Raw genomic sequence first — 230,686 nt, forward strand, 5'->3', positions numbered from 1 at the left:
ATCTCTGTAAAAATCCGTGGTATCAAAACGATGGGAGACAACGAACCACTTTATATCATCGACGGTTATCCCGGTGACATCAACACCATCAACCCACAAGATATCGAATCCATGGAGATCCTGAAAGACGGTGCAGCCGCTGCAATCTATGGTTCGGTAGCAGCCAACGGTGTTGTGATTGTCAGCACAAAGAATGGCAAGGCGGGTGAGATGAAGATTTCATTCAATACCTACATGACTGTTAATAATGTTGCTAAAAAGTTTGAGATGCTGGATAGTGACGGGTATTTAAAAGTTCATAATATGATGTATGACAATGCAAACAGAAAAAAGCCCGGCTATTTAACATTCACGAACTCGGATGGGAGCATAAAGAATCCGACAGGAGCTAACACCGATTGGCAGGACGAAATGTTACGTACCGGAATTGCACAAAACTATTATGTGAATGTAAATGGCGGTAGTGAAAATGCGAACTATTCTATTTCTTACGGTCATGCTGACGAAAAAGGTATTTTCAGAGGAAACTCCTACATTCAGGATAATGCACGCTTAAAAGTAAACGCCCGCAAATATATTTTTGAATTTGATGCCGGTTTAAACTTTAAAGCCACACAGAGCAAACAGCCACAATATTCTTTGAAGGAAATGTATTCCATATCCCCATTAGTACCTGTTTATGATGAAAGTCAAGAATACGGTTATGGACTGACAAACATGTCCGTAGGCGATGTAAAAATGCAATTTCCAACGAACCGCAATGTCATGGCAGACGACCATTACAAAAACAGAAAAGACAATGGATATAGCATAACTGGTAATATCGGCCTAACCATGAAATTTGCTCCCTGGCTGACATTCAAAACGACTTATACATACGACGGTTATTATGCCAATACCAAATATCACCGTGCAAAATATGTGGCCAGCGCACAAGAACCCAGCTTATATCCTTACAACTATGAAGCTAACTCTTACTGGTATCAACAGACTTTTGAAAATGCATTGACATTCATGAAAGACTTCGGCAAACATTCTGTTACTGTCATGGCCGGTAGTTCTATCATTGCCACCCGCAAGGATCAAAGCACGGTAGATGTAGAAGGAAAAAGAACCAAATATGAAGTTATTGATGGACAATTAAGTTCATCAGAACTCCCCAATGGCTTCTTTGATCCGACTTCTCCAACAATCAATGCCGGCAAAGGTGGTACATACACCGGTACAGGTACATATTATGAATATAACCGTGCTTCATTCTTTGGCCGCTTAAATTACTCATACGCCAGCCGTTATCTATTACAGGTTACAATGCGTACAGACGGTTCTTCTAAGTTTGGTAAAAATAACCGTTGGGGTACATTCCCATCTGTTGCCGTAGGCTGGAGAATCAGCGAGGAAGAATTCTTTCCGAAAAACACTCCGATCAGCAATTTGAAGTTCCGTGCAAGTTGGGGAAGATTGGGTAGCGAAAGTGCCTTGGGATATTATTATACTCCTGTATTGAGTAATTCCAATACTCAATGGATGAGTTATCTTCAAGGAGGTAACACATGGACAGGAATGTCAAATCTTTATTTGACTAATGACGATTTACGTTGGGAAACCACTGATACCAAAAACATTGGTTTCGACTTTGGTCTTTTCAATAATAAGTTGAACGGTACTATCAACTATTACTATAACACAACCGAAGATCTGTTGATTGAAAAAGTGATGCCTCCTTCAGCCGGTATTTACAACCCAACAGTAAATGTGGGTAAAATGGTCAATAGAGGATTTGAATTGGAATTAAACTATGGTGATACGGTTAACGGTTTCGATTATAATATAGGAGTCAATCTTTCTACTATCCATAATGAAATGTTGAAAGCAGATGCCAATCAGGTGCTTTATGGTTCTGCCTGGAAAGGTTCTGGTCATTTTGTAACTCAAACATTAGAAGGTTATCCGGTTGCCAGCTTCTGGTTATATCAGACAAACGGAATATTCCAAAGCGATGCTGAAGCTGCCTCCTATGTAAATAGTAAAGGCGAACAACTACAGCCTAATGCAAAAGCAGGTGATATCCGTTTTGTAGATACGAATAGTGATGGTGCTATTGATGCCAACGACAAAGTATATAGTGGTTCCGGTATTCCTAAAGTAGAAGCAAACTTATCATTCAGCGGTTCTTACAAGAGCTTTGACCTTTCTTTCCAGTTAGGTAGTGCATGGGGACATAAACTATACAACGTCAACCGTTTATACTACGAAGGAATGGATGCCGGTAGAAATTATTTCAAAAGTACTTTAGATGCATGGACACCACAAAACACCAGGACCGATATTCCGAGAGCTGTATTAGGCGACCCTAATCAAAACACCCGTGAGTCAGACCGCTTCCTTGAAAATGGAAACTTTGTTCGTCTGCGCCAACTCCAGTTAGGATATAGCTTACCTAAAACACTTGCAAAGAAACTGTTCTTGGAAAAATGCCGTCTTTATGTTAGTGGAGAAAACTTATTCACTATCACGAAGTACTCAGGCATTGATCCGGAGTTCTCTTCCAGCATTCTGGATACAGGTGTCGACTCTTTCGTATATCCATTTACACGCTCTTACGTAGTAGGTTTACAAGTTACATTCTAATTACTCAAAAACTAAAAGTAAAATGAAAAAGATAATATATTTAGCATCTTTCTTATGCACATTTATAATGGCAGGATGCGATGATTTCTTAACGTTAGAGTCTCCAGATTTGACCACCGAAAAATATTGGAGAGACCAAACAGATATAGAAGCTGGCTTATCTGCCGTATACAGTCAATTAGACAACAGGACAAATGCTTACTCCGTAGCAGAGATTAAATTTGTAGTGGAGGCATTCCGTAGTGATGAAATGATTACAGGAGCCGATGTTAACAATTACCCGGAATGGGATGCCATGTACAACTACACCTACAACAATGAAAATGCTCGTATCAAGGAATATTGGATGAATAACTACAATGGTATCAACTATGCGAACAATGTCCTCGATGGAATTGAGAAAGTACAGAGTTCTGCAAATAAAATGACTACAGAAGTTTGTGACAATATTACCGGTGAGACATTATTCTTACGTGCTTACTATCATTTTAAGTTAATCCTGAACTGGGAGAAAATTATTATCCGGGATGAATTTCTGCAATCAGGGAAAGCAGGAGAAGAACAAGTACACAAAGCTCTTTCCTCCCGTATGGAAGCTTGGGACTTTATTTGCAAAGAATTGGATAAGGCTGTCGGATTATTACCCCAGGACCGTCCCTCTTCCGAAGCAGGCAGAGTAACCAAAAGTGTTGCTTATGCTTACTTAGGATGGGCCTACCTTACCCGTGCCTATGAAGAAAGTAGTAAAAAGGCCGAATATCTGACTTTGGCAGAAAAAGCTTTGAAACAGGTGACAGGTTACGAACTGGAATCAAACTATGAAAGTATGTTCAATGGCACCAATAGAAACTGTAAAGAGTCGATATTCGAACTACAATTCACCAACAGTACTGATAATGGAACATACCACAAACATGTATTACACTACTGGTTCACTTGTCCGAATATGTGGGGTTGGGATGAAATTCGGATAAGCCCAATGATGTATAATGAATTCCTTAAGGAGGGACGCATTGCCGAAAATAGTCAATATGACGCTCGCGCTTATGCTTCTATGTATTTCGATGATCCCTATTATGCAGATGGCGGACGTATCTTAGGATATGATTATAGTGATATTTATGGTCCTGATGATGATATCAAATATAATTTCAAGAAATACCTCCCTACTACATGGGATGAATATGCCCAAGATGAAATAGGCACCAATCTTCCATTAATGCGTTATTCTAACGTATTATTAATGTTGGCTGAGGTTTTCAATGAACAACAACATCCGGAAAATGCCATACCGCTGATTAACGATATTCGACGCATACATGGTAAATTGCCAGCCATGAAAGGCAATGACTATACAGCTGTGAAAGCACAGATTGAGCATGAACGTCTGGTTGAATTTGCTATGGAAAATTATCGCTTCTACGATTTGCGCCGTTGGGGCAAACTGGAAGAAGCAATGCGCACGGCAGGCAGAACTAATTTTGTTGGTTCCAAACATTCTTTCTTGCCAATTCCTCTAATGGAAATTCAAAGCAACAATAAAATTAATGCAGGAGACTAACGAGTAATCCTTTTTCTCTGAATATGATAAACAAGACGGCCCTGCTGTCGTCTTGTTTATCTTTAAAGCTTTATCTTTGCATTTGCGAAAATAGGCTGCACCTCAGCATAAACAAGCAAGCTTGCTTCTGCTTTCGGTTTGCACTATCTTTGCCCTCAAAAACGACATAGATATGTTTACAATCATCGGACTAATGCTCACAGGAATGCTGTTGGGCTACCTCTTACGGAAACGAAATCTGAGCGGAATCCATAAAGTCATCACGGTGCTCATCTGGCTACTTCTCTTCATATTGGGTATTGAAGTGGGAGGAAACGAGCAGATTATCAAAGGACTGCACACCATCGGGCTCGAAGCCGTCATACTCACAATTGGCGGGACTTTGGGAAGCGTGATTGCTGCCTGGGCATTGTGGAGAGCTTTATACAAACGGAAAGGAGGCCGTGCATGAAAGGAAGTCTCATCATAGTCGGCTTTTTTGTGCTGGGGACACTCTGCGGAGTCTTTCACCTGATACCTATCGATATCGTAATAGATAGTAAAGTCAGCTTTTATGCACTTTGCGCACTGATGTTCAGTGTAGGGCTAAGTGTAGGCAACGACCCGCAAACGTTGAAAAACTTCCGTTCACTCAATCCACGGTTGATATTCCTGCCTATCATGACCATTCTGGGTACGTTAGCAGGTTCTGCCGCAGTCAGCCTGATATTGACACACCGCTCACTGACGGACTGCCTGGCTGTAGGCTCGGGCTTCGGATACTATTCACTCTCCAGCATTTTCATCACTGAATACAAAGGAGCCGAATTGGGAACCATCGCCCTGCTCGCCAATATCAGCCGCGAGATACTGACACTACTGGCTGCTCCTTTGCTGGTGCGCTGGTTCGGTAACCTCGCCCCCATCTCAGCCGGAGGAGCAACTACCATGGACACCACACTGCCCATCATTACACGCACATCCGGACAACAATTCGTTGTAGTTTCCATCTTCCACGGGTTCGTGGTCGATTTCAGCGTCCCATTTCTTGTGACCCTGTTTTGTTCGATATAAACACTTAATCTGATTGATATCATGAAACTTAAATTATATTCTTTCATCTCTGCTTTACTGATTTGCAGCAATATACTTGCCGACAATGAGCCTTGGCAGAACCCGCAAGTCAACGAGATAAACAGAGAGCCGATGCATGCGCACTTCATTCCGTTTACGAATGAAGCCAACGCCCTGAAGCAGCACTCTCTGCCTGCTGATGTACGTTTCAACGTAAATCCTGCCACGGAACGCCGCATCTCGCTGGACGGTACCTGGAAGTTCCTGTTCTCAAAGAACAACGAACTTTGTCCCAAAGACTTCCACAAACCGGGATACAACACTCGGAAGTGGAGCAAGATAGAAGTTCCCGGAAGCTGGGAACTACAAGGGTTTGATGCACCTATTTATACAGACACCCGTTATCCGTTCCCAGCTAATCCACCATATGTGCCTGCCGACTATAATCCGGTGGGGGCTTACATCCGTGAATTCACGGTTCCCAGCGGTTGGGAAGGCATGGATATCTTCCTCGACTTTGAGGGAGTGGAATCCGCCTATTATGTATGGGTGAACGGCGAACTTGCCGGATATGCCGAAGACAGCCGCCTGCCGTCTCACTTCAACATCACGAAGCTTCTGAAGAAAGGCAATAATAAACTTGCCGTCAAGGTGTTCCGTTACAGTGACGGCTCTTACCTCGAAGGACAAGATTACTGGAAATACAGCGGCATTGAGCGTGATGTTTATCTCTATGCCCGTCCGCAAAGCCGCGTGCGCGACTTCCGGATGACCGCCGAACTAATAAATGATTATAAAGACGGAGAACTCAATCTGGATGTCATCCTCCATCAGCCGAAGGTTGGAGAAACTGTTGAGGTAAAAGTGCTGGATGCAGGAAAAGTGATTTATATCCAGAAAAAAAACGTCTCTTCTCCTACGGATACTTTATTTACCCAGCAACACATCTTCCCGAATGCACGTGCCTGGAATGCCGAAACGCCGAATACCTATACACTGGTAGTCAGCACCTTCGATGCACAAGGAAAACCGTTGGAGTCTTTCACCCAACTTTTTGGTTTCCGCACGGTAGAGATGCGCAACGGCATGCAGATGATTAACGGAAAAGCAGTACTCTTTAAGGGAGTGAACCGTCACGAACACGACCCGCACAAAGGACGCACCATCAGCGTGGCTTCCATGATACACGATATTCAGTTGATGAAACAATTCAATCTGAACGGTGTGCGTAACTGTCACTATCCGAATAACTATGCATGGTATGAACTATGCACGGAATTCGGTCTGTATATGGTGGATGAAGCTAACATCGAAAGCCACGGCATGCAGGATCACAAGGACGGCACGCTGGCCAATTATCCGGATTGGGAACTTCCCTTCATGCAACGCATGAGCCGGATGATTGCACGCGACCGTAACTGTACAGCTATCGTCACTTGGTCTATGGGCAACGAGTCTGGCTATGGCAAGCATTTCGAAACATTATACGATTACACGAAGAAAATAGACTCTACCCGCCCGGTGCAATACGAGGGTGGCGGTTATGATGCCAAGAGTGACATCTACTGTCCGATGTATGCCCGCATCTGGTCGTTGCGCCGTCATATCAATCAACGTGACAAGCGTCCTATGATTATGTGTGAATATGCTCATGCCATGGGCAACAGCGTAGGAAACTTTCAGGATTACTGGGATTTGATTTATAAATATGACCAACTGCAAGGCGGCTTCATCTGGGACTGGGTGGACCAGACATTCGCCATCAAGGATAAGGATAACCGCGACATCTGGGCTTTCGGTGGAGATATGGGATTTGTAGGCATCGTCAACGACTCCAACTTCTGCGCCAACGGTCTGGTAGCTGCCGATCGTACTCCGCACCCACATATCTATGAGGTAAAAAAGGTACTCCAATATATCCATTTTGAACCGATTGCCTTCACACCCAATAGAATAAAGGTTACCAACTGGCACGACTTCATCGGTCTGGAAGGATATTCCTTGCGCTGGGCAGTGGAATGTGACGGAAAGGCGGTACAAAGCGGCGAAATGGATTTTCCAGTAATCGCACCGGGAAGCTCTGCCAACATCGAACTGCCTCTGAAAACATTGCCTGCCGATGGCAAAGAATACTTCCTTACCCTGCGCGCATTCACCAAAAACGAAGCGCAATTAATTCCGAAAGGACACGAAGCCGCCATCGAACAATGGGTGTTACCTTCCGTCCCTGCCGCAAAAGCCATTCAGCCGGCTAACGGCAAGCTGACTGTAGATCGTAATAATGACACCATTACTCTGACAGGAAACAGCTTCAAGATAGCTTTCTCGGCTCAAAGCGGTGAAATGACGGAGTTGAGTTACAATGGAAAGAATCTGATAAAAGAAGGTCTGCAACCCAACTTCTGGCGCCCGCTGACGGACAATGATATTCCGAACGGACATCTGTGCCGTTGTCTCACCTGGAAGACTGCCGGACAGGATGCCAAACTGGAGAACCTGGATATAACGGAAAATCAACAGAAAGTTACTGTTACCGCTACCTATAAGATGGAAGCGCAAGACTCGAAGCTGCAAACAATATACGATATTCATCCTGATGGTGCCGTCAGGGTGAGCATGCACTTCACTCCCGGCAAACAGGCGTTGAACGAAATGCCCCGTCTGGGTATGCGCATGATACTTCCGGCTGAATATGAAATGATGTCCTGGCTGGGACGCGGACCGCAGGAAAACTATGCAGACCGGAAGACGGGAGCATTGGTAGGATTGTACAGTGCGACGGTTTGGGAACAGTTTCATCCGTATGTACGTGCTCAGGAAACAGCTAATCATTGCGATGTACGTTGGGTGGCACTACGCAATGTTGATGGTAACGGTTTGCTCGTTACGGGAGAAGAACCGCTAAGTATCAGTGCCTGGAACTTCCCGATGGAAGATATCGAGTACCGCCCTTCGCAAGTGGAACGCCGCCATGGGGGAAGCATAGTGAAGAAAGATATGGTTTGGCTGAACATCGACCACAAGCAGATGGGCGTAGGTGGTGACAATACGTGGGGGGCACAAGTGCACCCGGAATATACCATTACGCCACATGAATGGAAGTACAGCTTCACGTTGCAACCACTTGGAGCGGAGGATAATGCAGCGGAACAGGCGCACAAGTGCTGGTTCTAACATTAAATTCATAATAATAAGGAATATGAAACACAAGTTTATACACATCATTTATTTTACACTACTAGTTGCAGGCCTCACCGCCTGCAACTCCGGTAGCAAGAAAATCGCGGAGCAAAGGTACACTTTCAATAACATACTGGATATTGCCTATACTCCCGACACCCTGCACCGTTGCTACGGCTGGTTCACAGACGCCGGCTCATGGATGGGCTTCACCCTTCCCGAAAAGGCGCAATGGGTGAACGGCTTCTGCGGCCCGTTCAGTCTGGACATGTTCCGCCGCCAATGGATGGCACAGTCCGCCGTCACCGTAGATTTCGCTGGAAGCGCTTCGGGCAACTTTCTTCCCGACTCTACCTGCTACTTCCCCGGCGAACTCTACATGTCCGCCCACTCCGATGCAGGAAGCATCGCGCAACGGCTCAACTTTGTCGACGCCTCAACCGCCCTTCTGCGCATAGAGTCCGGTAAAGCGGAAGACCTGCTTCTGACAGGCAGTCAATGGGGAAAAGACGTAACCATTGCCATAGAGCAAAACTCCGTTATCGCACGCCACCCCAGCGGAGAAAGCGTGACCGTAACATTCACTCCCGACGTGACACTTTCCCAAACGGAAAACAACTACACAGCCCTTATCCATAGCCCCAAGTATCCTATCCATGTAGCCATTTCCTTTTTCACCTCCGAAAAAGAAATGATCGCCGGATTACAGAACCTCCCTACCCTACTCAACAATCCCGGAAAAGCTTTGCAAGCCAATGCCGAACGCTGGGAGGGGTATTTAACCAAGATTCTGCGCAAGGATATGAAACCTGAATACGACCGCATTGCTGTGAAAGCCGTAACCACTCTTATCTCCAACTGGCGCACGCACCGCGGCGGATTACTTCACGAAGGTATTGTTCCGAGCCATGCCGTAGGCTACTTTGTCGGATTCTGGGCATGGGACAGTTGGCGCTTCAGTGCCGGAACTGCCAAGTTCGACCCCGAACTGGCAAAGAATAACATCCGCGCCATGTTCGATTACCAGCAACCGGACGGCATGGTTATCGACTGCATCTACACCGACCCGTCGGAAAACAATGCCCGCGACAGCAAACCGCCTTTGGTATGTTGGGCAGTAGACGAAATCTTCACACACACGGATGACACCGCTTTCGTTGCCGAAATGTATCCGCAACTGCTCTCTTACTACAAATGGTGGTATCAGAAACGTGACCACAACCGTAACGGCATGTGTGAATACGGCGCAACAGATGGCACACTGGAAGCTGCCGCATGGGAAAGCGGCATGGACAATGCCATTCGTTTCGACAACGCCGTAATGCTGAAGAATGACGGAGCCGATGATGCCTGGAGCATGGATCAGGAAAGCGTAGACCTGAATGCTTATCTGGCCTTGGAGTGCAAACTACTGAAGAAGTTTGCCGTACTGCTGAACGTGGCTTTCGACGGTCCCGACTATAGCGATAAAGTAGCAGATTACTTCTTCGACAAGCAAGTCAATTTCTTCTTCGACCGCCGCCTGAAAGATGGCTCCTTCATCGAAGAACCGGGGTGCGAAGCTTATACTCCGCTATGGACACAGATTGCCACGCAATCGCAGGTGGACAGCATGTTGCCCATGCTACAAGACACCGCGAAGTTCTCCACGTATATCCCCTTCCCGACCATTGCCGCAGATAATCCCAAGTATAACCCGCGCGGCTACTGGCGTGGCCCCATCTGGCTGGACCAGACTTATTTCGCCATTCGCGGCTTGAGAAACTACGGGTATCAGAAGTTGGCTGACGAATATACCTTGCAGGTATTCGACCGCCTGAGCGGACTGAAAGAAGGTGCGCCCATCCATGAGAACTACGGCACGCATACCGGAGAACGACTGAAAGCACCGCACTTTAGTTGGAGTTCATCACACCTGTTGATGATGTACGATGACTACGGAAAGTAAAACGTAAAAATAAGAATTAATATATTTCCAACAGGAAGAAGCTCGTGTTTCTTCCTGTTGGAAATAAAATTAAATGCCTGCGCTTATTGGAAAAGACTCCACGCAACGGTAAGTCCCGCCATAACAATAGCCACCATACTCATCAGCTTAATAAGAATGTTCAGACTCGGACCAGAAGTATCTTTAAACGGGTCACCTACCGTGTCACCTACCACAGTGGCCTTGTGCACCTCGCTACCTTTACCGCCGAAATTGCCTTCTTCCACATATTTCTTGGCATTGTCCCATGCACCGCCTGCGTTCGCCATGAAGATGGCAAGAACGAAACCACTGCTCAGACCACCAATCAACAGACCAAGTACGCCGGGCACACCAAAGATTAAACCTGTCGCAATTGGAGCAATAATGGCTATCAGCGAAGGCACAACCATTTCACGCTGTGCGCCCTTTGTGGAAATCTCCACGCAGCGTTCGTAATCCGGTTCTGTTTCTCCTGTAAGAATTCCCTTAATTTCACGGAACTGGCGACGCACTTCATCCACCATATGACCAGCCGCACGACCAACGGCATTCATCGTCAGTCCGCAGAAAAGGAATGCCATCATACTACCCAGAAACATGCCGGAAAGTACTTTCGGATTCATCAGCGTTACATCATAATGATACATGAAATCGAAAAATGTAGCATCCTGAAGAGGCACAGAATCACCATGAGGAAGTGTTAAATCGACGGTTCCCATGCGAGTCAGTCCGATACGGATTTCTTCAATGTAAGAAGCAAGCAAAGCCAGTCCGGTGAGGGCGGCAGAGCCGATTGCAAAACCCTTTCCGGTTGCGGCAGTGGTGTTACCCAAAGAATCGAGAGCATCCGTGCGTTTACGGACCTCTTCGCCCAAACCGGCCATTTCGGCATTACCACCGGCATTGTCGGCAATAGGGCCATAAGCATCTGTAGCAAGGGTAATGCCTAAAGTGGAGAGCATACCCACGGCGGCAATACCAATACCATAAAGCCCCATACCCACATTGGCGAACTCAAATCCGGAAGCGAAGAGATAAGAGGCAATAATACCTACCACTACGGCAATCACAGGGATTGCTGTGGAGAGCATACCCAAACCGATACCGGAAATAATCACCGTTGCCGGACCGGTCTTTCCGCTTTCACTAAGTTTCTGAGTGGGACGATAGGATTGCGAAGTATAATATTCCGTAGAACGACCGATAATGATGCCGACCACCAATCCTACTACTACGGCACAGGATATCCACATCCAGTTTTCCAGTCCCAGCAGCCAAAGGATAAAGAAAGTGGCGAAAACAATCAGCACAGAGCTCAAGTTAGTGCCCAGAGCCAGAGAGCCCAGCAAATCTTTCATGGTAGCATTCTCTTTGGTACGCACGGAGAAAATGCCGATGATGGAAAGAAGAATACCCACAGCTGCAATCAGCATCGGAGCAATAACAGCTTTGAATTGCATGGCGGTATCTCCCGTATGGATAAATGCCGCAGCACCCAAAGCGGCAGTTGCCAAGATGGAGCCACAATAACTTTCGTAAAGGTCGGCACCCATACCGGCTACGTCACCTACATTATCGCCTACGTTATCGGCAATCGTAGCAGGATTGCGCGGGTCATCTTCGGGGATGCCGGCTTCTACTTTACCTACCAGGTCGGCACCCACATCGGCAGCTTTCGTATAGATACCACCGCCTACACGGGCAAAGAGCGCTTGCGTGGAAGCACCCATACCGAAAGTCAACATGGTGGTAGTGATGATGCAGAGTTTGTGAGTCGGAGTCAGGGCATCTGCGGGAATAACCGCGTTGAGTAGAAGATACCAAAAGGAAATATCGAGCAAACCCAAGCCTACTACAACCAATCCCATCACTGCACCGCTACGGAAAGCCACACGCAATCCTGCGTTCAGTGAACTACGGGCAGCATTTGCCGTACGCGCCGAAGCATACGTAGCCGTCTTCATGCCGAGGAAACCGGAAAGGCCGGAGAAGAAACCGCCCGTCAGGAAAGCAATTGGTACCCAATGGTTCTGCACATTGAAGCCATAAGCCATAATAGCAAAAAGGATAACCAGTCCCAGAAATACCCAGGCAACAATCTTGTATTGTTGCTTCAGATAAGACATAGCCCCCTTGCGTACAGCGGCAGCAATCTTTATCATTTGTGGAGTACCCTCGCTCTCCTTCATCATTTGCTTATGAAAATAATAAGCAAAACAGAGAGCCAAAACAGAAGCGGCCGGAATCAGCCAGAAAAGCAAACTGTCCATAGTGTTAGTATTTTAAGAATTAAGTATTTGAGGGCTAAATATATTAATTCTCTTCGAGAAAGACAAACAAAACAGGAATTACCTTTGCAGCGGGATTTGTTTTTTCGTGATAACGCAATGTCCAAAGAATGAGACTACTACAAGGGAATCTCCGGGTATAAAAAAACAGACGGTCTATTTGCCATGAACAGACCGTCTGTTTAGGATAAACAGACCATGTATTTCAAGCAAACAGACCATCTGTTTCGAGTGAACAGACGGTCTGTTTTATTATTCTACAGTAACAGCTGTGCCACAAGCAGTTACCATCAACATACTGCCACTGCCGCCAACTGTTTCATAATCCAGATCCACACCAATCACAGCATTGGCTCCGAGCGCCCTGGCATGCTCCTGCATCTCACGCAGAGCAATGTCTTTCGCTTCGCGCAGCACTTCTTCGTAAGAGCCACTACGTCCGCCCACTACGTCACGGATGCTGGCAAAGAAATCACGGAATACATTGGCACCTATAATCGTCTCGCCGGAAACGATACCGTAATAGCGAGTGATACGTGCACCCTCAATAACAGGGGTTGTTGTTACTAACATAATCTTTATTTTTTAAGTTAAAACATCTTACTAACCCGCTCAATACCTGCCACCAGGACATCTACTTCTTCTCTCGTATTATAAAGTCCGAAAGAAGCACGCACCGTACCTTCAATGCCGAGACGTTGCATCAACGGCTGGGCACAATGGTGTCCTGTGCGTACGGCGATGCCGAGGCGATCGAGCAATGTACCCATATCGAAGTGATGAATATCGTCTACCAAGAAAGAGATGACACTCCCCTTCTCTGCCGCTTCACCAAAGATGCGCATACCGGGAATAGTCTTCAAACGCTGCGTGGCATATTCCGTCAGTTCATGCTCATAGGCGGCAATCTTGTCCATACCAATGGCAGAGACATAATCCAGAGCTTTGGCCAGTCCCGTAGTTCCAATATAGTCGGGGGTGCCTGCCTCGAACTTGAAAGGGAGTTCATTATAGGTAGTCCGTTCAAAGGAGACGTGCTGTATCATCTCGCCCCCACCCTGATAAGGAGGAAGCTTATTCAGCCATTCCTCTTTGCCATAAAGCACACCTACACCTGTAGGGCCATATACTTTATGTCCTGAGAATACAAGGAAATCAGCATCAAGGTCCTGCACATCCACCGCCATGTGGGGAATGGACTGCGCAGCGTCCACCAGAAAAGGCACTCCGTGAGCATGGGCAGTAGCAATCATCTCCTTGATAGGATTGACCGTACCCAATACATTGGATACATGCACAACGCTGACAATCTTCGTCCGATCCGTGAAAAGCTTTTCATATTCATCCAGCAGGAGTTCACCGCGGTCGTTCATCGGAATAACTTTGAGTTTGATGTTCTTCCGTTCAGCCAACAGTTGCCAGGGTACAATATTACTATGATGCTCCATCACCGAAACAATCACTTCATCACCCGGACTCATAATCGCTTCACCAAAGGTGGACGCCAGCAAATTGATGCTTTCCGTTGTTCCCCGCGTAAATACAATTTCGTTCGTGGAACCAGCATTGATGAACTTCCGTACTGTCTCACGACTTGCTTCATGCAGTTCCGTAGCTTGCTGCGAAAGAAAATGTACGCCACGATGCACATTCGCATTAACAGAATAATATTCATCCGTAATGGCTTCTACCACACAACGCGGCTTCTGGGTAGTTGCTGCATTATCAAGGTAAACCAACGGCTTGCCATACACTTCACGGGAAAGTATCGGGAAATCGGCTCTTATCTTTTGAATGTTATACATGTTTCTTTTAAGTATAAAATATTAATTATTAGGTAGTAATTCTATGCAGCGGCATCATGCGCAGCCAATTAATATTTAATAATTAATATCTAATAATTACATACCTATTTACATATAGCGCACCCCTGGCACTTATTCAGTTCTCCACGGAAACGTTTCTCCACTAACAGATGTAAGCGGTCTTTCAATGCATCCAGACGAATAGTGTCAATCACTTCGTTCACGAAAGCAAACATCAACAACAGGCGGGCTTCACGTTGCGGAATACCGCGCTGACGCATATAGAACAAAGCAGTCTCATCCAACTGACCGACTGTGGCACCATGACTACACTTCACATCATCGGCATAAATCTCCAACTGCGGTTGGGTGTACATATGTGCTTCGCGCGTAGCACAAAGGTTACGGTTTGTTTGCTGAGAACTGGTATGTTGCGCATCAGGACGCACCAACACCAAACCGGAGAAAGCACCGACAGACTGATCATCGAGAACATACTTGAAAAGTTCATTGCTGGTACAGTTAGGCACAGAATGATCGATGCTTGTATTATTATCTACATGCTGATTCTTATCCTCAATTGCCATACCACAAAGATTGATTTCAGCGCCTTCGCCTGCCAACAACACTTCGGTGGTATTCCGGGTAGTGCCGTTATACAAGGTCATGCCGTTCAGCAATACGTTACTGTTTGCTTCCTGCTTTACGTACAGGCTACTGATGCGCACTGTACTTGTATGCGTCTCTTCCAACTCATAAAGGTCGAAGACTGCATTCTCTCCCACAAAGACCTCTATCACTTGCGTAGCAAGGAAGTTCACATTATCCATAGCGTGATCGCACACCAGCATACGTGCCTGTGCACCGTCTTCCAGAACGATCAGTACCCGGCGATTCACCAGAAAGTTCACATCACCACGCAAGATATTCACCAATTGGATGGGGCGTTCGACTATCACATTCTTCGGTACATATAGCAATACACCGTCTTGTGCAAAAGCAGTATTAAAAGCTGTTACTCCATCTTTTGAAGTATCAGCCAGCTTGCCGTAGTATTTCTTCACCAACTCCGGATGCTTTTCTGCCATCTCTTTCAAACTGCCGAAGATAACTCCTTCAGGCAGATGAGATGTAGGCAAAGCCTTATTATAGAAAGCATCGTTCACTACAAAGTACAGGGACGTACTCATATTGGGCACATCACACTTGAACACTTCATAGGGATTCACCGGAATATCCAAACGGTTCAGGTTCAGTCCATAGTCCGGTTCAAAGAATTTGCTGACATCAGTATATTTATATTTCTCCTGTTTACGGGTAGGAAAGCCAAGCCGCTCGAAGTCGGCAAACGCAGTGGCACGGGGAGCATTCAGCACCTCGGTACTATGCTGGCATATCATAGCTTCCGCCTGGGAGAAAAGATCTATGTATTGTTGTTCTGCATTCATAATTTATTCTCCCAACTCCTTCTTAATCCAATCATACCCCTTCTCTTCCAGTTCCAGAGCCAGCTCCGGTCCCGCAGTCTTTACAATGCGGCCTTTGTATAGCACATGCACGACGTCAGGTTTGATATAATCCAGTAAGCGTTGGTAGTGGGTGATAACGATGGTACTGTTTTCCGGTGTCTTCAACTTGTTTACACCTTCGGCAACAATCCGCAGAGCATCGATATCCAGCCCGGAGTCCGTTTCGTCGAGGATGCTCAAACGCGGTTCCAGCATAGCCATCTGGAAGATTTCGTTACGCTTCTTCTCTCCACCGGAGAAGCCTTCGTTCACGGAGCGGTTTGCCAGTTTATTATCCAGTTCCACAACCGCACGCTTCTCACGCATCAGTTTAAGGAATTCGCTTGCACTCAAGGCAGGCAGATGGTTATATTTACGTTGCTCATTCACCGCCGCACGCATGAAGTTCACCATGCTCACACCCGGAATTTCCACCGGATACTGGAAACTGAGGAAGATACCTTCGTGACTACGGTCTTCGGGCGAAAGCTCCAACAGGTTCTTACCGTAGAAAGTCACACTACCCTTTGTCACCTCAAAAGCCGGGTTACCTACCAACACAGCCGAAAGGGTACTCTTACCGGAACCGTTCGGTCCCATAATAGCATGAACCTCACCTGCTCTCACCGTCAGGTTGATGCCTTTCAATATTTCTTTGCCATTTACGCTGGCATGCAGGTCTTTTATCTCTAACATGATATTTAGTTCTATATTTATAATTCCAAAAACTTATCCCACGCTGCCTTCCAGCGAAATAGCCAGCAACTTCTGAGCTTCTACGGCAAACTCCATCGGCAGCTTGTTCAGCACTTCCTTGGCATAGCCATTCACAATCAAGCCCACTGCATCTTCCGTAGAGATGCCGCGCTGGTTGCAATAAAAGATCTGGTCTTCGTTGATTTTGCTGGTGGTTGCCTCATGCTCCACAATTGCCGTTTCATTATGGATATCCATATAGGGGAACGTGTGCGCACCGCACTTATCGCCCAGCAACAAAGAGTCGCACTGACTGTAATTACGCGCATTATCAGCTTTCTGAGCCACACGCACCAGACCACGGTAAGAGTTCTCACTGTGCCCTGCAGAAATACCTTTACTAACAATAGTACTACTGGTATTCTTACCCAGATGTATCATCTTTGTACCCGTATCTGCCTGCTGGTAATTATTTGTCACCGCCACACTATAGAATTCAGCCGAAGAATTATCTCCCGTCAGAATACAAGACGGATACTTCCACGTGATAGCCGAACCCGTCTCTACCTGCGTCCAGGATAGCTTACTGTTCACACCTTTGCAATTGCCACGCTTCGTCACGAAGTTATATACACCGCCCTTGCCCTCGGCATCGCCCGGATACCAATTTTGTACGGTACTATATTTCACTTCAGCACGGTCATGCACCACAATCTCCACGATAGCGGCATGCAACTGGTTCTCGTCACGCATCGGTGCCGTACAACCTTCCAGATAGGAAACATACGAATCGGCATCCGCCACAATCAGTGTCCGCTCAAACTGTCCCGTGTTACGTGCATTGATACGAAAATAGGTAGACAACTCCATCGGACAACGTACCCCCTTCGGAATATATACGAACGAACCGTCGGAGAATACCGCCGAGTTCAACGCAGCGAAGAAGTTATCACGATATCCCACTACGGAGCCCAGGTACTTCTGCACCAAATCGGGATGCTCACGTATCGCCTCACTGATGGAACAAAAGATGATTCCCTTCTCCATCAGTGTCTCCTTGAATGTCGTCTTCACAGAAACGGAGTCCATCACGGCATCTACCGCCATGCCACTCAACGCCATCTGTTCTTCCAATGGGATACCCAGTTTATTGAAGGTCTTTATCAGTTCAGGGTCTACTTCGTCCATGCTCTTCGGAGCATCCTTTTTCTTTGCCAACGGGTCGGCATAATATGAAATAGCCTGATAATCTATCTCAGGAATACGGAGATGTGCCCATGTAGGCATTTCCAACGTCAGCCAATGGCGATACGCTTTCAAGCGAAGTTCCAGCAGCCATTCCGGCTCGTTCTTCTTTGCAGAAATCAGCCTCACAACGTCTTCATTCAGCCCACACTCAATGACTTCCGTGTGCACGTCGGTAGTGAAGCCGTACTTGTACTTCTCCTCTGCAATCTTACGGACAAATTCGTTTGAAGGCTTCTTTTCCACCTTCTCTTCTTCATCCTTCTTTGAGTTCTTTTTATTATGATCTTCGGGTTGCATTATTTTAATTTAGTATATATTGTTCTGTAACTTCTTTTGCGGCAGGGAAAAACATCCCGGCGAAGGACTCCATAGGATAATATAACACTGATTCCTCCTTCATTGTTTGGTCTACCAGCGTATTATCCGAGTCTATAAACTCGACAACACAGATAAACAAACTTGTCAGCAACAGGAACTTCAACGCTCCCAGTCCCGCTCCGAGCCAGCGATTGAGCCAACCCAGTGAAACGGCCTCCATAGCCTTTGTCAATAGAGCCGCCACCAACAGGAACAACAATGGAACCACCACCCAGATTACGACAAAAGCCAGTATCTGCGCAAACGTCATGGAATCCGTCATTTTAGAAAAGACCTTCTCCGCTACCGACACATACAATGCCTTCGCAGCCAGCAATCCGACAATCAATCCAAGGATGGATGCCAGCTGCCTGATGAAGCCTTTTATAAAACCGATGACCGCTCCGGCACCGATCACCACTAATATGATGATGTCTAATATTGTCATAGCTATATCTAAAAAAAGACACGGATTACACGGATAAACACGGTTCTTCTTTTAAACCAATCCGTGAAATCCGTGTAATCCGTGTCTAAAAGATTATTTCGCTTACAGAGTCTGTTTTACTTCAATTTCTTCGTAAGATTCGATAATATCACCTATCTTGATATCGTTGCAGTTTGTCAGACTGATACCACACTCAAAGTTGGTACCTACTTCCTTCACGTCGTCCTTGAAGCGCTTCAAAGCATTGATAGCACCTGTAAAGATTACGATACCGTCGCGTATGAGACGAGCCTTGTCGCTGCGTTTCACCTTTCCGGTCTTCACCACTGCACCGGCCACGAGACCCACCTTGGTGATATTGAACACCTCGCGCACTTCGATCGTTGCAGTCACCTGCTCCTTCACCTCTGGTGCCAACATACCTTCCATAGCAGCCTTCACCTCTTCGATGGCGTCGTAGATTACCGAGTACTTGCGAATATCCACACCGTCGTTCTCCGCCAGTTTTGCAGCTGCGTTCGACGGACGTACCTGGAAGCCAATGATAATGGCATCCGAAGCAGCAGCCAGTGAAACATCTGACTCGGAAATAGCTCCAACGCCTTTGTGGATTACATTCACCTGTACCTGTGCCGTAGACAGCTTAATCAGTGAGTCGCTCAATGCTTCAACAGAACCATCCACGTCACCCTTAACGATAACATTCAGTTCATGGAAGTCACCCAATGCCAGACGACGGCCAACTTCATCCAAAGTAAGCATCTTCTGAGTACGCAAGCCCTGTTCACGTTGCAGCTGCTCACGCTTGTTAGCGATTTCACGCGCTTCCTGTTCCGTATCGATCACATGGAACGTGTCACCTGCAGCAGGTGCACCATTCAGTCCAAGGATTAATACAGGTTCAGACGGTCCGGCCTCTTTCAGGCGTTGGTTGCGTTCGTTGAACATAGCTTTCACCTTACCATAAGCTGTACCTGCCAATACGATGTCACCTACGTGCAGCGTACCGTTGGATACCAACATAGTGGCTACATAACCACGTCCCTTGTCCAGTGAAGACTCAATGATGGAACCTGTAGCTTTGCGGTTCGGATTTGCTTTCAAGTCGAGCATTTCAGCTTCCAGCAATACCTTCTCCAACAACTCCTTCACGCCCATACCTTTCTTGGCTGAGATATCTTGTGACTGGTACTTGCCACCCCATTCTTCAACGAGGTAGTTCATACTTGCCAATTCTTCCTTAATCTTATCAGGATTGGAAGTCGGCTTATCAATCTTGTTAATAGCGAATACGATAGGTACACCTGCAGCCATAGCATGGTTGATGGCTTCCTTCGTCTGCGGCATCACGTTGTCATCGGCAGCGACAATGATGATAACTACGTCCGTTACCTTCGCACCACGGGCACGCATAGCGGTAAATGCCTCATGACCCGGAGTATCGAGGAACGTGATTTCACGTCCGTCTTCCAACTTCACATTGTAGGCACCGATGTGCTGCGTGATACCACCGGCTTCACCGGCAATAACGTTCGCTTTACGGATATAGTCGAGCAACGATGTCTTACCGTGGTCTACGTGGCCCATGACGGTAACAATCGGCGCACGCGGTTCCAGGTCGTCGTCAGCATCTTCTTCTTCCACAATGGCTTGTGATACTTCTGCGCTGACGTACTCAGTCTTATATCCGAATTCTTCTGCCACCAGATTGATGGTTTCGGCATCCAGACGTTGGTTGATGGAAACCATGATACCGATACTCATACAAGTAGCAATGACCTGCGTAACGGAAACGTCCATCATGCTTGCCAATTCGTTAGCAGTCACGAATTCCGTAATCTTCAGCACTCTGCTGTCCGCCATTTCGCGGTCTTCCTGTTCCTGCTGACGGCTGGACGCCATATCACGTTTATCTTTACGATACTTCGCTGTCTTATTCTTGCCTTTGGAAGTGAGGCGTGCCAAGGTTTCTTTTACCTGCTTAGCTACGTCTTCCTCCTTTACTTCCGCTTTGATGACCGGTTTTTTGAAACGGTCCTTGCTATTATTATTGTTACGGTTGTTACGGTTTCCTCCCGGATGGTTGTTAGCACCACCGCCTTGACCGCCACCCTGGGGTTTACCACCACCGGGACGGTTGTCACCTCCACGCTGGAAGTTGGATGCGTTGTTGATATCTACTTTCTCCTTATTATTAATACGGAGACGTTTCTTCTTGTTAGCATTGGCATCGGTGTCTTTTTCCTTGCCATCTTTCATTTTGCTATCTTCGCGGCGAATTTCTTTGATAATCGCCTCCTTCATCTGCTTCTTCTGGTCCTGACGGATTTTCTCCTTCTCTTCGCGCTCCTTACGTTTTTCCTCTTTGGTCTTCTTCTTGGGGCGTGTGGACTGATTCAGCGTGGCCAAGTCAATCTGGCCGATGATATTTATCTTGGAAACAAATTCCGGTTTATGGATTGTGAAGATTTCATCTCCACCAGTCTTTGCCGGTGCTTCTTCGCCCACTTCGGGCTTCGGTTCTTCCTTGGCTTGTGCCACGGGAGCAGGTGTTTCTTTTTTCACTTCTTCTTTCTGGATTACTACCGGAGCAGGCGCTGGTTTTTCTTCCATAGCCACTTTCGGTTCTTCTTTCACCACAGGCGCTGGTTTGGGAGCAGGTGCTGGTTTGGGTTCAAGTTTCGGTTCCTCCTTAGGCTCGGGTTTAAGCTCCGGCTTGAATTCGGGCTTAGGTTCAGGCTTCGGCTGCGGTTTAGGTTCTTCCTTCACCACAGGTGCGGTTTCTTCTACTTTCTTCTCTTCCACTTTCTCCACTACCGGTTTCCGGTTATTCAGCTTATCCAAGTCTATTTTTCCGACAGGTTTAAACTTCGGGCGTGCATCTTCGGGAACTACCGTCTTGATTTCCTCAACTTTTGGTTTCTCCGTAGTCTCAGCCTCATAACCATCGATAGATACCGACGCTTTGTTGCGGTCTTTGTTCTGTCGTTCCTGAATGAAACGTTCTGATTCAAGTCTAAGGTTCTTATCTGTACTGAACTCTTTCACGAGCAAAGCGTATTGCTCCTCGGTAATTTTTGTGTTGGGATTTGCCTCAACGGCAAAGCCTTTCTTCTGCAAGAACTCAACTACCGTTGAAATTCCTACATTCAAATCTCTTGTTACTTTATTTAACCTAATCGTCATACTAAAAAATTAATGAATAATGTGGAGAAAGAAGTTAGTGCAAACAGAAACAAACGCCAGCAGACGTTTATTCAGCCTCAGGCTCTAATTCGGCCTCAGGTTCAGATTCTGACTCGGGCTCTGATTCAAATTCAGGTTCCGGTTCAAATTCAGGTTCGCCTTCTTCAAACTCCGATTTCAAAATGTTCAATACCTCATCCACCGTTTCTTCTTCCAAGTCGGTTTTCTCAATCAGCAACTCACGCGGAGCGTTCAGTACGGCTTTTGCAGTATCAATGCCAATCGCTTTGATGGCGTCAATCACCCAACCGTCAATTTCGTCTCTGAACTCATCCAAGTAGATGTCTTCATCTTCAACAGCTTGATCCAACTCACGGAACACGTCAATGGTGTACTCGGTCAACATACTGGCAAGTTTGATATTCAAACCGCCTTTACCAATAGCCAGCGATACTTCTTCCGGTTTCAGGAATACTTCCGCCTTACGCTCTTCTTCATTCAGTCGGATAGAAGATATTTTTGCGGGGCTGAGGGCACGCTGAATAAACAACTGTATATTGCCCGTATAGTTGATTACGTCAATATTCTCGTTGCGCAACTCACGAACGATACCATGAATACGGCTACCCTTCACACCTACGCAGGCACCTACCGGGTCGATACGGTCATCGTACGACTCAACGGCAATCTTGGCGCGCTCACCGGGGATGCGGGCAATCTTCTTAATGGTAATCAGTCCGTCCATGATTTCGGGCACTTCCATCTCGAACAGGCGCTGCAAGAATACAGGCGATGTACGTGAAAGAATGATCTTCGGGTTGTTGTTTTTGTTGTCCACACGGGCCACTACGGCACGTGCCGTTTCACCTTTACGATAGAAGTCGCTCGGGATTTGTTCCGTCTTGGGCAACAGCAACTCGTTACCTTCATCATCCAGCAGCAACATTTCCTTCTTCCATATCTGGTATACTTCCGCATTGATGATGTTGCCTACCTTATCAATATATTTATTATAGATACTGTCCTTTTCCAGTTCCAAAATCTTCGAAGCCAAAGTCTGACGCAGGTTCAAGATAGCGCGGCGTCCAAAGTTCGCGAAAATTACCTCATCCGTCACTTCCTCGCCCACTTCATATGAAGCATCTATCTTCTGTGCTTCCGACAATCCAATCTGCAAATTCGGATTTTCCAGGTTTTCATCCGCCACCACCTCACGGTTACGCCATATTTCGAAGTCACCCTTATCCGGATTCACGATTACGTCGTAGTTCTCATCGGTACCGAACATCTTCGCAATCACACTACGGAACGACTCTTCGAGTACGCTCACCATTGTGGTTCTATCGATATTTTTCAGTTCCTTAAATTCCGAAAATGTATCTATCAAGCTGATAGTTTCTACTTTTTTGGCCATAGTCTTATTTAAAACTGATTAAGTATTTAGTATATTTTATTTCATCATACGCAAAGGTTTCGTCCTCTTGCACCAGCGTGGGGCGCTTAGCTCCTTCGGGTTTCACTTTCTTCTCAATGGTTACGGTGAAATGCTGTTCGTCGGCCGCTTTGAGTACGCCGCACAATTTGCGTCCGTCTTTTTTCAGCACTTCCACTTCTTTCCCGATGTGGTTGCAGTACTGTTGCAACACTTTAAATGGCTGTCCGATACCGGCAGAGCCTACTTCCAACTCATAATCATCCTCTTCACGATTCAACTTGGATTCGATAAATCGGCTCAATTCCACGCAATCTTCAATCCAAACACCTTCTTTGTGGTCAATTTCCACCAGAATCTTGTCATCCGGGCTGATAGATACTTCCACCAGAAAGTACTCTTTTCCGTCCAGCCACTCGTCAACAATTTGACAAACAGTTTTCTTTTCTATCATTGATTAACTATATAAGAACAAAAAAAGGAGCTTAATTGCCCCTCCACCTTTCATCCATTGCGGTTGCAAAGATATAAATAATCTGTTCGACTACAAAATATTAGAGAAAAAAAGAATCATTTAACGATTCGTTGACGTAATTATTTCCTTTTCCGGCGGTTATGAGGCAAATAAAGACACCGAGCATCAAACAGTCCCGAACTGAGTACACAAAAACACCCGAATGTTTTGGAGTAAAATATCCGGGTGTTTTTCACGCTAACGCTTTCTTAATTACTTATTCGGAGTATTCCATTTCTTCGTATCCGTGCAAGTAACATTCAAAGTCTGGTTACCCGTCTGGATGCGGAAATCACCTTTCTCCAGTATCCACTTACCGTCATAACCGACAAAAGCAAGGTCGGAGGCTTTCACTTTCAGAGTAACGGTCTTGGTTTCACCCGGTCTCAGTTCCACTTTTTCGAAAGCACGCAGACGACGAACGTCGGGGGTAAGGGAAGCTATCAGGTCGCTGCTGAACAGCAGGACACTCTCTTTGCCGATGCGGTTGCCCGTATTCTTCACGTCAACGGTAAAGGTCAGCACATCGTTGGCAGCGAATTCCGGCTTGTCTACTCTGAGGTTGCTGTATGCATAAGTGGTGTAGCTCAGTCCATAACCGAATGCCCACTGCACGGACATCACTGCATCATAATCATAAGCGCCTTGCATCTTTTCGAGGTCTTCGCAAGGTTTATAGTCGTAGGTGAACAGCGAGTTGATGTCTCTCGGGTAGGTATACGGCATTTTTCCGCTGAAGTTAGCGTCGCCGGGCAGAAGGTTTGCGAGGGCATCAGCACCGTAGTTGCCCGGAAGCATGGCGTTAACAACAGCTTTTGCCAATGGCTCTATCTCGTTGATGATGCGCGGACGGCCTTCGTTCAGGACAAGTACAATCGGTTTTCCGGTAGTGGCCAATGCTTTCACCAAGTCAAGCTGATTCTTGGAGAGAAAGAGGTTTGTCAGGTTGCCCGGAGTTTCGCAGTAGGAATTCTCACCGATACAGGCGATGATGTAATCCGCATTAGCGGCGGCAGCTACGGCTTTATCTATTTCAGGAGTGTTTTCTTCCCACCAGGCACCATCTTGCTTGTAGCTCACACCCGGCTCGTAGATGATATTGGAAGCGCCGAACTTGTTGGTGAACGATTTGAGAATAGTATTATAATCAGCAGCGCATTCGTCGGCTTTATCACCTTGCCAGGAGTAAGACCAGCCACCGTTGAGCGTGCGCATGGAGTTGGCATTAGGACCGGTAATCAGCAACTTCTTGCCGGGAACCAACGGCAGGATGCCATCTGTGTTTTTCAGCAATACCAAAGACTCTTCGGCAGCCCGCAAAGCGGCAGCAGCATGTTCCTTGCCACCAAACAGGGGGAAATCTTTATGATTATAAGCAGGTGTATCAAATAAGCCCAAACGATACTTCATGCGCAATACGCGGCGTACGGCATCGTCGATACGACTCATTGGCACTTCACCTTCATCCACCAACTCTTTCAGGTAGGTGCAGAAACTCCACTCGTAGGGAACCATGGACATGTCAATACCTGCATTGATGGCAATTTTAATTGCTTCCTTTTTGCTGGAAGCAATCTTATCACGGGTATAGAGGTTATTGATGTCCGCCCAGTCGGTCACAATCAGACCATCCCAATTCAGGTCCTCTTTCAACCATTGCGTCAGCAGTTCGTAGTTGGCGTGGAAAGGCAGTCCGTTGTTCATGGCAGAGTTCACCATGACAGATAGAGCCCCCGCCTTGATACCTTCGAGGAACGGGGCAAAATGCTTTTCACGCATGTCCTGCACGGTGATAGAGGAAGGTGTGCGGTCTTTGCCCGAAACCGGAACGCCATAGCCCATGTAATGCTTGATACAGGCGGCTACATGCTGTTTTCCTATATTATTGGGGTCTCCACCCTGAAAGCCGAGAACGGACTCGCGCCCCATTTCAGCATTTACAAAGCAATCTTCGCCATAGTTTTCCCAATGGCGGGGCCAGCGGGCATCACGGGCCAGGTCGAGCACCGGGGCATAGGTCCAGGGGATACTTCCAGCCTTGGTTTCATAGGCGGAAATGCGGGAACCTTCACGCACCAGTTCGCGGTTGAAGGTGGCTGCCATGTTGATGCCTTGCGGGAAGAAAGTTCCGCCCAGTGTGTAGGTGGTTCCATGTATCTGGTCTACGCCATAGATGCAGGGAATCCCCATCACCTTCATGGATTTATCTTGTATCTTTTTGATAATCTCTTCCCATTTCTCTTTAGACTGGGCAACGCCTTGGGGAACGTTCAAGATAGAACCGACCTTATACTTGCCGATGACGGTGTCCAGCAGGGCCTCATCTATTTGAAATTCTTTAGAGGGATTATCACGCTTCGTAATAACGTCAATGGTAAGCTCCGTCATCTGACCGATTTTCTCTTCAAGGGTCATCTTCTTGAGCAAGGCTTCCACTTTCTGTTCTATCTTCTCGTCTCTGGGGATGGCAGGCACTACAGAAGTCTGCGCCGTGGTGGTTAACACAAGCCCGGACAGGGCAAAAGATAAGATTAATTTTTTATTCATGGTTTTGATATTGATTTTATGCAGATAAAAGCATTGTATTGTTATCTGCGGTGTTATTTTTGGGGGTATTATTTGATTAAGGTACTCTTATTTGAAAAGTAATGGAGCGAATTCGCTCAGATAGATACGCCAATTCTTCCAGATATGTCCTTCATCTGTTTCATAATAGGTATATTTATATCCGTTCTCATCCAGCAGCTTGCGGAAATCCTCATTCGCTTTATAAAGGAAGTCTGTCTTTCCGATAGCTATCCAGTAAAGAGACGGCTTCTTGGCAAATTGTGTTCTCAACTTACCTTCCAAGTCTTCATATATCGGGGAAACAACATTCTTGTTCGGCAAAATGGCAGCAGAGAACAAGCCTATATAATTGAACATATCGGGATATTGCTTGGAAATGTGCAGCGCATGAAAGCCGCCCATAGACAGTCCGGCAATGGCACGACCGGATTTATTCTTAATGGTACGGTAGTTTTTATCGATAAACTTCACAACATCCGGGAATGCTTGCTCAAAAGAACCTTCCATTGTTTTAGGTAGTTGCATGGAAGGAGGCATCATACCGAGGGAAGATTCACCCGGAGCAGCTTCCTGCGAAGCATTGCCATTCGTCATCACCACAATCATGGGCTTCGCTTTGCCTTGCGCTATCAGGTTGTCCAGTATCTGCGCGGTGCGGCCAAGAGAAATCCAAGCCTCCTCGTCACCGCCCATGCCGTGCAGAAGATAGAACACGGGATAGCGTTTACCGTCGGTTTCATAACCAGCGGGAGTATAGACCGTCATGCGGCGCTCCATACCGAGGGTCGGGCTATTGTACCAAATGCGGGATACCGTGCCATGAGGCACTTGGTTTACTTTATACAAATCGGCACGGTCACCACCGATGATAAATACATTGGTAAGGGTGGCTACGTCACGTATCAGATAAATATTGGCAGGGTCATTCATCCGCAGGCCGTCTACAATAAAAGAGTAACTGTAGAGTTCGGGTTTCAACGGTTCAGGTGTGGTGTATTCCCATACGCCATCCTTGCCTTCAGTCAAATCCACAATTCCCGGAATCTCATATTCCCCGTTAGGCGTCTTTACCTTTTGTTTCGGCAGGAAATCACCTGTGATTTGTACTTTCACCGCTTTCGGTGCTCTCAAGCGAAATAAAACAGTGTTATTGTCATATATTTCGGGGGATACGAGTGGCCCGATTCCCCAAAGGGCCTCTTGGGCGAAGGTCGCTACACACATCAGCAAAGCGGCAGCTAAAATTGTAAATCTTTTCATGATAGTATATATTATAAGGTATTAGCCATGTTATTTCTTCACCGTTTTATCCGGGCAATGTTCACGGATATAATTTATTATCAGGAAACAAGCAGGTTCGAGCACTGTGCCATGATTGAAGCCTTGCAATTCATATAAAACGACTTGCTTATTTCCGATATTCTTCAATACGGAAGCGAGCAGGGCATTCTCTTCCCAACGGTCCGCCATTTCCAGATTGCGGTCACCGGTAATCAGTATAATAGGAGACGTATCCTTACGCACACGATTCACCGGAGCATACTTGTCTATAACAGGAATGCCATTCGGCAATCCGCGCTCCTTACGAATGGTAAAATGAGTAACTGTTTGTCCGCTCACCGGGAGGTAAGCTGCCACTTTATCAGCATCTGCACAGTAAACTTCCATGTATTTCTTGTCCATAGCCAGCATCAGTGAAAGATAACCTCCAGCAGAATGACCGGAAACAAATATCTTGCCTTTACTACCGCCATATTCTTCTATATGGTTAAACACCCATGCCACAGCAGCAGCGGCATCTTCAATATAAGTAGGATTCTTGGCTTTAGGGCTCAGGCGATAGTTCACCGCCACAACAGCAACTCCTCTGTTCGTGAGTTCCTGGGGAATATGCTTATTACCTCCTTCCAGTCCACCGCCATGAAACCAGACAATAGTTGGAAAATCTTTCTTGTCAGCCGGATAGTAAACATCCAGTTTACAGCATTCTTTCCGGTAAGCATCCATCTCGGAGCCGGAAATGTAGGGCAGGTCTTTTTCTGTTTTATACAAGTCCTGTGCATGCAAGGTAATCATGCAGAATAATAGCAACAGAAAGGTAGCTTTTCTCTTCATGGTATTTTTCATCTAAAGTTTTTCTGTTGCAATATTAGACAAATAATCCCAAAGGGCCGCTTCTTAGTTGTTGAAAAATCTATTGGTATGTTCAATTTTAATCGTCACATATCTGAGCAGTCTTAATTACCTACAGGTTGTTGACCAACTACTACGCAGTAGTTGACAAACTACTTATAAGTAATTGAACAACTACTTACTGATAGTTTTATCACTTAATCATACGATTTATTATAAGCCTCATTATACTCCATTACCCTTTTTAACGGTGCTAACAAACGTTCCAACAAATTCCTATCAGCGAGAATAATATCTACCGTACCTTTAAGCTCCTGCGAAACGGGAAGTTGCCTACCATAATTAGTCTTTAATCCATCCGGCAAACAGATTTCTACTATATACACATCTTCTTCAGTCGGAGCAGGTGAAATACTTTTCACCAGACCTTTGACATAGCCGAACTCTTGATCGGGATAATTATTCAAACGTATATGTACCCGTTGTCCAATATGTACTTTTCCCGAACCTTGTAAAGGAAGTAACGCCTTACCTAATACATTCGAACTATCCGATGGTTGAATAACAAAAACAGTTTCACCCAATTTTACATTCTGATTACGACTCCACACTTTCATAAAACTAACTTTACCACTAACAGGACTCTTTAGTAAATAGGAATACTCCCAGGCGCTCAACTGAGATGCTAATTGTTCTACTGAATTTTTCAGTTTAGTAAGATGAGTTTGCTCCTCATCATAGGCCTGCTTACGTATATCAATCAAATTCTCTTCATGCTGTACTAACTGCATTTCGGCTTGTAACAAACTCATCCGTGCACTTTCTTCTAAACGAAGACTTTGCAGATATTTACTACCCGATTCTTCGAACTCGGTAACAATCATTGCATTACGGGCATACAAAGTAGAATCACGATTATACATATTCTGTGCTAAATTTACATCTTTCTTAATCAACTCATACTCTTGCTCTGCCACATGGAGATATGTACGTTGTCCTTTTAATTGTTTTTCTTGTACCCATAACTTCTTTGTATAATAATCCTGTTTCATGAAAAGCGCATACTCAGAAAGTGCAGTGATAAAAATAGCAAAAGCAGATTGTAACTCTCCCAATTGTAACCGCTTATCCGCAAAGATTTCCATTCCTTTCTTCCAAGCATAATTAGTTCTCCCCCATTCTTGCATCTGTTCGGACAACCAGCGTACATCTTCCAAAACAGCTGCATTATTAATTACTCCCAAGTTCGTACCCTCACCGACTAAACTTCCATTCTTTACATAAAGTGCATCCAGTTTTCCAGCAACATGAGCCAAAACAGAAGCAGGGGGTTCTTCTGTTGCAAGAGTTACCTCTGCCACCAAAGTATCCGGATATTTAAATATCCAGCACCCTACCAGTACAGCCAGCAGGATCAAAAACAAGACAGTAAGCCCCCACCTTACCACCCAAGGTGAAATGTGATTCATTACTTCTTGCACTTCTTCGCTGCGCAACTCTATATCTTTATATTTCTTCTCCTCCATCAATTTCCTAACTCCAATTGATTCCTTACCAACTGATAATACAACCCTCTCCGTTCAGTTAGCTCCTTATGCGTGCCTTCTTCCGCTATACGCCCTTTGTCAAGTACCACAATCTTATCCGCATTCGTCACCGTACTCAAACGATGTGCCACGACCACCACTGTCTTCCCTTTATAAAAAGCCTGCAAATGTTCCATTATTTCTTTCTCATTATTAGCATCCAGCGCATTGGTAGCCTCATCGAAGAAAAGATATTCGGGATTCTTATACACAGCACGTGCTATCAAAATACGCTGCCGTTGTCCTTGGCTGATACCATTCCCCTCCATGCCTATCTTTGTATTGTAGCCTAACGGAAGAGAATCTATAAAATCCCGGATATTAGCCACCATCACAGCATGGCGAAGTCGTTCCAAATCAACTTGCTCTTCACCTACAGCAATATTTTGTGCTATAGTTTCCGAGAAGATAAAGCCGTCTTGCATCACTGCCCCTGTCTTGGCACGCCAAAGATGCGGATTAATACTTTCCAGTGATGTATCATTCACCTTTATAACTCCCTTATTCGGTAAATAGAAGCCAAGCATCAATTTTATCAATGTTGTTTTGCCACTGCCGCTTGCTCCTACAATAGCAGTTACCTTCCGTTCAGGGATAAACAAGGAAATACCATCTAACACATAATCCCGGTTTGCACCATCGTAACTAAAAGAAACATTCTCTACCTTCAAATCACGTTTTTCCGGAAGAATAGAAAGTTTAGAAGCAATATCCTGCTCTTCATCCGGCTTTCCATGCACTTCATTCAGTCGTTCCAAACTTATCTTAGCATCCTGAAATTGCTGTGCAAAGCCGATAAAAGAAGAAACCGGAGCACTTAATTGACCAATAATATAAGTAAGAGACATCATCATGCCCAAAGTCATCTGCCCCTCCACAACAGCCTTTGCTGCAATAAATGAAATTATGATATTTGTAGTTTGATTAAAAAATACCGATCCCACTTGTTGTACCTGTCCTAAAGCCAAACCTTTTACACTAATCTTAAACAGTTTCACCTGAATACGCTCCCATTGCCAGCGTTTCTGCGTTTCACAATTATTCAACTTAATTTCCTGCATAGCAGACACCATCTGTATCAAATTGCTTTCCTCATTTGCTGACTGTTCAAAGCGTTTAACATCTAGTTCACGGCGATATTTCATAAATAAAAGAACCCACCCTACATACAAAATATTTCCTATAAAAAATATCATCAGTATATCCCAATTATAATAAGCTAACACAATAGAAAAAACAAAGAAAGTAATGAATGAAAATACCGTAGAAATAGATGATCCCATAAGGAATGCTCTGATACGTCCATGATCTCTGATACGCTGCATTATATCCCCCAAGAGCTTCGTATCAAAAAAATGTAGTGGCAATCTCATTAGTTTTATCAGAAAATCGGAGATCAGAGTTATAGAGATACGCGCATTGACATGGAGCAATATCCAACTACGGATAAACTCTACAGAGAGTTGAGAGATAAAAAGAACTATTTGTGCTATTAAGATTAAGGTTATAAAGCCTAAATTTCCATCACGAATCCCCACATCTACCAAGGACTGAGTTAAAAAGGGAAAGATAAGTTGCAATAATGAGCCTGTCAGCATTCCCAATACTAACTGCAATAATTGTTTCTTGTAGGGAGTGAGATATTTTATAAAGAAAACCAATTTGTGTCCTTCTTCAACTTCAGATTCATCCCCAAACTCATAAAACCGTGTTCCCGGCTCTAAGGCTAATACAATTCCAAGCTCCCTTGATTCTGATTTTACAAACAGCCAACATCGTTTAAGTTCCTCTTCTGAATAAACAAGCAAGCTATTAGCGGGATCTGCTATTTGAAAATAATATCTACCTCTTCGCTTCTTTACGCCATAACATACTACAAAATGGTTTTGATTCCAATATAAAATACAAGGCAACGGAACATCTTTTTCCAATTGTTCCAATGTAATACGCAGACCAGTTGTTCGGAATCCAATAGATTCAGCTGCATCACTAAGTCCCATTAATGAAACACCTTCTCTTGAAATATAAGAATGTTCACGAAGAGTTTGTAATGAATACTTCTTTCCATAAAACTTCGCAATCATGCGTAAACACGCAGGACCACAATCCATTTTGTCTAACTGCTTATAATGTGGAAAGATATTCATTCTATTTATTGCAAACTTATACTGCTGACGTCAATAGAAAGAACATTTTTAGAAGGATATATATAGTTAGCTTCACGCCGACAACCACCTATAATATACAACCTACCATCTGCATAAGATAATCCGGAGTATTCATATCCATGTGTGAAATAATATGCATTTACAGCATTCGTTCTGATATTATAAGTCTGTAATACTGTCTTTTCATAAATATAAATCAAATTACCGTTAACAGCTACTCCTGGACAAGTTACTTCTTCTTTTAATTCACATAAATCTTTCCATTCCCCTGTTTGTAGATTGTAACTCCGGACCATCCGCATAGGAGCCATACTATAGCCGCCCAAAAAGTAAACAATATGTCCTACCAGAACACCTTTCATATTATCCACTCTTTCTTTGGGAATCGTTATTCCCGTATCATACCAAACCCCTGTTTTCAAGTCAAGTATATGTATTTTATTGGAAAATACTTTCTCCTTAACCGTACCTCCCATTATATATAAACAGTCATCATAAATAAATGTTATAGGATTAGCTGCCTGGTGAGGATTAACTTTATCAATATACACGGTATCTCTATCCATATCATAGATTTCAATTTGAGGTGCTGTATATTCCAACTTACGATTGGTAGAAAAAAACTTTCCGCCTACAACAAACACCTTTTCTTTATAATAATGTGCTAAATGACAAGTACGAGGAGCAAACTTCTGTAAGCTTTCCGTCCAAGTATCGGTAGCAATATCATATACAAACATCTTATCTGAAAGGAATTCACAAGCATCAATTCCTCTAAAAGGACCAAGTGCCTCAGCTAAATATGTCTCATCCCCAGATACAACGTAGATCTTCCCTTCTTGTATGAACGAACCAAAAGCATAAACAGCTTTTGGTAAATCTTTTAAAATTTCATAATCCAAAAACATACGCCCCTTTTCCCCTCTTACTGTCACTTCTGACAGTTGCTGAGGATAGGCATACATTACTACTTGATAGGCAGAATGCTGTAATTCTTTAGGAGTTAGATTAACAGGCAGATACCCTACATATGAAAAAACAATGGTATCATTTTCACCCAATCTCTCTATATACGGAATTTTGAAATATCCGGATTCATCTGTCACACCAATTCCCATTGAATCTTTTTGTAGATAAATATTCACACCAGCTAATAAAGAATTATCTTTGCCATCAATAACACGACCATCTATTTGAGATTTCAGAGAAGAAGCATAGGAAAGAAGAACCAATAATATATATAACTTCATGCGAATTTATAATATGGTGAGTAATATTTAATTAAAAAGAAGAGCAATATAGGAGAGTAGTAAGAAAACTTAATTGTAGAAGGGGAAATATCTCAAAAAGGTAACTTTTTCAGTGCCCTCCTATATTGCTCTTCTTATTCCATAATTATTCGTATCATGTAAGATCCATAATTCGACAATATTCATTCTCCTCCTGGCCACACTCAATCAAGCAATCATGCTGACAGCCATCTTGAAAGCCACAGCTATCCCATGCACACACAGGCATACACCCATCCATATCACAGCGTGTACCACACATCGTCTGACAAGAGTTTTCACCAGCCTTTATTGATCTTAATTCATTAGATTTCAGTCTTTCCAAACTTTCATCCAGCCCCATCTTTTCCTTAAATTCCAACTTAGTGGAATTCAAAGAAATCATTTCCACATTCTTTGTCATAGCACCTCCTTTTTTAGTACATATATTGTATATAATTCTCAAAAATACACTTTACTTGATAATAAGTTTCAGAGCAATAAGGTAAACTCTCTTTTAACTTTTCATATAACATATAGTCATCATTCTTTATAACTGTATATGGATTGCGCCCTTCTTGCTTCTGTACTATTCTCCCAGCATGAAATTTTAAATAAAATAGAGAAATCATCTTATCTATAATAGCATATACTCTTTTTTTTGTTTCAAGATACGAAGTCGGAGCTAATTGCAATTGATTCCTAATATTTACTTTCAACTCATCAATAAGAATATATCTCAATATCTTACGCCTCTCAACCATATCTCTAACAAAAGACTTTAAGTCTACAATCAGCTCTTTGTCATCATATATAACAGCTACACTTGAAATAAAAGAAATTGGCATATTTCTATAGTTCAGTAGAATATTTCTTTCCCTTTGAAGCAAACCATTTTTACTAATTCCAAATATACTGACCTTAATTCCTTTACAGAAAAAAGACATTAAAAAATCTTTTTGAAAACCTTCTCGTTGAAATAAAATATCAACGTCACTATCAGCCGTATATGTTCCAGAAGCAACAGATCCACCTACACCAATAGAAGCATCAGGATAAGCTTTATGCAAATAATCAACCACCTCATTTAATAGCACTTTTTGCATTATCCGACCTCCATCAACATAATAGATTTTGCATACTCTTTCATATACATATTCCGCATATCCGCAAATATGATTTCACATTGCTGCAACTTTTCCATTGTAAAATCAGACAACAATAGTTCCCTCAACTCACATATATAAGACTTCAAAGATATATTATCGGCATTCAATGCACAAAACGAGATAATATCAGCTTCCATTATTCCCAAACGAAAATTAATCTCAGCACTTTCCAAGCTTTTCAGTAAATTAAAAATACCGGAAGTTATAGAAAAATATTCTTTAGGAGCAAACTGCCCCTCTCTGCATTCATCAGCTTGCAGCAGGTATTTTATCATCAATTCGTCATCAGCTTTCATTAATACCATTTTTTATTTTTTCATTATAGATGTGTTGAATCGCAGCATTAAATAAACGAGGATAATCATTGCACTCACCCGATTGCAATTTACCAGTAGTTCGCATAGCATTTGCAGGACATCCTCCACCACAGAATAATACATACTTGCATCTTATACAATTACACTCGCTAATTTTTGAATCAAACCATCTATTAGCAAACCTGTCTTCTAATTCAAAATCAGGAATATACCGTCCCACTCTATACTCTCGTTGTCCTACAACATCCCAACATGAATACATATCTCCTAACGGATCAAAAATAAGACTACCACTCTGTGCACCACAGAAACAGCTTTTATAAGAAATATGCTTCCCTAAAAGCAATCCTGCTAATACAGTTTGCACATTATAATCCTGACACATTACTTTGCCATGTCCTTTCTCTTCCAAACCTTTTTCTAAAAAAGTATGATAGAAACCACTTTGAGTAAACATCTCCTTAGACAACTTTCCATCCTGTCCTTTGATAGGAACTTCCTTTCGCAAGAGTGCACAATAAGCTTTAAAGTTTGGATGTTGGTACCAGTCTCTCTCTTTAAAATAAGCTAACAATTCATCGACACGTTCCATCGTATATGGATCTGTATTAATCCTAATAGAAACAGAAACTCCCATTTTCACCAAACGATCCACATTTGACGTTATCTTAGAAAATGAATCCTGATTCTTGAAATGAGGTTTTCTTTCATTATGTATATCTTCTACGCCATCTATAGTTATTTGAAAAGAAAAAAGCTTTCTATTCTGCTCTATAAAATCCAAATATTTATCTAAATCATACCCATTGGATGTTACAGAAAACACATATCCCAAGTCCTTGCCTTTATTCACAATATACTCAAGCATTTCATAATTTTCCGCCAAAAAAGGTTCTCCACCATACAAATGAATAGTCTTTCTACCAGTTTTATGCTTATCTTTTTCTATAATAATTTCATAGGCCTTATCCACTTGTTCTTTAGTTATCCTATCTTTAGGTAAACATGCACATCCATTTAAAATAGGATCCTCATAACAATAAACACATCTCAGATTACAGTCATACGAAATTATAAAATGAAAGCCGAAATTCTTCAAACGGATTTCATCATATATCTCATTCAAAAGTCGTTTTATCAATTCAGTTTCATCTTCTTTCGATAAAGATGTCATATATCCCCGCTTAACTAGCTTTTCTTTCGTTTCTTCAGAAATACCACATTTTTCGTCTTGCGTCTTAAGATACTGATACACATTCTGATTCACAATGTCAAAAGCATGAGTATAGCTATTTAATAAGGCATAACGTCCGTCCTTATCATCTACTTTTACTACTATATTGTACGATGAAGATCTCATAATCTTTATTATAATTTAAAGTAAGCAAAGGCATAAGCCCCATTTTCTCCTTTTATCTCAAGTAAACAACATCCTGACAATCTTTGTGGAAGTTGAATACTTTTAAAAGTCTGAGACTCAATATTCTCATATGAAGAGTAAACTGTTACTCCATCTTGAGAGATAACGATCTCTACTTTCCCTATAGATTCATAGAACTCTAATCCTAATATTTGTACATCATTCAAAAATGCAGAAATAGGAATTGGTATGGAAATTGAACGGTTTCCCTTCTTAGGACCATTCGGTTTAAAAGGTACGTCATTAACAGACAACTTTATTTCCATTCTGTCTAAAAAAGCATTTGGATTGGCTCTTATTTCACCTATTGATAATAGATAAAATGAAAAAATAAAATAAAGAATAAATCTTGTTTTCATGTATTAGTGTTTTTATTGCATCAAAGGTAGTGCGACGAGTTCAAAATACAAAAAAAACGATGGGACACAATCGACCTAACATTATCTACTAGGAATAAGCAAGTTACGCAATATTTCAAGTATTCAACAGGACATTTTACGAGGATAGATTGCTAAGAAAACATCCAAATTAGTCTTACTATCTAAACCTATTTTACTTTTTAACCGTTGCTTTCTCTTTCTGACAGCTTCTGGTTCACTATCAAAGACAATCACCAGTTCCTCTAAAGAAAAACCCAATTTTATAAAAATAGCTAATAATAGATTGGCTTCTTTTAAGGCATATTCTTCACATAGTCGAGTAACAAAGCTTCCAAATAATGAATCAATATAACCAAAGAGTTGCATTTTCTCTGCTGAAGTCATATTCTCCACAATCAATAGTCCCCCCTTCAATTGCCTCAAAACACTTATTCCATCTGCATAAGAATTTTCCCGGATTTCCCGGTTCTTATCAATCAAGAATTGCATTTCCTGCTCAAGTTTCTCAATCTGCTCTTTAAAAGAATCCGCTGCCTCGATTTTTTTTTGCTTCAATTCTTCTATTTGGCAAATGTATTGTCCGATTAGTTGCTCGTTGGCATTAATAATTTCCTTATTTTTTCTAGAATAATCCTGCATGCACTTTTCATAAGCATTCTTATAACGCATTTTCATTTTCCGATAGAAAAATATGCTACTCCAAGCTAAAATAATGAATAGAGCTACTCCTCCCAGCAACTGTATTAGCATTTCTTGTCGAAGCAGTTTCTTCTCCAATTGTAATTTCTCCGTCTCATACTTTTGTTGTAATTTCAAAATCTTACCTCGCAAATCCTCTTTTTGAGCTATTTGTAGCAATGAATCCGAAACCTCTTTATAATAGAGAGCTTTTTCATATCGAGCATTTAACTTCTCTAACCGATATAAGCAATTATAAGTAGTAGATAATGCAAATGTATCCTTTGACAGCAGTATACTATTAAAACATTCTTCCGCTTTGTCCAACTGTTCAAGCGTCATATAAGTATCTCCCAACGACAATTTATAATAAGCCGATAAATCTCCAATTCGTTCATGCTTGATAGCTATTAAGTAATAATTCGCAGCTTCTAAATAATTCTTTTGATTACTTTCTATTACTCCGCATAACTGCATCAATGAAGGAAAAACAGGAGAAGTGCTATCACCTCTCAACAAAGAAATCGCCTCAGTCACATACCAAGTAACACTATCATTATTATTTTTACGTTCATAAATCCAAGCTAAATTCCGATAGATATAAGCTATACCCAATGAATCACCAACTTTTTGATAATAGTCTACAGATCTTCTATAATTCTCGAGTGCCATATCATACATGTTCCGATCTTCATTCAAATAGCCAACATATTCCTGTATTAATGCTTTCAATCTATACTCATTTGTGTGTTCTAATTTTTCTTGCGCACCCAAAAAAGATTGCATAGCCACCTCTTCATCTTTTTGTAGAGCCGCTACTTTACCATAATAAAACAGTGCCTTCCCCGCTCTTATTCTATCATTACTATTTCGATAAAAATCAACTGCAAGCTCTATCAATGAGTCCGACTGCAAACTATCCAAATAATTCTTATCACGCGCCTGTGTCAACAATAGTGCATAATCTGCCCGTTGCTTTCCACTAAGCTTCTCAGGGTGCTGTATCCGATTTAACAACAATAATGCACTATCAGGACATATTTCCATATATCGCTCCACTCTATCAAAAATATCAGATGCAATTTCTTGAGTACAAGAAAAAAACAAACCATAGATAAAGCAAATCCAAACTAATAGTATTTTTTTCATATTCTCTATTGACTATTTTTCATGTCTTATCATCATAAAACTATATCCGTATCATACTTATTCTGAACTTATATGACTTACATCAACAGAGAAAACATTCTCCGGTTCCACAGTAGGTTCCTGATACTCTATGTCTGAAGATTCCTGATACTTAGGAATTGAGGATTGCTGACGGCCACCTACAATATAAAGCTTTCCTCCATTATAGAACAATCCGGAATCTTCCAGTCCTTCCTTAAGATAATAAGCATTCACTAAATGCGTTCTGATATTATAAGTTTGCAAGATTGCGTTTTCATAAATATAAATAAGATCTTCATTAATAGCAACTCCCGGACAACATACGTTTACCTTCAAGTCACACAAATCGCTCCATTCATCTGTCTGTAAATCGTAACTCCTGACTTTCCACATTGGAGCCATGTTTTGGCCACCAAAGAAATATACGACATGTCCTTTCAGCACACACTTCATAAAGTCCCTTCTTTCTTTCGGAATAACGATTCCGGTATCATACCATACTCCGGATTTAAGGTCAAGCGTATGTACTTGGCTAGAATACACGTCTTTTTTCACAGTACCACCCATCACATATAAGCAATCGTCATAAATAAATGTTGCCGGATCTACCGCTTTATGAGGATTAACCCAATCGACATACACCGTATCTTTATCCAAATCATAAATTTCCATCTGGGGTACTGTATATTCCAGTTTATGGTTGATAGAATTATACTTACCTCCTACTACAAACACCTTCCCTTTATAGTAGTGTGCTCTATGACCTGTGCGCCGAGTAAACTTCCGCGAACTTTCTGTCCACGTATCAGTAGCAATATCATAAATAAACATTTTCCTTGAAAGCAACCCACTGGCAGCAGGAGTTATTTCATCTCCGGATATGACGTATATCTTACCATCGTGAACAAATGAGCCGGAAGAACAGACTGCTTCAGGCAGATCCTTCAAAGGTTCATAGTCTAAAAAGAGACGCCCACTCTCTCCCTTTACACTTACTTCCGGCAATTGTTGAGAATGAGCATACATTATCACCCGATAGTCTGAATATTGCAAGTCTTTAAGAGTAAGCTTAAGAGAAAGATAGCCCACATACGAGAAAATAATTGTATCATTCCCGACAAGTTTCTCCATATCTGTAATGCTAAAATGTCCGACTTCGTCTGTTACGCCTATTCCCACAGAATTCTTTTGCAGATATATATTTACTCCGGATAATGGATAATTATCTTTCCCATCAATCACATTACCTTTGGTTTGAGATTTCAAAGACAAAGTACAACTTACAATTAAAAACAAAAACATGTATAGTCTCATATCAGTAAGTATTAAATGTAAGGGGAGAAGAGTTCCTTTACTAATCACTCCCAAAGATATGAATATACAGACAAATACTACACAGAAAACAAGAAATATCATCCTAATCATGTAAAATAATTACTATCCATTAAAAAGTAAAAAGAGTAAGGACATATTTCATCGGATAAAGTTTTTTTTCCGTTTCTCGGGCATTAAGTCACAGAAAGTATTGCCCGATATAGCATTTATTCGTTACATTTGTACCATTCTTAAAACTTCAACCTTTATGGCACATCATCTGAATACCAACAAACAGTTCATGATAGGCAATGGCATCCTGGCTTTTGCAGTTATCTTCATAGTCGTTATTTTCATCTATATGAGTTTGCGCCTGCAAAAGCAAAAGGATGAAGACCGCAACTTTATCGAGACATACACCATCACCCTGACGAAAGGCTTTACAGGAGACTCCTTGTCACTACTGATTAACGACAGTGTGCTGGTAAACAAGAAAATAGCCGAAGAACCTTTCAGTATCGATGTGAAACGTTTTGCAGAACAGAGCGCACTATTCATTGTAGACAATGAAACGGAACAACTATCCCTGTTCGAATTAAACGAAAAAGGCGGCAATTACCGGTTTGAGAAAGAAAACGGAGAAGTGAAACAGTTGTCACAGAAATAATTCCAGAGTTATATAACTCATCATACTAAAAAAAGATAATCATACCCGTTGACAGAATTGATTCGTTACGAACTAATTCCGTCAACGGGTATAATTATATAAAACAGCGACTAACTTTCTTCTGCCCCGTACCATACTTTCAAATAATTCTCATCTACTCCCCACCTTCTCCCTTGTCTATAGAAAGGAGAAGGTAAGGAGTAGGTAGGGAGTAAGTAAGGAGTAGGTAAGGAGAAGGTGCAATGCAAACCCATTGCCTGACATCAGAATTCCGTGCGATACTGCCTCAGTTCGTTCCGTAAGATTTGTGCTTTTCCTTCGGTTAGTTCATCAAGGAGCGCCCAGAAGCGTTCTCCATGATTCATTTCGCGGGTATGGGTCAGTTCGTGCAACAGCACATAGTCTATCAAATGCTTCGGAAGCAGTATCAGATAATAAGACAGGTTTATGCTGCGGCGTGCCGAGCAACTGCCCCAACGGCCGTTACTGGAATTGATTTTTACACTCTGGTAAGGCAGATTATGTTTCTGCGAAAGCATATAGAGACGTGGTGGAAGAATGATTTTTGCATTACGTCGCAAGGCCTCTTCAACAACTTTACGCAACCACTTCTGTAGTCCTTCATCGGCAAAGTCCGCATCCGGCGGACAGATTATCTGCATCTCCCCCAACTCGGAACGCGACAAGAAACGTTCGCGCTCTCCACTAACAAGACTCAGTTTGAAGAACTCCGTGTCAATCCGATAGTTCAAATCTATCAAAGGCCGGATATGTTTCTGCCGGGCTGCCCTCAGACGTGGACGCAACTGCTCTATGGCATTCCTTACCTCGGTAAGCGTTGTTCCGGGGGGGACAGTCACGTAAATGGCATCTTCCCGCGTGCGGAAAGTCAGACGACGCGCACGGGTATTTGCCCGAATCAACAAGCGTCCAAGTTCCTTATCTTCCAATATCTTTTCCAAAGCAATAAAACCTCTTGATGAATAAACGGACAAATGAACAAAATATCGCCCGAATACACAAATGATTGGACAACCAAAAACGGACAAGTGTCCGATAATGAACACATGTCGAAAAACATCAAAACTTAGTTATCAGCATCTTACGAATTTGGCACGGATGTTGACTTACAATACACGACCGGATGTTACTGAAAAAGTTTCTAAAAAAAAGCGGCAGCAGCGTGCAACCTTTTTTAAGTAACACACGTCTAATAGATAAACAGGAATAATATTAATGAATAATCATAAAATGAAAGAAGTCATGAAAAAGTTAGCAACTCTCATCACATGCATCTGTTTAATCGTCAGTACAACAGCGTGTTCACAAAGCAAGAACTACAGTTCCGGCAATTGGGGCAGCAAGAAAGTGGTAGCCAGCAATAATTATGTAACGAAAAACATCAAGGTAGACAACTTCAAAAAAATCAGTGTTGCCGGAAGTTCTGACGTTATATTCACCCAGAAATCGGGACGTCCCGATGTAGAAGTTTACACTTCGGATAACATTGTGGACTTACTGGACATCAAAGTGAAGGATAACACATTATATATAGGTTTCAAGAAGGACGTAAATGTATCTTATAAGAAACTTGAAGTACGCGTTTCCGCCGAAACACTGAACGGCATTTCCGTTGCAGGCTCGGGAGACATCTTCCTGAAGAATGGTCTTCAAACTGATGATAACCTGACAATCAACGTTGCAGGTTCTGGAGACATCAAAGGTAGCGGCATCAAATGTAACGACATGAAGGTATCCGTAGCCGGATCGGGAGATATCAACACTGACAATATCAGTTGCAACAACCTGAAAGTATCCGTTGCAGGTTCAGGCGATATGGTATTGAAAAACGTGACTGCTACAAGTACGGAAGCAAGTGTTGCAGGCTCAGGCTCAGCAACCATCACCGGAACTACTCAAACCGCTTCTTACAGCGTAGCAGGTTCGGGCGATCTCTTTACGGAAGGTTATGAAGCCCAACGCGTAAATGCCAGTGTAGCAGGTTCGGGCAGCATCAAATGCTTCGCCACCGAGTTTCTGAAAGTACGCACCAGTGGTAGCGGCAAAGTAGGTTATAAAGGTAATCCGGAACTGGATTATCCAAAGAAGAGCCTGTATAAACTTTAAAATTCTCTCTTAGATTATTATAGGAAGGATAGTTTAACACACTATGAAGCGAAAGGGTTTCCGGGAGGAAGCCCTTCGTTGTTTTTATACTTATGGCAACAGCCTAAAGAAGAAAAATAGGGAAACCTCACGGCCTCCCTATTCGCATTGTTAACTTTAATATTAAATGCAGAGTATATCTCCATTCAATGCCTTTATGCCTTAGCGGACGATTTTCAAGCCTTTCATTTCCGCTTTATCAGCTTCTTTTATGCTGATGGCAACACCACCACTTGCGGCCAATTTCTGTTTCAGGACACTTTTGGGGGTCACTACTACTTTACGAATCTGATAGCTCTGGGGATTCGTATCCCAGTCGGCATTCTTGCCATCTTCGTAAATGGTGGCGATATATTGTTTTCCTTCGGGAAGCCAGGAGAACGGAATGATTGCTGTACGGCTATTCTCATCGGTGATGCCACCAATGAACCATTCATTTTTATTTTTTGCCTTGCGGGCTACGGTGATGTAGTCTCCCGGTTCAGCTTCCAGATACCAACTGTTATCCCAGTCTACAGCCACATCTTCGATGAAGCGGAAAGCGTCCGGGAAACGGGCATAGTTGGAAGGCAGGTCGGCTACCATCTGGATGGGAGAAGGCATAGTAACGTAAAGGGCCATCTGCTTTACCAAAGTGGTATGTACCCGTTCATTGGGTTTCTCACCATTATAGTAGGATAATCTTGTCTCAAAGATGCCGGGAGTATAATCCATCGGGCCACCTTTCAGGCGGGTGAAGGGAAGGATACAAGTATGGTCGGGATCATTTCCACCCATTGTTTCAAACTCTCCGCCCCTTGCCGACTCCTGAGCCAACCAGTTGGGATATGTACGCCCCAGCCCGGTGGGACGCACTGCTTCATGACTGTTAATCATAACTTTATAATCGGCAGCACGGCGGGCTACATGAATATAATGGTTATTCATCCATTGAGAAGAGTGGTATTCATTGCGGGGAATGATATAACCCACATAACCTGTTTTCACAGCATGATAGCCGTTATCTACCATAAACTGGAAAGCTTCATCCAACTGGCGTTCATAATCGGCAGCATTGGCAGCAGTTTCATGGTGCATAACCATTTGCACACCTTTCTCTTTGGCATAACGTTGCAATTCCTTGACGTCAAAGTCAGGATAGGGTTTGGTAAAAAGGAATTGGCGGTCTTTCCGGTAAGACGCCCAGTCTTCCCAGCCTTCATTCCAGCCTTCCACCAGTACGCCGTCGATGCCATGGGCGGAGGCGAAGTCGATGTATTCCTTCACGTGGGCGGTATTGGCGGGATGATGACCATTCGGTTTTAGTTTCTCATAATTGGTGATGCCGGGTTTGGCCTGGTAGAAGTCACTGTAAGCCCAGGTTTTTCCTTCACCTGTGAACATCTCCCACCATACGCCAACGAACTTCATCGGACGAATCCAGGAGGTATCTTCGTAGCGGCAAGGCTCGTTCAGGTTATAAATCAACTGGGATGCAAGAATATCACGGGCATCATCACTGACGATGACTGTACGCCAGGGCGACAGCACAGGCAGTTGAAGATAACCTTTCTTGCCGAGTTTATCGGGAGTCAGATGAGCACTTAACTTATACTGCTTGTCGTCCACATTCAGCAGCATACCGGCATAGTCCACTAAGGCGGCTTCATGAATATTCAGATAGATACCGTCTTCGCTTTTCAGCATTAACGGAGTTTGTACAGTCAAGCCGCCTTCCGCTTTCGACTCGTAAGATTTCTTGGCGATTCTTCTCTCCATATCCGCAGCAATTTCTGATAAGGGGGCTGTGGTGTAGGCAAACTCGTTGGTATCATAATCGCCTGGAATACAGAAAGCTTTATGATTTCCTGTCAGGTTGAACTCCGTTACTTCGTCCTTTACGGTGAGGTAGTTCATGTGGCGTTGCAAAGGCAGTTCGTAGCGAAAGCCCAATCCGTCATTGAATAGGCGGAAACGGATGCTCATTGTACGTCCTGTCTCCGGTTGTTCCAGGCTGACGGTCATTTCATTATAATGATTCCGCACACGGTTATATTCACCCCAGACGGGAGTCCAATAGTTATCAACGGCATCACGCTCTACATTGGTTTGCTTAAGGCCTCGGGTAAGGTCGGCTTCTTCTGTGAGAAGGCCTAAACGACCGGATTTCAGTACGGGATTACCTTTATAATCCAAGCGATATGCCGGGATGCCATCTGCCTGTTCCATAAACTCCAAGGACAGGTTTCCGTCAGGGGAAGTCAACTTTTGGGCAGAGGCTGACAAGACGATACATAAAAAAAAAGTAGTAAATAATAAATATTTCATGACTGATCTGTTTTTGGGGCCTGACAAATTATCATTCATCTGTGCCATTAATCATTAGAATTTAAAGATTCGATACTGATAAGCCGGCAGATTCAGTTCTGTTTCCAGCTTCTGCTCGCTTCCACTGTATAAATCCTTACTTACGTGCCCGCTCCACTCTTGCGGCAGCGCCACACTAACTTCACGATTGCGCACATTCACAGCAACCAGCACACGGCCCTTGCCATCCTGTTTCTCAAACAACAGCACATCTGCATTCGCGAAGGGCTTCATTTCCCCCTTCCGGATAGCCGGATATTCATTGTAAAGAGCCATCAGACGCTGATACTCCTGATACAAATCGCCGTTAGCCGTCCAGTCTACCGGAACATAGGTAAAGAAATTGATAGCTTCGGGATAACCCACCTCCTGAGAGCCATAAATCAGTGCTCCGCCATGCAGATAAGTAGTCAACACAAAGGCTGCCATAGAACCACGCGCATCTTCGAACTCTTTGACAGGAGACATCTTTGCCGCCTCATCGTGATTGGTCGTAAAGCGCAGTTTCACTTTCCCCACAGGAATAGTGTCGTATTCGGCTTTGTCCGTGTGGAACAGTGCTGTAGCCGGAGCTTCTTTCACCAATACATCGCGAAGGGTTTCCAGGAAGTCCCAAGAGTAATTCATATCGAAACCGGCATCGAAATGGTCGCGTCTTTTCCCTTCCGCCAGCATCAGCAACGGATGTTCGGGGATGGCACGCAGGGAGTCGAGCGCTTGTTTCCAGAAATCGAAGGGAACAAAATCTGCCGCATCACAACGGAAACCATCAATACCGATTTCGGTCACCCAGAACTTCATAGCATCAATCATGGCAAGGCGCATCTCCTGATTATCAAAATCCAGGTCGGCTACATCATTCCAGCCTGTTCCGGCAGGGGAGATTATATTCCCGGCCGCATCCTGCGTGTACCATGCTTTATTGGCAATCCAGGCATTGTCCCAGGAAGTGTGATTGGCCACCCAGTCGATAATGACGCTCATCCCTTTTTGATGGCAGGCACCGACCAATCCTTTAAATTCATCCAACGTACCGAATTCCGGATTCACAGACTTGTAATCTTTCACACAATAGGGAGAATTCACAGACTTCTCCTGTCCCACTTCATTGAGTGGCATAAACCACACAACGTTTATTCCCAATGCCTGAATGGAGTCCAGACGACTTTCCACCGCCCGGAGCGATTTCTCGGGTGCAAACACGCGCAGATTGACCTGGTACATCACGACATCTTCCACAGCAGGCAATGCTGCCGGCTTTTTCGCCGTTCCATTCTGCTTGTTGCCCGCACAGGCAACCAACAGGCACAACAGGCTTATGATACATACATATTTCTTCATATTATCCTTCTATTTTCCAGATGTAATATTGATAAGGTTCCAATGTAAATGTTCTCGGCAATACAGTGCTTTCACCGGTCCAAAGGTTCTTCACACTATCCCCTACCCGTTCCATAGGCAGATTCATCTGTTCTTGGTTGCCACTGGTGTTTATCAGTACCAGTATCTTTTCAGAAGCAGAAGTACGATAGGAACATACAGCCTTGCCCGTCTGATAAAGTTTGATTTCTCCCTGCTGCAAGGCCGGAGAATTACGGTACAGTTGCATCAGTTTTACATAATTTGCCTGATAATCAGCATTTGCATTCCAGTCCATCGGTTGATGGCCAAAGAAAGAAAGGGCTTTATCATAAGCAATCTCCTGCGAACTGTATATCATGGGGCAACCACCCATCGAGATGGAAGCTATAAAAGCGGAAAAAGCACCTTCCTTGGTCTGATAGGCCTGTACGGGTGATTTCTCAGAAGCCATATCGTGGTTGGTGGAATAGCGCATGCGCAACCGGGTATCCGTCACTGAAGCGAATTCACTGCGATGTGTCTCGTACAGATTGGCAACAGAAGCACTTCCAGCATACACATCCTGTAGTTTATAGGCAAAGCTCCAGGCATACAGCATATCAAAGCCTGCGTCATAAAGTGCTGTTTGTGAACCTTCAGCAAGCATCAGCAAGGTACTTTTTGCTGAACGGAGCTTCGTAATGGTTTCTTTCCAGAAATCATTGGGGACCCCTTCGGCATGGTCGCAACGGAATCCGTCGATGTCAGCCTCCGCCAGCCAATAAAGCATGGCTTCCTGCATGGCAGTACGCATCTGGGCATTGTCGTAGTTCAAATCGGCTACATCATCCCATCCCATTCCGGGAGGGGAGATGATATTGCCGTTGGCATCTTGCGTATACCAGTCCTTGTGTTCCGTGGTCCAGGCATGGTCCCAGGCAGTATGATTGGCTACCCAGTCCAGAATAACCAACATACCTTCGCTGTGGGCTTTGCTTACCAGAGCTTTCAGATCTGCCAATGTACCGTAAGCAGGGTTGATTCCACGGTAATCTTTTACGCAATAAGGTGATCCTACTGAATTCTTTTCACCTTGCTGAAAAATGGGCATCAACCAAAGGACATTTGTCTCCAACTTCTTGATGCGGGACAACTGGGACGTCAAAGCATTCAACGCCTGCGTTTCACCGAACAATGCCGGATTGGCTTCATAAATCACCATACCGTCCGTAGTTTCGTCGCCTCCGGGAGGCGGAATATCGGGCTCATCATCTGAGCTACTGCATCCTGCAAGGCACAATAGCAACAGACCGGAGCACAAAATCTTTAGCATATTTTTCATTCTCATACTTATTCTTTTTGTTATTATAAATACTCTTTCTATAATTAATTTATAAAGAATTTAGCGGTGATATACAAATCACTGAGGCTTAGGCAGCACTTCACAAGAAGTACCGGTAATGGAGAGATACAGATCACCTATCAAAGACACATACGGCCCGTCGAACTGAACACCTCCATTGTTATTATTAAAAATCAGATTGACATTCTTCCCAAAGCTTGCCGACAGGTCAAAGTACTTATAAACCATACCACCGATTTCTTTCGTACCTGTGGGTTGCATACCCGGCCAACCGCCGCATGCTTCAACATCACCCCAAGAATAAATAGCCAGTCCATCCCAGCCGGAATTATCCTGCACATAAACCGTACAGCCGTTGATTTCCTCACAACTACCATCCGTAATACGGAAATAAAAATCGCGGTTGATGGATTCGATATATGGACCGTCAAATTGCTTGTTGTCACCACCGTTGTTATTGTTAAATATCAAATTGACAGATTTATTCGTAGCAGCCGGAGACAAATGGAAGCACTTGTATGCCATACCGTTGATTTCTTTCGCCTCGTACTCCTTAATACCAGGCCAGCCACCACCTAATTCTACTCCGCCATAACCATACAGTGCCAGTCCACTCCAACCAGTGTTGTCCTCCACATAGATAGAGTAACTCGTGCCGTGTGTTTCAGGATCTATCTCCTTGCATTCGTCAGGCGTAATGCTAAAATAGAAGTCGCGGCTGAAAGCAATGGACTTAACATAGAATTGCTTGATACCCGGATCATCACCTTGCATATTATTGTTGAATACCAGATTGATACTTTGATTCATCAACTCTATATCTGTTTCGAAATACTTATAAGTAACGCCATTGATTTCCTTTGTTCCGGCAGGTTGAAGTCCCGGCCAGTCTTCATTATTATCACCTGCCCCGGAAATATAAAGCGCCAGGTCGCCCCAACCGGACTGGTCGTCCACATAGATACAGTAGCTTGCCTCCGGATCAATCTCCTCAAAACCCTTATCAGTAATGCGGAAATAAAAGTCCTTATTGAGTGTCACTACAGGACCGTTGAATTGCGCTCCTCCGTCACCATTATTGAAAATCAGGTTCAGCCCCTCGAAACCATCCAGGGATTTGCCCATATCAAAATACTTATAAGTAACACCATTGATTACTTCCGTACCCTTCACCTTAAAACCGGGCCATGCATCCGTCACTGGCGCATCATTTGCCCAGCCATACAAATAGAGATTATCCCAACCGGATTTATCCTGCACGTAAACCACGAAACCGTCATGTCCTTCTTCTTCCGTATCAAAGTAAGCTTTCCAACGATCCACCCATACATTCGTACGGGTTCCTACTGAAACATCCAGTGTGTGCACCACAGCTTCATTCTTCACAGAACGCTCTTCCCCCTTCGCAGCCGATACAAAATAGAAGCCGTCGGCCAGCGTCTTTCCGTTCTTGAAAGTGGAAGGTATCAGATAGATACCCCACTTGGAATCACTGTCGGTTGCCTTCTCCAATTGCCATTCCAGATTGCCAACAGCCACTTCGGCTCCTCCGTTGAAGTCGCCCACAATGTAATATTCATCATCGGCGGCACTGCCTTTCGGCATGATGACTTCCAGCAATATGGCATTCGCCTTGATTTCGAACTGAGGCAGTTCGTCGTCAAACGTAATCATGTCATTATCGTCACATCCGTTGAGCAATGCAAGCAACGGCAGCATAAATAACCAATATATTATCTTTTTCATGAATTTTCTGTATTAGAGTTATTTATAATTCGGATTCTGTATCAGTCCCTGGTTTACCTGCAGCGCGGACGCGGGCAATGGATACCACTCATATTTACGGTCGCGTTTGGCCGGATAAAGTCCTCCATCGTCCGAAGCACGCCCGAAGAACCACCACTGCCCTTGTGTGAATTTGTCGAAGCGGCGCAAGTCTGTGCGGCGACGGCGACCTTCATTCAGGAATTCAACGCCCCACTGGCTCAGCATCCAGTCCATATCAAATGCGGTGAAACCACGTCCCGGTCTGTCCTTCACGTCCGCCCAATCACCGGCAGTAAAATAGCGCTGGCGCACTGCATTCACCAAATCTTTGGCTTTGTCAGCTTGTCCGGCACGCATTTCACATTCTGCCAGCATATAATAAACTTCGCTCAGCCGGAACTCCACCTCGTCGATATTCTGAAAGTCGATGCCTGCGGAAGTAGGATATACCGGATACTTCACAAGACGGAGACCGGAGTTCGTTTCACCCCAACGCGGCGACATGACAGTTTCCAGATTACGGCCCAGATTCATAAATGTACCCACTTGGTCTACGTAAGCCAAGTCTTGTCCGTCACGGTCAGCATCTGCTTTCAGAGCTTCGCCCTTACCATAATTAGCCTTCACGGTACCTTTCAGGAAAATACCACTATAACCATTCTTCTTATCATAAGTGTAATTCTTCTTGCGGATGTCACGGTCGTCGAAACGTTCGTACACTGCACCCAGTTTATCACTGTAAGGCGCATCGAGGAAACAAGTAGCGCCCTGAGTACCTCCCAGCTCATTCACCGTACCCTGATTGTCATACGAAGGTACCAGACAAGTACAGTTCCAACCGCTTTGGCTATAAGTACCCCCGAAATAATCCCAGATGTTATAAGGATAGAAAGTCATGCGCATCCAGCCCATATTCAGCTTGCCGTCTTCGCAGGCAAAGGCCATGATGACTTCGGGGCATTCGGTGTTATTGATAGAGTAAATGTCACGATAGTCCTTCGCCAACTCATACTTTCCATATTCACCGCTGATAATCTTGCGGCATAATTCTGCACATTCGCTATAATGGTTTTCCTTGATAAAGACTTCCGCATTCAACAGCAGGCGGGCTTTAATCATACGGTTCACCGCTTTGTTCATACGGTTCACCTGGTTCTCTGCCATTCCCTCGTAACAAGCATCCAGTTCGGTAGCAATGAAGTTGTATATCTTCTTGCTACTGACGTCGAAGTCCGGGTCGGCAGTAGGCGGCAGGTCACCGTCCACGGTAGCCGGTTCGATGTTCAACGGGAGGGCACCGCCCCAGATTTCGAAGATATTATAATAGGCCCATGCACGGAGTGTACGCACTTCACCTTCATAAGCTTTCATACTTTCTTCAGTCATTTTCAGATCGGCAGGAGCCAGTTCTCCCAAGTCGGCCAACAACGTGTTGCAAAGCCCGATAGTCGTCCATGCTTTTTCCCACGCGGAACGGATAATCTTGGCATCGGGCGTCCAGTTCTGAATAGAGAAGACGAACTTCTCACCTTCATCATATCCCCATTGACCGCCATTCCATACACGCCAGGTCACTTGGTCGGCAGGAAATTCCTGCAAGTACCAGAAATATTCGGCATAGCTGGTAGCTCCCGTAGAATAAATAGTCGCTACCGCACTCTTTACACTATTCTCGTCCTGATAGTAGACGCCGGAGTCTACCCGGTCGAACACTTCTTCCGTAAGGTCGAAGCAACCGCTTAATGAACAACCCAGAATGATTGCCAACAGACATTTATATTTCAGATATTTCATAATTCTTTTCTGTATTAATGATTAAACGATAGCCTTTATTTGAAGCGGATATTCACACCTACGCTCAACTGTGTAGCCGAAGGATAGGCGCTGTTTGTATCTATACCCGGAGTCAGCCCGTTGGTGGCAACAGCCGAAGGGTCGTTGCCGGAATAACCGGTCAGCGTAAACAGGTTCTTGGCTGTCAGATAAACGCGCATTCCCTTGATGAACTTGTTCTCTTTCGGAGTGATGGTATATCCCAGAGTCAGATTATCCAGTTTGAAGTAATCGCCCTTTTCAAGAAAGAAAGAGGAGATGACACCGCCACCGGTAGTGATGTCTGCATCTTTCATATAAGCATCACGCAACACATTGTCCGTACCGCAACCTTTCAATCCCATACCGTAGCGGCGCATATTGAAAATCTCGAAACCAAAAGCACCGTTGAACATCAGGCTCAGATCGAAGTTTTTGTAACGAACGGTATTGCTCCAAGAAAGATAAGAGGTCGGAGTACCATTACCGAGGTAGCGCTTATACTTCACGTCGGCCTTTGAAACCGGTACTTTTTCGTTCGTATCGGTATAAATCATCATTTCTCCATTCTCCACTCCGGCATATTCGTAACCATAGAACTGACCGATTTTGCTACCTTCTTCAACCCGGAAGAAGTATTCACTGGTACCTACACCCGGCTTCTGATAAAGTTCTACGTACGAAGCCTTGTACAGATTATTGGAGAGTTTATCCAGCTTAGTGGTTCCGTATGAGTAATTGATGCCGGAAGTCCATTCCACCGGAGTTCCCTTAAAGATATCACCTTCCAGAGAGACTTCGAAACCACGGTTGATGGTGGTTCCCACGTTCACCAAGATGGTAGAGTAAATATAAGGAGGCTGCGGGGCAGTATAGTTATAGAGCAAGTCGCGGGATTCACGATGGAACCACTCGGCAGAACCGCGTAATCTGTTCCACAAAGCAAAGTCAACGCCAATGTTCATACTGATACTCTTCTCCCAACCCAGTTTAGAGTTAGCATTCACCGAAGGAGCAAAACCTGTCACCCAGGCACCATCCATCAGATAGGTATCTGTTACGTTCAACTGGGCATTTTTGTGCGAGCCGTAAGTGGCGAGTGATTGGTAGCAATCGAAGTCCGAACGTCCGGTTACACCATAAGAAATACGAGGTTTCAGGCTCTGAACCACTTTTTGATGATCTTTCAGAAAGCCCATGTTAGCCATTTCCCAGGCAAGAGAGAGGGAGGGAAAAGCACCCCACTTATGGTCTGCACCGAATTTTGTAGAACCTTCGTAACGGATAGAGGCGGAAGCAATCAACAGATTCTTCCAGTTGTAGTTGATACGACCGAAAACGCCAATCAGCTTGGCAAGAGATTTTCCGGTACCCATACTTGCTTTACCTTTTGCCAGATAAGCGCCGCTGCCAAGGTCATTCCAGAGGATGTCATCGAAGTTGAAATCACTGTTTCCGGCTTGCAGACGCTCCCAGGTAGTTTGCTCGTAGTTATAGCCTGCCACTGCCTTGATACTGTGGTCCCCCAGGTCCAGTGAATAGTTACCCAGCCATTCCAAACGGGAAGTGTACCATTTCTGGTAAGTCACCTCTGCACGACCGTTATAACCGTTCCAATAAGATTCGCCGGCTGTAGAGGGGGTATAATAATGTTGTTTCAGGTCATTGTAGTGCAAAGAGTAGCTCAATGAAGTATTCAGCATTTGCTTCTCCGAGCGGATAAGATTGAGTTTTACCTCAGCCGTACCCATCAGGTAGACACGTTGACCGTTGTTATCTATTTCTTTCAGTTCCTGCACCGGGTTGCGGGCTCCGGTGGGGGAAGTGGGTTGGAAGTAAGTTCCGTCTGTATTGTAAAGGGGCATGGTGGGGTTCATGCTCAGAGCGGTATCGAACATACCGTCGTCACCCCATACCTCGTTGACGCGGCGGGCGTTAAGAGAACCGTTCAGTTCTACCAGTCCGTCCATCATTCGTTGGTTCAGGACAAAGCGTCCGCCAAATTCTTCGCGGCTGCTGTTCAGGTCGAGACCGGTTGCTTTCTTATAGTTGAAAGAAGCGCCATAGTATCCGTTCTTCGTGCTGCCGTCGATAGAAAGGTATTGGTTGTTATCGAAAGAGAAATCACGTAACAACAAGTCGTACCAATCAGTAGAATAGCCATAGTCCGTAGCACGGCGTGAACGACGGAATTCGTCGGCGCTCAATATGTCCGGACCACTCTTTGCCAGATTCACACCGAACCAACTATCATAAGTTACCTGGGCACGACCAGCCTCTCCGGCTCCCTTACGGGTGGTAATCAGAATAACGCCGTTGGCCCCACGTGTTCCGTAGATGGCAGCCGAGGCGGCATCTTTCAGTACGGTCATAGATTCGATGTCTTGTGCTGCCAGATTGCGGATATCACCGCCTGCCACACCGTCAATCACCACCAACGGGTCATTGGAAGCGGAAATGGAGGTTGCACCGCGAATCTGGAGGGAAGAACTTGCATTCGGATTGGCTGCCGCTGTGTTGTTTACGGTCAGGCCGGCTACTTTACCTGTCAGCATCTCCATAGGGTTATTCATGGAACCTTGCAGAAACTTGGACCTGTCTACTTGCACAATGGAACTGGAAAGTTCTTTCTTGCTCAACGAGCCATAGCCCACTACTACCACTTCGTCCAGTGCCTGGGCATCTTCTGCCAGCACCACATTGATTTCAGTACGTCCGTTGCAGGGAATTTCTTGTGTCTTGTAGCCTATGAAGGAGAAGACAAGGACGGAAGAGGACTTCACGCCCGACAAAGTATAGTTACCGTCAATATCGGTAATAATACCATTACTTGTACCTTTCACAGTTACGTTAGCCCCAATTACAGTTTCACCCGTGGTGTCCGTTACTCTTCCTTTCACGGTTAAATCCTGGGCAAAGGATGCCACTGCAAAAAGCAATCCGGTCATGAGAAGGAGAGACCGGCACAAACATAACTTTGTTCTTTTTACATTCATACTATTAGTTTTTAGATTAACAATCATTCTGTACGCCCACACTGTTTGAGGCGACATTGCAAATGTCTGTAAAAAGAAGAAGGTTGAAAAACGGAACTAAAGAAAATCTAAATAGTTAGAAGGGTCAAAACATTATATATCAGCAAGATAAAGTAAACAAAAAGCATTAAAAAACTAAATAGAAACAAAGAGAATAGGAGGAGAAAACAGATGGTTTTGAAGGGAAGAGAATGATAATTTAGCGGCGTGATATGCGGAGTAACTTTATTCCCCTCCTCCCGGGAGGTTGTGTAAAAAGTAAGAATCAAGTGTTCTTTGACATTTTGTATTAAAAAGGAAATGCTCTTTATCTCTTTATTTTGGAATTTCTATTGTTGTCCTTTGGCAAATGACCGCTATTAGGTATACTTAATACCCCAATAGTGGACTTGTTGCAATAGTACCTGTATGCTTTGAATGTTAGTCACCCTTCTTAGGTTATAGCATGTTGCGTACAAATCTATTTCAGCCTGTACCTTTTCCTTTCCTCTGAGTAGGAGTGGTATTTGCCCCATCCAGTATTTAAGAGTTCCGAAGGGATGTTCTACCAATGTTTTTCGTAAATGTATAAGCGCTTTGTATTTCATCCCCTTACACTTCTTCATATACTGTCTTATGGGTTCGGCATCTGCCCTTCGGTAGATAATCCGACCTTTTTTCGATGTGGTGCAGAACTTTATCAGGGGACAACCCTTGCAGTCTCTTCCCTGATATTTTCTATAAAGCTTTCCATGTTTACGAACTTGCCTGTCTTTAATAGGTAATATCTTTTCTTGGGAGCATATATAATAGTCATTGTCTGCATCATAGGTAAAAAAGATTCCGTGCTCCCGATCTTCTTTAGGAGAATGGTCTCCTTCATTGAAAGGAACGGCAATCACTTTGCCTTCTTCTTCAAGGGCCAGGATCTGTTCTTCATTGGCATAACCGGTGTCGGCAACGGCTTGGGTTACTTCTACCTGAAGGTCTTCCTGCATGGCATGAATCGAAGATTGAAGGTCTTCAAAGTCATTCGGGTGGTCGGTAACCTGCATGGCACCTATCAGATGATGTTGGGAATCTACCACTGATTGGACATTGTAAGCCGGAAGAAAACCGTTGCGGGTCTTCATCAGGCGAGCTTCGCGGTCAGAGGGAAAGCTTCTTTTGGAACCTTCATCCAGCATACGCTGTTTTTCCGCCTGAAGTTCTTCAACCTGTTGGCTCAAACGGGCTATCTTCTCCAGTAGGGAGCTCTCCACACCGAGCTCGTCCGAGAGTTCGGATAATTGTTCCTGGGCTGTTTCCACCAGATCATTTTCATTAAGCTGGTGCAGATACTTCTCTAAACGGGAATCCAACAAGGCTAACTGTCGATTAATACCATCTAAAGTAAGACCGTCACGATTGGTATTGGCTTTGATTTTACTGCCGTCAACAGCTACCAATTTGCCTGAAATATAACCGGAACTGACCAGAAAGCGGCGGAAATCAAGGCAACATTCATGAATGCCCGAAGTTTGTTTGGAACGGAAATCGGCAATAGTCTTATGATCGGGATGGAGATTACCCAGAAGCCAGATCAACTCCATATTACGCAGAGTCTCGCGCTCCAGTTTACGGGAAGAACTGATACTGTTTAAATAGCCGTAGACATACAGCTTGAGTAAAGTACCAAAGCTATAAGCCGAACGGCCTGTAGGACTGTTACCTTTATAAGATGAAAAATCAGGGTGCAATTTGATAAACTGATCGACAAAAACATCAATCAGACGAACAGGGTTCTCACAAGAGATATAAGAATCTAAAGACTCGGGAAGAGTCAGTTGATTACGATCAAAAGGTTGAATATAGCCCATAAAATTAATCCTATTGTTATCAAAGCAAAGATATAAAATCCTTTTTATACAATATGTCAAAGAACACTTGATTCTTACTTTTTACACAACCTCCCGGGAGGAGGAGAATGAAGATACTATTGTCAATCGTCTACCGCCGCTAAATTATCATTTATCTCCCAAGTTACTTTTTAATCATTACTAACTGGCAAACGAACCGATTTTCATCACCTCTTCCTCAAAATTATCCCGGTAGAGGGAACGGTTCTTCAACTTGGAACGATAAGTATAAATAGTAGTAATAGAGTAGCGCAGGAACCCTGCAATCTTGGCACTGTCCGTAATGCCCAGTCGGATAAGGGCGAAAATACGCAATTCAGTAGTCAGCCGCTCATCCTGTTTAGGAATAATCTGCTCTTCGTCCGGTACCAATTCATTGAAGTGCTTCACGAAATCAGGGAAAATACTCAAGAACGAGTTATCAAAGTTCTGATAGAATTCTTTCAGCTCTTCATCGATGAAACGGGAAGATTTCAACGTTTTGTACAGTTCTTCCACCTTACCGGAAGCCGCCTGTTTATTCAGCATCCGCCGGTAACCTTCCAATTTATCAATATATACGGAGCAGAAGCCCATAAACCGCCCGACGTACTCCTCCTTAATGTGGTTCGCCTCCGTCAACGAATCATTTGTTTCATGCTGTTTCCGGTTCACCTCCGTCAACTGCTCATTCAGCCGCTTCAACTCCTCATTCATATCCAGCAATTCCTGTCGGGCACGGGCCAACTTCTTCATCTGACGGATTACGTACCACACAGCACATGCCAGAAACAACGTCAACAGACTTGTCACAATGAGGAAAATCTGCAATATCGCCTGATGGTTTTCCTTCTCTACCTGATAAGCGTGATCTATGACCGGAAGCATTCGCGAAGCCTGCACATTCCGCAGACGGGCATTGTAGAAATTAGCATCTTCCATGCTTCGCTTCATATAAACATCCGCCCGTTGCAACTGTCCTTCTTCATACAGCAATTCCGCCAATGCACGCAAAGAATTATTTTCCTTCACTACGCCGCGAATATCAGCAATCGCGCTCTTTATAAGATATTCTTTTTGCTTCTCCCGATGTCCCGTACTCTGATAGATAAACGCGAGAATAGATGTCACCACCGCATAATCACGCGTATCCGGCGAAAGTTTGTGATGATAGGCTTCCAGCATTTCTATGGCTTCGTCGCCTCTTCCTTGTTGCAAGAGTTCGGGGGTATAGGTAGTGACATACTGGTAGGACCCCTCCTCTACTATTTGCAGTACGGAATCGCGATAAGTGTACAGCTTGTTCAGATATTCTATCTGATATTCGTCATCCATCGCATATTCTGCATGATAAAGGTAGATATCTTCGAAGGTGATGTAGTATTCAATGAGTTGTTCTTTGGATAGTTGTTTGCTGTCAATAGACTTCAGTAATGCGACTCCTTCTGCATATAGGCCTGTTTTACCCAGGATACTTGCTTTCTTCATTTTGGCTTCATTCAGCCAACCAGAATCATTGCATTGAAGGGCTATTTCTATATTACGGTTGATATAATGCCTGGCAGAATCGCAAATATAGGCTTCATACTCATCATAAAGCTGCTGATTGATGCGATATTCCTCTGCAAGAGAAGTACGTTTTCTCGTCCGGAAACGCTCCTTTATCTGCTCGATACGTTTCAGCCGGGCCTGTTCATACTGAGCAGTATTCGCAATCGTCCTGTCCAGAACCACCAGTAAAGAGTCTATTTGTCCCTGCGCTTGCAGAAGACAACAGAGCAGCAAAGAGGTTACAAAGAGTAAGTATCGTTTTTTCATGCTTACATACGTTTACGAACAGGGCAAAGATATAAATTCCTGCCTTAATAACCATCCCACCTCTTTATTTTTAAAATAAAAGGGGCGCTGCATCTCGCGGCGCCCCATCTATCTTAGTTAGTTTTTATAAGAATTTGAGAGAATTGAAACTTCACAGCCTCAATTTGTTGTTTTAATAAAGCACACTAACTATATTTATGTTTAAAGCAAATGAAAATGTTATTTCTTCAATTCAACCTTCTTATCTACCCGTTGAAGACTATCCAGGATCTGTTGTTCGTGGGTAATCGTTATATCACCGGAAAGAGCTACCGAAGGTGCGGTAATTTGTTTGCCAATCGTATCGGCAGCGGCTACTTCTTTCACATCACTATAAAAAGAATGTTGCATCACATTCCCTAATGAAAGTACCACTGCCACTACTGCGGCGGCTTTGAACAGCGGAACGAAACGTGCAGTGAGCGTCAGGCGTTTCGCCTTCACCACCGGAGTTTCCACTTCTGCAAGCACGCGGGCATCAAAGTCTTCACCCAATCCCACTTCCTGTTGCAGTTGCTGATATACGAACAAATCTTTGTAACGGAGCAAATGCTCGGGAACGTCGCTTCCGTTGAAGAAAGTACGCAACTGCGCTTCTTCTTCGAGGGAAGTCTCGCACTGCCAGTAGCGTTCCAAGAGTTGTTCTATATATTTAAAGTCCATAACCATCTATATCTAAATACCGTTGTTTTACTTTCTGCCTCGCCCTGAAGAGGTTCACTTTTACCTGTTCCTCCGTTAAGTGCAGGACGACTGCAATTTCTTTATAGCTTTTACCCTCTATGTCCCGAAGCTGCATAATCAGCCGTTGTTTATCGGGAAGCTCATTTACCAGACGGTGAATCAATGTCATTTGTTCCTTGTCCACCAGGCGGTCATAAGGGCTGGATGCTTCCGGAGCTTGTTCCATTTCCGGTGTCAGTTCCACGGTCTGAGCGTCTTTTCTCTCGCTGCGGTCTATCGCCAGATTCTTTGCTACTGTCAGGCAATAGGCTTCAATAGAACCGAACTTCGTCCACTCATCACGCTTGTTCCAGACTCTTATCAGTGTTTCTTGTACAACGTCCTCTGCCTCTGCCCTGTCGAAAGTAATCCGGAGAGCCAACCGAAAGAGTTTGTCTTTCAGAGGGAGAATGTCATTCCGAAAACTGATTTCTTGCATCTCTATAAATAATGACGGTTAAGTATATGGAAAGTTACAGTTACTCACTACTTTTTTTGAATTATTTTTTGATGCGGGTTCCGCTACTCTCATTAATTGCTGACGCTAAGGTAATTACTACTTCCCCAACTCCCGCATTCAAAGCTTCAAAAGAATTCTCTAACTTCGGTATCATGCCTCCTTGAATAACGCCTTCCGCCACATATTGTTTGAATTCGGCAGGGGTGAGTTGTGGTATTACGCTGTCATCATCATTTTCGTCACGGAGCACACCTTTCTTCTCAAAGCAGAATACCAATGTCACGTCAAATAAAGTGGCAAGTGCCTTTGCCGTCTCTCCGGCAATGGTATCGGCATTCGTGTTCAGCAGATTACCCGCACCGTCGTGCGTCAGCGGAGCCATTACAGGTACTACTCCTTTATGAATCAGATCGCCCAGGAATTCTGCATTCACTTGCTTCACATCACCCACAAAACCGTAGTCCACATCTTTCACCGGACGTTTTGCGGAACGGATGACGTCCATATCTGCGCCTGTCAGTCCCAACGCATTGACACCACGTGCTTGCAGACCGGCTACGATGTTTTTATTCACCAATCCGCCGTACACCATCGTCACTACTTTCAGTGTTTCGGCATCCGTAATGCGGCGTCCGTTCACCATCTGGCTTTCGATACCCAGTTGGGTAGCAAGTTTCGTAGCCGAGCGTCCGCCTCCGTGCACCAGCACTTTGTAGCCTTCAATAGCTGCAAAGTCATCCAACAACTTATGGAGGGTGGCTTCTTCCTCCACGATTTTGCCACCCACTTTAATTACTGTCAGTTTCTCTCTCATATTCTTACTCCAAATAAGTATATCCGTACAGACCGGAACGATAATTGGAAAGGAATTCTTTTCCTTCTTCCAACGAGATGCGTCCCTCTTTTACTGATTGAGTTACCCAAGTCTCCAGAGTACGAACCAGTTTCTTGGGGTTATATTGTACATAGTCAAGCACTTCTGCCACAGTTTCACCATCAATTACCTGATCGATGCTGTAACCTTTCTCACTCACGGATACATGCACAGCATTCGTATCTCCGAAGAGATTGTGCATATCACCCAAAATCTCCTGATAAGCGCCCACCAAGAACACACCCATATAATAAGGTTCCTTACTTTTCAAAGAATGGGTAGGCAAATAATGCGCCACATTCTTGGTTGAAATGAAGTTGGCAATCTTTCCATCCGAGTCGCAGGTGATGTCCTGCAAAGTTGCCGCACGGTCGGGACGTTCGTCCAGACGCTGGATAGGCATAATGGGGAATATCTGGTCGATGGCCCAGGAGTCCGGTAAGGACTGGAACAGCGAGAAGTTACAGAAATATTTATCTGCCAGCAACTTCGGCAGTCCACGAAGTTCATCTGGAGCATGTTTCAGACCGCCGGCTATTTGGTTCACCTCACGCATAATAGACCAGTAAAGGCGTTCAATCTGCGCACGCGTTTTCAAGTCCACAATGCCGTGACTGAACAGGTCAAGTGCTTCTTCACGAATCTGTTGCGCATCGTGCCAGGCTTCCAACATCTTATTCTGATTCAACGTATCCCAAATACCATAAAGTTCCTGTACCAACTCATGATCTTCCGCCGTCACCTCTTCATCATCGCTCCATTCAGGCAAGGTCGTTGTCTCTAGTACTTCAAAAATGAGTACGGAGTGGTGGGCAGTCAGTGCACGACCACTTTCCGTAATAATATTGGGATGGGGAATATCATTCTTATCACTAGCGTCTACCAACGTAGAGATGGAGTCGTTCACATATTCCTGAATGGAATAATTGACACTACTTTCGCTACTGGACGAGCGTGTTCCGTCATAATCTACCCCCAGACCGCCACCAATATCTACGAACTCAACCTTAAATCCCATAGAGTGGAGCTGCACGTAGAACTGAGATGCTTCGCGAAGTGCCGTCTTGATACGACGTATCTTTGTCACCTGGCTTCCGATATGAAAATGTATTAATCTCAGACAATTTTTCAGGCCTTTTGCCTCCAGAAAGTCAAGTGCTTCAAGCAATTCGCTGGAAGAGAGTCCAAATTTGCTTGCATCTCCCCCAGAATCCTCCCATTTGCCACTTCCGGAAGAAGCCAACTTAATGCGAATACCAATATTGGGCATGACATTCAGTTGCTTCGCCATCTTAGCAATCAGCTTAAGCTCGTTCATTTTTTCTACTACAAGAAAAATTCGTTTACCCATCTTCTGGGCGAGCAAAGCCAACTCTATATAGCTTTCGTCCTTGTATCCGTTGCAGATAATCAGCGAGTCCGAATCTGAGTTAATGGCAATCACGGCATGAAGTTCAGGCTTCGAACCGGCTTCCAGTCCGAGATTGAATTTCTTTCCGTGGCTGATGATTTCCTCTACCACAGGGCGCATCTGATTTACCTTGATGGGATAGATGATGAAGTTTTGTGCTTTATAGCCGTATTCTTCGGCAGCCTGTTTAAAACAGGAAGAAGTCTTCTCAATCCGATTGTCCAGAATATCGGGAAAGCGTATCAACATAGGGGCCGCTACATCTCGCAATTGCAGCTCATCCACCAATTCTTTTAAATCAACGCCGACCTCGTCTTTACGGGGTGTCACCACTACATGACCTTTGTCATTGATACCAAAGTACGAAGTGCCCCAACCTGTAATATTGTAAAGCTCTTCTGAATCTTCAATACGCCATTTTCTCATTTTTTGTTACTCGAATGTTTATTGTTTGATTTTAATAGGGCGACAAAAATACAATAATTCCTGAGATTTATCGCGTTTTCCGCCCAAAATTACACATTTACAAGTGGTTAAACACCCAGTAAGGCACGCAATTTCTGTACGGATTCTGATATTTGCCGACGACTTTCCAGTAATCCGGCATCAAAACGGTAGCTTGCCTTGCCATAGTGGGGGGCGCGCTTCTCCAGGGCTTCCACGATGAAAGCCCGCAGGTCTTCGTCCGTTTTTCCTTGCAGAATGGGGCGTTGCTGGGTGGCTACACGCAAGCGGCGGAACAGCACATCGGGATGCACATCGAGGAAAACCGTCTGTCCACACCCGTTCATATACTCCATATTATCGAAGAAACAAGGCGTGCCGCCTCCGGTTGAAATAATGACATCTTCAAACTCAGCCACTTCATGCAGCATGGTTCGCTCCAGTTCACGAAAAGAGGCCTCTCCCCGCTCGATGAATAGTTCACGTATGGATTTGTGAAACCGTTCTTCAATGTACCAGTCCAAATCAATGAACGGTACGCCGAGTTCGCGGGCAAAAGCCTTTCCTAAAGTTGTTTTACCGGCTCCCATGTAGCCGGTTAAGAAAATACGTATCATAAGCACTTACCTTTGCGCACAAAGGTAAGCAATTCTACTCTGAGAGGATTTACTATCAGGTGAAAATTTTAATGCGTTCACTCAAATCATTGAATTCTTTCTCTCCCGGTTCGGCTACGGGGGTGCCGAAAGGCATCTGCGCAACCAGTTGCCAGCTTTCGGGTAGCTTCCAGGTGCGGCGCACTTCTTCGTCAATCAGCGGGTTGTAGTGTTGCAGGGAAGCGCCCAGCCCTTTGTCTTCGAGCATAGTCCAGATGGCCAATTGGTGCATGGCAGAGGTATGCTGCGACCAAGTAGGGAAATTATCTTGATAAGTGGGGAATGCTTTCTGCAATTCTGTTACTATGGAGTGGTCTTCAAAGAAAAGTATCGTACCATATCCGCAAGAGAACGAAGTGTCTATCTTCTTTTCCGACTGGCGGTAACGTTCCTCGGAGAGGCGTTCTTCCAGTTGGTCCTTCACAATTCTCCACAACTTCTGATGTTCGTCACCCAGCAACAACACCACTCTCGTAGTCTGGGAATTGAATGCCGAAGGCACATGTTTCACTGCTGTACGAATGATGTGTACAATCTCCTCATCCTGAACCGGTGAGTCGTTACTGATGGAATAATAGCTGCGGCGATGTTCCAATGCCTCAGCAAATGTCCGTTGTCTAATCATATTGAGTCCTTTCTTTTGGTATTTATCATTTTTGTTTCATATAAGGAAACAAATGAAAGGAGTAAGTTGTTCGGGAGAACCAAAATGTTAAAGAACTTCCCCTCTTATATATGACTGATACAGATAATCGGGATTTTCAAAATACAGACTACTATTAAAATCCTCAATCTTCCGTGAAAGCCATGAGTTATACACTTCAATCAAGGTTTCAACCGGTTCTTTACCCTGCTTATCACAGAGTTCAATGATTAATCGTTTGTACACCTTCCCTATATCCCAATAAGTAGGAATTGCATATTTAGCATCGGCAACATTATCAAACACCCCTGTTTCAATACGATAACCATCAATAAGTTCATCTGCTACTTTATCTATGTTTTCGCTATGATAATCGTCAGCCAATTCATAAATGCGCAGCAGTTTTTTTTCCCTATCGCATTCACGACGACATTCCGATGATTTTTAGTTTTCCGGCCGATATATTCAACCAAACTACAAACAAAAAACAAATCATTATGCTCTTTCTTTTCTCTTCCTATCATACTCTAGCCTCCTCGCTCTTAATAAAAGTGAGACATTTCAAAGCCTCTGATGTACAAAAATTTATCTGATGAGTAGGACGTTTGAACTATTTCAGGAGTATCTACCGGGCAGTATCCGCCGTGATATATTTCCATAATTTTAAAATATTAGCTTAATAACACAGCGAAAGATAAGGATTATCCGATTTTCGGCAAAGTATTTGCCCTTTTTTCTCTGCACAATCTTCTTTCTCCACTTTCAAAATAGGGCAAGCTACATCTTAACATTAAAAATTAAGCAGGCTTATTTTGTACTGCCTCCAGTTTGCATTACCTTTGTCCCCCGATATGGGAAAGGAGAAATTTTACGTTGTATGGGCAGGCGGCAATCCGGGTATTTACACTTCCTGGACAGACTGCCAGTTGCAGACCAAAGGTTACGAAGGAGCGAAGTACAAATCGTTCGAGACGCGCGAAGAAGCGGAAAAGGCCTTTGCATCCTCTCCGTATGAATATATCAAACGGGCACCCGCCGCCACTCACACTCCCAAAAAGGATGCCAATGCCCCCCTGCCCGCCTGTGTAACAGAGAATAGCCTTGCCGTAGATGCAGCCTGTAGCGGCAATCCCGGGGCGATGGAATACCGGGGCGTACACGTGGCAAGCCGGCAGGAAGTGTTTCACTTCGGCCCGGTGTACGGCACAAACAACATCGGCGAGTTCCTCGCCATCGTTCACGGACTTGCTTTACTGAAACAGAAAGGGTTCGATATGCCCATCTACAGCGACAGCGTGAATGCCATCAACTGGATAAAACAGAAGAAATGCAAGACAAAACTGCCACGTGAACCCAAAACGGAAGAGCTCTTCAAATTGATAGAGCGCGCCGAAAAGTGGCTGCGCGAAAATACCTACACCACCAAAATCATGAAATGGGAAACCAAACAGTGGGGAGAAATACCTGCTGACTTCGGTAGAAAATAAGCCTTTCCATTCGCATTCCTCCCTTTCATTAAAGTCAACGAAACAAGCTTTGTGTCCGTTCCCAGCAGCGGGAACTCACGTTCCCACGAGAGGAAACGAGCGTTCCCATTAAGGGAAACGACAGTTTCCATTAGGAGAAACCAGCGTTTCCATTAGGAGAAACTATCGTTTCTTAGGCTTGGGAACACCCGTTTCCTACCTAAAGGAAACTGCAACATAATGGATTCCAACAAGATACATTGGCTTATACTCTGTGCTTCCATGTTTAAATACATCCGGAAACAAGTCAAGAAAAGCAGTGCTGACAAAATACTTGTCGTCACTTGCATACACCTTATCAGCACAACCCTCAAAGCCCGACCAGCAAAGGGTTTGAGAGACATCAGTGCTGGAGTGCTGACAAAATCAACAAAATCTTTTTTTTATTTGCTTTTTATTTAAGACAGAGACTGCATATCATTCAAGCGCTTATAGTATCCATCTTTATCCAACAGAGCCTCATGCTTGCCGCGTTCCACAATTTCTCCTTCATAGAGCACGCAGATTTCATCTGCATTCTTAATGGTAGAAAGGCGGTGGGCAATGGCAATCGTAGTACGGGTTTTCATCAAGCGCTCCAAAGCCTCCTGCACCAGACGTTCGGATTCGGTGTCGAGAGCGGAAGTAGCCTCATCGAGAATAAGGATAGGCGGATTCTTCAGGATGGCACGGGCAATACTGATGCGCTGGCGTTGTCCGCCGGAAAGCTTGCCGCCGCGGTCGCCGATATTCGTATTGTAACCATGCTCGGTTTCCATGATAAAGTCGTGGGCATTGGCAATCTTGGCCGCTTCCATCACTTGTTCCAGCGTGGCATTCTCCACACCGAAAGCAATGTTATTGAAGAAGGTGTCATTGAACAGGATGGCCTCCTGGTTTACATTTCCTATCAGCCCGCGCAGGTCGTGAATACGGAAGTTCTTAGTGCTGACACCATCAATCATGATTTCTCCGAAATGTATGTCATGGTAGCGCGGCAACAAATCAACCAATGTAGATTTACCTGAACCGGACTGTCCGACTAGGGCAATCGTCTGGCCTTTAGGAACAACCAGGTTTATATGTTTCAACACGTCCCTCTTTCCATCATAACTGAAAGAAACGTCCTTAAACTCAATATTATGATTCATTCCATGCAGAGGAAGCGGATTTGCAGGTTCCTTGATAGGATTCTCAGCTTTCAATATCTTATCCACACGCTCCATGGAAGCCAAACCTTTCGGGATGTTGTATCCTGCTTTCGCAAATTCCTTCAACGGATTGATGATGCTATAAAGGATAACCATGTAGAAAATAAAAGTAGGAGCTTCCAGCGAAGAATGTTCATCACCCAGAATCAGCATACCACCGAACCAAAGCACCAACACAATGAGGAGCGTTCCCAGGAACTCACTCATCGGGTGAGCCAATGCCTGGCGAATAGCTACCTTATTGGTCGCATCGCGCAATTCATTGCTACATTTCGTAAAACGGTCCACCATCTTATCTTCGGCAATGAAAGCCTTGATGATACGCAAACCGCCCAGAGTCTCTTCCAGTTGCGACATTGTATCGCTCCACTTACCCTGCGCCTCCAAAGATTGGCGTTTCAACTTCTTGCCTACTTTACCCATCAGCCACCCCATAACGGGAAGCACCACTATGGTAAACAAAGTGAGTTGCCAACTGGTAATAATAAGCGTTGCGAAATAAAGCAGAATAAGAATAGGATTTTTCAGCAACATGTCCAGCGAACTGGTAATGGAGTTTTCTATTTCGCCCACGTCACCGCTCATACGGGCAATAATATCTCCTTTCCGCTCCTGAGAGAAAAAGCCGAGCGGCAGATGCATCACTTTAGAATAAACCATGATACGAATATCACGAACAACTCCCGTACGCAAAGGAATCATGATGGCGGAAGAACCGAAATAGCAAGATGTTTTCAGCATCGTCATGAAGGCAAGGAAAAGCCCCATGAAGAGAAGCGTCATTATCGGTCCGTGTATTTCAATCAGACGGGTTACATAGTAATAGAAGTTATTTATCACCACGTCCTTTAAATCGTCACTTCCCCACTCCATAAAATGATACACCTTTGCACCCTCACCTGTTTTGAACAGGATATTCAGAATAGGGATTAACAGGGTAAATGAAAAGACATTGAAAACAGCCGATAAAACATTGAGCACGATTGCCCATCCTATATACTTCTTATAAGGCGACACAAAACGTCGCATTAATTGCAGGAATTCCTTCATTGCTTGGTCATTAACGAATTAAGGGCGCAAAGATACAAGAAAATTCCTTAAGATAAAGAAGACATGCCCATTATTAACGAGATTTATCCATACCCTCCAAAACAAACAGGTCCTGTAGTTCATTTATATAGGTTACAGAATGAAATCGGAAAAATATATTGTACCTTTGCACCCGGATATAAAAAAAACTCTTTATTATGACAAAGATTGATAAGTCCGTACTGATATTCGGAATCACTATTTTTCTTAAATTCATCCTATTTGATGTACTGTGGTGTATCCCCACTACTTTCGCCCCTTTCTCTTCCATTGAATTTTATACTACAAAGCTCATAGCTACCCTTATACTGCTTATCCCCTACGCTTTCTTCAAGCTCTGGAAAACGGAAACCATCATCATGTTCCTGCTGGATGCCCTCCTGATAGCCAACCTGATGTACTTCCGTACCTATTACACCGCCATACCGCTGAACAGTTACGGACTATCGGGCAACCTTGCGGACTTCACCGGAAGCGTGGTAGATTCCCTCCGGTGGTATGACCTGTTCTTTCCGCTATCTACCATTGCCGCGGTCCTGATTCATCTGCGTACAAAAAAAACACCACATCTGAAACGTCCGGCACCTGTTCTTCCATATTTGGGAGTGTTGGCAGCAATCATCTGCATCTTTACCATCGTGACGATGACAAAAGGCGGATTCAAAGCTGCTAACGCTAAAGTCCGCCAGGCTGCTTATCTCTGTTCAAGCGGAGCTAGCATGTACACCGTCTTCGGTAGCTTGTGCTACGACCTCATGAATCAGCAAGCCGAGCTGACTCCCGAAGTACAAAAAGAAATAGAAGATTGGCTGGCTCAGAAACCTAAACACGAGATTGCCGTACCAGATAGCTGTAGTGGCAGCCAACGCAATAACTGCATCATTATCTTTGCAGAATCACTGGAAAGCTGGGTGCTGGAAAAAGAAGTGGAAGGACAGGAAATCACTCCTTATCTAAACAAGCTACTGAAAGACTCCACCACTCTTTATGCCCCGCATGTGCTGACGCAGGTAAAAGGCGGCCGTTCCATCGATGCACAGCTAATGCTCTGTACCGGACTGCTTCCTTTAAACAGCGGCACTTACAGCAGTCAATATCCCAATCATGTCTATCCCTCACTCCAGAAAGCCATGCGGGAGAAAAAGCAATCACGCAACTACTTGCTGACCATAGATAAAGTGTCTACATGGAATCAGGGACCCATTGCTTACAGTTTTGGCATAGATACCATCCTTGCTTATCACGACTTTAAACTGACCGAAGCTTTCGGGACACATAAGCGCACTGGAGACGGTTCATTCTTTGCCCAATGTCAGGAGAAGATATCCAAAGGAGAAATCTGGAAGAAAGGGGAAAATGCATACATACAATTCATCACTTACTCCGGCCATGCCCCGTTCATATTACCGGAACATCTGAGAGAGGTATCATTCTCTGCCGATATTCCGGAGAAAATGGGAAGCTATATGACTACTGCCCGTTATACGGATAAAGCCATCGGAAAGTTTGTAGAATACCTGAAAACACTTCCACAATATAAGGAAACACTGATTGTCATCACAGGAGACCATGAAGGTCTGGCATCTTACCGTACTGAATTATGTGACAACCCCTATGGTAAAGGCATTGTATCCGATAAGCCATTTACCCCCTTTATTGTTGTGAACTCACCCGTAGGTATGCGCTATGACGAGGTAATGGGGCAGATAGATATGTATCCCACCCTGCTAAACCTGCTTCAACTGGATGATTATTACTGGACTGGTCTTGGCGAAAGCATTCTTAATCCTGACAAGAAAGGATTTGCCGTAGGATCGCAAATGAATGTGGAAGGAGAAGGCTATACTCCGGAAGAAGTGGATTTCGCAAAGGAAGCTTATGAGGTTTCCGACCAGATAATTCATTTTAATTATTTCGGGAGAAAGTAACGCATCTCCTCATTCAATATAAGAAACCAACAATCCAGATTGGCAATTTATGTCGATACGGAGTTTCTATGCCGTCTGCCAATATATATGAATCCGGTAAATCCGCAATTTGGTCATAACTTTTTCCTTCACCGCCAACTTCCAGCGTATAGCGTCCGTTTACTTTAAAATCGCCTGTTTTCTTGCCATATACCACATCATTCATATAGCCTAACTGATTCACGACAAACGTTTCACGTGCCGTACCTATCTTCACAGGGCGGGAGGCCAAAGCATAGAGCAAATTAGGATTATCCAGATATATCTTATCCGGCTTCTGCATCTTTTTGACAGACAACAAATCCGCATACAGCAACCGGAGCAGTTTAGCCCATTCCAGACTATTCAAATATTCTATTACAGTATTACTTGAGGTAGTTCCGACTCTATAATAAAATTAGTAACCTGTTCAATACTTGTATAATAATCCATCTGATTCTTTAAAATGCTTTTTTAAAACTTTATTCATTAATTTCGCCTACAAATACTTATCTTTGTACATATTAAAATCAAAATGCAATTTGGATTCATTTATAAAACAATCATATGAATGCCATATCCAAGTTTATTATTGCCACAATTAAATTAATTATTAAATTGCACCCCAATGATGCACACTCATAATCAAAAGTATGATTCGAAGCTTAAAACATTATTTTAAAAAGAAGAATGAGTTTTACACCGGAAACTTAGAACCAACTTACACGAATTGGGACATCCTGGAATGCAAAGACTTATACCTCAGTAAAGTCTCTGATTCCCAAAGAGAGCAATCGTCCCGACTACTTACAGAGAAAACTATCTTCCACGCTTACTGGCACGGAACTTTTGGTCTTAAGCAAGCTTTTTCCATTAAAAGTTTTCTGTGTACACAAAATTTGGAAAGTACAGAGTTGTGGCTGTGGCTGGATGAAGCAAATGGTTATTCACAGGTGGAGAGCAACCCATATCTGCATGAGCTGAAAGACAAAATAAAAATAGTATCATGGAATGTTGAAAAAGAAATAGTAGGCACTCCATTCTTAAAAATCAAGGAATACATCCATGCAGCCAAGAATTTGGCAGCAAAGGGTGATGATTTCCGGATTATTTCTCTCTATAAATATGGAGGCTTATACTTCGATCTCGATGTCATGTTTTTGAAAGACTTTACTCCTTTGCTAAAAGGACACGAATTTGTCTATGCATGGGAATACCAACCTTATGCAAACAGTGCAATTTTATATCTACGTAAGAATAGCTACATAACAAATTACTTAGCGAAAAAACTACAAAAAAGAAAAGCAGCAATGCCATGGGTATTATTTGATTACAAAGATAAGAAATTAGCAAACCTAAGGAATTATCCTTGTACCTTTTTCGATCCGTTGTGGGGAGGATATTGCGAAGGAATGCCTTTAAGCAAATTCACAGACTTCTTCAAAGAGTTTGGCGATGGTTTCGACCAAAAAAAGACTATCAATAGTTATAAAGAGTTCTTTCCCGGAGCATTCGCATATCATTGGCACAATTCGTGGGATGCCAAAGAAGTAGAGAACTCATACTTTGGTCTATTTAATCGTGAATTCAACCAAATATTGAATAACAACAAACAATACACTAACTTTTAGCCATATGCAAAAGAAATTTATAAAACTACTGAAAAAGCTACGCCAACGTCATATCCAAAAGTACGGATTACCGCAACATAGGCTTCTGTGCAGAGAAACAGACCCTAATATCATAGCAGACCAAATCAGAAAGAGATTACTATCCCCTGAGCCTTGCATGCTCTCAAGATTCGGCGCAGTTGAAATAGGATGCGTAGTGAACTACTTAGGCATCTATCGCCAAAAAAGAAAAATTATCAAATACATAAAAGGAGAAGCATTCCCTTGGTGGTGGGAAGAAGATACAATGTATCCGATGAGAAATAATGCCGGATTCTTTTCGGCGACTCCCGAACTGTTAAAACGTTTTTCGGAGATGATGATTGAAGACATGCCTCTGATTGATATTCTTGCTTCCTGGAGGTTCGAAGAAGAATACTTCTCAAAGGAATTACAGCATACCTACAAAATAGATTTTGAGCCCTACAACCCCTTTTGGAGCGATGTGCCATGGACGACTGCCTTAGAAGGTAAAAAGGTTTTGGTAGTACATCCTTTTGCTGAAACCATACAAAAGCAGTATCTCCGAAAAGAGCTTATCCACAAAGACCCAAGAGCTCTGCCAACTTTCGACTTACAAACAATCAAGGCTATTCAAACTATTGGCAATCAAAGCGACAGTAGATTCGAGACATGGTTTGACGCTCTCGAATTCATGAAAAGCGAAATTGACAAAAGGGATTATGATGTCTGTTTATTGGGGTGTGGAGCGTATGGGATGCCATTAGCAGCACACGTCAAACGTTCCGGGAAAAAGGCTGTACACATAGGTGGCAGTTTACAATTACTGTTCGGGATAAGAGGCGCCAGATGGGAAAACAGTAACTATAATGCAACTTATAATTATTCGAAATTAATGAATGAATATTGGGTTAAACCCTCTGAGACCGAAACTCCCCAAAAGGCCCGGCAGGTAGAAGAGGGATGCTATTGGTAACAATATCTCTATTTTTATCCATTAGACAACATTTATAAAAACTAGCTTATATATGAAACTTAGAATATTCAAGAAAAATAAAAACCGTCATATTCTCTATTCCCTATTCAATAGGAAATGGGTCTACGTTTCATATATTTCCGATGTATATTATAACAGGAAAAATAAAAACTTTATGCAATCTCACCAAAACAGGAGAGAGGCATTAATCATTGGAAAAACGTTCCACTCTTTAGGTTACAACGTAAAGGTGGCATGTTGCAGCGAACCCCAAGAATGTGACAATCGGCAATATGATATTATCTTTGGTTTGGAGCCCAACTTCCTAACCATGAGCAAAAGGAATCCCCAAGCTCTAAAGATATACTACGCAACAGGGTCTTATTGGAAACATCAACGCGCAATGGTAATTAACAGAACTGATTTATTCAATAAGGAACATGGAACACAACTGCCGTATGCCCGCTTAGTAATTGCACATGATAGTTGTGAAATGGCAGATGTTATTTTCCAAATAGGTAGTTCGTTTACTATCCGGACATATCCCCCGGAATTACAAAATAAAATAAAGATAATCAATCAATCCAGCAATTTTTTTCAGGAGTGCGACCTGAAACATAAGCTTCAGAGTGTTTCCATAAAAGATTTCCTGTGGTTCGGTTCCAGTGGTAGTTTACTGAAAGGATTAGATTTGGTTTTGGAATACTTTATTGTTCACCCACAGTACAACCTGCATGTGGTTGGCACTATTGATGATGAATTCATGGATTACTACCAGAATCGCGTAGCAGGATGCCGGAATATTACGTTTCATGGTTATCTTAGCACCGCATCCGAAGAATTCATGCATTTAGCTTATCTTTGTTCCTTCAATATATTTCCTTCGGGCAGTGAAGGATGTCCCGGCTCTGTTATTGCTTTGATGCAAATGGGGGTCGTTCCTATAGCCTCCAGATGGGGAGCAGTAGAGCAAATAGAACATTATGGTTATCTATTGCCGGAATTATCCGTTGAGGCGATAAGTGAAGCTATGGAATGGGCAACGACGTTGCCCCGGGAAAAATTTCATAAGCTGATAAAAGAAAATATATCATATTCAAAACACACATGGAATCTGGAAAGATTTGAAAATGAATTTCGCTCTTTATTGCAAGAAGCTATAAAAACAAAAATATAAAAATCAGGTGGAAAAACAGCCGTACATCATTTACGATTCTCAAATATTCGATCTGCAGAAATATGGCGGAATTTCACGTTATTTCTGCGAAATCATATCCAAACTGGATATGGAGTATGATATTTCTGTCCGTTTTACAGAGAACCACTATTTAGTGCAGACCAAACTTGCCGAACACCGCATTTATGTCCCACATTTCTTTTTCAAACATTACAAACAGAGACTTCTGCTCGGAAATCAAAAGCTGACAAGAAGATTGCTCCGGAAATCGTCTCCTTACCTTTTCCACCCCACTTACTATGACCCGTCTTTTCTTGAGTGTATCGGCCATAATCCCTATGTGATAACAGTACATGACATGATTCATGAACTGTTTCCCAAGTATTTTCATGATGCCAAGGAGGTTGCGGCACAAAAGAAGGAGGTAATAACTAAAGCTGACCGGATTATTGCAATCAGTGAAAATACCAAAAAGGACATCATCAATATATTAAATATCGATCCCCGGAAAATAGACGTCATCTACCATGGGACAAGTATGCAGCCCCATCATGGGAAAGACCAATTATCACTTCCCGATCGTTATATTCTGTTTGTGGGAGACCGAACTCTTTATAAGAACTTCCAACGCCTACTGGAAGCTTTTGCTATTATCCACAAAACAGACCAGGACTTGTATCTGCTTTGTACGGGGCATCCGCTCAATTGGGAAGAGAAGACTTTGATAGATAAACTGAATATTGCAGACAGGATTATACAAGTTTCAATAGATGACAGGAATCTGAGCGAACTATACAGTAGGGCACTCCTCTTTGTATTTCCATCACTTTATGAAGGGTTCGGCATCCCGATTCTGGAAGCTTATGCCTGCCATTGTCCTGTAGCCTTGAGCAATACCAGTTGCTTTCCCGAAATAGCGGGTGATGCCGGTGCTTATTTCGATCCTTACTCTGTGGAATCGATGGTACAGACGCTGACAGAAGTTATTTATAGCAATGAAAAACGTTCCTGTTTAGTAGCAACAGGAATGAAACGGTTACAATTATACTCTTGGGAAAAAACAACTCAGGAAACAAAGAAGGTATATCAAAAGGTCTTAAATGAAACTCTAATCCCCAAAACGTTTGCCAAATGAAAACCCCGATTCTTAGCATTATTACAGTCAACTTCAACAACAACGAAGGACTTAAGAAAACATTGCGCAGCATCGAAACGCAATCATACACCAGCTATGAACATATCATCATAGATGCCGATTCTAACGATGGAAGCAAAGAAACCATAGAAAAGTATTCGGAAAGAAACACTCGACTGACTTATTGGGTTTCTGAGAAAGATAACGGTATCTATGACGGAATGAACAAGGGAATCAGGCAAGCCAAAGGAGAATATCTCTATTTCCTAAATTCGGGAGACTGTCTGCAAGGAGATATCCTTAAAAAGATTTCTTTTGACGGAACAAAATATATCTATGGAGATATGGTCTTAATAAACAACCAAGAGCAAAGGAAAGAAACAGGACCTGATTACCCCGACTTAATTTTCTTTTTCTACAATGCATTAGCACATCAGGCATGCTTCATCCACCATTCTCTTTTTGCCGATAAATTATATGACACCCGATATAAGATAATTGCAGATTGGGGACATAGCTTCCAGTCCATCATCATGGAAGGATGCAGCTACCGTCACATACCGTCAACTATTGCCGAATGTGACGGAACAGGCATTAGCTCCAACTACATAGATGTACAGACAGAACGGTTAAAGTGGCTTAAGGAAAACCTTTCGCATCAACTTTATTCCACATACATTGATATACTGGAATATAACAAATCGGAGTTCAAAGCCATCATACCAACTATGAATCACACAAAAAAATTCCAGAAAAGAGCACGTAAACTGGTCTGTTGGTTGCTGAAGCTTAATGCTATCTTTTCTTCTCATCACACCCCTGCTGAAGATATATATAATAGCATTTTATATCGCCCATTTTCAAACAAATAATACGGAAAGCCATGAAAATTTCTATTATTATTCCTGCATATAATGCGGAAAAGCACATCAGAAAATGTATTCTATCAGCATTGCAACAAAACATCGCACCTGACGAATACGAAATTATCACAATTAATGATGGCTCTACAGACCAGACAGCCGATATTATACAAGGGCTATCTAAGGAACATCCCACCATAAAAAGTATCACGACCCCCAATCAGGGAGTAAGTGCTGCTAGAAATCTCGGTATGAGTATTGCGCGAGGAGAAGTTATCTTATTTGCCGATGCCGACGACTATTTCTGCACAAACTCGTTAGCACAAATCTATGAAGCAGTTCAGGAGAACCATTTAGATATTCTTCTGTTCGACTATAACCATTGGGGAAGCCAGGATAAACTATTGAAAGGGTTTGATTATGACGCACGCAAGTTTTGTCCGCAAGATATTGTTTCCGGTAAATCATTCATAAAGACAGGGTATATGCCTGCCGCAGTCTGGATGCTTGCCTATCGCAGAGAATATATGCTGAAAATGGAATTCACTTTCATCAATATACGGCACGAAGATGAAGAATTCATTCCCCGCGTATTTTACTTTGCTGAGAAAATCATGCATCTCCCGTTGACGTGCTATAATTATGTGCAGAATGAAACTTCATTCATGCAGAATTATAAAGAATATGGGCTCTTCGATAAGATAAAAGCTATGGATAGCCTCAATCGCTTCATAAAGGAACACGTGAAAGAAGAGGATATCTCGTTTGCCCTGAGTGAACATATATCGTTAAGACTGATGGAGAACCTGAATAATAGTTTTGCCATCAAAAGCAGGGCTCAATGGAAAATGGTAAAACAGATGAAAAAAGCCGGACTGACCCCTCTTGTACATGCCAAAAGAGAAGGCCGCTACTCTTTCTTATATAAGTATTTTCCGATAGCATTCATTGTTTATTATCGCCATAAATATTTAAAACGCCAGCGTCGCCAATCGTAATAAAGAAGAAAATTCTTATCTAATGAGAAAATATGTCCATAAACTACATTTTTTTCTTCTATAATATGTACCTTTGCAAACTTGCATTTTTTATAATAACCTAAAGAACTATGATAGATATTGTTTGTAGCATAGATGAAAACTACATTGAATATTGCGGTGTAATGTTAGCAAGCCTCTTTGTGCATACTCCACATGAGAAATTTCGCATACACATCATTTGCAGCAAAGTTGATAAAACCGGAAAAGAAAAACTTAAAGTGTTTTGCGAGGCACATCAAGCTGAAGTTTATTTTTATGACGTAGACTATTCGCTCATTAAAGACTTCCCCATAAGGAAACAGGATCATTTGTCTCTTGCTGCCTACCTAAGACTTTTCATGTCGGAGCTCATTCCTAGTCATATCAACAAGATTCTATACTTGGATTGTGACCTAATGGTAGTTGATTCCATTAAAGAATTGTGGGAGAAAAATATCGACGATATTGCCGTAGCTGCTGTTGAAGAAAGATCCCCATTCGATACCGAATCTCCTGTTGTACTAAAGTATCCTGCCGAATATTCTTACTTCAACTCGGGAGTAATGCTTATAAATCTACAGAAATGGAGAGAAAAGGAACTTGTAAAGGCATGTAAAAGTTATATCGTATCCAATTATGACAACATAAAATTGCACGACCAGGATGTACTGAACGCATTACTTCATAAAGAAAAACAATTTATTTCCATTCGTTGGAATCTGATGGACTTCTTCCTGTACGCATGTCCTGAAGTACAGCCTGAAAGGAAAAACGATTGGGATAATGCCTTGAAATCTCCTGCTATCATACATTTTACCGGAAAACGCAAACCATGGATGTACAACTGCGACAGCCCTTTCCGCGATCAATACATTCAGTTTGCCAAACAGCATGGATGGCATGTTATCACCCGCAAAAATGCCATTCACTATTTCTTTCGCAAGATTTTATATAAAGTAATAAACAAGAAGAAAACAATAAAAGTTAAATAACTGAACTAGAATACCCTAAGAGTTTTTATTGATTTATTCACCAAGAATAAATCAATGTATAGAAATATAGTATATCTTTGTAAAATAGCAACCTAAACAATGATTTAAAGTTAATGCTAATGCCTCTTTTAAACAAAATAGTCAATGTTCTCGAAGAAGTCCCGCAGACCTTCAGACGTACCTCCAATCCAAAGCTCATTATGACATTATTGGTCAAAAATGAAGAAGATATACTGGAGGAGAATCTTTGTTTCCATAAAGCTATGGGGGTAGATGGATTCATCATCACCGATAATAACTCCACAGACAACACTATTGAAATCATCCGAAAATACCAGGAGAAAGGTTGGATTAAAGAGGCTATCATAGAAAAGGCAACCAACTACAACCAAAAAGTATGGGTGGACCGCATGATAAAGATTGCCAAAAAACAGCTTCATGCAGACTGGGTTATCAATGCTGATGCCGACGAGCTATGGTATTCACCTACGGGTAATCTGAAAACAGAGTTAACTACCACCAAAGCCAATGTACTGAAATGCTCTATGAGATATATGTATCCGGAAGCTGGTCAACATTTTTGGCAATGGAATCAGGCAATCGTTCCAATCATCAACCCACTGAAATACAATTTTTATAACCTTTCACGTTACTCTCTTTACATACCGCAAAGAGGGAAAGTACTTCATCGCACTAGCTCATACCTCCAGATTTCCACAGGAAATCACAAGGTACTTATGTTTCCTAAGCGTCTCAGGAAAAGTAATATTTGTATTTATCACTATTCCATCCGTGGCAAGGAACGATTCCTTGAAAAAATGATTAATGGCGGTAAACAACTGGAGCAGAACCCCCATAGACATATCGGCATGCACTGGAGGTATTTTTATCAATTATACAAGAGCCAACAACTGGAAATGGAATATGACAAAATCATTGGAGCAAACTCTTACGAGCAGTTGCGACGCGATGGTTTTATCAAAACAGACAATACTATACCCGATTTCTTCAAATGTCACTTCAATAAATAGTGTAATGAAGCATGCATATCTGATTATCGCCCATAACGAATATCCGGTGTTAAAAGCTCTTTTATCCTTGCTCGACGATGTGCGGAATGATATTTATCTACATATCGATCGTCGTTCAGCGGAGCTATACAAGAAAGCATATCTCTTACGGACACAAAAAGCCCGATTATTTGTATTACCTGACCGCAATAAGGTCTACTGGGGAGATATCAGCCAAGTAGAAACGGAATACCTGTTACTTGAAACTGCCGTCAAGCAAAGCACATATGATTACTATCATCTGCTGTCGGGTGTAGACCTGCCCATACAAACACAAGATTATATACACTCTTTTTTTCAAGCCAATTCCGGTAAGGAGTTCGTCAGCTATTGGTTGGGAGACAGGCATCAAAAGGATTTGGAGCGTAAAATTTCACGATACTACTTTTTCACGAAAAGTCTTAAGCGCAGCAATAGCCAATGGCATATTGTAACTGCACCATGCCACAACATTGCACTTATCATACAGAAATTCATTCGGTTCCGAAGAAAACAAGAGGTTGAATTCAAAAAAGGGCCCAATTGGTGTAGTATCACTCAAGGCTTCTGCCAGTATCTGATAGAAAAGAAGCCTTTTGTCCTTCGTCGCTTCAGGTATACATTGTGTCCCGATGAAATCTTTGTTCAAACTATATTATGGAATTCTCCTTTCAAAGAAAACATATATAAAGCTAATGAGGATGATGCAGGAAACATGCGACTGGCTGACTGGAATAGAGGAAATCCCTATACATGGAAATTTCAGGACTATAATGAACTAATCGCTTCAGACAAACTATTCGCCCGCAAATTCAGCTCCAAAGAGAATGAACTAATTAAGCAAATAGAAACTGCGTATTCCGGCAAGTAAAAAGATACAGATTTCTTAGAAAAGTAGGTAACATTCTCCCCAAACTTATATCTTTGCACCAGCAACTTATAATACAGAAGTATGAATCCTACAAATCCGAATAACTCACCCAGTCCTATTAAATCTTTCTTCAAGTCAGTGGAGAAAAAGATTCTGCATAACAGCAAACATCTATACTTCAAAACAGTAATACTGCAAAAAGCCGGTGCAAAAGATATTTTGAAGAAATATAAAAAAGCAAATACTGCAAAAAGCCCGATTGGCAGCACATGCCCCATCTGGATATGCTGGTGGCAGGGAGAAGAAAATATGCCGGACATTATTAAAGTCTGCTATGCCTCCGTACAGCGACATGCAGGAGAACATCCTGTTATATTAATTACAGAGGAAAATCATCAGGAATATGCTGAAATGCCGGACTATATCCTACAAAAAGTAAAAAAACATGAAATAACCCTCACTCACTTCAGTGATTTGTTAAGAATGTGCTTACTCAAACAGCATGGAGGAATATGGGCTGACAGTACCATACTTTTCACTAGGAATATAGACTCTATAATTGCCACTGATACGGATTTCTATAGCTGTCACCACATAGCAAAGAATTCAAATGTGGCAAATGGCAGATGGACAGGTTTTTTCATGGCTTGCGGTAAAGGCAACATCCTACCTGCCTTCATGCTGGATATGTTCTATAATTACTGGAGAAGTCACAAGCGAATCGTCACCTATTTGTTCATCGACTACCTCTTTGCAATAGCCTATGAGAATATTCCAGCAGTTACAGAGATGATAAACAGTGTCCCCTTACAAAAAATCAGCAATCTGGCTAAATGCCTGAACATGCCATTTGACGAAAATCTCATGGAAGAGTTCCATGCAAATTATGGATTTCACAAATTAACTTACAAGAAACAATTCAATACACTCACCCCCGAAGGTAAAGATACAATCTATGGTTATCTACTCAGGAAACCCTAGATGAAAAGTTCAAAGAAGACTTGTGAGCCTTTTCTATCAACTGCAAGCATTTATCCGCTTCAAAGCCGCGACATTTGGCATATTCATCGGCCAATATGGCAAACATTTCATCCGTGCCAGGCAGTCTCTCAAAATTCTTACACCCTTCTTCCATAGACACTTTACCAAAGCGCATCCGGTTCAAATCTATGATTTCCACAGAAACTCCCTCAGGCTTTTCTGCAAATAAAATATTCCCTGCCGAGTAATCTTTATGCAAAATCCCATGCTCGTGCAGAGCTGCAGTAGCACGGGCTATAGCACGAAGGATTTCTTCTTGGTTCGAGAAATTTCCCTGCCAAAGATCTCTGTAAGTATAAGGACATTCTGATTTTAAAGAAACAAAATAACTCTTACCAAACAAAAACCAACTGGAAACAGAACAAAAGCCAATGGGTGCAGGTGAGCCTATATTAAACTGACGCAACATGGCCGCATAGCGAAATGAACGCCGCGCTTTAGACTCCCGAAAAAAGTTGTAGATAATCCGGTTCAGCAAATGAGGTATCTGGAAAGATTTAACAACCACCTTTTGCCCTGCTATATCAAACTCTCTTAATTCATTTCTCCCTTTATAAATAACAGTACCCCGATGCTCAAAGATAACCGGAAGCACTTTTATAAAATCACTCATGCTTGCATAATCAGGAGAAACAACAACATGTCGAGGCTTGAAAAAGCGCTCAATACAGTTGACAACCCTGGACCAGGAACGTACAGAACGCAGCACTCCTCCCAACTCCCGTTCAAAGAACTCCGCATGAAGCTTGTTAAGCACCTTGGTGACATGTGGTTTTAACGAGCGGTCTATGATTCTTTTTGACCCGGCACGCACACGATAATACAATTCTATCTGGGGTAAACGCACCACTTTTCCGCCATCTTTCAACACAGATATCCAGAATTCCCAGTCTTCGCGCGCTATGATTTCTTCGCAGTATCCACCCACTCTTTCCCACTCTGTTTTTCTGTAAAGCGCACAGGTATCTATCATGTTTTTACGAGCCAGCAGTCTCAAGGAAAAGGGCGGCAACTTCCATTCGCCGCTACGATCGCCGATAAACTCAGCTCGCGGACAGACTACTTTTACTTCCGGATCTCGTTCCAACTCTGCCACAGCATGGCTTATGAATGTTGAGCTGATTCGGTTATCTGCATCTACAGGCAGTATGTATACGCCATGAGACAATGATATGGCATGATTACGGGCAACACACGGACCACCATTCGGCTGAGTATATACGAATATCCGCTGATCTTTTTCCGCATACTCCTTGGCAATATCCAAAGAATTATCTGTTGAGCCGTCGTCCATCAGTATCACTTCAAAATTAGGATAATCTGAAGCAAGCACCGAGTCCAAAGTCTCACACAGATACTTTGCCATGTTATAAATAGGTATAATAACAGAAACTAATTGATATTCCATAGCATATTCAAATTTTATCCAGTCCCTTTGTATATTTCAACCAATAATACTTCAACGGATTCTTATACTTCAATTGTTTCCATGGGCGACTGCCATGCGGACGATGCCACACCGGAAGTGTGGTAAACAAATAATTTTGAAATCCCTCTTTCAATGACTGATGGGAGATTGTCACATCATACCAATTCTTTTCCATATCCAACTGATGAAAATCAAAAGAGCGAAGAAGATCCAACGTCAGGAGAGAGCAACAGAAACTACAATGTTTCTTCTCAGGAAGCACCTGGTTCTCACGTCCTTTTGCAAATAAATAAGGATAGTTTATATCACCTTTTTCATCTACTGTGACAGCAGCAGCAATACCACAATCTTTTCTTTCTAAAGCGCCATCAAACAAAGATTGTAAAGTATCTTTTTTCACTACAACATCAGATTCCACTATAAGCAACCCAGCCTCTTCCGCAATGGCACGTTCTTGCGACATTTGCAGAATCTGCAGATAATTAGGCGAAGGGTGATTCGTGACATCTGAAAGATTCACTAATTCAAAGCCCAGTTTCAGGGAAGCTTCCCGCAACCTGGCTGTATTCTCCTCCGTACTAAAATCATTATAGATAGTATAAGTAAAGGGAATTCTAAAGTCAGATGCCATAATAGCATCGACCGTCTGTAAAGTTAACTCTATAGAGTCCTTTACAGGCGTAATGATATGGATACACTTCATTCCTTATAACTGTTTTTTCTTTATTCTACAAACCGTAACATTTGTACAAGTTGACAAAGTTATGTATTATTTAGCACACAACCAAACAGTTTACCGCTTTTATGACTAACTTTGCCTGCAACAATCATAGAAAGAAAAACAAAAATGAAAGTCATCGTTGACAATAAAATACCTTTCATAAAAGAAGCCATCGAGAAGATAGCCGATGAAGTCGTGTACGTTACCGGAAAAGATTTCACTCCCGCCATAGTGAAAGATGCGGACGCACTGATAATTCGCACACGCACCCATTGCAATCGGGAATTACTGGAAGGAAGCCGGGTACGTTTCATTGCTACAGCAACAATTGGTTTCGACCATATAGATACGGAATATTGCCGCCAGGCAGGCATCGTTTGGAAGAATGCTCCGGGATGTAACTCTGCTTCCGTAGCCCAGTATCTGCAATCCACCCTTTTGTTACTGGAACTTCTGAAAGGAAAGAAATTATCAGAAATGACAATCGGCATCGTAGGTGTAGGAAATGTGGGCAGTAAGGTGGCAGAAGTAGCACGCGAACTGGGTATGCGGGTGCTGCTGAACGATCTGCCACGGGAGGATGAAGAAGGCAACACAGATTTCAACCCCTTACAACTCCTTGCCGAAGAGTGCGATGTACTCACTTTCCACGTACCTTTATACAAAGAAGGGAAATACAAGACTTTCCATCTGGCTGATGGTGCATTCTTCCATTCACTGAAACGCTGCCCCGTCATCGTTAACACTTCCCGTGGCGAAGTAATAGAAACAAATGCTTTATTAGAAGCCCTAAAAACCAAGCAGATATCCGATGCCGTTATTGATGTATGGGAGAATGAACCGGACATTAATCTTACCTTATTAAATAAGGTGTTCATCGGCACGCCACACATCGCCGGCTACTCGGCGGACGGAAAAGCCAATGCCACGCGCATGTCCCTGGATTCCCTTTGCGACCACTTCGGCATACAAGCCGAATATTGCATCACCCCTCCCGAACCAGAGAATTCAATCATCACTGCAGCCACCTCAACAGAGGCATACCTGCAGATGTACGACCCGCGAAAAGATAGTGAGGCTTTGAAAATGCACCCTGAGCACTTCGAACAATTGAGAGGAAACTATCCGTTACGGAGAGAGAAGACAGCATTCTCCACCATCTCCGTGTCTACTCCGTAGCTGCTACGGAGTAGACACGGTCCTAACAAGGTCCGTATACAGCGCAGATATAAATCCCTAAATTGGGGATTCAATAAGTTTTTCTATCACCTTCGGGTAAGTCTCGTATTCCAGCACATGAATACGTTGCGCCAGTGCTTCCGGAGTATCTTCCGGCAACACGGGACATTTCACCTGGCAGATAATGGCTCCTTCATCATAATGCTCATTAGTATAATGTATAGTAATACCACTCTCTTTCTCGCCTGCAGCAATAACCGCTTCGTGCACACGATCGCCATACATCCCTTTTCCACCGAACTTAGGCAACAGCGAAGGATGTATATTTATCATTTTATTGGAATAAGCATGCAAAATATGATCAGGCACACGCGCCAAAAATCCAGCCAGCACCACAAAGTCAATCTTATGTTCTCGCAGTACCGATAAAATGGTCTCTCCGCTCTCCCAATCACTTTTGGGAAAATAAAGACAAGGCACTCCCAGCCCGCGAGCACGCTCTAAAACGAACGCATTCTGTCGATTAGTCAAAACCAAAGCCACACAGGCCGAACTTTTTTCCTGGAAAAAACGAATGATATTCTCTGCATTCGTTCCACTTCCCGATGCTAAAACTGCGATATTTTTCCTCATAAAACCTACTTTTAGTGCACAAAACCGTGAAAAATGTGCAAAACATTGCATTTAATTCCCCAAATATTTGCGAGTGACGATAAATATTTATTCCTTTGCCCCGCAAATTTAAAGAAAAAAACTAATTATTAATTAAAAACTTAAAGTTATGTCTGAAATTGCATCAAGAGTGAAAGCGATCATCGTCGACAAATTAGGCGTTGAAGAATCAGAAGTTACAACCGAAGCTAGCTTCACTAACGATTTAGGAGCAGATTCTCTTGACACTGTAGAACTTATCATGGAATTCGAAAAGGAATTCGGTATCTCTATTCCGGATGACCAAGCTGAAAAGATTGGTACTGTAGGTAACGCCGTTTCTTACATCGAAGAACACGCTAAGTAATTCTATCCATCAATTTAATATGGAATTAAAAAGAGTTGTAGTAACAGGTCTTGGCGCCATTACTCCCATTGGCAATAGCGTTCCCGAATTTTGGGAAAACATTGTGAATGGGGTTAGTGGAGCAGGACCTATTACTCATTTCGATGCTTCCCTTTTCAAGACTCAATTTGCCTGCGAAGTGAAAAACTTCGACGCAACAAAATATATCGACCGCAAAGAAGCCCGCAAGATGGACGTATATACACAATATGCCATCGCTGTAGCCAAAGAAGCGGTTGACGATTCCGGTCTTGACGTCGAAAATGAGGACTTAAACAGAATTGGTGTCATCTTTGGCGCCGGTATCGGTGGTATCCGTACATTTGAAGAAGAGGTAAGTAACTATGCCTTAACCGGCAAAGAAAACGGTCCTAAGTTCAATCCGTTCTTCATCCCTAAGATGATTTCGGATATTGCTGCCGGACAGATTTCTATTATGTATGGTTTCCACGGTCCCAACTACGCAACTTGTTCTGCATGCGCTACTTCCACAAATGCTATCGCTGACGCCTTCAACCTGATTCGTCTGGGCAAGGCTAATGTCATTGTGAGTGGTGGTTCGGAAGCTGCAATCACCGTTGGCGGTGTAGGTGGCTTCAATGCTATGCATGCATTATCAACACGCAATGAATCTCCCACAACTGCATCTCGTCCGTTCAGTGCAAGCCGCGACGGATTCGTGATGGGTGAAGGTGGCGGCTGCCTTGTTCTTGAAGAACTGGAGCATGCCAAAGCACGTGGTGCTAAGATTTATGCGGAAGTTGCCGGTGTAGGAATGTCTGCCGACGCTCACCACCTGACTGCTTCCCATCCTGAAGGTTTGGGAGCAAAGTTGGTAATGAGAAACGCGTTGGAAGATGCGGAAATGACCCCGGATGAAGTAGATTATATCAATGTTCACGGTACTTCTACTCCTGTAGGTGATATATCGGAAGCTAAAGCAATCAAAGAGGTATTTGGTCAACATGCATATAAGTTGAACATCAGTTCAACGAAATCCATGACCGGCCACTTGCTGGGCGCTGCTGGTGCGGTAGAAGCTATTGCAAGTATCCTTGCTATCAAAAATGGCATTGTGCCTCCGACTATTAACCACGAAGAGGGTGATAATGATGAAAACATCGACTATGACCTGAACCTTACGTTCAACAAAGCTCAAAAGCGTGAAGTGAACGTAGCCCTGTCCAATACATTTGGATTCGGTGGTCATAATGCATGTGTTATCTTCAAGAAATACGCAGAATAATCAGTCGTGTTACGTAATCAAATAAACAAGATAAGGCTCTTATTCCATAAGGACAGAGAGTCTTATCTTTGTTTTTATAAGATACTGGGGTTCTATCCCCGCAACATCCAGCTCTACCAGCAGGCGTTGTTGCACAAATCCACCTCTATCCGCTCAGAGAAGGGACGCCCTTTGAATAATGAACGGTTAGAGTTTTTGGGTGACGCCATTCTTGACGCCATCGTGGGAGATATTGTCTATAAACATTTTGAAGGCCGTCGCGAAGGCTTCCTCACGAACACACGTTCCAAAATCGTGCAGCGGGAAACACTGAATAAGTTGGCTGTAGAAATCGGATTGGATAAGCTGGTAAAATATTCTGCCCGTTCCTCCTCACACAACAGTTACATGTACGGCAATGCATTCGAAGCCTTTATTGGTGCCATTTATCTGGACCAGGGCTATGATCGTTGCAAGCACTTCATGGAGGAAAAGATATTTAAGAACTACATCGACCTCGACAAGATGTCCCGCAAGGAGGTAAATTTCAAATCGAAACTGATTGAATGGAGCCAGAAAAGTAAGGTCGAAGTCTCATTCGAACTCATCGAACAGTTCCTTGATGAAGACTATAACCCTATGTTCCATACCGAAATCCGCATAGAGGGTATATCGGCCGGGAAAGGAACAGGGTATTCCAAAAAGGAATCTCAACAGAATGCCGCACAGGCTGCTTTGAAAAAAATAAAGAATGATGCTGCATTTAAAGAAGAGATAGAAGCGGCAAAAACACAGAATCATCCGCAGGAGAATGTGGAAGAAGAAGTAATAGTAGAGAAGACTCCAGCTGAAGAAGAAAATAAAGAAACGGTTCTGACTATCACTGAACACGAAACGGGCGAATAATCATTCGCCCGGAATCTAAAGTCACTTCAGCCCCACAGAATACATCAACACTTAACACGCGTTCTCTCTCATCCAAAGCAAATTCCCATCCGCTGTCCCTGAACAACCAGATCGTTATCTTTTGTCACCAATTTCAGCTTTCCCGCTATCTCTTCCAGTGGAGCGGAAGAAATCTCATCTCCTTTTAATGTAATCATTCTGCCGAACTGTCCCGTAGCAATAAGCTCCGTGGCATGTCCCCCCATACGGGTAGAAAGATTACGGTCGAAAGGCGTAGGCGAACCACCGCGCTGGATGTAGCCAAGCACCGTTTCACGGGTTTCAATGCCCGTCTCGTATTCTATTTCCTGAGCAATATACTCGGCGGCACGTTTCCGCCCGTCAGTCTGTATGCCCTCGGCAACCACTACGATGGAATAAGGCTTTCCTTTCTTTAAACGGTTCAGGATTGTCTCTCCTATATTATGGATATTATAAGGGATTTCGGGTATCAGAATAACATCACCCCCGCCAGCCATACCGGAATAGAGTGCAATCCAGCCGGCCTTATGCCCCATCACTTCAATCACCATCACCCGCTTGTGCGAACTGGCGGTAGAGTGCAGACGGTCGATGGCATCTGTAGCAATGCTGACGGCAGAGTCGAAACCGAAAGAAAAATCCGTTCCCCAAATGTCATTATCAATGGTCTTAGGCACAGATACGATGTTCAACCCCATTGCAGCCAGTTTGGCGGCAGTCTTCTGCGTACCGTTACCACCGATACAAACCACACAATCGAGCCCTAACTCTTTCACATTTTGCTCAATCAGTGCCGGTTTATTAACATCAGAAATCACTCCGTTCTTCTTGAAAGGCTTCTCGCGTGAAGTGCCGAGCATCGTCCCACCCAGATTCAACAAACCGGACAAAGACTTATCGGTAAACGACTCCACATCCTTCGTCAGCAACCCCTGAAAGCCACTATGAATGCCTACCACTTCCATCCCGTAATGATTGATTGCAGTTTTGCACACTCCACGAATGGTGGCATTGATGCCGGGACAATCGCCCCCCGAAGTCAAAATACCGATTCTCATGACACTTTTGTTTGAATTATTGTTCTTTACGTCCGTAAAGATAGAAAAAAAAGAGAAAAAAGATAGAGAAGCCGATAAATAAGATTATTTTTGCGCTACAAAATAGTTTTAACCAAGAGAGATGAATATCACAACATTGTTGAATAAGGTGTATTTTGCCCCTCGCCTAAGGAAAATCGACTTCTATGCTAACCGCGCAGGAGAACTACAGCACAAGGTGCTGGAGCGTTTGGTGTGTATGGCCGAAAATACGGAATGGGGAAAGAAATATGATTATAAGAGCATCCATACTTATGAAGATTTCAAGAAGCGCCTTCCCATACAAACCTATGAAGAGGTTAAGCCGTATGTAGAACGTCTGCGCGCAGGAGAACAAAACTTGCTTTGGCCGTCGGAGATACGTTGGTTTGCCAAGTCTTCGGGTACAACAAACGACAAGAGCAAATTCCTGCCCGTCAGCAGAGAGTCGTTGAATGATACTCATTATCAAGGCGGCAAAGATGCAGTTGCCATCTACCTGGGACAGAATCCTAACAGCCGTTTCTTCTCTGGAAAAGGCTTGATTCTGGGCGGAAGCCACAGTCCCAACCTCAATTCCAGACATAGCTTAGTAGGCGACCTTTCTGCCATCCTGATACAGAACGTATATCCGTTGGTGAATTGCGTCCGCGTCCCAAGCAAAAAGATTGCTCTCATGAGCGACTTCGAGAGCAAGATGGTAGCTATAGCCAACAGCACCATTTCTCAAAATGTAACCAATCTGTCCGGTGTCCCCTCATGGATGCTGGTACTCATTAAGCATATTCTTGAAAAGACAGGTAAACAATCTCTGGAAGAGATATGGCCCAACCTGGAAGTCTTCTTCCACGGTGGTGTTGCCTTCACTCCTTATCGTGAGCAATATAAAGAAGTGATCCGTTCATCCAACATGCACTATGTGGAGACGTACAATGCTTCCGAAGGTTACTTTGGCACACAGAACGATCCGAATGACCCCTCCATGTTGCTAATGATTGACTACGGGATCTTCTATGAATTCATTCCACTGGAAGATGTGGACAAAGAAAATCCGCGCATCTACTGTCTGGAAGAAATAGAGGTGGAAAAGAATTATGCATTGGTCATCTCCACCTCCGCCGGCCTGTGGCGCTACATGATTGGAGATACTGTAAAGTTCACGCAGAAAGACCCGTATAAGTTTGTCATCACCGGACGCACAAAGCATTTCATCAATGCTTTTGGAGAAGAGCTAATTGTGGATAATGCAGAAAGAGGTCTGGCAAGAGCCTGCGAATCTACCGGAGCACTGATTTCCGATTATTCGGCGGCACCTGTATTCATGGACGCCAAAGCTAAATGCCGCCACCAATGGCTGATAGAGTTTGCCCAGATGCCGGATAATATAGAAAAGTTTGCCAAGATATTGGATGATACACTGAAAGAAGTAAACTCTGACTACGAGGCTAAACGCCAGAATAACCTTGCCTTGCAACCATTGGAAGTGATTATTGCCCGCAAAGAACTGTTCCATGACTGGCTGGCACAGAAAGGGAAACTGGGCGGACAGCACAAGGTGCCACGGTTGAGTAATACAAGGCAGTATATTGAGGAAATGCTGGAACTGAATAAAGTTTCCTGAAGCACACCCGATTCTTCGGTACCGTACTGCCAATGTTTTGCCAAAGCTGTGGCAAAGTCTTGCCAACACGGTGGCAAAAGTTTGCCAAGGCTGTGGCAAAAGTTTGCCAACACGGTGGCAAAACATTGGCAAAGTAACGGGGAGGATTATCCTATGGTGACAAGCAAGCTCACCACACCTATCAGAAGTTATAAGCCAGCCCTATCCCCAATATCTCCTTGAACTGTACCTTCGGTCCTCTCTGAGTGCCATCATCCTCAAAGGTCTTCACATCATTGTCATACTTCAGGGTCATATTCAACGTTGCAGACAGCACTTTATTGATTTTCATACTGATAAGTACATCCCAGTTAACATCCACATTACCAAAGTCTTTGCTATAAGGAGTAAAAAAATCAGCAGTAGTAATCAGATTCACATTCTCCATGACGGGCAATTCCGCACGAGCTTTCAGATAAGCACCGGCTTCAATCTTGAAGTGATCGCCCGGGTCGACACCGAAAGAACCTAAATCCGAAAGATAATCATCGCATACAAAAGTCATCTTGGTAGATGCGGGAGAAAGGAAGATAGAATAATTGCTCTTCGGGCGGTACTCCATACCTAAAGCAACATTGGAGTAGGCCGGAGCAAAGAAATTGGAAATATAATGGCTTTTGTCGGGATAATTATATCCTTTGGCGAACTGGGTATTCAGGTCCGCCATAACGGTATAGAACCACACATTATTAGTAGAATATCCTAACTGGGTAGACAGCCCTATCTTATCGGAACTTTTCCTCATTCCTTGAGATTTGGTCTTCGACAAACCATAATCGAGCACCAGATTCGTCACCCACAACCAGTTTCCACTTTTATGTGTCAACGAACCATTCAGGTAAGCATTGCCCGCCACGGAGTTCTCACCGCCGGCTGACCAGTTCGACATAGCAGTTTGCGACATATTCACACCTGTCACACCTTTCAGTACCCATGCTCCCTCTTTATATCCCTTATCATCCGTCTGGGCATAGACGATTGTTGCCAGAGCGGCAAACAATATCATAAAATATATACGTTTCATACGGTTATTCAATTTAATTGTTTCACAAAAACAAGACGTCTTTCTATTACAAACAGAGTAAACTATTTTTTGTTCGAGAACCAATAAAAGAATAATTGATGAGAACGTTATACTATGATTCCTCCCCCAAGCAGTAGTCCCGCTTCGTCATAGAATGCGGCTGCCTGTCCGGAGGCAATGGATTCGAGTGGTTCGTGGAGTTGTACATGGAGATGATTCTCTTCTGTCCGGCTGACTGTGCAACGGTTCGCCTGTTTACGATAGCGTATCTTGACGATGACATCATCACGATGGAGCAAGCGGGCATCATCTACTATATTCCAGTCTTTCAGCAGCATTTCGTTTTTGTACAGGGATGAGAGAGGGGCGAGCACTACTTCATTCGTTTCCTTTCTGAGTTCTTTAACAAAGACAGGACGATTCAGATGAATTCCCAAGCCTCTACGTTGCCCTATTGTATAGAAAGGATATCCCTCGTGCCAACCTAAGAAATCCCCGCTTTCATCGACGAATCTTCCTTTTCCCAGCAGTAGTTCAGGGGAAACTTCACGGAGCAGAAAAGAGCGGTAGTCCATCGGACAGAAACAAACGCCCAGACTGTCTTTCTTCGTTGCCGCCCGCTCGAAGCCTCTTTTAGCGGCATAAGCACGCACTTCGCTCTTTGTCCAGTCGCCCATCGGAAGAAGCATACGTTCCAGAATATCCTGCTTCAGGCCCCACAGGAAGAAAGTCTGGTCTTTGTCCCGGTCGGCAGCCGGGGCTATGAAATAGGAACCATCCAGGAAGACTTTACGCACATAGTGCCCCGTCGAAACCCAATAAATGCCCATTTCATCGGCAATCTTTGCCAACAAGGGCCACTTCAACTCATTATTGCAGAGGGTGCAAGGCACAGGGGTACGGGCGGAAAGGTATTCATGGATGAAGTAACTGACAATACGTTCACGGAACAATCGGCGTGCATCATAGATGATATGCGGGATGTTCAGACGGGAAGCGAGGCGGCGGGCATCTTCCAGATGCTCTTCAAAGCCCTCGGAATCATAGAAACGGAACGTGACCCCGGTTACCTCATAACCGGCTTCCTGCAATAACATGGCGGCAACAGAACTATCGGTGCCACCACTCATTCCCAACAACACACGCTTCTTTTCCATACGAATAGGTTGGCAAAAGTAGATAATCTTCAAAAGAAAAACAATCAAACCCTTATTTTTATATCTTTGCCATTATTGAGCTAATACACACAAATATGAGAACTAAAAACGCACTCTATGCAGGCCTGTGCACACTCTTCATGTTAACCTCGGCCATGTGCTGCGACGAAGATGCCAGTGAAGGTATCATTGAACTAACAGGCATCAAGTTGGAACAATACGACAACTCCGGAGCACATCCCGTTAGTATTGAAAACGGGCTATGCCCCAAAGAAGCCTATCTGATACGTATCACCCCGATTGCCGATTATTACTATAGTATAAATACACTAAAGTCTCCCATCATAGCTTTCCGCATCCTTACACTGACCGACTTCAACAAAGATTATCCTGCGGGAAGTGATGTATACAATTTGTTCAAAGAATATCCTCCGATGTTGCTGGGCGAAAACCTCAGCGGGTACAGCCTCAGCAGTGATTGTCTGGAGAAGGGACAGCCTATCACCACCTTAGACCAGGGTGCTTTCTACAAGGTACTGTTAACTTATCCGCAACCGGGAACTTATCAATTTCGCATTGAACTGGAAACAGAAGACGGCGCTATCCTTGCAGAAGAAACCGAAGTCAACCTTTACTAATCAGTCCCACTTTAAACCAATACTTTCATGAGAGCCATCTACTACACCTTGATATGCTTCAGCCTGTTTATTGCCATAAGCACACAAGCCCATGCACAAAAGGAATCAACACGCCGAAACGAGCATTTCGTCGACCTTGCATTCGGTGCGGAATTCAACACGTCTTCTTATAAAAGTCCGATTGGAGAAATTGCTTTCCAAGGCAAGCAGCGGGCGTTTGCAAGTATAACAATGAGATACCAGTATTTCTTCCACAAGCATTGGGGAGTTTCGCTGAGTTTAAACTCCAATGGTTCGTCACCTTATTCGGAAGAAAGGTTAATGAGTAAGATGGAGGCACAGCCATCGCCCCATTACTATACCTACACCGGTTCTATGGATAAAGAGAATATTATGCAAGCCACTTATACCATAGGAGCCATGTACCGTCAGGACATACATTCATGGAGCTTCAGGCCTTATCTCGCGCTTGGCTGCGCACAATATATGCACGCAAGCACAATAGACTATCTCCGTAAAGAGGAAGGGAATAATCAAGTGGAACAAGTGAAAGTCACCGTCGGCAACAACAAGAATCTTCAATACGGGTTCTGCCTCTCTCCGGGCATTTACGTCTCCAAAGCAATAGCCCGCATCGTGTCCCTGACGGCAGACCTTTCCTATACGGTGCACACACGAGAGTTCGCAGCACACTATCAGCGCAGCAATATATACACTCACGAAGTTTTAGAACAATATAATATAAAAGAAACACCGGGAAACTATCTGAACCTGAGAGTGGGACTGAGTATCCGGTTTGCAAAGAACAAACATTAAGAAAAAGAACCGAAGAACTAATTATTTATGAAATTGTTGTAACTTTGTGCTTTTAAATGAATTAAATATCAAACGTTATGGAACATCAACTGACGATTTACAACACCTTAGATAGGAAAAAGGAGTTATTCGTGCCTTTGCACGCTCCACACGTAGGGATGTATGTCTGCGGTCCTACCGTTTACGGTGACGCGCATCTGGGACATGCACGCCCAGCCATCACCTTCGATTTACTTTTCCGCTACCTTACCCATCTGGGCTACAAGGTGCGTTATGTGCGCAACATTACCGATGTAGGCCATCTGGAACATGATGCCGACGAAGGCGAAGATAAGATTGCAAAGAAGGCCCGTCTGGAACAGTTGGAACCGATGGAAGTGGTGCAATATTACGTAAACCGCTACCACAAAGCTATGGAAGCGCTCAACGTACTTCCGCCCAGCATCGAGCCGCATGCTTCGGGACACATCATCGAACAGATACAGCTTGTCAAGGAAATCCTGGACAACGGCTATGCTTACGAAAGCGAAGGTTCCGTCTACTTTGATGTAGAGAAGTATAATAAAGATTACCATTATGGAAAGTTGTCCGGACGCAATCTGGATGATGTACTGAATACCACCCGCGAACTGGACGGACAAACAGAGAAACATAATCCTGCCGACTTCGCCCTTTGGAAGCGTGCCCAGCCGGAACACATCATGCGCTGGCCCTCTCCGTGGAGTGACGGTTTCCCGGGCTGGCACTGCGAATGTACGGCTATGGGCAAGAAGTATCTCGGTGAGCATTTCGATATTCACGGTGGCGGCATGGACCTTATCTTCCCTCATCACGAATGTGAAATCGCACAATCGGTAGCGTCACAAGGCAATGACATGGTGCACTACTGGATGCACAACAATATGATTACCATCAACGGACAGAAGATGGGTAAGTCCTATGGTAACTTCATCAATCTGGATGAGTTCTTCAACGGCTCACACAAGTTGCTGGCACAGGCTTACAGCCCGATGACCATCCGCTTCTTCATCCTGCAGGCACACTATCGCAGCACGGTGGACTTCAGCAACGAAGCCCTGCAAGCTGCCGAAAAGGGACTGGCACGACTGATGGATGCCGTGAACGGATTGGAGAAGATTACGCCGTCCGCTACCTCCAGTGTAGACGTCAAGTCGGTGCGTGAGAACTGCTACGAAGCAATGAATGATGATTTGAACACTCCTATCGTCATCGCCCACCTCTTCGATGGCGCCCGTATGATAAACAATATCATTGCAGGCAACGACACCATCACTGCCGAAGACTTGAAAGACCTGAAAGACACCTTCCACCTCTTCTGCTTCGACATCCTGGGACTGAAAGAAGAAAACGACTCGAACGAAGAGCGTGAAGTTGCTTTCGGCAAGGTAGTGGACATGTTGCTGGAGCAACGCATGAAAGCGAAAGCCAATAAAGACTGGGCTACTTCCGACCAGATACGTGACGAGCTAACCGCTCTCGGTTTCGCTATTAAAGATACAAAAGACGGTTGCGAGTGGAAACTGAATAAGTAATTCCACTGCCTGACTTCCTAAAAAAAAAGGCTGCCTCCCTCCGATTCCTAAAAATCGAGGGAGGCAGCACCATTTAAAAAAGGAGAGTTTTAATAAGGTATCATGTCAGAAAGAATACGTTCCTTGTACCAGGGGTCATCTATTGCTTTCAACTCTTTACCCATCTCACGGCAAAGTTCTGCAACAATCTCCTGATTCTCTTCCAACGGAAGATTATTCATCTGGTAAGGGTTTTTTTCATCATCAAACAACAGGCTCTTCTTCAACTTATGGTCTTTCTTATCAATATAGAAAGCCAAAGTATAACGTGCCGTCTTGTATCCTCTTGACGAAGGAAAGTAAGTCTGTACTTTGCCTTCCGCATCTTTTTCTCCATCCAGGTTCTGGATATACAAAGCACCGCCGGGACGTTCAATTTCTGCCTTTTCATCGAAGAAGAGAGGTGCCCAGTTGCGTCCCTGCACATTGGTAGGGATAGAATCGCCAAGACCACACAAGCCTAAAACCGTCGGCATGATATCGGGGGCAGACATCAGAAGATTATCTACACGCGGCTGGATATGTCCGGGATAGCGCACCAGGAATGGGATATTCATAGACTCGGAATACGGAGAGTTCTTCGGGTCGTCCGTAAACTGACTGCACATGGTTTCGCCGTGGTCGGAAGCAAAGATAACAATTGTATTTTTATCCAATCCCTGCGCTTTCAACGTTTCCAGTATTTGTCCGAATGCACGGTCCACACCGGTGACGGAAGCAAAATAGTAACGGACGCTCTCTGCCTTCTCACGTTTCTTGTCAGCATTAGGACGGATGAGCAGACTATCCAGAGGCTGGTCTTTATACAGGTTGAAATCCTCTTCCATACAGTCGTTCAATGAACGATACGGGCTATGAGGCGGATTCATACCTACCATAATGAAGAATGGTTTCTTCGGGTCGCGCACATTCCCTTCGTTTTTCAGATAGGAAACCACCATGCCGGATTCATGCAACGGCGACCATTCCTTCGGTTCATGGCGTTCTCCTTCTGTGTCCCAGTAATGAGGATTCTTATGTTCGTCGAATGTACCGTAAGAATACCAGTAGTTGAAACCATGACGGCGTTCTTTCGGTGTATAGGCATCCCATGCAGGCACACGGTCTTCTACATACTGACCGGGGCGTTGCGGATCGTTCGGCGTAGGGAAATCGGCATGCAGTTTACCAAAGTAAGCACAATCATAGCCCGATTTACTGAACACATCGCCTATACAGTCCACATCATCACGCAAAGAGCTGATGGGGCGGCTCGAATTGCAATTCAAAGGTACACCACTCTTGTTAGGATACATACCCGTCAGCAACATTCCCCGGTGGGGGCTGCTCAACGGACAGTTGCTCTGAGCCGAACTCAACACCAGCGCTTCACGGGCAAAGTTGTTCAGATTAGGTGTATGCACCGGGTCGTTGCGGAAGTTCACCTTGTCGCGAAACCCGTCTTGTCCCCAGAATTCCATTGCCTGATTGCGGTACTGGTCTGGGAAGACATAAATAACATTTGGAAGTTGTGCCTGCTCTCCCTGCTGAGTTTTGCAGCCTTGCAGGGCAAACAGGCCCAAGCCTCCTAAAAACAAACTAAACCGATTTATCATTCTATTTTTATTTGTTGCACACAGAGGCATAGAGACGCAGAGATTTCAGTAAATTGGTAAAATGAGATAACTCTGTGCCTCTGTGTTTATATATTTATTCCTTAAAACAATTTCTTGTTAGCCTCCAAGTCTCTTTTACGCATGATTCCTTCCAGGAAGTAGTAATCTGCATAGTTCAACGGAACATCAATCTCAGCACCATGAGGAATACTGCCTACGGAGTGCATCAGAATGAAGTTACCATTCGTCCCTACTTCAGCACGATAGGCCGGAGAGCCGAGGTTTTCCATTATCTTATCTGCAGTTTCTTTATAATTCTTACCCGGGATATAGGTGCTCAGCTCATACAAAGCAGATGCTGTACAAGCCGCTGCCGAAGCATCACGCGGTTCATTAGGAATATTGGGGGCATCAAAGTCCCAATACGGAACAAGGTCTTCCGGCAGGTTCGGGTTATTAAAGATAAAGTTATAAATCTTTTCTGCCATATCCAGATACTTCTGGTCGTGAGTATAACGATAACACATGGTGTATCCGTAGAGCGCCCATGCTTGTCCGCGTGCCCAGGCAGATTCGTCAGCATACCCTTGTGCAGTCTGTCTCTTACGCACTTCACCGGTTACGGGGTCATAGTCCACTACATGGTAACAACTGTTGTCGGGGCGGAAGTGATGCTCCATGGTGGTATCGGCATGCTTCACAGCAACATTATAATAAGTAGAGTCACCCGAAAGTTTGGATGCTTCGAACAACAGTTCCAGATTCATCATATTGTCGATGATAACCGGACATTTCCAGCCACGTTCGGCCTGCCAGCCTTTATCGGCATCCCAGGATTGCAACACTCCTGCTGCCGGACGGAAACGAGTAGAGAGTGACTTGGCAGTCTGGATAATTACCGGTTTATATTCCTCTTTATTGGCAAAACGATATCCGTTCAGGTAACTGCTGCCAATCATAAAGCCTACATCATGATGCCAGGTGAGGTATTGCACAGAGTCTAGTGCTTCAGTATACTTCTCAGCCAACGGCAACCATTTCTTGTCGCCTGTCAGTTCATACGTATACCAGATATTTCCGGGGAAGAAACCGGAACACCAGTCATCAATGGGCACATAAACAATGCTACCGTCTTTGTTGATGGTTCTTGGATTCAAGATTTTCCCTGATTTCTCGATAATGTCGGTCTGAATAGTTTCTTGCGCCACCGCATTATCAATATTCTCCTGAATAAAGTTGTTCTCAGGCTGCTTTTTCTGACCTGTGCAACTTGCCAAAACAAGGAGAGATACTCCCAATGTTGTGAGGATTGTTTTCATAATAATGATTTATTTATTAAAGTTTCATATTCTTTCGACAGCAAATGTAGCGCAGATTCGCAGAAAAGACCCTCATAAATTATCCAGTAAAAGGGCAAAATTGTTACATTTGCACATAAATCATATAGATTGAACTCTTTAATCATATAGAAAACATGACCCCACAAGAATTTTTCAAGAAAGACCGCTTTGCGGAACAAACCGGTGTAGAACTGCTGGAAGTGCGCGAAGGATATAGCAAAGCACAGCTCATAATCACGGAAGAACACCTCAATGCCGGACATCGCACGCAAGGCGGAGCCATCTTCACCCTTGCCGACCTGGCACTGGCCGCTGCTGCCAATTCGCACGGCGCACTGGCTTTCTCCCTTTCTTCCAATATCACTTTTCTGCGTGGCAGCGGTCCGGGCGATACGCTCTATGCCGAAGCACGCGAACGGTACATCGGACGGACAACCGGATATTATCAGATAGATGTTACGAATCAGGACGGCAAACTGATTGCCACATTCGAGTCCAGTGTATTCAGAAAAGGAGACCCGCTACCATTCAGAGTCTGAGAGTGACAAGTTACAAGCTATCTCACTTCTTCCCAACCACCGAAGTCATCGGATAGCGATTACCCTGAACACTCTTCAGGAAAGCTTTTGCCGAGCCGAAGTTAAGATACATATCCAAACGAATGGGGAGGTGGTTCTTGTCATCTGAAATGAAGAAAGTAATCACCTCTTTTTCTTTCCCCTTCTTGTATTCCACAAAAGAGAAGACAAGGCAACGATAAATAGTGTCATTATTCGCCTTTATATCTTCTTTCCCACGATAAATCAGCGTTTGTTCTTCTACCCTACGGCCGGTAGCCATAGGGAACATTATGCGATCGCCCACTTTATAATCATCCGGATTGTAAGAACGCGCCTGTGCCAGAATGCTCAGCATGTCAAAAATACAACGGGTATCGCTGTACTCCATTTCCTGTGGTGGATGGTCGCGCCACGTACGTTTTTGCTTCACATGAGACAATCCGTCCTTATAGGAGAACCAAGCTTCGTCCACCGTATAGCGGTCTCCTTCTTCTGCCGCCTTACGGAAGTAGAGCGGCTCCAGTTTTTCCGTGACATAACATGTCAACGTATCGCGCATCTTAAAGAAGAAATCCGTCTTCTTACTACCCACTGAAAGCAAATTGAAGCGGTAGGCAGGTTGCGACTGGTAAGTAGTGGAGAAAGTCGTCAGGCTTGCCAGCCCAACCTTCTTCCATATAAACTTCCAATTAAAGTACAAATCATACATCACATGCTCACCGGACTGGAATGCGGTATTTTGCGCCGTACATTGCGCTCGAGCAGGAATAGCAATAGTTAGCAAAAGGGCTCCTAACAGACAGAATACCCATCCACGCTTACCGGCGATTGCCGGAGTTGCGGTTATTTTGATTTTTCTTTTTCTTGTCTTCATCTGGTTTTTGTTTTTTGAGTTCTACCGGTTTCTGTTTATCCAGCGGCTTTTCATGTATATTCCAGGTCTGCGTCAGGTCAAAGTTGGCCTTTAGCTCTATCACCTGGGGATAATAGTACACCTTTTCCGGTTGCCGTTTATCTTCATATTTTCCGGTATCCCACACACCGTTTCCATTAGTATCATTGATGAGGCGCGCACCATATTTGCCCGGGTTCAGGAAGTAGAAATCCGCCCGTCCGTCGACAACAGGCACCGTGCGCACCACTTTGTCCTGTCCGTCCAGCAACTCTACGAATGCTACCGAATCCGCCCCGCTCACATTGTAGTAAATCTGCCCGTATTCTTCGGGCTTCTTTACCTTGAATTCTTTCTTTATCTTATCGGTAAACAGGCCATATATTCCATGAAAAGCCATAGAGTCCACCTCAAAGGTATAACTCTCGCCGGGTTCCCAATCCGCATAAACATTGTAACGCATCAGGTTCAGCGAGTCCGGCACAAAGTCGAAAGCAACATCCCGCCATAAGCTGTCCACCTTCTGCCTTAAATGAATGGCGCTATCGGCAACACTTGCCAGCGGTTCAGTGAAGGTGAAAGTGATATAATCATAAATATCCATCGTGCCCGGAGCATATACATCAACAGGAAGGAAAATGGTTGGTTCCACATACTCTTTGCCTTCCTTCTCCGCCTTCTTTTTGGCTTTTTCTAATTCCTTCTCCTTCTTTTCCCGCTCTTTTTCCAACTCTTTCTCCGATTTTGGTCTGAGTTTAGATACAAGTTTCAGCGTATCCGTGCGAGGCACCAGCTTATTCAGCGTATCCGTATACAGATAGCTAAGGCTCATTTTCAGCGTATCCATCTGATAAATCAAAGAGTCCCTTATCCAATAATTGAGCGTATCAATACGCCCGGTAGGCATCTCCACGATAAAAGCATCGGTTTCATCGAAGTTCAGCCCCTTCAACAGTGGCAGACTATCTGCTGTGGCCGAGAAGTAGAAAGAGAACTTCCGGGGTTCGGGGCGCTCACTTTTGATGAGACGTTGTGAAGAAATCAGTTCCTTGAAGCAACGCAAAATAACATCATCCGGAGAATAGTGGGTATACGTCCTCTCCACAATTGTATCTACCGTTAAGGAATCTTTCCAAAGGGTATCAAAGCGTACCCGTTCATCCATGGATGGAATAATCAGAGAATCCTCGAAAGCTATGATTTCGCTGGGCTGGCTATAATAAAAGTTCTGGTCGGCATCCTGCAATCCGTAAATGCGATATTCGCCCGGAGCTACCCCCCGGATGGTGAAATGTCCGCGACTATCGGTACGCCCTACCCGTTCAAAAGGCTTCGTGGTAAAGGCGGAGTCAGCCAGATTAGAGTGCATACCTACCAGCATTCCTTTCACCGGCTCCAGATTTGCCGCATTCAGCACAGTGCCCGAAACGACCATCGAGTCAAGAGCGGTACCTGTGGAAAAAGTAAATCCGAAGTCAGGCAACGGATTGCCCTCGTTATTATCCTGAATAGCATCTGAGAAGTCTATCGTATAAGTAGTGTTCGGCTTGAGTGAATCTTTCAGGTTGATGATAACCCTCTTCCCGTTGGATTTTATCTCCGGCTGTTGCACCTGAGGTGGGGAAATCACGATTTTCTCCCCCGGTTTCTCAAGCTTGATGAACTCGTCGAATTCAATCGAAACTCTCTTCCGGTTATTATTGAGTGCACCCGGCGCCGGCGTACTACTTACAAAGCGTGGAGGAGTCTCATCATAAGCACCACCCTCCGGACGCCCGATACTGGCGCAGGAATAAAGTACAGCAGCAACGGCGGCAACACCCGCCAAACGATTGAAAAGAGGTTTCATATTCGAATATTTGTTACGTAACATCCTGCAAAAATAAAGGTTATCCATTAATAAGCAGTATGCTTTACAGTATTTTAATCAAAAAAGAGCAATATAGTATTTAAAAACAGATGATAACAGGGAAAGGTTCGTTCCCAGACAGGTAGTCAACGGTAATCAATCGTTGAATTTAATTCAGAACCCGCCCAATAACCAATTAAACCCAACGATTGGTCTGTCTATATAATCAGTCCTATGCAAATTCGGTACAGATTCGGTATAAACTTGGTACAAATTCGGTTAAATATCATTTTTTATGGGAAAGAACCGAGTTTGCTAAAAGGAATTATCAAATATATACAGACGAAAATAGGAACTAAAGAAGGAAGGATAATTATTCACCAGTACCCACTACGCAAACCATCTCTATAACCCTAAGAAGTCCTCTATATATAATAGATGTATGAAACATAGTTAAAAATGCGTCAATATAGAACTAATCTGTTCAAAAATAGATAATTTTGCACTCTGAAAACCGAGAGAGTGCTTTTAGTTTTCCCTTTGCCTACCGTGCAATCCAACTATGACAAGACATAAAAGCCTTTATTCATCAAAATGAAAAAATAAACCAAAAGACAGAGAATAATTACGAGTATGAAGAGTAGATTGATTTTATTGGCATGCTGTTGCCTGTCACTGTTCAGTTGTGGACAAGGTGACAAAACTACGGGTAAAACACCCGAATTCGCAGTAATTACAGTGAATACCACCACTGCTAATTTGACAAATAGTTATCCAGCGACTATTAAAGGTAAACAAGATGTAGAAATTCGCCCGATGGTAAGCGGTTTCATCACCAAACTGCACGTGGACGAGGGCTCCGTAGTACGTAAGGGACAGGTGCTGTTCAGCATCGACCCCGTACAGTATCAGGCTGCTGTGAACTCAGCTAAAGCTGCTGTTGAAACAGCCAAAGCTGCCGTGAACACGCAGGAACTCACCGTGAATAATAAGCGTGAACTGAATAAGAAAAACATCATCAGTGACTACGATCTGCAAATGGCCGAAAACCAATTGGCACAAACCAGAGCACAATTGGCACAAGCTGAAGCACAATTAGTAAACGCCAAGAACAATCTGTCGTATACCAGTGTAACCAGCCCCAGTGATGGTGTAGTAGGTACTATCCCCTACCGTGTAGGTAGCTTGGTCAGCCCTTCCGTAGCCACTCCGCTGACTACCGTTGCCGATATTTCCGAAATGTTCGCTTACTTCTCCATGACCGAAAGACAATTGTTGTCACTGATACACGAAGGTGGCAGCATCAAGGAGATTCTGGAGAAAATGCCTGCCGTACAACTGCAACTGATCGATGGAACCATATACGCCGATAGCGGACGTGTAGAGACCATCAGTGGCGTTATTGACCAGAAGACAGGCTCTGTAAATATGCGCGCCCTTTTCCCCAACCAACGCAACATCCTGCGTAGTGGTGGTACGGGTAACATAGTATTCCCTAATCCTATGACAGATGTCATTATGATACCGCAGTCGGCTACCACGGAAATTCAGGACAAGAAATTCGTCTTTGTAGTACAGCCTGACAACACTTTGAAGAATACCGAAGTACAAGTGTTCAAACTGAACGACGGCAAGTATTACTACGTGACCGAAGGTTTGAAAGCTGGCGACAAAGTTGTAATTGAAGGCGTTCAGAACCTGAGAGACGGAGCAGCTATCAGCCCTATCACTCCTGCCGAGAAAGAAGCCGAGTATCAGAAAGCGCTGCAAGACCAAAAAGACGGTAATATCCAGACGGCGTTTAATTAAGGTTTAACGATTAGTGATAAATGATTAGCAACTTATTAATCACTCATCACTAACCCCTAATCACTAAATAACATGAAATTAGATAGATTTATTAATCGTCCGGTGCTATCCACGGTAATCTCCGTGTTGATAGTTATCCTGGGACTTATTGGTTTGGCAACGCTGCCTATTACCCAATATCCGGACATTGCCCCCCCAACCGTATCAGTGCGTGCCACCTATACGGGTGCCAACGCCCAAACGGTATTGAACTCTGTCATCGCACCGCTGGAAGACCAGATCAATGGTGTGGAGAACATGATGTACATGACTTCCAATGCCACCAACAGCGGTTCTGCCGACATTTCCATTTACTTCAAACAAGGAACCGACCCGGATATGGCGGCCGTCAACGTACAGAACCGTGTGTCTATGGCACAAGGTCTGCTGCCTGCCGAAGTTACCAAAATCGGTGTAACCACACAGAAAAGACAAACTTCCATGTTGATGGTATTCTCTATTTACGATGAGACGGACCAGTACAGCATTGAATTCCTTGAAAACTATGCCAACATCAACCTTATCCCTGAGGTGAAACGTGTGGCCGGTGTAGGTGATGCTATGGTGCTGGGTACAGACTACTCCATGCGTATCTGGCTGAAACCCGACATCATGGCACAATACAAACTGATTCCCAATGACGTAGCCGCAGTTCTGGCAGAACAAAATATTGAAGCTGCCCCGGGACAATTCGGCGAACGCGGTAATCAGACATTCCAATACACGATACGTTACAAAGGACGTCTGCAACAAGCAGAAGAATTTGAAAACATCGTTATCAAAGCACAAGAAAACGGAGAAGTACTCCGCCTGAAAGACATTGCCGACATTGAGTTGGGACGTCTGACTTATGGCTTCAACAATACCGTAAACGGACACAAGGCCGTTAGTTGTATCGTATTCCAGATGGCAGGTAGTAATGCTACGCAGACCATCAAAGACCTGGAAGAACTGCTGAACGACTATTCAGAGAAACTGCCTTCCGGTTTGCAGATCAACATTGCACAGAGTGCCAACGACTTCTTGTTCGCTTCTATCCACGAGGTTATCAAGACACTGATCGAGGCCTTCATCCTGGTATTTATCGTAGTATATATCTTCTTGCAGGATATACGTTCTACATTGATTCCGGCAATTGCCATTCCGGTAGCTTTGATTGCAACATTCTTCGTGCTGAAACTCATTGGTTTCAGTATCAACTTGCTGACCCTCTCGGCCATGGTGCTCGCCATTGCGATAGTGGTCGACGACGCCATAGTCGTCGTCGAGGGTGTCCATGCGAAGTTAGACCAGGGGTATAAGTCTGCCCGTGCCGCTTCCATCGACGCCATGAGTGAATTGGGTGGTGCCATCGTTTCTATTACACTGGTGATGATGTCCGTATTTATCCCGGTAAGTTTCATGGGTGGTACGGCAGGTACGTTCTACCGGCAGTTCGGTCTGACGATGGCTATCGCTATCGGTTTCTCCGCATTGAACGCGTTGACACTGAGTCCGGCATTGTGTGCCATCTTCCTGAAGCCGCACGATGAACATGGTGAAAAGAAGTCTACTTTCGTCAGCCGTTTCCACACAGGTTTCAATGTGGCTTACGACAAAATGCTGAAGAAATATAAGAACCACGTACTCTTCTTCATCCAAAAGAAGTGGTTGTCTTTCGGTCTTGTGATAGCATCCATCGTGCTGTTGATATTCTTTATGAAGATTACTCCGACGGGTATGGTGCCCAATGAAGATACGGGTACCATCATGGGTGTAGTAACCTTGCCTCCGGGCACTTCACAGGAACGTGCACAAGAAGTGCTGCACCGTGTGGACAGCCTGGTAGCTGCCGAACCTGCCGTTGCATCCCGTACGGTTATCTCCGGTTATAGCTTCATCGGTGGTCAGGGACCTTCTTACGGTTCTATCATCATCAAGCTGAAAAACTGGGAAGAACGTTCTACGATGCAGAACTCCAACATTGTTTACATCACGCTCTTCATGCGTGCACAGAAGATTATCAAGGAAGCGCAAGTATTGTTCTTCGCTCCTCCTATGATTCCGGGTTACTCTGCATCCAGCGACATCGAGTTGAACATGCAGGATAAGACTGGTGGTGACCTGAACCACTTCTTCGATGTAGTGAACAACTACACCGCCGCACTGCAGGCACGTCCGGAAATCAACTCCGCCAAGACGACCTTCAACCCTAATTTCCCGCAATATATGCTGGACATCGACGCAGCAGCCTGTAAAAAAGCAGGTCTCAGCCCGAGCGATATCCTCAGCACGATGCAGGGATACTTCGGCGGTCTGTATGCTTCCAACTTCAACAGTTTCGGTAAGATGTACCGCGTAATGGTTCAGGCAGAACCCGAAGCAACGAAGAATCTGGAATCGTTGTCGAGCATCAAGGTGCGCAATGGCGACGAGATGGCTCCTATTACCCAGTTCGTCTCTATTAAGAAGGTGTATGGCCCGGACATCATCAGCCGTTTCAACCTCTACACTTCTATGAAGGTGATGGTTGCACCTGCTTCCGGTTATACTTCCGGTCAGGCACTGGCTGCCATCTCCGAAGTTGCCAAAGAGAACCTGCCTACTGGTTTTGCATATGAGCTGGGTGGTATGGCACGTGAAGAGGCTGAAACCAGTGGCAGTACCACCGGTTTGATCTTTGTGCTCTGCTTCGTATTCGTTTACCTGTTGCTGAGTGCACAGTACGAAAGTTACATCCTGCCTCTTGCCGTGTTGTTGTCTATTCCATTCGGTCTGTTGGGTAGCTTCCTGTTCGTCAACGGTATGAGTGCCATCGGTAACATATCCGTCCTGAAGATGATAATGGGGTCCATGTCGAACGACATTTATATGCAGATTGCATTGATTATGTTGATGGGTCTGTTGGCGAAGAACGCCATCTTGATTATTGAGTTTGCCCTCGACCGTCGTAAGATGGGTATGAGTATCACATGGGCAGCCGTACTGGGTGCCGCCGCCCGTCTGCGCCCCATTCTGATGACGTCATTGGCTATGATTGTCGGTTTGATTCCGTTGATGATTGCTTCCGGTGCGGGAGCTAACGGTAACCGTACACTGGGTACCTCGGCTATCGGTGGTATGTTGATCGGTATGATATTGCAGATTTTCATTGTACCTGCGTTGTTCGTGGCATTCCAATATCTGCAAGAGAAATTCAAGCCGATGGAATGGGCCGATGTGGACAATTCGGATGCAGAACCGGAAATAGAACAATATACTAAGTAGTTAGTAGTAAGTAGTTAAGTAGTAAGTAGAAGATACTTTAGAAATGAATATGAAGAAACAAATAGTAACCTTGATGTGTGCAACTGCTTTGCTGAGCAGTTGCCACATCTACAAATCATACGACAGACCCGAAGACATTACGGCTGCCGGACTGTATCGTGACACGACAGCCGTGAACGATACACTTGCCGCCGATACTGCCAATTTCGGCAACCTGCCCTGGAGGGAAGTCTTTACCGACCCTCAGTTGCAAGCACTTATTGAACAAGCACTCGCTAACAATCCTGATCTGCGCAGTGCTGCCCTGAATGTAAAAAAGGCTGAAGCTGCCCTCATGTCTGCACGTCTGGCTTATGCCCCCACACTGGCATTGTCTCCGCAAGGAACCGTAAGCAGCTGGGATAAGGGAAAAGCGACACAGACTTACTCGCTCCCCGTAACAGCAAGCTGGCAAATCGACCTTTTCGGTCAGATACTGAACCCGAAACGCGCAGCAAAGGTATCACTGAAACAGACGCAGTTCTATGAACAAGCCGTGCAGACACAGGTGATTGCCAATGTAGCCAACATGTACTACACTTTGCTGATGCTCGACCGCCAGTTGCAAATCACTGAAGAAACTGCCGAAATCCTGAAAAAGAATGTGGAAACCGTAGAGGCCATGAAAGATGCAGGCATCTACAACACCACTTCCGCCGGAGTAGAACAGACTCGTGCTGCTTATGCACAAGTATTGGCATCCCTGCCCAACATGCGCCAAAGCATCCGCGAAACAGAGAATGCTTTGTGTCTGATGCTACATCAACCTGCACAGAGCATCAAACGCGGCGTATTGGAAGAACAACAATTACCGACAGAATTCTCCGCCGGTGTCCCCATACAGTTGTTGTCCAATCGTCCTGACGTGAAAGCAGCCGAAATGGCTCTTGCTGCAAGCTATTACGATACTAACAGTGCACGCGCAGCCTTCTACCCGCAGATTACGATAAACGGTTCTGCCGGATGGACCAACAGTGCCGGTTCGGCTATTGTAAATCCCGCTAAGTTGCTGGCTTCCGCAGTAGGTTCGTTGACGCAGCCATTGTTCTATCGCGGTGCCAATATCGCCCGCCTGAAACAGGCCAAAGCACAGGAGGAGCAATCCAAAATTCAGTTCCAGAATGCTCTTCTGAATGCCGGAAATGAAGTAAGCAATGCTTTGTATCAATATCAAATGACCACAGAAAAAGCTGTTTCTCGTGATATTCAGGTAAATTCTGCCCGCAAAGCTGCAGAAGATACAAAAGAATTGTTTAACTTAGGCACGTCAACGTACCTCGAAGTGCTGTCCGCCGAGCAATCTTACCTCAGCGCACAAACCTCTGAGGTATCCGATACCTTCGACCGCATGCAGGCTGTGATTAGTCTGTATCAGGCACTCGGAGGAGGAAGAGAATAATATCAGTTATTAGTTATTAGTGATTAGTTATTTGCTATCAAAGAAACGAACCACTGGTAACTAATAACTAATCACTAATAACTAATAACTATGATAAGTCCATTAGCATTTGTAGATTCTGCCGCAAAGCTCGGCAAGAATGTAACAGTTCAGCCTTTCGCATATATCGAAGGCGATGTAGAGATTGGCGATGATTGCATAATCATGTCTGGTGCACGCATTCTCGAAGGTACTCGTATGGGACAAGGCAACAAAGTGCATCATGGCGCCGTACTCGGTACTACTCCGCAAGATTTCCACTATACGGGTGAAAAGAGTCTACTGATTATCGGTGACAAGAACGATATTCGCGAAAATGTAGTCATAAGCCGTGCCACGCACGAAGGCGATGCTACGCGTATCGGCAACGAGAACTTCCTCATGGACGGTGTACACCTCTGCCATGACGTGCAAATCGGTAACCACTGTGTAATAGGACTCAAGACTATCTTAGCCGGTGATTGCATTGTTAATGACTACACGATTTTGAGTAGCAACGTCATTCTGCAACAAAAGTGCCACATCGGAAGTTGGGTACTGATACAATCAGGATGCCGCATCGCGAAGGATGTTCCACCTTATGTCATCATGAATGGTAATCCAGCAGAGTATCATGGCATCAATGCCATAGTACTGCAAAGCCAGCATCAGGTTTCCGACCGCATTTTGCGCCATATTGTAAATGCTTACCGGTTGATTTATCAAGGTAACTTCAGTATACACGATGCTTTACAAAAAATTGAAGACCAAGTACCGATGAGTGATGAGATACACAATATCATCAACTTTGTACGGGGTTCGAAAGGTATTGTGAGGTAAAAAAATACTTTCTAATAACAGGAAGGTGCATCAAAGGCTTTGTGTTTTTGATACACCTTCTTTTTTGTTATCTTTGCGCCATCTTACCCACACAGATTATGAGAAAGAAAAGCAAGAAACAAAAGAATAGTAAGAACCAACTAATGCTACTGATAGTCCTGATAGTATGTGGCATCATCACCGCCTATCAGACAATCCCCTCCAAAGAAGACGCTGTAGACAGCAAACCGATAGAAGCCGTTGCCCAGAATACCCTCCAAGACTCCGACGTCTACATCAAACAAACCACTGCCCCCGGCACCCCCGAAATCCTTCTGCAACGCACCGGATACCTCGTATCCTATAACTCCAACACCCGCATTGCAAACTGGGTAGCCTGGAAATTAACTCCCGAACGTTTAAAAGAAAATACCGAGCGTATCAACAACTTCCATCCTGACCCTGACTTGCCTAAAACGAAAGCCGTCACCACACAAGACTATAAAGGCAGTGGCTGGGATCGCGGCCACCTCTGCCCGGCAGGCGACAACAAATGGAGTCGCCAAGCCATGATAGAAAGTTTCTATATGACCAATATCTGCCCGCAGCACCACAACCTGAACCGTGGAGACTGGAACGAACTCGAACAGAAATGCCGAAAATGGGTAAAGAAAGACAGTTGCCTGTACATCGTAGCCGGGCCCATCTTCTACAACCGTAAGCCGCAAACGATAGGCGAGCACAAGGTTGCCGTACCCGATGCCTTTTTCAAGGTGATACTCTCTTTGCATAAAAAGCCGAAAGCCATCGGTTTTATCTATAAAAATAATGAGGGAAATAATCCGTTGGATGCTTATGTGAATACAGTGGACGAAGTGGAGCGGATAACAGGAATAGACTTCTTCCCCACTCTTCCTGATGATATAGAAAGAGCGGTAGAAGCAAGCTATAATCTGAAGGACTGGAAATAGTCAGAGTCCTTTTAATGAATACGTAGTTATTCGAAATTCAGCGTTCCGAAGAATTCAGGACGATGGAAATCCGGTTTTTCCAGGTCGATGGGGTTCCAGGAAAGGAAATGGGGAGTCTGTAACTTATCGCCGCATTTATAGAAATTAGCACGAATCGCCTTTCCATCGAGGTTAGTGAGCTGATGTTTGAAGAAAGCGGAATAAGGAATGACCAACGCAAGTTCCCAGCTACACTCGCCTACCCGTTCTTCAAAGGCTTTGCGACCCAGAGAAGACCAACGTTGCACTTTGTCCATCACTTCCTGTGGTGCATGCTCACGGTTATTACGTCCGGCACCGGCACCAATGAGGAGGGTTCCGACACAGTTGCACTCCACATTATAGTAAATTCCGTCTCCGGCAGGAATGGAAAAGAATTCCACACAGGCATCTTCCCACACAGCACCGTTGTCTCCGGCAGCTACAGCACGCACACTGGCTTCTCTTACTTTATAATGCAACAGAATGGCATCAGTCGTATGGGCTATGCGGAATTGCACTTCCGGTTGATAAGGAAATGCTTTCCAATTCACAGTGTTGATTGGTTGAAAAGGTACCTTTTCTTCATCGAGCAATGCAGGAACATTTTCTACTGACATATTTGCCAAACTTACTTTCTTTACATTCAACTCTTTCATTTCTTTCTTTTGGGGGTTAGTTGCAGACAAAGGGGAAATACAAAGCAGGGCTATCAACAGGGCTGCAAATTTCCACAAGGGGGCTGCAAAGGTTCTTTTATTCATAATTACTTTAATACTGATTTTCTTCCTTTCTGAGCGGTTATGAGCCACAATTGCTCATCCCAATGAAGCCTTGATAAATTCCTGCATCTCCGGCATATGCTCCTCCGCACTTTGTAACAGTTTGAACTGCGCTTTCGTACGCACAAGGTTATGCTCCGGGTATTTAGTTTTATAATACGTATCACCATTAATATAATCCGCCAGAAAACGGACACACTGCATATAGGGGAACAATGCAGCAGCATACGGCAGATTTTCAATCTCCAATGGAAGTAAGAAGACCTTTGCTGACTCCAGATAGCCCTTTGCAAATGCCTTGAAGATTTCCATATTGAAGTTCACATTATCCAGATTCTCATCATCCTCGGCTCCTGTATTGGCTGCAGAACGGAGGAAATCACCGAAATCAGAGAAGATGAAGTTAGGCATCACAGTATCAAGGTCAATCACACAAAGCACCTTGCCGTCTTCATCAAACATCATATTGTTGACCTTCGTATCGCAGTGACACACCCGCTTAGGTAGTTTGCCTTCACGGTACAAACGTTCACCCTTGCACATCTCGTCCGCACGTTTCTCTATCTCATCCAAATAATACTGCACTTCCTTTACACGACCCACAGCATCTGCCGCCACCGCATCACGGAGTTGTTTCAACCGGAACTCCATATTATGGAAATCGGGAATCGTCTCACCCAATGTATCAGGTATATCCGCAAGCATTGCCTGGAAATTACCGAAAGCTACACCGGCATAATAAGAATATTCGGCATCCACCGTCTCATAAGTCTTGGCATTGGGGATGAATGTCATGATACGCCAATAGTTCTCACCATCATACCAGAATGTTTTTCCCGTATCGGCGGGAATGAAAGAAAGCACTTTACGGTCAATATCTTCCGCACCCTGCTCCACAAGTTTCTTGCGAATGTGACGGGTAACAGCTTCGATATTAGCCTGCAACATTTCAACATTCTGAAAGATGGCATGATTGATACGTTGTAATACATAGTCGGGGGCATCTGCTTCGAGAGTAGTCACTTTGTACGTGTCGTTAATCAGTCCGCTGCCCAAAGGTTGGATTTCGTTGACTGTACCCTTCGTATTGAAATGGGATACAATAGATTGGAGGTTATTCATGATATTTTATAATAGATTTAAAATTGCTATGCAAATATACGCCTTCCTTATTAATGCAAAAGTCTAAATTCGTCCGGCAAACCCCCAAAAATATACATTTTGGCAGACATAACCATAAAAACAGGGCTGGAAACTTCATCCCTCTGAGCAAAATACCTTATATTTGTGTTTGAAACCTTAAAATACCGGAGGAAAAGTGCAAAAGTTTATCAGAACGCTGTTACTTGTCTTAGTGAGCATAGTGGCGGCAAACCTACACAGCCAGAATATCACTTTCAATCATCTGACCACCGATGACGGTTTATCACAGTTCAGCGTCAACAGCCTGTACATTGACGAGAATGGTATCTTGTGGATTGGTACGCGCGAAGGTTTGAACCGCTACAACGGTAACGATATACAGACCTACAAGCTAAGCAAGAATGACCCTTACAGCCTTTTCTGCAACACCGTACTGCGCATGGCGGGAGACCAGAACGGGAAAATCTATCTGCTCTGCACCGAAGGGGTCGCCCAGTTCGACCTGACCACTCAACGATTCACCACCCTGCTCCAAGGAAACATCAACAGCATACACTACAAAAACGGCCTTTTCATCGGGAAGAAGAACGAGATATACCGTTACAACGAACAAACCGACAACTTCGACCTTTACTACCAGATGGCAGGAGAAAACATCGAAATATCCTGTATGTTCGAGGACAAAGGAGAGATGTGGATAGGTACCACCAGCGAGGGAGTGTTCAAACTGAAACTGGACGGGCACCAACTGACGCACCCCATTGATAAAGGAAACATCACCAGCATTTATCAGGACAACGCAGGCGAACTGTGGATAGGCAGTTGGGAAAAGGGACTCTTTCGGGTGAAAACAGACGGAAGCATCGAGAACCTGCGCAATGATCCGGCAAATCCGCACAGCATATCTTCCGACTTCGTGAGAGCCTGTTGCGAGGACAATCTCGGCAATATATGGATAGGGACTTTCAACGGTCTGAACCGCTATAATAAATCGACAGGCATTTTCCAGAACCATACTGCAGACGATACGCAAAACGAAGGACTCACCCACTCCTCCATCTGGTGTATCGTAAAAGATAATCAAGGCACGCTATGGCTGGGTACTTATTTCGGCGGTGTCAACTACTTCAATCCCGAATATGAAATCTACACCAGTTACAAAGTTTCCAGGCATGAGAAAGAAGGCTTAAGTAACCCCATTGTAGGGCGTACCATCGAGGATAAAAACGGTAATCTGTGGATTGGCACGGAAGGCGGCGGACTGAACTTCTATAACCGTCGCACACGCGAGTTCAAGTGGTATCTTGCCGGACAAGGACACAACAGTATCTCCCACAGCAACGTGAAGGCTCTCTATTATGACTCCGACAAGGAAATCATCTGGATAGGCACTCACCTCGGCGGACTAAACAAACTGGATATCCGCACAGGCATATTCACTCATTACCGCATGGAAGAAGGAAATCCGGAAACCCTCCCATCGAACATTGTCCGGGACATAGCACCTTATCAGGACCAGTTAATCATCGCTACCCAAAATGGCGTATGTCTGTTCAATCCCCGGGATGGAAAGTGCCGGCAACTGTTTAAAGATACCAAAGAAGGGCGCAAGATAGCTATGGTGGCTGATCTGGAAATGGACAGCAACGGCACGCTTTGGATTGCTGCCACAGGCGAAGGGGTGTTCTCCTATCGCTTCGATACGAACAAGCTGACCAATTACCGCCACAACGTGACACAGTTGCGCAGCCTCAGCAACAACAATGTAAACAACATCATGCAGGACAGCCAGGGCCGCCTGTGGTTCTCTACCTCGGGCAGTGGACTCGACCTCTACCGCCCGGCAACAAATGACTTCGAGAACTTCGATAAAGACTCAAACGGGCTCGTCAGCGATTGCATCTACGACACGCAAGAGTCCCCCGTAAGCGGCAAGCTGATACTTACCACCAATCAGGGCTTTTCCATCTTCGACCAGAAGACAGAGAAATTCCAGAACTACAGTGTAGAAAACGGTTTCCCATTGACAGCCGTCAACGAGAACGCCCTTTGCGTAACGCGCGACGGTGAGATATTCCTTGGCGGCACGCAAGGCATGCTTTCGTTCAATGAACTGGAACTAAACTTCACCCCGAAGCCTTATAAGATTATCCTTTCCCGCCTCATTGTGAATGGCTCCGAAGTGAAAGTTGCCGATGAAACGGGCATTTTAGCGCAATCCTTATGCCATACGCAGGAGATTACCCTGAATGCTAACCAGACAATGTTCAGTATTGAGTTCGCCACTTCCAACTATGTGGCAGCCAACAAAGATGAAATCATCTACAAGTTGGAAGGCTTCTCCGACGACTGGAACAGTACGCGCGGCCAGCCCATGATTACTTATACTAACCTGAATGCAGGAACGTATAATCTGCTTATAAAGCCCAAAGGCAAAGAAGAATCACTCTGTCCACAGGTACACCTGACCATCCATGTGCTGCCTCCTTATTACAGAACAACACTTGCCTATCTCATTTATCTGATAGTGACGGGCATCCTGCTGTGGTATCTGGTCAGGACGTATAAATCGAGAATTAAACTGCGTGAGTCGTTGAAGTACGAGCAGAAACACATACAAGATGTGGAAGCACTAAACCAGTCGAAACTACGCTTCTTCACCAACATCTCGCATGAGTTCCGCACTCCGCTCACACTCATCGTGTCGCAGGTGGAGACACTGATGCAGTTGCAGAACTTCACGCCTACCATCTATAATAAGATATTAAGTATCTACCAGAACAGCATCCAGCTACGCGAACTAATCACCGAACTCCTCGACTTCCGCAAGCAGGAACAGGGACATATGAAGGTGAAAGTCAGTCCGCACAACATTGTGCACTTCCTCTATGAGAACTATTTGATTTTCATGGAGTACGCCAGCAGCAAGCAGATCAACTTCAACTTCGAAAAGGACACCGACAGCCTCGAAGTGTGGTACGACCAGAAACAGATGCAGAAGGTTATCAACAACCTCCTCTCCAACGCCATCAAGCACACTCAGGCTGAAGACACCATCACCCTCAGCATCACCACGGAAGGTAACGAAGCCGTTATCCGCGTAACTGATACCGGTAGCGGCATCGATGCCAATGAGGTAGACAAGATATTCGACCGTTTCTATCAGACCGAACAGATGGACAGCCTCAGCAGTGGCGGCACCGGGATTGGCCTGGCCCTGACGAAAGGTATTGTAGAGTTGCATCACGGTACTATCCGGGTAGAGAGCGAATTGGGCAAAGGCAGCAGCTTCATCGTCCGCCTGCATCTGGGAAATGCCCCGTTCACCGCAGAAGAAATCAGCAAGAAGACCGAAACCGTGTTGCAAATAGAGCAGCCTCAGACTGCCGAAACAGATGCTTCCCTCAAAGCCGAACTGGAAGAGAATGCCCCTATAAAACGCATGCCGGACGTCAAGATGGTCATCGTGGAAGACAACGACTCCATCCGCGAAATGTTAGCAAACATCTTCCGCCCCTTCTACCAGGTGCTGACTGCCGCAGACGGTGAAGAAGGTCTGGAACTGATACAGAAGGAAATGCCAAACATCGTGGTGAGCGACGTAGTGATGCCCAAGATGTCCGGTACGGAACTTTGCAAACAAGTAAAGAATGACTTCAACACCTGCCACATCCCGGTAGTGCTGCTCACCGCACGCACCGCCGTAGAACAAAACATCGAGGGGCTGCGCATCGGTGCGGACGATTACATCACCAAGCCATTCAATACAAACCTATTGATTTCACGCTGCAACAACCTGGTGAATTCGCGCATCCTCCTGCAAGAGAAGTTCAGCAAGCAACCACAGGCATACGCACAGATGCTGGCAACGAACCCGATAGACAAGGACATTCTGGATCGCGCCATCGCCATCATCGAAAAGCATCTGGACGATACAGAGTTCAACGTCAACGTCTTCGCCCGCGAAATGGCTATGGCACGTACCAACCTGTTCACCAAGCTGAAAGCCATCACGGGACAGACGCCGAACGACTTCATCCTGACCATCCGTCTGAAAAAGGGTGCCCTGATGCTGCGAAACAATCCGGAACTGAATATCACTGAAATATCAGATAAAATAGGTTTCAGTTCGTCGCGCTACTTCTCGAAGTGTTTCAAAGACGTGTACCACGTAAGTCCACTTGCCTACCGCAAGGGGGAAGACGCGTGCAAGGAGGAGAAGGACGACGAGGAAGAAGAGTAAGTTTCTTGCCACTTAACTGGCAAAGTTTTGCCAAAGGGTGGCAACAGGCTGGCAAAGTATCAAGTATGTACTCCATGCATCTTTTGTACTTTTTCGTCCTTCCCTCGTACTCCTTTATACACATAATTCGGAGAAAGCCGCTACCTTTGACCTCAGAAATAATAATCTAAAGTCAAGGAACTATGAAACAATTCTCCTCTTTATGGACCCTCCTTCCGGGCGTAGCCCTGATAGCAGGATGTGGAAATCCGTCGAAAAAAGAAACTGCTGACAATTCCCGTCAGAAACCTAACGTTATATATCTGATTGCCGACGACCTTGGCATCGGTGACTTGAGTTGCTACGGTGCCACCAAAATAAGTACCCCCAACATCGACCGCCTTGCCGGACAAGGAGTACAATTCACCAATGCCTATGCCACCTCCTCCACCAGCACCCCCTCCCGCTTCGGCTTGCTGACGGGTATGTATCCATGGCGACAAGAAAACACCGGCATCGCTCCGGGCAATTCAGAACTGATTATCGACACAGCCTGTGTCACCATGGCCGATATGTTCAAAGCAGAAGGCTACGCCACCGGAGCCGTCGGCAAATGGCACCTGGGACTCGGTCCTAAAGGCGGCACTGACTTCAACCATCTCATTAAACCGAATACCCAAGACATTGGGTTCGATTACGAATACATCATACCAGCCACCGTAGACCGCGTGCCCTGTGTATTCGTAGAGAACGGTCACGTCGTAGGTCTCGACCCTAACGACCCCATAACCGTCAACTACAACCACAAAGTGGGCGATTGGCCTACCGGACTGGAAAATCCGGAACTCGTAAAACTGAAACCGAGCCAGGGACATAATAACACCATTGTTAATGGTATCCCTCGCATCGGCTGGATGACCGGTGGTAAATCCGCCCTTTGGGTAGATGAAGACATTGCCGACGTCATCACCGCTAAAGCTAAAGATTTTATCGTGAATCATAAGAATGAACCTTTCTTCTTATATATGGGTACACAAGACGTACATGTTCCCCGCGTCCCCCATGCCCGTTTTGCCGGAAAGAGCGGCATGGGCACCCGTGGCGACGTCATCCTGCAACTGGACTGGACAGTAGGCGAAATCATGAACACTCTGGACAGCCTTCATCTTGCCGACAATACCATCTTCGTATTCTGTAGCGACAATGGCCCCGTGATTGATGACGGTTATCAAGATCAGGCTCTCGAACTGCTGAACGGTCATACACCTATGAAGCAATATCGCGGTGGAAAGTATAGTGCCTACGAAGCCGGAACACGGATTCCGTTCATTGTACGCTGGCCTGCGGGCATTCAACCCTGTAAACAACAGGCTTTGTTCTCGATGATTGATGTATATGGTTCTCTTGCAGCTTTATTGAATCATCCCCTTACCCCTGCAACCGTTGCTCCGGACAGCCGCGACCAACTGGGTACTTTCTTAGGCAAAGATACCACCGGATGTGACTACGTAGTACAGCAAAATCTGAACAATACCCTCTCTATCATTCAAGGTGCATGGAAGTATATCGAACCGAGTGACAAGCCTGCCATTGAACATTGGACAAAGATGGAGTTAGGAAACAATCCACAGCCTCAGTTGTACAATATTTCCATAGATCCATCGGAGAAAAACAACGTGGCGGCAGCACATCCTGAGATGGTAAAAGAGCTCTCTGAGCTACTGGAGCTGGTAAAGACAGGCAATAACCAGAGAACAGAGTAAAGAATCGTACAGAACAGCGATTCTTTATCAAGAATGTACAAATTCGTACTTTTTGCGAACTAAAAACTAAAGTCGTCTCCTATCCAATCGCATACATTTGCATTGTGATTCGAGTCTTATAGTAAGAAAGAAGAACCCTTTTAATAACTAATTTAATTTAATATTTATGAAACAGAAAGTAACCTTAATTCTATTGGCAACTTTTCTTTGCTGTGTATTAGGAGTACAAGCACAGACAGGAAGCCAAATTACAGGTAAAGTTGTCGACACAATGGGAGAGCTTCCCGGAGTTAGTGTCGTTGTGAAAGGAACTACTAACGGAACCATCACCACACTTGACGGTAGTTTCAAGATTGACAACGTTAAACCCTCTGATGTACTGCAATTCTCTTTTGTAGGTTACAAAACACAAGAAATCAAAGTCGGAAATCAAAAGACGTTCAATGTTACATTGCAAGAAGATGCACAAGCGCTGGATGAAGTCGTTGTTGTGGCCGTTGGTTATGGTGACGTTAAACGCCGCGACTTGACCGGAGCTATCGGTAAGGCTAACATGAGTGACCTGACAAAAACTCCTATCAACAACGTAGCTGAGACATTAGGCGGACGTATCGCCGGTGTACAGGTATCTTCTACAGATGGTGGTTTGGGTGATAACTTCAATATCGTAATCCGTGGTGCCGGCTCATTGACTCAGAGTACTGCCCCACTGTACGTAATTGACGGATTCCCCAGCGAAACTTCCGGTATGAGTGCCCTCAACCCGAACGATATCGAATCTATCGACGTATTGAAGGATGCCTCTGCAACTGCAATCTATGGTTCGCGTGGTGCCAATGGTGTTGTTATCATCACAACCAAGAAAGGTAAAGCTGGAAAAGCCACTCTTTCTTATAATGGTAGTGTCAGCGTAAGCAAGGTTAAGAACACAATGGATATGATGAATGGCTACGACTTTGTCAGCCTGCAAAAAGAAATCATGGAAGGAAACACAAAAGATGTAGACGGAGAAAAAGTGGATGAGTTTGCTTATTACTATCTGAAAGATGGCATAACCCTCGATGATTATAAAAACTTCAAGAGCTATGACTGGCAGGACGAAGTCTATCGCACAGCTATCAGCCACAACCACTATGTAGGCTTAACCGGTGGCAGCGACAAAATGGACTACTCTGCATCACTCTCTTATAGCAACCAGCAAGGTGTTATCATCAACTCTGACCTCTCTCGTTATCAAGGTCGTTTCAACTTCAACCAGAAAATCAATAAGAGCATAAAGATTAATGCAAATGCAAACTTTGCAAGCAACGTACAGAATGGTCCAAATCCCTCCACAGCAGAAACAACAGTGTCCAACTCACTGATGTATAGCGTATGGGGTTATCGTCCGGTTTCTCCTTCCGGTTCCGACCTTCTGGCAGAACTGTACGATAGTGATGTAGACATGAGTAATGACTACCGCTTCAATCCGGTACTTTCTGCAAGGAATGAGTTCCGCCGTACCACAACCAACCATCTGCAAGCTAACTTAGGCGTGGAATGGGAAATCATCAAGAACCTGAAGTTCAAAACTACTGCCGGATATACCGGTCGTGATATCAAAAGAGAAGAATTCAACGGAAGCCAGACCAGTACCGGTAATACGCATCCGTCCAATACGCGAAGCAAAGGTATCAACGCATTCCTGAGACAACAGGAAACAAGAAACTACCTGAATGAAAACACATTGTCATACGTTTATGCAAAGAACGATCATAATCTGAACGCTCTGGTCGGTGCCACTTTCCAGAAGTACACCAGCTATCTGAGCAGCATCACTCAGGAACAGATTACAAACGAGGCCTTCGGCATGTCCGGTATCGGTAAAGGTTCTGCAACACCCGTTGTTACGGCATCGCAAGGAGAAAACGCCATGATTTCTTATCTGGGACGTATCAACTACAATTATGCATCCAAGTATTATGTTACGGCATCTATGCGTACTGACGGTTCTTCAAAATTCTCTCCGGACAACCGTTGGGGTTACTTCCCATCCGCTTCATTGGCTTGGGCATTCGGACGTGAAAAGTTCGTATCCAACCCACTTCCTTGGTTATCTAACGGTAAATTGCGCGTAAGCTGGGGTCTCACAGGTAACAACCGTATTGGTGACTTCGACTACATGGCACAATTGGTTACCAGTTCCAATGTGTACAAATACCCCTGGGACAGTTCTTTCTATCCCGGCTATGTATTAGGTTCTATGGCCAACGAGAAACTGAAATGGGAAACTACTGAACAATATGACTTAGGTTTGGATTTAGGCTTCTTTGACGGACGTATCAACGTTACGATGGACTACTATATCAAAACCACCAAAGACCTATTGCTGGGTGCAGACGTGCCTGCAAGTTCCGGTTACTCCAGTGCTACATTGAATGTTGGTAAACTGCGCAATAAAGGTTTCGAACTCACTCTGGAAACCATCAATATCAAAGAGAAGAACTTCACATGGACCTCTAACTTCAACATTGCTTTCAACAGCAATAAGATTGTAGAGCTCAATGATGGACAGGATGATATGATTAGTTTCGTCAACTGGGATAATAAATACAAAACAATGCCTGCCTACATCAGTAAGAAAGGTGATGCAGCCGGAAGTATGTATGGTTTCATCTATGACGGTACTTACAAATACGACGATTTCAACACTTCGGTAGATGCAAACGGGAAAACTATCTACACACTGAAAGATGACGTAGTTCGTATCTCGGACGCTGCACAACCGGGTGATCCGAAATACAAGAAGTTGAGTGATAAAGAAGGTAATCTGATTACTGATGCCGACCGCACTATCATTGGTAACGGACAGCCCAAGCATACGGGTGGTTTCAACAATAACTTCATTTACAAGAACTGGGATCTTAACATTTTCCTGCAATGGAGTTACGGCAACGACATTTTGAATGCCAACCGTATGGTGTTTGAAAACCCGCAATCCAAAAAGAACACAAACATGTTCGCTTCTTATACAAACCGCTGGAGTGCTGAAAATCCAACCAGCAATATGCCTCGTGCAAGAGCTATCGGTGCCGAATATTACAGTTCTTTGTATGTGGAAGACGGTTCATTCCTGAAGTTAAAAACTATTTCTTTGGGTTACAACTTCACACCTAACACATTACGTTCTCTGGGTATCAGTGCAGCCAGACTCTTTGTTTCGGCAGAGAACATTGCTACCATTACAGGTTATTCCGGTTCCGACCCTGAAGTTTCTACACGTAACAGTGTATTGACCCCCGGTTTCGACTGGTCCGCTTATCCGCGTTCATTCAACGCTTCACTCGGTGTTAACATAACCTTCTAATTACCTAAAATCAAGAAACTAATATGAAAAGTATCAAGAATATCTTCAAAAAGACCTGCATCCTGGCAATAGTTGCTTCTATGGCGGGTTGTGACATGCTCGACACCAAGCCCTACGACTTTGTAGCGCCCGAAACATTCTACAAGAATGAGAGTGACTGTACAATGGCATTAGCCGGTATATACTGGACAATGGCGGCAGAACATGTATATGGGAACCGTTACTCGTGCATGCTATCCAACATTGATGATTTGAGCTATTACTACCGTGCGAACCAGACCAATGCAGTAGTTGCCAATTCACATAACACAGGCAATACCGATTTGTGGTACGCTTGGGAAGCTCTTTACTCTGGTATCAACAATGCCAATGTATTGCTCGATAATATTGATGCAGCCAGCATCTCTGACGATAAAGTGAAAACGCGTATTAAAGGAGAAGCTAAATTCCTGCGTGCTTATTACCACTTCTTGCTGGTGCAAGGTTGGTATGAAGTACCCATCCGTAAAGAAACAGTAAAAGACATCACTGTCAGCAGTCTGGAGGCCACCCCCCACGCCGAAGCGCTCGACTGGATTATTCAGGAGATGGAAGACTGTCTCGATATGGTAGATAACAGCAGCTATGACCTGTCTCCTTCACATGTGAAGAAAACCGTAGTAGAAGGTATCCTTGCCCGCGTATGTCTGTGGCGCGCAGGTGAACCTTCAAAAGGTGGAAAGGCATTTTATGAAAAGGCTGCCAAGTACGCCAAAGCTGTGTACGACTCTAAGAAGCATAAATTGAATCCTGATGTATATGCCACATGGAAAGCCTTAGCTTCCGACCAGTATGAAACTACATACAACGAAAGCATGTGGGAAGTAGAATTCGTTGGTACACGTGATGATGGTAGCTACACTGAAAGCCGCATCGGTAACGTAATCGGTAATCTTCAGGAAAACTCAGCCGGTACAGGCGCCGGTTATACTTATGCATTCTATGCCGGCAGTTTGATTCTGTGGGATTTGTATGATGCTAAAGATGCTCGTCGTGACCTTGCCATGGCTCCTTACAAACTCAACAACAAAGACGTAGAAGTTGCCTGGAAAGACAATCAGATTGTAGACCGTCGTTGTGGAAAATATCGCCGTGAATGGGAAAGCAGCAGTCCTAAACATAAAAACTACACTCAGGAGAACTACTGCCTGCTGCGCTATGCTGATGTATTGCTTATGTTGGCTGAAGCAGAAAATGAAGCCAACCAAGGTCCTACAGCATTAGCTTATACCTGCATCAACGAGGTACGCAACCGTGCAGGAATCGACGAAGTAAAAGATTTGTCATATGCTGACTTTCAGAAACTGATTCGTGACGAACGTGGTCGTGAGCTTTGCTTTGAGTCTCTCCGCAAGTACGATCTGGTACGTTGGGGTATCTATTATAAGACAATCAAAGAAGACCTGGGAGCAGCAGTTAACGATGCACGCTGGTCCACTGCCAATAATGCCAAAGGAGCTGCACAATACGTTAGTAATACAACAGAAAAGAACCAATTCCTTCCTATCCCCACCAAGGAACTGGGTGTGAATACCAAATTGGAACAAAACAAGTATTGGAAATAATTATTTAGTTGCACAGAGCTTCTAACCTTAAAATGAAATCAAATAGACCTTAATCAATTTGATATGTGTGGGGGAGAGTGACCGTGAGGTTCCTCTCCCCTTTTTATAAAACCTCAAAAACAATATATCTTATGACCAGAAAACATTTGCTATTCATTCTTGCGTTGCTATGCAGCCAAGTTTCCCTCGCCCAGTTCATAGGTTTCGAGACAGGAATTCCTGAACAGTTCAGAACTATCGGTAAGGGAAAGGTTTCTTTGTCCACCCGGTATTATAAAGAAGGCAAACAAAGTTTGGAATGGGATTTCCGTTCCGGTTCTATGCTAAATATCACCTTGGAACACCCCCTTGTCCTCAATGAACAAATGGAAAATACATACGGGATTACCCTGTGGATTTACAACGAAGCCCCCCAGCAGGATTCCATCCGCTTTGAGTTTCTTTCCCCGCAAGGACACGTCTCCTACTGGTTCAGTTTCCGGTTGGCAGTAGCCGGCTGGCGTGCCTGCTGGATTGGCTTCCAACACATGAAGGGAGATAAGCAAGAGAAAGAGATAGCAAGTTACCGCTTAATAGCTCCCGAACGAAAAGGAAGCATCTTTCTGGATCGCCTGACCTTCCCCGTAGAGAAGATGAACGACCGCACCACCCCCGATTTGCAAATGCCCTACAACAATTCCCTTTCTTATCGCGACCTATGGCATTGGTGTCGCGTCTGGCAATGGGAACAATATGAGTACGATCTTCCCCTGCCTACCATTCTCAGTCAGACAGAAAAAGACGAACTACATAGCGTGGAACAACGATTGACAGCCGCTCTCGACATTCAGAAAGCCCCCAAAGAAGCAATACACAAAGCCTACAGCGTCTTTCAGAAAACTAACATCCAGCCTTCCGGTGCAGGCTTTACCGGTGCTCCGGTCTTAACCCCCGACGAACTGGATCGCTCCAAAGGAGAAATATCCTGGAATGACCTGGAAACTATGCTCTCCGGATTTGCTTATGACGCCTATTACAATCATTCCGAAGCTTCCCTGCAAAATTACTTCACTGTATGGGACTTTGCCATCAACCAAGGCTTTGCCTATGGTAGTGGAATGGGTACCAATCATCATTACGGCTATCAGGTACGGAAAATCTACACTACTGCATGGCTCATGCGCGATGCTATCTGGAAAGCTCCCAATCGTGATAATATTTTATCTACCCTCATTTTCTGGTCCGCTCTACAGGAAACCCGCAAGCCTTATCAGCATGGCAGGGATGAATTACTGGATAGTTGGCACACCCTTCTGATGGCAAAGACCGTATCCGCCCTGTTGTTCACCGATGAGCGGGAGCGGGCACGGGCATTAAAAGGACTTTCCCGCTGGGTATCTTCCTCGCTTCAATATACTCCCGGCACCATTGGGGGCATTAAAGTGGACGGGACAACTTTTCATCACGGTGGTTTCTATCCGGCATATACCACAGGAGTGCTTGCCATGGTAGGACAATTCATTTCTCTGACCAATCAAACCGCCTATGAGCCTACGGAAGAGGCCCGCCAAGTATTAAAATCAGCTTTCATCGCCATGCGCAACTACTCCAATAAATATGAATGGGGAATCGGCATCAGCGGACGTCATCCTTTCGGCGGCTCTATGAAAGCGGATGATGTGGCGGCTTTTGCTTATCTTGCTTTATCGGGAGATTTATCAGGAGAAAGCAATGTCTTCGACCATCATCTGGCAGCAGACTATCTGAGGCTTTGCGACAAAGATACACCCGAAGCCCGTTTCTTCAAAAAACAAGGTATCACTCCCGCTCCTGCCCCGCAAGGTTTCTTCGTGTATAATTATGGTTCTGCAGGTATCTTTCGGAGAAATGACTGGATGGTTACTTTGAAAGGATACACCACTGACGTATGGGGATCGGAGATTTACCGGAAAGACAATCGCTATGGACGTTATCAAAGCTACGGTTCTGTACAAATAATGGGGTACCCGTCCCGTCTTGCCAGCGGCTACGATGAGAATGGCTGGGATTGGAATCGACTGCCGGGCACCACCACTATTCACTTACCATTCGAATTGCTGGATAGTCCACTGTCAGGTACCACTATGGCACACTCCAAAGAAAACTTCTCCGGCAGCAGTTCCCTGGAAGGAAAGAACGGTATGTTTGCCATGAAGCTGATGGAACGAGAACTGAAGAATTTCACTCCGGACTTCATCGCCCGCAAGTCAGTATTCTGTTTTGATAACCGAATGATATGCCTGGGTACAGGCATCCACAACAGTAATAGTAACTACCCTACTGAAACAACGCTGTTCCAAAGCACATTTCAACAAGGAGAAAGCTCCATCTGCGTCAATGGAAAGGAAGAAAAGGAAGTCGGATACCAAAAGAAACTTTCTGCAGAAACGCAAAAGTTAGTTTCTATCATAGATGGTTACAATAACTACTATTTCGTAAAAGAGGGTGACGTACAGGTACAGATTGCCCAACAGAGTTCCCTTCATGAGAAGACACGTGCCGACACACAGGGAACATTTGCCTCTGCCTGGATAGAACATGGCAGAGCTCCACAAAACGGAACGTACGAATATCTGGTATGGATACAACCAACCAATCAGGAACTGAAAGAACATGACGCCTTGCAGACCTATGAAGTAGTGCAACGCAACGACAGCGCCCATATCGTTCACGATCTCCTGACAGGAATCACTGCTTATGCTGTTTTTGAGACTTATCAATCTCAACAGGATAATGTATTCAGCCTCATCCCGGCAGAAACGATGGTCATGTACAGAAGCGATAAAGGGAATATCATTATGAGTGTATGCGATCCCAACCTCAATATTGAGGAAAAGGCATATACCACCAAACAGCCCAGTCGTATCCTTGAAAAAAGGCTTGAAGTGAAAGGGAAATGGGAATTAAGAACATCTCACCCGCAGGTAAAGCTGATACAAAACGGAACAAATACCGATATCATTGTTCTTTGTCAACACGGGCAACCGGTAGAATTCAGTTTAACCAAAGAAACAACAGAATCAGGAAAATAACATTAAATCGAAAGAAGCATGAAAAAGTATTATTTCCTCTTACTATTGCTCAGTCTCTCCACCCTCGGCATGCTTCGTGCCCAAAAGATTGACAACCTGATAGAGCTAAAGCGGCAATCACAAAACCGCCTGTTCCACCAATTGGGCAAAGCAATAAATACTCCGGCATTCGAGAGTGAGGGCTACTGGAGTTGGGGCAGTTCCGTGGTAAAAGGAGATGATGGCAAATATCATATGTTCGTATCCCGCTTTCCGAAGTCACTCCCCTTCCATCCGGGCTGGATGGTGGCTTCGGAAATCGTCCATGCCGTATCGGACGTACCACAGGGACCTTACCGGTTCAGTGAAGTCGCACTGCCCGCACGGGGTGCGCAATACTGGGACGGGCGCTCCACACACAATCCGCGGATATTGAAGTACAACCATAAATATTACTTGATTTATATGGGCTCCACCCACCCTTTCACCGACCCTACTTACGAGCAATTAACACTCGATAGTCCCTGGTGTACTGTGGCACGCTCCAACAAGCGTATAGGTCTGGCTGTGGCCGATTCACCTTATGGCCCCTGGAAACGACTGGACGAACCCATTCTAAAGACAAAGCCCAATACCTTTTTCAGCTTCCTGACCTCCAATCCTTCCCCCATAGTGCAAGAAGACGGTTCCGTCCTGATGATATTCAAGGGACGCAAATATCTGGACAATGAAAAGTACTCAAATATGGCATTAGGCATCGCTTATGCCCCTTCCATCGAAGGACCATACACAGTATTAAATGATGAACAACCCATCTTTCAGGTAGACGGACAAGGCGAAGCGGAAGACCCTTTCCTCTGGAAAGATAAAGAAGAATACCACGTCATCTTCAAAGACCATGTTGCCAAGTACACCGGTGAAAGAGGTGGTGGCGTGATGGCACACTCCCGGGATGGCATCAACTGGACGGTGGACAAAGACCCGAAAGCATACTCAAAAACCGTAGAATGGGAAGATGGCACCATTGCCAGACAAGGCCAACTGGAACGTCCTTTCATCCTCTTTGAGGACGGTAAACCTACATTCATATTCTTTGCAACCATGGACGGCCTCGGAGAATTTGAGAATGGTACCCGTTCCTGGAACATGGTTATTCCACTAAAATAGCTACCTTTGCAGAGAATTGAACAAACAATTGATATGCAGAATATTCTCCCCATCCATTTCGCCCCGTTGCAAGGTTACACCGAGGCCATCTACCGACAAGCACACGCCCGTATATTCGGCGGTGTAGAGAGTTATTACAGTCCTTTCGTACGTGTGGAACGCGGAGAAATCCGGCGGAAAGATATGCGGGAGATTACTCCGGACAACAACCGGGGAGTGAATCTCATTCCCCAACTTATTGCACCGGATGTGGACAAGATGGAGCAGATAATCGCCCTATTCATAGAGAAAGGATATAGAAATGTGGACATCAATCTGGGATGTCCTTTCCCCATTCTTGCCAAACGCCACAATGGTTCGGGAATGTTGCCTTATCCGGAAGAAGTGCGCAACTTGCTGACCACTGCCATAGAGAAGCATCCCGATATGCAATTCTCCGTAAAGATGCGGTTGGGCTGGGAGAATACGGAAGAATGTCTGGCTTTGCTCCCCTTGCTGAACGAACTTCCCTTGACACACATCATTATGCACCCACGACTGGGAAAGCAGCAATACAAAGGAGAAGTCAATCTGGAAGGTTTCGAAGCTTTCTATAACGAATGTCGCCACCCGCTGATTTATAACGGAGATTTGCTTACGACAGAAGATATACATACCATTGCCGGACGTTTCCCGCACCTGGCAGGGGTTATGATAGGACGCGGACTGCTTGCCAACCCGGCGCTGGCATTGGAATACCAACAGGGACATCCGCTCTCTGATAAAGAGATGCAGGAGAAACTCAGATTGTTCCATGCAGACATATTTGCACAATACGGCAATCTCCTGGAAGGAGGAGACGGGCAGTTACTCACGAAAATGAAAAGCTTCTGGGAATACATGATGCCGGATGGTGACCGAAAGGCAAAGAAAGCTATTCATAAAGCCAATAAACTGGAGACTTATCAGACTGCGGTAAACAACCTGCTAAAGTAACTCCGCTTATCAAATGCACATAAAAATAACATCTCCCTATTAAAACTATTGGTTTCAATAGGGAGATGCTAAGCAGAACAAGAAACACAAAATTATTTCTTTAACTCCACATCAAAACTGGCAGCATCCTTGCACGCAAAGCGCAGAACCGTTTGATATTTATCTTTAGAGACAACCTTGCAATAAAGGGTCTCGCAACCTTGACTTTTGACAATAACTACATAAAATTGTACTTCCATCCATAGACTATTTTCCCTCTCCTGGTACCTTCGCAGCGTAATTTCTGCATGAAGTTAAAATTAGAATCAATATACAACGAGTTATTAACTTATTCAATACCAAGATGAAGAATATGAGAATTTTGCTAATTATTATTGGGCTTTTTTGCATAACGCCTCTTTTTGCTCAGCACAACAATGAGCATATTAGAATAAACCAGCTTTTCAATTTTGGTTGGAAATTCAAATGGGGTGAGGTTACGAATGCCCACCATCTGACTTTTGATGATAGTGATTGGCGCAAGCTGGACTTGCCACACGATTTTCAGTTTGAACAACCCTGGGATGAATCTGCCAGTCGAGGGCGCGGATATAAAGCGACAGGTATAGGTTGGTATCGAAAAACGTTCCAAGCAGATTCCTGCTGGATGGGAAAGCGGATATTACTTGATTTTGAAGGTATCATGCTAACAGGTAACGTTTGGTTAAATGGAAAGAAAGTTGGTGGAACAGATTATGGTTATCTTGGTTTTGAATCAGATATAACGGATATTATTAAATACGATACCGCTAATGTGATTGCCGTTCGTGCTTCTACAGAAGGAGGTTCCCGTTGGTACACAGGCGGCGGACTTTTTCGGGATGTGCATTTAATCGTAAAAGATACCATCTCCATTGTTCGTAACGGCATTTTTATAACAACTCCCAACATCGCCAATCAGCATGCCGAGGTCAGTGTACAAGTGGAAGTGGAGGGGATTAAGAACAATCAGAAGCAACTGGAAATCCTAACAAAAATATTTTCGCCTGAAGGGAAACAAGTAGCCGAAACTCAAACGTTGGCCCCACAAAATTCAAGACGCCCTATAGAAGAAGTTCCATTGCCAAAGGTCATCATCTCTGATCCGCAGCTTTGGTCCTGCGAAACTCCCCATCTTTACACTGCGGAAGTTCAACTGATATTAAACGGCCAAGTGATTGATAAACTTACTGAGAAGTTTGGTATCCGTACCATTGAGTTCTCCAAGGAATTCGGATTTAAATTAAACGGTAAAAAGGTTTTCCTTAAAGGTATTGCCAATCATCACGACTTAGGGGCTGTGGGGGCAGCCGCTCACGAAACATCGATTGCCCGCATGATGGACAAACTTAAGGCCTTTGGCTTTAATCATATACGAACGTCACACAATCCTTATTCAAAGGCATTCATGAAAATTGCCGACGAGAAAGGAATTCTGATCGTTGATGAATTATACGACAAGTGGAGCAACACCATTGCCTGGGCAGGAAGTGCGCCATGGACTGAAATCTGGTATAAGAATCTTATAGAATGGATTAAACGGGACCGCAATCATCCTTCGGTCATTATGTGGAGCTTTGGAAATGAACTGCAATTTCAGGAAGAACGATGCGGATTTCCAACAAACGATTGGGGAGTAACTACCTACCGAATCCTAAATCTGTTAGCCAAACGTTACGACCCTACCCGCAAGACAACGGTTGGCATGTATCCTGCCCGTGCCGGAGGCATTGTAAAACACGACCCAGCTTTCAGGATTGAAGAAAACATTGTTCCACCCGAATTAGCAACCGTAACCGAAGTCGCCAGTTTCAACTATTGCTGGGATGATTACCAAGAGTATCTGAAACATGCTCCCGACATGATTATTTATCAAAGCGAGGCTGTAACCAATGAGTTGGCAGCTCCTTACTTCGGAATGGACAGAGAGAAAATGGTCGGATTGGCTTATTGGGGAGCCATCGAGTACTGGGGAGAATCCGCTGGCTGGCCGAGAAAGGGCTGGGACTATTCATTCTTTAATCATTCTTTAGAACCGAACCCGCAAGCCTATTTAATTAAAAGTATTTTCGAAGATGAACCATTGGTATATATTGGAATCGTTGATCGAGAAGGTGATACACGATTGTGGAACGACATGATAGTGGGACGAAAATACATCTCCTCACACTGGAACCGACAAGAGGGAAAAACATATAATCTTTATACTTACACCAATGCCGACGAGGTGGAATTACTGGTGAATGGCAAATCTATCGGCGTGAAACAGAATACGACTGAAGTAACAAAACGCAATGTCATATATTGGGAAAACGTCCCATTCTCTCCCGGCAAAATTACAGCAATTGCCCGGAAAGGAGGCAAAGTCGTAGCCCAACACGAGCTACAAACTACCGGAAAAGCCGTTCGACTAAAAATAGAAACTGAAAATGCCACCTGGAAAGCCGACGGTATGGATCTTCAATATGTCAAGGTATATGCCGTTGACAGCAAGGGACGCATAGTGCCGACGGCAACCGGCGAAGTAACTTTCCACGTCAGTGGAGCCGCACAGTTAATTGCAGTGGATAATGGCGATCATACAAGTGATGATTTATTTACAGGCCATAAAAAAGCTCTCCACAACGGTTTTGCCATGGCTATTCTACGATCAGGACAAATCGCCGGAACCGTAAAATTGAAAGTTACGGCAACAGGTCTGAAACAGGCAGAGAAAACCTTAACTGTACATCCAATCACTAATTAAATAATATATATCATGAAGAACATTTTATTGAAACGGGGACGCCTTCTCCTCACACTCTTTTTAGTAACTCAATTCACTGATACGTTTGCCCAAAAGCAAACTGTTATTCGTCCGGGTGAAATATGGCCCGATACGGATGGTAATCACATACAGGCTCATGGTGGCGGCATTACGCAAATCGGAGACACTTATTACTGGTATGGCGAAGCACGTGCGCAGAGTCAAGACCCCGATCGACGCTATGTGGGTTGCTACTCATCAAAGGATTTGACGAACTGGAAGTTCAGAGGCAATGTGTTGGAAATGGCTAATCCTGATACACTTGCTGCCAACTGGGTATTGGAACGCCCCAAAGTCTTTTATAATAAGAAGACGAAGAAATATGTCATGTATGTTCATATTGATGTGAACTATAAGCTGGCACAAGTGGGTATTGCAGTGAGCAATAAACCAACCGGTCCGTTTGAATATGTACGACGTTTCCATCCGTTGGGATTTGAAAGCCGGGATATCGGCCAGTTTATTGATGAAGACGGTTCCGCGTATTTAATATTTGAGGACCGCCCAAGTGGTGGTTTCCGTATTGCCAAACTATCTGATGACTATATGGATGTTGAAAAGAACATATGCCTCCTGAAAGAGCGTATAGAAGGTGGAGCCATCATCTATTACGAAGGCTTATACTATTGTGTGGGTTCGGGGCTGACCGGTTGGAAACCTAATCCCAACAAATACGCAACCGCTACTTCACTCGAAGGACCCTGGACGGAATTTAAAGATATCGCTCCACCGGAAGTCAATACATATGGAGCGCAATCATCGATGTTGATTAAAGTGGTTGGCTCTAAGAAGACAACAGTCCTGCTTTTGGCTGATATCTGGAAACCCGAAACACAATGGGACTCCCGCTATGTGTTAATGCCGTTGGAAATTGGTAACGGTAAATTGTGGCTACCTACTCCCCAACCTTATACAATAAATATGAAGACGGGAGAGACTACATTCGTAGAGCAATAACACATAAAACAGTATTCATATTACATATATACTTACAAAACAAATCATGAAAAGAAGTTGCATAACGCCCATCTATCGCCTGTTTGTAGCCTTCACATTGCCGCTCGCCTTGTTCTCCTGCAACAATCAACCGACCTCTGTTGCGATTCCAACGGAAGAGCAAGTCGGCGCCTTGGTGATGCCGGAAGAAATCGCTCCCGTCACCGATGCACCTTTCGAGTTACCTGATTTCAAGAGACCGGTGTTTCCCGACCTCACAGTCAGCATCACCGAACGTGGAGCTAAAAAAGACACATTTATTACCGACGTGATAAATAACCTGATTGATGAAGTGAACGCAAAAGGCGGTGGAACAGTACTGATACCTGCCGGAAAATGGTTTGCCGGGCGTATTACATTGAAGAGCAATGTAAACCTCCACATTGCCGAAGGGGCAGTTATCGAATTTTCCGGACGGGTGGAAGATTATCTTCCCGCCGTATTTACCCGCCACGAGGGCATTGAGATGTTGGCTTCCGGTGCATTCATTTATGCCAATGGACAACACAACATTGCGGTGACCGGTAAGGGAACAATCCTTGGTCCTGAGTTGGACTCCGAAGTAAGAACCCGTTTGAACACTGCAGCCAACGTAGATATAGATGTACCTCCATCCATGCCTCTTGCCAAACGCGTGTTCGACGGTATGGAAGGACGAGATTTCCAACCACCGAGAACAATCGCACCAATCAATTGCACCAACGTATTTATCGAAGGCATCACAATGAACCGCAGTGCTATCTGGAACGTAGTACCCACATATTGCGAGAACGTTATCATCCGTGGAATTACAGTGAATTCGTTGGGGATACCCCGTGGCGACGGCATTGATGTGGAATCGTCTAAAAATGTACTTATCGAGTATTGTACCTTGAATTGCGGCGATGATTGCTTTACACTGAAATCGGGCCGGGGAGAAGAAGGAGTGCGCATAGGCAGACCAACCGAAAACGTAGTCATCCGCTACTCTTTAGCCCAACAAGGACATGGTGGCATAACCTGTGGAAGCGAAACGGCAGGGAATATAAAGAATATCTATGCCCACGATTGCGTTTTTAACGGTACATGGTCGGGGATTCGTTTCAAAGCATTCCGGCCTCGTGGAGGCGGTACGGAAAATGTATTGTATAAGCGCATCCGCATGATAGATGTGAACGTGGCTTTCATCTGGGATATGCTGGGAAGCCGCCGTTGGGTGGGCGATCTGGCAAACCGTTTGCCGCTAAGAGAGGTTACTGAACTGACTCCGATATTGAGAAACATTCATGTAAAAGACTTCATCGTGGAGTCGGCAGACAATTTTATAAGCGCCAACTGCATTCCGGAAATTCCCGTTAACAATGTATTGATTGAAAATGGTGAAGTCAACACTACATCACTCATACCTGTGTTGAATGATGTCGACGGATTTATTTTACGCAACCTAAGTTTTCGGGCACGGGAAAATAAGATTAACATCCTTGACGGACGGAATATCTTATTAGATCAGGTCAGGTTCGAGATTCCCGGAAATGAATTGGCCGTTAACATACAAGGTACGCAGTCGGCAAGTATTGTGCTCCGAAACAATGGCAATGACATCAGGATAGGGACAGCCTCCCACCGACTCATTTTGCAGAATGGGATTGCATTTAAATTAGAGTAAATATATTATTTCTCCTGCCGATTGCTTACCTTTGCTCTTGATTCAACACCGGAAAATCATGTATCAATCTATAATCAGCGATAGACAAAAAACAATTCTGTTTGGGTTGTTATTTCAGTTCCTGTCTGTTATTATCATACCTTCTTTTGCCCATGATATATTGCAAATCAATACCGTAACCAACCGAAACGGGTTATCCCAGAATACAGTCAGAGCATTGATGCAAGACAGTCAGGGGTTTCTGTGGATGGGCACTATTAATGGCGTAAACCGGTTTAATGGCAAGGAATTCCTTACCATTAAACCCGGCCCCGGTCTTTCTTCGTCTATGGCGGACAACAGAATAACAAACCTGTTTGAAGATAAAAACGGTTTTATCTGGATACACACCTTCTCGAATACCTTTTTCTGTTACGATACCAAATTAGAATCGTTCATAGATTATACCGCCGAATCAAAACTCTTCAATCAAATTACGGAAACAACCAATGGCGATATCTGGTTATGGGGGAAACAAGGATGCTTGCGAATACGCCATATAAACGGGAAATTGCAATCGCAGCCTTTTAATGATTCCCGCTTGAATCATCACCCCACATCTGTCTTGTTTGAAGACTCGAAGCATAGCGTATGGATTGGAACAGATAACGAACTTTTCCGACTAACGGGTAATACATTAACGTCTGTTGAAAAGGGCACAACCTATAAAAGCGTACACGAAATAGGTGAGCGTTTATTTTTTATCTCAGAAAGCAGTATCGCAATATTCGATGACCGTGACCGTGAATTTCTCCCGGCAGTAAGTATCGTCACCGATCCCAGCGCAGCATTAACTTCTTCTTGCCTCATCGACGGGGGTATCATTCTGATCAACGGAAGAAAAGGAATGCATGCTTTCGATACCCATACACTGAATGTTATATCTGCACACCCGTTCTTCCCACATACACCACCGGTGGATGGCAGTTTTATCATTGATAACAAAGGGGGTGTTTGGGTATACAACAGAACAGGAATGCTCTGGAGACATCGTGCCGGAAATAGGTTTGAGGCATTGCATCTGATCCCTCCTGAAATCTTGCCTTTAGTATATAATGAGCGATTCAAGGTATACCACGATTCAAGGGGGATTATCTGGATCACTACCTATGGAAACGGACTGTTTGCCATTGACACATCAGATGAAACGATTCATCACTACACTGCAAATAAAGAATTAACAAGCAACTATCTATTCTGTGTCACCGAAGACAGCTCCGGTGAAATATGGGTAGGTACTGAATTTGCCGGAGCCATCAAAATATCCTTAACCCACTATCCGGTCAATGTACTCAATGTTTCGAATGACAATATTAACAGAGGGAATGCTATCCGTCTGATATACGAGGACTCCAACCGGCAATATTGGTTCGGAACGCGAGGCGGACATTTATATCTGTGCGATTCCTTATTCAATCCCTTGCACGATTATCACATGAATGGAGGCATACCCTTTAGCATGGCCGAAGATACGCTGGGCTGTAAATGGGTGGGAACGAAAGGGGAAGGACTTTTCATCTTTCCGCCCAAAAGCACCGGGGGGAAACCACAGAATTTTCATTTGCATAGCCACGCAAGGCAGAGCTCTTTAAGCAATAATATCTTCACTGTTCTTCGGGATACCAAAAATCGTATGTGGATTTCGACTTTTGGTGGAGGTCTGCATTTGGGCGAACGGAAAGGTGACCGACTCACTTTTACTCAGATTAACATGGCAAACGAACAGCAGGACATGATGCGTTCCATGATACAAGACCGCGAGGGCCTGATGTGGGTAGGAAGCAATGAAGGCGCCATTGTGTTTGAGCCGGACGAACTGATGCGGGATAATACCCAATACCTGAACTTCCGGTCGGACACGAAGAATCCGCAATCGCTGAGCAACGATGAAGTGAAAGTGATTTTTGAAGATAGTAAAGGAAATATCTGGTTAGGTACCACCGGAGGCGGTCTGAACCTGTTGATAAGAGAAAATCCACTCCGTGATTCGTGGTTTAAGCATTATACCAGCAAAAACGGACTATCGAACGAGATTATCCAAGCTATTACGGAGGATAATGAAGGGTATATATGGGTGAGTACAGAAAATGACATTTCGAGATTTAATCCCACCACCGAACGTTTTGAAAATATCATTTTCTCTGAAAGCAAACAGCCCACTATTTTCAGTGAGTTATCGAGCTGGAAAAACAGTGATGGCGAGTTGATGTTCGGAAGTTATAATGGAATATATAGATTTAACCCGGCCGAAATTGCATACAAGACCTATGTTCCTCCGGTTACCATTACCGATTTACGCATTAATGGCAATAAAGTAAAACCCGGCGAGGAGCACTCGCCTCTTACGGAAAGTATTACTACCACCTCTAAAATCATCCTTAACCATAACCAGAACTCTTTTAATCTGGAGTTTTCGGTGCTTGATTTTCACGCACCGGAGTATAACCAATACACTTACTACCTCGAAGGGTATGAAAAAGATTGGAATAACATATCACGCAGCAACGTAGCCACCTACCGGAATATCCCTCCGGGAACTTACACTTTCCGTGTAAAAGGAACAAATAGTTTTGGTGTATGGAGTGCTCAGGAAACTACGGTAGAAATCGTAGTCAAGGCACCGTGGTGGAAATCGGGCTGGGCATTTCTCTTGTATACTATAACCACAGTCATTATTGCCTTTTTCGTATCGCGAATGCTAATCAAAATACACCGCTTGAATACGGCTGTCGAAGTAGAAAAGCAGTTAACAGAATACAAGTTGCGCTTTTTCACCAACATTTCACATGAGTTTCGTACCCCGCTAACAATTATCCGTGGTTCGATAGATGCTTTGCTGAATTATGGTAACCTGCCCTGGTTTGTGGACAAGCAGGTGAACGCCTTATCCAAAAGTTCCTCCCGTTTACTTCGCCTGATAGATCAATTGCTCGAATTCCGCAAGTTACAAAACAGCAAGATGGAATTACGGTTGGAGAAAACAAATGTCGTAAGCTTCTTCTACGATATTTATCAAACATTTAATGAGGTAGCCGAAAAGAAGAAGATTGAATACCAATTCGTATCGGACGAACAAAAATGGCGCATGCTAATCGATAAAAGTAAGATGGACAAGGTAGCATACAATCTATTATCAAACGCCTTTAAACATACTCCTCATGGAGGGAAAATCGTCATGAGCCTGCATTTCTCTACCACTGACGATTCTCTTATAATCCATGTGGCTGATAACGGAAAAGGCGTACCCAAAGAACAGCGTGAGCACCTGTTCGTACGTTTTCAGCAGATAAACTATACTTCCAATGGAACAGGGGTGGGTTTGCATTTCACTTCCGAATTGTTAAAGGTGCATAAAGGTCGTATAAAATACATCGAGTCAGAATGGGGTGGAGCATGTTTTGAAGTATCCATACCTTTATCCGATTCAGCCTATAGCCAAGAAGATATTATGAAAGACGAAAATATACTATATACTCCGGAAAATGTTTCTACAGACCATATCAAGGACATAAAATCATTCGATTCACCCATCGGTAAGCCTTATAAGGAATATGATATCATGGTGGTTGAAGATGATGATGACGTCCGGGAGTTCATCGTAGACCAGCTCAGTGAATATTTTACCGTATTATCGGCTACCAATGGTGCGGAAGGTCTGGAAAAGATAGCAGAAAGGCAACCCAACATCATTGTCAGCGATGTTATGATGCCCGAAATTGATGGTTTCGAACTTACCAAACGTATTAAAGATGGAGCTGAGACAAGCCATATCCCCGTCGTTCTGCTCACCGCGCACTCGTCGGAACAACACCAGTTGGAAGGTGTGAAAATGGGCGCAGACGATTATGTTACCAAACCATTTAGTATAGAATATCTGGTTACCCGCATTCTGAAACTAATCGAACAACGCGAAAAGCTACAACAGAAGTTCATGACTGAACCTGGTTTAAAACAACTGAATACGAATTTCACAGATAGGGATAAGGTCTTTTTAAACAAACTACACGACATCATAGAGAAAAATATAGACAATTCCGAATTTACCGTTGAAGATTTTGCACAGGCACTTTCCATGGCTCGTACAAATTTCTATAAAAAGGTAAAGGGGCTCACAGGACATTCTCCCAACGAGTATCTACGGATTATACGCATGAAGAAAGCTGCGGAATTGCTCCTGACAACCGATATGAATGTGGGTGAAATATCCTATCAGATAGGATTCAACGATCAATTCCACTTCAGCAAAATATTTAAAAGTCAGTTTGGGGTATCGCCGTTGCAGTATAGAAAGAAGTGAGAATATCCCAAATTTGCCTCAATACATTTCAAATGAACCCTTCATTTTGATAATAACCACATAAAAATGTACTCCCGTACATATATTCCAAGCGTCCTCTGAGTACGTTTGCAGCGTAACTCCTACGATGAATTGATACATTTCAATAGGAGCCTTAATTAATTTTAAACTAATATTATTTTATGGAAAATGGAAAAAGACAGGGTGCCTTACACCTTATGAGAAAGTTTCTCAGACCTTCATTTGTAGTGCTATTTTTAGTAATAGCCACTATTGCATTTTCACAAAGCAAATCAATTTCGGGTACTATACTTGATAGTACCGGTGAGCCAATTATTGGCGCAAATGTAACAGTAGATGGTACCGCCAATGGTACCATATCCGACCTGGACGGAAAGTTTAGCCTTTCCGGTGTAACTGATAATAGCAAACTTAAAGTTAGCTACATTGGTTTCCTTACGCAAATCTTTCCGGTATCAGGTAAAACCAATTTCCAAATCATCTTAAAAGAAGATGCACAATCGTTAGATGAAGTGGTGGTGGTAGGTTATGGTACCATTAAAAAATCGAATACAGTCGGTTCCATTGGTACGATGAAAGCAGATGCTATTGAAGACCGCCCCATTGCGCGTGTTGAACAGGCATTACAAGGACAGATAGCAGGGGTATCCGTAAGAAGCACTTCCGGTTCACCGGGTAGTGATATCACAATCAGTGTGCGTGGAAATGCTTCCATCAATGGAGAAAGTACTCCATTGTACGTTGTTGACGGTGTGCCGCTTGACAACCTTTCAGGAATCAACCCCAATGATATTGCCTCTCTTGATGTATTGAAAGATGCAGCTTCGGCTTCTATCTACGGAGCACGTGGTTCAAATGGTGTTATCCTCATTACAACAAAACAAGGTAGAACAGGCAAACCCGTAATCACACTGAATGCGTATGCGGCATATTCTACCATTGAAAGAAAAGTAGATGTAATGAACTCGGAAGAATGGATAGCGTTCAATAAAAAGTGGTACGATCACCAATGGGTAACCAAAACTGGCCAACCGGCATCAGTCAGTCAAGCCGACAGGATAGCCTATGCTGAACAAAAAGATGGAAAGACTTACTCATCACGGGCAGAATTAGCTGGCATTCGGAATAATTATGGTATATATGACCCATGGTGGGATAGCAGTGACCTTGAAGCCATTGACTGGCAAGATGAACTGTTTAGGACAGCTCCGTCTTACGATATTCAACTCAATGCTTCGGGTGCTACTGAGAGATTAAACTATACAGTTTCCGGTGGTGTGTTTTCACAAGACGGCGTCATTCATGGTTCATCCTATGACCGTTATTCTTTACGTGCCCGATTCGAAGCGCAAATGACAGATCGCATCAAAATAGGAGTTAATATTGCCCCCTCCTATGGAGTCCGCGAAGGCGCAAATGTAGATGGTAAAGACAATGCAGTATCTGGTGCATTAAGTCTTCCCGGTTGGGTGCTTCCAGGTGCTGGACGAAATGCCGGTGCAAAGCCTTATAAATTTTATGACACATGGGGACCGGGACCTAATAATGTAAGTCCGTATATAAGAGCTACAGCTCCTGAAAGAAAAATAGCCGATACACGTGTCAACACATCTTTAAATACCACCATCAACATATTAAAAGGACTTGATGTTCACGGTATGGTTGCATGGAACTATCGCTCAAATAACGAACGGGAATATACCCCTACATGGTCAAATGGAAAATGGGATGTAGCAAAATATCCTGGTGAATATTCTAGTTCTACTTATAATACAGTACTTTCGAACTCATTATTGTTTCAAGGGTTATTGACCTACACAAAAGAATGGGGTATTCATAGTATTGATGCATTATTAGGTATATCACAAGAAAGCTCTAGTACAACATATTCTAAACAAGGTCAATCTGCATTTCCTGACGATAAAACGTGGATTTTCAATAAAGATAAAGGCAAGACAGATAAGAATGAAGTAACTTATAATAAAAATGCCATTATATCTTATTTTGGTCGTGTACAATATGCATTAATGGATCGTTATCTTGCTACGATTTCTCTTCGTCGCGACGGTTCGTCCAAATTTGGGTCTAAAAACCGTTGGGGATTTTTCCCATCCGTATCCGGAGCTTGGAAAGTAAATGAAGAGCCTTTTCTACGTGATGTAGAGTGGTTAGGAACTACAAAATTACGTTTAAGTTGGGGACAAGCAGGTAATGACCGTATTGGTACGGCACAATTCTTGTCTAACATGTCTGCCTTAAATTATCCTACCGGTGAAGGACAAACTTTAACTAATGGATATGTCGTAGGTAATATTGCCAACTCATTACTTGGTTGGGAAACTACTACTTCATACAACATAGGGGTTGACTTTGGTATTCTCAACAACCGAATTTATTTATCTATGGATTACTATAAAAAGAAGACAAAGGATTTGCTGTTGAAAGCACCCGTCTCTTTAATCACCGGATACTCAAATATGATGGATAACGTAGGTAATGTAGACAACTGGGGGATGGAATTTGAGCTAAATACAGCAAACATTTCAGCTCGTAAGTTCAAGTGGAACAGTTCATTGAATATATATTTTAACAGAAATAAAATTACCAGTTTAGGGACTGATAATTCGGATATCCGTTCAGGACAAGGTAATACGATTATCCAAAAGGTAGGACACCCTATTAATTCATACATGTTATTGCGTGTTGAACGTACCTTACGTGCATCCGACTTTGAGGCAGATGGCGTTACCCCCAAAGAAGGAATAGCCATATATACCGGTCAAAAACCCGGAGACTCAAAGTGGGCTGATGTAAAAAAAGACGGTAAAATCACCTCGGATGATTATGATGTAGTTGGAAGCTACCAACCTGATTTTGAGTGGGGATTTACTAACACATTCAAATATGGGAATTTCGATGCATCTATCTTAATGCAAGGCAGAGTGGGCGGAGATCTTCTAGCTATCGGTTCCCGAGGGTGGAATCGTGCAACTGGCGCACCAGGATACAACTACATGAGTAGATGGCTGTATAATGCATACTGGTCGGAGGACGAACCGGGCGATGGCAAAACACCGGCTTTCTTTGCTAATAGTGTAACTGGCGGGCAATATGATACGAACTGGATGTATGATGCCGGATATGTTCGTATTAAAAATATAACCCTGGGATACACTCTTCCACTCAAACCAAATGGCATAATAAGCCAAGCTCGTGTATATGCTTCTTGCGATAATGTGTATATGTGGGATAACTATGATCCCGGATACTCACCTGAAGGTGCTACGCAAGATGGTGGTGCAGCCGATTGGGGTGCATATCCACAAGCTAGAACATTTTCTTTTGGTGTTAATATAACTTTCTAAACAGTAAGAACAATGAGAAAAGTAATATATATAGTAGCTCTATTTGCAGTGATATTGTCTTTTGCATCATGCGAGAATAATATTAATATTTATCCGGTCGAGAATAATACTGCGGACCAGTTTTATTCTTCAGAATTTGAAATGAATCAAGCCATTATTGGGGTGTATGCGCGATTAGGTCGTAATGGCACTAACACTGACTTTCCTACCGATTATTATCTGCAAGCATCCGAAGGCCGTTCAGATAACTGGTTCTATGCCTCGTTAGCCAATGCGCAACGCGATCAGGTGGATTTCAGAACATTTCATGTTACTGATGTTACAGTATTAAACCAGACCATCTATGCCCGGTTATATCAGATTATTAAGGAAGCAAACAATTTGCTAAGCAAAGCACCTGAAACTTATACCAGATATCGTGCAGAGGCTTGTTTTCTTCGCGCACTGGCTTATTTTGAACTAGTAAGAGCTTATGGACCTCAGCCGGTATTTAATTACCCGATTGAGAATGCGGATGCAAAGAAAATGGAACGTCAGCCTGTCACAGATGCTTATACTCAAATCATTTCCGACCTCGAATTTGCTGCTGCTAATCTTAATCCGTTTTATACAGGAAACGATGCGGGTCGTGTAGGTTCAATAGCCGCCAAATGTTTATTAGGACAAGTATATGTCACAATGGCCGGATATCCCCTAAATGACAACACCGCTTATGGAAAAGCAGAAACTGTATTAAGCGGAATAATGAATGATGTTAAAGCGCGTTTTGCTCCCAATTATGCTTATATCTTCGATGTAGAAAAAGAAAATAAATATGATCTTTTTTCCGTTCAGTTTGCATCTGGTAATCAAGGGTTGGGAAGTTCAATGGCGGGTTTTGTAACCGCAAGTGGTTCAACTGGAACCTGTTTTCCTGAATGGGCCTATGCAGGATACACACAGCAAGGTCAAGATTTCCGTGTAGATACGCTTCTGATAAATAAAATGAAAGAAGTCAACGATAAGAGATTGGTAACAACAGTCGCCGATGGTTTCTGGACAATAGTTGACCATGGATATACCAAACAAGATACGATTGACTATTATCAAAAAAGGTCTCTTCTCATCAAATACCTGACCAAGGACAATACAAATGCCACGATTAAAGCGTGGAATGATTATCCGTTAAACTATCCGATCCTCCGCCCAGCAGATGCTTATTTGTTATATGCCGAAGCATTGGTCAATAATGGCAAAGCCGGTCAAGCCAAAGAATGGGTAGATGCTATACGCGAACGTGCAGGACTTGCTCCTTTAACCGCAGATCCGACCATAGATGATATCATGTATGAGCGCAGATGCGAATTCTTAGGTGAAGGGAAACGATATTTTGATTTGGTCAGAATGGGGGAAAGTTCTTTTATAACCACATTAAAGAACTTCTCAGACCACTACCATGTAGGTAAGAATGCCAATGAACCGGATAAACGCGACATGCTATTACCTATTCCCCTAACTGTAAGAGCAATACACACCACATGGGAACAAAATTACGGGTATTAGTTTATATATAAATGAAGTAAAATGGGAGATGTTAGGAAACCTACATCTCCTGTTTACTCTTCAATCTTATAGTTTTCTATCTTCAGCCTTATGACTTAAATAAATGAATATAATATGAAAGTAAAAACAGGATATACATATTTACTACTTGTCTTCCCGTTATTTGTTTTAACTTCTTATACAAGTAATAAAGAGTACACACCTTTGCCAGAAAAGGAACAAATGGCACCTTTAAAAAAGGAAGAAGTGCTCAACTACGCCACATTAGTCAATAGCTATTTCATGCGAAAATATCCCGACGTGAGTGCACCTTCCAATGTAGGAGGCAAGCAAAGAGACAGCAAAATCTGGACACGAGGTGTATACTACGCTGGTTTAATGGCTATGTATACACAAAACCCTAATCCAACATGGTTGAAATATGCTACAGACTGGGCAGAGTTTCATCACTGGATGGCAGGTGTAAATAAAACCATTCGTCATGCCGATTTTCAATGCTGCGGACAGGCCTACCTTGATTTATATATGCTAGACAAATCAAAACCAGAACGCAAAGCCCATATAAAAAAACTAATCGATAGCATGCTGGCTACCGACAAAATAGATGACTGGGATTGGGTAGATGCATTGTTCATGGCCATGCCGATATTCGCGCAACTCGGTTCGATTGAAAAAGATAACCGCTATTTTGAACGAATGTATGAAATGTATATGTATACGCGCAATAAACAAGGGGGAGAAGATCGTTGCGGAGGTACCCCCCTATTTAACGAACAAGACGGACTATGGTACAGAGACCACCATTACGACCCTCCTTATATGGATCTTATTGAAACAGATAAACCTTGTTATTGGTCGAGAGGAAATGGTTGGGCATATGCAGCCTTGGCTCGTGTATTGCAATATGCACCGAAAGACGTGACTCATCGGAATCAATATATTTATGACTTCAAACGAATGTCCGAATCCTTACTTCAATGTCAGCGTACCGATGGATTTTGGAGTGTAAGTTTAGCTGCTCCAACCAACACAGGCGATTCTCTTTCTCCCGGTCCTGAAACATCTGGCACAGCTTTATTTGTAGCCGGAATGGCTTATGGAATTAATGAAGGTATTCTGGATCGGAAAACATATTTACCGACTGTAATCAGAGGTTGGAATGCCCTTAGCAAAATTGCTGTACGAAAAGAAGACGGTTTACTGGGCTATGTACAAGGAGCAGGCTCAAAGCCCGAAGATGGACAGCCTATGTTAGCTAATCATATTCCGGAGTTTGAAGACTTTGGTGTTGGGTGTTTTCTATTGGCTGCTGCAGAAGTATATCGACTGGCAGAGGATGTTCGAGGACTTTATGTCGGTACTAATTATCATCCGCACGACGTGGTCCCGGAACAATGGGAACGAGATATCCGCTTAATGAAAGAAGCCGGATTCACAACAGTCCGTCTTGGACACTTAGCTTGGGATAGTTATGAACCAAGTGATGGACGGTTCGAGTTCGAATGGTTTGATCAAGTGATGGAACTGATGTACAAAGCAGGAATAAAAGTAATACTTGATATTGCCGTTCGTCCAGCACCTATTTGGTTGCACAAGAAATACCCATCCATTAGTATCACCGCTTCGGATGGAGATTTGCTATATCCTAACCGCAGATACATGGAGGATGTAGGCGATCCAATGTACCAACAATATGCTTTACGTTTTACAGACGCCATGTCCAAACGATACGCAAACCATCCGGCCTTACTGGCATTCGGTATAGATAATGAACCGGGCGATGGACGGATATCGTATTCGAAAACAGTGAGACAACGATTTAAAACATGGTTGAAGAATAAATATGTTACTACAGACAACCTCAATAAAGCCTGGGCTGGTCAACGTTGGTCAAGGCGAATCAGCGATTTTGATGAAGTCGGATTACCACAATCCGGTTCAATACCAGGCCAACCCGAAAGAATGCTCGATTTCAGACGCTTTCTTTCCGATGAAATAAACAGCTTTTATTTCAGGATGGTTGATGTTATCAATAGAAATGCACCCAGCGCACTGACAAATACAAATGCTTGGTATTATTGCGACAGAAAATATTACGACTATGTACCGATGGCTTATTCCGGAAAAATGACCCGCGAAGGAGCCGGGTTTTATCCGGGGGGCTCATTACTCTCTAACCCTGCACTATATGATGCGTTGTTCGGTATAGCACGGATTCAGTTCGAAAGTGACAATCCATTCTGGTGTAATGAATTTGCTACCATGACTTCAGTGCCTAAAGCGATGAGGAAATACGCTTACGCCACACTGATGTATGGCAATCAAATGGTATGTGGATGGACATGGCAAAGCATGCACGGAGGAGAAGAACAGTATTTCATGGGTATGATGGATTGGGATGGTCAATTGAACCGAAAGTACTATGAATACAAACAGATTGCCGAAGAGTTTAAGAAAATTGAGACTTTTTTCCCCTATAAAATAAATGCTGAAATAGGTCTTGCCTACTCATTTCCGAGCCAGATGGTGGGTAGTAGCTATCCCGTAAAGCATGATACTCAACTTCAACATTGTTTTGAGCTATTCCTACAGAAAAACATGGATGTCCGGATACTGGATATAAATCGGAGCCAATTGGATTATAAATTACTCATTTTACCGGGAATAGCTGTAATGGATAAAGCGTCAGCCGATAAAGTAGAGGCATTTGTAAAAAGCGGAGGAACGGTTATCATGACCAGCCATTCGGCCCTTTTGGAAGAAACAGGGCAGGTTTTTGCCACAACTTTACCCGGACACCTTAACGAAGTCTTTGGTATTCGCGTAGGAGGTTTTGAGGAGACAAAGAATATGAATGAAATTTCACGCCTTTCTTATAAAGAGAAAGAACTTTTGCTAGACTATCAGGGACAGAATGTAGAAACAGAGTCCGCAAGATATGATATCCTTGAAGTACGTGGTGCCAAAGTACTCGGAAAAATAGTTAGCTTGGACAAAGACTATCCAGTCATCACTTCTCATTCTTACGGAAAGGGCCAGGCCATTTACGTTGGTCTTCCAGCAGACAATACCGTCTTAAATCCGATAGTGGATGAATTGATTGAGAAGCTTTCAATCAAGAAAGGACCGGATGTACCCGAAGGTATCATGGCCAGAAAGATTGACGATAATCATTTATTAATGCTTAATCTAACCAATGAAACGAAAGAAGTGAAAATAGAAGGAAAAACATATAGTATTCTTCACAATAAAAATTATAATGGAAGTTTCAATCTTGCTCCTCAGGAACCTGAATTCATTGAACTGAAAAATTAATATATAGACTTTCCATCGTTTTAAACCCATGTTTTATGAAAAATAAAAAAAAACAAGTTACTTTACACCTTATGAAACAGATGAGAGTTATATCTCTATTGCTCCTATCCAGTGTAATGCTGCCGGGATGTGGTAAACAGAACCAGTATATCACAGAAAGTTTGTCTGATGCACTTTATGGATTTGAGCATATCCAAGACAGTGCCCGCACGAAGGTTTGGTGGTTCCACGGAGAAACAGAAACCACCAAAGAAGGGATAACCGCCGATCTGGAGGCCTACAAGAAAGCAGGAGTAGGAGGCGTTGTATACTACGACCAGACCCACTGGAAAATGGAGAATGCTTTACCCGCATTTTCAACAGAATGGTGGGAAATGCTTCGATTCTCGGCCGAAGAAGCAAAGCGGCTAGACCTAACTTTTGAATTGAATATCTCTAATGGGTTTGTTGCCGGTGGTCCCTGGATTACGGATGAATTAAGCATGAAGAGGCTTGCAGCAAGTGAACTGCTTATTGATGGAGGACGCTTCTTTGAGGGTAACCTGGAAGTACCCAAAAATCAGTATAACTTTTATAAAGATGTGGCCGTTTTAGCTTTTCCCGTACAAGAAGAAACCGGAACGTCCCGCACAGAAAAAGTAAAAGTATCATCGAACATACCGGAAATAGATGTAGATAATATATTTAATCCTAAATCAAAGTCTTTGACACAAATTCCTGTTACCTCCAAAGGCAATGTGTATATTAATATGGAGTTTTCTGACGAGTTTACAGCCAGAAGTATGACTTATGAAGCATACCCACAAGTAAGGGTGAGAACCAGCGCAACGAATATTCCCGGTCCTCCGGGAGAAACATTCGTAGGTACCGGCTATCGTGTCCTCCCCGACTTCGGTCAATTGGAAGTTTCAGAAGATGGTGTGAATTACAAAAAGGTTTGTGATATTAAGCCCACCTATCACTCTCTCGAAGGTTGGCGTCAAAGAACAATTTCGTTCAATGCAGTAAAGGGAAAATATTACCGGCTGAATCTTCACGACTGGTGGGATGAGAAGATGACCAACCCGAATCTTCAGCTTGGAGCGGTAGTGTTGAGTTCATCGGCAAAACTTGATCAATGGGAGAAAAAAGCCGGATTCTATTCCGACTATATAGACCGCGATAAGACTCCGGATTACTCCAAATCAGAAGTTATTGACTCCAAAAGCATCATAAACATCACTGACAAAATTGATGCGAATGGTGTTTTGCGCTGGAATGTCCCCACAGGCAAATGGCTGATAATGCGTTTTGTATACGTACCAACCGGAGGAGCTATCAAACATGGAAGACCCAATTTAATGGGAAGGGAATGTGATAAATTATCTGCAAAAGCAGCCGAAGTACAATGGGATAATTATGTAGGGAAGATTCTTGATTCGCTGAAGGTCACAAATAGCGGACATGTTTCGGGTATCATAATGGATAGTCATGAAGCTGGCGCACAAAACTGGACCGACGATTTTATGGTTGAGTTTAAGCAACGACAGGGGTATGATCCAATCCTTTATCTTCCTGCCATGATGGGGTATATTATTGATGGAGTGAAGGAATCCAATGGATTTCTTTTTGATGTGAGGCGCAACATTGCAGATATGGTGGCCGATAATTATTTTGGAACCATGGAGCGTTTATGTAATGAAAATGGGTTAATACTTACCGCCCAAGCCATTGGGAACGCTTTAGGCATTGTTGGCGACCCTATTCAGGCAAAAAGCAAAGTCAGTAAACCTCAGGGAGAATTCTGGGGCATACATCCGACCGGAAATTATGACATAAAAGAAAGTTCTTCGTCAGCTCATTTATACGGAAAGAAAATAGCTTCCGCAGAAGCGTATACTGATGTTAAATTCAGTGCATCATTAGCCTTTATTAAATCACTTGCCGACTATGCCTATGCCTTCGGCATTAATGAATTTGTAATCTGTGCATCCGCCTATCAGCCTTGGTTGGATAAAATACCTGGAAGCACAGGGGGGGGACGCCATTACGCCATCAATAGAAATAATACCTTTTGGAATTACAGTGCTCCTTTTTGGGATTTTCAGGCACGAAATGCTTTTATCATGCGCCAAGGTAAATCTTCCATTGATTTGTGTGTTTATTTGGGAGGAAATGCCCCGATAAAGATTCTGACATATAGACTTCCGGACATACCGGGTGGCTTTGATTTTGATGCTTTTACCACTGATGCGCTGCTCACCAGAATGAATGTGTGCGATAGAAAGATCACATTACCCGATGGAGTGAATTACAAGATGATGGTTCTGCCGGAAAATGGCGATATTACTTTAGATGCTTTGCAGAAAATTGCTTCTATGGTGAAAGCGGGAGCAAAAATCTACGGACCTAAACCAACTGGTTCTGATTCTGGGAAAGAATTAGAAAGAGAGGCTGAATATCAGAAACTCACCAAGGAATTATGGGGTGAGAATCCATCGTCATCAGGAGTTAACAAAGTAGGAAAAGGCGAAGTATATTGGGGGATGACTTTGGCAAAAGCAATTGAACAGGCTAACATTATCCCTGATATTCAAATGGAAAAAGGTGATACGAAAGCATCAATGATTTATTTCACACATCGTGAACTGACGGATGCTAATATCTACTTTCTGGATAATCATAAAGATGAGGAAGAAGATAACATCTTTACTTTTGCTTCACATGGTAAATATGCCCAGTTGTGGAATACCGTAACAGGCAAGCGATTCTCTCTTCCAATCTTAAAATCAGATAGTAAAAGTACATCCATTAAACTACACTTACATCCTCGTGAATCGTATTTTGTAGTAATAACAGATAAGGAAGAACAGCTTCCTCCTATCTCCTGGTTTACCTCTAAAGATAAAACGGAAAGGATTGAAGGTCCGTGGCAAGTTTATTTTGATAAGAAATTCGGAGGACCAGGCAATGTTACCTTTGATAATCTAAGCGATTGGACAACAAATACGGATCCATGCATTAAATATTATTCAGGTACTGCTATCTACAAAAAGACAATTTCCACACATACCACTGGAAACAAGGTTTATATTGATCTGGATAATCCGGGATTTATTGCACGGGTGTTTGTTAATTCGCAAGATGCCGGAGTTGTTTGGTGCTCGCCCTGGAAGTTAGAAATCACTCCGTATTTGGTAGATGGAGAGAATAATATTGAAATCCATGTAGCAAACTCATTGATGAATCGCATGATATATGATGCTTCATTAAAGGAAAGCGAGCGCATTACTTACTCTTATCCACAAATTGCTACTCCAAATGATAGGCTTGAACCTTCGGGACTAAGACAAGTTAAGTTAATATGGAAACACGATAATTAATAGTTATCACGAATCATAAATATACAGTTCTTCTCCCTATTGAAACCAATAATTTCAATAGGGAGATGCTAAGCAGAACAAGAAATACAAAATTATTTCTTTAACTCCACATCAAAACTGGCAGCATCCTTGCACGCAAAGCGCAGAACCGTTTGATATTTATCTTTAGAGACAACCTTGCAATAAGGGGTTTCAGCAACCTTCCACTCACCTTTCAATGTAACTGTTACAGGTATCTCACCACTATCATTGTCAATCCAGGGTCGGGAATAGATGCTACGTTCCTTGCGCTTGCCGTCTTTATCAAAAGCTTCGTCACTCGGACCACGATAAAGAGCCAGGTCCGGTTGGGAAACGGTCAGCAGGAGCTTGCCTTTATCCTCGCGTATCATAACGAGACAAGAAGTATCGGCTTTCTGCAATAAACCTTCTTTCGGCAACACTTGCGGAGTTTCAAAAAGCACATAAGACGTAAGGTTATCCGTCAGGGAACGGACTATATGAGCATTGCTATCTTGCTGCAAAACTTTATAAGTAGGTTTCCGGGCAAATGCTTTCAGAGTTGCCTCATCCGTATGTGGCAGAACTGCATATTCATAAGAAGCACCTTTCGGAGCCTTACCATGTTCCAATACCAATGAAACCCAGTCGCCGGAAGTAGGCTTCGGGTTACGTTCTCCTACGGAAACCTGCGGGAAGTTTTTCTCATATTTCGCCGCTTTCATCGAGTTTTTCGAGAGATAATAGCCTACGCCGTTAGGGTCTATATACGTTTGCCCATCGCTCTTGTAAGCATCCCAATACTCATGCATTTCGGGAGTGACAGCAGCCAACTGGAAAACAGTAGTCTCCGTGGGAAACTCTTCGTTCGTATTCTCAATGTCCGTACCCAGACAGACAATCGTTCCGTTGAAGAAATGATAGGACTTACGGGCGCGATGCGAGCCGTTGTACTTATCATGTTCGTGCAGTTTCATCCCGAAGTTACCATTCAGCCGTGCCTGCGACAAGCCTCCGGCAAATGCTTCATCAGAATAGAGCATCTCCTCCATTCCGGAGAAAGTATCCACATTCATCACTTTCGCACGAAGCTGGTCGTAAGGCAAATGAATAGTTGTCGTGCCGGGGAAACGGTTCCAGTCGAAGCCGGCTTCCTGCCAGCCACTAGTTGAAAAAGTCACCATTTCATCGGGTTTTCCGGTTAATATCTGCATACTTCCATGGGCCAGATAACGACCATAGAAGTTGGCATCCAAGTAATGTTCCGCAGCCCAAAGGTAACGGGAATGTCCACGCACCACAGCCGCCCAATTATCACGGCGCTGCACTGAGACGCAACCGTATCCTAAAGCCAGATTACCCTGTGGGTCGGGTTCGGGACGGAAGCCTTGCGCTTCGAACAGTTTCTTTAACTCCTGTTCATGGGCAGTAGACGACTTCGGCAGATAATCCGGAGCATTCTCATCAGGAGCTTCCGTACGTGAAACAAGGCGCAGATAGGCCGAAGCCAGTTCCGGGTCATACTTCTGGGTGCCATCAGGGGTGCCAGCCAATGCCAAAGTAGCGTATTGCACGGGAATCAATTGTCCTTTCCCATTAGGATGGCGTCCCGACATGGAAAGGGCCCATTGCTTGAAATTACAGTAGAAACGCATGGTAAGCAACACCCTCTTCACCGTCTCGTGCGCCAGTTCGGAAACTTTGAATTCCGTTCCGCTCAGCAGATAAATCATATTCGTAGCACCATCCAGACCACCTACAGCATAAGCCGGATAGTTATTACGGTGGTGGAAACAAGCTCCGTCTTTCTTGAAAGAACCTGCCAGTCCCAATGCCGGACGGCAACCATAGTCTATCCAGCGGGAGAAGGAACGGAGGTATTGCAGCTTTTCGGGAGTATCTTCCATAATCAAGATGCTTGCCATACGGCCTTGCGTCTGTGTATTGAACGAGTCTATATCAATGCCGTTGACCGTAGGTTCGGGATAAACTTCATTGGTAATGGCATACCAACGCAACGTTCTCTCAGCCTCATCCAGTTTACCCGTTTCGCGCAGAACGTCTTTCATCAGAAAATATGCCACATACAAGCCGCGCATGCTGTATCCGTAATGATGAATGTTTCCCCAGCAACTGCCATAGGCCACGCCCTGATCGGTGATATGGTCGTACATAGCCAAAAACTTCTGTTTTAGTTCGTCCTTCACCGCTGTGTCCGAAGCATTGTTGTAGGCATAAGCTATCCGGCGCATCAGGTTGAAGTATTCGTTCATCTCCATACCCAACTTGGTGAACATACCTTTATCCCAATTCGGATACATGCGCTCATAAGCTTCTGCCTGGCGCACCATGAAGATGGGTAAACCGCTTACACCCCCATTCTTGTAGGTTATTCCATAAAAGTCATACTTCTTACGGATGGTTTCCAGTTCCTTTTCCGAAAGTTTTGACGGAGTATAGAGCATATCACGGAAACGCTTTTCCATCAGTTGCATGTCCTCCTTGTCCTTTTCAGTAACCGGAGTCAGGGCGATTTCCGGTTTCCACAAAGAATGTTCATAAATCACAAGCCAGTGATTAGTAGTTCCTTTATTGACGAAAGGTACCTGCACGTCAGCCGTTTGCTGGCGGGCATCCACTTTGCTGGCGGTTATCAGATGATCGATAAACAATTCTCCTTTCACATCAGGAGCCACGATGCGCAGTTCGTTCATTCCGATTTCAGGGATGCCTTGCATATCACGCTCGTAGCACACCCAAGCGGCACGCCAACCGGTAAAGTTAATGCCGAAAGGGAAGGAAGTACATTTCTTACCGTCTTTCAGGAATTCAAATTCGATGGTGGCATCCTGTGCCTGCGCATTATATACCCATACGATAAAAGCGGAAAGGTAAGTGTCTTTTCCGGTAGGGTCTTTCTGTTCAAATTGCAGGTCACGCTGAAGGGCAAGCACGGAACCGGGCTCAAAGGTCCAGCGCAGACTGTGTGTGCCGTCTTTATAATGTTGGTCGCTAATGCCGAGGATGCCTTTCGTTGCATTCAGTCCGGCAGGCAGTTCCGGTCCTTCAAAAGAAAGTAGCCGTTCGTTCTTCACGACTTGTGCCGAGAGGCTGAAAGAGAGCAGCAAGGCACATACGGCAGTAAGTATAGGTTTCATCAAATTAGGTTTCGTCATCATGGTATAAATATTAATGGGTTGAATTTAAGTCTTTGATGCGGAAGCCCGTAAAACGGACATGGTTTTGCAGAAGGCGGAGGGCGAAATGCCCGTCGCCGGCACCAGGTTCAATGGGGAGGCGGAAAAGTTCTTCGCCGTCCACACTGAAGGAGGTACAATTATTCTGAACGCGTATTTGGATATGATACCATTGGTTAGGCTTCAGCAGATGCGCCGGTTCAGTATACTCTTTAATAAGGGGTTTGATACGTGCCTCATCTACTTCATAGAACTCTCCGTAGTAGCGGCGGAAGCGGGTGGTGGTATTATCATTGCCACCATAGCCTACATAAAAGAGATTCAAAGTATTGTAGTTGCGGAAGATTCCGTTGCGCCAAGTGGCGCGGGCAAAGAGTTTGCCAGGATGCTTCGGGTCGTTTGCCGCCCAAAAGCAGTTCATATCGCTGAGGCGGTCGTGCTTACCGCCATTCATTACAGTGCAGATGTGGTAGCTGATTTCGTAATCGTCGGTCAGGCGGTCTTTATACCATAGAGTGAGTCCTTCGGGGACGATGAGTTCCAGAGTATCTTCACGGATGGTAAAGTCCATCAGTCCCGACTGGTCTTCGGCTATCCAGTGTCCCAATGATACACGTTCCTGCGCCAGCAAGGTGCAGGGAAAGAAAAGGAAAAGGAATTTCCACAGAATTTGTATGAAAGATGAATGTGTCATTTCCGGTATTAGTTTCGTTCACAATATATCTACATTGCAAAGAAACGGCACTTTTAAGAGAAAAAGACACATAAATCGTACAAAAAAAGTGTAGTATAGTAATCGGATGGCGGAAAAACGTCTTCTCCGTAGCTGATTAAGGATGCATCTCCTCAAACGCCTTATTTTCTTCCGCTATCGTGCTGATAGTTTCCGGAAGCTCACTGATAGGAAGATCGAAGTTATACCAATCCGTATAGCAATCGGTAACGTACCACTTCCCGTCAATCAGTTCGAACACCACACGGAGGGAAGCTTCCGATTCGTCATAACCGGCCTCAAATTCTTTGTGCTTGGGATTATTCACCGTGAAGCGGGAAACATAAACGCCACCCTCCTCATCCGTGATACGCTCTTCTTTAAATACATCTTCACCCAGCAATGCCCACTTCTCACGTGTAAACGGAAAAATCTTCTCCGTCTCGCCATCTTCCTCTAATAGGGCAATGGGAGTTTTCAACGGAAAATGAATACGGGAATACTGAAAGGAGGCACTAGAAGTGAATTTCTTGAGGAATGCCTGGAAATCCTCATTAGCTGCGGCAGCATGACCACTGATGGTCGTCAGCATAAGTACCGCAAAAAGACAAAATACAAAGTGAATTGCCTTCATCTATTAACAATGTCAAAGGGTTTATTAATCAGGCGCAAAGATATAAAATAAAACTGAGACTAAGAGCAGAACACAGAAAGAAGGTTGCAGAATAGCGATTTTGGCGTGAGATACTAAATACATAGACTAGCACCAATCCAATTGCAACTGCAAAAAAGAAATGATGGAGGATATAAAAGTTAGGCTATCATTTTTTACCAAATATTATATCGTTTTCGGGAATAATCAATATCTTTACATGAAATATCAAGTTAAGTTTGTGGTTCCTTTTTAGTGTGTTCGAAATAGTTTTTAAAATAAATAATAATTAAGGAGAGAAGGACAATTCTAACATTTGGAAGTATACATGGAACAAAAAAATGAAATCATCATATATTAGTCTCAGGATGGTACGATAAAAGTCGATGTATTATTCTCAGAAGAGACAGTTTGGCTGACGCAAACGCAGATTGGATCTCTGTTTGGGAAGGCAAAATCTACCATTAGTGAACATATAAAAAACATCTTTGAAGAAGGAGAACTGAGTGAAAATATGGTTGTTCGGAAATTCCGAACAACCACTCAGCATGGTGCGATTGAAGATCAATGCCGCATTGCCACAAATGGGACTGACATCGACATCTTTGCCCAACAAAGTTCGCAAGGCAGATGTTGAAATTGGAAAGAACTACCTGAATGAAGAGGAGATTGAAAAAGATTCTTAGTTTCTGTTATAATACTTCTGAATATTTGGTTATTAACAAAATACTCTCTAGTAAGCATCATGCACGCATACTTACCCACACATTCCCTTCCCACAACCTCCTTTTCTCCTTGCAGTTCTTTCAGCCTTCCCAAATCTCCCTGTTCATCGGCTTTCCGGCTGAAGCTTCCTACCTTCTCACCACTTCATACACATTACCGTATTCTGTATGCCTCCTTTTCAGCCCTGCCCGAAGCAGCACCTGCCCGAAGCGCATGGGATTGCTGCCGCGCATGGCAGCAGGGTTACTCGCTTGCAGTTCACTGAAAATGTCGGCGGCGGTCAGGTCGAGGCTCTTTTCATGGGGAAGCGGGGTGCGGAACCGGGCGGCAAGCACTTCTTCGACAAGGCTGGTGCGGTAGAACTTTTCGTTGTGCCTTTGTAATTCCTCCTCTTCTTTCTTGGTGAACCAGTTACGCCGCCCGGCAACCAGTTCCGCTTTCAGTTGGGCAAAGATCTGGTCGTGCTCTATATGGGTGCAGTCAATGTTGTGCTTCACTTCCACGCAGAGGAAGCGGCGGCTACCCGTTGGATCGGTGAGCAGGTCGAAACGATTGCTCGTACCGATGAACGAGGCGACGCGGGGCAGTTGCCGGAAATTCTGTTGATAGGCCTTGCGGATGTTAAGGCTGGACATCTGCATCAGGTTCTTCAGTAGTGGCATCTTGCTTTCGGCGTATTTGTCGAATTCGTCCATGTTCAGCAACCCCATTTCAGCAAGGAGTCGTTCGGCTTGTCCCTGCGAGGTGAGTTTCAGGTTGTCGGTATAGTAACGCATCAGCACGTCGGGCATCAACGAGCGGCAAAAAGTACTCTTTTGGCGTCCCTGTTCCCGACTGACGAGAATGGGCGCCACGCTGTTGGCATGCAATCCGGACTGATCCATCCATTGTGAAGCAAGACCCAGCATCCAAGTGTGGAAACCATGTACCCACAGCGGGTGGCTGGAAATGCGTTGGGCAAGTGCGGTCAGCCGGTCACACCCGTCCCAGGCGGGCAGTTCGTCCATGTAAAGATGAAAGGGGTGATAGGAGGGAATGTAAGAGGAAAAGACGTAGCGGCTCAGGTCCTTGTCCCAGCAAGGGATGCCTTCGTCATGTGCTTCGATGCATAAGGCGTTCAGTTCCCGCTTGCCTATGGGGGTGAAGGGCGTCAAGCGCTGTCCGGCGGGGCGGAATTCAGTCTCGTCCGTCAGCAGGTTGTAGCGGAAGTCGTAACGGGATGTCAGGAATTCCTTTACGTTGCGGGTCAGGATCAGAGTTGCGTTGGCGGCGGACGATGATGCTTTTGCCTTTGTTTTTGTCTTTTCTGTTTTCAACGTTTCCGCAAAAGTCAGCAGTTGGCTTGCCTCGCGCAGGAGGCGGTGTTGTTGTAATGTCATTTGATTCTTCTTCATGATGTTTCTTGTTTCTTTAATTGTTAATGGTATCATTTTGTCGAGCTCGATGCCACGAAGTTACTACTTGTGAGAAGGGTTTTGCAAACTTTTCTCTAACATTTTTTCAAAAAAGTACTTACTGAAAAAGAGAGGACTTTTATGCGCATAACTCCCTTTTTTATGTATTTTTGTATACTGCTTAATAAATGAACGACTTTAGTCGGTCGAATAAATGACTGGAGTAATTTGATTAAACTACTCCAGTCGTTTATTCAACTGACTGGAGTGGTTCATTTATCAACAAGCATCTTTAGTACAATAAAGCAAAGATATTAAACGCAGAAAAGAACAAGGTTTATGGCAATAGTATATGATTGGTACGAGACCCCCAATGCTGAGGGTGATCCGGAAGAAAGGGGGCTGCATCCCCGTCCGTTACTAAACGGAAAAGTCAGTATGAAGCAACTTGGAGATAGACATGCGTTTGAAGGAATACTTCGCCGAACATAATATACTGATTCGCTACAATTTTCAGAACCTGTGCGGCATGACCCGCACCACTGCCAACGGACACTTGAAACGGCTTCAGGAAGAAGGCAAGCTGATAAATATCGAACGGCGTACGCAACCCATCTACCGCCCGATGCCGGGATATTACGGCATCGGGCGGGATGCAAAGGTGAAGCGGTGAAACGGGAAAATAGTTTCAGCCGGGATACTGATAAACAGGGAGATGAGTCGGGAGCTGAAAGAGCAGAAGCATCTCATTTCTGCCGTAAATACTCAAACCCGAAACGGCAACGCAGACAGTCTTTCTTATCGCAATACTCCTTTTGAAGTTGCAACAAAGCCTGAGAGTCGGCAGCAGTAGAAACATGCAATCCTGCCCCACTCCATTGTCGGATGATATGATTATCTTCTGCTTTCAGACTTTCAAGGAAGCGCGTAGCACGATCACAAAGTACCTCGTCCGCCTTGTGCAACCCATAGGCATAAAGAAAAGGAATAACAGTATTGATAACTATCAGATTCTGAGCATTCTTCCCCACTTGTTTTTCCTGCGAGGGAGAGGCTTTGCTGAAATTGAAGTGTTCTTTCCAATAAGAGGAAGTGGTCGTGATCAATAGCTTCTGAACGGCTTCCAACGTGTCCGCTTCCATAGCACGGGATAACAACGACTGCCCCTTATGATAAAGATTCGCCAACTGCGCCAGCCGGACATGCGGAAAATTGCCGGGACGTAAACGCAGGAAACGCCATTGGGTAATAGTCATCGGAGCAGGCAACTCAAACTTATGCTGCAAATAGCGGAATTCCTTCTGCAACTTCAGATAATACTCATCCGCATCCGGCAACTCTTCATCCAGCAATCCAGCCTGACCAAAGAAGAAAGCTTCTACCTGAAAAAGGTTATCCCGGTGCTTATCTATCGCCCGGAAAGGCAAATGACCGGCCCATGTCTCGAAAGCATCCCCGTTCAGCCCGAAGCCGAAGTTACGGGACAGGGTGATGAAGAATACATCTTCCCAATTGTTATTGAGCCGCTCCAACCGGGCGGCAATAGCATGGGCTTTCTGTTCGAAGCGCTCCACCTGCAAGGCAGAAAGCCAGGAATGAACGGTCAGTTTCGGGAGGGAAGATAATATGGAATAACAAGGGGGATAAATCTCTGCATGACGCAGTTCTTCATAATGCCGGAGGATGGCTTCGGGACAAGATAGTTGCAGCTGCGGTACCTTTTCTCCATTGGCGCTGAATACTTCGCAATCGATGGTTTCCGCCACATGCAGAATGACGTTGTTGTAGGCTGCATCCTTATCATGTCCGTGCTTCAACCAGTCGGATGACAGCGTGTGTATCTCGACGTTCCCCACCCAGTGGGTACCGCCTATTTTCAGTTTGGCATTGAAGAAGTCGGGGCCTGCATTTGTGTTCGGTAGTCCGGCGTCTATCACTTCCACCGGTTCACCGGTAGTGGTTTGGAGCATCTTTAAAGGGAATATTTTATGTTTCCAAACGTAGTGTAGTAGTTGTTCCATGTTAACAAGACGTTAATGTTGCCCGCAAATGTAAGAAAAACATTACCTTTGCGACCTATAGTTTGTTGATAAACTGAATAAAAAACAAAAGAAACAATGAAAATAGCATTAATCGGCTACGGAAAGATGGGCAAGGAAATCGAGAAGGTTGCCCTCAGCCGCGGACATGAGATTGTAAGCATCATCGATGTGAATAACCAGGAAGATTTTAAATCGGATGCTTTCAAGAGCGCTGATGTGGCGATAGAATTCACCAATCCCATGGTGGCATATGGCAACTACATGAAGGCTTTCGAAGCCGGCGTGAAAGTAGTTTCCGGCAGTACAGGCTGGATGGAGGAGCACGGAGACGAAATTAAAGAGCTCTGCACTACAGGAGGAAAGACTCTGTTCTGGGCATCCAATTTCAGTCTGGGAGTCACCATCTTCTCCGCTGTGAACAAGTATCTGGCAAAGATCATGAACCAGTTTCCTGCCTACGATGTGACGATGAGCGAAACGCACCACATCCATAAGCTGGATGCACCGAGCGGCACAGCCATCACACTTGCTGAAGATATTCTGGAAAATCTGGACCGCAAAGACCGTTGGGTGAAAGGCACCATGCAGGCACCGGACGGAACCGTTTCCGGCACTACGGAATGTGCTGCCAACGAACTGCCCGTAAGCTCTATCCGCGAAGGCGAAGTTCCGGGCATCCATGTCATCCGCTACGAATCGGAAGCCGACAGCATCATCCTGACACATGACGCCAAGAACCGCAAAGGTTTCTCGCTGGGTGCCGTTCTTGCTGCCGAATATACAGCCAATAAGGAAGGTTATCTGGGAATGAGCGATTTGTTCCCGTTCTTAAAAGACTAACACATTAAATATTATGAGAAAAGCAACTCGTGCCCAATGGATTAAATTCGCAATCATCACCGTGCTTTACCTTGCCTTCCTGGTATGGGTGAAAAGCTGGTTGGGACTGATTGTCTTACCTTTCATCTTCGACATCTACATCAGTAAGAAAATCCCCTGGGGCTTTTGGAAAAAATCAGAGAATCCGGCTGTACGCAATGTGATGAGTTGGGTAGATGCTATCGTATTCGCACTGGTAGCCGTTTACTTCGTCAATATCTACATATTCCAGAATTATCAGATACCCTCTTCTTCTCTGGAAAAATCTTTGCTGGTAGGTGATTATCTCTACGTAAGCAAACTGAGTTACGGTCCGCGCGTGCCGAACACACCACTATCCATGCCGCTGGCCCAGCACACCCTGCCACTGGTGAACACCAAATCGTACATCGAATGGCCTCAATGGGACTACAAACGTGTTCCTGGTTTGGGTAAAGTGAAACGGAATGATATCGTAGTATTCAACTTCCCTGCCGGAGACACCGTGGCTACCAACTTTCAGCAAACGGACTTCTACACCCTTGCCTATAACGAAGGGCAACGCATGTATCCGAACCCTGTGAATATGGACAGCCTGACGCGCAAGCAACAACGTGCCGTTTACGACTTGTACTATAATGCCGGCAGGAACCTGATACTCTCTAATCCGAAGATGTACGGTGACATCGTTGTCCGTCCCGTAGACCGCCGCGAAAACTACGTGAAGCGTTGCGTCGGATTGCCGGGTGACACACTGGAAATCAAGGATACGCAAGTGTATATTGACGGTAAGCCTATTGAGAACCCAGAAGAAATGCAGCTCAACTATCTTGTACAGACCAACGGCTCGTACATCACCGAAGATATGTTCCGCGAACTCGGTATCAGCAAGGACGATCAGGCATTGATAAACAACGAAGGTCTGTTAATGGAAATGGGATTGACCCAACGCGATGCACAAGGACGCCTCGCTCCTACCTACGATTTGCCGCTGACGAAGAAAATGTACGAAACCCTGTCGGGTAATAAGAAGCTCGTCAGCCACATCGTTATGGAACCGGAAATATACTCCGGACAGATGTATCCGTTGAACCTTTACACCAAATGGGACCGCAACAATTACGGCCCCATCTGGATACCGAAAAAAGGTGCCACCATCAAGTTGACTGAAGACAATCTGCCCATCTACCAGCGTCCCATCGAGGCTTATGAAGGCAATAAGCTGGAAGTAAAAGAAGATGGTATCTACATCAACGGCAAGAAGACCGATGAATACACTTTCAAAATGGATTATTACTGGATGATGGGTGATAACCGCCACAACTCCGCCGATGCCCGTTCGTGGGGATTCGTACCGGAAGATCACGTCGTAGGTAAACCGATTGTCGTTTGGCTCTCACTCGACAAGGACCGCGGTTGGTTTGATGGAAAAATCCGTTGGAACCGCATATTTAAATGGGTAGACTAGAAGAATTTGGGAATTTAGATGAAAAAAGGATGGAAGATAGCGGGAACAGTCATTGGAATAATACTCGTTATAGTATTACTCCGTGGCTGTGTCGTGACTTCCTACCTGATTCCCTCTTCGGGCATGGAGAATTCCTTGTTTCAGGGAGAACGCATTCTGGTAAATAAATGGAGTTACGGACTGCGTCTTCCTTTCATGTCTTTATGGAATTACCATCGGTGGGGAGACACTCCCGTAGAAAAGGAAGACATCATCGTCTTCAACAATCCTGCCAATCTTTCGGAACCTGTCATAGACCAGCGCGAGGTCTTTATCAGCCGCTGCATTGGCGTGCCGGGAGATACATTATTAATAGACTCCCTGTTTTCCGTCATTCCATCTGAAAAGAATGCGCCCGACCAGAAGTTTCTGTACGCCTATCCACGCGCAAGGGAAAAACAGCTCGACTCATTACTCAACCTCTTGTCCATACAGGACAACCGTCTGATGGGACAAGACAGCGCAAGGAACGTACGCAGTTTCAGCCGTTATGAGTTTTACCTGTTGGAACAGGCCATGAATGGGAATTGCTGGATAGAACTACTAAATAAGGAAGACTCTATAGAGGCACTCCGCCCGTTAATCGTCCCTGGCAAAGGCAAAGCGGTGCGTGTATATCCGTGGAACCGGACATTGCTATGCAACACGCTCGTACTACATGAGAACAAACAAGCTGAAATCAAGAACGACACCTTATACGTGGAAGGCCAACCCGTGCAGCACTGCTATTTCTGCAAAGATTATTATTGGGTAGGTGCCAATAACTCCATCAATCTTTCCGACTCCCGGTTATTCGGTTTTGTACCGAAAGATCATGTCATCGGCAAAGCCTCACTCATCTGGTTTTCCAAGGAAAAGGAAACCGGGGTGTTCAAAGGTTACCGTTGGAAGCGTTTTTTCAAACCTGTAAAGTAAGGGGGTAATCACTAAAATAATGAATGTAATGAGAACCGTATATCTTTCTTCCGCCTATCTGGCACCCGTGGAATACTACGCCAAACTACTGGCCTATGATAAAGTTTTCATCGAACAGCATGACCATTACGTAAAGCAAACCTACCGCAACCGTTGCACCATTGCAGGGCCTGATGGTGAGTTAGCTCTCTCCATCCCCACGGTCAAGCCCGATACTTTGAAATGTCCGTTGCGTGACATCCGCATTTCCGACCACGGCAACTGGCGGCACCTGCACTGGAATGCTTTGACATCCTCTTATAATCATACCCCCTTCTTTGAATATTATAAGGATGATTTCCGCCCCTTCTATGAGAAGAAATATGAGTTTTTAGCCGATTTCAACGAAGAATTGTGCCGTCTAATCTGTTCGCTGATAGATATACAGCCGGATATGGAGCGTACTACAGAATACAAGACTACCTTCACTCCCGGCGAAGATGATTTCCGCGAACGCATTCATCCGAAGAAAGACTGCCGGGAAGAAGATCCCGACTTCATTGCCCGGCCCTATTATCAGGTCTTCCAGGAACGGCTCGGCTTTCTGCCCAATCTCAGCATTGTAGACTTGTTGTTCAATATGGGTCCGGAGAGTTTGCTGGTATTGCAACAATCTATTTGTAACAGATAAAGCAGTAACCATTTGAGCTTTCAGACATCACTTTGAGAACTTTTGCAAAAATTCCGCAAGATTTCCCCCTTCTTCTATTTCTAATTTCTTGCGCAAGCGATAACGACTGATTTCAACTCCGCGCAAAGAGATATTCAGTAACGGGGCAATCTCCTTAGAAAGCAGATTCATCTTGATATAGGCACAAAGTAGCTTTTCTTTATTGTTCAGTTCGGGGAATGCCTCTTCCAGTTTTTTGAAGAAATCGTGATGTACCGAGTCAAAAGTACTCTGAAAGGCCTGCAAATCGTCATCATGCTCAATGTTTGTATCAATCTGCCCTAACAATCGGAGTGTCTTCCGGCGAAGGGAAACAAGATTCTCCTCACTAATGGAATGGGAAATGCTCAGTACCTCTTTTTTGATATCCAACAGGATTTCATTCTTACGCACAATATTGAGTGTAGTACGAATCAATTCCTCTGATTTATGGCGCAATTCTGACTGCAAGTTTTCTTCCTTCAGGATATCAATTTTCTTATCTTTCAAATCACTCTCCTTCTGGAATTTCTGTTCTTGACGGTAAAGTTCCAATTCCTTTTGCATCAACAAACGCTTACGACTTTCTGAAATACGATAATACATATAGTACAACAACAACACTACAACTATCAAATATACCAGATAACTCCACCATGTACGATACCAAGGCGGCAGGATTTCAAAAGCAAAAGAAGTCTCCACCAGTTCCTGATCCCCGTCAGTCAGTAACTTCACACTAAACACATACTTACCTTCATGCAAACCTGTGAATTCTTTTACATTATTCTCACTATATTCGCTCCAGACTCCTTTCTCACCACCCATACTCAACTGATATGAATATAAAACTGTCCGCCCCTTATTATAATTATTCACACTATATTTTATCCTCATCGAATTCTGAGAATAAGGAATCACTATCGGGGCTGTATCATATAAATAACTGCGACCATAGATAAGCGAATCACGCAATCCCGTCAGATACACTTTTCTGATTTGCAAGGTCAGCGGTGCACGCTGTGTCTGCGAACTATCCATTTGTATCAGTGAAAAGCCCTCTTCTGTTCCAACAATTGCCTGATCAGCTTTATAAAGATGCACATCTTCAAAGTTCTCTATCAATGCCCCTTTCAAAAACAGTTCATTATTCACCCGATGATATTCCCTCTTAGCGGAATCATAATGCAACACCTTCAATGTGCCATCCACTATATACCAGATATTCTGCAATGAATCTATCTTCATATAAGTATAAGCCGCTCTACCTTCTAATAACTGCTCAAGCCAAGTACATGCTTCCAGACAATCACGACTTTGGTTATAGTGCCATAAGCCATAATGGGAAGCTATGGTTACTTCATCCTTCACCCGCAACAAGCATGCATCATAACCACGTGGAAAGTTTATGCTGTTGTAATCCTTAATCTTTTCAACCTTTCGTAAGTCCTCTGCCAAAGTTAAACGGGAAACTCCATTCTCCTTATTCCCTACCCACAGAATATTGGTAGAGTTCTCCATCAGCATATCCTTACATGAGCGGCTGAAACCTTCTATGTAGCTTTCCACTGTCCAATTTGTACCTTTTTTCACAAGCAAATACAATCCGCTATAAGTTCCCGCAATCAACACATCTTTCCGGGCATCTACTGATACCATCCCCCATACACCTTTAGGATTATTGAGATGCTCCATACGATCTCCATCTATTATAAAGATACCATTATCCGAACAACAGAAAAGCTTATCGTCATATTGGTGAAGCGACCACATCTGACCACCCGTACCTGATACAAAGTCAATAGGATTTCTCTGGTTCAATTGTTCAGGGAGAGTAGAGCAGTACAAACCTTGATTCGTTGCAAAATAGAATTTACCCCGATAACTGCAAGAAGCATAACCCGAACCGATCACCGGTTTACCCCCATAGAGTGAGGCAAGCCGTGCATTCAAATGGATGCAATCGATACCATTATCCAAGCCTAACCAAAGATCTCCTGCCTTATCAAACATCATGCTTAACACCGTTTTGTTTTGCAAGCCATTCTCCGTAGATATTACCTCCATTTCATTCGTCTCCAGATTTAAAAGACAAACTCCACCTTGAATGCTACCCAGTGCCAGCAATGAATCTTGCAACGCCGCACAGAATATCCGGTTCTTACGACAGAACTCTTCAGCTACTGTGGGATATTTCTTAAAGAAAGTGCCATCATGAATGAAAAGACCATTATCCCGAGTCACCACCAAAAGGTTATCCCGATAAGGTAATAGTCCTCCAATCTTAACCGTGGCACCTGTTGCCGAAGAACCCGACACCCGTCTGAATTCTGTTCCGTTTAGTACTAACAACCCTTCAGCAGAAATAATATATAGTTTGTTCTGTACAATCAATGAAGTATATATCTCCGAGGAATAGTCTATTCTATTCACCACATTTTTCTCCATATAGAAGAAACGGCGGTCCGATTGAAAATATACCCGATCGCTATCCAATAGAATATTCCAAATGACTCCCACATTCACATTGGGAGATAAACTATCAGAAAGGCAAGTATACTCCAACCCACCAAGACGATTTGGCGCAAAATAGCCAAATTGTTCCATTCCACCGATATAAATCCGTCCATCATGCCCCACCTTTACTGCACGTGTTTTGGCATTATGAATCGGATAGGTATTCCATTCCACACCGTCAAACTCCAGTAGTCCTTTATTATTAGCTGAATATATCCAGCCATTATCGTGTTGCTGAATATTCCAATTCTGATTGCCTGCTTTATAAGTATGGCGGGTATAATTTGTCACCGGACGCTGCCATTCAGCACTTACAGGAATAGATATGAAGAAGAGAAGAATATAAAAACAAGAAATCTTTTGTTTCATAGCAGTCAATGTGTTATTCTTATAAAAACAAAGATAGAATATTTTATTTACAAATAAAAATATTATTCTTAGATGTAACTAAATTATCATAATAAACATTTAATTATCAACAAAATAATTAAGTTAAGAGAAAGTTATGATGTAGTCAAAACTAATCAATGAGAAAGTTTTGAAGTAGCGTTTTTTTAGGGAATGATCTCATCGTACGCATATATTTGCAGCGGATAAAACCATTTTGTTAAACCTATTAAGTCATACTAACATGAAAAAAGCATCTTATCTATTCATGTATATGTTGCTATTCGGTCTGTTGGTCAACGGCAATGCATGTGGATCGGACAACGATGAAACAAATTCGCCAGAAACGCCCAGTGGCGAAAACCCAGAGAGCCCTGTCGGCCTGCAAGCCTACATGCTTACCACCACTGACACCCGCACCTATGATCTAAAGGAATCCACCGTGGCATTCGAGTCCCAGGCCAGCATGTCACCTAAAAATATTCTACTGAATCCACAGCAGACCTACCAAACTATGCAGGGATTCGGAGCGGCGCTCACTGGTTCGTCAGCTTTTTGCCTAAAACTGATGAAACAGGAAGACCGGACAGCATTCCTTAAAAAAACGTATTCGCAAACCGAAGGTTATGGAAGCAGTTATGTACGCATTGCTATCGGCTGCTCCGACTTCTCCCTGAAAGAATATACCTGTTGCGACACACCAGGTATAGAAAACTTTGCTTTGACTTCGGAAGAAACAAATTACGTGATACCTATTTTAAAAGAAATCATAGCCATCAATCCGGACATCCGCATATTAGGTTCGCCCTGGACTTGCCCTCTATGGATGAAAGACTATCAAAAATACCCTGTCTACCAAAACCGGGAATACACAGCAGGGCAACTGAAACCCGAATACTATGCCGACTATGCCACCTACTTCGTTAAGTGGATACAAGCATTTCAAACGGCCGGTATCCGCATCGACGCTATCACCATACAAAACGAGCCTCTCAATAATAAGAACTCAGCCTCACTGGTGATGGAATGGAAAGAACAGCGTGATTTCGTGAAAGTTTTGGGTCCTGCTTTTGAGACTGCCGGACTTTCCACCAAAATCTACGCTTACGACCACAACTATAATTATGATAACAAGGGTGACCAGAATGGTTATCCCTACCAGATATACAACGATACCGAAGCCGCCAAGTATCTAACCGGAGCCGCCTACCACGACTATGGAGGCAACCGTAACGAATTACTCAACGTCTATCAGCGTGCTCCCGAAAAGGACCTGATTTTCACCGAATCATCCATCGGTACTTGGAATAACGGCCACGACTTGTCCAAAACTCTACTTTCCAATATGGAAAGCATCGGCATAGGCACCATCAACAACTATTGCAGCGCAGTGACCATCTGGAACCTGATGCTGGAGACAGACTTCAACGGAGCCGTACCCAGCAACAACGGTGGGCAACCCAACCGTCCCGGTGGATGCCAGACCTGCTTTGGAGCAGTAGATCTGAGCATGAGTGACCTAAAAACAATCTACATGAACTCACATTACTACATGATCTGCCATCTGTCAGCAGTGGTAAAACCTAGTGCCGTACGGATCGGAACAAGCGGATACACCGACAATGACATTGCCTACAGTGCTTTCAAGAATACGGACGGAAGCTATGCCTTTGTCATCATCAACAAAAGTCGTTCGGGCAAGAGCATCGTACTTACCGCCCCTGACGATAGCGGCAAGAAGCACTCGGCAAACTGTACCCTACAGCCGCACTCGGTAACCTCTTTCAAATGGAAATAACAGAGACTTAAATATAATACATCACTTTTTTTAATTTTAAATTTATAGATTATGAGAAATCGATTTTTGCTCGGCATGATGGTACTCAGCCTTATAGGCATGACATCGTGCAAAGATGAGATTGACCAGTTCGATGATCACGGCAGCTCGACTATCGTATCCTTTGTAGGCAGTGAAAAAGCTTACATGGGCGATAGCATCACCTTCGACTTCGAGGTGAAAAGCGGAGGCGTGAAAATCAACCAGGCCAAGATTCAACTCTACTATGGAGAAGAAATGGTATCCGAAGCCTTCTACAGTCTGAAGGCCGACGGAAAGTACAGCGGGAAAGTACTGGCTCCCTACCAGAAAAACACGCCTGACGGAGAAGCAAAGGTTATATTGCGCATCCAGAACGAGCGTTTCAGCAACGACAGTAAGGAAATGACCGTTGCTATCGAACGGCCTAAGTACCAATTATTGAAGTTGGTGGCTGCCAATGGCAAAGAATACACCATGACTCCTGTTCCCGGCAAAGAGTATGAATACAAAGCACGTGAAGCTTTCCCGGCCGACATGGAAGCATCTATCATAGCACCGGCCTATTCTGATGGAACAGACAACCCCTACCTGCAAGGCAACAAATTGCAATTCGGCATGGATAATGGCAAGATTGCCCTTAATGCTACCAAAGGCATCGGCTTTGAAACCACAGGTTATGATGAAGACGGCAAGTATGAAATTACATTCAACACCCTGACTTTCGAAGGTAGTCCATTCCCGAAATTTGGTGTCCGCTTCGACACACAGAATAAGTTCATGGAATTCGACGGATCAGGTAATGTATTCTACCTCGAGGCCGAATTCAAGAAGGATGATATCATCAAAATCAGCGGTATCAAAGAAGAGTATGCCGAGCTTTGGAAGAACCCTACCTGGTTTGACCTCGTAAATGGAGACGAAACTCTACTCCACTTCCGCGGAAGAGACGGCAAGTACAAACTCACGCTGGATAAAGGTATGAAGGCAATCATGATGGAACAGTTGGAAAACGCTTCTTCATCAAACACACAGAATGCCACTGCTATGTGGGTGATTGGTAACGATAAGATAGGATTCCCATCATACGCCCAGAACAACATTAACTGGAACACGGGCAAAGCATTCAACCTGGTTCCACTCACCGATACCAAGTATGAACTGATACTGTTGGTAGGGCAAAACGTAAATGGCGTCAACTTTAAGTTCTTCGGACAGAAAGGATGGGGAACGGAATGGAAAGGTCCTGGAGTATATACAACAAAAGAAGGTGGCAACTACGTCAAGTATGCCAGTGACGGTAACTTCAACGCCAATGATACCTGGCCGTCCGGTAAATATATGGTAATGACTGTAGAAACCAGCACCAACCCGAACGGACTCTGGATAAAGGCCTTAGACGAACTCCCCTTGTACGAAATGGGCGAATGACCAACTTCCTTAAAGTATAGATAAACAATTAAGTATAGATATATGAAAAAAAGATATTATATAGCAGCCATGTTTGCCCTTGGTTTGGTAGCACAACCTGCCACTCTACGCGCCAGCGCTGCTGACGAAGCCAACGGTATTGAAACCGTACAGCAACAAAAACAACGCATCAGCGGTTTGCTGACCGATTCCAATGGTGACCCCATCATCGGTGCCACCGTCAGGGTGCAAGGTACCACCAACCGCGGTGTCATCAGTGACGTCGAGGGACGATACTCTATCGAAGCAGCTCCCGGCGAAGTGCTGGAATTCAGCTATATCGGATTCGTCAGTGTAGATCACAGAGTGAAAGCCGACGAAACCACTTTTAACCTCCGAATGGAGATGGATGCCATCGCCACGGAGGAAGTAGTGGTTGTGGGTTATGGTAAGCAGAAGAAAGAGAGCGTAGTAAGCTCCATGTCAACCGTAGGACCGGCTCAATTGAGTGTTAAGAGCGCCAACCTTACCAACAACATCGCCGGTAAGCTGTCCGGTCTGATTGCCGTACAGCGCTCGGGTGAACCGGGTTGGGACGATGCGCAGTTCTTTATCCGCGGTATCAGCTCGTATGCCGGTGGAACAGACCCACTGGTACTGGTAGACGGTGTGCCCCGTAAAATGAATGATATTGACGTAGATGAAATCGAGACATTCTCTATTCTGAAGGATGCCGCCGCGACAGCCGTATATGGTGCCGAAGGTGCTAACGGCGTAGTATTGATTACTTCCAAACGTGGTAAATCACAGAAGACTGTTGTCAGCATGTCAGCCGAATACGGCTACTCCACGCCGCTCCGTCTGCCCAACCTCATGAGTTCTTACGACTATTTGAGCTTATACAACGAAGCAGACTGGAACAGCAACGGCAACCCGCGCGCCAATTACACAGCACCGGTGAGCGATGCTGACCTGGAAAAATACCGCAGCGGCGTAGACCCCGACCTTTACCCGGATGCAGACTGGATGAGCATGTTACGCGACCACACCAGCAGCCAACGCTATACCATCAACTTCCGTGGTGGTGGCGACCGCGTACGCTTCTTCGTATCGGGTGCTTACTTTACGCAAGACGGTGTGTACAAAGAAAAGAAGAACGCCGACTACGATTCAAACATCAGCTTCGACCGTTACAACCTGCGTTCCAACATTGACTTCGAACTGAGCAAGACCACCCGTATGTCTGTGGACATGTCCGGACAGTACATCAACCGTGTGGCTCCCTCCAAAACGGCCGGTGACATCTTCGGTGGTATGACATTGCAACCTGTGCATCTCTATCCGCAGATTTATTCTGACGGGTCAGCAGCACAGCACCCCAACTATGACAATTCGGGTCTTCGTCAGAACCCTTACAACTTCCTCTACTTCAGTGGTTACAGCAAGAGTTGGGATGCCACATTCCAAAGCAAGGTATTGTTGGAACAAGATCTGGACTTCATTACGAAGGGACTTTCTGTAAGAGGTAGTGTCAGTTTTGACGCCAACTCCAACCAGTATGTCAACCGCACCATGTCGCCTGCGACCTTTACAGCTACCGGACGCGACGCCGATGGTAACCTGATATTCAAAGCTCTGGAATCCGGATCGGCACTGAGCAACCCCTCAAGTGGTTCATCCGGCGGTAACAAGAAGATCTACATTGAGGCATCCTTCAACTACAAGCGTAATTTTAGCGACAAACACGATGTTACGGGTTTGCTGCTGTACAACCAGAAGGAAACCCAGAAGCAGAACGTCGGTGGTCTCAACCTGCTTCCTTATCGCAAGCAGAGCATCGTAGGTCGTGGTTCTTACACTTACGACAATCGCTACACCATCGAAGGTAGTTTCGGTATGACAGGTAGTGAGAACTTCGCCCCGGGTCACCGTTGGGGTATTTTCCCCGCCGTGGGTGGAGCCTGGTACGTGAGTCACGAGAAGTTCTTCGAACCTATACAAAAAGTAATCAGTACCTTGAAACTGCGTGCATCCTACGGACGTACCGGTAACGACCAGTTGGGAGAAACCCGTTTCCCCTATCAGGAAGCGATGAACACCGATGCCGGTGGCCTCAACCTGGGTATATCAGGCATATCAAACGGTAATGCACAGAACTGGTTCGGCGGATTGAGCGAAAACCGCGCCTACTACGCCAACCTACGCTGGGAGATTGAGGACAAAACCAACTTCGGTTTCGATCTCGGTCTGCTGAACGGACAACTTGACCTCTCCATGGACTACTTCTCCAACCGTCGTAAGGACATCCTGATTACCCGTAACACGGTTCCCTCAATGAGCGGTCTGCAATCCAACCCTACCCAGAACTACGGTATCGTAAGTAACAAGGGTATTGACGGAAGCTTGACCTTCAAGCAACACGTAGGTAATCTGAACCTGACGTTCCGCGCCAACTACACGTATGCAAAGAACAAGATTGTGGAAACGGATGAAATCAGACATAAATACAGCTACCAGGATCTCACGGGCATGTCATTGTGGACTCCTTTCCTCTACATCGCCGACGGACTCTATACACCCGATGACTTCAACATCACTGTAGACCCTGTGAGCGGTGCCGAAAACTACCAACTGAAATCCGGTGTAGCCGATCCGGGAGCAGCAGTAGCACCTGGTGACATCAAGTACCGCGACTTGAACAATGACGGTGTCATCAATGACGATGACAAGACTTACCGCAACGGTCACTTGGACAAGACCCCGCGTAGCGTGTATGGTCTTTCGCTGAACGCCGAATGGAAAGGATTCTTTGCCGGCATCTTCTTCCAGGGTGTGACGGGCTGTTCCATCAACCTGATGAGCAAGGCATCCAACTTCATGCCGTTCAACCAAGGTAAGGACGCTTCTTCTGCACGTATGGAGGCTATGAGCCGCTGGAAAGCATCCGACCCTTACAACGACAACGTGCTCTACCCACGCTTGCGCAACAATACTTTTGCACACAATCTGCAACCGAGCAGTTGGTGGTATCGTGACGCAAGTTTCCTCCGCCTGAAGAACGTGGAATTCGGTTACCAGTTCAACAAGAAGCAACTGAAGTCATTGCGTCTCACCAACCTGCGCCTCTACGTACAAGGCACCAACCTGAAGACCTGGGACGACGTGAAATATTGGGATCCGGAACTGGGTGATGCAAACTCAGGTGCCAAATATCCCATCTCCAGCACTTGGACCTTTGGAGCAGAAGTTACATTCTAAACATCTAATTAATAAACGATATGAAACTGAAAAATTTACTATACGCAACCGTCGGCTCTGCCGTCCTTGCATTCAGCACAGCATCTTGTTCAGACTATCTTGACATATCAGGCGAATTCAACGCCAGCCTGGGAGTCGATCAGGTTTGGGACAATGCAACCTATACGCGAAACTGGTACGGGGTTATCTACCGCAATCTGATGGAATATTCGGAAACCGGTTCGGAAGTCAGTGCTTTCAAAAACCCATGGTCAAACCTCTGCGGTGAAATTGCTTCGGAAAAGGCCAGTTCACGCGATGTCATGATGGCGGGTTTCACAGCAGCCAGCGGAAGCTATCACCGCTGGGCCACCTTCTACAAGGACATACGCCAGGCTATGATCTTCATTGAACGCGCCCACGACGGAGGCGTTGGCGATCCCACCAGCACCAACAAACTGACTGCCGAAGAAATAGCCCGCATGAAGGACGAATGCCGATTCATGATTGCCTATTATTACTTCTCTATGTTCGAGCTTTACGGCCCAGCCTGTATCGTGACGGAGATAGACGACGCTGCCGAACCGCATGTGACGAACTATGACCGTGCCACTGTAGACGAAATGGTTAACCACATCGACGGCATATTGGCCCCCCTCTGCGACCCCGCACAGTCCAAGCTGCCCGAATCAGTCATCACATCATACGCAGACAATGCATACAATTTCAATACCAATGAAGTGGTACGCCCCACTATCGTAGTGGCCAAGGCATTGCGCGCCAAATTGTGGATGTATGCTGCTTCCAAGTTGTTCAACGGCGGCGATGGTTCCGAATACTACCAGGGATTGCAAAAACTGCAAAACTCCAAAGGCGAATACATCTTCCCACAGAGTAAGGATCCGCAGAAATGGGTGACTGCCAGAGACCGTGTAAAGGACCTGATAGATTATGCCGAAGCGCAACACCACACTCTCTACCGCGTGATGGCAAACGGAGTGGAGCAACCTGACCGTTCGATATACAACCTCTTCCAGGTGTACAATGAAGAAATCTTGTGGTGCAGTACCAACAACAGCTACTCCGACCAGTACAAGATGGAGAAACGTACCAACCCGCGTGATGTAAACTCATGCTATGGTACCATCGGCCCGTCTCAAGACGCTGTAGACATGTTCTTCATGACCAATGGCCTCGACATCAATGATCCGAACAGCGGTTACGACGAAACCGGATTCAGTGCTGTAGAAAACCGTTGCTATGACCCCGACTATAAAGATAAGAAGACGGATCAGAATATCTCCAATATGTACGCCAACCGTGAACCGCGTTTCTACGCAAGCGTGGTATACCAGGGAAGAAGCTGGTTCAAGAAATGGATGAACGGTAACCCTAACTACACCGTAGACTTCTCGGCAGGTGGCGGAAACGACCTCTCCAACGGTGACAACGTGAAAGGCGGATATATGCTGGGCAAATTCAAGAACCGTACCGTGAACCATGCCAGCGGTGATACACAGAGTTGGAAACGTGTTTCCATCATCTACCGTTTGGCCGAGTTCTACCTGTTCTATGCCGAAGCACTCAATGAAATAGACCCGAGCAATGCGGACATCATCAAGTATATCGACATAGTACGCGAACGTGCTGGTATCCCAGGCTACCAGACCATGAACGATAACGGCATAAAGACCGGTGTAATCGGCAATTATGACAAACAGTTCGATGCCATCCAGCACGAACGCTACGTAGAACTCTATTGTGAAGGACAACGCTACTTCGACGTTCGCCGCTGGATGGTCTGCGGTGACGAAGGCAGAATAGGTTGCGACCAGACACGCTTCTACGGAATGAATATGAAGGGGGCAAAAGATAAAGCTCCGGGCGAACCTACCTCCTACTATACGCGTACGAAGCTGGAAAACCGCCAATGGACAGACAAGCTCTATCTCTATCCTATTCATCAGAATGTGATAGAACTGGCCGAAGGACGTATTCCGCAAAACTATGGTTGGTAAAGAAAAAACAACTTTTTTGATTCGTTTTCAAAGGATTAAGTAGAAAGATTGAATGAAGGTTTGGAGGCAGTAACTGGCATAACCGGCCTGGTTACTGCCTCCTTTCTTTCTCAGCTAACAAATCAATAATAAATATACCATGCGTAAAAAGAAAATATTTCCAGCCCGGAAACTCCGGATACTGATACCCATAATTCTGTTCTTGTCCCAAACAGTTTGCGCACAGCACGAAAGTAAAACAATCAACGACGGTTGGAAATTCCATAAAGGTGAGTGTGAGGCCGCAGTTTCTACGGCTTATGACGACAGTACGTGGAACAGCATACATCTCCCGCATACCTGGAATACGGATGCTTACGTAGAAAAAAAATATTATCAGGGAACAGGCTGGTATCGCCGCATGCTGACGTTGCCGCAAAGCTGGAAAGGAAAACAGATATTCCTGAAACTGGATGCTGCCAGCAAAGCAGCCACCATTCACATCAACGGAAAGAATGTAGGTGAACATGCCGGAGGATATACCGCCAGCACATTCGACATCACCCCATTCTGTACATTCGGCACCCCCAACTCTCTAGCCATCCGCGTAGACAATGCCCGTCAGGATATTCCCCCTATCTCCGGCGACTTCACGTTCTTCGGCGGTATCTACCGGGATGTATGGCTGACGGCTGTTCCCAAGCAACACTTTCACCTGACCAACCACGGTTCGGACGGCATTTTCATCAGTACTCCCCAAGTATCCCAGGAAAAAGGAACGATACTTATCCGTGGAGAAGTTAAGAATGATGCCAATCAGAAAGCATCGCTTGAACTGGAACACACCGTGTACAACCCGGACGGGAGCATCGCCCACACCAAGAAACAGTCTATCCAAATAAAAGCCGGAGAACTCTACTCTTTCCGCACCGAAACAGCCCCCATCCCATCCCCCAAATTATGGACGCCGGAAACACCTCACCTCTACAGAGTGGAAAGCATTCTGCGCGATAAGAAAACAAAGACCATCCTCGACCACAGCAACCATCATACCGGTTTCCGCTGGTTCAACTTCGACGGGGAGCAAGGTTTCTGCCTCAACGGAAAACCTTATAAGCTGCGTGGTATCTGCCGCCACCAAGACCAAAAACCCATCGGGGTTGCACTGACAGACGAAATGCACCGTCGTGACATGAAACTGATGAAAGAAATGGGTGCCAACTTCATCCGCATCTCCCACTACCCGCAAGACGACGCTTTGCTGGAAATGTGCGACAAACTCGGCATGCTGGCATGGGAAGAGATCCCCATCATCGATATCGTGCCCGATACTCCCGGATATGCAGAGAACTGTGAACGCAACTTGCGGGAAATGATACGTCAGCACTATAATCATCCTTCCATCATCACCTGGGGATATATGAACGAGATATTGCTCGTCACCCAACGTCGCTACAAAAAGGAGGAAGAACTGAAACCTGTGCTGGAACGGACACTGGCACTTGCCAAGCGCCTGGAAGATGTCCTGAAAGAAGAAGATACCACCCGCGTCAGCACGATGGCATTTCATGGCAGCAACAGTTACAATGAAGTGGGATTAGGCAGCATCACCGATATTGTCGGCTGGAATCTTTACCAAGGCTGGTATGGCGGTGATCTCACAGGCTTCGAACGCTTCCTGACAGAACAACACCAAAAGTATCCTTCGCACCCGATGATTGTCAGCGAATACGGTGCAGGTTCCGACAGGCGTTTGCATTCGCTGCAACCACATGCTTTTGATTTCAGTATCGAGTATCAGCAAAAGTATCTGGAACACTACCTGCCTGTGCTGGAAGAGACACCTTACATCTGCGGCGGAACCCACTGGAATTTCATTGATTTCTCCTCCGCACTACGTGATGAATCTATGCCGCGCATCAATAACAAAGGGCTGGTATACGCTGACCGCACACCCAAAGACGTGTACTACTATTACAAAGCTGCCTGGCGCCACGACATTCCCGTGTTGCACATAGCCAGCCGCGACTGGACTCACCGTGCCGGAGTACAAGGAGAAGCCCCGGTAATGTTACCGGTCAAAGTATATACCAACCTCCCGGAGGTAGAACTCTTCATCGACGGAAAATCTTTGGGTAAACAGAAAGCCACGAATTATACAGCCACCTTCGAGGTACCGTTCAGCCGGAAAGAACACTTCGTTTCCGCCAAAGCCGAAAACAAAGAAGCAACTACGGGTATCCGCATCATAGAAGACGGCATCCGCCTGAACTTCACCCCTACCCCTATGATGCTGAATGAAACAAACTTGCGGGGACTGGAACTCGCCGTCAACGTAGGCAGCCATTGTTTCTATACTTCCGATGAAAGCCAGCTCACTTGGCTACCCGACCAATCCTACACCGAAGGTAGCTGGGGATACATCGGCGGAGAGAGTAAAAGCAGCCAGGGACAGATTCAGAATACCAATGACGGACCTCTGTTCCAGACCCTTCGCAGTGGTATTGAAGGCTATCGCTTTGATGTACCCAACGGCGACTATGAGATAGAATTTCTTTTTACAGACATCTTCCGTGAAAATGCGGCGGCAGTCTATCTGCTGGACCGGAATTCCGGTGCGGAAAGCCGTGAAAACCGTTTCAGCATAATCATCAATGATGTGGTTGTTGAAGAAGACTTTTCTCCTTGCCGCGAAAGTGATTACTTCCAAGCTTTACGGAAAAGATACAATATTACAAACTTTCGGAATAAAATCGAAATACACTTCCCTGTTCGGAATGGAAAAAGCCTTCTGAATGGTATTAAACTCAGGAAACTTTATTAACTTCAAAATAAAAACGCCATGAGAGCTAAAATTTGCTTAGTCATCACCAGTTTGTTGCTCGTAGCAAGTAGTATGAATGCGCAGTCCATCTGGGACAGGGCACATCTGGAAAAAGTAAAACAATCATTACACCATCCTTACTTTTCGGCTGCTTATCAGGAGCTGATAGCGGATGCCGACAAGACGCTGGACGTGCAACCTTTGTCGGTCATGATGAAGGAAAAGACACCCGGCAGCGGAGACAAACACGACTACATGAGTCAGGCACGCTATTACTGGCCCGATCCCACCCAACCGGACGGTCTGCCCTATATCAGCCGTGATGGTGAGTCGAACCCGGAACTGAACAAACTGGACCGTAACCGTCTCGGAGCAACCGCCCAACGCGTCACCACCCTCGCCCTTGCCTGGTATTTCAGCGGTGACGAGAAATATGCCCAAAAGGCTACGGAACTTATCCGCGTGTGGTTCTTTAATAAGGATACGCGCATGAACCCCAATCTGGAATATGCCCAGATGATTCCGGGACACAACAATAATAAAGGACGTTGCTACGGTGTCATCGACACCTATTCTTTCGTCGAGATGCTGGATGCCGTACAGTTGCTGGAGGGTTCAAAAGCCTTCACACCGAAGGATGCCAAACAACTGAAAGCATGGTTCGGCAAACTCCTGACCTGGATACTGAACAGTCCGCAGGGACAGGAAGAGGCCAGACAAGCCAATAACCACAGTACGGCACACGATGCACAAGTTATTGCTTTTGCCCTGTATGCAGGAAACATGAAAGTAGCGCAGGAAGTCATCAACGCCATTCCCCAGAAGCGTATCTTCACCCAGATAGAACCCGACGGAAAACAACCGCACGAACTGCGCCGCACCCTCGCCTTTGGCTACTCACAGTTCAATCTGTCTCATCTCATCGACATCTTTGTAATGGGGCGGAAAATTGGAATCTCCATTGATAATGCCACCTCGGCAGACGGGCGCAACTTCTACAAAGCCATGGACTTCCTGGTTCCCTACGTTGGAAAAGAAGTGGAAGACTGGCCCTACCAGCAAATCAGCGAATGGGACTATAAGCAACAAGAGTTCTGCAAAGATTTGTATCGCACCAGTTTGTTGAATCCGGCGCGGAAAGATTATCTGAAAATAGCCAAAGCCCACCGTGTCATCGATTGGAAAGACCGCTTCAACCTGCTATGGGTAGAGGCTGACGACGTAGACAATGCCTATGCTTTCGCTTGCGGACAGCTCCGGTTCGCCCTGGCGTGTGCAGGTAAGGCCAGAAAAGAAGCAGATAACCAATGTAAGCATCGGGTCGTTCCTCGCAGTATCAACAAAGACGGTTCGCTGAAGATGGTACATCCCCACGACTGGTGCTCAGGCTTCTTCCCCGGTTCATTATGGCAGATGTATGCCTACACGAATGATGACTTCTGGCGTCAGCAAGCCATCAGCAACACCTGGATGATAGAAGAAGCCAAATGGCATAAAGGTACCCACGACCTCGGCTTTATGATGAACAACAGCTTTGGCAAAGCCTATCAGTTGACCGGCGAACGCTCTTACAAAGATGTAGTGCTGCAAAGTGCCAAAACGCTAATAACCCGCTACAGCGACAAAGTAAAGAGCATCCGTTCGTGGGACCACAACCGTGATAAGTGGAAGTTTCCCGTTATCATCGACAACCTGATGAACCTGGAAATGCTGTTCTGGGCCACACAGGAAACCGGCGATTCCATCTACTGGAAAGTTGCCGTCAACCATGCCAACACAACGATGAAGAACCACTTTCGTCCGGACTACTCCTCTTACCACGTCGTGGACTATGACCCTGAAACAGGCGAAGTACGCGCCAAGCAAACTGCACAGGGATATGCCGACGATTCCTTTTGGAGCCGTGGTCAGTCATGGGGATTGTACGGATATACCGTATGCTACCGCTTCACCAAAGACCCCGCCTACCTGCAACAGGCACGCCACATCGCAGACTTCTTCCTCGGCCTGCCCAACCTGCCCGAAGACTTAATCCCCTACTGGGACATGAAAGCCCCCGGCATTCCCGACGTTCCCCGCGACGCCTCGGCTGCCGCCATCATGGCTTCGGCTCTGTATGAGCTTCGCAACTACGTTCCGGCAGAGGATGGCAAGCACTACCAGGACATTGCCGACAAGATGGTGGACAGCCTCAACAAACATTATCGCACCGAGCCGGAAACCAACTACGGCTTCCTGTTACTCCACTCCACCGGGCACCATCCGGGAGGCGACGAAATTGATGTCCCACTGAACTATGCCGACTATTATTATCTGGAAGCACTGGCAAGAAAAGAGGCTCTTAAGCAATAATTAATACTTTTTGAGACAGTAGTTCATCTTTTTGAGACGTTTTGTATGGTAAGCAAACTACTTTTCCACTATTTTTGTAGCACAGAGAATTAGAATCATTTTATAAAAGAAAAAAGACATGAAAAACTTATTCGACATTAAAGACAAAGTTATCATCGTAACCGGCGGTTGCGGTATCTTAGGTAAAAGTATTGCTAACTACCTTGCTGAACAAGGTGCTAAAATCGTTATCCTGGACCGTGTGGAAGAAATCGGCAAAGAGTTGGAAGCCGAACTCAACCAGAAAACGGAAGCCTTGTTCCTAGTGACGGACGTGCTGAACAAAGAAGTGCTGGAAGAAAACAAAAAAGCCATTCTGGAACGCTTCGGCACTATCGACGTATTGCTGAACGCTGCCGGTGGAAATATGCCCGGTGCCACCATCGCCCCGGATAAGACCATCCTTGACCTGGAAGTAGATGCTTTCAGAAAGGTAGTGGACCTGAACCTTTTCGGTACAGTGTTGCCCACAATGGTATTTGTAGACGTAATGGCTAAGAATAAGAAAGGTGTTATCGTCAACTTCTGCTCCGAATCCGCCCTGCGCCCGCTGACCCGTGTAGTAGGCTATGGCTCAGCCAAAGCTGCCATTGCCAACTATACCCGCTATATGGCAACGGAACTGGCAAGCAAATTCAGCCCCGAACTTCGTGTAAATGCCATCGTACCGGGCTTCTTGCTGACAAACCAGAACCGTGCACTGCTGACCAATCCGGACGGCTCTTACACCGACCGTGCACGCACCATCATCGCCCACACTCCATGCGGACGTTTCGCTGAACCGGAAGAGTTGTTCGGAACCATCCACTACCTCATCAGCGATGCTTCCAGCTTCGTGACAGGTGCCTTGTCGGTAGTAGACGGCGGTTTTGACGCCTTTTCAATCTAACCCAATTAATATTTAATAATTGATAATTAATAATTCAAGTATGGTATTATGCGAACAAACCTGGCGCTGGTATGGTCCTAACGACCCGGTTAGCCTGTGGGACATCAAACAAGCCGGAGCAACCGGCATCGTGAACGCCCTGCACCACATCCCCAACGGTGAAGTGTGGACAGTGGAAGAAATCATGAAACGCAAGGAAATGATTGAAGCCGTAGGCCTGCGCTGGTCGGTAGTGGAAAGCGTGCCTGTGCACGAACATATCAAGACCCAAACAGGAGATTTCCAGAAATACATCGATAACTATAAAGAAAGCCTGCGCAACCTTGGCCAATGCGGCGTGAACATCGTGACGTACAACTTCATGCCCGTACTGGACTGGACACGTACCGACCTTGCCTACGAACTGCCTGACGGTAGCCGCGCCCTGCGCTTCGAACGTGCCGCTTTCATCGCTTTCGACCTCTTCCTGCTAAAGCGCCCCGGTGCTGAAAACGACTACACCGACGAGGAGAAAGCCAAAGCAAAAGCCCGCTTCGAACAAATGACAGATGCGGACAAGCAATTACTAATCCGCAACATGATTGCCGGACTGCCCGGCTCGGAAGAAAGCTTCACGCTGGAACAATTCCAGCAGGAACTGGACCGCTACAAGGACATCACCCCGGAGAAGCTGCGCGCCAACCTGATTTACTTCCTGCAAGAAATCACCCCGGTTGCCGACGAAGCAGGTGTAGAGCTGGTCATCCATCCAGACGATCCCCCCTGCTCCATCCTCGGCCTGCCGCGCATCATGAGCAGCGCTGCCGATTTCCAGGCATTGATTGACGCTGTTCCCAACAAGAGCAACGGCCTTTGCCTCTGCACCGGTTCACTCGGCGTGAGCAGCTCCAACGACTTGGAAGGCATGATGAAACAGTTTGGTGACCGCATCAACTTCGTCCACTTCCGCAGTACACAACGCGATGCAGAAGGCAACTTCTACGAAGCCAACCATCTGGAAGGTGACGTAGACATGTATCACGTCATGAAAGCGTTCCTCGAACTGCAACAGAGACGTCAGGTATCCATCCCCATGCGTCCCGACCACGGACATCAAATGGTGGATGACCTGAAGAAGAAAACCAATCCGGGATACTCCTGCATCGGCCGCCTGCGCGGACTGGCAGAATTGCGCGGACTGGAAATGGGTATTGCAAAGTCTATTCTTTCTGATTCTCATTAGACAGCACTGTCCCATCTGACGCGTTCATCTGACAACTCAGTATAAAGAAGACCCGGCAGTCTGAAAAAGCGGCACCGTTCATGGTGCTCCTTCTCAGATTGCCGGGTCTTATGCTATATGCACAGGCGAAAAAAGTTCTCATTCGCCCGGTTATCCCCCCGAGAGGCTATTCCTATTGTTTTTCCTTCCTAATGCTTAGTTCTTTTCATACTAACGCTAATTCTTTCCACCATGGGGTTCTTTTCTTTCCACCGTGGAGAAAGTTTCTTTCCACCATGGTGGAAAGAAAAGAACCCCATGGTGGAAAGAATAAATACTTGCTGCGATTTTCCTTAGCCTCCGCAAGGAAAAGAAATAAAAACGGCAACGCAGCAACTTAATTTAAGTAATTCACGTTTTTCTCATATTAAATCCAATATTCTTTGTTTTTAATCACACTTTCAAAAACATCAGATCAGTTCGCTACAGCTCCTCCTGACAAAAAGAGCAGTATATCTTTCGTCGAGTACCCTCCACGACACCGGTAAGGTATAGGTGAAACTCACCTTCCCTCCTGTATGAAATGTCATAACCGGGGAGTATTCTCCCGGCTCCAAATTAGGCAGGATGACTAACACCTCTGTGTCAGTATACTTAAACACTCTTTTAACATGTATCAATGTGCCCTTATCGGAGACGGGAGAAAGACCCAGGTATATGGTTCCAAGTGAAGATAAGCACAGATTTTCACCTGTGATTACGACAGGAGCGTTCGGAGTAATGGTGCCGTCGCGCATGCCTGTCAGCGGATCGTATACACCATTGATAACAGGTACGTTCTTTCCGAAAAGCGTCGGAAATCCATTCTTCTCCTGCTTCCTGTGATGCAACTCAGCCACTGTTTTTTTCTTATCTTTCATCATTTAATATCCTTCAATTAGTTAGTAATAACAGTCTATCAAACTGCTTCACAAAATTACACCACAACGCATACACTTCCGTGGCAGTAACAAGAAATGTCAATCAATACAGCTTTCTATATCTGACCGTGCCCGGTTCATCAAACACAGTTTTCGGAAATAAGCCCCTTCCAAAAAGAAATGTTACGATTATCGAAACAAGTAGGCTCCCAAAAGTGTTAAATGGATAATAGACAAACCTCTAACTCAGACAAAAGATTATGATAACAAACGAGTTAAACACAGGATTAGTTAATGCCGTCAGAGAGAAACTCCCATCCAAAGAAAATCTTGCCAATACTTTAATGGATATTCTTTATATAGGCAAAGAAGCTATCTACCGCCGGCTACGGGGCGAAGTACCTTTCACCCTGACCGAAGCAGCCATTATATCCCGGAAACTGGGTATATCGCTGGATAAGATGATAGGCGTGAGCTTCCAGAACAATGCCGTTTTCGACATGAATATAGTGGATAGCAGCCAGCCGCTCGAAACTTACTACTCCATCCTGGAAAAGCAGGTGGAGCTATTCCGGAAAGTGAAAGAAGAAGAGAACTCGGAGATCGGGACTTCATCCAATATCATTCCGCTGACCCTCTCATTGAACTACGATATGCTCTCCAAATTCCGGCTCTTCAAGTGGATGTATCAGAATGAAAACATAAAGTGCAAGCATTTTGAAGCAATGGAAATCCCGCAGAAGATAGTGGATAAGCAAAAGGAGTATACCGGTGCGGTAGCTCACATCCGTTCGGTAGATTACATCTGGGATAATATGATCTTCAGCCATCTGGTCAATGACATCCAGTACTTCTGCGACGTTCATCTCATATCCGATGAAGACAAGAACCTTCTTAAGGAGGAACTGCTCTCAGTGATAGATGACCTGGAAGAACTGGCCAACCGGGGAAAGAGCAAAACGGGCAACGACGTCAAAATCTATATTTCGAATATCAACTTCGAGGCTACCTACAGTTATCTGGAGACCGATACGATACAGCTCAGCCTGATCCGGATATATTCCATCAACTCCATTACCACACAGGATCATGAAATGTTCCGGGGCCTGAAAGAGTGGATTCAATCATTGAAGAAGTTCTCTACGCTGATATCAGAAAGTGGTGAAATGCAACGTATTCAATTCTTTAAACAACAGCGGGAAATTATCGGTACATTGTAGCTATTCCTTCCGAATAATGCAATTGTTCACACAATTATTCTCTAATATCGTAAACAGGTAGACCTTCTATCTGTTTTTTTCGTCTTTCAATTATTTCATATTCAATTCCTTTCAAATAGAAAAGACACTCGTTTTCTTCACATGATTTCAGATACAAAAGTTCCACCGACAAGCTTTATATTTGCATATGTCACAAATCAGACCCATGACATTTGATTATTAACAAAAAAGAGGAGGCTATGACAAAGAATTATATTGTAAAAGAGTTGATTAAGGAGATGAAAGAAAGGATTCCCCAAGGGCAGAACTTAGCTAATTATCTGACAGATACATTGTATATGGGGAAGGAGGCCGTTTACCGCAGACTGCGCGGAGAGGTTGCATTCACCTTTGACGAAATAGCCGTAATCTCTCATAACCTGGGCATTTCCATTGACCAGATTATCGGAAACCATCTGTCCAACCGGGTCACTTTTGACCTGAATCTGCTGCATTCGCCCAATCTATTCGAAAGTTATCATGAAATCATCGAACGTTATCTGCGGATATTCAGTTCTATGAAGGGGGATGGCGATGCCGAAGTGTATTCGGCTACCAATACCATTCCTTTTACCCTCTACTCATCTTATGAGTATCTGTCTAAGTTCCGTCTGTGCCGATGGATTTATCAGAACGGGAAAGTAAAGACCCCCAATTCTCTGAGTGAAATGCATGTACCGGAGAAAATAATTACCGCCCACAAGAAGCTGAGCGAAGGACTAAGGAAACCCAAGAAGACTTTTTTCATATGGGATAGCAACATCTTCCAATCTTTCGTAAAAGAAATAAAGTATTTTGCAGGGCTGAACTTAATATCCACGTCGGACGTGATGTATCTGAAGAATGAGTTGCAACAGTTACTCGTGGACCTGGAACATTTGTCGATGAAAGGAGAATATAGTGAAGGGCATGAGTTGTACATCTACCTGTCGAACATTGATTTTGAAGCGACTTATACGTATGTTAGCAACAAAGATTTCCAGATCAGTCTTTTCAGGGTATATTCCATCAACTCTATGGATTCGCAAAGCCCGCAGATTTGCCAGATGCAAAAGAACTGGATCCAGTCTTTGAAAAGACATTCCACATTGATTTCGGGAAGTGGGGAGGCACAGAGGATTGCATTTCTGGAGAAGCAGAGGAGTGTTATCGAGATGCTATAAAAGGAAGTAGCATCGAAGGGCTATAAAAATGAGCTGTATCAGAATACTTATTTGAGTTATTTCTGATACAGCTCATTTAGTTTCAGGGTACTGACCTCACGCAACGGAACCAAGCCCAGTCCACCCCTCCGTCTTGAGGCCAAGCGTCGAACAGATTATTATTGGCTCCAACCAACCAATAGTTACCCTCACGTTGAGTCAATGTCCAGTGCACAGCATTTATTTTCTCAAATCCGCTCCCTGTCCAAGTTGTTAAACTGCCAAAGCCTTGATTTTCGAGACTGACACTCGTCCCGCCCATACTGAGAACCAAATACATCTCACGCTGGGTAGGCAGACGCCAACCATTTCCTTTATTTTCACATATCGCCTTTGCCTCTGCCCAAGTCTTACCGCCAGTACTGGTGTTTTCAATCTGAAGCTGAGGAGCAATCCTATTCATCGCATCACTTGTATCCGGGTTCTCACCTGAAGCTAAAAGCACCGAGGGGTCTGTTCCCCCATTATTATCGCGGGAGACAATAGTAACCCCCGCAGACTCTACCTTTAGATACGGGTACTTCGTTCCGCTATTATTATTATTTCTTACACAACGGAAATAATTATTTTTGCTGATAGGTACAGAATTCTGATAACCTGCCGAAAACTCTAACTCATAGCGTGTGCCGGAGCCTTGAGCTGTATAGTATGACGAAGACCAGTAGTTAGCAGTCCAGTTTTGATACCATCCATATGGATTCTGACTTTCATTATACCTGTAATCTTCTGCATTGCCACCCAAAGCGTTTACATAGGCAAACGACATCAACAATTCGCTGGCAGTAGGCAAACGCCAACCATCGCCTATATTGCCGCATATATTCTCCGCATCAGTGGCGTTTGCCATACGTCCCACACTTTGTGATGGTACGTTGTTGTTTTGATATATCCTATTATCAAACCGGAGCGGATAAAGATAGAAAAGGGGTTCCCCAGTGGTCGTATAAGATTTGGTTTCGGACACCATCTGAAGGTCAATCGTGCGATAGAACGGGAAGTGTTCATCCTGGATGGTATGCATCACATTTCTGAACGTGATTCGTATCGTTCCGCTTTTCCCCTCTTTCCATTTGCCGGGATTAAGCTTCAATCTGAAATCATATCCGTGACCAACAACATCATTTCCTTTACCATCATCATAACCTACGACAGACTCTTGGTACATCTTCGTGTCCGCATTCTTCCGGCCTACAACTATATCATTATCCGGGTCGGTACGAATCAATCCGGTACCATCATCGTTGACGATATTCAAATTTTCAATATTCATAATCTCCCAGTTGTTATTGACAAACAATTGCAGGTATTGCTCCGCTCCCAGAGGAATTTTATAAGTGCTGCTATTGACGGTGGTAGGGTAATGTCGGAATGAGAACTGTAGTTCACCTTGATTGATGGGAAGTTGTACCTGCTTAAGATGCCCCTCCTTATCATATAAGTTAAAATCCATCTTGTCCCAACGCCACCACCAGCCGATGCCATCTTCTGTAGTACCGTCTCCCGTTTGTCTCGGATTGGGTTGCACGGTAAATGCCTGCACCCTTTCACGAAAGGATTCCGTACTGTTTCTGTACAATTGCGGAGTTATATTGCCGGCATCATATTGAATAATTTCCAAATCATTTTTTCCTTGAAGCTGAACATCTATTCTATCCACAGAAAACATCACATACACTGTCTGCGGCTCGATGGGGATACCATCTCCATCAGGATTTCTAATCGGGAAAAAGAGGCCATTCTCCAGTACATTCCCGTATGCATCGACAAATTTGATAATCCCCGGATCTATCGTGTACTGAGTCACCTTTATTTCGTGTGTCAGGCGCCCGGCTGCCAACGTAACGGTAGCCGTTCGGGTGGCACCGATAATATCATTATTAAAATAAGGAATCTTCAGTTTAAGTTGTGTATCATCATTCGCAACACCCGATGCCGTAGCTACTCCACCTTCGAATGTGAGCCAGTCACTTCCAGCCGTAACGGTGGCTTTCCAACCGTTGGGACTGTCAGTAAAGACATCTATGGCATAACTATTATTCTGGTACTGGGTCACCTGCACGTCTGGTTCGCCCACACCAAGCATATGCTGTCCGTTGTAGACCACATCTTTCACCTTATCGCGATTGTAGTGTATCACCCGGTATTTCATGTTGGACATGACCGTGTAGGTTGCCAACGCCTCGCGGATATCAGCACTACCGGCACCCAACGCCTGAGTGATGGTAACAACGTATTTGTAGTTCCGCTTCAAAGCCAGATATTCCACTTGCTCCCCTGTTTGTCCGGTTTTGGTGAAATCAATCCGGTAAAAGCTTGACTTGCCACTGCCGATCTTACCTTTCACTATCAGGCAAGTAGCGTCCTTACGGCTCGCATTATTGTCTCCGGCCACACCACCGGCATCCTCTGCCGCTAGAGATTCAAACGTATAGATCTCCCCGTCATAGGGTGTGTTGCCATTCACGGAATAGAGGATTGCATTCCCCTCTCCCGTCTTTTTGCCACTGTCGCCCGGAAGGTTCGGCTCATCCGGAGCCGGGTCAATAATCTGCCCGTTCGCATTCCATGCAGAAGAGATGAATCCGGTTGTATTGTAATTGGCCAGATAGACCTCCTCGACCGTGAAGTTCGATGCCGAATTGCGGATGTCGATACGCGCCAGCATACGCTTCATATCGATGCCGGTTATCGGATTCATCGAGGCATCAATTTTCGCCACTTCTGTCTCCCCATACATAGGAATCGGCGTATAGCCGCCAGAGGTCGACCCGTCTGCTGTCCATTTACCTTCCCGGGTGTGAAGCAATGCTTCCATCGCCTGGGCTTTGGTAGTCACTCCCTTTTTGAAGCCCGGTGCTATATCACTGAGTTGTTTGTTTGCCACGACCACGATACAGGTGGTTGTGGCAGTGGGAGGAAGCGGGGCAGAGAAGTTCGCCGTGGAATTATTATTGGCCAAGTCCTGTGTAATACCTGTACCCACGGCCCATTCCAGAAATATCGCGGGCGTTTTCGACGCATCAAAAACAAGGATATCCACTGTTTTTATCTCGTCTTCTTTCTTGGCTGCACCTGTTCCGGTCATTGTGCGGGAAGAAACAGACGGAGTAGCTACATCAGGAACCGTCAGGGTAAACCGGACACCACTCCCTGTTTGGGGAGGTATTGATTCAAACTCCTCTTGTGTGCATCCAGCGAGCCACACTGTCACCAGCAGGATTGGCAGAAGTAAGCTTTTTCTGAGTACTGAAGTCTTATATTTCATTTTTTGATTTTCTTTCTTAAACATGTTATATACGTACAGTTCACTATGGTGCGGTCAATGTCACTGTCATAGGGGGATTGTCGCCATTCGGATTGGTCAGCGTCAATGTAGCTGTATCACCGGACACGGCATCCGCTCTAAAGTAGAAATAAAGCGCATCACCGCTCACGCCAGTTGCATGGAGCATCGTTTCACTATTAAGCAGAATCTTGTCCGCATCCTGTACTCCGGTAATTTCCCAGTCCCATGAGCCCGGACTGCCTGAAGTAAAGATAATCTTGCGGCGTTGCATGATTCCCGTTCCGGCATCGCTACTGTCCAGTTCCACGTTCCAGGTCATCCACACCCCGTCTCCGCCCCACTGTTTCAGAAGTACCCGATGGTGTAAGTTGCCTGCATCGATATAGAACCCGGTACTCCGCTCAGTTCCGACTCCGGAATTGTATTTAGGCATCACAACATTCACATTATACGTATACACTCCGCCCGAAACAGATGTCTGGGTCATGTTGACCGTTGCCCACGAATCCATACCACTCTTATCCAGTACAGCACCGACCGGATAGCCCGTATTCGGAATGGCGTCATAGTTCGTTTTGACCTCTATATCGACCGTGGCTGCATTAGCAGCCGTCAGAACCTTAGTCTGCGACAATTTGAGGTAGTACTGTCCGTCCAGAATTACATTTACCGGGCTCTCGTCCCACTCAAGAGGGGTGGCGGACAGTTGATAGATATCATTCGATAGCGAAAGGTTGTAGTTGATATACTCACCTGACTCCCAAGAGTGCGGATTTGTATCGATAATATCCTTGAGCAGGAATTCCCGTTCGCCATAATTGGTAGTGATGACAATCTTGGCCGTCGCAGGGAAATCGTCGGCATCAGTAGGCAACATGAGAAACGTACCACCAATCAGAGCGGCATCTTCGGTCACCGTATTGTTGTCGATGAGAGTAGAAGCGATGTTCCCCGTTGTGACATCACTCCACACAAAATCAGGCTTGTTATGTTCCGTAGTGGCAGCTGGTATATTAGGAATAGTAAGCTTCCCGCTTTTCCCTACATTTCGGAACTCTATCTTTTCAATGGTTACTACATCGGGCACCGGGTCTACCTTTTTGAACGTAAAGGTAACCTTGGTCAGCGTGTGGTAGAAATGTATACTCACACCTGTCATCCATGCAGGCTCCGACAGAGCAGCCAGCACATCAACGTGGTTGGCAGCGTCGGCATTTGCCGTATAATTCAATACCATTTGCCCCGGGTTGGAGAAGTTAGCAGTGGGCGCATTGGTACCGCTATACGGGTACCACGAGAAGAACTTCATACTGGCACCCAGCAACGCCGGCCAGTATTGCTCCGGTGAGATCGTTGCCGTGAGGTCGGGGTTCACTCCGGCTCTTGCATTGAAGTATTGTTCCGGAGTAGATGAGGCAGGTGTCAGGGAAGCAAAAAAGCCGAAAGTCTCCCCTTTCAGATCGGTATTCGAAGAGATAACCGTACCACGGGTTCCGGCGTTTCCACCTTCTCCGATACGTTGCACGACAATCAACTCCCCGCACGGTATCATCTCTTCGCCGATACACGAAAAGAGGACGAACGGAAGGATAGCTGCCATTACAATCATCTTGATACTATTTCTAAACTTCATCATCTTATTTCTTTTCCGATATAAACAAAACATCCAGTGAAATGTATTACAAACCTATACTCAAATCGATGTTTTTTACTTCACCCCAGTCTTCCACCGTTATCGTCAGTATCTGAATACCGATTTTCCCTACCCGGGCCGTTATCTGATATACGTTATTTCTCCGTATCTCCGTAAAAGGCTGTGCTACCGGGGTACCTTTGTCATCAACCTTTGTTATTGTCTCTATCACCTTCCCAGTTACTCCGGTGACATCCGGAGGTCCCTTCAGGACATTGGTCATGCTGACGGCCAGTCGGTCGGAGTAATCCGATCTGAACGTACGCTCGGCAACATAGAACGAACTGAGCAGTTTCCGGTTCTTAGCCCCGGTGGCAGACGAATACGCCCACATTTCCGAGGTTGACGCTGTCCAGGTTTCTGTTAATAAGTCACTGTCCGGTACGTTGCTCTTCACTTTTCCATAATTTTTTGAAGGCTCAGTATTATCGCGCGTACCATTTGCTTCGTTTCCCATCACAAAATAACTATCATGAGAAAGGTTGTGCAGGGTAACACTGGTACTTCCGGCAGTATATCCGGTCATCGCTCCACCATCTATAGCTTCAAGAAAGATATCTACCCGGGCTACGGCACGTTCGATAACCATTTCTACTTTTTGAGTTTCATCAGGTGCTATAGATATATCCCGAATCACTCCTGTCATGGGCATGCCGGTCGTAGAAATTATCTGCCCGTCACTATTCAATATATCAGAGATATCATAGAGCATATCTTGCAATGTCCAAAGACTGGCGATACCGTCGAGCTTACTCGTAAGGCTCTGTGGTTCGTTGGCAATTACTACGACCAAAATATCATTGCTGGAAGTCACTTCGAGAAGCTGCGCATCTATATCGGTAGCTGTCTCTGGAGTGCCCAATAGGATGTGTTTATTCACATCCAGCCTCACGCCACCGGGCGTGCTGCCGAATACGATAAACCGCATGGAGTTTATCTCCTCCTGTTGATCCACCTCTCCATTGTCCACCAAGTTGATGCTGAGCTGCGCCCGAGTAGGCAAGGTCAGTTCGTCGACAACATCGCTGCTGCACGAAAATAAAAGGGCTGTGAATGCCAGATATATGATATGTAATAGTCTTTTTCTCATTCTTAAATTTCAATCCCATGAAGCCAGTAAATCCAGGTGCCCACAACAAGTCCGATCTGGATAAATTCTCCTCCTCCAGGCTTCTCGGTGACAGTGAATATCAGGTTCCATTCGCTCTGACGATCGAGGTATTCCTGGAAAGGAAGTTCTGTTCCGTCATGGCGGGAAGTAGGCCGGGCAATGCTCAGCAACTTCATCAGGTCGTAGCTCCATATTTTGGCTCCAGTATCCGCATTCTTTATAATGAACTGGTAATCCCATCCGTCTCTATTGAACAGACGCATGGTGTTGAGACGTGCGGATACAAACACATCGGAGGTTTCTCCCTGACCTGTATAATGAGGCACGTAATGAACCGGTCCTTGGTTTGTTGGTTCGTTCTCCCAAGAATAGGTTGCACTTTCCGGTGCCTGAATTTCAAACGTATATTGCGTTCCATTTGTTTCGCCTTCTCCATACTTCATCAACGCGATATTGAACCGGTTGGTGTTGCGTATCAGGTTCACCGGGTAAACCTTATGGTCGGTATTGGACGGCAAGTGGTCCACCTTCACTACTTCGCTGAAGTAGAGATGCTGGAACTCAAAGTCTACAATATCCGATGCACGCTTCAAGGCTACAGTGAGCTGCTGAAGGGTTGTTGTTCCCGGAACCAGTTCACGGCCTGCATTGTCCAGAGTATGGAAATTGTCGGACAAACTACCAACGGTCAGCACCTTGTAGTTTCCGAAATCGAGTTCATTGGTCAGCGACATCCGGTTGCCGCCAATCAGCGCGGCAGCCTCGGCTCTTTTAGAAAAGAGCAGTTTGTCATCGCTGCCGAACACGAATACATCCACCGATTTGACCTGCGGGTTGAATGCGTCCGCATATTCCATATTATAGTCGAATGTAAATTCCAGCCAAAGTTCACACCGGGGCAAGTCTTCGCGTATAGTGTCACACGAGGCCATACACAGCATCGAGGCAACGATAAGGAACAGCTTAGTTTTTCCGAACATATCTTTTTCTTTTTAGGGGGCAGCATTGTTTAACTGCCGTTTATATTGTCAGAGGACATGTTTAGTGACCTCCGGTTACTTTCACTTTTAGGGGCGCTTCTCTATATTCATACTATTTTGAGTGCGCAAAGGGGTAGTGCTGTTTTTGGAAAGCCTGTCACCGGCTTATTTTTATCTTTATCGGCTACCAGTGCCGCACAAAATGTTCTATAAAGAAAAAGGCAGGGCAGGCAGTCCGCACTGCCCTGTTCTTTTTATATAAAAAGTATATTAAATTTCAAAATTGGTTTGCCAGTATACCCACGGAGCAACTTTAATCTCGAAGTGGAGGTAAGCTCCCAGCTTGTCGATGTCTTCTTCCTCCTTAGGATCTTCAGGACCATCACCAGGATACCACGGTGTACCGTTTCCATTTACTTTCGTCAAGGTCAACGTGTAGTAGTTATTACGCACTATACCATATTTTCCATACTCCATATGATCGTTAGCTGCGTTATCATGACGAATCTCATAGTAGTAATAGTTGAGACTCTTCTGATACCAGTAGATACAGCCATCTTCTTTAGTCAATTCACCACCGTTTGCACTGATATTGTCAAGAATAGTCTGAGTAAGACCTGCAAAGCTACCCGGATCAGCACCACCAAGTGCAGTTTTTACTTGTGTATAGAACTTATCGCATGCATTCACCAGGAGTTTCTCCAAAGCAGTTCTATCATCTTCAAGTTTAGCAGCAGCAGGCGTGTAAGCCGCCAGCAATGCAGGAAAGTTCTTAAAGTTTATAGAGTTAGTACCATTGGAAAGACGATACCAGTCATCACCTAAAGTAAAATCAGCATCATTCTTCCAAGGTGCATACTGGCCTTTAATCACCAAACGCGTGGCTGCACCAAATTTCTGATATCCTGCAGCCATTGTGTTTTCGATACTATATCTGTAATTCTCACCCGCAATCGTACTTTTACTAACCCAATCTACTTTAGGTTCACGATCTACATCAAGTACATTCTTTACAATACCTGTCAGGTATTCTGTACCACCGGCCGTCGTAAAGTTCGGGTCAACCGTATAGAAGTTGCTCTTATAGAATCCGGTAGTATGGGATGACCTTGTCTTTGTCTTCTGTGCAAAAGGAAATAACAAAGAGTTGTAATAATCAATAGTCCAGTTTCCAAACTCAAACTGGCCAAGAGAATTACCAGTGACGTCTTCAAAAGGTCCGATTTCCGTCACAGCAACCATAACCTCCATTTTAGATGCAAGACGTTCTATATCCAGTCGAGCCGGTTTACTTTTCGCTGCATTTAAGGCTTCTTGTTCAGTTTTATAATCACTGGCCTTAAAGATGTTAGCCGCTACATCGAGTAGACAATCAGCTTTCCATGCATGGTTAGTAGGCTCCGGATCACTATCATCATAGAAACCGGCATTAATCATTGCGCAACCATTGCTGTGCACAACCTCCTCTACAAGATAAGAATTATTAGCTTCACCGCTCTTTGTAGCTACTGTGATCAGAGCGTTGATATCATTAAACGTTGCGCCAGCCGCAATACCATCCAAACGTGCCTGTAACACAGTTCCCGGATTGGCGACCACAAGTAAATACTTGGTATCCGTACTTACCTTAACTGGAGTGTTCGGAGTAGTAATTCCAGAGTTTGTTCCAAATTCACTTGTTCCCAGCACAGTAGCATACTTAGTTGCATCTGCGTCTTTGACTACTACTTTACTTGCGTTGAACGTAATCACATACAGTTCTTTAATTGCACTTTCTTCCGGCAAAGACGGTTGCTCGCCAGAGGCGCGTGTTCCCGGAGTTTTAGGATTAGTCAGACTGATTGACACATAAGCCACATCATAACCTTTTGTCACCCCGCCATCAGAATCATCATCGAGGTCATTTGAACAACTTGCCAATGCCGTAATGGCCAGCAACGATACTAAAATTGATTTAATCTTTAGCATAATACAAACATTTTATTAGAAATTAATTTATATATTTATTCTCTTTGTTACAGCATTAGTTAATGCTGTTTTTATTCATTACTGATTTTATTTATTCTTCTTCTCAATTTCGGCAGTATTAGCCTTCTTTTTAGCTAATTCTTCCAGATTTTCCTTGGCTGCATCCAGCCCTGACTGCTTTGCAGCATTCAAATACTTCTCCGATAATTCATAATCTCCTTTCATTAATGATAATACTCCCATTGCATTGTTATATTCAGGTAAGCAGCCATCCGACTTCACCCTTTCCAGATAGCGTTCCGCAGATACCAGATCATTGCGTGAAAGGGCCGCGGTAGCCGCATTCATAGCAGCAATTTCACTTTCCGGATAGAGGCGGACCGCTGTTTCAAAAACATCGATAAACTCCTGTGACCCCTTCGGATAAGTGTTAGCCACCATGAACATCTCATTCAAACTCAGGTTCTGGGGACGTTTCTTTATCACTTCCTTCGCCTCTTCCAGATTGAAGTTTCTGACATCATAGCTCACCTTACAGATAGCTACACGCAGACTTGGGAATATTTCCTTCAACATAAGCCGATAGGGCACGCCACCACGAAGCTGCATCAACTTTGTTTCTCTTCCTTTTTCAATCGGAATATTCGTGATGATATCCAGCACCTCCGCTTTATAATCCATCTCAAACGTATCGAGCGCTTTTACCAATCCGTCCCAGTTTTCACCACCGAATATGATATAGTATTGATTGCGCGGGAAATCATACCGTGCAGCCAGATAGTTGCGCAATGCCATGGCACGACCTTCGGACAAACGTTTGTTTGCAGCCAGCGTTCCTTCGGGAGAAGCATAACCTATGATATCCAGACGCTTCACGTTCACATTGACATCTGACTTCAGGTCATCAATCATCGCACGGATTTTTGCCAACTCCTGAGGATTGTTCATGTATTCAGGACGGATATCCACCTTGTTCACCTCAAAGTCCAGAAAACATTCCGCCTGTATATCACGACTCTTTATTTCCTCTACTTTAGGCTCCACATACGAGAGATAAGGAGTCACTACATAGGGCACCAGCATACGTTCAAGCGTAACCTTATCAAAGGTATGCTCCACGCTCATCAGTGCACTTTCGCCACAGCCACATTCGTCACGCTGTACGTTCAGCCCGGCATCCGCCATCCAAAGTTCGTAAGGCAATGTATATCTGTAGCGGATAACGCCACTCTTCTTCTTCTGATTTTTCTCTACCCAATAAGGTGTCTTATAATTCTTCTTCGCTTTAGCACTCATTACTGCCAGCCTGCGTTCATAAACCAGATACTCGTTTTTTCCTTTGATAGAAACCCGAGGAAGTTCGTAAGTAGTGGTAGGAGAAACTAACTGCGGGATGAGGTCCACCCCATGCGCCGATTTCACTTTCACATCTTTCATCAGGATATCGAAATCTATATGGACCGTTTCTCCCAATTGTTCCAATCGCACAGGTACTATGGTGATGGTTCCTTCATAAGAACGATCCTGAGCCATAACTCTGTTTACATTCAGGCACAAGACAGTCAGTACCAACGCGATGAATGGCATATTTCTTTTCATCATTCTCATTCTATTTAATTACGTAAATAAGTGATACACTTGCTTTTGTTGGTCCCACATAATTCTTACTGGTATCTTTCTGTTTAGTGCCACACGTTGCACAGGGGTACTTCTCATATACGATGCGTGCATACCCCAGTCCAAGGGAAGCCTCAATGCTCCAGCGCTTCTTCAATATCCATGAGTGCCCTATCGAAATACCGCCTCCATACAGATGTCCCTGATAGCGCATATTCTGCATATTCTCACTGATAAGCGGCCAGTCGGGCAACCCACCTACATTGAAGTCAGCATAGTGACCATGCAACCCTATAAACGTACGATTGAAGCTTTCGCAGAACCAGTAACGAAGTTCCGGTTGTATACCCCAGTGCTTCAAGCGAGTATCATCAAACTTCCATGGATTATAATTCACCGGAATATCCAATGTCCATTTACGTGCCAAGGCTACTTCCAAACCAAGATTCATAGTAGTAGTGGCATCGTAAAGAAGATTGCTTTTTACAGCAATCTTCTGAGCCTTACTTTCGGCCGGCAATAATCCCAATATGAATAGTATGCATACTAGTATTTTCTTCATTCAATTCTTGTTTTTATTTTAAAATCATTCTATCGGCCGAATTCGTGTTCCAGCCCGGAACGTACCAAAAACAGCCTAAAATCTCAGTATGCAAATATCGGAGTAATAAGGGAGACGGTAAATTGTATCTATTTCTGTTATAGGCACTAAAAAAGTAAGGATACAACTATTTAAGTGTTTTTCGAAAGAACAATTGCTGAAACAAGAACAAAGAAGTTTTTAAGAATTATGATTTCGATATACGAATATTAAAAATACAATTGTTTCAATATTCGAAACTTATGAGAGAAATAAATTCAAATTATTTAATATAAGAAAGAGGGGCAAATCGTCATTATATACAAGTTGCATAAATACGAATATACAAGTTTATAATCAAAATCGGTTCTACACATACTTCTCAAGCCGATTAAAAGGAATAAACGCAAAATTTCATAGGAAACAAAATTGTATTAATTACGACATTATATACTTTATATTCTTACCTTTATTATAAAAATAAGATGGGGCGTTAACCTCACGGTCACGCCCCATCAATCTACGCAATCTTTGATAATAACTAATGAAAAAGAACCCTTTTCAGCAGATTTATTTTAGCTCAAAAGATACAACGCCTTTTATATCTGCTGCCGAAGCTGCAACGATTGCTTCGAACTTACCCGGTTCAGCTATCCAGGCATGCTGAGCATCATCAAAGAAACTCAAGGCCTCTTTGTCTATAGTAAATGTAACTTCCTTCTCTTCGCCCGGAGCCAGTTTTACTTTTTTGAAACCTTTCAGTTCTTTGACGGGACGAGGCAAAGAGGATTTCTTATCGCTGATATATAACTGTACAACCTCCTGCCCTTCACAATCACCTGTGTTCTTCACAGTTACAGTAAAGGTTATCTGATCATCAGCAGACATCACTTTCTTATCGGTAGCAGGTTTACCGTAAGCAAATGTTGTATAAGACAATCCGTGTCCAAAGGGGAACAATGGTTTCACCTTCTTCTGTTTGTCCGTCCAACGGTAACCGACAAAGATACCTTCGTTATATTTCATATCCACCACTTTCTTACTGCGGTCGGCAAAGTATTCGCCAACGCTGTGAGCCGGCACATCTTCCAGACGAGCAGGGAAAGTGAAAGGCAATTTTCCGGAAGGATTAACATCCCCCATCAATATAGCAGCAAGGGAATTTCCAGCCTCTGAGCCCAGGAACCAGGCTTGCAATACGGCAGGAACTTCTGCAATCCAAGGCATTGCCACAGCATTACCGGAAACATTCACCACAATCAGATTCTTATTGGCTTTTGCCAAGGCAGAGATGACATCATCCTGTGCATAAGGCAAGGCAAGTCCCTTGCGGTCGGAATCTTCACAATCCTGGTTGTTACTCTTATTCAGACCGCCAATGAAGATAACATAATCAGCATCTGCAGCTACTTTTACGGCTTCAGCTATCAATTCTTCGGGCGTACGGTCGTCCTTCAAATTCTGTCCCGTTACCACACCATTATATTCACCTGTCGCATCACCCACATAGCCACGGGCATAAACAACTTCTGCCTTATCCCCTACACGGTTTCTGATACCATCCAGCGGAGAGAGTTCACGCTGAACTTTTAAAGAAGAACTACCACCGCCTACGGTCATCATCTTCACGGCATTCTCACCGATAACGGCAATCTTCTTCGTTTTATTCAGGTCGATGGGCAACACAGCACCCTTATTTTGCAACAACACAATGCCCTCTTCACCAATACGGCGAGCAGCTTCATAATGCTCGGGGGACAGTATGGAACCGAAAGGACGATTCAAATCCATTGTAGTGCGGAATGCCAGACGCAAGATGCGACGCACTTTATCATCCAGTTCCTTGGTACCCACTTTACCGGACCTGAGACGTTCCAAATAGGGCACGGCCAGATAATAGTTATCATAAGCATTGCTACTGCCATTGGCAAGACCATCCGTCCAGCTACCAAATTCCATATCAAGGCCGTTTGTTATGGATTGATCGGTATCGTGCGTACCTCCCCAGTCAGAAACGACTACACCATCAAAGCCCCACTCGCCTTTCAGAATATCATTCAGCAAATACTGGTTGTGGCAGGCATGCTGACCTTTGTACAGATTGTAAGCGCCCATAATAGACCACGCCTTACCTTCCTGAACAGCAGCTTTGAAAGCAGGCAGATAGATTTCGTAGAGGGCACGATCGTCTACAATGACATTCGTAGTATGGCGGTTTATTTCCTGATTGTTCAATGCATAATGCTTCACACAGGCGGCTACACCATTTTGTTGTACACCTTGCACGTAAGGAACTACCATACGGGAAGCCAGATACGGGTCTTCGCCCATATACTCAAAGTTACGTCCATTCAGCGGGGTGCGATAGATATTGACACCAGGTCCCAGAAGAACGGCTTTGTTACGATAACGTGCCTCTTCACCGATGTTTTTTCCGTAAAGCATGGACATTTCAGGGCTCCAGGTGGCAGCCAGACAGGTCAAAGCCGGGAAAGCTACACAAGAGTCATTAGTCCATCCTGCCTGATCCCATTCATCCCAAAGAACCTCAGGACGGATGCCATGAGGGCCGTCCGTCATCCAAAACTCCGGAATACCCAGGCGGGGCACACCCGGACTGCTGAATTTACTTTGCGCATGCAGCATAGCTACTTTTTCTTCGATGGTCAGCCTTTTCAAAGCATCCTCCACTCTTTCTTCAATAGGTTTGGCTGCATCCAGATATACAGGTTTCTGCTGTGCAAAAAGCGGGAGAGTAACAGCAAATGCCAAACCGAATAATACTTTCTTCATGTGAATAAGTGATTAATGTTTAGTGATTAGTGATTAGCAATTAATGATAAGTGATTAATGGCAAGCGCAGCCTGCTAATCACTTATCACTAATCCCTAATTGTTATTTTTCATTCCTAACGATTGTATATACCCTTCCTGCACCACGCAATTCTCCAATTTACAAGCCTCAATAAAATCCATCATTGCCTTGCGTACCATTATCTGGTCGGGACGAGCATCACGGATTTCCTTATAAGAGGTGCGCGGAGCCTCAGAGAAATAAACAATATTCGCCCAGTTCTCCGGCGGAGTAATACCAACGAAACTGGAACCATCCATCTTCTTATACGGCCAGAAAGTGTAGCCAATATTATTTTCACGCATCGTCTGGCAGAAGGCAGCCTGCCATTCGTCTGTATTATGACCTATTTCGCCCATATACATTGGCAAGTTCACGCTGTCACGGAAGTCGATGATGCTCTGGATAGCCGCTTTTGTGGGATCTCCCCCATAACGGTGACAGGTATACATTATTTTATCGTCAAACTTAGAATCCGTAAACGGTTTGAAGTTGCCGTTCCATTGCGCACCGCCCAACAAGATGATATGATTGTTATCTACCTCACGGATAGCGGCTACACCTTTCTTGTATATATCTTCCAGTTTACCGTTCAGTTCCTCCATATTCGGAAAGTACGGAGCAATGGGTTCGTTAAAAAGTTCATAACCGAGAATAACCGGTTCATTCTTGTAACGGTCTGCAATCTTGCGCCAGATGTCGCAATACAATTGCTGGCTGGTTTCGCTTTCGAACAACCAGGGATATCCGTAGCTATCATCGATATTATCGCCCGTTTGTCCGCCCGGAGCATCGTGCATATCAAGAATAAGATAAAGGTCCGCTTCACGGCACCATTCCACTACGCTGTCCACACGGGCAAAGCCATCCTGGTTAGCCGTCAGTCCCATAAAATCTTCATCTGTGAAGAGCTTGTAATGAAACGGAAGGCGAATAGTATTTGCACCTGTATTCTTGATGAACTGTACATCTTCACGGGTAATGTAATTGTCTTTAAATGCTTTCCAGAATTCAGCAGTAAAGTCAGGCCCCACCAGTTGACTGAACATTTCATTGATGAAACGGGGAGAGTTGGTTTTATTGAACTTGAACATATATCCCTCTGGGTTCAGCCAATTACCCAGATTGGTGCCCATTATAAAGAGTTTTGTACCATCGGGCTTTATCAGATCTTGCCCTTGAACAGTAATAAACGCGGCAGGTTTCTGTATTTTTTCTGCCTTTTCACCGCAACTTCCCAACATCAGGGAGGCTGCCAAGAGGGATGTACCCACTAAAATAGATTTCAACATGGTATAATAAATATAAGATTATTTCTTCCAGCGATAAGAGGCTACCGACTTGGCAGGCACTACACAATCTACGTAATTCTTTCCATCCTTTACCGTCAGCCGGGCTTCTGTGGTTCCTTCGTTCAAGAGGACAAAAGCCACGGTTCCATCGGGATTTTCGAAAGCAGAGTACATCAATCCTTCCTCTGCATCACCCTTGCTTTCTATGCGGACAGCACCCGGTTTCACCACAGACGACAGATGTCCGATGATATAATAATGAGAATTATAAGTCATCGTTTTGTAGTCTTCACGACTGATATCCACAGCACCGTAACAGGTTTTACAACCGCCTTCGCGCCAGGGGCCACGCTCATTATCCAGCATCAGGTTCCATACAATAACGCCTTTGCACCAGTTGTTCACAGTTCCAAGAGCCACTTCGCGCATGTCTTCCATCAAGCGTTTTTCAAGATTACGTCCATCATTCCACATGCCGATGGAAGTTTCGGTGAAAATCAGTTCTTTATCCGGGCGTTTCTGCTGAATATTGTTCAGTTCTTCGCGTCTGCCGCCATAGTTATGATAAGCAGCTCCGGTAAGGAAAGCGGCGGCTACTTCGTCATCGTACATCTTAGCGGGATATCCCTGTTGGTCGGCCATATTATCGTAATTGTAGTTATGGTCGAAAGCATAAATCTTTGCATCCAGCCCGGCAGCTTTGAAAGCAGGGCCAAGGGCATCGCGCACGAAAGCCAGTTCTTCCTTCCAGCCCATGAACAAAGAAGCAGAATTACCCCTATTCAACGGTTCATTTTGCGGAGTGACGGAATAAATTTCAATACCTTCTTCACGGAATGCCTCTATCCATTTCACGAAGTAAGTGGCATAATCCTGATAATAATCCGGATTCAGTTGTCCGCTCGTCCAGGAATCAAAAGACTTCTTTTCTTCCAGATTATTCACTTTCATCCATTTGGGACAAGTCCACGGAGAGCCCAGTATCTTGATAGTGGGATTAATGGCTAAAATATCCTTCAGAATAGGTATCACGTATTCTTTCTCTTCGGTCTGCAAGGCAAAGTTCTCAATACCTTCGGTGTCACAGCAGGTATACTCACTCAACGAAAAGTCAGAGCAACCGATGGAAATGCGAATATAGCTGAAACCTAGCCCGTCTTTATCAGAGAAGGTTTCGGTGAGAAACTTAGCACGGTCGGCAGGTGCCATCTGCATCAGGTTATAGCAGGTAGAGCCGGTAACAGCAGCACCGAAACCATCCATTTTCTGATATTGCACTGCGGGGTTCAGGGTGATGACAGACGCAGATGCAGGAGATTTTGAGAGTTTCTGAGTGGTGTGATTAAAACTTTGCTGGCGGTCGGCGGTCGTAATGTATACGTCCACTTTCTTCCCTGTTGCATCTTCGCCCAGCGAAGCAGATGTCTTGGCACATGCAGTAATAGCAATGAATAGACAGCATCCTAATAAAAGAGGTAGTTTCAAGTTCATGGTATGTTTTTCAAGGGTTAATTAATCTTCCCCAAAGGTAGGCAAGATAAAGGCATTGCGTACCTCAGTGTTATCAATATGTGGACGAGTGAAAGTCTTCATACAGATAACACATTAAGAAACAACGAAATAAGATTAAGCAGAGAAAGCAAAAAAGTGGATAAGAAAGAAGAACATGACGTATGGTTAGCGTATCTTCATGACGCATGTTTCAAAGTCATCGCGCGAAATACATGCCTTATTTTTCACCTTAGCCCGATAGTTATAAATGGTGTTGACGGAATAGCGGAGAAATTCTGCTATCTGCGAACTATCGTCAATACCCAGACGGATTAAGGCGAAAATACGTAATTCTGTGTTTAGCAATTCACCCTTACGGAGTACGATACGCTCTTCCGGCTGTAACAATTTATTAAACTTCCCCACGAAATCCGGGAAAAGATGAAGGAAAGCCGTATCAAAGTTCTCATACAGTTCTTTCAGGTCAGTATCAAGCACATCTCTTGAGCGTACCATTTTCAGGAGCTCTTCCGTCTGCCCGCCGGAGAGTTTCTTGTTGACCATACGCCGGTAGGCATCCAGACGGTCGATGTAGGCAGAACAGAGCTTCAGGAAGCGACCGATATATTCTTCCTTAATATGGTTAGACATTTGCAGTTGCTCGTTAGCCTGCTCCAAGTGACTACGGGCCACGGAAAGGTGCTTCATTTGCCGGTAAATCCAGACGATGGCTATGACGAGCAGCAAGGACAGAACACTAATCAGCAAAAGATAAAAACGGAGGCGCTCGTTCTGTTTCTCCTGCATGGCCTGATAGGTGAGGTCTATCAGAGACAGGATGCCGGCCGTCTGCAAACTGCGGCTACGGGCATTGTAATGGTTGGTTTCACTCCACGAAAAGCGAATATAGCGGTAAGCCCGTTCAATGTCTCCTTCTTCATAAAGCAATTGCGCCAGCGTCCATAGGGAAGCATGGTCGGTTATGGCAAGGCGAATATCGGTAAGCGCAGACAAAGCCAGATAATACTTTTCCTGCTCCCGGTCGCCCAAGAGACGATAGAGCATAGAACGGTGATACGTTACCAGCGCATACTCCGGCGTATCGGGACGCACACTCGCCAGGCGGGTATCGTTAATCTTCAAAGCCTCTTCCAACTGTCTGGAAGCGGAAGCCTCCATTTCCCGGCGCTCCAGATAAAAAGCGGAAGTGGGAGAAAGCACCTGCATCAATGAATCTCCATAACCAGCAGACAGACTATAGTAACGCCCACGCCGGAAGGTATCCTGTGTATAAACGCCCAATTCACCGTACAAATGGCGGTAACATTCATAATAATCGGGCAATAAACGAGAAGACAATTCCCCAGGGTTTATCTTTTCCAAATCTTCAGAAGCTTCTTTATACATGCCCGCCGCCGACATCAGATGTGCCCGCCGGATACGCGTTTCATCAGCCGCCTCGCGGTCTTCGTGCTGCTGCGCCCAGCGCAGGTTACGGCTGAGATAATAGAGGGCCGAGTCGCATATATAAGCTTTATACTCCTGATACATCTCCGCATTCAACCGGAAATAATCCGTAGTTGCCTTATCCGTCTGCGCCAACTGCTGCCTCAATGCCTCAATGCGGACTTCCCGCACTGCCACATATTCTTTATGGGCACCGATAGCCTCATCAAGAGCGCTCTCCCACCCATCTATTGGAAGAGTACCAGCCTGAGCCGACATTCCACGAATGCCCGCTAAAGCCAACCCTAAAAATATCAGCAGTTTTATCTTCATGGGGACAAATATAAAAAATTAGTTTCCTATATTTGCAGCATTAACCCCCAAATGTATCCGATAATGAAAAACTTAGCACCCCAACGAGTGGCGGCGGTCGATGTATTCCGCGCGCTCACTATGTTCCTCATGCTTTTTGTGAATGACATCCCTGGTCTGAAAAACATCCCCCACTGGCTCGAACATGCCGAAATGAATGAAGACATGATGGGATTCTCCGACACTATTTTCCCTGCATTCCTGTTCTGCATGGGCATGTCCGTATCTTTTGCCATCCAAAACCGCTACCGGAAAGGTGACACCACTTTGCAAGTCATCGCACATGTCTTCTGGCGTACAGTTGCCCTGATTGCAATGGGGCTGTTTTCGCTTAACTCCGGCGGCATCGAAGGTGGGCTCTCCCATCAATGGTTCACTATACTGATGGTCATCGGTTTCTTTCTGGTCTGGGCAGTTTATCCGAAAGCCGAAGGTTCAAAAAAGCACCTATTCATCGCAATGAAGATAGTCGGAGTGGCACTGCTGGCATTCCTTATATTATATAAGGATTTAAACGGGAAACCTTTCCACCAAGGTTGGTGGGGCATACTGGGACTTATCGGCTGGACGTATGTGGTGTGTGCCGGTATTTACTTGTTTACCCGTGAGAATCTGCGTAAGAATGTAATCGCATGGCTGGTCGTTGTGCTGCTTGCCGTAATCAGTCATTCCAGCCTGATACCACAGGAATACGGTTTACGTATCATCCTGCTGCCTTTCATCCCCAGCGATTGGACACTGCATGCATTCGGCATGTCGGGCGTGCTCACTTCACTGTTGATGCAGAAGTATGCCGACCGGGAACATCCACGCAAGTTTATCACTATTCTTTGTGTATTGGGCGTCATCATGCTCATTGCCGCGCTTTGTTCACATCCTTACTGGATTATCTCTAAGATACAAGCCACTCCAAGCTGGTTGTTCTATTGCCTTGCCGCATTCTTCCCGCTGTTTGGTTTGTTCTATTGGCTGACGGATGTAAAAGGCAAAACGCCTTGGTTTGATATTATCAAGCCTGCCGGAACAGCAACGCTGACGTGCTATATCATTCCTTATCTATGGTATTCCATACAGCAGTTAGTAGGCTTGCATTATCCCGATGTGCTGAATGCCGGCACCCCGGGCTTATTGCGCTCGCTCATATTCTCCCTCATCATCGTCCAACTGACCGGACTGCTGGTGAAGGCTAAAATAAAACTGAAAGTATAACTTTTAAGATTTATGTTAAAGTTACAAACTCCCAACAACGAAAACAAGGTGCTGCTTCATTCCTGTTGCGCACCTTGTTCTTCTGCCATTATCGAATGTCTGCTTGCCAACGACATTCGCCCCACTGTGTTTTATTATAACCCCAACATCTACCCCCAGGAAGAGTACGAAATCCGAAAAGCCGAAGCCATCCGCTACGTTCAGGGTCTCGGGCTCGATTTCATTGATGGCGACTACGATTACCAACTCTGGCGCACCTCCATGGAAGGTATGGAAAACGAGCCCGAGCGCGGCAGCCGTTGCCTGAAGTGTTTCATCCACCGTCTGACAGAGACAGCACGTTATGCCTCAGAACGCGGTTTCACTCTATTCACCACGACCCTCGCCTCTTCCCGCTGGAAAAGTCTTGACCAAATAAATGAAGCGGGGCGTCGTGCCGCTTCCCTCTATCCCGGCACCACATTTTGGGAGCAGAACTGGCGAAAAGGCGGACTACAGGACCGGCGAAACCAACTTCTCAAAGAACATGACTTCTATAACCAGCAATATTGCGGTTGCGAGTTCAGTAGACGCAGGCTCTAATCACATTTGTTGTATATACTTATCCAAACTCTCTACAGAGGATAAAGAGAGCTTATTCTTTATTCACTGTAGAGAGTTTTCAATACCGACTGAAGAGTGATATTAAAAAGAGTTGCTACAGCCTTCATCGGGGCCCTCTCTTTTTTGAATAATTACTTATCAGTGAATGTAATTCTTATCGTGTAGTTTTCGTATTGTCTACATAAGTCACTTCCGGACCTAGGTAAGAACGTTTCATACCTCCAAAATCAATCACCACTTTCTGGATAATCACCCCGGGGTTAGCACAAATTAATTTGAATGTATGCTTACCCGGTTTGTCTATCTGAAGCGTAGCTACACCTATAGCACTGTTACGGGCTACATTTCTGCGCCACTCACCTGAATATTCCCTTGATGCTGTCGACATCCATTGCACCATTCCTTCATCAATCATTACTCCATAGCTGGTGTCATGTTTGGAATCTATCGGGAATAGAGGTAAAGCATATACATATACTGTTGCATTTCCGGCATTGAATGTATAAAAGTCGTATTCGGTTTTGGGAGCCCGATTGGTGAACCATTTATTTTGGGAAGGTTTGGTCGCTTCTCCTAATTGTACACAATCGTTCTCATAACCTAACCCTTTTACTGTTTTTATTTTGATATCATCGTTTTCGTGTTTACGATGGAAAAGGCCGGCATTTATGGAAACACAACCATTATCTTCTATATACATGCCTCTCACTTCATCAATCGATGGAGTTTCTGGATTGAATACAGGAACAAATATCTTATCAGTTTTACCATTTATCACGATCTCAATCTCTCCAATTATATTGTTACCATGAGGTACCTTATTCCAATCGATTGAAACTTTGATTCTTTCCTGTGTAGCTGTTTTCCCACTTAATTTACTTAGCTTTATCCAATTGGCATGAGTAGTTGCTTTCCAAATAAATGTTTTTTTTCCTTTGTTATAGACTTCAAAGAAGAAGCTTTTTTTTGTATATGGATTGACAGATGGGAGTACATTTACATTAGGCATCCCAAAGGTGTAATCTTGGCCGGGTATGAAAATTCCGACTTCTCCCTCTTCGGGTATATCTATTTGTTCGGTAGGCGCCATTTCGTGATAACTGGCATTCCAACCCGGGCTTACTGCCATCATGTGCTTCCATTTACCATTGAGCAGCGAATTGAACTTATCAGTATACATAGCAAGGCTATCAAAATAGACTTTTGCTTCGTTTGCTACTGCATTGGTTGTGGCACGTCCCTGTCGGGCATACCAACGATTTTTTTGAGCTGTCAGCATCTTCTTGTTCATCAGTGTAGCTCCTTTTACCGGATAGTGAACTAGCTCATAATAAGCAGGTTTGTATTCTTCCGGTAATTGCTTCCATATCTTCTCGCTCTTATCTGCAATACGGTCGTACGCAGCCATTCGCTTTTCGGCTTCATCATAATTTGTAAAAGAAAACTCTGTATCTATAATTCTTTCGCGTTCCAGATAGTTATTCCATTGGTATCCCCATCCCATTCCTTCAGGTTTGTGTTGGAACCCTAGCAGATAATAGTTATTGATGATATCAACAATATCATCTCTGTATTTCTCTCCGAATATGGAAGTCAGAAAATCGGTATGGTGAGTATAGGCATTATCAAAGTTGAATTGTTCAATATCCCAAGCCATATCAAGGAAAAATTTCATGCCAAGTTCTCCCGGTTTAATGTCTCCTACATTCAGTAACCAATAACGATTGGCTCCTGTGTCATAAGCTTTTCGCATTTCTTCATAGATTAATGTAGCAGGAGTTGTATTAATCCACAGATAATCGTGTGGCTCTCCACAGTAGGATATATGATAATATACACCTGATGCACCTTTACGTTTTTGTTCTTCCTTGTTACTTAGCCTTTTCATATAGCCGAAGTTATCATCAGGCCATACTAAAGTCACATCATCGGGCACCTTCAGACCTTTCTCATAAATGTCCAATACTTCTTTGTAGGGTACAAATTGTTGCGGAATGGATGTTATATCTTTATCAATGTATTTTTTTAATATGTTTCTTTGATCACTCAGTACCTCTTCTATTAAACTTACTTCTTTTTCTTTGGGTACACCCACCAATCCGGCATCGTGAATACCCCGCATAGCTAATGTATAGAAGTTCTCGTATTGTCCATTTTCAGATATACGTTTATCCAATACTTTGTTAATACCCTCTTTATTGGTCATATAGTTCCATTCTCCCATGGTTTCACTAGACCATTCTGTGGCATTGTTAAATAACAAAGGTTCGCAATGTGCAGAGGTCATGACAATGGCATAGTTGTCGGCAACAATCTTATTATCGGGATATTTATTGAATGCACCTGATCCCGGATGCATGGCTGGTGCCAGCATATTACCTTTCATTCGAAGAATGAGTTCGCATATCTTTGCGTAAGTTTTAGGACCGATATCGCCCAATGTCGGGTCAAATGTTTTGGCCGCCCAAGGCACAAGCCCCCATCCTTCGTCATTCAGGAAGATACCACGATATTTCACGGAAGGTTCTTTAGAAATATACTCGGCTGTTTCCAGATATATCGCCTTTTGCTTTTTTACAGGAACATCAGCCCACCAATATAAAGGAGATACTCCCATTGCTTCAGATAGGGTGAAGGTACCATAGGCTGTTCCACGTCTGTCACATCCTGCAATAATCAAAGCCTTGTCTACACCACTAAAAGGCTTTTCTACTATCTTAATAATATATTGTTCCCAACCGTTTCTTATGGCAGATATATCTATTTTATTACTTGCAACAAGTTTATCGATCCATTTATTATGTCCTAGAGTTCCTATAATAATAGGTTGCTTGGATTTAATAGATTTTGTAGTGAGCAGCTTACCTTTTTGACCGCTTACCCGTTCTATATCTTCTGCTAAAAGTTGGGATACTATTTTAACTACTTCAAAGTCGGAGTTATCTATGTATATTTCACTAACATTCCTATTGGAGTATATTGAAAATTCATTACCTGTATGAAGCTTATTGCTGATTTTAATCTGTGCAAAACTAAAAGTCGCATAACAGAGTAGTAAAATGGCGAGTAATTTTCTCATAATAAAGTCTATTTGTAGCGGCAAATTATTAAAACCTGCCGGCAATATAACATCACCGGCAGGTTGTTATCCTAAAACTCTTTTACTTTGTAATTAATTTAATATCTACTTTTCAGGCTCTACCACAGTCTCAAGAGGTGGTATATTGTTTTGTGAGCCTTGATACCCATAATTCTGATTGATAACATTCAGATTGTTAGCATCTATTGCATCTTGTGGGATGGGCCAATATACATGGTATGGTCTAATCTTATATGAATTTGTTCCGTGTGAAATTTCATTGCGATAGAAATTATTCTTTGCGATAACACGGTCGTAATACCAATTCTTTTCATGCATCTTGTCCAAAGTATATCCATCCTGACCTAATGCAGCCTTGATATACGCAACACGAGTAAGTTCGCATTTACGTGGCTCTTCAAGATAGAGTTCACGGGCACGCTCATCAAAGATCTCATCTAATCCAACACTTTGATATAACGGAGCGTTTGCACGTTGGCGAATTTCATTAACATCTGCCAGAGCTTCAGGTAGTTTGTTCTGCCAGTAATAGGCTTCAGCACGCAATAAATAGGTCTCGGCTAACCGGAAAATATACCAGTCAGTAAAACCACCTTTGGGCTCATTTCCTTTGTTAATTTCATCTTTGTCAACAAATACTTTGTAATATGGCCATGAATAATAACATCTGATTGTGTCATGTCCTGTTATATACTCCGGTTGAATGGACTTCCGGAAATAAGCTGACTGAGGATTGGTATAGGTATAGTGTTTGGCATCATACCAGTTGAGCGAGTTATGTCTCATATCGTTGCCACAGTCTTTCCATAATTCATATTGATAATAGTTCGTTGGGCGTACAATACCGATTCCACGACCCAATGAGTCCATTTGTACAATAGCATTTGCTTTACTGTATCCACCCATTCCATCTGGTGTTCTTACCTGTGGACCACTCCAGTAAGGTGTGTAGAGTCTCATTCTACATGAGCCTTCATTCGGGCTTACACTACCTTCGCTACCAAACTGCTCCTGAACGGTAAGAATACCTTCAAGGTTTTCGCTAGCGGTAATGTTTTCCTCTTTGAATAGGTCATTAATAACATCGTGTATCTGATCATTTGCACGTACACCGAAACGGTTTTTCATTAATTTCAAACCATAATCTTCAATACAACGAGTAGCAGATTTTACTGCATCATCGAATCTACGGCATTGTAAGTAGTATTTAGTAAGCAGATGTTCACCGGCTGCACGGTTAATAGCACCGGCTGGTGCAGTCATTGGCAGGTGTTTTACAGCAAATTCCAACTTCTCACAGAAATATTTTAGAATAGCTTCACGTGAGGTACTTTGTAAATCAATACGTGGCTCTTGGATTTCTTCAATAATGAGCGGTACATCTCCAAACTGATTTACCAGGCGATAATACCAGTAGGCCAGATGGAAATATCCTTCAGCTAAAAGCTCATCCTTTTTTTCTTGTGAAGCTTCAATTTGTGGTATTCTGTTAATTACTAAGTTGGCATATTTAATACCACCCCATGCATGACTGAAATGCTTGTAAACACGCTGTTTACCTTTTATAAGAGTTGGAGTCAGCTGTGTTTCCAAGTTATGAAGTTCATAATCTTCAGGTGCACCTGAAATTGCCATATCAGAGAGTATATACTCTATTTGTGCAACTTGCTCGTCCTGATTACCATAATATTCGTTCTTCAATTGTCTACGACTAACCTGCAGAACTGTTTCAACTCCATTTACATCCTTAACTCCATTTTCGGGTGTGTAGAATGACAACGGTTCTGGTTCCAACCAGTCACTACAAGATGTGAGTCCGGTTATAAATGTTGTTAATAGGAATAATCTATATAAGTATTTCATATTTTCTATATTTAATAGGTTATAAAGTAAAATTAACTCCAAAAGTAAATGTTCGTGGTACTACGTTATTAATTTCCGGGTCATAGTTCTTCCACTTAGTAATTACGAAGGCATTATCGACCATCATATTTACCCGAAGATCCTGAATACCAAAGCGTCTGATTGCTTGTTTTGGAACGGTATATGATATAGAGAAATCTTGTAAACGTAAGTAGTTTCTACTTTTCCAGTTACTAAATCCTACCGGTGCTGCAGCTGCTAAACGACAGTATTCATTGCTTGGATTTTCAGGAGTCCAGTAATCACTTTTAACCGTATTACCTCTGTGGAAGAAACGAATACCATTATTTTGCTGTCTGTTATCAGAACCGTACCATCCGAGTTCACTTCTTAACAAGAAAGAGATATTCAGGCAGTTCCAAAGGTCAAAGCTATTGCGCAGAGACAAGCGGTGTGCAGGTGATTTTCTACCTAACCATACTTTATCGTTCTTTGAGTCAATAACACCATCCCCATTTACATCGAGCAATTTGGCATCACCTGGACGAGAACCATATTTTGCAGCTTCGGCTTCCTCGCCTAATTGCCATACACCAATAAATTTATAATCGTAAATTTCATCAAGGCCATGTCCGATATACCAACCGTTTGTTTCGTCATCGGCTTCTCTTTGGCCAATTACGTTTCCTTCGTTATCAACTACATTAACCATGTCACCATACAGATGCTTGATTTTATTTTTGTTATGGGTATAGATAAGGGTACTGGTCCATGTGAATTTACCGGGAATGTTCATGTTGAGGCTGTTTAATGTGACTTCAACACCAGTATTCCCCAGTTCACCCATATTTGCTGATACAGCATCATAACCAATGATATTGGGTAAACGGCGTGTTAATAACAAGTCGTTTGTTTTAGTCTTATAGAAATCAATAATACCTGTAATGCGGTCCTTAAAGATTCCGAAGTCAAGTCCAAAATTTAATGCAGTCGTTCTTTCCCATTTAAGATTTCTGTTACCTAGCCCACTTGGTAGTAAACCATTCACGAGATTACCACCGACAATATTCTTACGGGTACCTAAAGTTGCAAGAGCAGCATAACGGCCGAATTCACGGTTACCGTTCTGTCCCCATGAAGCACGTAGTTTCAAGTGATTTAGAATGTCGTTCTGCATAAAATCTTCATCTGATATTCTCCACGCCAGCGCTACGGCAGGAAATGTTGCATACGGATTGTTTGATCCGAAAGCAGAGTAGCCGTCACGTCTTACAGATGCGGTCAAGTAATATCTGTCCATCAAGTTGTAATTAATACGACCCAAAAATGCATTGGCTGTATGTACTTGGTCATTTGAAGAAATTTGTGGTTCGGAACCTGCACCCATATTATGGAAGCCAAGACTTGCATCCGGTTCGAACTTATTGTTAATCATATACGTTTTCCATTCCTGGTACTTTTCTACGTTGTATACAAAAGTCGCGTCGAATTTGTGTATATCAGCAAAAGTCATATTCCAGTTAAGAATATTGTCAACCATCCACTCATAAACGCTGTATTCCGTACGGGCAGCTCTACCACCGGGTCTATCGCGAGCTTCAGGTGAATCTGCATAAAAATCTTTCAACCAACTGAAACGGTTTTGAAAATTAGCTTGATAGCTAAAACCAAATGGCAATTTTACTTTGGCAAATGGAGTTGCCATCAATGTTTGTTCTCTTACATATTTTTCAGTATAATAATTCCACATGAAAGGATTAACAAACGTAGCGTCATCATGTGGAAACCATTTGAACTTTCCTTCTTCATCATACATATCTCCATACGGGCTGTTATTATTAGCCTGTGTGAGGTCTGCAGGATTGTTATTTCTTCCTCTATTAGCAAATTGGCTGTTCACACCAATTGTCAGCCATTTGGTAATTTCGGTTTCCAAATTTACGCGTGTACGGAAATTCTGATATTCGTCACCAACTAAATATCCTTCATTGTCTACATATCCCATAGAGAGGAAATAGTTCGTAAGTTTACTCTTTCCTGAAACGCTGATATTGTAGTCTTGTCTTAAACCTGTACGCAAAGCCATATCTCGCCAATTCGTGATTTTGCCTGCTTTATAGTTTTTTACTTCTACATCTTGCAAACCGATTCGGTTCAACCATGTACCAATATAATCACCGGTAAAGCCTGAGTCATAGTTACCCCATTGGTCTTTATCTATACCAGATGGCAAATTGTCCGGGTGATCGTAGTAGCCGGCCGGGCGTGGACTGCTTGAGAAATAATCTTGAGTTTTATAATAATCGGCATGTACCTGCAGATACTCGCTTGGGCTGAAGATATCTACCAAGTTGGTTGCTTCAGTGAAACCTATGCGTGTGCTGACATTAATTACAGGTTTTTCCGAAACCCCTTTTTTGGTATTTACCATTATTACACCGGCAGCACCTCTGGCACCATAAATGGCCGATGAACTTGCATCTTTTAATACATCTAATGATTCAATGTCATTCGGATTGATGTCTGATAAACTACCGTAATAAATAGACCCATCCAACACAATCAATGGTTGAGTGTTGGCTTTCAATGAGTTCTCACCACGAATCAACATTTGCCCTCCTCCTTCAGAGGTATTTCCTATAGTGGTGTTAAAACCAGCAACACTACCACGCAGAAATTCAATGAAGTTTGTAACCGGTTTATTTTCTAAAACCTCTTTACCTACACGAGATACAGATCCGGTTAAATCTTTCTTTTTCATGGTACCATAACCTACTACTACGACTTCATCAAGAAGTTCAGAATCATCTTGCATTGTAATGGTGAGATAGTTCTCGTTTGCAACTAGTTTTTTCTCTATCTGCGTATAGCCTATATATGAAAAAATCAAAGTTGCATTGGCTTCTACATTCAGACTGAATTTTCCTTCAAAATCCGTAATAGTACCAATAGTTTCATTTCCTTTACAAATCACATTTACACCAATCAAGGGTTCTTCAGAAGAATCAACTACAGTCCCTTTAATTTCTCTTTTTTGTGCCCATAGTGATACTGTGGAAAAGAAAAAGAGAATTAAAAACATACACCAGCGAGGATGTGACCTGAAAGTCTGTACGCTAAAATGTTTCATAAAATATTAAATTAAAAGTTTATAAATAAATACAAAAGATTGCAATGCCTGCAAATGTATCGTGAATATTATTATTTGGATGATGTTGCTTAGTCAAAAAAAAGTGTTATTGATTCAAGTGTGTTAATGTGGAAATTAGATAAAAGCGTTTTCCTGTCATTTTATAGCGATTATTTGTAAAGTGCCTTATTTAGCAGATAATTAATGGCTTTTAATCTGTTTTTCAACTATCTTTGTGTATAGGTTTTGTAGTAAATAAAGTTAGTCTAATATAAACATGAAATATACAGTATTGATATTATTCCTGTCTTTGGCATTCTATTCAGAAGCTATACTTTCACAAGAACTTTCTTATAATATTAAACATTATAAGAAAAATTCCGGGCTTTCACAGAACACAGTAATGTCTATTTATCAGGATAGTAAAGGCTTTATATGGGCCGGTACTAAAAATGGTCTCAATAGGTTTGACGGATCTAACTTTAAAATCTATCAGAGAGGGGACTTGCCTGATGACCTCAAGAACAGCGTTATTTTTTCGATTAAAGAAGATAAGACTAAAAGATTATGGATTGCCACAGATAAAGGTATTTCACTCTATGATCCTTTTACGGAAAGATTTTCTACGTTTGATATAAAAACTACTGAACAAGAAACTATTAGCGGGTATGTAAACGAAATTTTTATAGATCATCAGGATCGGGTGTGGATAAGAAGCAATACGGGTTTATATATTTATATCGATGAAGAGAACAAATTGTTTTGCTTAAATGAGAAATTCAGGCCATATGTCGGAACTCCTATCCCCAGTGCTTTCTACGTAGATGATAATGGTATAGCCTATATTGCCTTCCCGAAAATAGGGATATTGAAGTATAACTTTGTTACCCATGAAGTTGATTTACTAACCTCCTTCACTTACTCTCCTACGGCTATGTCTGGGTATAATGATTCTTATATGTTGGTAGGAACTTTAAACAGGGGACTTTACCTTGTAAATAAAATAACTGGTGCAACTAAAAAAATACCTGTATATAATCCTCAAAATTCAGATATATACGTACGAACAATAGAAAAAATATCCGATACAGAATATTGGATAGGTACTGAGAGTGGCATTTATATTTTGCAGGGTGAGCAAATACATCATTTGGCTCATGACCCCCATGATAATTTATCTCTTTCGGATAATGCTATATATTCTATTTTTAAGGATAGAGAGGGTAACGTATGGGTTGGAAGCTATTTTGGTGGTATGGATTATATTCTGGTGGAAAGCACTTATTTCAGGAATTATTACCCAAAAGTTGATCAAAATTCTATTCAAGGATATAAGGTTAGGGAATTTGTTAATGACAAAGAAGGAAATCTATGGATTGCAACAGAGGATAATGGATTGAATTATTTTAATACAGAAACCAAACAGTTTACTCATATCTCCGAGAGTAGTAAACCGTTATCTGTGACTTTTTCTAATATTCAGTCTTTAAACCTGGTAGATGATAAATTGTGGGTAGGAACATTTTCTAAAGGGTTTGATGTACTGGATTTAAAAACTGGACGTAGTAAGCATTATGAGAAGAAAGATAACGATTACACTACGATACAAAACAATCATATTCTAGCTATTTATACTGACCGAAACGGCATTACCTGGATAGGTTCTTCAAGTGATATATATACGTATGTTCCAGAGATTGATGGCGTGAAGAAGTTCGAAAAGATAAAACAGTCGTTTACCAGTGACATCTTGGAAGATCATAATGGGAATATATGGTTCTCAACTTATAACAGAGGGGTCATCAGATACAATCCATATACAGATACTATTAAAGAGTTTACGTATGATGAAAAGGATCCACATAGTATTTGCTATGATAGAATTACAGGTATTTTTCAGGACAGTAAATTACGTTTGTGGTTTTCTTCCGAAGATGGTGGATTTTGTCTATACCACCCTAAAGACGAAACCTTTACTCGGATAACAATGAAAGAGGGTCTGCCTAGTAATGTGGTTTATAAAATCCTAGAAGACAACGATCAGCAACTATGGCTAAGTACTCTTGATGGGATTGTACATTTCGACCCTGAAACCATGTCGGTGAAAAAACAATATGATTTGTCTAATGGTCTTGAGAATGAACAGTTTAATTATAATTCAGGGATCAAGGGTAAAGATGGTATTCTTTATTTTGGTAGTATTGATGGGTTTATATCATTCAATCCTCAAGCGATAAAGGATAAAAAAAATAGATATTCAGTTGTACTGACGGATTTGTTTATTTATAATCAGAAAGTAAAAGTTGACACAACCACTTCTATACTGAAAAGAGCTATGCCGTATACAGATGTTATAAACCTGAATTATGACCAGTCGACTTTCAGTCTCGGTTTTTCAGCATTAAATTATTCAATGAATGGGCAGGGTAAGTATGCGTATCAACTTGAGGGGATTGACAAGAAATGGATGTATGCTGATAATATTACGCAAGTATCATATAATAGTATCCCTCCAGGGAGTTACACTTTCCGTATCAAATATAGTATTGATGGTTATGATTGGGAAGGTGAAGAGACCATGCTGCATATTAATATCATACCTCCATTCTGGTCTACTCTGGAAGCCTATGTCGTATACGCAATTATCCTAATAGTTATCTTTTATATGCTGTTGCATTATTATATTAAACGGAGAAAGAAAAGAATGGAGGAGGAGCAAATAAGACAAGAGCATGAGAAGAAAGATGAAATATATAAATTGAAGATAGATTTCTTTACGAATATAGCCCATGAGATACGTACACCTATTTCATTAATAAAAGCACCGTTAGATTGTATTATACATGAAGACCTCTGTAAGGATGAAATGCATGAAAATCTGGGTATAATAGAAAAGAATACAGACAGATTATTGGTATTGGTAAATCAGTTGCTTGATTTCAGGAAAGTAGAATCGAAAGCGTTTACTTTGAACTTTCAGGTGAAAAATGTATGTTCTGTTGTATACAATACGTATGTTCAGTTTATTGCTACAGCCAAACATCGGGATATAATGATAACATTCGACTCTTTATCTGATCCTCTTTTTGCTCTAATTGATGAGGAAGCAATCACAAAAGTATGTAGCAACCTGTTCAATAATGCTATTAAGTATTCTACAAGCTATGTAAAGATTGCCTTATCCGTTGATCACGACTCTCAAGATTTCTGCATTACAGTAAGAAACGATGGCACACCTATACCTGTGGAGATGCGTCAACGTATTTTTGAGGCTTTTTTCCGAATTAACGATGGCAACCAAGATGTGACGCAGCCCGGTTCGGGTATTGGTCTTACGCTTGCTGCTTCTTTAGTACAATTGCATAATGGTAAATTGTATCTTGACGATAAAGCTGAGGATATATGTTTTGTTGTACAAATACCCATTAATATGTCTGCTGATAATTCTCGACCTGAGTTGGATGAATGCGTTAGTAAAGTGGAGTATGAAGAAGATACACCTTTGTCGTCAGAAATACAGATTTCAGATCGAAAAATAGTATTGGTTGTTGAAGACAATGAAGAATTACGTTCTTTCCTTAGTCGGCAACTTGGTAGATACTATGAAATAGTGGCAGTAAGCAACGGTGTGGAAGCGTTGGCAGTACTTGACGAGAAAATTATTAACCTGATTGTATCAGATATTATGATGCCTCTTATGGATGGCTTGGAATTATGTAACTCTATAAAAAATGATCTTTCCACATGTCATATACCTGTTATTTTGTTAACTGCCAAAACAGCATTGGATAATAAAATAGAAGGGTTAAAAAGTGGTGCAGATGCCTATATTGAAAAACCATTTTCAATGCCTTATCTGCTTGTGCAAATTAATAATTTATTGGAAAGCAGAATGAAGTTACGTCAGAATTTTGCAAATGATCCGTATATCGCTATTGACTCGATAGCCCATAATAAAGCCGATGAAGATTTTCTTAATAAGATAACAGATATTATCCGCCAAAACCTTAGTGATGAAAAATTTAGTATAGATGATCTTGCTATGGAAGTAACAATGAGCCGAAGCAGTTTGCACAGGAAATTGAGAGGAATCACAGGGTTGACTCCTGGTGATTTTGTTCGGATCATACGATTGAAGAAGGCTGCGGAATTACTTAAAACGGGAGAATATCGTATAAATGAGATTTGTGTACTAATAGGAATGAATTCAATATCGCATTTTTCTAAAGTGTTTTACAAACAATTTGGTGTATTGCCTAAAGATTTTGCTAAGAAACAGGCAAAGTAAGACACTCCCTCAAATATAACTCTATATTTGAGGGAGTGGAAAACTCTTGACTATTATTTTTTTAAGGTAATAACTGTATATGAATACTTAGGAAAAGTGTATTTTGCATTTTTCCTGGCAACATTAATTTTTGAGGGTTTAAATACAACATTATTCATATTTTCATAAGTGTTGTATTCAGTAAGTTCACAGTCACCTATAGTATAAACTTCCGCTTTCGGATTGAAACGAAAATCCCGGATATTCAGAATAGCCTGCCGTGGTTCATTGCTCATATTTGCTACGTAGATTGTCATTTCAGTTTTCTGGTCGTTGACTTTTGCGGTTATATCCAGTGCTTTGTCGCTACTTGTTGTTTGTACAACATTTGGCTTCCAGGTTTTCATCATCATTTCATCAATATGTGCTGAAGGTTGGAACCAAATCGTATCAGCAGTGTAATGGATACGGCCTTGGTCCCACATATAATGTAAACCATGGGGTTGGAAAGTATTTGCTGTACCCAGCATTCGGAAGCAATCACCGTAGCGTTGCAGTGTATTCCAGTTGTGGGCATGGGCTAGACCACGGTCCCAGTCGCATCGACTTCCGTTCTCTTCCATTGGGTGTAGGTTTAGTTTGAATCCAGGATAATCTTCTGCCAAATCCCTTTGAAGTACAATACCCATTTCCTCCTCAAACCATTCGGTTTCATCGGCAAAGTTGCGTGCACCGCTATAGTGGGGATCCCATGCAAGTTTATCACCTTTGCCTTTAGAAATGAACCATCCGGCCATTTCTGCAGCCAGATTATATGCCGGTATGCCCTTTTTGTAACGGTCACGACGAATATTGAGTGAAGCCATTATTGTCATTTCCGGGTCTACTTCCCAAGCAGCTTCAGCAAATTTCTTCATGCATTCAACGTATCCGCGGGATATAAGACGTTCATTGTCTACTTGGATATATTTCAGATTATAAGGCTCTGGGTGACCATGGCTGGCACGTAATGCTCCCCATTTTGTGTCAATTGAACCATTAACGTATTCTACAAAATCACGAATATCTTCATAGTTTTCATCCATGCTCATACCAATAATGGCAACGGCACCAATGGCCTCGGCAGCCTGTAGCATTTCAATAAAGCCAAAACTGTGTGTGGCATACAAGTTGAAACCACTTCGCAATGTTACTCTCCTCTCATCAATTGGGCCTATCATCTTTTTCCAACGATATAGGTAGGTATCGGCACCAACATCTACCATTGAACCATTGTAACGAAATACCTTGATTCCTTGTTTCTTCAAGGCATCGGCAAATGTTTTACGAATGGGATAACCTTTCACTCTTCCCCATTCTCCGGGTTGCAGAAAAGCAAATCCTAACTCTACTTTGCCCGGAGCTTTTAATGAAATGCCAAAACTTCCGTTAATGGTATTGTTTTGTGGTATTAACTCAAATTCTACTTTTTCATAGGTGCCATCCCCTTTGAGAGAATAAGGTTTTTCTGCCAGAACTTTTCCGTGTTCATCTCTTAATGATAGATATACGGAAACCAGACTATCGGCTTTTATGCGGAGTACACCATCATATGGCTTATTTTTGTCAAAACGAATTCCCATGCGGTAAAGACCATGGTTGGTTAAACCAACCTCTCCGCTGCCTTCGGTAAATGAAATAGCTTGGTTTTGTCTACCTACATAGGCTTTCCCGTTGCGTACTAGTTCGTAAGCATAGCCGGGATTACCAACTACCAGTTTACTCCAATATTTGGATATTTGCTCATTACCGTTAATCTTTTCGAGCATAGTTTTTTGTATGTCACCTGGTAGAGAATCGAATGTTAGGAAACGTCCGGGGAATTTCCAACCAGAAATTACGTGGGGCTCTCTGAACCTGGGAGAGTTATAAATATCTTTAGAATTAAAATCATATTTTTCGGTGAGGTTGTTCCAACTAATCCGGTGGTAAATATCGGATTGAGTGATTAAATGGGGGATTTTCCTTTCATCCAGAACAACATATATTTTAGAATAATCTTCTCGTTTCAGATTTAAGAAATCAACATCAATGTTTTCTTCAAATGCTTCTCCATGTAGCAATTGGCTGAATATACCTCCATTGGTTTGATTGTTGAGATCTTCAATATTTGTACCATTGAATAGCTTGGGTACAGTAGCAATCTGCTTACTTGCTTCTACGTTCAATTGGACCGGGCTTTGCTGTGCAAACATGCACCCTCCCATTAATAATCCGATAATACTTAGTCTTAGTTTCTTTTTTTTCATGATAAAATTTATTTTTATAAACACCGCAAAGGTAACCCCTATCTCAGTCTCTGTGGTTCAGAAAATTTTCAAAAAAAGACGATTTTCGCTCAATTTGCGTGTTTCTGCGTATATTACATATACATAATTGAAGATACTAGTTTGAATATGGATATATCACCTTTATTTATAAACAAAAGAACCGTACCTGAGACCTACCCAAGATGCACTTGCTCCGTACCTTCTCCACTCACAGGTACCTCTGAGCGAAGAAACCATGGCTTTGGTACGGAGCAAGTGCATCCCGGGTATAATGCGGACCAAACATAACCCATCGGAAAAGACAAAAGAATCATCTACGCAAAACGACGCAAATTAACGCAAAAATCACGTGGACCGGATTGATAAGAATCTTTTTCCATATATTTGCGCAATCAGAAAAACAAGTAACTTAAAACACGATAGTATGGGAATTATCAATCAAGGCATTCTCGGAGGATTCTCCGGAAAAGTGGGACCGATAGTCGGTTTCCGCTGGAAGTCAAACTACTATATACGTGCACGTGCCGCCAAAGTCAGCAACCCGCGCACACCGAAACAGCAGGAACAACGGAGCAAGTTTGCCACGGTATTCAGCTTCCTGAAGACTATAAAACCTTTCATTCGCATTGGTTATAAAGAGTTTACGCAGGATAAATCTGCGTTCAACGCCGCTATGTCCTACACGCTGAAGAGAGCCGCGACGGGTAGCGGGAAAGATATCACGATTGACTTTAACCGGGTGCTGGTATCTATGGGAACCTTGATGCCTGTATTCGAAGGTACAGCTACACAAGAGAGGGATAAAATGGGTTTCAACTGGCAGAATAACTCTGGTATGGGAAATGCGGAAGACACCGATATAGCCATGCTGTTGGTGTACAACAAAGACAAGGAAACAGCCCTCTATAACACAGAAGCCGCCCTGCGCTCCGACTGTCATGGTGAATTGCCCCTTCCGGATGACTGGCAGGGCGATGAACTGATAGCCTATCTCAGTTTTTGCAGTGCCGACGGAGACAGTGTTGCCAATAGCGTACGACTATCCGTAACAACCGTCCAAACATCCTCACATGTACCCCAGTCAGAGGATTCCGCCTTATGGACTCTTTCAGATGGAATTTCGTTTTATCCAAAACTTAAACAACCGGTCGTTGATGACATAACCATCCAGAGTTTTACCAACCACCCCTTTGCCGGAAAGTCCTTTCAGAGCAGACTGTACAGAACTGGGTGATTTCAAATGATATCTTCGCACAAACTCACCAGAAGTCACATTGACAGCTATATTTTCAGCAGCTATTGCACGGAGTATCTCACGTTGGCGTTCCGTCAGGTCGGCAAAGATGGACTGATAAATGAAATTTTGTTTTCGGATAAGGGAAGTTAAAGCCATTTCGAAATAATACGGTGTGGCAGTTTCTCCTTTCTCCGTCAGCAAGAATACCTCATTCATCAGCATCTGCAGATAAAGAGTAATCCCTTCAAATTTTTGATAAGCCACTTCCACTAAAGCGACATCTATGGCTTTGCCATGCTCACGAAAATGCATCTGCACAAATTCGATATACTTATCCGAAGGTATGCTTTCAAGATGCAAAGTAAAGGTACTTTGATAAAAGGGACGGTTCTCACTATTGAACATATCCACCAACAAACTGGGTTCGCTACCGGCAAAAATGAAACGGGCGTTCGGACAATGCTGTATCTGCGTGCGCAGCAAAGCTTCCATATTCTTTTCAGTATAATGGCTTATTTGCTGAAACTCATCAAACGCAACAATGCAGGGTTTATCGGCAGTATTCAGATACGCAAAGATTTCATCCAGAGTGGCATCCACAGAGGACACGTTTCCTAAACCAATTTCTAACGTGGGTTCACCGGTTAAAGCATCTATTTTCACAGCAGGACGCAAGGAAGTTATGGTTTGCAGGAAACGATCCAGAAACTTCCTGCCACGTGGTTTCAACTGGTCGATTATAGCGCTGCCGAAAGCATATACAAATTCACGGATAGAAGCCGTTGCAAAGATATCGATCAAGAGAATATTATAATTTTTGCTGATTTCCTCCTGATGAAAAGTATGTAGGATTAATCCTGTTTTTCCCATACGCCGTTGTGCAATCAATACCACATTGCGCCCATTTGTCAAATCACGAATCAGTTCGTTAGTTTCTCTTTCGCGGTCACAAAAGTAATGGCTACCGGCATAGGTGCCTATTATAAAAGGATTTGTTTGCACAGTCTTCATGATTATTCAATTCTAAATTATTGCAAATATAATAATTATTATTATGATAATCATAATAATTCATCTTGAAACATTTCTAAGCAGATAAAGTTACTACATAGTTTCTTTTTTGCAATACATGGACAATAAAGGCATATTTCCAATATCAAAACAGTAGGTACAAACGGAATAACTTCCGTAACTTTGCCTGCAGTTAACATAAAAAGCAGAAAAACATGAAGAAATTTACAATTACATTTGCACTCACCATAATAGCAGTGCTACTCGCCGCAACTCCTTGCAGCGCCAAAGGAAAAGCAAAACATGTCGTATTAATCGGGTTAGATGGCTGGGGCGCCTATAGCGTTCCCAAAGCTGACATACCTACTATTAAGCAATTCATGGCAGACGGAGCCTACACGCTTGAAAAACGTTCGGCCCTCCCCTCTTCCAGTGCCATCAACTGGGCGTCCATGTTCATGGGTGCCGGGCCGGAACTTCACGGATACACGCAATGGGGTTCCAAAACTCCCGAACTGCCCTCGCGTGTACTCAACGAACATGGCATCTTCCCAACCGTCTTCCAGCTATTGCGCGATGCACAGCCGGAAGCTGAAATCGGCTGCCTGTACGAATGGGATGGCATTAAATATCTTGTGGACACCCTTGCTTTGAGCCATCACGCACAAGCTCCCGATTACAACAAACACCCCGAAGCCCTGTGCACAATGGCAGAAACATACATCAAGGAGAAAAGACCAGTTTTACTCGCCGTCTGCTTCGACAATCCCGACCACGTAGGACATCAGGCGGGACATGACACTCCCGAATATTATGCAAAGCTGAAAGAACTGGATGCTTACATAGCCCGCATCATTCAAGCCGTTAAAGACGCCGGCATGCTGAAAGAAACCATCTTCATCATCACTGCCGACCACGGAGGTATCGAGAAAGGTCATGGCGGTAAAACCATGAATGAGATGCAAACCCCTTTCATCATTTCCGGTAAAAATGTGAAGAAGAGCGGCGAATTTCACGAAAGCATGATGCAATACGACGTAGCTTCCACCATCGCCTATATCTTCGGTTTAAAACAACCGCAGGTGTGGATAGGTCGCCCGATGAAGCAGGTGTTCAAATAAGAAAATCAGCGATAGATAAGTGTCGACAAGTAGTCTTCCGCAAACATTTCATTGGCCACTTCCCATAAAATCTCCGGAGTGAGTTGCTCAATACGTTGGTAAACCGCTTCGGAGCTTTCATATTTGTTGTAGTGCAGAAAAGTCTTCGCCATGCCAAGGGCATTATTCTCATTGTTATCCGAGGCTACACCTATCTGCCCTATCAACTGTTTTTTTGCAGCAGCAAGCTGTTGGGTGGTCATTTTGACATCGCGCATTTGCTTCAACTCTTTCATCACCAGACGGGTGCAGGTATCCACATCCTCAGGATCGCAACCAAAATAAGTGCAGAAAACGCCTGTATCAGTATAAGAAGTCAGATTGGACTCCACATTATAAACAAGGCCGCGGCGCTCACGCAGGGAAACATTGAGACGGCTGTTCATACCCGGACCGCCAAGAATATTATTCAGCAGATAAAGAGCGGTGCGCTTATCATCGTAAGCATTGTAACCACGGCTGCCTATCATGACGTGGGCCTGATGGGTATCCTTATGTATAATGAGGCGCTCCGGAGTATAGAGAGGCGGCGGAGTACGGCGGTTATCCACCGTCACCGCAGGCACATCAGTCAGAAGCTTCTCTGCCCAACGAACGATTTGCTTAAAGTCCATATTTCCCCAAACAAAGAAAACCATATTTCCGGGATGATAAAAACGCGAAGTAAAAGCCGCCGCATCTTCACTGCGGAAAGTTTTCAATAGTTCAGGATTACCCAGGATATTGCGCCCCAACGGGTGTCCGCGGAATATCAAATCTTCGAAATCATCGAAAATAAGCTCGGAAGGAGTATCTTCATAAGACTGGATTTCATCAATAATCACTTCCGTTTCCTTTTCAATCTCACGTTGCGGGAAAGTAGAGTGAAATACAATATCCGTCAGTAACTCGAATGCCCTGCCGAAGTGTTCGGTCAGAAAGGCGGAATAAATCACTGTTTCCTCTTTATTAGTATAAGCATTCAAATCACCACCCACATTTTCCATACGATTGAGTATATGCCAGGCTTTCCGCTTTTGCGTACCTTTAAAGATGAGATGCTCCACGAAGTGTGCCATGCCTTGTTCGTTTTCAAGCTCATCACGTGTTCCTGCATCGACAGCAAAACCACAATAAGCCACATCTGAGAGCGATGGCTGGTGAATGATGCGCAAACCATTGGCAAGCGTATATTGATTATGTTCCGGTAAGGGGAAAAGTGCTAACTTCTTCATTCTGACGTTTAAAACTGATTAGGGTGCAAAGATAGTGCAAACTGAAATCAGTGCAAAACAAGCTTACTTGTTTTTATTGATGAGGTGCTGCCTATCTTCGCAAAGCAAAAATACAATAAAACCTATTGCCATTTATGGAAAATTGCAGATATTTGTGGGCTATAACCTAACTACTAACAAAAATAGTATAATGATTGAATCCATTCAAGAGCTTCTGCAGAAAGAGGCACAAGCCGTACTGAACATCCCTGTGACAGACGCTTACGAGCGTGCGGTAGAACTTATCGTGGAACAGATTCACCGACGGAAAGGTAAACTGGTGACCTCAGGTATGGGAAAAGCAGGGCAAATTGCCATGAACATTGCCACAACGTTCTGTTCTACCGGCATCCCTTCCGTATTTCTGCACCCCAGCGAAGCACAACACGGCGACTTGGGCATCTTGCAGGAGAATGACCTGCTGTTGCTGATTTCCAATTCCGGCAAAACACGTGAAATCGTAGAACTCACACAATTGGCTCATAATTTGAACCCGGACCTGAAGTTTATTGTTATCACCGGAAATCCGGATAGTCCGTTGGCACATGAGTCCGATGTATGTCTCAGCACTGGAAAACCAAAGGAAGTCTGTGCCCTGGGCATGACTCCTACCACTTCTACCACCGTAATGACCGTTATCGGCGACATTCTTGTGGTACAGGTAATGGAACAAACAGGATTTACCATCGGAGATTATTCCAAACGCCACCACGGTGGTTATCTAGGTGAAAAATCAAGAAAATTATGCGAAAAGTAATCGGCATAGGAGAAACTATCCTCGACATCATTTTCCGCAACGGGCAGCCCACAGCTGCCGTACCGGGCGGTTCAGTATTCAACGGCATCGTGTCACTGGCACGGGCAGGCGTTCCCGTCAGCTTTATCAGCGAGACGGGAAACGACCGGGTAGGCAACACCATCCTGCAATCCATGCGGGATAGCGGAATGTCTACCGACTATGTGAATGTGTTTCCCGATGGCAAATCACCCGTATCACTGGCCTATCTGAATGAACGGGGTGATGCGGAATACATTTTTTATAAAGACTACCCCAAGCAACGGCTGGATGTAGTATTTCCAAAACTGGAAGAAGATGACATTGTAGTTTTCGGGTCGTACTTCGCCCTGAATCCGGTGTTGCGTGATAAGGTTCTGGATTTATTGGAACAGGCCCGCGATAAGAAAGCAATTGTTTACTACGACCCCAACTTCCGGTCTTCGCACAAAGACGAAGCGCTGAAACTGGCTTCTACCATTATTGAGAATCTGGAATATGCCGATATTGTACGAGGCTCTATCGAAGATTTCTTCTATATGTATAATCAACGGGAGGTGGACAAGATATATAAAGATAAAATCCACTTCTATTGCCCCAATTTCCTTTGCACCGCCGGAGCGGAAGAAATCTCTCTGCGTACGAATGGAGTTACCAAGAACTACTCCATTCCCCCGCTGGAAGCTGTCAGCACTATTGGCGCAGGCGACAACTTCAATGCTGGCATCATCTACGGCTTGTTGAAGTATGACGTGCGGCATCGCGACCTGGGACGAGTGAGCGAGGCAACCTGGGACAAGATCATCCATTGTGGCACCGAGTTTGCAGCAGATGTATGCCGGAGTTTCAACAACTCTATATCGGCAGAATTTGCCCGGCAGTTGCCTCCCATTAACTAAATCCCCGTTAAAGGAGAAAAAACTCTGTGAAACTCTGCACTATAGAGCAACAAAAGTCATCAGAATACATATCTTTGCAGTATATGCTCAGACAATCAAACTATGTATAGAAATCTGTTGAATTTGCTAACATGTGTGTTGCTGCTACCGGCTTGTAGTGGTACTACTCCTCATATTTCCGTTGTTTGCGAAGAAAATAATGTCGGAAACAGTATCGTCAAATGGGAAATCTCTCCTCTTATCAAGGGAAATGTGAAGGTATATGCTTCGACCGACCCGAATAATATTCCCGAAGACTCGCCTGTGGCTATGGCAAACATTGCCGACCAGCGAATGACAATTGTCACCACAGACCCTGCCAAACGTTATTACTACACCCTCGTATTCAATGATAAATATCGCGTGAAGATTGCAACCCGCAATGTCAATATCCTCGGAATACAGAACTTCCGCGACCTGGGCGGCTATCCATCCTATCCCACCAAGAAACGGGTGCGCTGGGGCATGCTCTACCGTTCGGCACAGATAGACAGCCTGGAATGCTACTCGCGCAGGGAGCTGAAAAATATAGGTATAAAGACAATCGTCGACCTCCGGTCAGAATCGGAGTTGAAAGGGCACACTGCGCTGCAACCGGGATTTAACGTGGTACATATCCCCATAAAAACAGGAGATATGGAAGATATACTGAAAGGTATTCAGCAGCAAAAGATAAAGAGTGATACCGTCTACCGCATGGTGGAGCGGATGAACCGCGAATTAGTGATGAATTACCATAAAGAGTATCGCCAGATATTTAATATCCTGCTGGACAGCGCCAATTATCCTATCGTTATTCATTGTTCATCCGGTAAGGGACGCACAGGTATTGCTTCGGCACTGATACTCGCCTCTTTGCGTGTAAACAGCGATATCATTATGGAAGATTACCGCCTCAGCAACGACTACTTCAACATTCCCAGCGCCTCCAGCTATGCCTACAACCTGCCTGCACGCTCGCAAGAGGCTATCACCACCATCTACTCAGCCCGAGAAGACTTTCTGAACGCTGCCAAAGAGGAAATAGAGCGCAGATACGGCGATGTGGATACTTATCTGCAAAGGGCCATTGGCCTCAGCAAAGAGGAAATCAAAAAGCTGCAAAAGATTTTATTAGTGAATGATGAGCAATGATCGGTGAAGAACAGGAATATTTTATGCCTATTCTTCAATTTATCACTAATAACTAATCGTTTATCACTAAAAAACTCTTATCTTTGCGCCCTAAATATAAAGATATACAAAGATTTAATGAAGAATTTTGAAGAGCTCGGTCTGTCGCCGGAGATACGCCGCGCCATTGAAGAAATGGGATATGAGTGTCCCATGCCGGTACAAGAGGAAGTGATTCCTTACCTTTTAGGAGAAAATAATGATATTGTAGCACTTGCACAAACTGGAACCGGAAAAACCGCCGCATTCGGCTTGCCACTTATCCAGAAAATTAATGTAAAGAACCGGATTCCACAATCCCTTATACTTTGTCCTACACGTGAACTTTGCTTGCAGATTGCAGGTGATTTAAATGACTATTCCAAATACGTCACCGGCTTGCGGGTGTTGCCCGTATATGGTGGCTCATCCATCGACAGCCAGATACGCGCACTGAAACAGGGTGTGCATATCATTGTTGCCACCCCGGGACGATTGCTCGACCTGATGGAGCGCAAGACGGTATCGCTCACCAACATCCAGAACGTAGTGATGGACGAGGCTGACGAAATGCTGAACATGGGTTTCACAGACAGCATCAACGCCATTCTGGCCGATGTGCCGCAGGAACGTAACACGCTATTATTCTCCGCCACCATGAGCCCGGAGATAGCACGCATTTCAAAGAAGTACCTGCGTGATGCCAAAGAAATCACCATCGGACGGAAGAATGAAAGTACAAGCAACGTGAAACATGTGGTTTATACTGTTCACGCCAAAGACAAATATGCTGCCCTGAAACGCATCGTAGACTATTATCCTCAAATATACGGTATCATCTTCTGCCGTACCCGTAAAGAGACGCAGGAGATTGCCGACAAACTGATGCAGGAAGGCTATAACGCCGATTCACTGCACGGTGAACTGAGTCAGGCACAACGTGACACCGTGATGCAGAAGTTCCGCATCCGCAACCTGCAAATCCTGGTTGCAACAGACGTTGCTGCACGCGGGCTGGACGTAGACGACCTGACGCACGTCATCAACTACGGTTTGCCCGATGATACCGAAAGCTACACCCACCGCAGCGGACGTACGGGACGTGCCGGAAAAACGGGTACTTCCATCGCCATCATCAACCTGCGCGAAAAGGGTAAGATGCGCGAAATAGAACGTATCATCAGCAAGAAGTTCATTGTAGGAGAAATGCCTACCGGCAAACAAATTTGCGAGAAACAACTTCTGAAGGTAATTGACGACCTGGAGAAGGTGAAAGTAAACGAAGAAGATATGGCCGACTTCATGCCCGAGATTTACCGTAAACTGGACTGGCTGAGCAAAGAAGACCTTATCAAGCGTATGGTTTCCCATGAGTTCAACCGCTTCTCAGAATACTATCGCAACCGTGGAGATATAGAAATGCCTACCGACAGCCGTGGTGAACGTACTTCCAGAAACGGAGAACGTAGTGGCGAACGTAGCACAGGTTCGCGCAAGGCAGAACCGGGATATACCCGCTTATTCATTAACTTGGGCAAGATGGACAACTTCTTCCCCAACGAGTTGATAAGTCTGCTGAACAGCAATACCCGCGGACGGGTAGAGTTGGGACGTATTGACCTCATGCCCAAATTCTCTTTCTTCGAAGTAGACGAAAAAGAGGCCGCCAACGTAGTGAAATCTTTGAACCGCGCCAACTGGAACGGCCGCAAAGTATCTGTAGAGGTTGCAGGCGAAGAGGGCAAGGAAGCACCCAAAGGCAGACGCAGTAGCGGCGAGGGCAGCGCTTACGGCAGAAAAGAGTTTGATGGTAAGAAGCGCAGCTTCAAAGACGACAAACGCAGCGATACCCCCAGAAAGAGCAGAAGCAAATCGGAAAATGCTCCGGCTGACAGGAAGGGTGCTCCGGCTGACAGAAAGAGTAGCACTCCTGCCGACAAGAAGAAAAGCAAGCCAAGCCGCGAAGAGCGTGGTTACACCGATGCCCGTGGAAAAAAGGATGATTGGAGACAATTCTTTCAAGGAGACAACAAGGAGTTCCGTGATAAAGAACCCGACTTCAGTGAAGAAGGCTGGGCAAGACGGGCTCCGAAGAAGAAATGATTAAAGTGATGAGTGGTTAGTGATGAGTGATTAGCAGTTGTACTAATCACTCATCACTAACCATTAATTACTTATTAACGTGAATAAAGTAAACGGTTTCTTATACGGCCTTCTCTCTTCGGCGAGCTTCGGACTTATTCCGTTGTTCACCATCCCCGCCATACACCAGGGGATGCAGTTCTGGTCCATTCTGCTCTACCGTTTTCTATTTGCCATGTTGGCACTGGCAGGTATCCTGTTGCTCGATAAACAATCTTTCCGTATCCGCCGAACGGAAATACTTCCGCTTCTGCTACTGGCACTGCTGTACGATAGTTCTGCAGTTTTCCTCTTCTGGGGATATAAGTTCATGGCAAGCGGGGTAGCCACTACCCTTCATTTTATGTATCCGGTGCTGACAACACTCATCATGATGGTTTTCTTTCGCGAGAAGAAGTCAGTCTGGCGCATAGCAGCAATCGCATTGGCCGTGAGCGGCGTTTTCTTTCTTTCACACGGAGACACCACCGGAACCGTCACTTTAACGGGCATCTTTATCGTCCTGCTTTCTGCCTTGGGTTATGCACTCTATCTGGTCACCGTCAGTCAATTGAAATCCCTTGAAATGAAGGGACTAAAAATGACATTCTACGTCTTCTTGTTTGGTGGGACCCTCCTTTTCATCGGGATAGAAGTGGCAGGTATCGGCATACAGGCTATCCCGGACCGGATTACTTTGGGCAACCTTGTGATGCTTGCATTAGTACCTACCGTCATTTCCAATCTGGCACTGGTGCGTGCCATCAAAAACATAGGCTCCACGCTCACTTCTGTGTTGGGAGCTATGGAGCCTGTTACTGCCGTTTGCGTGGGTATTCTTATCTTCGGAGAGCCTTTCACTCAAAGTATCGCTTTGGGCATTGCGCTGATTATCTCGGCAGTGACGGTGATTATATTAAAAAGATGACAAAGTAGTGTCTCCACCACCCTATCACCTTTTCCATCATTTATCACCTAAACCTATAAAATTATTTGTCTGTGCAAGATCTTGTGCTAAAAGCGGTCAACATCCAAACCATCTTTTCTTGTTCTTTCAGATAACCTGTCATCAGGTCGGCAGTAACGTCATCACCGGCTTCATTGGCCAGTCCAATGATTTTTCTTTCTTCACCGATAAGGTATCCGTATGTTTCGAGGATATGGCTAACAGCATCACTGCCACATGAGATATCAGATACTTCCTTGATTTTTGCAACTTTCAGGTATTCGCTGAATTTGTTTTCAGGCACACCGCCCAACATCAGGATACGTTCTGCAATTTCGTCTATCTTCTCGGCTGCATCATCATACATGCTTTCAAACTTCTCATGCAATATAAAGAAACCGTGCCCCTTGATGTTCCAATGGAAACCGCGCAGGTTTGTGTAATGTACCTGGAAGTCTGCCAAAAGTTGATGTAATGCAGATACTACGTTAGCTACTCCCGATTCGTTTAATTTGATATAATCTAAAGTCTTCATAATTTTACTGTTTTAAAAGTTTATACTGTTTTTGTTTTTTCTGTTGCAAAGAAAGTGCAAATCGAAAGCAGAAGCAAGCTTGCTTGATTATGCTGAGATGCAGCCTTTCTTCGTTTTTTGTACAAAGATAAGGGGCAAATCAATGCTTGTCAAACAGATAATTTCTATCTTTGCATAGACAGAATCTATATTACCCGTTCAAATCCTTTATTTATCATGACTTTACAACAATTGGAATACATCCTAGCCGTCGATCAGTTCCGTCATTTTGCCAAGGCAGCAGAGCATTGCCGGGTAACTCAACCTACCCTCAGCGCCATGATACAGAAACTGGAAGATGAGTTGGAAACCAAAATATTCGACCGTAGCCAACAACCCATCTGTCCCACTCCCGTCGGACGATTCATACTGGAGCAAGCTCAGGTGGTGCTGTCGCAAGCCAATCGCATAAAGGATATTATAGAAGAAGAAAAGCATTCTCTGTCGGGCGTCTTCAAGCTGGGTATATTGCCCACCATCGCCCCTTACCTGTTGCCCCGCTTCTTCCCACAACTAATGAAGAAATATCCCAAACTGGACATCCGTGTAACAGAGATGAAGACCAAAGACATCAAACAAGCTCTGATAAAAGGAGATATAGATGCCGGCATCATCGCTACCCTGCCGGAGAAAGATGAGTTTCGGCAAACGCCCCTGTTCTATGAACAATTCTATGCATATATTGCGCGCGAAAGCGACCTGTTTAACAATAAGATAATCCGCACCTCCGACCTCAACGACGAGCAACTCTGGATGCTGGACGAAGGGCATTGCTTCCGCGACCAGTTAGTCCGCTTCTGCCACATGAAAGCAGCACAAGCCAGCCAGATAGCCTACCGCCTGGGCAGCATGGAAACTTTCATGCGCATGGTGGAAAGCGGGAAAGGCGTGACGTTCATTCCTGAACTTGCCATCGACCAACTCAACGATACCCAAAAGGAACTGGTGCGCCCGTTTGCCATCCCCACTCCCACCCGGCAAATCATTCTCATTACCTGCGAGCACTTCATCCGTACTACTTTGCTGGAAGTTCTCACAAAAGAAATTCAAGCGTCCGTGCCGCGTGAGATGCTATCCCTGCGGGCAACCCAGGTAGTGGTATA

General features: G+C 44.2%; 154 protein-coding genes and 3 pseudogenes (2 of these 157 only partly in view). 79 read left to right on the forward strand and 78 right to left on the reverse strand.

Annotation, left to right across the window (positions count from 1 at the left end):
• From HMPREF9447_RS10300 to HMPREF9447_RS10325, 6 genes are all read left to right on the forward strand, one after another.
• Positions 1 to 2,631 carry the 3' portion of a SusC/RagA family TonB-linked outer membrane protein gene (locus HMPREF9447_RS10300; RefSeq protein WP_009129664.1) on the forward strand. The gene continues 507 nt to the left of window position 1, outside the view, so only the last 2,631 of its 3,138 coding nucleotides appear in the window; its start codon lies off the left edge, out of view; the stop codon is at positions 2,629 to 2,631.
• Positions 2,632 to 2,653: 22 nt separating this feature from the next.
• Positions 2,654 to 4,192: a RagB/SusD family nutrient uptake outer membrane protein gene (locus HMPREF9447_RS10305; RefSeq protein WP_009129665.1), complete on the forward strand. Its 1,539-nt coding sequence runs from the start codon at positions 2,654 to 2,656 to the stop codon at positions 4,190 to 4,192.
• A 172-nt stretch (positions 4,193 to 4,364) separates the two neighbouring features.
• Entirely contained in the window at positions 4,365 to 4,643 is a 279-nt protein-coding gene (locus tag HMPREF9447_RS10310; protein WP_009129666.1) for a LysO family transporter, read from the forward strand.
• The gene (locus HMPREF9447_RS10315) at positions 4,640 to 5,245 is read left to right on the forward strand and encodes a lysine exporter LysO family protein (RefSeq protein ID WP_009129667.1); all 606 of its coding nucleotides are present in this window, start codon (positions 4,640 to 4,642) and stop codon (positions 5,243 to 5,245) included. Before HMPREF9447_RS10310 ends, HMPREF9447_RS10315 begins: the two co-directional genes overlap by 4 nt.
• A 21-nt stretch (positions 5,246 to 5,266) precedes the next feature.
• A complete protein-coding gene (locus HMPREF9447_RS10320) occupies positions 5,267 to 8,419 on the forward strand; it encodes a glycoside hydrolase family 2 TIM barrel-domain containing protein (protein WP_009129668.1) in 3,153 nt (1,050 codons plus the stop codon).
• 25 nt (positions 8,420 to 8,444) lie between these two features.
• Entirely contained in the window at positions 8,445 to 10,373 is a 1,929-nt protein-coding gene (locus tag HMPREF9447_RS10325) for an MGH1-like glycoside hydrolase domain-containing protein (RefSeq protein WP_009129669.1), read from the forward strand.
• A gap of 83 nt (positions 10,374 to 10,456) precedes the next feature.
• On the opposite strand, the gene HMPREF9447_RS10330 is transcribed toward HMPREF9447_RS10325, so the two are convergent.
• From HMPREF9447_RS10330 to HMPREF9447_RS10440, 23 genes are all read right to left on the reverse strand, one after another.
• Positions 10,457 to 12,664, reverse strand: coding sequence for a sodium-translocating pyrophosphatase (locus HMPREF9447_RS10330; protein WP_009129670.1), 2,208 nt, complete (start codon positions 12,662 to 12,664; stop codon positions 10,457 to 10,459).
• A gap of 270 nt (positions 12,665 to 12,934) precedes the next feature.
• Positions 12,935 to 13,255, reverse strand: a complete 321-nt coding sequence (locus HMPREF9447_RS10335; protein WP_009129671.1) for a heavy metal-binding domain-containing protein — start codon at positions 13,253 to 13,255, stop codon at positions 12,935 to 12,937.
• Between the two features lie 17 nt (positions 13,256 to 13,272).
• Entirely contained in the window at positions 13,273 to 14,487 is a 1,215-nt protein-coding gene (locus tag HMPREF9447_RS10340) for an aminotransferase class V-fold PLP-dependent enzyme (RefSeq protein WP_009129672.1), read from the reverse strand.
• Positions 14,488 to 14,591: 104 nt separating this feature from the next.
• On the reverse strand, positions 14,592 to 15,935 hold the full coding sequence (gene sufD, locus HMPREF9447_RS10345; RefSeq protein WP_009129673.1) for a Fe-S cluster assembly protein SufD: 1,344 nt from the start codon (positions 15,933 to 15,935) through the stop codon (positions 14,592 to 14,594).
• Positions 15,936 to 15,938: 3 nt separating this feature from the next.
• Positions 15,939 to 16,691 carry a Fe-S cluster assembly ATPase SufC gene (gene sufC / locus HMPREF9447_RS10350; RefSeq protein ID WP_009129674.1) on the reverse strand — a complete coding sequence of 251 codons (753 nt, stop codon included), beginning with the start codon at positions 16,689 to 16,691 and terminating at the stop codon, positions 15,939 to 15,941.
• A gap of 33 nt (positions 16,692 to 16,724) precedes the next feature.
• Positions 16,725 to 18,236: a Fe-S cluster assembly protein SufB gene (gene sufB, locus HMPREF9447_RS10355; protein ID WP_009129675.1), complete on the reverse strand. Its 1,512-nt coding sequence runs from the start codon at positions 18,234 to 18,236 to the stop codon at positions 16,725 to 16,727.
• A gap of 4 nt (positions 18,237 to 18,240) precedes the next feature.
• On the reverse strand, positions 18,241 to 18,744 hold the full coding sequence (locus tag HMPREF9447_RS10360; protein WP_009129676.1) for a CvpA family protein: 504 nt from the start codon (positions 18,742 to 18,744) through the stop codon (positions 18,241 to 18,243).
• A 102-nt stretch (positions 18,745 to 18,846) separates the two neighbouring features.
• Complete coding sequence (infB, locus tag HMPREF9447_RS10365) at positions 18,847 to 21,930, reverse strand: translation initiation factor IF-2 (RefSeq protein ID WP_009129677.1); 3,084 nt, start codon at positions 21,928 to 21,930, stop codon at positions 18,847 to 18,849.
• Between the two features lie 67 nt (positions 21,931 to 21,997).
• Positions 21,998 to 23,344 (reverse strand): transcription termination factor NusA, encoded by a 1,347-nt coding sequence (nusA, locus tag HMPREF9447_RS10370; RefSeq protein ID WP_009129678.1) that lies wholly within the window; start codon positions 23,342 to 23,344, stop codon positions 21,998 to 22,000.
• Positions 23,345 to 23,348: 4 nt separating this feature from the next.
• Complete coding sequence (rimP, locus tag HMPREF9447_RS10375) at positions 23,349 to 23,816, reverse strand: ribosome assembly cofactor RimP (RefSeq protein ID WP_009129679.1); 468 nt, start codon at positions 23,814 to 23,816, stop codon at positions 23,349 to 23,351.
• A gap of 273 nt (positions 23,817 to 24,089) precedes the next feature.
• Complete coding sequence (locus HMPREF9447_RS10380; RefSeq protein WP_009129680.1) at positions 24,090 to 26,423, reverse strand: glycoside hydrolase family 3 N-terminal domain-containing protein; 2,334 nt, start codon at positions 26,421 to 26,423, stop codon at positions 24,090 to 24,092.
• 87 nt (positions 26,424 to 26,510) lie between these two features.
• Positions 26,511 to 27,704, reverse strand: coding sequence for an esterase (locus tag HMPREF9447_RS10385; RefSeq protein ID WP_009129681.1), 1,194 nt, complete (start codon positions 27,702 to 27,704; stop codon positions 26,511 to 26,513).
• Between the two features lie 30 nt (positions 27,705 to 27,734).
• The gene (locus HMPREF9447_RS10390; RefSeq protein ID WP_044138127.1) at positions 27,735 to 28,559 is read right to left on the reverse strand and encodes an alpha/beta hydrolase; all 825 of its coding nucleotides are present in this window, start codon (positions 28,557 to 28,559) and stop codon (positions 27,735 to 27,737) included.
• A 215-nt stretch (positions 28,560 to 28,774) separates the two neighbouring features.
• Positions 28,775 to 30,106 (reverse strand): HlyD family secretion protein, encoded by a 1,332-nt coding sequence (locus tag HMPREF9447_RS10395; RefSeq protein WP_044137985.1) that lies wholly within the window; start codon positions 30,104 to 30,106, stop codon positions 28,775 to 28,777.
• A complete protein-coding gene (locus tag HMPREF9447_RS10400; protein ID WP_009129684.1) occupies positions 30,103 to 32,310 on the reverse strand; it encodes a peptidase domain-containing ABC transporter in 2,208 nt (735 codons plus the stop codon). The genes HMPREF9447_RS10395 and HMPREF9447_RS10400 overlap by 4 nt, the downstream gene beginning before the upstream one ends.
• 5 nt (positions 32,311 to 32,315) lie before the next feature.
• Positions 32,316 to 33,581, reverse strand: coding sequence for a Kelch repeat-containing protein (locus tag HMPREF9447_RS10405; RefSeq protein WP_009129685.1), 1,266 nt, complete (start codon positions 33,579 to 33,581; stop codon positions 32,316 to 32,318).
• A 154-nt stretch (positions 33,582 to 33,735) separates the two neighbouring features.
• Positions 33,736 to 34,023, reverse strand: a complete 288-nt coding sequence (locus HMPREF9447_RS10410) for a hypothetical protein (RefSeq protein WP_009129686.1) — start codon at positions 34,021 to 34,023, stop codon at positions 33,736 to 33,738.
• 13 nt (positions 34,024 to 34,036) lie between these two features.
• Positions 34,037 to 34,705 (reverse strand): nucleotidyltransferase domain-containing protein, encoded by a 669-nt coding sequence (locus HMPREF9447_RS10415; protein WP_009129687.1) that lies wholly within the window; start codon positions 34,703 to 34,705, stop codon positions 34,037 to 34,039.
• Positions 34,705 to 35,064: a hypothetical protein gene (locus HMPREF9447_RS10420; protein WP_009129688.1), complete on the reverse strand. Its 360-nt coding sequence runs from the start codon at positions 35,062 to 35,064 to the stop codon at positions 34,705 to 34,707. Before HMPREF9447_RS10420 ends, HMPREF9447_RS10415 begins: the two co-directional genes overlap by 1 nt.
• On the reverse strand, positions 35,054 to 36,445 hold the full coding sequence (locus HMPREF9447_RS10425; RefSeq protein ID WP_009129689.1) for a radical SAM/SPASM domain-containing protein: 1,392 nt from the start codon (positions 36,443 to 36,445) through the stop codon (positions 35,054 to 35,056). Before HMPREF9447_RS10425 ends, HMPREF9447_RS10420 begins: the two co-directional genes overlap by 11 nt.
• A gap of 8 nt (positions 36,446 to 36,453) precedes the next feature.
• Entirely contained in the window at positions 36,454 to 36,864 is a 411-nt protein-coding gene (locus tag HMPREF9447_RS10430; RefSeq protein WP_009129690.1) for a DUF3244 domain-containing protein, read from the reverse strand.
• Between the two features lie 123 nt (positions 36,865 to 36,987).
• Positions 36,988 to 38,712 (reverse strand): tetratricopeptide repeat protein, encoded by a 1,725-nt coding sequence (locus tag HMPREF9447_RS10435; protein ID WP_009129691.1) that lies wholly within the window; start codon positions 38,710 to 38,712, stop codon positions 36,988 to 36,990.
• Between the two features lie 57 nt (positions 38,713 to 38,769).
• Positions 38,770 to 40,047: a Kelch repeat-containing protein gene (locus tag HMPREF9447_RS10440; RefSeq protein WP_009129692.1), complete on the reverse strand. Its 1,278-nt coding sequence runs from the start codon at positions 40,045 to 40,047 to the stop codon at positions 38,770 to 38,772.
• Positions 40,048 to 40,315: 268 nt separating this feature from the next.
• On the opposite strand from HMPREF9447_RS10440, the gene HMPREF9447_RS10445 reads away from it, so the two are divergent.
• Positions 40,316 to 40,714, forward strand: coding sequence for a hypothetical protein (locus tag HMPREF9447_RS10445; RefSeq protein ID WP_009129693.1), 399 nt, complete (start codon positions 40,316 to 40,318; stop codon positions 40,712 to 40,714).
• A 263-nt stretch (positions 40,715 to 40,977) separates the two neighbouring features.
• On the opposite strand, the gene HMPREF9447_RS10450 is transcribed toward HMPREF9447_RS10445, so the two are convergent.
• Entirely contained in the window at positions 40,978 to 41,682 is a 705-nt protein-coding gene (locus HMPREF9447_RS10450; protein ID WP_044138128.1) for a YgjP family zinc-dependent metalloprotease, read from the reverse strand.
• Positions 41,683 to 41,977: 295 nt separating this feature from the next.
• Here HMPREF9447_RS10450 and HMPREF9447_RS10455 point away from each other — a divergent pair, with 295 nt between their 5' ends.
• Complete coding sequence (locus tag HMPREF9447_RS10455) at positions 41,978 to 42,841, forward strand: head GIN domain-containing protein (protein ID WP_044138129.1); 864 nt, start codon at positions 41,978 to 41,980, stop codon at positions 42,839 to 42,841.
• 201 nt (positions 42,842 to 43,042) lie between these two features.
• Here HMPREF9447_RS10455 and HMPREF9447_RS10460 read toward each other — a convergent pair whose 3' ends face one another.
• The 15 genes from HMPREF9447_RS10460 to HMPREF9447_RS10530 all read right to left on the reverse strand — a co-directional run bounded on the left by HMPREF9447_RS10460 (position 43,043) and on the right by HMPREF9447_RS10530 (position 63,852).
• On the reverse strand, positions 43,043 to 45,187 hold the full coding sequence (locus HMPREF9447_RS10460) for a glycoside hydrolase family 97 protein (protein WP_044137987.1): 2,145 nt from the start codon (positions 45,185 to 45,187) through the stop codon (positions 43,043 to 43,045).
• A 54-nt stretch (positions 45,188 to 45,241) separates the two neighbouring features.
• Complete coding sequence (locus tag HMPREF9447_RS10465) at positions 45,242 to 46,567, reverse strand: alpha-amylase family glycosyl hydrolase (RefSeq protein WP_009129698.1); 1,326 nt, start codon at positions 46,565 to 46,567, stop codon at positions 45,242 to 45,244.
• A 1-nt stretch (position 46,568) separates the two neighbouring features.
• A complete protein-coding gene (locus tag HMPREF9447_RS10470; protein WP_052315185.1) occupies positions 46,569 to 47,915 on the reverse strand; it encodes an alpha-amylase family glycosyl hydrolase in 1,347 nt (448 codons plus the stop codon).
• Positions 47,916 to 47,987: 72 nt separating this feature from the next.
• Complete coding sequence (locus tag HMPREF9447_RS10475) at positions 47,988 to 49,676, reverse strand: starch-binding protein (RefSeq protein WP_009129700.1); 1,689 nt, start codon at positions 49,674 to 49,676, stop codon at positions 47,988 to 47,990.
• Between the two features lie 18 nt (positions 49,677 to 49,694).
• A complete protein-coding gene (locus tag HMPREF9447_RS10480) occupies positions 49,695 to 51,491 on the reverse strand; it encodes a RagB/SusD family nutrient uptake outer membrane protein (protein WP_009129701.1) in 1,797 nt (598 codons plus the stop codon).
• Between the two features lie 35 nt (positions 51,492 to 51,526).
• A complete protein-coding gene (locus HMPREF9447_RS10485) occupies positions 51,527 to 54,505 on the reverse strand; it encodes a SusC/RagA family TonB-linked outer membrane protein (RefSeq protein WP_009129702.1) in 2,979 nt (992 codons plus the stop codon).
• Positions 54,506 to 54,903: 398 nt separating this feature from the next.
• Positions 54,904 to 56,382 (reverse strand): IS1182 family transposase, encoded by a 1,479-nt coding sequence (locus HMPREF9447_RS28435; protein WP_009129703.1) that lies wholly within the window; start codon positions 56,380 to 56,382, stop codon positions 54,904 to 54,906.
• 180 nt (positions 56,383 to 56,562) lie between these two features.
• Positions 56,563 to 58,218: a DUF6377 domain-containing protein gene (locus HMPREF9447_RS10495; RefSeq protein WP_009129704.1), complete on the reverse strand. Its 1,656-nt coding sequence runs from the start codon at positions 58,216 to 58,218 to the stop codon at positions 56,563 to 56,565.
• A 219-nt stretch (positions 58,219 to 58,437) separates the two neighbouring features.
• A complete protein-coding gene (locus HMPREF9447_RS10500; protein ID WP_009129706.1) occupies positions 58,438 to 58,920 on the reverse strand; it encodes a hypothetical protein in 483 nt (160 codons plus the stop codon).
• On the reverse strand, positions 58,910 to 59,419 hold the full coding sequence (locus HMPREF9447_RS10505) for an RNA polymerase sigma factor (RefSeq protein WP_009129707.1): 510 nt from the start codon (positions 59,417 to 59,419) through the stop codon (positions 58,910 to 58,912). The genes HMPREF9447_RS10500 and HMPREF9447_RS10505 overlap by 11 nt, the downstream gene beginning before the upstream one ends.
• A 61-nt stretch (positions 59,420 to 59,480) precedes the next feature.
• Entirely contained in the window at positions 59,481 to 60,254 is a 774-nt protein-coding gene (argB, locus tag HMPREF9447_RS10510) for an acetylglutamate kinase (protein WP_009129708.1), read from the reverse strand.
• Between the two features lie 4 nt (positions 60,255 to 60,258).
• Positions 60,259 to 62,151, reverse strand: coding sequence for a biosynthetic arginine decarboxylase (speA, locus tag HMPREF9447_RS10515; RefSeq protein ID WP_009129709.1), 1,893 nt, complete (start codon positions 62,149 to 62,151; stop codon positions 60,259 to 60,261).
• Between the two features lie 107 nt (positions 62,152 to 62,258).
• Positions 62,259 to 62,786 carry a shikimate kinase gene (locus tag HMPREF9447_RS10520; RefSeq protein WP_044137992.1) on the reverse strand — a complete coding sequence of 176 codons (528 nt, stop codon included), beginning with the start codon at positions 62,784 to 62,786 and terminating at the stop codon, positions 62,259 to 62,261.
• Between the two features lie 55 nt (positions 62,787 to 62,841).
• Positions 62,842 to 63,450: a nitroreductase family protein gene (locus tag HMPREF9447_RS10525; protein ID WP_009129711.1), complete on the reverse strand. Its 609-nt coding sequence runs from the start codon at positions 63,448 to 63,450 to the stop codon at positions 62,842 to 62,844.
• 87 nt (positions 63,451 to 63,537) lie between these two features.
• Complete coding sequence (locus HMPREF9447_RS10530; RefSeq protein ID WP_009129712.1) at positions 63,538 to 63,852, reverse strand: hypothetical protein; 315 nt, start codon at positions 63,850 to 63,852, stop codon at positions 63,538 to 63,540.
• Between the two features lie 467 nt (positions 63,853 to 64,319).
• On the opposite strand from HMPREF9447_RS10530, the gene HMPREF9447_RS10535 reads away from it, so the two are divergent.
• Positions 64,320 to 64,955: a ribonuclease H1 domain-containing protein gene (locus HMPREF9447_RS10535; RefSeq protein WP_044138131.1), complete on the forward strand. Its 636-nt coding sequence runs from the start codon at positions 64,320 to 64,322 to the stop codon at positions 64,953 to 64,955.
• A gap of 437 nt (positions 64,956 to 65,392) precedes the next feature.
• Here HMPREF9447_RS10535 and HMPREF9447_RS10545 read toward each other — a convergent pair whose 3' ends face one another.
• A complete protein-coding gene (locus HMPREF9447_RS10545; protein WP_009129714.1) occupies positions 65,393 to 67,234 on the reverse strand; it encodes an ABC transporter ATP-binding protein in 1,842 nt (613 codons plus the stop codon).
• A gap of 197 nt (positions 67,235 to 67,431) precedes the next feature.
• On the opposite strand from HMPREF9447_RS10545, the gene HMPREF9447_RS10550 reads away from it, so the two are divergent.
• Positions 67,432 to 69,201, forward strand: coding sequence for an LTA synthase family protein (locus HMPREF9447_RS10550; RefSeq protein ID WP_009129716.1), 1,770 nt, complete (start codon positions 67,432 to 67,434; stop codon positions 69,199 to 69,201).
• Between the two features lie 13 nt (positions 69,202 to 69,214).
• Here the strand turns inward: HMPREF9447_RS10550 and HMPREF9447_RS10555 are convergent, their stop codons facing one another.
• Positions 69,215 to 69,589: a hypothetical protein gene (locus HMPREF9447_RS10555; protein WP_009129717.1), complete on the reverse strand. Its 375-nt coding sequence runs from the start codon at positions 69,587 to 69,589 to the stop codon at positions 69,215 to 69,217.
• A 283-nt stretch (positions 69,590 to 69,872) separates the two neighbouring features.
• Here HMPREF9447_RS10555 and HMPREF9447_RS10560 point away from each other — a divergent pair, with 283 nt between their 5' ends.
• The 10 genes from HMPREF9447_RS10560 (at position 69,873) to HMPREF9447_RS10605 (ending at position 79,913) form a co-directional block, all read left to right on the forward strand.
• Positions 69,873 to 70,850, forward strand: coding sequence for a glycosyltransferase (locus HMPREF9447_RS10560; protein ID WP_009129718.1), 978 nt, complete (start codon positions 69,873 to 69,875; stop codon positions 70,848 to 70,850).
• A 4-nt stretch (positions 70,851 to 70,854) separates the two neighbouring features.
• Entirely contained in the window at positions 70,855 to 71,826 is a 972-nt protein-coding gene (locus tag HMPREF9447_RS10565) for a hypothetical protein (RefSeq protein ID WP_009129719.1), read from the forward strand.
• 175 nt (positions 71,827 to 72,001) lie between these two features.
• Positions 72,002 to 73,003 (forward strand): glycosyltransferase, encoded by a 1,002-nt coding sequence (locus HMPREF9447_RS10570; RefSeq protein WP_244267602.1) that lies wholly within the window; start codon positions 72,002 to 72,004, stop codon positions 73,001 to 73,003.
• 7 nt (positions 73,004 to 73,010) lie between these two features.
• Positions 73,011 to 74,138 (forward strand): glycosyltransferase family 4 protein, encoded by a 1,128-nt coding sequence (locus tag HMPREF9447_RS10575; RefSeq protein ID WP_009129721.1) that lies wholly within the window; start codon positions 73,011 to 73,013, stop codon positions 74,136 to 74,138.
• Positions 74,135 to 75,010 (forward strand): glycosyltransferase family 2 protein, encoded by an 876-nt coding sequence (locus tag HMPREF9447_RS10580; protein WP_009129722.1) that lies wholly within the window; start codon positions 74,135 to 74,137, stop codon positions 75,008 to 75,010. The genes HMPREF9447_RS10575 and HMPREF9447_RS10580 overlap by 4 nt, the downstream gene beginning before the upstream one ends.
• A gap of 11 nt (positions 75,011 to 75,021) precedes the next feature.
• Positions 75,022 to 75,999, forward strand: a complete 978-nt coding sequence (locus HMPREF9447_RS10585) for a glycosyltransferase family 2 protein (RefSeq protein ID WP_009129723.1) — start codon at positions 75,022 to 75,024, stop codon at positions 75,997 to 75,999.
• A 110-nt stretch (positions 76,000 to 76,109) separates the two neighbouring features.
• The gene (locus HMPREF9447_RS10590) at positions 76,110 to 77,012 is read left to right on the forward strand and encodes a glycosyltransferase family 8 protein (RefSeq protein WP_009129724.1); all 903 of its coding nucleotides are present in this window, start codon (positions 76,110 to 76,112) and stop codon (positions 77,010 to 77,012) included.
• 119 nt (positions 77,013 to 77,131) lie between these two features.
• Positions 77,132 to 78,043, forward strand: coding sequence for a glycosyltransferase family 2 protein (locus HMPREF9447_RS10595; protein ID WP_009129725.1), 912 nt, complete (start codon positions 77,132 to 77,134; stop codon positions 78,041 to 78,043).
• Positions 78,044 to 78,047: 4 nt separating this feature from the next.
• Positions 78,048 to 78,932 carry a beta-1,6-N-acetylglucosaminyltransferase gene (locus HMPREF9447_RS10600; RefSeq protein ID WP_009129726.1) on the forward strand — a complete coding sequence of 295 codons (885 nt, stop codon included), beginning with the start codon at positions 78,048 to 78,050 and terminating at the stop codon, positions 78,930 to 78,932.
• A gap of 81 nt (positions 78,933 to 79,013) precedes the next feature.
• Complete coding sequence (locus HMPREF9447_RS10605; protein ID WP_009129727.1) at positions 79,014 to 79,913, forward strand: capsular polysaccharide synthesis protein; 900 nt, start codon at positions 79,014 to 79,016, stop codon at positions 79,911 to 79,913.
• Here HMPREF9447_RS10605 and HMPREF9447_RS27780 read toward each other — a convergent pair.
• Both HMPREF9447_RS27780 and HMPREF9447_RS10615 read right to left on the reverse strand, forming a co-directional pair.
• Positions 79,900 to 81,381, reverse strand: a complete 1,482-nt coding sequence (locus HMPREF9447_RS27780; protein WP_009129728.1) for a glycosyltransferase — start codon at positions 81,379 to 81,381, stop codon at positions 79,900 to 79,902. The genes HMPREF9447_RS10605 and HMPREF9447_RS27780 overlap by 14 nt on opposite strands.
• Positions 81,382 to 81,388: 7 nt before the next feature.
• Positions 81,389 to 82,105 carry a hypothetical protein gene (locus HMPREF9447_RS10615; RefSeq protein WP_009129729.1) on the reverse strand — a complete coding sequence of 239 codons (717 nt, stop codon included), beginning with the start codon at positions 82,103 to 82,105 and terminating at the stop codon, positions 81,389 to 81,391.
• A 144-nt stretch (positions 82,106 to 82,249) separates the two neighbouring features.
• On the opposite strand from HMPREF9447_RS10615, the gene pdxB reads away from it, so the two are divergent.
• A complete protein-coding gene (gene pdxB / locus HMPREF9447_RS10620; protein ID WP_009129730.1) occupies positions 82,250 to 83,302 on the forward strand; it encodes a 4-phosphoerythronate dehydrogenase PdxB in 1,053 nt (350 codons plus the stop codon).
• A gap of 57 nt (positions 83,303 to 83,359) precedes the next feature.
• Here the strand turns inward: pdxB and purN are convergent, their stop codons facing one another.
• A complete protein-coding gene (purN, locus tag HMPREF9447_RS10625; RefSeq protein ID WP_009129731.1) occupies positions 83,360 to 83,935 on the reverse strand; it encodes a phosphoribosylglycinamide formyltransferase in 576 nt (191 codons plus the stop codon).
• 148 nt (positions 83,936 to 84,083) lie between these two features.
• On the opposite strand from purN, the gene HMPREF9447_RS10630 reads away from it, so the two are divergent.
• Genes HMPREF9447_RS10630 through rnc form a run of 3 tightly spaced genes read left to right on the forward strand, consistent with a single transcriptional unit; the run spans position 84,084 to position 86,490 of the window.
• A complete protein-coding gene (locus tag HMPREF9447_RS10630; protein WP_009129732.1) occupies positions 84,084 to 84,320 on the forward strand; it encodes an acyl carrier protein in 237 nt (78 codons plus the stop codon).
• A 19-nt stretch (positions 84,321 to 84,339) separates the two neighbouring features.
• Positions 84,340 to 85,605: a beta-ketoacyl-ACP synthase II gene (gene fabF, locus HMPREF9447_RS10635; RefSeq protein WP_009129733.1), complete on the forward strand. Its 1,266-nt coding sequence runs from the start codon at positions 84,340 to 84,342 to the stop codon at positions 85,603 to 85,605.
• 6 nt (positions 85,606 to 85,611) lie between these two features.
• On the forward strand, positions 85,612 to 86,490 hold the full coding sequence (gene rnc, locus HMPREF9447_RS10640; protein WP_009129734.1) for a ribonuclease III: 879 nt from the start codon (positions 85,612 to 85,614) through the stop codon (positions 86,488 to 86,490).
• Positions 86,491 to 86,558: 68 nt separating this feature from the next.
• On the opposite strand, the gene HMPREF9447_RS10645 is transcribed toward rnc, so the two are convergent.
• Positions 86,559 to 87,569, reverse strand: coding sequence for an ATP-dependent 6-phosphofructokinase (locus HMPREF9447_RS10645; RefSeq protein WP_009129735.1), 1,011 nt, complete (start codon positions 87,567 to 87,569; stop codon positions 86,559 to 86,561).
• A 121-nt stretch (positions 87,570 to 87,690) separates the two neighbouring features.
• Between HMPREF9447_RS10645 and HMPREF9447_RS10650 the strand changes: the two genes are divergently transcribed.
• A complete protein-coding gene (locus tag HMPREF9447_RS10650) occupies positions 87,691 to 89,208 on the forward strand; it encodes a GH3 auxin-responsive promoter family protein (RefSeq protein WP_009129736.1) in 1,518 nt (505 codons plus the stop codon).
• 181 nt (positions 89,209 to 89,389) lie between these two features.
• On the opposite strand, the gene HMPREF9447_RS10655 is transcribed toward HMPREF9447_RS10650, so the two are convergent.
• The gene (locus HMPREF9447_RS10655) at positions 89,390 to 90,271 is read right to left on the reverse strand and encodes a DUF3078 domain-containing protein (RefSeq protein WP_009129737.1); all 882 of its coding nucleotides are present in this window, start codon (positions 90,269 to 90,271) and stop codon (positions 89,390 to 89,392) included.
• 107 nt (positions 90,272 to 90,378) lie between these two features.
• Complete coding sequence (mnmA, locus tag HMPREF9447_RS10660; protein ID WP_044138133.1) at positions 90,379 to 91,428, reverse strand: tRNA 2-thiouridine(34) synthase MnmA; 1,050 nt, start codon at positions 91,426 to 91,428, stop codon at positions 90,379 to 90,381.
• 95 nt (positions 91,429 to 91,523) lie between these two features.
• Here mnmA and HMPREF9447_RS10665 point away from each other — a divergent pair, with 95 nt between their 5' ends.
• The 3 genes from HMPREF9447_RS10665 to cysS all read left to right on the forward strand — a co-directional run bounded on the left by HMPREF9447_RS10665 (position 91,524) and on the right by cysS (position 94,435).
• Positions 91,524 to 92,066, forward strand: coding sequence for a DUF5034 domain-containing protein (locus HMPREF9447_RS10665; protein WP_009129739.1), 543 nt, complete (start codon positions 91,524 to 91,526; stop codon positions 92,064 to 92,066).
• A gap of 27 nt (positions 92,067 to 92,093) precedes the next feature.
• Entirely contained in the window at positions 92,094 to 92,882 is a 789-nt protein-coding gene (locus tag HMPREF9447_RS10670) for a hypothetical protein (RefSeq protein ID WP_009129740.1), read from the forward strand.
• Between the two features lie 77 nt (positions 92,883 to 92,959).
• Complete coding sequence (gene cysS / locus HMPREF9447_RS10675; RefSeq protein WP_009129741.1) at positions 92,960 to 94,435, forward strand: cysteine--tRNA ligase; 1,476 nt, start codon at positions 92,960 to 92,962, stop codon at positions 94,433 to 94,435.
• A gap of 89 nt (positions 94,436 to 94,524) precedes the next feature.
• Here cysS and HMPREF9447_RS10680 read toward each other — a convergent pair whose 3' ends face one another.
• Together HMPREF9447_RS10680 and HMPREF9447_RS10685 are read right to left on the reverse strand one after the other, a co-directional pair.
• On the reverse strand, positions 94,525 to 96,069 hold the full coding sequence (locus HMPREF9447_RS10680; RefSeq protein ID WP_009129742.1) for a sulfatase family protein: 1,545 nt from the start codon (positions 96,067 to 96,069) through the stop codon (positions 94,525 to 94,527).
• 101 nt (positions 96,070 to 96,170) lie between these two features.
• Entirely contained in the window at positions 96,171 to 97,388 is a 1,218-nt protein-coding gene (locus HMPREF9447_RS10685) for a glycoside hydrolase family 88 protein (protein WP_009129743.1), read from the reverse strand.
• Positions 97,389 to 97,543: 155 nt separating this feature from the next.
• On the opposite strand from HMPREF9447_RS10685, the gene HMPREF9447_RS10690 reads away from it, so the two are divergent.
• Entirely contained in the window at positions 97,544 to 97,948 is a 405-nt protein-coding gene (locus HMPREF9447_RS10690) for a PaaI family thioesterase (protein WP_009129744.1), read from the forward strand.
• A 22-nt stretch (positions 97,949 to 97,970) separates the two neighbouring features.
• Here HMPREF9447_RS10690 and HMPREF9447_RS10695 read toward each other — a convergent pair whose 3' ends face one another.
• Both HMPREF9447_RS10695 and HMPREF9447_RS10700 read right to left on the reverse strand, forming a co-directional pair.
• Positions 97,971 to 98,843 carry a DUF3108 domain-containing protein gene (locus HMPREF9447_RS10695; RefSeq protein ID WP_009129745.1) on the reverse strand — a complete coding sequence of 291 codons (873 nt, stop codon included), beginning with the start codon at positions 98,841 to 98,843 and terminating at the stop codon, positions 97,971 to 97,973.
• Complete coding sequence (locus HMPREF9447_RS10700; RefSeq protein ID WP_044137999.1) at positions 98,788 to 100,710, reverse strand: Ig-like domain-containing protein; 1,923 nt, start codon at positions 100,708 to 100,710, stop codon at positions 98,788 to 98,790. Before HMPREF9447_RS10700 ends, HMPREF9447_RS10695 begins: the two co-directional genes overlap by 56 nt.
• A gap of 633 nt (positions 100,711 to 101,343) precedes the next feature.
• Here HMPREF9447_RS10700 and HMPREF9447_RS10705 point away from each other — a divergent pair.
• The 5 genes from HMPREF9447_RS10705 (at position 101,344) to HMPREF9447_RS10725 (ending at position 109,050) form a co-directional block, all read left to right on the forward strand.
• The gene (locus HMPREF9447_RS10705) at positions 101,344 to 102,519 is read left to right on the forward strand and encodes an efflux RND transporter periplasmic adaptor subunit (RefSeq protein WP_009129747.1); all 1,176 of its coding nucleotides are present in this window, start codon (positions 101,344 to 101,346) and stop codon (positions 102,517 to 102,519) included.
• Between the two features lie 72 nt (positions 102,520 to 102,591).
• Complete coding sequence (locus HMPREF9447_RS10710; RefSeq protein ID WP_009129748.1) at positions 102,592 to 105,804, forward strand: efflux RND transporter permease subunit; 3,213 nt, start codon at positions 102,592 to 102,594, stop codon at positions 105,802 to 105,804.
• Between the two features lie 49 nt (positions 105,805 to 105,853).
• Positions 105,854 to 107,242, forward strand: a complete 1,389-nt coding sequence (locus HMPREF9447_RS10715) for a TolC family protein (RefSeq protein ID WP_044138135.1) — start codon at positions 105,854 to 105,856, stop codon at positions 107,240 to 107,242.
• 90 nt (positions 107,243 to 107,332) lie between these two features.
• Positions 107,333 to 108,100: an acyl-ACP--UDP-N-acetylglucosamine O-acyltransferase gene (gene lpxA / locus HMPREF9447_RS10720; protein ID WP_009129750.1), complete on the forward strand. Its 768-nt coding sequence runs from the start codon at positions 107,333 to 107,335 to the stop codon at positions 108,098 to 108,100.
• Between the two features lie 98 nt (positions 108,101 to 108,198).
• Positions 108,199 to 109,050, forward strand: a complete 852-nt coding sequence (locus HMPREF9447_RS10725; protein ID WP_044138001.1) for a DNA/RNA non-specific endonuclease — start codon at positions 108,199 to 108,201, stop codon at positions 109,048 to 109,050.
• Positions 109,051 to 109,076: 26 nt separating this feature from the next.
• Here the strand turns inward: HMPREF9447_RS10725 and HMPREF9447_RS10730 are convergent, their stop codons facing one another.
• Both HMPREF9447_RS10730 and HMPREF9447_RS10735 read right to left on the reverse strand, forming a co-directional pair.
• Entirely contained in the window at positions 109,077 to 109,832 is a 756-nt protein-coding gene (locus HMPREF9447_RS10730; RefSeq protein ID WP_009129752.1) for a carbohydrate-binding family 9-like protein, read from the reverse strand.
• A 54-nt stretch (positions 109,833 to 109,886) separates the two neighbouring features.
• Positions 109,887 to 110,972, reverse strand: coding sequence for a phosphotransferase enzyme family protein (locus HMPREF9447_RS10735; RefSeq protein WP_009129753.1), 1,086 nt, complete (start codon positions 110,970 to 110,972; stop codon positions 109,887 to 109,889).
• A gap of 196 nt (positions 110,973 to 111,168) precedes the next feature.
• Between HMPREF9447_RS10735 and HMPREF9447_RS10740 the strand changes: the two genes are divergently transcribed.
• The 17 genes and pseudogenes from HMPREF9447_RS10740 (at position 111,169) to HMPREF9447_RS10815 (ending at position 148,505) form a co-directional block, all read left to right on the forward strand.
• Entirely contained in the window at positions 111,169 to 115,236 is a 4,068-nt protein-coding gene (locus HMPREF9447_RS10740; RefSeq protein ID WP_009129754.1) for a hybrid sensor histidine kinase/response regulator transcription factor, read from the forward strand.
• A 182-nt stretch (positions 115,237 to 115,418) separates the two neighbouring features.
• Complete coding sequence (locus HMPREF9447_RS10745; RefSeq protein WP_009129755.1) at positions 115,419 to 116,978, forward strand: sulfatase-like hydrolase/transferase; 1,560 nt, start codon at positions 115,419 to 115,421, stop codon at positions 116,976 to 116,978.
• 166 nt (positions 116,979 to 117,144) lie between these two features.
• Positions 117,145 to 120,324, forward strand: a complete 3,180-nt coding sequence (locus tag HMPREF9447_RS10750) for a SusC/RagA family TonB-linked outer membrane protein (RefSeq protein WP_009129756.1) — start codon at positions 117,145 to 117,147, stop codon at positions 120,322 to 120,324.
• Between the two features lie 23 nt (positions 120,325 to 120,347).
• A complete protein-coding gene (locus HMPREF9447_RS10755) occupies positions 120,348 to 121,928 on the forward strand; it encodes a RagB/SusD family nutrient uptake outer membrane protein (protein WP_009129757.1) in 1,581 nt (526 codons plus the stop codon).
• 131 nt (positions 121,929 to 122,059) lie between these two features.
• On the forward strand, positions 122,060 to 124,978 hold the full coding sequence (locus HMPREF9447_RS10760; RefSeq protein WP_009129758.1) for a chondroitinase family polysaccharide lyase: 2,919 nt from the start codon (positions 122,060 to 122,062) through the stop codon (positions 124,976 to 124,978).
• Between the two features lie 18 nt (positions 124,979 to 124,996).
• Positions 124,997 to 126,124, forward strand: a complete 1,128-nt coding sequence (locus tag HMPREF9447_RS10765) for a glycoside hydrolase family protein (RefSeq protein WP_009129759.1) — start codon at positions 124,997 to 124,999, stop codon at positions 126,122 to 126,124.
• Positions 126,125 to 126,157: 33 nt separating this feature from the next.
• Positions 126,158 to 127,099 carry a tRNA-dihydrouridine synthase family protein gene (locus tag HMPREF9447_RS10770; RefSeq protein WP_009129760.1) on the forward strand — a complete coding sequence of 314 codons (942 nt, stop codon included), beginning with the start codon at positions 126,158 to 126,160 and terminating at the stop codon, positions 127,097 to 127,099.
• Positions 127,100 to 127,442: 343 nt separating this feature from the next.
• The gene (locus HMPREF9447_RS10775; protein WP_044138003.1) at positions 127,443 to 129,863 is read left to right on the forward strand and encodes a glycoside hydrolase family 2 TIM barrel-domain containing protein; all 2,421 of its coding nucleotides are present in this window, start codon (positions 127,443 to 127,445) and stop codon (positions 129,861 to 129,863) included.
• A gap of 12 nt (positions 129,864 to 129,875) precedes the next feature.
• Positions 129,876 to 130,880 carry a family 43 glycosylhydrolase gene (locus HMPREF9447_RS10780; protein ID WP_009129762.1) on the forward strand — a complete coding sequence of 335 codons (1,005 nt, stop codon included), beginning with the start codon at positions 129,876 to 129,878 and terminating at the stop codon, positions 130,878 to 130,880.
• Positions 130,881 to 130,926: 46 nt separating this feature from the next.
• Entirely contained in the window at positions 130,927 to 132,564 is a 1,638-nt protein-coding gene (locus tag HMPREF9447_RS10785) for a glycoside hydrolase family 28 protein (RefSeq protein WP_009129763.1), read from the forward strand.
• A 58-nt stretch (positions 132,565 to 132,622) separates the two neighbouring features.
• On the forward strand, positions 132,623 to 136,900 hold the full coding sequence (locus HMPREF9447_RS10790) for a hybrid sensor histidine kinase/response regulator transcription factor (RefSeq protein ID WP_009129764.1): 4,278 nt from the start codon (positions 132,623 to 132,625) through the stop codon (positions 136,898 to 136,900).
• A 218-nt stretch (positions 136,901 to 137,118) separates the two neighbouring features.
• On the forward strand, positions 137,119 to 140,286 hold the full coding sequence (locus tag HMPREF9447_RS10795) for a SusC/RagA family TonB-linked outer membrane protein (RefSeq protein ID WP_044138005.1): 3,168 nt from the start codon (positions 137,119 to 137,121) through the stop codon (positions 140,284 to 140,286).
• Between the two features lie 12 nt (positions 140,287 to 140,298).
• Entirely contained in the window at positions 140,299 to 141,828 is a 1,530-nt protein-coding gene (locus HMPREF9447_RS10800) for a RagB/SusD family nutrient uptake outer membrane protein (RefSeq protein WP_009129767.1), read from the forward strand.
• 222 nt (positions 141,829 to 142,050) lie between these two features.
• Positions 142,051 to 143,157 (forward strand): annotated as a pseudogene (locus HMPREF9447_RS29500) (glycoside hydrolase family 88/105 protein); the annotation flags it as partial.
• A 48-nt stretch (positions 143,158 to 143,205) separates the two neighbouring features.
• Positions 143,206 to 144,276, forward strand: a pseudogene (locus tag HMPREF9447_RS29505) (beta-galactosidase); the annotation flags it as partial.
• 75 nt (positions 144,277 to 144,351) lie between these two features.
• Positions 144,352 to 145,143 carry a beta-galactosidase trimerization domain-containing protein gene (locus tag HMPREF9447_RS29510; protein WP_455423491.1) on the forward strand — a complete coding sequence of 264 codons (792 nt, stop codon included), beginning with the start codon at positions 144,352 to 144,354 and terminating at the stop codon, positions 145,141 to 145,143.
• Between the two features lie 35 nt (positions 145,144 to 145,178).
• Positions 145,179 to 148,505: a glycosyl hydrolase gene (locus HMPREF9447_RS10815; protein ID WP_009129769.1), complete on the forward strand. Its 3,327-nt coding sequence runs from the start codon at positions 145,179 to 145,181 to the stop codon at positions 148,503 to 148,505.
• 92 nt (positions 148,506 to 148,597) lie between these two features.
• On the opposite strand, the gene HMPREF9447_RS10820 is transcribed toward HMPREF9447_RS10815, so the two are convergent.
• From HMPREF9447_RS10820 to HMPREF9447_RS10830, 3 genes are all read right to left on the reverse strand, one after another.
• Entirely contained in the window at positions 148,598 to 151,681 is a 3,084-nt protein-coding gene (locus HMPREF9447_RS10820) for a chondroitinase family polysaccharide lyase (protein ID WP_009129770.1), read from the reverse strand.
• A 13-nt stretch (positions 151,682 to 151,694) separates the two neighbouring features.
• A complete protein-coding gene (locus tag HMPREF9447_RS10825) occupies positions 151,695 to 152,396 on the reverse strand; it encodes a DUF6250 domain-containing protein (RefSeq protein ID WP_009129771.1) in 702 nt (233 codons plus the stop codon).
• 136 nt (positions 152,397 to 152,532) lie between these two features.
• Positions 152,533 to 153,048, reverse strand: coding sequence for a hypothetical protein (locus tag HMPREF9447_RS10830; RefSeq protein ID WP_009129772.1), 516 nt, complete (start codon positions 153,046 to 153,048; stop codon positions 152,533 to 152,535).
• 524 nt (positions 153,049 to 153,572) lie between these two features.
• Here HMPREF9447_RS10830 and HMPREF9447_RS29095 point away from each other — a divergent pair.
• Complete coding sequence (locus tag HMPREF9447_RS29095; RefSeq protein ID WP_044138009.1) at positions 153,573 to 153,752, forward strand: virulence RhuM family protein; 180 nt, start codon at positions 153,573 to 153,575, stop codon at positions 153,750 to 153,752.
• A gap of 168 nt (positions 153,753 to 153,920) precedes the next feature.
• Here HMPREF9447_RS29095 and HMPREF9447_RS10840 read toward each other — a convergent pair whose 3' ends face one another.
• A complete protein-coding gene (locus tag HMPREF9447_RS10840) occupies positions 153,921 to 155,186 on the reverse strand; it encodes a VapE domain-containing protein (protein WP_009129773.1) in 1,266 nt (421 codons plus the stop codon).
• A 339-nt stretch (positions 155,187 to 155,525) separates the two neighbouring features.
• Here HMPREF9447_RS10840 and HMPREF9447_RS29435 point away from each other — a divergent pair, with 339 nt between their 5' ends.
• Positions 155,526 to 155,678 (forward strand): hypothetical protein, encoded by a 153-nt coding sequence (locus HMPREF9447_RS29435; RefSeq protein ID WP_009129774.1) that lies wholly within the window; start codon positions 155,526 to 155,528, stop codon positions 155,676 to 155,678.
• Positions 155,647 to 155,859, forward strand: a complete 213-nt coding sequence (locus HMPREF9447_RS29440) for a hypothetical protein (RefSeq protein WP_009129775.1) — start codon at positions 155,647 to 155,649, stop codon at positions 155,857 to 155,859. Before HMPREF9447_RS29435 ends, HMPREF9447_RS29440 begins: the two co-directional genes overlap by 32 nt.
• Before the next feature lie 73 nt (positions 155,860 to 155,932).
• Here HMPREF9447_RS29440 and HMPREF9447_RS10850 read toward each other — a convergent pair whose 3' ends face one another.
• On the reverse strand, positions 155,933 to 157,207 hold the full coding sequence (locus tag HMPREF9447_RS10850; protein WP_009129776.1) for a DUF2851 family protein: 1,275 nt from the start codon (positions 157,205 to 157,207) through the stop codon (positions 155,933 to 155,935).
• A 96-nt stretch (positions 157,208 to 157,303) separates the two neighbouring features.
• On the opposite strand from HMPREF9447_RS10850, the gene dapB reads away from it, so the two are divergent.
• Genes dapB through HMPREF9447_RS10870 form a run of 4 tightly spaced genes read left to right on the forward strand, consistent with a single transcriptional unit; the run spans position 157,304 to position 161,178 of the window.
• Positions 157,304 to 158,068: a 4-hydroxy-tetrahydrodipicolinate reductase gene (dapB, locus tag HMPREF9447_RS10855; RefSeq protein ID WP_009129777.1), complete on the forward strand. Its 765-nt coding sequence runs from the start codon at positions 157,304 to 157,306 to the stop codon at positions 158,066 to 158,068.
• Positions 158,069 to 158,081: 13 nt separating this feature from the next.
• Entirely contained in the window at positions 158,082 to 159,554 is a 1,473-nt protein-coding gene (locus HMPREF9447_RS10860; RefSeq protein ID WP_009129778.1) for a S26 family signal peptidase, read from the forward strand.
• 18 nt (positions 159,555 to 159,572) lie between these two features.
• A complete protein-coding gene (gene lepB, locus HMPREF9447_RS10865) occupies positions 159,573 to 160,508 on the forward strand; it encodes a signal peptidase I (protein WP_009129779.1) in 936 nt (311 codons plus the stop codon).
• Positions 160,509 to 160,536: 28 nt separating this feature from the next.
• Positions 160,537 to 161,178 carry a WbqC family protein gene (locus HMPREF9447_RS10870; protein ID WP_009129780.1) on the forward strand — a complete coding sequence of 214 codons (642 nt, stop codon included), beginning with the start codon at positions 160,537 to 160,539 and terminating at the stop codon, positions 161,176 to 161,178.
• 27 nt (positions 161,179 to 161,205) lie between these two features.
• Here the strand turns inward: HMPREF9447_RS10870 and HMPREF9447_RS10875 are convergent, their stop codons facing one another.
• Positions 161,206 to 164,082: a ligand-binding sensor domain-containing protein gene (locus HMPREF9447_RS10875; RefSeq protein ID WP_009129781.1), complete on the reverse strand. Its 2,877-nt coding sequence runs from the start codon at positions 164,080 to 164,082 to the stop codon at positions 161,206 to 161,208.
• A 286-nt stretch (positions 164,083 to 164,368) separates the two neighbouring features.
• Here HMPREF9447_RS10875 and HMPREF9447_RS10880 point away from each other — a divergent pair, with 286 nt between their 5' ends.
• The 8 genes from HMPREF9447_RS10880 to uxuA all read left to right on the forward strand — a co-directional run bounded on the left by HMPREF9447_RS10880 (position 164,369) and on the right by uxuA (position 179,886).
• Positions 164,369 to 165,898, forward strand: a complete 1,530-nt coding sequence (locus tag HMPREF9447_RS10880) for a glycoside hydrolase family 30 protein (RefSeq protein WP_044138011.1) — start codon at positions 164,369 to 164,371, stop codon at positions 165,896 to 165,898.
• 51 nt (positions 165,899 to 165,949) lie between these two features.
• Entirely contained in the window at positions 165,950 to 167,347 is a 1,398-nt protein-coding gene (locus HMPREF9447_RS10885) for a DUF5125 domain-containing protein (RefSeq protein ID WP_009129783.1), read from the forward strand.
• Between the two features lie 42 nt (positions 167,348 to 167,389).
• Positions 167,390 to 170,584, forward strand: coding sequence for a SusC/RagA family TonB-linked outer membrane protein (locus tag HMPREF9447_RS10890; RefSeq protein WP_009129784.1), 3,195 nt, complete (start codon positions 167,390 to 167,392; stop codon positions 170,582 to 170,584).
• 20 nt (positions 170,585 to 170,604) lie between these two features.
• Positions 170,605 to 172,581: a RagB/SusD family nutrient uptake outer membrane protein gene (locus HMPREF9447_RS10895; protein ID WP_009129785.1), complete on the forward strand. Its 1,977-nt coding sequence runs from the start codon at positions 170,605 to 170,607 to the stop codon at positions 172,579 to 172,581.
• Between the two features lie 139 nt (positions 172,582 to 172,720).
• A complete protein-coding gene (locus HMPREF9447_RS10900; protein ID WP_009129786.1) occupies positions 172,721 to 175,384 on the forward strand; it encodes a glycoside hydrolase family 2 TIM barrel-domain containing protein in 2,664 nt (887 codons plus the stop codon).
• 18 nt (positions 175,385 to 175,402) lie between these two features.
• On the forward strand, positions 175,403 to 177,736 hold the full coding sequence (locus HMPREF9447_RS10905; protein WP_009129787.1) for an alginate lyase family protein: 2,334 nt from the start codon (positions 175,403 to 175,405) through the stop codon (positions 177,734 to 177,736).
• Between the two features lie 118 nt (positions 177,737 to 177,854).
• Positions 177,855 to 178,664, forward strand: a complete 810-nt coding sequence (locus HMPREF9447_RS10910; protein WP_009129788.1) for an SDR family oxidoreductase — start codon at positions 177,855 to 177,857, stop codon at positions 178,662 to 178,664.
• A gap of 40 nt (positions 178,665 to 178,704) precedes the next feature.
• A complete protein-coding gene (gene uxuA, locus HMPREF9447_RS10915) occupies positions 178,705 to 179,886 on the forward strand; it encodes a mannonate dehydratase (RefSeq protein WP_009129789.1) in 1,182 nt (393 codons plus the stop codon).
• A gap of 449 nt (positions 179,887 to 180,335) precedes the next feature.
• Here uxuA and HMPREF9447_RS10925 read toward each other — a convergent pair whose 3' ends face one another.
• Positions 180,336 to 180,788, reverse strand: coding sequence for a DUF4469 domain-containing protein (locus tag HMPREF9447_RS10925; RefSeq protein WP_009129790.1), 453 nt, complete (start codon positions 180,786 to 180,788; stop codon positions 180,336 to 180,338).
• A gap of 257 nt (positions 180,789 to 181,045) precedes the next feature.
• Here HMPREF9447_RS10925 and HMPREF9447_RS10930 point away from each other — a divergent pair, with 257 nt between their 5' ends.
• Together HMPREF9447_RS10930 and HMPREF9447_RS10935 are read left to right on the forward strand one after the other, a co-directional pair.
• The gene (locus HMPREF9447_RS10930; protein ID WP_009129791.1) at positions 181,046 to 182,005 is read left to right on the forward strand and encodes a hypothetical protein; all 960 of its coding nucleotides are present in this window, start codon (positions 181,046 to 181,048) and stop codon (positions 182,003 to 182,005) included.
• 239 nt (positions 182,006 to 182,244) lie between these two features.
• Positions 182,245 to 183,207, forward strand: coding sequence for a hypothetical protein (locus HMPREF9447_RS10935; protein ID WP_009129792.1), 963 nt, complete (start codon positions 182,245 to 182,247; stop codon positions 183,205 to 183,207).
• An 82-nt stretch (positions 183,208 to 183,289) separates the two neighbouring features.
• On the opposite strand, the gene HMPREF9447_RS10940 is transcribed toward HMPREF9447_RS10935, so the two are convergent.
• From HMPREF9447_RS10940 to HMPREF9447_RS10990, 11 genes are all read right to left on the reverse strand, one after another.
• Positions 183,290 to 186,511 carry a fimbrial protein gene (locus tag HMPREF9447_RS10940; protein ID WP_009129793.1) on the reverse strand — a complete coding sequence of 1,074 codons (3,222 nt, stop codon included), beginning with the start codon at positions 186,509 to 186,511 and terminating at the stop codon, positions 183,290 to 183,292.
• Positions 186,512 to 186,554: 43 nt separating this feature from the next.
• Positions 186,555 to 188,168: a fimbrillin family protein gene (locus tag HMPREF9447_RS10945; protein ID WP_044138015.1), complete on the reverse strand. Its 1,614-nt coding sequence runs from the start codon at positions 188,166 to 188,168 to the stop codon at positions 186,555 to 186,557.
• 43 nt (positions 188,169 to 188,211) lie between these two features.
• Complete coding sequence (locus tag HMPREF9447_RS10950; protein WP_009129795.1) at positions 188,212 to 189,315, reverse strand: fimbrial protein; 1,104 nt, start codon at positions 189,313 to 189,315, stop codon at positions 188,212 to 188,214.
• A 2-nt stretch (positions 189,316 to 189,317) separates the two neighbouring features.
• Positions 189,318 to 190,316, reverse strand: coding sequence for a FimB/Mfa2 family fimbrial subunit (locus HMPREF9447_RS10955; RefSeq protein WP_009129796.1), 999 nt, complete (start codon positions 190,314 to 190,316; stop codon positions 189,318 to 189,320).
• 270 nt (positions 190,317 to 190,586) lie between these two features.
• Positions 190,587 to 192,284 (reverse strand): Mfa1 family fimbria major subunit, encoded by a 1,698-nt coding sequence (locus HMPREF9447_RS10960; RefSeq protein WP_009129797.1) that lies wholly within the window; start codon positions 192,282 to 192,284, stop codon positions 190,587 to 190,589.
• Positions 192,285 to 192,371: 87 nt separating this feature from the next.
• Complete coding sequence (locus HMPREF9447_RS10965; RefSeq protein ID WP_009129798.1) at positions 192,372 to 193,886, reverse strand: DUF3868 domain-containing protein; 1,515 nt, start codon at positions 193,884 to 193,886, stop codon at positions 192,372 to 192,374.
• Positions 193,887 to 193,893: 7 nt separating this feature from the next.
• The gene (locus HMPREF9447_RS10970; RefSeq protein WP_009129799.1) at positions 193,894 to 194,463 is read right to left on the reverse strand and encodes a DUF3575 domain-containing protein; all 570 of its coding nucleotides are present in this window, start codon (positions 194,461 to 194,463) and stop codon (positions 193,894 to 193,896) included.
• Between the two features lie 588 nt (positions 194,464 to 195,051).
• Positions 195,052 to 197,274, reverse strand: a complete 2,223-nt coding sequence (locus HMPREF9447_RS10975; protein WP_009129800.1) for a glycoside hydrolase family 3 C-terminal domain-containing protein — start codon at positions 197,272 to 197,274, stop codon at positions 195,052 to 195,054.
• A gap of 95 nt (positions 197,275 to 197,369) precedes the next feature.
• Positions 197,370 to 198,626 carry a glycoside hydrolase family 5 protein gene (locus HMPREF9447_RS10980; protein ID WP_009129801.1) on the reverse strand — a complete coding sequence of 419 codons (1,257 nt, stop codon included), beginning with the start codon at positions 198,624 to 198,626 and terminating at the stop codon, positions 197,370 to 197,372.
• A gap of 18 nt (positions 198,627 to 198,644) precedes the next feature.
• Entirely contained in the window at positions 198,645 to 200,117 is a 1,473-nt protein-coding gene (locus tag HMPREF9447_RS10985) for a glycoside hydrolase family 30 protein (RefSeq protein ID WP_009129802.1), read from the reverse strand.
• Positions 200,118 to 200,303: 186 nt separating this feature from the next.
• The gene (locus HMPREF9447_RS10990; RefSeq protein WP_009129803.1) at positions 200,304 to 201,896 is read right to left on the reverse strand and encodes a DUF6377 domain-containing protein; all 1,593 of its coding nucleotides are present in this window, start codon (positions 201,894 to 201,896) and stop codon (positions 200,304 to 200,306) included.
• A 63-nt stretch (positions 201,897 to 201,959) separates the two neighbouring features.
• Here HMPREF9447_RS10990 and HMPREF9447_RS10995 point away from each other — a divergent pair, with 63 nt between their 5' ends.
• Positions 201,960 to 203,144 (forward strand): DUF5009 domain-containing protein, encoded by a 1,185-nt coding sequence (locus HMPREF9447_RS10995; protein WP_044138141.1) that lies wholly within the window; start codon positions 201,960 to 201,962, stop codon positions 203,142 to 203,144.
• A gap of 12 nt (positions 203,145 to 203,156) precedes the next feature.
• Positions 203,157 to 203,726 carry an epoxyqueuosine reductase QueH gene (locus tag HMPREF9447_RS11000; RefSeq protein WP_009129805.1) on the forward strand — a complete coding sequence of 190 codons (570 nt, stop codon included), beginning with the start codon at positions 203,157 to 203,159 and terminating at the stop codon, positions 203,724 to 203,726.
• A 175-nt stretch (positions 203,727 to 203,901) separates the two neighbouring features.
• On the opposite strand, the gene HMPREF9447_RS11005 is transcribed toward HMPREF9447_RS11000, so the two are convergent.
• From HMPREF9447_RS11005 to HMPREF9447_RS11015, 3 genes are all read right to left on the reverse strand, one after another.
• The gene (locus HMPREF9447_RS11005) at positions 203,902 to 206,826 is read right to left on the reverse strand and encodes a glycosyl hydrolase 115 family protein (RefSeq protein ID WP_009129806.1); all 2,925 of its coding nucleotides are present in this window, start codon (positions 206,824 to 206,826) and stop codon (positions 203,902 to 203,904) included.
• 105 nt (positions 206,827 to 206,931) lie between these two features.
• Entirely contained in the window at positions 206,932 to 208,710 is a 1,779-nt protein-coding gene (locus tag HMPREF9447_RS11010) for a RagB/SusD family nutrient uptake outer membrane protein (RefSeq protein ID WP_009129807.1), read from the reverse strand.
• Between the two features lie 19 nt (positions 208,711 to 208,729).
• Entirely contained in the window at positions 208,730 to 211,840 is a 3,111-nt protein-coding gene (locus HMPREF9447_RS11015; RefSeq protein ID WP_009129808.1) for a SusC/RagA family TonB-linked outer membrane protein, read from the reverse strand.
• A gap of 277 nt (positions 211,841 to 212,117) precedes the next feature.
• Here HMPREF9447_RS11015 and HMPREF9447_RS11020 point away from each other — a divergent pair, with 277 nt between their 5' ends.
• A complete protein-coding gene (locus HMPREF9447_RS11020) occupies positions 212,118 to 216,128 on the forward strand; it encodes a hybrid sensor histidine kinase/response regulator (protein WP_009129809.1) in 4,011 nt (1,336 codons plus the stop codon).
• Between the two features lie 53 nt (positions 216,129 to 216,181).
• Here the strand turns inward: HMPREF9447_RS11020 and HMPREF9447_RS11025 are convergent, their stop codons facing one another.
• Positions 216,182 to 218,395: an alpha-L-arabinofuranosidase C-terminal domain-containing protein gene (locus HMPREF9447_RS11025; RefSeq protein WP_009129810.1), complete on the reverse strand. Its 2,214-nt coding sequence runs from the start codon at positions 218,393 to 218,395 to the stop codon at positions 216,182 to 216,184.
• Positions 218,396 to 218,840: 445 nt separating this feature from the next.
• Here HMPREF9447_RS11025 and HMPREF9447_RS27795 point away from each other — a divergent pair, with 445 nt between their 5' ends.
• Positions 218,841 to 219,650 (forward strand): DUF6266 family protein, encoded by an 810-nt coding sequence (locus HMPREF9447_RS27795; protein ID WP_009129811.1) that lies wholly within the window; start codon positions 218,841 to 218,843, stop codon positions 219,648 to 219,650.
• Here HMPREF9447_RS27795 and HMPREF9447_RS11030 read toward each other — a convergent pair.
• Positions 219,531 to 220,664: pseudogene (locus HMPREF9447_RS11030) on the reverse strand (AAA family ATPase); the annotation flags it as partial. The gene HMPREF9447_RS27795 and the pseudogene HMPREF9447_RS11030 overlap by 120 nt on opposite strands.
• 215 nt (positions 220,665 to 220,879) lie before the next feature.
• On the opposite strand from HMPREF9447_RS11030, the gene HMPREF9447_RS11035 reads away from it, so the two are divergent.
• A complete protein-coding gene (locus HMPREF9447_RS11035) occupies positions 220,880 to 221,785 on the forward strand; it encodes an alkaline phosphatase (RefSeq protein ID WP_009129813.1) in 906 nt (301 codons plus the stop codon).
• Positions 221,786 to 221,790: 5 nt separating this feature from the next.
• Here the strand turns inward: HMPREF9447_RS11035 and HMPREF9447_RS11040 are convergent, their stop codons facing one another.
• Positions 221,791 to 223,038, reverse strand: coding sequence for a M16 family metallopeptidase (locus HMPREF9447_RS11040; RefSeq protein ID WP_009129814.1), 1,248 nt, complete (start codon positions 223,036 to 223,038; stop codon positions 221,791 to 221,793).
• 190 nt (positions 223,039 to 223,228) lie between these two features.
• Between HMPREF9447_RS11040 and HMPREF9447_RS11045 the strand changes: the two genes are divergently transcribed.
• From HMPREF9447_RS11045 to HMPREF9447_RS11065, 5 genes are all read left to right on the forward strand, one after another.
• Positions 223,229 to 223,834: a KpsF/GutQ family sugar-phosphate isomerase gene (locus HMPREF9447_RS11045; protein ID WP_009129815.1), complete on the forward strand. Its 606-nt coding sequence runs from the start codon at positions 223,229 to 223,231 to the stop codon at positions 223,832 to 223,834.
• Positions 223,822 to 224,751 (forward strand): carbohydrate kinase family protein, encoded by a 930-nt coding sequence (locus tag HMPREF9447_RS11050; RefSeq protein ID WP_009129816.1) that lies wholly within the window; start codon positions 223,822 to 223,824, stop codon positions 224,749 to 224,751. Before HMPREF9447_RS11045 ends, HMPREF9447_RS11050 begins: the two co-directional genes overlap by 13 nt.
• Positions 224,752 to 224,853: 102 nt before the next feature.
• Positions 224,854 to 225,924 (forward strand): tyrosine-protein phosphatase, encoded by a 1,071-nt coding sequence (locus HMPREF9447_RS11055; RefSeq protein WP_009129817.1) that lies wholly within the window; start codon positions 224,854 to 224,856, stop codon positions 225,922 to 225,924.
• A gap of 117 nt (positions 225,925 to 226,041) precedes the next feature.
• Positions 226,042 to 228,045 carry a DEAD/DEAH box helicase gene (locus HMPREF9447_RS11060; RefSeq protein ID WP_009129818.1) on the forward strand — a complete coding sequence of 668 codons (2,004 nt, stop codon included), beginning with the start codon at positions 226,042 to 226,044 and terminating at the stop codon, positions 228,043 to 228,045.
• Positions 228,046 to 228,124: 79 nt separating this feature from the next.
• Positions 228,125 to 228,991: a DMT family transporter gene (locus HMPREF9447_RS11065; protein ID WP_009129819.1), complete on the forward strand. Its 867-nt coding sequence runs from the start codon at positions 228,125 to 228,127 to the stop codon at positions 228,989 to 228,991.
• A 61-nt stretch (positions 228,992 to 229,052) separates the two neighbouring features.
• On the opposite strand, the gene HMPREF9447_RS11070 is transcribed toward HMPREF9447_RS11065, so the two are convergent.
• A complete protein-coding gene (locus HMPREF9447_RS11070; protein WP_009129820.1) occupies positions 229,053 to 229,544 on the reverse strand; it encodes a Dps family protein in 492 nt (163 codons plus the stop codon).
• A gap of 216 nt (positions 229,545 to 229,760) precedes the next feature.
• On the opposite strand from HMPREF9447_RS11070, the gene HMPREF9447_RS11075 reads away from it, so the two are divergent.
• Positions 229,761 to 230,686: the 5' portion of a hydrogen peroxide-inducible genes activator gene (locus HMPREF9447_RS11075; RefSeq protein WP_009129821.1), read on the forward strand. It continues 1 nt past the right edge of the window; the window shows 926 of its 927 coding nt (coding positions 1-926); it begins with the start codon at positions 229,761 to 229,763; its stop codon straddles the right edge of the window (only 2 of its three bases are visible, at positions 230,685 to 230,686).

The organism is Bacteroides oleiciplenus YIT 12058 (assembly GCF_000315485.1).
Lineage (GTDB): Bacteria > Bacteroidota > Bacteroidia > Bacteroidales > Bacteroidaceae > Bacteroides > Bacteroides oleiciplenus.

What these genes read in the sequence shown, in the direction of transcription:
- rimP (WP_009129679.1), bottom strand. Translation starts at nt 23,816, where the DNA reads ATGATAGAAAAGAAAACTGTTTGTCAAATTGTTGACGAGTGGCTGGAC.
- pdxB (WP_009129730.1), top strand. Translation starts at nt 82,250, where the DNA reads ATGAAAGTCATCGTTGACAATAAAATACCTTTCATAAAAGAAGCCATC.
- HMPREF9447_RS10410 (WP_009129686.1), bottom strand. Translation starts at nt 34,023, where the DNA reads ATGACAAAGAATGTGGAAATGATTTCTTTGAATTCCACTAAGTTGGAA.
- HMPREF9447_RS10360 (WP_009129676.1), bottom strand. Translation starts at nt 18,744, where the DNA reads ATGACAATATTAGACATCATCATATTAGTGGTGATCGGTGCCGGAGCG.
- HMPREF9447_RS10980 (WP_009129801.1), bottom strand. Translation starts at nt 198,626, where the DNA reads ATGTTGAAATCTATTTTAGTGGGTACATCCCTCTTGGCAGCCTCCCTG.
- HMPREF9447_RS10840 (WP_009129773.1), bottom strand. Translation starts at nt 155,186, where the DNA reads ATGAAGAAGAATCAAATGACATTACAACAACACCGCCTCCTGCGCGAG.
- HMPREF9447_RS10745 (WP_009129755.1), top strand. Translation starts at nt 115,419, where the DNA reads ATGAAACAATTCTCCTCTTTATGGACCCTCCTTCCGGGCGTAGCCCTG.
- HMPREF9447_RS10630 (WP_009129732.1), top strand. Translation starts at nt 84,084, where the DNA reads ATGTCTGAAATTGCATCAAGAGTGAAAGCGATCATCGTCGACAAATTA.
- HMPREF9447_RS10460 (WP_044137987.1), bottom strand. Translation starts at nt 45,187, where the DNA reads ATGAAATATTTATTATTTACTACTTTTTTTTTATGTATCGTCTTGTCA.
- HMPREF9447_RS10975 (WP_009129800.1), bottom strand. Translation starts at nt 197,274, where the DNA reads ATGAAGAAAGTATTATTCGGTTTGGCATTTGCTGTTACTCTCCCGCTT.
- HMPREF9447_RS11040 (WP_009129814.1), bottom strand. Translation starts at nt 223,038, where the DNA reads ATGAAGAAGTTAGCACTTTTCCCCTTACCGGAACATAATCAATATACG.
- HMPREF9447_RS10650 (WP_009129736.1), top strand. Translation starts at nt 87,691, where the DNA reads ATGAATATCACAACATTGTTGAATAAGGTGTATTTTGCCCCTCGCCTA.
- HMPREF9447_RS10585 (WP_009129723.1), top strand. Translation starts at nt 75,022, where the DNA reads ATGAAAATTTCTATTATTATTCCTGCATATAATGCGGAAAAGCACATC.
- HMPREF9447_RS10755 (WP_009129757.1), top strand. Translation starts at nt 120,348, where the DNA reads ATGAAAAGTATCAAGAATATCTTCAAAAAGACCTGCATCCTGGCAATA.
- HMPREF9447_RS10435 (WP_009129691.1), bottom strand. Translation starts at nt 38,712, where the DNA reads ATGAAAAAAATACTATTAGTTTGGATTTGCTTTATCTATGGTTTGTTT.
- HMPREF9447_RS10735 (WP_009129753.1), bottom strand. Translation starts at nt 110,972, where the DNA reads ATGAATAACCTCCAATCTATTGTATCCCATTTCAATACGAAGGGTACA.
- HMPREF9447_RS10795 (WP_044138005.1), top strand. Translation starts at nt 137,119, where the DNA reads ATGAGAAAGTTTCTCAGACCTTCATTTGTAGTGCTATTTTTAGTAATA.
- sufC (WP_009129674.1), bottom strand. Translation starts at nt 16,691, where the DNA reads ATGTTAGAGATAAAAGACCTGCATGCCAGCGTAAATGGCAAAGAAATA.
- HMPREF9447_RS10335 (WP_009129671.1), bottom strand. Translation starts at nt 13,255, where the DNA reads ATGTTAGTAACAACAACCCCTGTTATTGAGGGTGCACGTATCACTCGC.
- HMPREF9447_RS29510 (WP_455423491.1), top strand. Translation starts at nt 144,352, where the DNA reads ATGGTGGGTAGTAGCTATCCCGTAAAGCATGATACTCAACTTCAACAT.
- HMPREF9447_RS10325 (WP_009129669.1), top strand. Translation starts at nt 8,445, where the DNA reads ATGAAACACAAGTTTATACACATCATTTATTTTACACTACTAGTTGCA.
- HMPREF9447_RS10850 (WP_009129776.1), bottom strand. Translation starts at nt 157,207, where the DNA reads ATGGAACAACTACTACACTACGTTTGGAAACATAAAATATTCCCTTTA.
- HMPREF9447_RS11000 (WP_009129805.1), top strand. Translation starts at nt 203,157, where the DNA reads ATGTTAAAGTTACAAACTCCCAACAACGAAAACAAGGTGCTGCTTCAT.
- HMPREF9447_RS10680 (WP_009129742.1), bottom strand. Translation starts at nt 96,069, where the DNA reads ATGATAAATCGGTTTAGTTTGTTTTTAGGAGGCTTGGGCCTGTTTGCC.
- HMPREF9447_RS10950 (WP_009129795.1), bottom strand. Translation starts at nt 189,315, where the DNA reads ATGAGAAAAAGACTATTACATATCATATATCTGGCATTCACAGCCCTT.
- purN (WP_009129731.1), bottom strand. Translation starts at nt 83,935, where the DNA reads ATGAGGAAAAATATCGCAGTTTTAGCATCGGGAAGTGGAACGAATGCA.
- HMPREF9447_RS10645 (WP_009129735.1), bottom strand. Translation starts at nt 87,569, where the DNA reads ATGAGAATCGGTATTTTGACTTCGGGGGGCGATTGTCCCGGCATCAAT.
- HMPREF9447_RS10860 (WP_009129778.1), top strand. Translation starts at nt 158,082, where the DNA reads ATGAGAAAAGCAACTCGTGCCCAATGGATTAAATTCGCAATCATCACC.
- HMPREF9447_RS10955 (WP_009129796.1), bottom strand. Translation starts at nt 190,316, where the DNA reads ATGTTCGGAAAAACTAAGCTGTTCCTTATCGTTGCCTCGATGCTGTGT.
- HMPREF9447_RS10775 (WP_044138003.1), top strand. Translation starts at nt 127,443, where the DNA reads ATGAAGAATATGAGAATTTTGCTAATTATTATTGGGCTTTTTTGCATA.
- HMPREF9447_RS10965 (WP_009129798.1), bottom strand. Translation starts at nt 193,886, where the DNA reads ATGATGAAAAGAAATATGCCATTCATCGCGTTGGTACTGACTGTCTTG.
- HMPREF9447_RS10770 (WP_009129760.1), top strand. Translation starts at nt 126,158, where the DNA reads ATGCAGAATATTCTCCCCATCCATTTCGCCCCGTTGCAAGGTTACACC.
- HMPREF9447_RS10565 (WP_009129719.1), top strand. Translation starts at nt 70,855, where the DNA reads ATGCAAAAGAAATTTATAAAACTACTGAAAAAGCTACGCCAACGTCAT.
- HMPREF9447_RS10320 (WP_009129668.1), top strand. Translation starts at nt 5,267, where the DNA reads ATGAAACTTAAATTATATTCTTTCATCTCTGCTTTACTGATTTGCAGC.
- HMPREF9447_RS10880 (WP_044138011.1), top strand. Translation starts at nt 164,369, where the DNA reads ATGTATATGTTGCTATTCGGTCTGTTGGTCAACGGCAATGCATGTGGA.
- HMPREF9447_RS10380 (WP_009129680.1), bottom strand. Translation starts at nt 26,423, where the DNA reads ATGAATAAAAAATTAATCTTATCTTTTGCCCTGTCCGGGCTTGTGTTA.
- HMPREF9447_RS10430 (WP_009129690.1), bottom strand. Translation starts at nt 36,864, where the DNA reads ATGAAAACAAGATTTATTCTTTATTTTATTTTTTCATTTTATCTATTA.
- sufB (WP_009129675.1), bottom strand. Translation starts at nt 18,236, where the DNA reads ATGCAACCCGAAGATCATAATAAAAAGAACTCAAAGAAGGATGAAGAA.
- HMPREF9447_RS10655 (WP_009129737.1), bottom strand. Translation starts at nt 90,271, where the DNA reads ATGAAACGTATATATTTTATGATATTGTTTGCCGCTCTGGCAACAATC.
- HMPREF9447_RS10765 (WP_009129759.1), top strand. Translation starts at nt 124,997, where the DNA reads ATGAAAAAGTATTATTTCCTCTTACTATTGCTCAGTCTCTCCACCCTC.
- HMPREF9447_RS10600 (WP_009129726.1), top strand. Translation starts at nt 78,048, where the DNA reads ATGAAGCATGCATATCTGATTATCGCCCATAACGAATATCCGGTGTTA.
- HMPREF9447_RS10990 (WP_009129803.1), bottom strand. Translation starts at nt 201,896, where the DNA reads ATGAAGATAAAACTGCTGATATTTTTAGGGTTGGCTTTAGCGGGCATT.
- HMPREF9447_RS10705 (WP_009129747.1), top strand. Translation starts at nt 101,344, where the DNA reads ATGAAGAGTAGATTGATTTTATTGGCATGCTGTTGCCTGTCACTGTTC.
- HMPREF9447_RS11035 (WP_009129813.1), top strand. Translation starts at nt 220,880, where the DNA reads ATGAAGAAATTTACAATTACATTTGCACTCACCATAATAGCAGTGCTA.
- HMPREF9447_RS10305 (WP_009129665.1), top strand. Translation starts at nt 2,654, where the DNA reads ATGAAAAAGATAATATATTTAGCATCTTTCTTATGCACATTTATAATG.
- infB (WP_009129677.1), bottom strand. Translation starts at nt 21,930, where the DNA reads ATGACGATTAGGTTAAATAAAGTAACAAGAGATTTGAATGTAGGAATT.
- HMPREF9447_RS10480 (WP_009129701.1), bottom strand. Translation starts at nt 51,491, where the DNA reads ATGAAATATCTGAAATATAAATGTCTGTTGGCAATCATTCTGGGTTGT.
- HMPREF9447_RS10890 (WP_009129784.1), top strand. Translation starts at nt 167,390, where the DNA reads ATGAAAAAAAGATATTATATAGCAGCCATGTTTGCCCTTGGTTTGGTA.
- HMPREF9447_RS10825 (WP_009129771.1), bottom strand. Translation starts at nt 152,396, where the DNA reads ATGACACATTCATCTTTCATACAAATTCTGTGGAAATTCCTTTTCCTT.
- HMPREF9447_RS10390 (WP_044138127.1), bottom strand. Translation starts at nt 28,559, where the DNA reads ATGAAGAGAAAAGCTACCTTTCTGTTGCTATTATTCTGCATGATTACC.
- HMPREF9447_RS10615 (WP_009129729.1), bottom strand. Translation starts at nt 82,105, where the DNA reads ATGAAGTGTATCCATATCATTACGCCTGTAAAGGACTCTATAGAGTTA.
- HMPREF9447_RS10330 (WP_009129670.1), bottom strand. Translation starts at nt 12,664, where the DNA reads ATGGACAGTTTGCTTTTCTGGCTGATTCCGGCCGCTTCTGTTTTGGCT.
- HMPREF9447_RS10995 (WP_044138141.1), top strand. Translation starts at nt 201,960, where the DNA reads ATGAAAAACTTAGCACCCCAACGAGTGGCGGCGGTCGATGTATTCCGC.
- HMPREF9447_RS10400 (WP_009129684.1), bottom strand. Translation starts at nt 32,310, where the DNA reads ATGAATATCTTTCCACATTATAAGCAGTTAGACAAAATGGATTGTGGT.
- HMPREF9447_RS11010 (WP_009129807.1), bottom strand. Translation starts at nt 208,710, where the DNA reads ATGAAATACTTATATAGATTATTCCTATTAACAACATTTATAACCGGA.
- nusA (WP_009129678.1), bottom strand. Translation starts at nt 23,344, where the DNA reads ATGGCCAAAAAAGTAGAAACTATCAGCTTGATAGATACATTTTCGGAA.
- argB (WP_009129708.1), bottom strand. Translation starts at nt 60,254, where the DNA reads ATGAGAGAGAAACTGACAGTAATTAAAGTGGGTGGCAAAATCGTGGAG.
- mnmA (WP_044138133.1), bottom strand. Translation starts at nt 91,428, where the DNA reads ATGGAAAAGAAGCGTGTGTTGTTGGGAATGAGTGGTGGCACCGATAGT.
- HMPREF9447_RS10570 (WP_244267602.1), top strand. Translation starts at nt 72,002, where the DNA reads ATGCAATCTCACCAAAACAGGAGAGAGGCATTAATCATTGGAAAAACG.
- HMPREF9447_RS10910 (WP_009129788.1), top strand. Translation starts at nt 177,855, where the DNA reads ATGAAAAACTTATTCGACATTAAAGACAAAGTTATCATCGTAACCGGC.
- HMPREF9447_RS10925 (WP_009129790.1), bottom strand. Translation starts at nt 180,788, where the DNA reads ATGATGAAAGATAAGAAAAAAACAGTGGCTGAGTTGCATCACAGGAAG.
- HMPREF9447_RS10945 (WP_044138015.1), bottom strand. Translation starts at nt 188,168, where the DNA reads ATGATGAAGTTTAGAAATAGTATCAAGATGATTGTAATGGCAGCTATC.
- HMPREF9447_RS10470 (WP_052315185.1), bottom strand. Translation starts at nt 47,915, where the DNA reads ATGAGAATGAAAAATATGCTAAAGATTTTGTGCTCCGGTCTGTTGCTA.
- HMPREF9447_RS10665 (WP_009129739.1), top strand. Translation starts at nt 91,524, where the DNA reads ATGAGAACTAAAAACGCACTCTATGCAGGCCTGTGCACACTCTTCATG.
- HMPREF9447_RS11055 (WP_009129817.1), top strand. Translation starts at nt 224,854, where the DNA reads ATGTATAGAAATCTGTTGAATTTGCTAACATGTGTGTTGCTGCTACCG.
- HMPREF9447_RS10525 (WP_009129711.1), bottom strand. Translation starts at nt 63,450, where the DNA reads ATGATTAGACAACGGACATTTGCTGAGGCATTGGAACATCGCCGCAGC.
- HMPREF9447_RS10420 (WP_009129688.1), bottom strand. Translation starts at nt 35,064, where the DNA reads ATGAAAGCTGATGACGAATTGATGATAAAATACCTGCTGCAAGCTGAT.
- HMPREF9447_RS10605 (WP_009129727.1), top strand. Translation starts at nt 79,014, where the DNA reads ATGAATCCTACAAATCCGAATAACTCACCCAGTCCTATTAAATCTTTC.
- HMPREF9447_RS11045 (WP_009129815.1), top strand. Translation starts at nt 223,229, where the DNA reads ATGATTGAATCCATTCAAGAGCTTCTGCAGAAAGAGGCACAAGCCGTA.
- HMPREF9447_RS11020 (WP_009129809.1), top strand. Translation starts at nt 212,118, where the DNA reads ATGAAATATACAGTATTGATATTATTCCTGTCTTTGGCATTCTATTCA.
- HMPREF9447_RS10815 (WP_009129769.1), top strand. Translation starts at nt 145,179, where the DNA reads ATGAAAAATAAAAAAAAACAAGTTACTTTACACCTTATGAAACAGATG.
- fabF (WP_009129733.1), top strand. Translation starts at nt 84,340, where the DNA reads ATGGAATTAAAAAGAGTTGTAGTAACAGGTCTTGGCGCCATTACTCCC.
- HMPREF9447_RS10495 (WP_009129704.1), bottom strand. Translation starts at nt 58,218, where the DNA reads ATGAAAAAACGATACTTACTCTTTGTAACCTCTTTGCTGCTCTGTTGT.
- HMPREF9447_RS10960 (WP_009129797.1), bottom strand. Translation starts at nt 192,284, where the DNA reads ATGCTAAAGATTAAATCAATTTTAGTATCGTTGCTGGCCATTACGGCA.
- HMPREF9447_RS10475 (WP_009129700.1), bottom strand. Translation starts at nt 49,676, where the DNA reads ATGAAAAAGATAATATATTGGTTATTTATGCTGCCGTTGCTTGCATTG.
- HMPREF9447_RS10385 (WP_009129681.1), bottom strand. Translation starts at nt 27,704, where the DNA reads ATGAAAAGATTTACAATTTTAGCTGCCGCTTTGCTGATGTGTGTAGCG.
- HMPREF9447_RS10500 (WP_009129706.1), bottom strand. Translation starts at nt 58,920, where the DNA reads ATGGACTTTAAATATATAGAACAACTCTTGGAACGCTACTGGCAGTGC.
- HMPREF9447_RS11025 (WP_009129810.1), bottom strand. Translation starts at nt 218,395, where the DNA reads ATGAAAAAAAAGAAACTAAGACTAAGTATTATCGGATTATTAATGGGA.
- HMPREF9447_RS10750 (WP_009129756.1), top strand. Translation starts at nt 117,145, where the DNA reads ATGAAACAGAAAGTAACCTTAATTCTATTGGCAACTTTTCTTTGCTGT.
- HMPREF9447_RS10415 (WP_009129687.1), bottom strand. Translation starts at nt 34,705, where the DNA reads ATGCAAAAAGTGCTATTAAATGAGGTGGTTGATTATTTGCATAAAGCT.
- lepB (WP_009129779.1), top strand. Translation starts at nt 159,573, where the DNA reads ATGAAAAAAGGATGGAAGATAGCGGGAACAGTCATTGGAATAATACTC.
- HMPREF9447_RS10730 (WP_009129752.1), bottom strand. Translation starts at nt 109,832, where the DNA reads ATGAATAAAAGAACCTTTGCAGCCCCCTTGTGGAAATTTGCAGCCCTG.
- HMPREF9447_RS10685 (WP_009129743.1), bottom strand. Translation starts at nt 97,388, where the DNA reads ATGAAAACAATCCTCACAACATTGGGAGTATCTCTCCTTGTTTTGGCA.
- HMPREF9447_RS10985 (WP_009129802.1), bottom strand. Translation starts at nt 200,117, where the DNA reads ATGAACTTGAAACTACCTCTTTTATTAGGATGCTGTCTATTCATTGCT.
- HMPREF9447_RS10440 (WP_009129692.1), bottom strand. Translation starts at nt 40,047, where the DNA reads ATGAGACTATACATGTTTTTGTTTTTAATTGTAAGTTGTACTTTGTCT.
- HMPREF9447_RS10560 (WP_009129718.1), top strand. Translation starts at nt 69,873, where the DNA reads ATGATTCGAAGCTTAAAACATTATTTTAAAAAGAAGAATGAGTTTTAC.
- HMPREF9447_RS27795 (WP_009129811.1), top strand. Translation starts at nt 218,841, where the DNA reads ATGGGAATTATCAATCAAGGCATTCTCGGAGGATTCTCCGGAAAAGTG.
- HMPREF9447_RS10425 (WP_009129689.1), bottom strand. Translation starts at nt 36,445, where the DNA reads ATGAGATCTTCATCGTACAATATAGTAGTAAAAGTAGATGATAAGGAC.
- HMPREF9447_RS10905 (WP_009129787.1), top strand. Translation starts at nt 175,403, where the DNA reads ATGAGAGCTAAAATTTGCTTAGTCATCACCAGTTTGTTGCTCGTAGCA.
- HMPREF9447_RS27780 (WP_009129728.1), bottom strand. Translation starts at nt 81,381, where the DNA reads ATGGAATATCAATTAGTTTCTGTTATTATACCTATTTATAACATGGCA.
- HMPREF9447_RS10445 (WP_009129693.1), top strand. Translation starts at nt 40,316, where the DNA reads ATGGCACATCATCTGAATACCAACAAACAGTTCATGATAGGCAATGGC.
- HMPREF9447_RS10455 (WP_044138129.1), top strand. Translation starts at nt 41,978, where the DNA reads ATGAAAAAGTTAGCAACTCTCATCACATGCATCTGTTTAATCGTCAGT.
- lpxA (WP_009129750.1), top strand. Translation starts at nt 107,333, where the DNA reads ATGATAAGTCCATTAGCATTTGTAGATTCTGCCGCAAAGCTCGGCAAG.
- HMPREF9447_RS10885 (WP_009129783.1), top strand. Translation starts at nt 165,950, where the DNA reads ATGAGAAATCGATTTTTGCTCGGCATGATGGTACTCAGCCTTATAGGC.
- HMPREF9447_RS10310 (WP_009129666.1), top strand. Translation starts at nt 4,365, where the DNA reads ATGTTTACAATCATCGGACTAATGCTCACAGGAATGCTGTTGGGCTAC.
- HMPREF9447_RS10595 (WP_009129725.1), top strand. Translation starts at nt 77,132, where the DNA reads ATGCCTCTTTTAAACAAAATAGTCAATGTTCTCGAAGAAGTCCCGCAG.
- HMPREF9447_RS29435 (WP_009129774.1), top strand. Translation starts at nt 155,526, where the DNA reads ATGGCAATAGTATATGATTGGTACGAGACCCCCAATGCTGAGGGTGAT.
- HMPREF9447_RS10875 (WP_009129781.1), bottom strand. Translation starts at nt 164,082, where the DNA reads ATGAAACAAAAGATTTCTTGTTTTTATATTCTTCTCTTCTTCATATCT.
- HMPREF9447_RS10485 (WP_009129702.1), bottom strand. Translation starts at nt 54,505, where the DNA reads ATGAATGTAAAAAGAACAAAGTTATGTTTGTGCCGGTCTCTCCTTCTC.
- HMPREF9447_RS10580 (WP_009129722.1), top strand. Translation starts at nt 74,135, where the DNA reads ATGAAAACCCCGATTCTTAGCATTATTACAGTCAACTTCAACAACAAC.
- speA (WP_009129709.1), bottom strand. Translation starts at nt 62,151, where the DNA reads ATGAGAAAATGGCGTATTGAAGATTCAGAAGAGCTTTACAATATTACA.
- HMPREF9447_RS10535 (WP_044138131.1), top strand. Translation starts at nt 64,320, where the DNA reads ATGGGAAAGGAGAAATTTTACGTTGTATGGGCAGGCGGCAATCCGGGT.
- HMPREF9447_RS11005 (WP_009129806.1), bottom strand. Translation starts at nt 206,826, where the DNA reads ATGAGAAAATTACTCGCCATTTTACTACTCTGTTATGCGACTTTTAGT.
- HMPREF9447_RS10340 (WP_009129672.1), bottom strand. Translation starts at nt 14,487, where the DNA reads ATGTATAACATTCAAAAGATAAGAGCCGATTTCCCGATACTTTCCCGT.
- HMPREF9447_RS10895 (WP_009129785.1), top strand. Translation starts at nt 170,605, where the DNA reads ATGAAACTGAAAAATTTACTATACGCAACCGTCGGCTCTGCCGTCCTT.
- HMPREF9447_RS10590 (WP_009129724.1), top strand. Translation starts at nt 76,110, where the DNA reads ATGATAGATATTGTTTGTAGCATAGATGAAAACTACATTGAATATTGC.
- HMPREF9447_RS11050 (WP_009129816.1), top strand. Translation starts at nt 223,822, where the DNA reads ATGCGAAAAGTAATCGGCATAGGAGAAACTATCCTCGACATCATTTTC.
- HMPREF9447_RS10970 (WP_009129799.1), bottom strand. Translation starts at nt 194,463, where the DNA reads ATGAAGAAAATACTAGTATGCATACTATTCATATTGGGATTATTGCCG.
- HMPREF9447_RS10780 (WP_009129762.1), top strand. Translation starts at nt 129,876, where the DNA reads ATGAAGAACATTTTATTGAAACGGGGACGCCTTCTCCTCACACTCTTT.
- HMPREF9447_RS10930 (WP_009129791.1), top strand. Translation starts at nt 181,046, where the DNA reads ATGATAACAAACGAGTTAAACACAGGATTAGTTAATGCCGTCAGAGAG.
- cysS (WP_009129741.1), top strand. Translation starts at nt 92,960, where the DNA reads ATGGAACATCAACTGACGATTTACAACACCTTAGATAGGAAAAAGGAG.
- HMPREF9447_RS10800 (WP_009129767.1), top strand. Translation starts at nt 140,299, where the DNA reads ATGAGAAAAGTAATATATATAGTAGCTCTATTTGCAGTGATATTGTCT.
- HMPREF9447_RS10760 (WP_009129758.1), top strand. Translation starts at nt 122,060, where the DNA reads ATGACCAGAAAACATTTGCTATTCATTCTTGCGTTGCTATGCAGCCAA.
- HMPREF9447_RS10785 (WP_009129763.1), top strand. Translation starts at nt 130,927, where the DNA reads ATGAAAAGAAGTTGCATAACGCCCATCTATCGCCTGTTTGTAGCCTTC.
- HMPREF9447_RS10830 (WP_009129772.1), bottom strand. Translation starts at nt 153,048, where the DNA reads ATGAAGGCAATTCACTTTGTATTTTGTCTTTTTGCGGTACTTATGCTG.
- HMPREF9447_RS10405 (WP_009129685.1), bottom strand. Translation starts at nt 33,581, where the DNA reads ATGAAGTTATATATATTATTGGTTCTTCTTTCCTATGCTTCTTCTCTG.
- HMPREF9447_RS10550 (WP_009129716.1), top strand. Translation starts at nt 67,432, where the DNA reads ATGACAAAGATTGATAAGTCCGTACTGATATTCGGAATCACTATTTTT.
- HMPREF9447_RS10935 (WP_009129792.1), top strand. Translation starts at nt 182,245, where the DNA reads ATGACAAAGAATTATATTGTAAAAGAGTTGATTAAGGAGATGAAAGAA.
- HMPREF9447_RS10690 (WP_009129744.1), top strand. Translation starts at nt 97,544, where the DNA reads ATGACCCCACAAGAATTTTTCAAGAAAGACCGCTTTGCGGAACAAACC.
- sufD (WP_009129673.1), bottom strand. Translation starts at nt 15,935, where the DNA reads ATGAATGCAGAACAACAATACATAGATCTTTTCTCCCAGGCGGAAGCT.
- HMPREF9447_RS10725 (WP_044138001.1), top strand. Translation starts at nt 108,199, where the DNA reads ATGAGAAAGAAAAGCAAGAAACAAAAGAATAGTAAGAACCAACTAATG.
- uxuA (WP_009129789.1), top strand. Translation starts at nt 178,705, where the DNA reads ATGGTATTATGCGAACAAACCTGGCGCTGGTATGGTCCTAACGACCCG.
- HMPREF9447_RS10315 (WP_009129667.1), top strand. Translation starts at nt 4,640, where the DNA reads ATGAAAGGAAGTCTCATCATAGTCGGCTTTTTTGTGCTGGGGACACTC.
- HMPREF9447_RS10900 (WP_009129786.1), top strand. Translation starts at nt 172,721, where the DNA reads ATGCGTAAAAAGAAAATATTTCCAGCCCGGAAACTCCGGATACTGATA.
- HMPREF9447_RS11015 (WP_009129808.1), bottom strand. Translation starts at nt 211,840, where the DNA reads ATGAAACATTTTAGCGTACAGACTTTCAGGTCACATCCTCGCTGGTGT.
- HMPREF9447_RS10820 (WP_009129770.1), bottom strand. Translation starts at nt 151,681, where the DNA reads ATGACGAAACCTAATTTGATGAAACCTATACTTACTGCCGTATGTGCC.
- HMPREF9447_RS29440 (WP_009129775.1), top strand. Translation starts at nt 155,647, where the DNA reads ATGCGTTTGAAGGAATACTTCGCCGAACATAATATACTGATTCGCTAC.
- HMPREF9447_RS10870 (WP_009129780.1), top strand. Translation starts at nt 160,537, where the DNA reads ATGAGAACCGTATATCTTTCTTCCGCCTATCTGGCACCCGTGGAATAC.
- HMPREF9447_RS10700 (WP_044137999.1), bottom strand. Translation starts at nt 100,710, where the DNA reads ATGAAACCTCTTTTCAATCGTTTGGCGGGTGTTGCCGCCGTTGCTGCT.
- HMPREF9447_RS10710 (WP_009129748.1), top strand. Translation starts at nt 102,592, where the DNA reads ATGAAATTAGATAGATTTATTAATCGTCCGGTGCTATCCACGGTAATC.
- HMPREF9447_RS11060 (WP_009129818.1), top strand. Translation starts at nt 226,042, where the DNA reads ATGAAGAATTTTGAAGAGCTCGGTCTGTCGCCGGAGATACGCCGCGCC.
- HMPREF9447_RS10790 (WP_009129764.1), top strand. Translation starts at nt 132,623, where the DNA reads ATGTATCAATCTATAATCAGCGATAGACAAAAAACAATTCTGTTTGGG.
- HMPREF9447_RS10545 (WP_009129714.1), bottom strand. Translation starts at nt 67,234, where the DNA reads ATGAAGGAATTCCTGCAATTAATGCGACGTTTTGTGTCGCCTTATAAG.
- HMPREF9447_RS10465 (WP_009129698.1), bottom strand. Translation starts at nt 46,567, where the DNA reads ATGAAGAAATATGTATGTATCATAAGCCTGTTGTGCCTGTTGGTTGCC.
- HMPREF9447_RS10670 (WP_009129740.1), top strand. Translation starts at nt 92,094, where the DNA reads ATGAGAGCCATCTACTACACCTTGATATGCTTCAGCCTGTTTATTGCC.
- dapB (WP_009129777.1), top strand. Translation starts at nt 157,304, where the DNA reads ATGAAAATAGCATTAATCGGCTACGGAAAGATGGGCAAGGAAATCGAG.
- HMPREF9447_RS10695 (WP_009129745.1), bottom strand. Translation starts at nt 98,843, where the DNA reads ATGAAGACAAGAAAAAGAAAAATCAAAATAACCGCAACTCCGGCAATC.
- HMPREF9447_RS10505 (WP_009129707.1), bottom strand. Translation starts at nt 59,419, where the DNA reads ATGCAAGAAATCAGTTTTCGGAATGACATTCTCCCTCTGAAAGACAAA.
- HMPREF9447_RS10520 (WP_044137992.1), bottom strand. Translation starts at nt 62,786, where the DNA reads ATGATACGTATTTTCTTAACCGGCTACATGGGAGCCGGTAAAACAACT.
- HMPREF9447_RS10940 (WP_009129793.1), bottom strand. Translation starts at nt 186,511, where the DNA reads ATGAAATATAAGACTTCAGTACTCAGAAAAAGCTTACTTCTGCCAATC.
- HMPREF9447_RS10715 (WP_044138135.1), top strand. Translation starts at nt 105,854, where the DNA reads ATGAAGAAACAAATAGTAACCTTGATGTGTGCAACTGCTTTGCTGAGC.
- HMPREF9447_RS28435 (WP_009129703.1), bottom strand. Translation starts at nt 56,382, where the DNA reads ATGGGCTATATTCAACCTTTTGATCGTAATCAACTGACTCTTCCCGAG.
- HMPREF9447_RS11070 (WP_009129820.1), bottom strand. Translation starts at nt 229,544, where the DNA reads ATGAAGACTTTAGATTATATCAAATTAAACGAATCGGGAGTAGCTAAC.